This is a genomic window from Flagellimonas sp. (assembly GCF_965222555.1).
In the GTDB taxonomy this organism is placed as follows: Bacteria; Bacteroidota; Bacteroidia; order Flavobacteriales; family Flavobacteriaceae; genus Flagellimonas.
The window spans coordinates 1,498,844-1,729,529 of record NZ_CBDCUG010000005.1 but is presented as its reverse complement, the minus strand read 5'-3'; the positions used below and the strand labels follow the sequence as shown (position 1 = coordinate 1,729,529).

At 39.5% G+C, this 230,686-nt stretch carries 217 protein-coding genes (2 of these 217 cut by a window edge); 103 read left to right on the top strand and 114 right to left on the bottom strand.

Annotation, left to right across the window (positions count from 1 at the left end; genetic code table 11):
• The 4 genes in view from ACOQO1_RS16195 to ACOQO1_RS16180 are tightly spaced (at most 16 nt apart) and all read left to right on the top strand, a layout consistent with a single transcriptional unit that may run on beyond the window.
• Positions 1–685, top strand: the end of a protein-coding gene (locus ACOQO1_RS16195) for a VCBS repeat-containing protein (RefSeq protein ID WP_420603927.1). 2,558 nt of this gene lie to the left of the window's left edge; only the last 685 of its 3,243 coding nucleotides appear in the window; its start codon lies off the left edge, out of view; it ends in the stop codon at positions 683–685.
• 11 nt (positions 686–696) lie between these two features.
• Complete coding sequence (locus tag ACOQO1_RS16190; protein ID WP_420603926.1) at positions 697–2,028, top strand: vanadium-dependent haloperoxidase; 1,332 nt, start codon at positions 697–699, stop codon at positions 2,026–2,028.
• A gap of 16 nt (positions 2,029–2,044) precedes the next feature.
• Positions 2,045–2,944: a GyrI-like domain-containing protein gene (locus ACOQO1_RS16185; RefSeq protein ID WP_420603925.1), complete on the top strand. Its 900-nt coding sequence runs from the start codon at positions 2,045–2,047 to the stop codon at positions 2,942–2,944.
• The gene (locus ACOQO1_RS16180) at positions 2,937–3,797 is read left to right on the top strand and encodes a hypothetical protein (protein ID WP_420603924.1); all 861 of its coding nucleotides are present in this window, start codon (positions 2,937–2,939) and stop codon (positions 3,795–3,797) included. The genes ACOQO1_RS16185 and ACOQO1_RS16180 overlap by 8 nt, the downstream gene beginning before the upstream one ends.
• A 231-nt stretch (positions 3,798–4,028) precedes the next feature.
• On the opposite strand, the gene ACOQO1_RS16175 is transcribed toward ACOQO1_RS16180, so the two are convergent.
• The 4 genes from ACOQO1_RS16175 to ACOQO1_RS16160 form a co-directional block, all read right to left on the bottom strand.
• Entirely contained in the window at positions 4,029–4,484 is a 456-nt protein-coding gene (locus tag ACOQO1_RS16175; protein WP_420603923.1) for a DoxX family protein, read from the bottom strand.
• Positions 4,485–4,488: 4 nt separating this feature from the next.
• Positions 4,489–5,127 carry an intradiol ring-cleavage dioxygenase gene (locus ACOQO1_RS16170; protein WP_420603922.1) on the bottom strand — a complete coding sequence of 213 codons (639 nt, stop codon included), beginning with the start codon at positions 5,125–5,127 and terminating at the stop codon, positions 4,489–4,491.
• A gap of 103 nt (positions 5,128–5,230) precedes the next feature.
• Positions 5,231–6,043, bottom strand: coding sequence for a LytR/AlgR family response regulator transcription factor (locus ACOQO1_RS16165; RefSeq protein ID WP_420603921.1), 813 nt, complete (start codon positions 6,041–6,043; stop codon positions 5,231–5,233).
• Between the two features lie 226 nt (positions 6,044–6,269).
• On the bottom strand, positions 6,270–9,983 hold the full coding sequence (locus ACOQO1_RS16160; RefSeq protein ID WP_420603920.1) for a metallophosphoesterase: 3,714 nt from the start codon (positions 9,981–9,983) through the stop codon (positions 6,270–6,272).
• 53 nt (positions 9,984–10,036) lie between these two features.
• Between ACOQO1_RS16160 and ACOQO1_RS16155 the strand changes: the two genes are divergently transcribed.
• On the top strand, positions 10,037–11,230 hold the full coding sequence (locus ACOQO1_RS16155; RefSeq protein ID WP_420603919.1) for a Pycsar system effector family protein: 1,194 nt from the start codon (positions 10,037–10,039) through the stop codon (positions 11,228–11,230).
• Here the strand turns inward: ACOQO1_RS16155 and ACOQO1_RS16150 are convergent, their stop codons facing one another.
• The gene (locus tag ACOQO1_RS16150) at positions 11,231–13,609 is read right to left on the bottom strand and encodes a GAF domain-containing protein (RefSeq protein WP_420603918.1); all 2,379 of its coding nucleotides are present in this window, start codon (positions 13,607–13,609) and stop codon (positions 11,231–11,233) included.
• Positions 13,610–13,723: 114 nt separating this feature from the next.
• Here ACOQO1_RS16150 and ACOQO1_RS16145 point away from each other — a divergent pair, with 114 nt between their 5' ends.
• Positions 13,724–14,620 carry a metallophosphoesterase gene (locus ACOQO1_RS16145; protein WP_420603917.1) on the top strand — a complete coding sequence of 299 codons (897 nt, stop codon included), beginning with the start codon at positions 13,724–13,726 and terminating at the stop codon, positions 14,618–14,620.
• A gap of 88 nt (positions 14,621–14,708) precedes the next feature.
• Entirely contained in the window at positions 14,709–15,350 is a 642-nt protein-coding gene (locus ACOQO1_RS16140) for a hypothetical protein (protein WP_420603916.1), read from the top strand.
• Here the strand turns inward: ACOQO1_RS16140 and ACOQO1_RS16135 are convergent, their stop codons facing one another.
• The 3 genes from ACOQO1_RS16135 to ACOQO1_RS16125 all read right to left on the bottom strand — a co-directional run bounded on the left by ACOQO1_RS16135 (position 15,351) and on the right by ACOQO1_RS16125 (position 18,838).
• Entirely contained in the window at positions 15,351–17,513 is a 2,163-nt protein-coding gene (locus tag ACOQO1_RS16135; RefSeq protein ID WP_420603915.1) for an acylase, read from the bottom strand. It abuts the gene before it with no gap.
• A gap of 7 nt (positions 17,514–17,520) precedes the next feature.
• The gene (locus ACOQO1_RS16130) at positions 17,521–17,730 is read right to left on the bottom strand and encodes an alkylphosphonate utilization protein (protein ID WP_420603914.1); all 210 of its coding nucleotides are present in this window, start codon (positions 17,728–17,730) and stop codon (positions 17,521–17,523) included.
• A 61-nt stretch (positions 17,731–17,791) separates the two neighbouring features.
• Positions 17,792–18,838 carry a TPM domain-containing protein gene (locus ACOQO1_RS16125; protein WP_420603913.1) on the bottom strand — a complete coding sequence of 349 codons (1,047 nt, stop codon included), beginning with the start codon at positions 18,836–18,838 and terminating at the stop codon, positions 17,792–17,794.
• Positions 18,839–18,970: 132 nt separating this feature from the next.
• Between ACOQO1_RS16125 and ACOQO1_RS16120 the strand changes: the two genes are divergently transcribed.
• Positions 18,971–20,707 (top strand): ABC transporter ATP-binding protein, encoded by a 1,737-nt coding sequence (locus ACOQO1_RS16120; protein WP_420603912.1) that lies wholly within the window; start codon positions 18,971–18,973, stop codon positions 20,705–20,707.
• Between the two features lie 117 nt (positions 20,708–20,824).
• On the opposite strand, the gene ACOQO1_RS16115 is transcribed toward ACOQO1_RS16120, so the two are convergent.
• From ACOQO1_RS16115 to ACOQO1_RS16070, 10 genes are all read right to left on the bottom strand, one after another.
• Positions 20,825–21,157: a ferredoxin gene (locus ACOQO1_RS16115; protein ID WP_420603911.1), complete on the bottom strand. Its 333-nt coding sequence runs from the start codon at positions 21,155–21,157 to the stop codon at positions 20,825–20,827.
• A gap of 64 nt (positions 21,158–21,221) precedes the next feature.
• Positions 21,222–21,533 carry a four helix bundle protein gene (locus ACOQO1_RS16110; RefSeq protein ID WP_420604341.1) on the bottom strand — a complete coding sequence of 104 codons (312 nt, stop codon included), beginning with the start codon at positions 21,531–21,533 and terminating at the stop codon, positions 21,222–21,224.
• Positions 21,534–21,588: 55 nt separating this feature from the next.
• Positions 21,589–22,647 (bottom strand): NAD(P)/FAD-dependent oxidoreductase, encoded by a 1,059-nt coding sequence (locus ACOQO1_RS16105; RefSeq protein WP_420603910.1) that lies wholly within the window; start codon positions 22,645–22,647, stop codon positions 21,589–21,591.
• 70 nt (positions 22,648–22,717) lie between these two features.
• Entirely contained in the window at positions 22,718–22,957 is a 240-nt protein-coding gene (locus ACOQO1_RS16100; RefSeq protein ID WP_420603909.1) for a NifU family protein, read from the bottom strand.
• A 2-nt stretch (positions 22,958–22,959) separates the two neighbouring features.
• Positions 22,960–24,099, bottom strand: a complete 1,140-nt coding sequence (locus ACOQO1_RS16095) for a P-loop NTPase (protein WP_420603908.1) — start codon at positions 24,097–24,099, stop codon at positions 22,960–22,962.
• An 825-nt stretch (positions 24,100–24,924) separates the two neighbouring features.
• Positions 24,925–25,251: an MGMT family protein gene (locus tag ACOQO1_RS16090; RefSeq protein ID WP_420603907.1), complete on the bottom strand. Its 327-nt coding sequence runs from the start codon at positions 25,249–25,251 to the stop codon at positions 24,925–24,927.
• A gap of 1 nt (position 25,252) precedes the next feature.
• Entirely contained in the window at positions 25,253–25,882 is a 630-nt protein-coding gene (locus tag ACOQO1_RS16085) for a LysE family transporter (RefSeq protein ID WP_420603906.1), read from the bottom strand.
• A 3-nt stretch (positions 25,883–25,885) separates the two neighbouring features.
• Positions 25,886–26,554, bottom strand: a complete 669-nt coding sequence (trmB, locus tag ACOQO1_RS16080) for a tRNA (guanosine(46)-N7)-methyltransferase TrmB (protein ID WP_420603905.1) — start codon at positions 26,552–26,554, stop codon at positions 25,886–25,888.
• A gap of 76 nt (positions 26,555–26,630) precedes the next feature.
• Positions 26,631–27,683, bottom strand: coding sequence for a sensor histidine kinase (locus ACOQO1_RS16075; RefSeq protein WP_420603904.1), 1,053 nt, complete (start codon positions 27,681–27,683; stop codon positions 26,631–26,633).
• Complete coding sequence (locus ACOQO1_RS16070; protein ID WP_420603903.1) at positions 27,683–28,369, bottom strand: response regulator transcription factor; 687 nt, start codon at positions 28,367–28,369, stop codon at positions 27,683–27,685. Before ACOQO1_RS16070 ends, ACOQO1_RS16075 begins: the two co-directional genes overlap by 1 nt.
• A 183-nt stretch (positions 28,370–28,552) precedes the next feature.
• On the opposite strand from ACOQO1_RS16070, the gene ACOQO1_RS16065 reads away from it, so the two are divergent.
• The 5 genes from ACOQO1_RS16065 (at position 28,553) to ACOQO1_RS16045 (ending at position 35,692) form a co-directional block, all read left to right on the top strand.
• Positions 28,553–31,387 (top strand): TonB-dependent receptor domain-containing protein, encoded by a 2,835-nt coding sequence (locus tag ACOQO1_RS16065; RefSeq protein WP_420603902.1) that lies wholly within the window; start codon positions 28,553–28,555, stop codon positions 31,385–31,387.
• Positions 31,388–31,485: 98 nt separating this feature from the next.
• On the top strand, positions 31,486–33,708 hold the full coding sequence (locus ACOQO1_RS16060) for a hypothetical protein (RefSeq protein WP_420603901.1): 2,223 nt from the start codon (positions 31,486–31,488) through the stop codon (positions 33,706–33,708).
• A 152-nt stretch (positions 33,709–33,860) separates the two neighbouring features.
• Positions 33,861–34,169, top strand: coding sequence for a T9SS type A sorting domain-containing protein (locus ACOQO1_RS16055; protein ID WP_420603900.1), 309 nt, complete (start codon positions 33,861–33,863; stop codon positions 34,167–34,169).
• Positions 34,170–34,312: 143 nt separating this feature from the next.
• Positions 34,313–34,636 (top strand): T9SS type A sorting domain-containing protein, encoded by a 324-nt coding sequence (locus ACOQO1_RS16050; protein WP_420603899.1) that lies wholly within the window; start codon positions 34,313–34,315, stop codon positions 34,634–34,636.
• Positions 34,637–34,705: 69 nt separating this feature from the next.
• Positions 34,706–35,692 (top strand): acyl transferase, encoded by a 987-nt coding sequence (locus tag ACOQO1_RS16045; protein WP_420604340.1) that lies wholly within the window; start codon positions 34,706–34,708, stop codon positions 35,690–35,692.
• Here ACOQO1_RS16045 and ACOQO1_RS16040 read toward each other — a convergent pair.
• Positions 35,689–36,075 carry a hypothetical protein gene (locus ACOQO1_RS16040; RefSeq protein ID WP_420603898.1) on the bottom strand — a complete coding sequence of 129 codons (387 nt, stop codon included), beginning with the start codon at positions 36,073–36,075 and terminating at the stop codon, positions 35,689–35,691. The genes ACOQO1_RS16045 and ACOQO1_RS16040 overlap by 4 nt on opposite strands.
• Before the next feature lie 57 nt (positions 36,076–36,132).
• The gene (gene tyrS / locus ACOQO1_RS16035; RefSeq protein WP_420603897.1) at positions 36,133–37,428 is read right to left on the bottom strand and encodes a tyrosine--tRNA ligase; all 1,296 of its coding nucleotides are present in this window, start codon (positions 37,426–37,428) and stop codon (positions 36,133–36,135) included.
• Positions 37,429–37,511: 83 nt separating this feature from the next.
• Between tyrS and ACOQO1_RS16030 the strand changes: the two genes are divergently transcribed.
• On the top strand, positions 37,512–38,510 hold the full coding sequence (locus tag ACOQO1_RS16030) for an NAD-dependent epimerase/dehydratase family protein (RefSeq protein ID WP_420603896.1): 999 nt from the start codon (positions 37,512–37,514) through the stop codon (positions 38,508–38,510).
• Here ACOQO1_RS16030 and ACOQO1_RS16025 read toward each other — a convergent pair.
• The 3 genes from ACOQO1_RS16025 to ACOQO1_RS16015 are packed head-to-tail and all read right to left on the bottom strand — an operon-like array spanning position 38,507 to position 41,004.
• Positions 38,507–38,938 carry a DUF4296 domain-containing protein gene (locus tag ACOQO1_RS16025; protein WP_420603895.1) on the bottom strand — a complete coding sequence of 144 codons (432 nt, stop codon included), beginning with the start codon at positions 38,936–38,938 and terminating at the stop codon, positions 38,507–38,509. The two genes, ACOQO1_RS16030 and ACOQO1_RS16025, sit on opposite strands and share 4 nt — an antisense overlap.
• A 2-nt stretch (positions 38,939–38,940) precedes the next feature.
• Positions 38,941–40,275 carry a dihydroorotase gene (locus tag ACOQO1_RS16020; protein WP_420603894.1) on the bottom strand — a complete coding sequence of 445 codons (1,335 nt, stop codon included), beginning with the start codon at positions 40,273–40,275 and terminating at the stop codon, positions 38,941–38,943.
• On the bottom strand, positions 40,276–41,004 hold the full coding sequence (locus ACOQO1_RS16015; RefSeq protein ID WP_420603893.1) for a polyprenol monophosphomannose synthase: 729 nt from the start codon (positions 41,002–41,004) through the stop codon (positions 40,276–40,278).
• A 120-nt stretch (positions 41,005–41,124) separates the two neighbouring features.
• Between ACOQO1_RS16015 and ACOQO1_RS16010 the strand changes: the two genes are divergently transcribed.
• The 3 genes from ACOQO1_RS16010 to ACOQO1_RS16000 are packed head-to-tail and all read left to right on the top strand — an operon-like array spanning position 41,125 to position 44,186.
• Positions 41,125–42,783 carry an ArnT family glycosyltransferase gene (locus ACOQO1_RS16010; RefSeq protein WP_420603892.1) on the top strand — a complete coding sequence of 553 codons (1,659 nt, stop codon included), beginning with the start codon at positions 41,125–41,127 and terminating at the stop codon, positions 42,781–42,783.
• Positions 42,780–43,436: a DUF4271 domain-containing protein gene (locus ACOQO1_RS16005; protein ID WP_420603891.1), complete on the top strand. Its 657-nt coding sequence runs from the start codon at positions 42,780–42,782 to the stop codon at positions 43,434–43,436. Before ACOQO1_RS16010 ends, ACOQO1_RS16005 begins: the two co-directional genes overlap by 4 nt.
• 6 nt (positions 43,437–43,442) lie before the next feature.
• Positions 43,443–44,186, top strand: a complete 744-nt coding sequence (locus ACOQO1_RS16000) for a uroporphyrinogen-III synthase (RefSeq protein WP_420603890.1) — start codon at positions 43,443–43,445, stop codon at positions 44,184–44,186.
• A 53-nt stretch (positions 44,187–44,239) separates the two neighbouring features.
• Here ACOQO1_RS16000 and pckA read toward each other — a convergent pair whose 3' ends face one another.
• A complete protein-coding gene (gene pckA / locus ACOQO1_RS15995) occupies positions 44,240–45,856 on the bottom strand; it encodes a phosphoenolpyruvate carboxykinase (ATP) (RefSeq protein ID WP_420603889.1) in 1,617 nt (538 codons plus the stop codon).
• 62 nt (positions 45,857–45,918) lie between these two features.
• Positions 45,919–46,311 carry a DUF423 domain-containing protein gene (locus tag ACOQO1_RS15990; RefSeq protein WP_420603888.1) on the bottom strand — a complete coding sequence of 131 codons (393 nt, stop codon included), beginning with the start codon at positions 46,309–46,311 and terminating at the stop codon, positions 45,919–45,921.
• Positions 46,312–46,390: 79 nt separating this feature from the next.
• Between ACOQO1_RS15990 and ACOQO1_RS15985 the strand changes: the two genes are divergently transcribed.
• Together ACOQO1_RS15985 and ACOQO1_RS15980 are read left to right on the top strand one after the other, a co-directional pair.
• A complete protein-coding gene (locus ACOQO1_RS15985; protein WP_420603887.1) occupies positions 46,391–47,764 on the top strand; it encodes a saccharopine dehydrogenase family protein in 1,374 nt (457 codons plus the stop codon).
• Positions 47,765–47,812: 48 nt separating this feature from the next.
• Entirely contained in the window at positions 47,813–48,283 is a 471-nt protein-coding gene (locus tag ACOQO1_RS15980; RefSeq protein WP_420603886.1) for an Lrp/AsnC ligand binding domain-containing protein, read from the top strand.
• A 106-nt stretch (positions 48,284–48,389) separates the two neighbouring features.
• Here the strand turns inward: ACOQO1_RS15980 and ACOQO1_RS15975 are convergent, their stop codons facing one another.
• The 3 genes from ACOQO1_RS15975 to leuS all read right to left on the bottom strand — a co-directional run bounded on the left by ACOQO1_RS15975 (position 48,390) and on the right by leuS (position 52,402).
• Positions 48,390–49,085, bottom strand: a complete 696-nt coding sequence (locus ACOQO1_RS15975; protein ID WP_420603885.1) for a zinc metallopeptidase — start codon at positions 49,083–49,085, stop codon at positions 48,390–48,392.
• A gap of 150 nt (positions 49,086–49,235) precedes the next feature.
• Positions 49,236–49,490, bottom strand: coding sequence for a SemiSWEET family sugar transporter (locus tag ACOQO1_RS15970; protein WP_420603884.1), 255 nt, complete (start codon positions 49,488–49,490; stop codon positions 49,236–49,238).
• A 92-nt stretch (positions 49,491–49,582) separates the two neighbouring features.
• On the bottom strand, positions 49,583–52,402 hold the full coding sequence (gene leuS, locus ACOQO1_RS15965) for a leucine--tRNA ligase (RefSeq protein ID WP_420603883.1): 2,820 nt from the start codon (positions 52,400–52,402) through the stop codon (positions 49,583–49,585).
• A gap of 99 nt (positions 52,403–52,501) precedes the next feature.
• Between leuS and ACOQO1_RS15960 the strand changes: the two genes are divergently transcribed.
• From ACOQO1_RS15960 to ACOQO1_RS15935, 6 genes are all read left to right on the top strand, one after another.
• Positions 52,502–54,373, top strand: coding sequence for a T9SS type B sorting domain-containing protein (locus tag ACOQO1_RS15960; protein WP_420603882.1), 1,872 nt, complete (start codon positions 52,502–52,504; stop codon positions 54,371–54,373).
• A gap of 93 nt (positions 54,374–54,466) precedes the next feature.
• The gene (locus tag ACOQO1_RS15955) at positions 54,467–55,345 is read left to right on the top strand and encodes a cell division protein FtsX (RefSeq protein ID WP_420603881.1); all 879 of its coding nucleotides are present in this window, start codon (positions 54,467–54,469) and stop codon (positions 55,343–55,345) included.
• 9 nt (positions 55,346–55,354) lie between these two features.
• Positions 55,355–55,618: a DUF3098 domain-containing protein gene (locus tag ACOQO1_RS15950; RefSeq protein WP_420603880.1), complete on the top strand. Its 264-nt coding sequence runs from the start codon at positions 55,355–55,357 to the stop codon at positions 55,616–55,618.
• A 1-nt stretch (position 55,619) separates the two neighbouring features.
• Positions 55,620–56,414, top strand: a complete 795-nt coding sequence (locus tag ACOQO1_RS15945) for an undecaprenyl-diphosphate phosphatase (protein ID WP_420603879.1) — start codon at positions 55,620–55,622, stop codon at positions 56,412–56,414.
• Between the two features lie 47 nt (positions 56,415–56,461).
• The gene (gene truB, locus ACOQO1_RS15940) at positions 56,462–57,148 is read left to right on the top strand and encodes a tRNA pseudouridine(55) synthase TruB (RefSeq protein ID WP_420603878.1); all 687 of its coding nucleotides are present in this window, start codon (positions 56,462–56,464) and stop codon (positions 57,146–57,148) included.
• Between the two features lie 78 nt (positions 57,149–57,226).
• Positions 57,227–57,946, top strand: coding sequence for a hypothetical protein (locus ACOQO1_RS15935; protein ID WP_420603877.1), 720 nt, complete (start codon positions 57,227–57,229; stop codon positions 57,944–57,946).
• Here ACOQO1_RS15935 and ACOQO1_RS15930 read toward each other — a convergent pair.
• From ACOQO1_RS15930 to ACOQO1_RS15905, 6 genes are all read right to left on the bottom strand, one after another.
• Entirely contained in the window at positions 57,929–58,561 is a 633-nt protein-coding gene (locus tag ACOQO1_RS15930) for a thioredoxin family protein (RefSeq protein WP_420603876.1), read from the bottom strand. The genes ACOQO1_RS15935 and ACOQO1_RS15930 overlap by 18 nt on opposite strands.
• Before the next feature lie 163 nt (positions 58,562–58,724).
• Positions 58,725–59,582, bottom strand: a complete 858-nt coding sequence (locus ACOQO1_RS15925; RefSeq protein WP_420604339.1) for a YitT family protein — start codon at positions 59,580–59,582, stop codon at positions 58,725–58,727.
• A 64-nt stretch (positions 59,583–59,646) separates the two neighbouring features.
• Positions 59,647–61,062, bottom strand: a complete 1,416-nt coding sequence (locus tag ACOQO1_RS15920; RefSeq protein WP_420603875.1) for a TolC family protein — start codon at positions 61,060–61,062, stop codon at positions 59,647–59,649.
• Positions 61,046–62,398, bottom strand: coding sequence for an HlyD family secretion protein (locus tag ACOQO1_RS15915; RefSeq protein ID WP_420603874.1), 1,353 nt, complete (start codon positions 62,396–62,398; stop codon positions 61,046–61,048). The genes ACOQO1_RS15920 and ACOQO1_RS15915 overlap by 17 nt, the downstream gene beginning before the upstream one ends.
• Positions 62,399–62,403: 5 nt before the next feature.
• Complete coding sequence (locus tag ACOQO1_RS15910) at positions 62,404–64,074, bottom strand: peptidase domain-containing ABC transporter (RefSeq protein WP_420603873.1); 1,671 nt, start codon at positions 64,072–64,074, stop codon at positions 62,404–62,406.
• On the bottom strand, positions 64,067–64,753 hold the full coding sequence (locus ACOQO1_RS15905; RefSeq protein ID WP_420603872.1) for a TetR/AcrR family transcriptional regulator: 687 nt from the start codon (positions 64,751–64,753) through the stop codon (positions 64,067–64,069). The genes ACOQO1_RS15910 and ACOQO1_RS15905 overlap by 8 nt, the downstream gene beginning before the upstream one ends.
• Positions 64,754–64,888: 135 nt before the next feature.
• Between ACOQO1_RS15905 and ACOQO1_RS15900 the strand changes: the two genes are divergently transcribed.
• Both ACOQO1_RS15900 and ACOQO1_RS15895 read left to right on the top strand, forming a co-directional pair.
• On the top strand, positions 64,889–65,251 hold the full coding sequence (locus ACOQO1_RS15900) for a hypothetical protein (RefSeq protein ID WP_420603871.1): 363 nt from the start codon (positions 64,889–64,891) through the stop codon (positions 65,249–65,251).
• Positions 65,252–65,389: 138 nt separating this feature from the next.
• A complete protein-coding gene (locus ACOQO1_RS15895; protein ID WP_420603870.1) occupies positions 65,390–65,953 on the top strand; it encodes a DNA-3-methyladenine glycosylase I in 564 nt (187 codons plus the stop codon).
• Here ACOQO1_RS15895 and aat read toward each other — a convergent pair.
• Genes aat through ACOQO1_RS15880 form a run of 3 tightly spaced genes read right to left on the bottom strand, consistent with a single transcriptional unit; the run spans position 65,950 to position 68,411 of the window.
• The gene (aat, locus tag ACOQO1_RS15890; protein WP_420603869.1) at positions 65,950–66,618 is read right to left on the bottom strand and encodes a leucyl/phenylalanyl-tRNA--protein transferase; all 669 of its coding nucleotides are present in this window, start codon (positions 66,616–66,618) and stop codon (positions 65,950–65,952) included. The genes ACOQO1_RS15895 and aat overlap by 4 nt on opposite strands.
• Positions 66,619–66,650: 32 nt before the next feature.
• The gene (locus tag ACOQO1_RS15885) at positions 66,651–68,027 is read right to left on the bottom strand and encodes a short-chain fatty acid transporter (RefSeq protein WP_420603868.1); all 1,377 of its coding nucleotides are present in this window, start codon (positions 68,025–68,027) and stop codon (positions 66,651–66,653) included.
• A 6-nt stretch (positions 68,028–68,033) separates the two neighbouring features.
• Entirely contained in the window at positions 68,034–68,411 is a 378-nt protein-coding gene (locus tag ACOQO1_RS15880; RefSeq protein WP_420603867.1) for a DUF3127 domain-containing protein, read from the bottom strand.
• Positions 68,412–68,534: 123 nt separating this feature from the next.
• On the opposite strand from ACOQO1_RS15880, the gene ACOQO1_RS15875 reads away from it, so the two are divergent.
• Positions 68,535–69,686, top strand: a complete 1,152-nt coding sequence (locus ACOQO1_RS15875; RefSeq protein ID WP_420603866.1) for a sensor histidine kinase — start codon at positions 68,535–68,537, stop codon at positions 69,684–69,686.
• A 3-nt stretch (positions 69,687–69,689) separates the two neighbouring features.
• Positions 69,690–70,043, top strand: coding sequence for a hypothetical protein (locus ACOQO1_RS15870; protein WP_420603865.1), 354 nt, complete (start codon positions 69,690–69,692; stop codon positions 70,041–70,043).
• On the opposite strand, the gene ACOQO1_RS15865 is transcribed toward ACOQO1_RS15870, so the two are convergent.
• Together ACOQO1_RS15865 and greA are read right to left on the bottom strand one after the other, a co-directional pair.
• Positions 70,031–70,423 carry an HIT family protein gene (locus ACOQO1_RS15865; RefSeq protein ID WP_420603864.1) on the bottom strand — a complete coding sequence of 131 codons (393 nt, stop codon included), beginning with the start codon at positions 70,421–70,423 and terminating at the stop codon, positions 70,031–70,033. The genes ACOQO1_RS15870 and ACOQO1_RS15865 overlap by 13 nt on opposite strands.
• A gap of 79 nt (positions 70,424–70,502) precedes the next feature.
• Positions 70,503–70,979, bottom strand: a complete 477-nt coding sequence (gene greA, locus ACOQO1_RS15860) for a transcription elongation factor GreA (protein ID WP_420603863.1) — start codon at positions 70,977–70,979, stop codon at positions 70,503–70,505.
• Positions 70,980–71,166: 187 nt separating this feature from the next.
• On the opposite strand from greA, the gene ACOQO1_RS15855 reads away from it, so the two are divergent.
• Complete coding sequence (locus ACOQO1_RS15855) at positions 71,167–71,604, top strand: Rieske (2Fe-2S) protein (protein ID WP_420603862.1); 438 nt, start codon at positions 71,167–71,169, stop codon at positions 71,602–71,604.
• Positions 71,605–71,610: 6 nt separating this feature from the next.
• Here ACOQO1_RS15855 and ACOQO1_RS15850 read toward each other — a convergent pair whose 3' ends face one another.
• Complete coding sequence (locus ACOQO1_RS15850; protein ID WP_420603861.1) at positions 71,611–72,609, bottom strand: Gfo/Idh/MocA family protein; 999 nt, start codon at positions 72,607–72,609, stop codon at positions 71,611–71,613.
• Positions 72,610–72,714: 105 nt separating this feature from the next.
• Positions 72,715–74,937, bottom strand: a complete 2,223-nt coding sequence (locus tag ACOQO1_RS15845; RefSeq protein ID WP_420603860.1) for a TonB-dependent receptor — start codon at positions 74,935–74,937, stop codon at positions 72,715–72,717.
• Between the two features lie 376 nt (positions 74,938–75,313).
• On the opposite strand from ACOQO1_RS15845, the gene ACOQO1_RS15840 reads away from it, so the two are divergent.
• Positions 75,314–77,773: an ATP-binding protein gene (locus tag ACOQO1_RS15840; protein WP_420603859.1), complete on the top strand. Its 2,460-nt coding sequence runs from the start codon at positions 75,314–75,316 to the stop codon at positions 77,771–77,773.
• Here the strand turns inward: ACOQO1_RS15840 and ACOQO1_RS15835 are convergent.
• The 7 genes from ACOQO1_RS15835 to ACOQO1_RS15805 form a co-directional block, all read right to left on the bottom strand.
• Positions 77,748–79,094 (bottom strand): sigma-54-dependent transcriptional regulator, encoded by a 1,347-nt coding sequence (locus ACOQO1_RS15835; protein ID WP_420603858.1) that lies wholly within the window; start codon positions 79,092–79,094, stop codon positions 77,748–77,750. The two genes, ACOQO1_RS15840 and ACOQO1_RS15835, sit on opposite strands and share 26 nt — an antisense overlap.
• A 137-nt stretch (positions 79,095–79,231) precedes the next feature.
• Positions 79,232–79,537 (bottom strand): hypothetical protein, encoded by a 306-nt coding sequence (locus ACOQO1_RS15830; RefSeq protein WP_420603857.1) that lies wholly within the window; start codon positions 79,535–79,537, stop codon positions 79,232–79,234.
• A 678-nt stretch (positions 79,538–80,215) separates the two neighbouring features.
• Positions 80,216–81,754: a DUF4301 family protein gene (locus tag ACOQO1_RS15825; protein ID WP_420603856.1), complete on the bottom strand. Its 1,539-nt coding sequence runs from the start codon at positions 81,752–81,754 to the stop codon at positions 80,216–80,218.
• Positions 81,751–82,314: an AAA family ATPase gene (locus ACOQO1_RS15820; protein ID WP_420603855.1), complete on the bottom strand. Its 564-nt coding sequence runs from the start codon at positions 82,312–82,314 to the stop codon at positions 81,751–81,753. Before ACOQO1_RS15820 ends, ACOQO1_RS15825 begins: the two co-directional genes overlap by 4 nt.
• Positions 82,269–82,907: a nicotinamide riboside transporter PnuC gene (pnuC, locus tag ACOQO1_RS15815; protein ID WP_420603854.1), complete on the bottom strand. Its 639-nt coding sequence runs from the start codon at positions 82,905–82,907 to the stop codon at positions 82,269–82,271. Before pnuC ends, ACOQO1_RS15820 begins: the two co-directional genes overlap by 46 nt.
• A complete protein-coding gene (locus tag ACOQO1_RS15810; protein WP_420603853.1) occupies positions 82,891–83,151 on the bottom strand; it encodes a thiamine-binding protein in 261 nt (86 codons plus the stop codon). Before ACOQO1_RS15810 ends, pnuC begins: the two co-directional genes overlap by 17 nt.
• A 44-nt stretch (positions 83,152–83,195) precedes the next feature.
• Positions 83,196–83,837 (bottom strand): 4'-phosphopantetheinyl transferase family protein, encoded by a 642-nt coding sequence (locus ACOQO1_RS15805; protein WP_420603852.1) that lies wholly within the window; start codon positions 83,835–83,837, stop codon positions 83,196–83,198.
• Between the two features lie 74 nt (positions 83,838–83,911).
• On the opposite strand from ACOQO1_RS15805, the gene ahcY reads away from it, so the two are divergent.
• Positions 83,912–85,228 (top strand): adenosylhomocysteinase, encoded by a 1,317-nt coding sequence (gene ahcY / locus ACOQO1_RS15800; protein ID WP_420603851.1) that lies wholly within the window; start codon positions 83,912–83,914, stop codon positions 85,226–85,228.
• 71 nt (positions 85,229–85,299) lie between these two features.
• Here the strand turns inward: ahcY and ACOQO1_RS15795 are convergent, their stop codons facing one another.
• The 3 genes from ACOQO1_RS15795 to ACOQO1_RS15785 all read right to left on the bottom strand — a co-directional run bounded on the left by ACOQO1_RS15795 (position 85,300) and on the right by ACOQO1_RS15785 (position 89,093).
• Positions 85,300–87,192, bottom strand: coding sequence for a peptidase M61 (locus tag ACOQO1_RS15795; RefSeq protein ID WP_420603850.1), 1,893 nt, complete (start codon positions 87,190–87,192; stop codon positions 85,300–85,302).
• Positions 87,193–87,274: 82 nt separating this feature from the next.
• Positions 87,275–88,030, bottom strand: coding sequence for a LytR/AlgR family response regulator transcription factor (locus ACOQO1_RS15790; protein WP_420603849.1), 756 nt, complete (start codon positions 88,028–88,030; stop codon positions 87,275–87,277).
• 1 nt (position 88,031) lies between these two features.
• Positions 88,032–89,093 carry a sensor histidine kinase gene (locus ACOQO1_RS15785; RefSeq protein ID WP_420603848.1) on the bottom strand — a complete coding sequence of 354 codons (1,062 nt, stop codon included), beginning with the start codon at positions 89,091–89,093 and terminating at the stop codon, positions 88,032–88,034.
• Positions 89,094–89,357: 264 nt separating this feature from the next.
• On the opposite strand from ACOQO1_RS15785, the gene ACOQO1_RS15780 reads away from it, so the two are divergent.
• The 3 genes from ACOQO1_RS15780 to ACOQO1_RS15770 all read left to right on the top strand — a co-directional run bounded on the left by ACOQO1_RS15780 (position 89,358) and on the right by ACOQO1_RS15770 (position 93,481).
• Positions 89,358–91,739, top strand: coding sequence for a TonB-dependent receptor (locus tag ACOQO1_RS15780; RefSeq protein ID WP_420603847.1), 2,382 nt, complete (start codon positions 89,358–89,360; stop codon positions 91,737–91,739).
• Positions 91,740–91,865: 126 nt separating this feature from the next.
• Positions 91,866–92,348, top strand: a complete 483-nt coding sequence (locus tag ACOQO1_RS15775; RefSeq protein ID WP_420603846.1) for a DUF1569 domain-containing protein — start codon at positions 91,866–91,868, stop codon at positions 92,346–92,348.
• Between the two features lie 20 nt (positions 92,349–92,368).
• Positions 92,369–93,481 carry a D-TA family PLP-dependent enzyme gene (locus tag ACOQO1_RS15770; RefSeq protein ID WP_420603845.1) on the top strand — a complete coding sequence of 371 codons (1,113 nt, stop codon included), beginning with the start codon at positions 92,369–92,371 and terminating at the stop codon, positions 93,479–93,481.
• Here the strand turns inward: ACOQO1_RS15770 and ACOQO1_RS15765 are convergent.
• The 5 genes from ACOQO1_RS15765 to ACOQO1_RS15745 all read right to left on the bottom strand — a co-directional run bounded on the left by ACOQO1_RS15765 (position 93,478) and on the right by ACOQO1_RS15745 (position 98,947).
• The gene (locus ACOQO1_RS15765) at positions 93,478–94,509 is read right to left on the bottom strand and encodes a phytase (protein ID WP_420603844.1); all 1,032 of its coding nucleotides are present in this window, start codon (positions 94,507–94,509) and stop codon (positions 93,478–93,480) included. The genes ACOQO1_RS15770 and ACOQO1_RS15765 overlap by 4 nt on opposite strands.
• A gap of 64 nt (positions 94,510–94,573) precedes the next feature.
• Positions 94,574–97,384, bottom strand: a complete 2,811-nt coding sequence (locus tag ACOQO1_RS15760) for a TonB-dependent receptor (protein ID WP_420603843.1) — start codon at positions 97,382–97,384, stop codon at positions 94,574–94,576.
• Positions 97,385–97,567: 183 nt separating this feature from the next.
• The gene (gene rpmA, locus ACOQO1_RS15755; RefSeq protein WP_420603842.1) at positions 97,568–97,828 is read right to left on the bottom strand and encodes a 50S ribosomal protein L27; all 261 of its coding nucleotides are present in this window, start codon (positions 97,826–97,828) and stop codon (positions 97,568–97,570) included.
• Positions 97,829–97,850: 22 nt separating this feature from the next.
• Positions 97,851–98,399: a 50S ribosomal protein L21 gene (gene rplU, locus ACOQO1_RS15750; RefSeq protein ID WP_420603841.1), complete on the bottom strand. Its 549-nt coding sequence runs from the start codon at positions 98,397–98,399 to the stop codon at positions 97,851–97,853.
• A 101-nt stretch (positions 98,400–98,500) separates the two neighbouring features.
• Positions 98,501–98,947 (bottom strand): DUF4199 domain-containing protein, encoded by a 447-nt coding sequence (locus ACOQO1_RS15745; protein WP_420603840.1) that lies wholly within the window; start codon positions 98,945–98,947, stop codon positions 98,501–98,503.
• Between the two features lie 180 nt (positions 98,948–99,127).
• On the opposite strand from ACOQO1_RS15745, the gene ACOQO1_RS15740 reads away from it, so the two are divergent.
• Positions 99,128–100,450, top strand: coding sequence for a M16 family metallopeptidase (locus tag ACOQO1_RS15740; protein ID WP_420603839.1), 1,323 nt, complete (start codon positions 99,128–99,130; stop codon positions 100,448–100,450).
• Position 100,451: 1 nt separating this feature from the next.
• The gene (locus tag ACOQO1_RS15735; RefSeq protein WP_420603838.1) at positions 100,452–102,524 is read left to right on the top strand and encodes a M16 family metallopeptidase; all 2,073 of its coding nucleotides are present in this window, start codon (positions 100,452–100,454) and stop codon (positions 102,522–102,524) included.
• Between the two features lie 7 nt (positions 102,525–102,531).
• Here ACOQO1_RS15735 and ACOQO1_RS15730 read toward each other — a convergent pair whose 3' ends face one another.
• Positions 102,532–103,410, bottom strand: coding sequence for a DMT family transporter (locus tag ACOQO1_RS15730; RefSeq protein WP_420603837.1), 879 nt, complete (start codon positions 103,408–103,410; stop codon positions 102,532–102,534).
• 116 nt (positions 103,411–103,526) lie between these two features.
• Here ACOQO1_RS15730 and ACOQO1_RS15725 point away from each other — a divergent pair, with 116 nt between their 5' ends.
• The 3 genes from ACOQO1_RS15725 to ACOQO1_RS15715 all read left to right on the top strand — a co-directional run bounded on the left by ACOQO1_RS15725 (position 103,527) and on the right by ACOQO1_RS15715 (position 105,798).
• The gene (locus ACOQO1_RS15725) at positions 103,527–103,901 is read left to right on the top strand and encodes a hypothetical protein (RefSeq protein WP_420603836.1); all 375 of its coding nucleotides are present in this window, start codon (positions 103,527–103,529) and stop codon (positions 103,899–103,901) included.
• 70 nt (positions 103,902–103,971) lie between these two features.
• A complete protein-coding gene (locus ACOQO1_RS15720; RefSeq protein WP_420603835.1) occupies positions 103,972–104,991 on the top strand; it encodes a transporter in 1,020 nt (339 codons plus the stop codon).
• Between the two features lie 45 nt (positions 104,992–105,036).
• Positions 105,037–105,798, top strand: a complete 762-nt coding sequence (locus tag ACOQO1_RS15715) for a hypothetical protein (protein ID WP_420603834.1) — start codon at positions 105,037–105,039, stop codon at positions 105,796–105,798.
• Positions 105,799–105,834: 36 nt separating this feature from the next.
• On the opposite strand, the gene ACOQO1_RS15710 is transcribed toward ACOQO1_RS15715, so the two are convergent.
• A complete protein-coding gene (locus tag ACOQO1_RS15710) occupies positions 105,835–107,946 on the bottom strand; it encodes a TonB-dependent receptor domain-containing protein (protein WP_420603833.1) in 2,112 nt (703 codons plus the stop codon).
• A gap of 66 nt (positions 107,947–108,012) precedes the next feature.
• Positions 108,013–108,405 carry a hypothetical protein gene (locus tag ACOQO1_RS15705; RefSeq protein ID WP_420603832.1) on the bottom strand — a complete coding sequence of 131 codons (393 nt, stop codon included), beginning with the start codon at positions 108,403–108,405 and terminating at the stop codon, positions 108,013–108,015.
• 156 nt (positions 108,406–108,561) lie between these two features.
• Here ACOQO1_RS15705 and ACOQO1_RS15700 point away from each other — a divergent pair, with 156 nt between their 5' ends.
• Positions 108,562–108,984 (top strand): hypothetical protein, encoded by a 423-nt coding sequence (locus tag ACOQO1_RS15700; protein WP_420603831.1) that lies wholly within the window; start codon positions 108,562–108,564, stop codon positions 108,982–108,984.
• 109 nt (positions 108,985–109,093) lie between these two features.
• Positions 109,094–109,438, top strand: coding sequence for a nuclear transport factor 2 family protein (locus ACOQO1_RS15695; RefSeq protein ID WP_420603830.1), 345 nt, complete (start codon positions 109,094–109,096; stop codon positions 109,436–109,438).
• A 17-nt stretch (positions 109,439–109,455) separates the two neighbouring features.
• Here the strand turns inward: ACOQO1_RS15695 and gldD are convergent, their stop codons facing one another.
• The 4 genes from gldD to mutY are packed head-to-tail and all read right to left on the bottom strand — an operon-like array spanning position 109,456 to position 112,876.
• The gene (gene gldD, locus ACOQO1_RS15690) at positions 109,456–110,016 is read right to left on the bottom strand and encodes a gliding motility lipoprotein GldD (protein ID WP_420603829.1); all 561 of its coding nucleotides are present in this window, start codon (positions 110,014–110,016) and stop codon (positions 109,456–109,458) included.
• Complete coding sequence (locus ACOQO1_RS15685; RefSeq protein ID WP_420603828.1) at positions 110,006–111,334, bottom strand: gliding motility-associated protein GldE; 1,329 nt, start codon at positions 111,332–111,334, stop codon at positions 110,006–110,008. Before ACOQO1_RS15685 ends, gldD begins: the two co-directional genes overlap by 11 nt.
• 25 nt (positions 111,335–111,359) lie before the next feature.
• Positions 111,360–111,815, bottom strand: a complete 456-nt coding sequence (locus ACOQO1_RS15680; protein ID WP_420603827.1) for a single-stranded DNA-binding protein — start codon at positions 111,813–111,815, stop codon at positions 111,360–111,362.
• A 23-nt stretch (positions 111,816–111,838) separates the two neighbouring features.
• A complete protein-coding gene (mutY, locus tag ACOQO1_RS15675; protein WP_420603826.1) occupies positions 111,839–112,876 on the bottom strand; it encodes an A/G-specific adenine glycosylase in 1,038 nt (345 codons plus the stop codon).
• Positions 112,877–112,999: 123 nt separating this feature from the next.
• Here mutY and ACOQO1_RS15670 point away from each other — a divergent pair, with 123 nt between their 5' ends.
• The 3 genes from ACOQO1_RS15670 (at position 113,000) to ACOQO1_RS15660 (ending at position 115,632) form a co-directional block, all read left to right on the top strand.
• On the top strand, positions 113,000–113,290 hold the full coding sequence (locus tag ACOQO1_RS15670) for an HU family DNA-binding protein (RefSeq protein ID WP_036380395.1): 291 nt from the start codon (positions 113,000–113,002) through the stop codon (positions 113,288–113,290).
• A gap of 270 nt (positions 113,291–113,560) precedes the next feature.
• Complete coding sequence (locus ACOQO1_RS15665) at positions 113,561–115,108, top strand: Rne/Rng family ribonuclease (RefSeq protein ID WP_420603825.1); 1,548 nt, start codon at positions 113,561–113,563, stop codon at positions 115,106–115,108.
• A gap of 53 nt (positions 115,109–115,161) precedes the next feature.
• Positions 115,162–115,632, top strand: a complete 471-nt coding sequence (locus ACOQO1_RS15660) for a regulatory protein RecX (RefSeq protein ID WP_420603824.1) — start codon at positions 115,162–115,164, stop codon at positions 115,630–115,632.
• Positions 115,633–115,646: 14 nt separating this feature from the next.
• Here ACOQO1_RS15660 and ACOQO1_RS15655 read toward each other — a convergent pair whose 3' ends face one another.
• From ACOQO1_RS15655 to bioA, 4 genes are all read right to left on the bottom strand, one after another.
• Positions 115,647–116,516: a cupin-like domain-containing protein gene (locus ACOQO1_RS15655; RefSeq protein ID WP_420603823.1), complete on the bottom strand. Its 870-nt coding sequence runs from the start codon at positions 116,514–116,516 to the stop codon at positions 115,647–115,649.
• A 60-nt stretch (positions 116,517–116,576) separates the two neighbouring features.
• Positions 116,577–117,677, bottom strand: a complete 1,101-nt coding sequence (gene bioB / locus ACOQO1_RS15650; protein WP_420603822.1) for a biotin synthase BioB — start codon at positions 117,675–117,677, stop codon at positions 116,577–116,579.
• Between the two features lie 109 nt (positions 117,678–117,786).
• Positions 117,787–118,965, bottom strand: a complete 1,179-nt coding sequence (locus ACOQO1_RS15645) for a beta-ketoacyl synthase N-terminal-like domain-containing protein (protein WP_420603821.1) — start codon at positions 118,963–118,965, stop codon at positions 117,787–117,789.
• A gap of 6 nt (positions 118,966–118,971) precedes the next feature.
• Entirely contained in the window at positions 118,972–120,267 is a 1,296-nt protein-coding gene (bioA, locus tag ACOQO1_RS15640; RefSeq protein WP_420603820.1) for an adenosylmethionine--8-amino-7-oxononanoate transaminase, read from the bottom strand.
• Between the two features lie 52 nt (positions 120,268–120,319).
• Here bioA and ACOQO1_RS15635 point away from each other — a divergent pair, with 52 nt between their 5' ends.
• Complete coding sequence (locus ACOQO1_RS15635) at positions 120,320–121,804, top strand: ArnT family glycosyltransferase (RefSeq protein ID WP_420603819.1); 1,485 nt, start codon at positions 120,320–120,322, stop codon at positions 121,802–121,804.
• Here the strand turns inward: ACOQO1_RS15635 and bioD are convergent.
• The 3 genes from bioD to ACOQO1_RS15620 are packed head-to-tail and all read right to left on the bottom strand — an operon-like array spanning position 121,796 to position 123,940.
• Positions 121,796–122,410: a dethiobiotin synthase gene (gene bioD, locus ACOQO1_RS15630; RefSeq protein ID WP_420603818.1), complete on the bottom strand. Its 615-nt coding sequence runs from the start codon at positions 122,408–122,410 to the stop codon at positions 121,796–121,798. The two genes, ACOQO1_RS15635 and bioD, sit on opposite strands and share 9 nt — an antisense overlap.
• Positions 122,410–122,793, bottom strand: coding sequence for a DUF2007 domain-containing protein (locus ACOQO1_RS15625; protein WP_420603817.1), 384 nt, complete (start codon positions 122,791–122,793; stop codon positions 122,410–122,412). The genes bioD and ACOQO1_RS15625 overlap by 1 nt, the downstream gene beginning before the upstream one ends.
• Entirely contained in the window at positions 122,786–123,940 is a 1,155-nt protein-coding gene (locus tag ACOQO1_RS15620; RefSeq protein WP_420603816.1) for an aminotransferase class I/II-fold pyridoxal phosphate-dependent enzyme, read from the bottom strand. The genes ACOQO1_RS15625 and ACOQO1_RS15620 overlap by 8 nt, the downstream gene beginning before the upstream one ends.
• 64 nt (positions 123,941–124,004) lie before the next feature.
• On the opposite strand from ACOQO1_RS15620, the gene ACOQO1_RS15615 reads away from it, so the two are divergent.
• From ACOQO1_RS15615 to ACOQO1_RS15600, 4 genes are all read left to right on the top strand, one after another.
• Positions 124,005–125,801 (top strand): M61 family metallopeptidase, encoded by a 1,797-nt coding sequence (locus tag ACOQO1_RS15615; protein WP_420603815.1) that lies wholly within the window; start codon positions 124,005–124,007, stop codon positions 125,799–125,801.
• Positions 125,802–126,329 (top strand): GNAT family N-acetyltransferase, encoded by a 528-nt coding sequence (locus ACOQO1_RS15610; RefSeq protein ID WP_420603814.1) that lies wholly within the window; start codon positions 125,802–125,804, stop codon positions 126,327–126,329.
• A 62-nt stretch (positions 126,330–126,391) separates the two neighbouring features.
• On the top strand, positions 126,392–126,904 hold the full coding sequence (locus ACOQO1_RS15605) for a DUF2975 domain-containing protein (RefSeq protein WP_420603813.1): 513 nt from the start codon (positions 126,392–126,394) through the stop codon (positions 126,902–126,904).
• A gap of 2 nt (positions 126,905–126,906) precedes the next feature.
• Positions 126,907–127,110, top strand: coding sequence for a helix-turn-helix domain-containing protein (locus ACOQO1_RS15600; protein WP_420603812.1), 204 nt, complete (start codon positions 126,907–126,909; stop codon positions 127,108–127,110).
• A gap of 93 nt (positions 127,111–127,203) precedes the next feature.
• Here ACOQO1_RS15600 and ACOQO1_RS15595 read toward each other — a convergent pair whose 3' ends face one another.
• From ACOQO1_RS15595 to ACOQO1_RS15570, 6 genes are all read right to left on the bottom strand, one after another.
• Positions 127,204–127,482 carry a F0F1 ATP synthase subunit epsilon gene (locus ACOQO1_RS15595; RefSeq protein ID WP_420603811.1) on the bottom strand — a complete coding sequence of 93 codons (279 nt, stop codon included), beginning with the start codon at positions 127,480–127,482 and terminating at the stop codon, positions 127,204–127,206.
• 80 nt (positions 127,483–127,562) lie between these two features.
• Positions 127,563–129,071, bottom strand: a complete 1,509-nt coding sequence (gene atpD / locus ACOQO1_RS15590) for a F0F1 ATP synthase subunit beta (protein WP_420603810.1) — start codon at positions 129,069–129,071, stop codon at positions 127,563–127,565.
• Between the two features lie 163 nt (positions 129,072–129,234).
• Positions 129,235–132,000 carry a TonB-dependent receptor gene (locus tag ACOQO1_RS15585; protein WP_420603809.1) on the bottom strand — a complete coding sequence of 922 codons (2,766 nt, stop codon included), beginning with the start codon at positions 131,998–132,000 and terminating at the stop codon, positions 129,235–129,237.
• A 210-nt stretch (positions 132,001–132,210) separates the two neighbouring features.
• The gene (glmS, locus tag ACOQO1_RS15580; RefSeq protein WP_420603808.1) at positions 132,211–134,058 is read right to left on the bottom strand and encodes a glutamine--fructose-6-phosphate transaminase (isomerizing); all 1,848 of its coding nucleotides are present in this window, start codon (positions 134,056–134,058) and stop codon (positions 132,211–132,213) included.
• Between the two features lie 125 nt (positions 134,059–134,183).
• Positions 134,184–136,025 carry a DUF4270 family protein gene (locus ACOQO1_RS15575; RefSeq protein ID WP_420603807.1) on the bottom strand — a complete coding sequence of 614 codons (1,842 nt, stop codon included), beginning with the start codon at positions 136,023–136,025 and terminating at the stop codon, positions 134,184–134,186.
• Positions 136,026–136,030: 5 nt separating this feature from the next.
• A complete protein-coding gene (locus ACOQO1_RS15570) occupies positions 136,031–136,840 on the bottom strand; it encodes a glycogen/starch synthase (RefSeq protein ID WP_420603806.1) in 810 nt (269 codons plus the stop codon).
• Between the two features lie 102 nt (positions 136,841–136,942).
• On the opposite strand from ACOQO1_RS15570, the gene panC reads away from it, so the two are divergent.
• The 6 genes from panC (at position 136,943) to ACOQO1_RS15540 (ending at position 144,007) form a co-directional block, all read left to right on the top strand.
• The gene (panC, locus tag ACOQO1_RS15565) at positions 136,943–137,791 is read left to right on the top strand and encodes a pantoate--beta-alanine ligase (protein WP_420603805.1); all 849 of its coding nucleotides are present in this window, start codon (positions 136,943–136,945) and stop codon (positions 137,789–137,791) included.
• Positions 137,792–137,804: 13 nt separating this feature from the next.
• On the top strand, positions 137,805–138,155 hold the full coding sequence (gene panD / locus ACOQO1_RS15560) for an aspartate 1-decarboxylase (RefSeq protein WP_420603804.1): 351 nt from the start codon (positions 137,805–137,807) through the stop codon (positions 138,153–138,155).
• A 2-nt stretch (positions 138,156–138,157) separates the two neighbouring features.
• On the top strand, positions 138,158–139,123 hold the full coding sequence (locus tag ACOQO1_RS15555; protein ID WP_420603803.1) for a lysylphosphatidylglycerol synthase transmembrane domain-containing protein: 966 nt from the start codon (positions 138,158–138,160) through the stop codon (positions 139,121–139,123).
• 27 nt (positions 139,124–139,150) lie between these two features.
• On the top strand, positions 139,151–140,293 hold the full coding sequence (locus tag ACOQO1_RS15550) for an alpha/beta hydrolase (RefSeq protein WP_420603802.1): 1,143 nt from the start codon (positions 139,151–139,153) through the stop codon (positions 140,291–140,293).
• Positions 140,294–140,420: 127 nt separating this feature from the next.
• Positions 140,421–141,782, top strand: a complete 1,362-nt coding sequence (gene radA, locus ACOQO1_RS15545) for a DNA repair protein RadA (RefSeq protein WP_420603801.1) — start codon at positions 140,421–140,423, stop codon at positions 141,780–141,782.
• A 68-nt stretch (positions 141,783–141,850) separates the two neighbouring features.
• Positions 141,851–144,007, top strand: a complete 2,157-nt coding sequence (locus ACOQO1_RS15540) for a PQQ-binding-like beta-propeller repeat protein (RefSeq protein WP_420603800.1) — start codon at positions 141,851–141,853, stop codon at positions 144,005–144,007.
• 1 nt (position 144,008) lies between these two features.
• Here the strand turns inward: ACOQO1_RS15540 and ACOQO1_RS15535 are convergent, their stop codons facing one another.
• Positions 144,009–145,049, bottom strand: coding sequence for an NADP(H)-dependent aldo-keto reductase (locus tag ACOQO1_RS15535; RefSeq protein WP_420603799.1), 1,041 nt, complete (start codon positions 145,047–145,049; stop codon positions 144,009–144,011).
• Positions 145,050–145,113: 64 nt separating this feature from the next.
• Positions 145,114–145,878 (bottom strand): exodeoxyribonuclease III, encoded by a 765-nt coding sequence (locus ACOQO1_RS15530; protein ID WP_420603798.1) that lies wholly within the window; start codon positions 145,876–145,878, stop codon positions 145,114–145,116.
• A gap of 127 nt (positions 145,879–146,005) precedes the next feature.
• On the opposite strand from ACOQO1_RS15530, the gene ACOQO1_RS15525 reads away from it, so the two are divergent.
• From ACOQO1_RS15525 to ACOQO1_RS15485, 9 genes are all read left to right on the top strand, one after another.
• Positions 146,006–146,524: a hypothetical protein gene (locus tag ACOQO1_RS15525; protein WP_420603797.1), complete on the top strand. Its 519-nt coding sequence runs from the start codon at positions 146,006–146,008 to the stop codon at positions 146,522–146,524.
• 66 nt (positions 146,525–146,590) lie between these two features.
• Positions 146,591–147,052, top strand: coding sequence for a hypothetical protein (locus ACOQO1_RS15520; RefSeq protein ID WP_420603796.1), 462 nt, complete (start codon positions 146,591–146,593; stop codon positions 147,050–147,052).
• Positions 147,053–147,086: 34 nt separating this feature from the next.
• Entirely contained in the window at positions 147,087–147,641 is a 555-nt protein-coding gene (locus ACOQO1_RS15515) for a cysteine hydrolase family protein (RefSeq protein WP_420603795.1), read from the top strand.
• Positions 147,642–147,683: 42 nt separating this feature from the next.
• The gene (locus ACOQO1_RS15510) at positions 147,684–148,784 is read left to right on the top strand and encodes a Gfo/Idh/MocA family protein (protein WP_420603794.1); all 1,101 of its coding nucleotides are present in this window, start codon (positions 147,684–147,686) and stop codon (positions 148,782–148,784) included.
• Between the two features lie 36 nt (positions 148,785–148,820).
• Positions 148,821–150,890: a TonB-dependent receptor family protein gene (locus ACOQO1_RS15505; protein WP_420603793.1), complete on the top strand. Its 2,070-nt coding sequence runs from the start codon at positions 148,821–148,823 to the stop codon at positions 150,888–150,890.
• Positions 150,891–151,237: 347 nt separating this feature from the next.
• Entirely contained in the window at positions 151,238–151,474 is a 237-nt protein-coding gene (locus ACOQO1_RS15500; RefSeq protein WP_420603792.1) for an Arc family DNA-binding protein, read from the top strand.
• 9 nt (positions 151,475–151,483) lie between these two features.
• Positions 151,484–151,768, top strand: coding sequence for a type II toxin-antitoxin system YafQ family toxin (locus ACOQO1_RS15495; RefSeq protein ID WP_420603791.1), 285 nt, complete (start codon positions 151,484–151,486; stop codon positions 151,766–151,768).
• Between the two features lie 236 nt (positions 151,769–152,004).
• Positions 152,005–153,054 (top strand): DGQHR domain-containing protein, encoded by a 1,050-nt coding sequence (locus ACOQO1_RS15490; RefSeq protein ID WP_420603790.1) that lies wholly within the window; start codon positions 152,005–152,007, stop codon positions 153,052–153,054.
• Positions 153,044–153,853: a hypothetical protein gene (locus ACOQO1_RS15485; RefSeq protein WP_420603789.1), complete on the top strand. Its 810-nt coding sequence runs from the start codon at positions 153,044–153,046 to the stop codon at positions 153,851–153,853. Before ACOQO1_RS15490 ends, ACOQO1_RS15485 begins: the two co-directional genes overlap by 11 nt.
• Before the next feature lie 124 nt (positions 153,854–153,977).
• On the opposite strand, the gene ACOQO1_RS15480 is transcribed toward ACOQO1_RS15485, so the two are convergent.
• Complete coding sequence (locus ACOQO1_RS15480) at positions 153,978–154,187, bottom strand: hypothetical protein (protein ID WP_420603788.1); 210 nt, start codon at positions 154,185–154,187, stop codon at positions 153,978–153,980.
• Positions 154,188–154,261: 74 nt separating this feature from the next.
• On the opposite strand from ACOQO1_RS15480, the gene ACOQO1_RS15475 reads away from it, so the two are divergent.
• From ACOQO1_RS15475 to ACOQO1_RS15445, 7 genes are all read left to right on the top strand, one after another.
• Positions 154,262–154,696 carry a GNAT family N-acetyltransferase gene (locus ACOQO1_RS15475; RefSeq protein WP_420603787.1) on the top strand — a complete coding sequence of 145 codons (435 nt, stop codon included), beginning with the start codon at positions 154,262–154,264 and terminating at the stop codon, positions 154,694–154,696.
• A gap of 80 nt (positions 154,697–154,776) precedes the next feature.
• A complete protein-coding gene (locus ACOQO1_RS15470) occupies positions 154,777–155,253 on the top strand; it encodes a hypothetical protein (RefSeq protein ID WP_420603786.1) in 477 nt (158 codons plus the stop codon).
• 6 nt (positions 155,254–155,259) lie between these two features.
• Positions 155,260–156,132, top strand: coding sequence for an EamA family transporter (locus ACOQO1_RS15465; protein WP_420603785.1), 873 nt, complete (start codon positions 155,260–155,262; stop codon positions 156,130–156,132).
• A gap of 14 nt (positions 156,133–156,146) precedes the next feature.
• Positions 156,147–156,575, top strand: coding sequence for a DUF1801 domain-containing protein (locus ACOQO1_RS15460; protein ID WP_420603784.1), 429 nt, complete (start codon positions 156,147–156,149; stop codon positions 156,573–156,575).
• 90 nt (positions 156,576–156,665) lie between these two features.
• Entirely contained in the window at positions 156,666–157,148 is a 483-nt protein-coding gene (locus tag ACOQO1_RS15455) for a GNAT family N-acetyltransferase (protein WP_420603783.1), read from the top strand.
• A 32-nt stretch (positions 157,149–157,180) separates the two neighbouring features.
• Positions 157,181–157,678 (top strand): PaaI family thioesterase, encoded by a 498-nt coding sequence (locus ACOQO1_RS15450; protein WP_420603782.1) that lies wholly within the window; start codon positions 157,181–157,183, stop codon positions 157,676–157,678.
• Positions 157,679–157,756: 78 nt separating this feature from the next.
• Positions 157,757–159,424 carry a formate--tetrahydrofolate ligase gene (locus tag ACOQO1_RS15445; protein WP_420603781.1) on the top strand — a complete coding sequence of 556 codons (1,668 nt, stop codon included), beginning with the start codon at positions 157,757–157,759 and terminating at the stop codon, positions 159,422–159,424.
• A gap of 42 nt (positions 159,425–159,466) precedes the next feature.
• On the opposite strand, the gene ACOQO1_RS15440 is transcribed toward ACOQO1_RS15445, so the two are convergent.
• Both ACOQO1_RS15440 and ACOQO1_RS15435 read right to left on the bottom strand, forming a co-directional pair.
• Positions 159,467–161,008: a glycine--tRNA ligase gene (locus ACOQO1_RS15440; protein WP_420603780.1), complete on the bottom strand. Its 1,542-nt coding sequence runs from the start codon at positions 161,006–161,008 to the stop codon at positions 159,467–159,469.
• A 36-nt stretch (positions 161,009–161,044) separates the two neighbouring features.
• Positions 161,045–161,941, bottom strand: a complete 897-nt coding sequence (locus ACOQO1_RS15435; RefSeq protein WP_420603779.1) for a hypothetical protein — start codon at positions 161,939–161,941, stop codon at positions 161,045–161,047.
• Between the two features lie 32 nt (positions 161,942–161,973).
• Here ACOQO1_RS15435 and ACOQO1_RS15430 point away from each other — a divergent pair, with 32 nt between their 5' ends.
• On the top strand, positions 161,974–162,678 hold the full coding sequence (locus ACOQO1_RS15430; protein ID WP_420603778.1) for a ComF family protein: 705 nt from the start codon (positions 161,974–161,976) through the stop codon (positions 162,676–162,678).
• Between the two features lie 70 nt (positions 162,679–162,748).
• Positions 162,749–164,371, top strand: coding sequence for an Ig-like domain-containing protein (locus ACOQO1_RS15425; RefSeq protein ID WP_420603777.1), 1,623 nt, complete (start codon positions 162,749–162,751; stop codon positions 164,369–164,371).
• On the opposite strand, the gene ACOQO1_RS15420 is transcribed toward ACOQO1_RS15425, so the two are convergent.
• The 4 genes from ACOQO1_RS15420 to katG all read right to left on the bottom strand — a co-directional run bounded on the left by ACOQO1_RS15420 (position 164,352) and on the right by katG (position 168,658).
• Positions 164,352–165,131, bottom strand: a complete 780-nt coding sequence (locus ACOQO1_RS15420) for an amidohydrolase (protein WP_420603776.1) — start codon at positions 165,129–165,131, stop codon at positions 164,352–164,354. The genes ACOQO1_RS15425 and ACOQO1_RS15420 overlap by 20 nt on opposite strands.
• Positions 165,132–165,206: 75 nt before the next feature.
• Complete coding sequence (locus ACOQO1_RS15415) at positions 165,207–165,830, bottom strand: NUDIX hydrolase (RefSeq protein ID WP_420603775.1); 624 nt, start codon at positions 165,828–165,830, stop codon at positions 165,207–165,209.
• Between the two features lie 8 nt (positions 165,831–165,838).
• Positions 165,839–166,318 (bottom strand): ankyrin repeat domain-containing protein, encoded by a 480-nt coding sequence (locus ACOQO1_RS15410; RefSeq protein WP_420603774.1) that lies wholly within the window; start codon positions 166,316–166,318, stop codon positions 165,839–165,841.
• 93 nt (positions 166,319–166,411) lie between these two features.
• The gene (gene katG / locus ACOQO1_RS15405) at positions 166,412–168,658 is read right to left on the bottom strand and encodes a catalase/peroxidase HPI (protein ID WP_420603773.1); all 2,247 of its coding nucleotides are present in this window, start codon (positions 168,656–168,658) and stop codon (positions 166,412–166,414) included.
• Between the two features lie 334 nt (positions 168,659–168,992).
• Between katG and ACOQO1_RS15400 the strand changes: the two genes are divergently transcribed.
• Together ACOQO1_RS15400 and ACOQO1_RS15395 are read left to right on the top strand one after the other, a co-directional pair.
• On the top strand, positions 168,993–169,598 hold the full coding sequence (locus ACOQO1_RS15400; RefSeq protein ID WP_420603772.1) for a DinB family protein: 606 nt from the start codon (positions 168,993–168,995) through the stop codon (positions 169,596–169,598).
• 92 nt (positions 169,599–169,690) lie between these two features.
• Entirely contained in the window at positions 169,691–170,221 is a 531-nt protein-coding gene (locus ACOQO1_RS15395) for a hypothetical protein (RefSeq protein ID WP_420603771.1), read from the top strand.
• Between the two features lie 72 nt (positions 170,222–170,293).
• Here ACOQO1_RS15395 and ACOQO1_RS15390 read toward each other — a convergent pair whose 3' ends face one another.
• From ACOQO1_RS15390 to ACOQO1_RS15380, 3 genes are all read right to left on the bottom strand, one after another.
• Positions 170,294–170,773: a hypothetical protein gene (locus ACOQO1_RS15390; protein ID WP_420603770.1), complete on the bottom strand. Its 480-nt coding sequence runs from the start codon at positions 170,771–170,773 to the stop codon at positions 170,294–170,296.
• A gap of 92 nt (positions 170,774–170,865) precedes the next feature.
• Positions 170,866–172,227, bottom strand: a complete 1,362-nt coding sequence (locus ACOQO1_RS15385) for a DUF5689 domain-containing protein (protein ID WP_420603769.1) — start codon at positions 172,225–172,227, stop codon at positions 170,866–170,868.
• A 26-nt stretch (positions 172,228–172,253) separates the two neighbouring features.
• Positions 172,254–174,992: a carboxypeptidase regulatory-like domain-containing protein gene (locus ACOQO1_RS15380; protein WP_420603768.1), complete on the bottom strand. Its 2,739-nt coding sequence runs from the start codon at positions 174,990–174,992 to the stop codon at positions 172,254–172,256.
• A gap of 106 nt (positions 174,993–175,098) precedes the next feature.
• Between ACOQO1_RS15380 and ACOQO1_RS15375 the strand changes: the two genes are divergently transcribed.
• Positions 175,099–176,139 (top strand): endonuclease/exonuclease/phosphatase family protein, encoded by a 1,041-nt coding sequence (locus ACOQO1_RS15375; protein ID WP_420603767.1) that lies wholly within the window; start codon positions 175,099–175,101, stop codon positions 176,137–176,139.
• A 34-nt stretch (positions 176,140–176,173) separates the two neighbouring features.
• Here the strand turns inward: ACOQO1_RS15375 and ACOQO1_RS15370 are convergent, their stop codons facing one another.
• From ACOQO1_RS15370 to uvrC, 8 genes are all read right to left on the bottom strand, one after another.
• Positions 176,174–176,611 (bottom strand): hypothetical protein, encoded by a 438-nt coding sequence (locus ACOQO1_RS15370; RefSeq protein WP_420603766.1) that lies wholly within the window; start codon positions 176,609–176,611, stop codon positions 176,174–176,176.
• A gap of 86 nt (positions 176,612–176,697) precedes the next feature.
• The gene (locus tag ACOQO1_RS15365; RefSeq protein WP_420603765.1) at positions 176,698–179,409 is read right to left on the bottom strand and encodes a TonB-dependent receptor; all 2,712 of its coding nucleotides are present in this window, start codon (positions 179,407–179,409) and stop codon (positions 176,698–176,700) included.
• 168 nt (positions 179,410–179,577) lie between these two features.
• Positions 179,578–181,215 (bottom strand): glucose-6-phosphate isomerase, encoded by a 1,638-nt coding sequence (gene pgi, locus ACOQO1_RS15360; RefSeq protein WP_420603764.1) that lies wholly within the window; start codon positions 181,213–181,215, stop codon positions 179,578–179,580.
• Position 181,216: 1 nt separating this feature from the next.
• Complete coding sequence (locus ACOQO1_RS15355; protein WP_420603763.1) at positions 181,217–182,497, bottom strand: M23 family metallopeptidase; 1,281 nt, start codon at positions 182,495–182,497, stop codon at positions 181,217–181,219.
• Positions 182,498–182,501: 4 nt separating this feature from the next.
• Positions 182,502–183,464, bottom strand: coding sequence for a tryptophan 2,3-dioxygenase family protein (locus tag ACOQO1_RS15350; RefSeq protein WP_420603762.1), 963 nt, complete (start codon positions 183,462–183,464; stop codon positions 182,502–182,504).
• A 9-nt stretch (positions 183,465–183,473) separates the two neighbouring features.
• Complete coding sequence (locus ACOQO1_RS15345) at positions 183,474–184,250, bottom strand: DUF3108 domain-containing protein (RefSeq protein ID WP_420603761.1); 777 nt, start codon at positions 184,248–184,250, stop codon at positions 183,474–183,476.
• Between the two features lie 401 nt (positions 184,251–184,651).
• The gene (locus ACOQO1_RS15340; RefSeq protein ID WP_420603760.1) at positions 184,652–186,916 is read right to left on the bottom strand and encodes a patatin-like phospholipase family protein; all 2,265 of its coding nucleotides are present in this window, start codon (positions 186,914–186,916) and stop codon (positions 184,652–184,654) included.
• Positions 186,917–186,928: 12 nt separating this feature from the next.
• Positions 186,929–188,719 carry an excinuclease ABC subunit UvrC gene (uvrC, locus tag ACOQO1_RS15335; RefSeq protein WP_420603759.1) on the bottom strand — a complete coding sequence of 597 codons (1,791 nt, stop codon included), beginning with the start codon at positions 188,717–188,719 and terminating at the stop codon, positions 186,929–186,931.
• A gap of 547 nt (positions 188,720–189,266) precedes the next feature.
• On the opposite strand from uvrC, the gene ACOQO1_RS15330 reads away from it, so the two are divergent.
• The gene (locus ACOQO1_RS15330; protein ID WP_420603758.1) at positions 189,267–189,827 is read left to right on the top strand and encodes a 5-formyltetrahydrofolate cyclo-ligase; all 561 of its coding nucleotides are present in this window, start codon (positions 189,267–189,269) and stop codon (positions 189,825–189,827) included.
• Here ACOQO1_RS15330 and ACOQO1_RS15325 read toward each other — a convergent pair.
• The 4 genes from ACOQO1_RS15325 to ileS are packed head-to-tail and all read right to left on the bottom strand — an operon-like array spanning position 189,824 to position 194,930.
• A complete protein-coding gene (locus tag ACOQO1_RS15325; protein WP_420603757.1) occupies positions 189,824–190,459 on the bottom strand; it encodes a lipoprotein signal peptidase in 636 nt (211 codons plus the stop codon). The two genes, ACOQO1_RS15330 and ACOQO1_RS15325, sit on opposite strands and share 4 nt — an antisense overlap.
• A gap of 33 nt (positions 190,460–190,492) precedes the next feature.
• A complete protein-coding gene (locus tag ACOQO1_RS15320; RefSeq protein WP_420603756.1) occupies positions 190,493–191,113 on the bottom strand; it encodes a hypothetical protein in 621 nt (206 codons plus the stop codon).
• Positions 191,114–191,141: 28 nt separating this feature from the next.
• Complete coding sequence (locus ACOQO1_RS15315; RefSeq protein WP_097044110.1) at positions 191,142–191,525, bottom strand: TraR/DksA family transcriptional regulator; 384 nt, start codon at positions 191,523–191,525, stop codon at positions 191,142–191,144.
• 3 nt (positions 191,526–191,528) lie between these two features.
• Positions 191,529–194,930, bottom strand: coding sequence for an isoleucine--tRNA ligase (ileS, locus tag ACOQO1_RS15310; protein ID WP_420603755.1), 3,402 nt, complete (start codon positions 194,928–194,930; stop codon positions 191,529–191,531).
• Between the two features lie 181 nt (positions 194,931–195,111).
• Between ileS and ACOQO1_RS15305 the strand changes: the two genes are divergently transcribed.
• The gene (locus tag ACOQO1_RS15305) at positions 195,112–195,465 is read left to right on the top strand and encodes a hypothetical protein (RefSeq protein ID WP_420603754.1); all 354 of its coding nucleotides are present in this window, start codon (positions 195,112–195,114) and stop codon (positions 195,463–195,465) included.
• Positions 195,466–195,518: 53 nt separating this feature from the next.
• Here the strand turns inward: ACOQO1_RS15305 and ACOQO1_RS15300 are convergent, their stop codons facing one another.
• From ACOQO1_RS15300 to ACOQO1_RS15285, 4 genes are all read right to left on the bottom strand, one after another.
• Positions 195,519–197,951 (bottom strand): TonB-dependent receptor, encoded by a 2,433-nt coding sequence (locus tag ACOQO1_RS15300; protein WP_420603753.1) that lies wholly within the window; start codon positions 197,949–197,951, stop codon positions 195,519–195,521.
• Positions 197,935–198,654 carry a DNA repair protein RecO gene (recO, locus tag ACOQO1_RS15295; protein WP_420603752.1) on the bottom strand — a complete coding sequence of 240 codons (720 nt, stop codon included), beginning with the start codon at positions 198,652–198,654 and terminating at the stop codon, positions 197,935–197,937. The genes ACOQO1_RS15300 and recO overlap by 17 nt, the downstream gene beginning before the upstream one ends.
• 111 nt (positions 198,655–198,765) lie before the next feature.
• Complete coding sequence (gene gdhA / locus ACOQO1_RS15290) at positions 198,766–200,109, bottom strand: NADP-specific glutamate dehydrogenase (protein ID WP_420603751.1); 1,344 nt, start codon at positions 200,107–200,109, stop codon at positions 198,766–198,768.
• A gap of 132 nt (positions 200,110–200,241) precedes the next feature.
• A complete protein-coding gene (locus ACOQO1_RS15285) occupies positions 200,242–201,396 on the bottom strand; it encodes a cystathionine gamma-synthase (protein ID WP_420603750.1) in 1,155 nt (384 codons plus the stop codon).
• Between the two features lie 86 nt (positions 201,397–201,482).
• On the opposite strand from ACOQO1_RS15285, the gene ACOQO1_RS15280 reads away from it, so the two are divergent.
• The 7 genes from ACOQO1_RS15280 to ACOQO1_RS15250 all read left to right on the top strand — a co-directional run bounded on the left by ACOQO1_RS15280 (position 201,483) and on the right by ACOQO1_RS15250 (position 206,442).
• The gene (locus ACOQO1_RS15280; RefSeq protein WP_420603749.1) at positions 201,483–202,226 is read left to right on the top strand and encodes a PdaC/SigV domain-containing protein; all 744 of its coding nucleotides are present in this window, start codon (positions 201,483–201,485) and stop codon (positions 202,224–202,226) included.
• A 278-nt stretch (positions 202,227–202,504) separates the two neighbouring features.
• The gene (locus ACOQO1_RS15275; RefSeq protein WP_420603748.1) at positions 202,505–202,807 is read left to right on the top strand and encodes an ArsR/SmtB family transcription factor; all 303 of its coding nucleotides are present in this window, start codon (positions 202,505–202,507) and stop codon (positions 202,805–202,807) included.
• Between the two features lie 197 nt (positions 202,808–203,004).
• Entirely contained in the window at positions 203,005–203,700 is a 696-nt protein-coding gene (locus tag ACOQO1_RS15270) for an aspartate/glutamate racemase family protein (protein ID WP_420603747.1), read from the top strand.
• An 85-nt stretch (positions 203,701–203,785) separates the two neighbouring features.
• Positions 203,786–204,127, top strand: a complete 342-nt coding sequence (locus ACOQO1_RS15265; RefSeq protein WP_420603746.1) for a hypothetical protein — start codon at positions 203,786–203,788, stop codon at positions 204,125–204,127.
• A 30-nt stretch (positions 204,128–204,157) separates the two neighbouring features.
• Positions 204,158–204,508 (top strand): arsenate reductase family protein, encoded by a 351-nt coding sequence (locus ACOQO1_RS15260; RefSeq protein ID WP_420603745.1) that lies wholly within the window; start codon positions 204,158–204,160, stop codon positions 204,506–204,508.
• A complete protein-coding gene (locus tag ACOQO1_RS15255) occupies positions 204,508–205,401 on the top strand; it encodes a DMT family transporter (protein WP_420603744.1) in 894 nt (297 codons plus the stop codon). Before ACOQO1_RS15260 ends, ACOQO1_RS15255 begins: the two co-directional genes overlap by 1 nt.
• A gap of 561 nt (positions 205,402–205,962) precedes the next feature.
• Positions 205,963–206,442: a dihydrofolate reductase family protein gene (locus ACOQO1_RS15250; protein ID WP_420603743.1), complete on the top strand. Its 480-nt coding sequence runs from the start codon at positions 205,963–205,965 to the stop codon at positions 206,440–206,442.
• A 113-nt stretch (positions 206,443–206,555) separates the two neighbouring features.
• Here the strand turns inward: ACOQO1_RS15250 and ACOQO1_RS15245 are convergent, their stop codons facing one another.
• A complete protein-coding gene (locus tag ACOQO1_RS15245; protein ID WP_420603742.1) occupies positions 206,556–208,445 on the bottom strand; it encodes a hypothetical protein in 1,890 nt (629 codons plus the stop codon).
• 52 nt (positions 208,446–208,497) lie between these two features.
• Complete coding sequence (locus ACOQO1_RS15240) at positions 208,498–208,980, bottom strand: acyl-CoA thioesterase (protein ID WP_420603741.1); 483 nt, start codon at positions 208,978–208,980, stop codon at positions 208,498–208,500.
• Between the two features lie 116 nt (positions 208,981–209,096).
• Here ACOQO1_RS15240 and ACOQO1_RS15235 point away from each other — a divergent pair, with 116 nt between their 5' ends.
• From ACOQO1_RS15235 to ACOQO1_RS15205, 7 genes are all read left to right on the top strand, one after another.
• Complete coding sequence (locus ACOQO1_RS15235; protein ID WP_420603740.1) at positions 209,097–210,074, top strand: NAD(P)H-dependent flavin oxidoreductase; 978 nt, start codon at positions 209,097–209,099, stop codon at positions 210,072–210,074.
• A gap of 55 nt (positions 210,075–210,129) precedes the next feature.
• Complete coding sequence (locus ACOQO1_RS15230) at positions 210,130–211,131, top strand: bestrophin family protein (protein WP_420603739.1); 1,002 nt, start codon at positions 210,130–210,132, stop codon at positions 211,129–211,131.
• Positions 211,131–212,090 carry a YheT family hydrolase gene (locus tag ACOQO1_RS15225; RefSeq protein ID WP_420603738.1) on the top strand — a complete coding sequence of 320 codons (960 nt, stop codon included), beginning with the start codon at positions 211,131–211,133 and terminating at the stop codon, positions 212,088–212,090. Before ACOQO1_RS15230 ends, ACOQO1_RS15225 begins: the two co-directional genes overlap by 1 nt.
• Positions 212,091–212,231: 141 nt before the next feature.
• A complete protein-coding gene (locus ACOQO1_RS15220; RefSeq protein WP_420603737.1) occupies positions 212,232–212,711 on the top strand; it encodes a c-type cytochrome in 480 nt (159 codons plus the stop codon).
• A 172-nt stretch (positions 212,712–212,883) separates the two neighbouring features.
• Positions 212,884–213,237: a YciI family protein gene (locus ACOQO1_RS15215; protein ID WP_420603736.1), complete on the top strand. Its 354-nt coding sequence runs from the start codon at positions 212,884–212,886 to the stop codon at positions 213,235–213,237.
• Between the two features lie 8 nt (positions 213,238–213,245).
• Positions 213,246–213,836 carry a DinB family protein gene (locus ACOQO1_RS15210; RefSeq protein WP_420603735.1) on the top strand — a complete coding sequence of 197 codons (591 nt, stop codon included), beginning with the start codon at positions 213,246–213,248 and terminating at the stop codon, positions 213,834–213,836.
• A gap of 84 nt (positions 213,837–213,920) precedes the next feature.
• On the top strand, positions 213,921–214,178 hold the full coding sequence (locus tag ACOQO1_RS15205; protein WP_420603734.1) for a hypothetical protein: 258 nt from the start codon (positions 213,921–213,923) through the stop codon (positions 214,176–214,178).
• A gap of 8 nt (positions 214,179–214,186) precedes the next feature.
• Here ACOQO1_RS15205 and ACOQO1_RS15200 read toward each other — a convergent pair whose 3' ends face one another.
• Entirely contained in the window at positions 214,187–215,767 is a 1,581-nt protein-coding gene (locus tag ACOQO1_RS15200) for a SulP family inorganic anion transporter (protein WP_420603733.1), read from the bottom strand.
• A gap of 81 nt (positions 215,768–215,848) precedes the next feature.
• Positions 215,849–216,820, bottom strand: coding sequence for a phytanoyl-CoA dioxygenase family protein (locus tag ACOQO1_RS15195; protein ID WP_420603732.1), 972 nt, complete (start codon positions 216,818–216,820; stop codon positions 215,849–215,851).
• A gap of 218 nt (positions 216,821–217,038) precedes the next feature.
• Between ACOQO1_RS15195 and ACOQO1_RS15190 the strand changes: the two genes are divergently transcribed.
• A complete protein-coding gene (locus ACOQO1_RS15190) occupies positions 217,039–217,833 on the top strand; it encodes a helix-turn-helix domain-containing protein (RefSeq protein ID WP_420603731.1) in 795 nt (264 codons plus the stop codon).
• A gap of 112 nt (positions 217,834–217,945) precedes the next feature.
• On the opposite strand, the gene ACOQO1_RS15185 is transcribed toward ACOQO1_RS15190, so the two are convergent.
• Positions 217,946–218,869, bottom strand: coding sequence for a nicotinic acid mononucleotide adenyltransferase (locus ACOQO1_RS15185; RefSeq protein WP_420603730.1), 924 nt, complete (start codon positions 218,867–218,869; stop codon positions 217,946–217,948).
• A 123-nt stretch (positions 218,870–218,992) separates the two neighbouring features.
• Between ACOQO1_RS15185 and ACOQO1_RS15180 the strand changes: the two genes are divergently transcribed.
• A complete protein-coding gene (locus ACOQO1_RS15180) occupies positions 218,993–219,994 on the top strand; it encodes an NAD(P)H-dependent glycerol-3-phosphate dehydrogenase (RefSeq protein ID WP_420603729.1) in 1,002 nt (333 codons plus the stop codon).
• A 2-nt stretch (positions 219,995–219,996) separates the two neighbouring features.
• On the opposite strand, the gene ACOQO1_RS15175 is transcribed toward ACOQO1_RS15180, so the two are convergent.
• Positions 219,997–220,749 carry a LytR/AlgR family response regulator transcription factor gene (locus ACOQO1_RS15175; protein ID WP_420603728.1) on the bottom strand — a complete coding sequence of 251 codons (753 nt, stop codon included), beginning with the start codon at positions 220,747–220,749 and terminating at the stop codon, positions 219,997–219,999.
• Between the two features lie 124 nt (positions 220,750–220,873).
• Between ACOQO1_RS15175 and ACOQO1_RS15170 the strand changes: the two genes are divergently transcribed.
• Positions 220,874–222,199: a PDZ domain-containing protein gene (locus ACOQO1_RS15170; RefSeq protein WP_420603727.1), complete on the top strand. Its 1,326-nt coding sequence runs from the start codon at positions 220,874–220,876 to the stop codon at positions 222,197–222,199.
• On the opposite strand, the gene ACOQO1_RS15165 is transcribed toward ACOQO1_RS15170, so the two are convergent.
• The 3 genes from ACOQO1_RS15165 to ACOQO1_RS15155 form a co-directional block, all read right to left on the bottom strand.
• Positions 222,196–223,863 (bottom strand): glycerol-3-phosphate dehydrogenase/oxidase, encoded by a 1,668-nt coding sequence (locus ACOQO1_RS15165; RefSeq protein ID WP_420603726.1) that lies wholly within the window; start codon positions 223,861–223,863, stop codon positions 222,196–222,198. The two genes, ACOQO1_RS15170 and ACOQO1_RS15165, sit on opposite strands and share 4 nt — an antisense overlap.
• A 78-nt stretch (positions 223,864–223,941) precedes the next feature.
• Positions 223,942–224,250 (bottom strand): antibiotic biosynthesis monooxygenase family protein, encoded by a 309-nt coding sequence (locus tag ACOQO1_RS15160; RefSeq protein ID WP_420603725.1) that lies wholly within the window; start codon positions 224,248–224,250, stop codon positions 223,942–223,944.
• Positions 224,250–224,606: a hypothetical protein gene (locus ACOQO1_RS15155; RefSeq protein WP_420603724.1), complete on the bottom strand. Its 357-nt coding sequence runs from the start codon at positions 224,604–224,606 to the stop codon at positions 224,250–224,252. The genes ACOQO1_RS15160 and ACOQO1_RS15155 overlap by 1 nt, the downstream gene beginning before the upstream one ends.
• Positions 224,607–224,667: 61 nt before the next feature.
• Here ACOQO1_RS15155 and ACOQO1_RS15150 point away from each other — a divergent pair, with 61 nt between their 5' ends.
• The 7 genes from ACOQO1_RS15150 (at position 224,668) to ACOQO1_RS15120 (ending at position 230,062) form a co-directional block, all read left to right on the top strand.
• A complete protein-coding gene (locus ACOQO1_RS15150; protein ID WP_420603723.1) occupies positions 224,668–225,180 on the top strand; it encodes a CvpA family protein in 513 nt (170 codons plus the stop codon).
• Positions 225,181–225,382: 202 nt separating this feature from the next.
• Entirely contained in the window at positions 225,383–225,892 is a 510-nt protein-coding gene (locus ACOQO1_RS15145) for a CAP domain-containing protein (RefSeq protein WP_420603722.1), read from the top strand.
• Positions 225,893–226,010: 118 nt separating this feature from the next.
• On the top strand, positions 226,011–226,550 hold the full coding sequence (locus tag ACOQO1_RS15140) for a 3-hydroxyanthranilate 3,4-dioxygenase (RefSeq protein WP_420603721.1): 540 nt from the start codon (positions 226,011–226,013) through the stop codon (positions 226,548–226,550).
• A 3-nt stretch (positions 226,551–226,553) separates the two neighbouring features.
• Positions 226,554–226,925, top strand: a complete 372-nt coding sequence (locus ACOQO1_RS15135; protein ID WP_420603720.1) for a DUF1304 domain-containing protein — start codon at positions 226,554–226,556, stop codon at positions 226,923–226,925.
• 74 nt (positions 226,926–226,999) lie between these two features.
• Complete coding sequence (locus ACOQO1_RS15130) at positions 227,000–228,553, top strand: aldehyde dehydrogenase family protein (protein ID WP_420603719.1); 1,554 nt, start codon at positions 227,000–227,002, stop codon at positions 228,551–228,553.
• A gap of 363 nt (positions 228,554–228,916) precedes the next feature.
• Positions 228,917–229,462, top strand: coding sequence for an OmpA family protein (locus tag ACOQO1_RS15125; protein WP_420603718.1), 546 nt, complete (start codon positions 228,917–228,919; stop codon positions 229,460–229,462).
• A 36-nt stretch (positions 229,463–229,498) separates the two neighbouring features.
• Entirely contained in the window at positions 229,499–230,062 is a 564-nt protein-coding gene (locus ACOQO1_RS15120; protein ID WP_420603717.1) for a hypothetical protein, read from the top strand.
• A gap of 48 nt (positions 230,063–230,110) precedes the next feature.
• Here ACOQO1_RS15120 and ACOQO1_RS15115 read toward each other — a convergent pair whose 3' ends face one another.
• A protein-coding gene (locus tag ACOQO1_RS15115) for an acyl-ACP desaturase (RefSeq protein ID WP_420603716.1) crosses the window boundary here: on the bottom strand, positions 230,111–230,686 show its 3' portion. The gene runs 420 nt beyond the window's last position; only the last 576 of its 996 coding nucleotides appear in the window; its start codon lies beyond the right edge, outside the window; the stop codon is at positions 230,111–230,113.

The following is a 230,686-nucleotide window of genomic DNA, read 5'->3' as shown; positions in this document are numbered from 1 at the left end:
ACGTATTGAGGCCTTCGATATTGATGCCGACGGCGACACCGACTATCTTCTTGGAAATTGGGGCACAAACTCAAAATTTAAAGCTTCCAAAAAATTCCCAATGAAGCTTTTCCTCAATGATTTTGATGAAAACGGACAAACAGAGACTGTAACTGCAATGGAAAAAAATGGTTCTTATTATCCCTTAGAGTCATTGGATGGGTTAGCTTCCCAAATGGTTTTCCTGAGAAAAGAATTCAACAGTTATAAATCATTCGCCGGAAAAACAGTGGAGGAAATCTTTGGAAAGGAAAAATTGGACAAATCCATAGTGCTCAAAGTAAACACTCTAAGTTCCGGGTATTTGAAAAATAACAATGGAGAATTTGTTTTTATTCCCTTTAAAAATGAACTACAGGTTTCTCCCATAATGACTTTTTTGGTGGATGATTTTGATGGAGATGGAACCAAAGAAGCACTGGTAGGGGGCAATTACTTTGGAGTAAAACCTTATCATGGCCGTTTTGATTCCTTCCCAGGAGCATTGCTGAAAAACGAAAATGATATAATTTTAGGAAATCTATTAGGACTGGATTTTACTAAAAAGTCCTTGAGACATCTAAAAACAATAACACTCAACAAACAAAACTATTTGCTTGCGGTCTTTAATAATGATAGCTTGCAGGTATACAAACTCAATAACTAAACAGTGAGATCATGAAAGAACGATTAGGCATAGTATTATTACTGTTAATTTTCGCTTCCTGCCAAAAAAAGGAAGAATCCATTACCATAACCCCTGAAGATTTCCATTACTCGGTAGACAAGGTTACCGAAGTCATGATCCATGATATCTTTTCACCTCCGGTTGCCAGTAGAATTTATGCCTACCCAAACGTGGCGGCTTATGAAATCTTGGCCAAAAATGACGATTCCTATAAATCATTGGCAGGTCAGTTGCGCAATTTGGAAAGTATTCCAGAACCTGAAAAAAGCGAGAAAATAAACTTTGAATTGGCTGCCTTGATTGCACATATTGATATGAGCAAAAAGCTAATTTTCTCTGAAGAGAGAATTGAAGCTTACCGCGATAGCCTCTACACTATTTGGGCCGAAAAAAATGATGCTGTTTTTAATGCATCCAAAACTTATGGCCTAAAAGTATCTGAACATATTGCTGCTTGGATGGACAAGGACAACTACAAGCAAACGCGTACAATGCCTAAATTCTCAGTTAACTCGGATGATCCATCACGTTGGCAGCCTACCCCTCCATCTTACATGGATGGTATTGAGCCCCATTGGAACAAAATTCGTCCTTTTGTTATCGATTCTGCAGGTCAATTTAAGCCTTTACCCCCTCCTCCTTTTTCCATGGAAGAAGATTCGGATTTCTATAAAGAAGTAAAAGAAGTCTATGATATCAGCAATGAAATTACGGCCAAAGGAGATGAATCTGAAGAAGTGGCCATTGCTCAATTTTGGGATTGCAACCCGTACGTTTCGGTTACTAGGGGGCATTTAATGTTTGCCACAAAAAAAATCACTCCGGGTGCCCATTGGATTGGGATTGCAAAAATTGCGAGTCTTAAAACCAATGCCGATGTAGCAAAAACCGTATACACCTATACCAAAACCTCCATTGCAATTGCAGATGCATTCATAAGCTGCTGGGACGAGAAATACCGAAGCAGTTTGATTCGCCCAGAAACCCTGATCAACGAACACATTGATGATAGCTGGGAACCCGTTTTACAAACTCCGCCGTTCCCTGAATACACAAGTGGACACAGTGTTGTTTCTGGCGCTGCGGCCACTGCCCTAACTTCCATTTATGGAGATAATTTTGCGTTTGATGATGATACCGAAATACCCTATGGGCTGCCGATTAGGTCATTCAAATCATTCAAAGAAGCTGCCGATGAAGCCGCAATCAGCAGAATGTATGGCGGAATACACTATCGTGCAGCGGTGGAAATAGGTGTTAAACAAGGGCGGGATTTGGGCAAATTTGTTGTTGACAAACTGGATATGACCGCATCCAACTAAATTCTTAAGCTCGGGAATGAAAAAAGTTCTAATATCCATTGTCGCAATTATCATCATTGCTTTGTCTTGGTATCTTTTTATAAAACCACAAGATTACCAAGTTAACTTTAAGGTTAAAACCACTCCCGGAACCATAAACCAAGCAGTAAAGGCATGGAATACCTCAATGGGTGATTTTAAATCCATTGAACAACAGAGTTTAAACAATTTTATACAGCAACTGGCTTTTAACGATTCCGTTCACGAGTACCACTGGAACGTGTCCCCAATCAACGATTCCTTAAGTCAGGTGAAGGTGAATATTAAAGATGCTGAGAATAGTTTGACAAACAAAATCCAAATACCCTTTTCCGATACGGATTTTGAAAAAAAATCCAGAAAAACCTTGCTTGCTTTTAATGATTTCCTCAATGATCATCTGAAAGATTTTAAAGTGACCTTGGTTGGCGAAGAAGACCTTTTTTCAACAGCTTGTGCTTGCATTCCTGTGAAAACTTCCCAAATTGAAAAGGCCAAGGGAATGATGCGGAATTATTCCTTTTTGAATTCCATCCTGTTTGAAAACAAAGTGGAACTCAATGGACCTCCCTTTGTGGAAGTGGTGGATTGGGATATAAAAACCGATAGCTTATCCTATAATTTTTGCTATCCAATTATCCGCTCTGAAAACCTGCCAAAGCACCCGGACATTACATACAAACGTATTTTTGGCAAAAAGGCATTAAAAGCCGAGTACAACGGCAACTATATTACTTCAGACAGGGCTTGGTATGCGCTGCTTAACCACGCAGAGTTAAATGGTATTGAAATTGAAAAAAAACCAGTGGAAGTTTTTTACAATAATCCCAACATGGGAGGTAACGAACTGCAGTGGAAGGCGGATATTTATTTGCCCATAAAAGAAACCAATGAATAAGCTCCCCGTTTTCTTGCTTCTGGTATTCTTACAGGGCTGTGCACAAAAGCCATATTATGGCGATTTGACCCATTTGGGAAAATTGCCCTCTAAACTTAGCGAAGTTTCCGGCATTGCCACCTTTAACCAGTCAAGGGCATGGGTTATAGAAGATAATGGAAATAAAGACATCATTTACGCCATAAACCTTGAAGGAAAATTGGTTAAAGAATTCAAGGTGAAAAATGCAAAAAACACCGATTGGGAGGATTTGGCCGAAGATGACCAAGGAAATCTTTATATAGGGGATTTTGGCAATAATGACAACGACCGGAAAAATCTGATCATCTACAAACTGCCTAACCCCGAAAAGGAAAAAGGCAGCAACATTCCTGCGGAGAAAATAGAATTTCACTACCCGCTGCAAAAAGCATTCCCTCCATCCAAAAAAGACCTCTTGTTTGATGCCGAAGCCTTTTTTCATTGGGACAATCAGCTGTACATCTTTACCAAAGACCGTTCACGACCTTATTTGGGAAAGACTTTGGTGTATCGCGTTCCTGACAAAAAGGGGACGTATAAGGCCCAACTTATTGGCACTTTAAATTTATGCAACGAGCAGAACCATTGCTCCGTTACCGGTGCCGATATCTCTACGGATGGAAAAACCCTTGCCCTTTTGGGGTATGGTTATCTGTATGTGATCCGGGATTTTGAACTTGACAATCTGGCCACCAGTAAAATTGACCGTATCTACCTCAAACATGAGACCCAAATGGAATCTATTTGTTTTCTTAATGATTCCACTTTGCTTATTGCTGACGAACAATCTCAGACCAAAGGGCGGAATCTATATTCTTACAAAATCGAATAGATTGATCTAGACAGCTCCTTTGACACTTCGGTCTTCCTCAGTGCAGTAGGGGCAGTATGCTATTTGGAAAAAGAAGTTTTTATGATGGTGAAAGAAGTAGGTGCTTTTTGGATTGCACTTATCGTGTTTGTATAAGATTAGTTGTGTGTTTAAGCACTAAAGTTAGCAAATGAATCACGCTAAGAAAATCTGCAAGGACTTTCGTAAGTAGACCAGAACTAGCAATTAATTTTATATGGTGTTGGTAGTAGTTTTTATTTTTCTTCCGAATAGTTTAAAATCTAAGGAAAAGTGACCTCCTCCACTAATTAATAAGCTTATGTAGGTAATCAAATAAACAAAACTTTTTTCTTGAACAATAAATCCTTTTCCCCCATTAATTATCCAAGTAGCAATAATCATTGTAATGATTAGTGGAATACAACTCCACCTTGTAAACAATCCAAGAATTAAAAATAAAGAACAAAAGAATTCGGCAAATATAACCAGAGCTAAACTTGTTTCAGCCCCCAACCCTAAAGGGTCTGCAAATTCTGAACTGATTTTGCTAAAATTTATAAGTCTTGGATATCCGTGCAGATAAATCATTGAAATCGAAACACCAATTCTCAATACAAATAAACTGAAACTTACACTTTTTGAAGAGGTGGTCACAACCGATTTTTTTAATAGCCTTATTGCTTCCATATTTCTAGTTTGCAAATTTTTGAAGTATTACATTTCTTGAACCTCTCAAAATGTTGTTATCATCTTTGGTTAGTGTCGTAATATTGGAAAGTCCGCCGTCTCTTTCTATTTTATCTAAATAAGATGCTACTCTTGGGTCATCCGAAAACCACAAGCCAGTTAGCCAATATTCAGGATAATCAGGATGTTCAATAGTATAATGGATATGTGCAGGTTCTCCATCGTGAGTTTCATATGGTGCGGGACGTATAGTTTCAAATTCATACTTGCCATTAGCATCCGTTTTCATCCAACCACGCAAATAACCGTGATATTTGCCGTGTCCATTTTCATTTCCTTTTTTTGGATAAATTCCCCTGTTATTTGTATGGTACACGTAAACAATAACATCTTTTGCGGGAGTTTTACCATCAGGTAAATAAACCGTTCCAGAAATAATAAGTTTTTCTCCTGGTTCGCCTTTTGGTGGAATAATGGTTCTCCAAGACACATTTTCTGGAGCTTCAAAAGTACCGCCCCAACTTGGTTTTTCTTGATTTGTAACTGTTGTTTTTAAATCTGGTTTTTGCTTTTTAGTCGATTGCGAACAAGCATTTAAAGAAAGAAATAAAGCTACAATACATAACATTGTTGTGTTTTTCATACTTATCATTATTTTGAATTTTAATCACTTCAAAAATCAAAAAAACATAATACTCTGAAAATATAACTTCCTGTAAATAGGCTAAAAGGAGTGGTTTTAATGCTTAGTGGTTGAGCAGTACATTCCAATTTTGACGGTAATGTCTACTAAATCGAACAGACTGTCCGTTGGTTAAAATACCATCATAATCACCATTTTTCCGAGATTTTATTTCGGTTATATGATTTTTATTTATAATTACTGAACGGTGAATTCTAATAAAAACTTTAGGGTCTAATAGTTCTTCAAGTTTTTTTAAACTCTCATCGTGTAGTAATTTTTGGTTAATAGAAAATACTGCTGTGTACGGTCTGTCCGTTTGAACAAACAGAACTGTAGAAGCATCTATTTTTATTCTTCGGGGTCCATTTTTTACGGTTATAAATTTTTGAATTGAAATGTCTTTTTTCTGTTGTTTTTTTCTGTTTAGGTATTCAATGATAAAAGGAAGAAATAGATATGTAATGATTGTTATTTGTGACTGATTTGAAATAACATTTTTAAGTATTGTTAAAAATCTATGAGGTATAGGATAGATAGCATTGCTTAATAAAATGAAAATCGAAGTAAAAAGAAATATATGTAGTACACTAAAGACAATTCCAAAGAGCAAAGCATAAAGAAATTTATTTAATAGTGTTTTTGGCTGAATCTTACTGTAAACATAATTAGCAAATTTTATAAACGGAATAAACAAGAGCCAATAAATATTATACAGCATTGTATCCGACCAATAAAAACCAGTTGATTTAAATCTTGAAAAAAGATAATCCTGCAAGATTGCTAATCCATAAATAATGATGCCAAACAAAATTATTACTCTAAAATTTGCATTTAAGAGTTTGTTATTTGCTTTGCTAAGTTTTTGTGTTGTCATTTCTTAAATTACTACCAACGTCTAAGATATGGTTCGTTTTAATGAGCTATATCGCCCGATACTGAAACACTGAAATAAATTCAATGCAGGCAAGTTCTGCACAGGTAAGTGAAGTTCGGGAATTTTGATTTAAAAGTCTAGTGTAAATTGATGTATGTGGGCAGTAAACAGATAAACCAATCAACGAACACCCATCAACCTTTTACCCTTTACCTTCTACCCGTCATTAAAACCCAAATCCTACACCAAAGGCAAATCGCATTCCATCGGAGCTGTTAAAGAGCCCAAAATTAGCCGACAAAAGATCTGCTCCGTTCAAAAAGAAACCACCTCCGTATGAGTTGTGCCATTTATCCGAATCATCACCGGGAAACCAAACCCTGCCATAATCAAAACCACCATAAATTCCTGGGGTGACCGGCAACAATCCCGTTTGCCTGTTCCTAAAACTCAACCTCAGGTCCATATTCTGGTAAAAGGCCGATTTTCCCGTAAAACGTTCAAACCTAAACCCTCTTAACCCATTATTGGCCCCAATATTGGCTCCTTGATAAAACTCAAAATCATCGCCAATATTTATATGCCCTTTGATCTTGGTTGCCAAAACCAGCTTCCCATTGGAACACAACTTATGATCAATGGACAGGCTTGGAATAATATACCCAAATGCCCGATCGGAATCATTTAAGTTCATTTTGTAGCCCCCGTGCAACGAAAAGCTCATTCCCATAGTAGGAAAGGCTTCATTATCCGAATTAGAATAACTGTATTCAGCATCCACGCCAAAGAAACTCTGCTCACTCTCTTCACCATTATCCACATAAAATTGATTAATGAACCGATCTTCGGTCTCTTCCACCTCAATATCTTCATAAGATGCCCCCAACCTTACTTTTGACCCCAAATATCCTCGCCAAACCAAGGAAGGAGCAACTTTTATGGTTCTTAACCTAACCCTGTTATAATCGAGGCCTAAAGGCTCATCATCATCATTGTTTTCCGTCTCGTTGCCAAACCCAAAAAAGTTGATGGCAAAATTTGGACTGGTAAATCTGGCATCCAACTCAAGATTCACCCCTTCAAAAACATTGGCAAACTCTCCATTGTATCCCAAATCAAAACCGTTGGTGGCAAAATAGTAGGTTGCATTAAAAATGTGACGCTGGGTAAACGGATTTTGCCTAAAACCATTGAAAGTGTACGTATTCGTAAATCCTATTCTAAAGCCATCATCCGGATTAGATCCAATGGTCGGCAGGAATTGATTATTGCTCGCCTTGATTTTTAAAAAATCGTAGGTGTTGGTGTCATAATCATTGATACTATGAACTGTTCCACCAAATGCCTCATCGTAGGTGTTCTTTTTGGTCTTGAAATCATAAGTGTGCACCTTTTTTGATTTTTCATCAATCTTGTACACATCGTTGTTCTGACCACCTACGATACGCACTTTAATTTTTGAGGTTTTGGTGTTTACCTCAAAAACGTCATCATCATCAAGGCCATAGACCCAAACTTCTTTGGTGAACTGTGGATGGTAGGTTTTTTTAAAGAACATATCGGTTTTCTCACCATTTTTGATACGATACCCCCTTACTTCCAAGTCGCCATTTTGGGTTGAAGTGATATTGAAATAATCATCTTTATCGGTCCCTGTGACCACACTATATTTATTGATGACACCAAAATATTCCTTGGCCGTGTCCACCAAGTTTCTTTTCCTTGCCAACAAAGTTTTTTTGATTTTATCAACGCTTTCATCCCTTACCTCCTCTGGAAAATTTAAAAAAGCTTTATCAATTACCGCTTCGGTAATATGTTGTTGAATAAATTTTGCCTGTGCGACCCATACATCCATATCTACTTCTGACAACAAGGCCATATCCAGGGCAAAAGTCCTGGGGGAAGAGGTGAATCCTTTTACACTTCTGATTTCCTCATGAAAGCCTTCAAAAATGCGAAGGGCGGGTACGGCACGTGAACCAAACTCCAAAATAAACCCATCTCCCCAACGGGAATACGCTTGATCTCTATCCCTAGGTATAGGCTTGTACACTTTTTTACCATCTTTTCCCTTAAATTCTGCCCATCGCCACTGATCTACATGTCGGTCCCAATCGCCAATAAGTATATCAAACAATCTGGCCCTGGCATAAGTTTCGCTGTCCAAAACATATTCCTCGTCCTCTCTTAGCTTTTGGATAAAATCATAAGTGCTTTCAATCTTTTTGGTTTTTCCGAAGCTTTCCAAATTGGAATGTCCATCCGAAACATGCTCTTCTATCATGTACAACCCTCCTCCAAAATCGGCATTAAAGTCGCCCAAAATGGACTGTTTTGGCACATAGTACAGTTTTGGATTGGTATGATACAGTTCTACCGCATCAGAAAGTTCTCCGATAGTAAAAGGAGCATACGGGTGGGCCCCGGTGTAGAGGTCCAAAAGCAACTTTTCTGTATAAGTGTCATCAAATTCACCAATCACAAATCGTTCTTGAAAAGCCATGGCTTGCAAATAACGTTCGGCACTCTTTCGTAAATCGCGCAATACATATTGCTTGCCCTCTTTATCCTTTAGTCGTAGAGAGTTGGATTGATTGCCACCTCCTTTTCTTACTACAGAGAGTCCGCCAAAAAGAGTATCCAGTCGAACTGTAGGGGCTTTGACCTTTGTGGCATAATACTTCCTATAACGTTCGCCCCAAAGCCATTTGTGGAATCCGCTTTTATCAATTTCTTTATCCGAATAAATGGATGTAGTCTCATATTCCGGAAAATCACTTTGGTATGACGCACTTTCCGTAGAAGGGGCTGGGGAAAGCACCTGAGATTGATACAACAGTTCTTCCGGCGTTTCACCAGCACCATAAAAGTCTACTTTTGAAGACCCATCGGTATAAACATTCAAAACGGCATAACCGGTTTTTCCGGTGGAAAATTTACTGCCGTTCAACAATCGGGTCGCTCCGGTGTTAGCACCTGAACCACTTATGATCTGCGGAATCCCGTTTTCTTCGATATATTGCAGGGAATGTTCATGTCCCGACACAAAAACTACCTTCTCCGAATATTGTGACAATGTGATTATCCTGTTTCTTAGATGATTGTACATTTTGTTGTACATGTCAGTTATAGAGGCCCCAGAGGTCTTTCTCAATAAATTGGCCAAGGAGCTAATCCCAGGTAGCGGGAACCCTTTGCCACTTGGATTCATATGTTCCTTAAACGAAAAATACCCTCCATGGGAGCCATAAGTAACCATGGGGTGATGCATTGCGATAATAGTGGTCTTATCCAAGTTTTTTTTGATCAGACTTTCCAGTTCTTCAAAAAATCGGGTACGGGATTTAATTTCGCAATCATCATTCATGGTAGGGTGTTTATCCCAATTGGTTAAATACCACTCTGTATCAATCGCGATTACCAAGATATTATCACTCACCTCTATTTTTTCAATGGGGCATCCATTGTCAGGTCGGAACACTCTTTTACTATCCAGAGCATTCTGAATGTACTTTTCTTGGCGTTCCAATCCTTTAAGACCATTACTGTACCAGTCATGATTACCGGGAATAAAAGCTGTTTTTCCTTTAAAGTCCTTCACAGTTCCCAATTGGGCATCCAAATGGTTTTTTGCCAACGCATGACCCTTCGGGTCACTTTTTTTGTCTGGAAAGCCGGCAGGATAAATGTTATCTCCCAAAAAAAGAACGGTGCTGTTCTTTGTGGCTTTTTTCAATCTTCCTTTAAACTGCTTGAGGGTAGAGTTCATATCCCCTTGGGGAGATTTCCCTGCATCACCGATCAAATAAAAAGTGTGCTCAACTTCTTTCCCTTCGGAAATGTCGGTTTTATTGAATGGTGTTTTATACTTTGCTTCGTAGGTAGCACAACCTGTGACCAAGGCCAGCAATAGGACAACTAAGTAATGTATTTTCATATCTCTGAGGTTGATTCCAAAATTTTGTATTTTGGAGAATTCAAAGTACTGTTATGTCGGAAATAATAGAAAAAGCTGAACAATTTGTCTCGGAACTTTTGGAAAAAGAATTAGATCCAAAGTTCTTGTACCACAATTTGCGACATACCCAGCGTGTGGTTAAAAGTACTAAAGAATTGCTCAATTTCTATAAACTTGGGCCTGCCGAGGAGGAAAAGCTGATTCTATCCGCATGGTTCCATGACACGGGTTATACCAAAGGAGTGCAAAACCATGAGGAGGCCAGTTGTAATATAGCGACCAATTTTTTGAAGGAAAACAGTTATGACCCCAAGAGCATTGAAGATATAAGTGCCAATATAATGGCCACCGAACGGTACCATAAACCTGAAAATCTGCATGAGGAAATACTACGTGATGCCGATGCTTCCCATTTTGCACAAAAGAGTTATTGGGAAACCACTGATTTTTTAAAAGAGGAACTGGAACTACTGGATATTGCCAAATACTCCAACAAAGAGTGGAGAGATGCCAACATTAAAATGTTCCGGAACGAGCACCAGTTCTATACAGATTATGCCAAAGAAAACTGGGAAGAGGGCAAGGAGCGTAATTTGAAGCAATTGGTGAAAGAGAAAAAGACGGAAAAAGAGATTGCTAAAAAAGAGGCTCTAAAGGCCAAGTATAAAAGTGAGAGTCCTGATCGTGGTATTCAAACCTTGTTCAGGGTAACCCTCAAAAACCACCTCACACTTAGTGATATTGCAGATACCAAAGCCAATATATTGCTTTCTGTAAATGCCATCATTATATCTGTGGCATTGTCAAACCTTATTCCCAAACTGGACAATCCCTCCAATGCCTACCTGATTTGGCCCACGTCAATTTTCATCACTTTTAGCGTTGTTTCCATGATTTTGGCTGTGTTGGCCACCAGACCCAACGTTACCAGCGGACAGTTTACCAAACAGGATGTGGAAAACAAGAAAGTAAACCTGTTATTTTTTGGCAACTTTCATAAAATGAGCCTTGCTGACTATGAATGGGCCATTCAAGAATTGGTGAAGGACAATCAATACATTTATTCTTCGCTCACAAAAGACCTTTACTTCTTAGGGTTGGTATTGAACCGAAAATATAAGATTCTCAGGTTGACCTACACTATTTTTATTATTGGGATAGTAATATCGGTAATCGCCTTCGCCATATCGTTCCACTTTTTAGGTGGAGCCGATAGATTAGCATAGTTAAGATTTTAGTTCTTCCATCAAATCTTCATAGGTATAAGTGCGCTCAGATTTGGTGTCTTTGTCTTTAGTATACAAAATTTCTGCCCTGATAGCTTTTAACCCGGTAACGCCTTGTAATCCCTCAAGCTCAACAATTTCAATGTTATTGGTGAAGTAACCTTTGGCCTTAAGGAACTTGATGTAGCGCATGTATTCTTTCTCATCCTTACGCTGACTATATACAATGGCCAATTTCCCTTTTTGTGTCAAACGTTCATTGGTCCCCTTAATATAGGATTTGTCAATGCGTTTTTTAATAATCTCATATCTGGCATTGTAGGTTCCATCCACATCAAATCGTTTTTCGTCCATTCTGAAACGAATGGCCAATGAAGTACTGTATACCAAAATAAGGGATGCAACATCCAGTTTTACAGGCAATTTTGGTTTCAGCGCATAGTACTTATTTTCCATATCGCACATTACCTGCAATTGCCACAACCTTAGGTTGCTCAAATAAAGTTCATCAAAGTTTCTATCATTGGCTATGGAACTGCCAATGTACATATTGTGCTCTACACCATCAGTTTTGTAGCGCTCAAAATAATGTGGGAACATTTCTTGGGCCTCAACCTGTTTTCGGTCCAACAAAGCGGCTAGTTCCATGTTAGCCTCCATTACACTATTATCGTAATTTTTACGATGGTCGTAATAGGATTCTGTTCCTTCGTCTATCTGCGCTTCATAGTTGTCAACCAACGCTACCAACTCCTTATTTTCACGTTTCAGATGTTTGAAGACAGGAACTATTTCCTCCTTTACAAAATCGAAGATACTCTGCTCAGTATGAGTGTACAATGCCTCCTTTACCTCTTCAATGTAGGTGTTCACCCTAAATATGAGTTCTTCATATATGGGAAGCTTGAACTTTTTGAACGCTTCGGTCAAAACTCCGCTAATCTCGGAGAGTTGAATCATTAAATCGCGCTGAATGGAAAGGTTTCTTTGCTTGGATGATTCCTTGATATCAATTTGACCATACAGTGGATAAACATCCTTAAAGACAATTTCCTTAAAAATAGGTTGGTTTCCTTCAAGCTCATCGGCCATAAACCGTTTGGCTTCTTCCTGGAACTTCCAATAGACCGAAGAATGCACCGTGGTGCACTCGTGCTGGATAATGGCATCAATCAAGTTCTCTTCTTCTTCAATAGATCGAAGCACAGCCGAAATAATAAATGGCATCACATCCTCCAATTTATTGGCATTGACGCTATTCAATTCATTCACAGTGGTCGACACCAACTCCAAAACACCCAAAAGATTACCATCACTGGCTATTGGAGCCAATATGGCGCTTTTTATTCCTTGCTCGTGCAGATTTTTATAGGGTTGTTCCCCTTTTGATTTTTTGAAGTACTTCTCTACATTGGAGATAGCAAAATAAGTGTTATCCGTAAACAACTTTTCACGGGAATAGCTACACAACATCTGATCACAGGATTCCATTTCCTTTCCTTTAAGAATATAACTTTCTATACCCTTACCATAAATTTTTAAGAATCTATTGGTGTTGGAATCATACCCTGTGAAACCGACGTTTATTTTTCTTAGGTTGAAAAGTGATCTGAAGGTTTCCTGAAAACTGTTCATTACGTTTTCATCACTCCTTTTACTGCTTCCAATCAATGTGGATTTAATTTCAGAAATGGAATGCTCGGCGGTAACATCGAACATATTGGAGATGACAAATCCCTTGGAAATAAAACTGTTCGGTGGGATTTTTTCCTTCCACAGCTCAAGATTATCAAAATTTTCCAGCAATTCATCCACATCCGCCTGGGAAAGTTCCTTTGCCTTTTCCGTGGGAACTATCTCCATAAAATCGGCATTATAAAGTATACGGTAATGGCGCATTACCCCATTGGCATCTGGAATATCATAAAACAATGGCCTCCTAAAGTCCATTTTAAACCCGTAGTAAAAGCTCAGCACTACGGTGCAACGCATGATATAATCCACATTTTGAGGTAAGTTCCGAATCTGGAGCTCAAATCCCTCTCCAGCGTCTTTTAAAATGTTCTGAAACCGCTCCGAGGAGTTAAAGACTGTATTTTCAAATGGAGTTGATACCGTTTTAATCTCATTTTTGGTAAGAACGGGTGAAAAGGTATCTGCAAGAATGACCTTAATCACATCCTTGTACTTGTCTAAAAGTGCAAAATCGCTAAAACCTTCCCTCAATTCTGGGTACGGCGCTTGTGCATCAAGTACATATTTGGCCCTTTCCGCCAAATATTTATCCTTGCTTTTAAGCTGCTCATCGTAGTGTTGCAACAGTTTGTTGAAACTCACCAGATGCAACATGGGACTCTCTGCCTGGTAATTTTGCTCCATACAATATAAGTCGAGGTTTAGCCTGTAAAGTTACAAAAAGAAAAAATGCGCAGTTGTTAAGGGATTCCTTATGGATTTGTTGTCATTTTTTGGATATTTAATGAAAATTGTTCCATGTCCTCTAGTTTTAGGTTAGATCGAGCGTACCAAAATGCCAAAATCATCCCTTTTGATGATTCTTCCAAGTTCATTTTATTTAGTGACTGCCATAGGGGAGATAACAGTTTTGCTGATGATTTCGCCAATAACCGGAACATCTATTTCCATGCACTGAACCATTATTACCGTGAAGGTTTTCAATATTGTGAATTGGGCGATGGGGACGAACTTTGGGAAAACCTCAGTTTTGAATCCATTTTTGAGGCTCATAAAAATGTATATCAATTGTTGCGACAATTTCATTTGGAAAATAGGCTCCATATGGTCTGGGGAAACCATGATATGGTATATAGGCAAAAAGCATATGTTGATAAGCATTTATCCAGTTATTTTGAGCCTATAGAAGATACGGATAAGGAACTTTTTGAAGGCATAACCTATCATGAAGCTCTTATTTTAAAACATAAAGAAACCGAACAAGAATTGTTTTGCACCCATGGTCACCAGGCCGATTGGTGGAACTATGTTTGCTGGCGAATTGGACGTTTTTTGGTGCGAATTCTTTGGAAGCCTCTGCAAGTGGTGGGGATAGCTGACCCAACAAGCCCTGCAAAAAATTACAAAGAGCTTATCCGGATTGAAAAGCGCATAAAACGCTGGATCCTTAAGAACAACCTTAGAATCACCATTGCGGGACATACCCATAGACCCAGGTTTCCAGAACCTGGACAAATTCCGTTTTTTAACGATGGTAGCTGTGTGCATCCACGAAGCATTACTGGAATTGAGATTGAAAATGGTGAAATCTCTTTGATCAAATGGCATATTGATACCAAACCGGATGGCACCCTTCAAATTGTGAAGGTATTGTTGGAAGGCCCTGAAAAATTATCGGACTACATAGATTCCTAAACCATGTAAATCATCGATTTAACGTCTCTTTATCACCTAGGTGGCAAGGTATTTGTTAACTTTAAGAAAAGTTATCGACCTATTTGCTATGAAAAATCTTGTTTTTTTTCTCTCCTTTTTGGTTTTTGGTTCTGCTTCTTTGCAGGCTCAAGGGGATATTCCCACTACGCGACCATTAAAGATTGGAGAACGGAACAATTTGGATATTAAATCCAGTAACCAAGGTACTTCACTTCGCATGCCTTCCGTAATTGATGAGAACCTAACTTCTAAAAATAACAAGCCTGGGATTAAAATGTTACCAGATCGAGATTTAAAACAAGCTGGTCATGATTTGGTCATTGATCCCAAAGTAGGAGAAAAAGAGAAAAAGGGATCTAAAGAACATCATGGCGACCAATATCTTGGTGATGTAAAAACCAGTGCCAAGTTTGTTGGGATTGTTTGTAGGGATCATGAATATGTGGATGGGGATCGCGTAAAAATATATCTTAACGGTGAGGTTATAGAACACAATATGTTGCTTTCCGGGACTTTTAAGGGAGTAAACATTGATTTGATTCAAGGGTTTAACCGGCTCGATTTTGAAGCTTTGAACCAGGGATCTGCAGGCCCCAATACCGCTCAAGTGGTTATAGCGGATGATAAAGGCAATATTATCCACAACAACCGATGGAACCTTTCCACTGGCTCCAAAGCAAGTTTAATAGTTGTCAAGGAAGAGGAATGATCACTCTCCGGGCTTATATGTTCTAACCGCTCTTTTTAAAACATCTTCCTTGTAAAAAGCTGCATCTTTCCATTGAATATCCGCATACATTTGAATTTGGTCCTCAAAATGTGGTGAATCTGGATTTCCACTTTGTCCCCCAGCTAAAATGGTCTTAGCCTTGACCTTATCGCCAAATTCCACTGCCGCAACGAAACTATTGCCCCTGGTACCATAAATCTTTTTGGTTCCATTGTTATAACGTGCTCCATAGGCAGCCAACGCACCCCATCGTCCACTGGCAAAACCAATGGGAATACTGGGTTTGGTATCATCAAAAGCTTGACGGATATCACCATTCAACCGTTGATAACGGTTTACCTCACCCCAGGGCATTTTCCATGTACCAAAATCCTGCTTTAGACGATATACAGTTTCTTGAAATAAAGCCAATTTTTCCGAATCTGGCGATTCATCGCCCCAATAGTTCACCAATTGCATGGCATATAATCCATCTGGCCTATTGGCCTGTCTATAACATTCCGTTCCATAATAATGGGCCAAAGTCATTGCCACGGATTCTTTGGAAGTTCTAAAATCCCAATTACGCAATATTTCAATGGGTTCTTTCAATTTGGATATTGGATTTTCATCATATGCCGCTATTAGTCCTGGAATCAAAGCTTTGAAGGCCGGTAAATATGGGTCATGGGCTAATACAATCAAACTGTCCAAGGTATAGCCGTTTCGGTCTCTCAATAATTCAATGGCATGTACCCCTCTAAAATTTTCCTGATCTCGCGACATATATTTGGGATAATCACCTCGTTTGGGACTGTTCTCCAAGGCTGAAGTGTAGGGTGTTGAATTACAATTTTGAAGCCATCCGTTTTCAGGATTTAGCACCAAGATATTTTCGTCCACTGTGTGGAGTCCCTGCCAATCTGTTTTGGCGTTACTACCATCCACAGGATTTGTATAATCAAAAATAGTATCCCTTTTAGGGATAAAATTCCCATGGAAATAGGCAATATTGCCCCCAGCATCTGCATAAACGGTATTGTTGGAAGAATTGGTACGAATGTCCATCATTTTTCGGAATCCATCATATCCATTTTGCTTAGTGCGGATGTATGATTGTTCCAAAGCTTTCACCGGTTCCCACATCATGGCCGAAGCGGTCCATTGCCCATCAACAATATGGGTGATAGGGCCGTGATGGGTTCGATACATAGGAAAAGTTTTTTCTTGCAATCCATCCCCAGTTTTATATTTGAGAGTCACTTTCGTAGAATCTAAAGGCCTTATTTCATCTCCATACGCGTAAAACAGTTTTCCATCATTCTTCAACAAAACTTCTTTAAACTCATCCATCACATCGGTATAAGTCGATGTATGCATCCAACCTGTTTTTTCATTAAAACCTTGGTATACAAAAAACTGCCCCCAGGTAACTGCTCCGTAGGCATTTAATCCCTCTTCACTGACCACGTGCACTTCTCCCCTAAAATAAAAAGAGGTATGTGGATTGATCAATAACATGGCATTGCCCGATTCCGTCAACTTTCCAGATATAGCAATTCCGTTGGATCCTTGGGGTTCGGCCATTTCATTTGCTTTGCCGCTCTTTATCAATCGCATTTCAGGAACCTGCGTCCCACCCTCGTAAAATGCTTTGATTTTCGCTATAGAAATCCGTTCAATGTCTCCGCCAATGCTCCCCTCACTAAAATACATGGGCATCCAGGGTTCAAAACGGGTCAAAAGCTTGGGTTTTACTTCGGGATGGGTGTGCAAATAGTAGTTAATACCATCAGCAAAAGCATCGCAAAGCTTTTTTAACCAATCAGGGCTTTTTTCATAATTGGCAATAGCTTCTTCTTTGGTCATGAACAATTGTGCACGGAGGTCACTATAAAGTGCATCTTCGCCTTCTACCTCTGCCAATCTTCCTGTTGCCCAAATGTAATTTTGTTCTACGCGATTAAAATCATCTTCGCATTGAGCATATAACAATCCAAAAACTGCATCGGCATCCGTTTTCCCATAAATGTGGGGTACGCCAAAATCGTCTCGTATAATGGTGACGTTTTCTGCTTGGGCCTGCCATTTCTCAACTTCAGTTTGAGGTTTTGGGCTACAGTTCACTAAAGTGAACAATACAATTAACAATGAGGTTCTCATATAGGTTCTATGCTTTTTTCAAAAACTGGGTCTTAAGTACGATTTGCGCTTTTCCCACACGACATTCCACCTCCTGCGGGCTTCCCGTTAACCGAATATTTTTTATCACATTCCCTCTTTTAAGGGTTTTGGACATGCCCTTGATCTTTAAATCTTTAGTGACATGCACATTGTCTCCATCTTCAAGAATGTTTCCGTTACTGTCTTTGGTATCCATACGTATGTTTTAGATCGTTAATGTACAGCAAATGCCATTGAATTGCTAATTGAACAATCCATTACCAACTGCCACTGGCTCCACCACCTCCAGAGCTTCCACCACCTCCTGAAAAACTACTGGAACTACCCCCAGAGGAACTGGAACCAAAAGAATGACTCCCGCCTGAAGAGAAGGTTTTGCTCATGTACTTACTATCACTTTTGAGCAATGAAAGTTTGAACCCTTCTTTTCCTTTGATGAGAATTTTTACCACAGCCAATACCACAGTAAATCCGAAAAAGCTCCCGATTACCCAATAAATCCATGAAAAGTCATCCAATAAATACAAATAGTCTTCGAAATTGATGTTAAAACCAAATATTTCCATTGCAAAGAACAGAGGCATTAAAATGAAGACCATAGAAAAAAGTATGGGGATCATTTGGAAAATCACCATGAACAGGCCTTGCAAAATGCCCAGCTTACCAATCAACATCCCCCGAAATGCTTCTACCATACCTGAATATGTCCTGAAGAATACAAACCCGCCGGCACCAATAAATATTAGAAAGAAAAGACCAATGAAAATTCCAACTCCCCAACCTATATCGTTTTCAGATTCCAGTTCATTCTTAAATTCCTCCAGCGCTTCCGGATTGTTCAGAAATTCAATGATCTGATCAGTGGCCAAGTCCAGCCCCTTAAAATAATTTTCCTCTTTGAATTCGGGAATCATGGTATTTCTGATGATTCCAGATGCAACAGCGTCTGTGATATAGGGCTCCAATCCATAGCCTACTTCAATACGAACTTCCCTGTCGTTTTTGGCAAATAGGATGAGAATACCATTGTCTTTCTCTTTTTGACCCAATCCGTTTTGGTTGAATGTTCCGTTGGCATATTCCTCAATGGTTTCATTTTCCAAAGCATCAATTGTCAAAATCACCAGTTGGTTGGTGGTTTCGGTTTCAAACTGTGTAAGTTTTGATTTCAGTCCTTCCAACTCTTGAGTTGAAAAAATATGGGCGCTGTCGGTAACAATTTCTCGCAATTCCAAATAGTCCTGCTGTCCAAAGACCATGGAAGAACCTATAAGAAAGAAAGCAAAAAAAAGAATTTTTTTCATGACACCTCTGAAATGGAAACCTTTAAATATACGATATGCGGGAATGTTCTTTTCCTATCAATGTACAGATTGCGTAAACGGTTTTATGTCCGTATAATTTCAACTAACTTGTACCTTCTTTTAAAACTCTTTATGTCAGAGAAAAAAGTAAGTATTCTAACTGCATTTAAAACCATAATCTGGCCCAAAAGAAAGTTGGTCTTTATTGGTTTGTTTTTGATTGCCCTTAGTAAAGCTGCCAGTTTTGTTGCTCCAATCGCTTCAAAATACCTTATTGATGATATCATTGTCAAAAAAGATGTGACAATGCTCAAATATTTGGTAGCGGGAGTAATGCTGGCTATTTTAGTTCAATCAGTCACTTCATTTTTGTTAACTCGAATTTTAAGTGTCCAAGCCCAGTTTTTAATATCTGAGTTACGAGCAAAAGTGCAAAAGCACGTACTCTCATTACCTATTCGCTTTTTTGATAATTCTAAATCAGGCGCCTTGGTATCCAGAATCATGACCGATGTGGAAGGAGTACGGAATTTGGTGGGTACAGGTTTGGTGCAATTAGTGGGAGGTGTGATCACTGCGGTAGTTTCGCTGATCCTTTTATTGGATATCGACGTTTTTATGACGCTTTTTACTTTTATTCCCTTGATCATATTTGGTTTAATCGCCCTAAAGGCATTTAAAATTATCCGTCCCATTTTTAGGGAACGAGGCAAAATCAATGCTGAGGTAAAAGGACGGTTGACAGAAACTTTGGGAGGCGTTAGAGTAATCAAGGGGTTTAATGCTGAAAAACAGGAACATGAAGTTTTTGAGGTTGGAGTGGATCGCTTGTACCAGAAGGTAAAAAAGAGCCTGACCACCACCGCATTTATGACAAGTTCTTCCACTTTTTTACTTGGGGTTGCCACCACAAGTGTAATGGGGTTTGGCGGTTATATGATTATTCAAGGAGATCTTAGCGTAGGTGAATTTGTGGAGTTTACCGTCTTACTTGGCATGATGATAGCTCCCATAGTGCAAATGAGCAATATTGGAAGTCAACTGACCGAAGCGATGGCTGGTCTGGATCGAACTGAAGAGCTAATGAACATGGTTCCTGAAGCAAATGAGATTGAACGGACCAACACGCTCAAATCCATTCATGGGGATATGAATTTCACCAATGTCTCCTTTGCTTATGAAGAGGACAAAGAAGTGCTTCACAATATCAGTTTTAAGGTAAAATCGGGACAGGTGATTGCACTAGTGGGCAGTTCAGGTTCTGGAAAATCCACCATTGCTGGGCTCGCAGCCAGTTTCTTGACTCCAGATTCAGGTACCATTACCATTGATGGGAAAGATATGTCCAAAGTAGAATTGAGCAGCTTCAGACAACATTTAGGCGTGGTTTTGCAAGATGATTTTTTGTTTGAGGGCACTATAGGGGAAAATATCCTCTTTCCAAGACCCAATGCAACGGAAGATCAGTTACAAAAAGCTATAAAAGCAGCTTATGTAGATGAATTTACCAACCGTTTTGATGAAGGCCTGGATACGTTGATTGGAGAGAGAGGGGTAAAGTTATCGGGAGGACAACGACAGCGTATTGCCATTGCCAGGGCCGTTTTGGCCAATCCAAGGATATTGATTTTGGACGAAGCCACCTCAAATTTGGATACAGAATCGGAAGCTTTGATTCAGAAAAGTTTGGCGGAACTCACCAAGGGCAGAACAACCTTTGTTATTGCCCACAGATTGAGTACCATTAGAAAGGCAGATCAAATCTTGGTAATTGAAAACGGACGGATTGCCGAACAGGGAACCCATGAAGAACTGATTGCTTCTGAAGGAAGGTATTATAATCTATTTACGTATCAGGCAAGGATATAAATAGATATGAGATATTAGACCGCTACGCTATTAGATTAAAGACATTTTACCAAAACAATGTCATTCCGAATGGAATGAGGAACCTCAAACCACACCCATATCATTGAGAGTAATAACTCAAGCCTCCTCCGGAGCCAATTCCACTTCCAAACCTTCAAGCTCAGGAGTAATATGCAATTGACAGCCCAATCGACTATTATCTTCTACAAAAAAGGCTTCGGCAAGCATGGCTTCCTCATCATCCGACTTTTCTGGAAGTTCGTGATCCGACTTTACATAACATTGACATGAGGCACACATGGCCATTCCCCCACAAATCCCAATGGTTCCTTCTGGAGCCAATTCATAGGAACGAACCACTTCCATCAGGTTCATGTTCATATCCGTTGGTGCATCTACTTCGTGCAATACACCATCGCGGTCGGTTATTTTTATTTTTATGTCGGACATAGTTATCTAGTGAAAATAGTGGGTTAGCTAATTAGTAATAAAGTGATTGTTACTATGCTTCATTTCATTGATTTAATAAAGGCATACAACATTTTTGAAACCTCATTGGTCTTTTCAAGTAATACTTCGATTTGTTTTTGTCGGTGTAATTCAATCTTTCTGACAGGTATAGCATTGATCTAACTTCACTGTTAGAAGCTAATGCGAAATAAAGAAATCTTTTGAAATCAGCATTGGATTGTCTCTCATAACCTTCAGCAATATTATTTGAAATTGAAACTGATGCTCTAGTAATTTGATCTCTAAAACCGAAGTCATTGGTTTTTGAGAATATCGCATATACCTCCACAGCCAAGTCTTGGGATTTTTGCCACATTTTCAAATCTTCAAAACGTTGTACCGTCATACTATTTCACTAACCAACTATCAAACTAATCTATAGATTTAACCACAGCCTTTGGCGCTTCCTTTTTACTGCCATCAAAACCTGTGACCCCGCCAACAGTGGTATATTTCATTACATATTTTTTATCCGGAAAAATGCGTTGATAAGCACTTTGGCACATCAATGTTGCTTCATGGAAACCGCATAAAATCAATTTTAATTTGCCCGGATAGGTATTTACATCCCCTATGGCATAGATTCCCGGAATATTGGTTTGATAATCCAAAGTGTTGTCCACTTTTATGGCATTTTTTTCAATTTCCAATCCCCAATCGGCAATCGGGCCCAATTTAGGGGAAAGTCCAAAAAGAGGAATAAAATTATCCACCTCCAGATCAATTTCCTCTGAATTGTCCGTTTTTCTAACAATTATCTTTTCCAGTTTATCCTCACCCTGAAGGTCGATCACCTCAGCAGGGGTAATCAAATTGATTTTCCCTTGATTTTTTAGCTGCTGCACTTTCTCCACGGAATCCAAAGCGCCCCTAAACTCGTTTCGACGATGTACAAGTGTCACTTCTGATGCTACATCGGCCAAGAAAATGGACCAATCCAAAGCAGAATCACCTCCACCAGCAATCAATACTTTTTTATCACGATAGATTTCAGGCTCTTTGATCATATAGGCCACTCCCTTGTCCTCAAACTTGGAAAGATTGTCCAACAAGGGTTTTCTAGGCTCAAAACTTCCCAACCCGCCTGCAATGGCAATTATGGGAGCATTGTGTTTTGTTCCTTTGTTTGTGGTGACCACAAAAGAGCCGTCTTCTAGCTTCTCAATTTTTTCAGCACGTTCTCCCAGGGTAAAACCAGGTTGAAATGGCTTTATCTGTTCCATCAAATTATCAACCAGTTCTCCGGCCAATACTTCTGGAAATCCTGGAATATCGTAAATGGGTTTCTTGGGATATATTTCTGCGCATTGCCCTCCGGGTTGCGGCAACGCATCGATCAAATGGCATTTTAGTTGCAATAAACCTGCCTCAAAAACGGCAAAAAGACCCGTAGGGCCTGCTCCAATAATCAGTATATCGGTTTTAATCATTCAGAATCGTATTTGGATATCTGTGCAACTTAAGATTTGTAGCGAGAAGGGTTTATGACATTTATCATGTCTAACTCACATTTATAACCTCCTCAATTTGAGGAACATACTTCTTTATAGTCATTTCAACCCCACTCTTTAGGGTCATTTGGTTGACGCTGCATCCAATACAATTTCCCTCCAGTCTCACTTTTACGGAGCTATCATTATCTATTGAAATCAACGAAATATCGCCTCCGTCACTTTGTAGAAATGGTCGTATTTCATCCAAAGCTTTTTCAACCTTGCTTTTAATCTCTTCTGATGTCATGCTCATTTCTTTTTAACGGCAGCACAACCTGCCATTGTTGTAATTTTTATCGCTTCTGTTGGTGGTAGGTCTGTATTTCTTTTTACCAGTTCCTGCACCACATTCTTGGTCAATTCTTCAAAAGCTGCTTCAATTGGTGTGGCGGTTTGCATTGCTGCGGGCCTACCTACATCTCCAGCTTCACGAATGCTCTGCACCAATGGAATCTCACCCAAAAATGGTGTATCCAAATCTTCGGCCAGGTTCTTGGCACCATCCTTCCCAAAGATATGGTATTTGTTGTTAGGGAGCTCTGCTGGTGTGAAGTAGGCCATATTTTCCACAATTCCCAGCACAGGAACGCTTATAGCTTCTTGTTGAAACATGGCAACTCCCTTTCTGGCATCGGCCAATGCAATTTCTTGAGGAGTGCTCACCACAACTGCCCCTGTTACAGGCAAGGACTGCATTATGCTCAAATGGATATCCCCAGTGCCCGGAGGTAAATCCAACAACAGAAAATCCAGTTCACCCCAATGGGCATCAAAAATCATTTGATTGAGCGCTTTGGAAGCCATAGGCCCTCTCCAAATCACTGCTTGATTGGGTTGTGTAAAAAACCCGATAGACAATAGTTTTACCCCATAATTCTCCACTGGCTTCATCTTGGACTTTCCGTTGACGTTGACCGACAATGGTTTTTCCATGGCAACATCAAACATAATGGGCATGGACGGGCCATAGATATCTGTGTCCAACAATCCCACTTTAAAGCCCATTTTTGCCAAAGTAACCGCCAAATTAGCAGTTACTGTGGATTTTCCAACACCACCTTTTCCAGAAGCTACCGCAATTATATTCTGAATTCCAGGAATAGGATTCCCTTTGATTTGATTGACCTTGGGTTTTGCAGGTGCATCAACCTTAAGGTTGACCTTTATTTTAGCCTTTTCATACACCTCTTTGTGGATAATCTTTAAAATTTCCACTTCGGTTTTCTTTTTGGCCTGAAGGCTTGGGTTTTTTATGGTCACATCTACCTCAACTTCATCTCCAAATACCTGTACATTGGTCACCGCACCACTCTCCACTAAATTCTGTCCCTCTCCCGGAGCGGATATGTTTTCCAATGCCTTGAGAATATCTGCTTTGTTCAGCTTCATCAATCCTGTTTTTGTTTGCAGTCGTTTAAACTTATTCTAAATTACAAAGATACGGCTTGGTGGTTATATTAAGAAGTTTGGGTATTGAAAATGAAGATGGTGGAATAGGTTGGGATGATAGTTGGATTTTTCGATTGCTGGATTGTTGGAGTTTTGGTTAAATAGTGGGATAGTGAATTAGTGGAAAGGGTCAAAGGGGAAGGGGAAAGGAAAGTGCTAAGTGAGAAGTTGGAGGTGCGAAGTACGGAGTTAGATGATTGGGTTTTTCGATTGTTGGATTGCTGGATTGCTGGAATCTTGGTTAAATAGTGGGATAGTGAATTAGTGAAAAGGTTAAAGGGTGAAAGGAGGTCAATGTTAAGTGGACAGTTGTAAGTTTTTAGTTGATGGCGGGATAGTGGGATAGTGGAACAGTGAATTAGTGGAAAGGGTCAAAGGGAAAAGGCGAAGGGTAAAGGAAGTTGGATGATTGGATTTCTGGATTGTTCGATTGTTGGTGTTTGGAGTTTGGATTTTTAGTTGATGGTAGGTTAGTGGAACAGTGAGTTAGTGAAACAGTGAGTTAGTGAAACAGTGGGTTAGTGAAACCGTGAGTTAGTGAAAAGGTGTAGGGTGAAGGGATAAAGGTTAAGGGGGAAGTTGGAGGTACGAAGTACGAGGTTGGATTTTTGGATGGTTAGATTGTTGGTGTTTGGGATTTGGTATTTAGGATTTGGTAGACACGAATTACTCTAATTGTACGGATTCTGTCAACCGTCAACTGATAACTGATAACTGATAACTGATAATTGATAATTGATAATTGATAATTGAACATTGTAAGACTCAAAACAATTCCTTGCCCGGATCCCAAAAGTGCTTTTTAAAATCTACAATTTGATTGTCCTTTACTTCTATTCCCTCATTTTCCAAAAGTTGTTGCATTAAACTGGTGCCGTCAAAATGATGTTTCCCGGTAAGTACGCCAATTCTATTTACCACCCTGTGGGCCGGCACATCTTTTGCCGCAGAATTGTTCATGGCCCAACCTACCATTCTGGCACTACGTGCCGCACCCAAATATTTGGCAATGGCACCATAAGAAGTCACTTTCCCGTAAGGAATCTGTTTGGCCACTTCATAGACCTTATCGAAAAAGTTTTTCTCTTCCATGTTATTTGTAAAAAATACGAATCAAGGTAATCACCAACAACACCAACATTAAGGCACTTAAAATATAATTGGAATTTTTGGAGAATCGGTTGGTCTTGGTCTCCAATTTATTGAAGTAAAATGTGTAGAGGTATAACACTGAAAATGTTCCAGCTCCGGCCGCCAAAACAAAGGTGGTAATGTCCCAAGCCTCAAACTTGATCCAACCTGCCTCGTTCCACATGGCATTCAACCCACTGTAGTAGGGAATGGTGAGCAAGTTGAGTGCGGCCAGCAACACGCCTTTAAAAAAACTATTCTTTTTGCTTACCCCAACTTCCTGAAGGTTCTGGGTTTTATTTCGTTTGGCCACAACAAAAAAGTAAACGGCGAAAAAAGCAAAAACCACCAGGGCAATCTTCAATAAAATGTCTATAACCTCTGGGTTCCTGTACAAAAACTTGGAAATAAGGACAGCGATATACGCTTGCACCATAATCATTGATGATACCCCCAAGCTAAAAATCACTCCGTTCAGCTTTCCTTTTTCAACGCTGGTTTTGGCAGCGTTCATATTTAATAAACCCGGGGGGACCGTTGCCATAAATGCAGCCGAAAATGTAGCAAAGAAAAGAATGAGTATATGCGTCATTGGCTAGTTTATCCTAAACTGGATGTAGGTAATTGGTTTTCCCTTGTCAAGATACTGATTTTCATAAAAAGTCTGGATTTCCAAAACTTCCGCCGGACTTCCTGCATTTTTGTAGACATCATGATTGGAATATAAAATTTCATGCCCTTGTCCCTGTAAAAGCCCCAGAGTGTACCCGTGCATAAACTCACTATCAGTTTTTAGGTGCACCACTCCTTTTGGCTTAAGAATTTGTTGGTATTTCTTTAGAAATACAGGATTGGTCATCCGATGTTTGGTCCGTTTGTATTTAATCTGCGGGTCTGGGAAGGTAATCCAGATTTCATCGACTTCATTTTCAGCAAAAAGAAGGTCGACCAATTCAATCTGCGTTCGTAAAAAAGCTACATTCTCCAGATTCTCCTCTTGTGCCGATTTGGCTCCACGCCAAAATCGTGCCCCCTTGATATCAATTCCAATATAGTTTTTATCTGGATTTCGCTGCGCAAGTCCAACGGTGTACTCGCCCTTACCACAGCCCAGTTCCAAAACTATGGGGTGGTCATTCTTAAAAAAATCGTTCCATTTTCCCTTGAGTTGAAATCCTTCTAGAATTTCTTCTCGTTTTGGCTGGATCACATTGGAAAATGTCTCATTCTCCTTAAATCGTTTTAGTTTGTTCTTACTTCCCACTTAAGCTGTTTGAGTTGCGCAAAAATTAATGTTTTGGCAAAACTAAGGAAATCCAAAAGCAATCTTGATATTGAATCTATGAAGAACTATTTGCTACTTTCTCTAAGGTAAATGAAAATTCGGAACCCACGCCTTCCTCGCTTTCCACATAAATTTTCTCACCATGGGCCTCTATGATGTGCTTTACAATGGATAATCCCAGTCCTGAACCTCCTTCATTGCGGCTTCCACTCTGATCTACCCGATAAAATCGTTCAAAAAGTCTGGGGATATGTTGTTTGGGAATTCCGTAACCATTGTCCGTAACCCTAATTATTACTTTGTTCTTGATCAGGTTTTCCACACTTACCTCTGTGGTTCCATTGGCATGCCCATATTTTATTGAGTTTACCAAAAGGTTACTTACCACTTGTTGAATTTTTTCCCTGTCGGCATTGACAAAAACGGGTTTGTATTCCATATCGAAGGTGAGCATGATATCCTTTTGTGCTGCCTTCATTTCCAGTAAATCAAATACATTCTGAATCAATTCCAGAATATCAAATTCCTCCCGTTCCAGTTTTAGTTCCCCAACTTCGAGTTTTGTGATCAAATCGAGGTCTTTTACAATATAAATCAGCCGCTCTACCCCTTTGTTGGCCCTATTCAAGTACTTTTCCCGAATCTTCTTGTCGTTCATTGCACCATCTAACAAGGTAAGAATATAGCCTTGTACGGTAAATAGCGGTGTTTTGAGCTCATGGGACACATTTCCCAAAAAGTCTTTCCGGTATTCTTCCTGAATTTTTAGAGTATCGATCTCAATTTTCTTCCCCTGGGCAAATTTTTCAATTTCCCTGGTCAAGGTTTTCATATCCGTGGTCACCGCCCTTGATGAGAATGATGAGGATTCCAAAAGCGAAACATCGTCATATATTTTTTTGACCCGTCTGTAGATAAAGCGCTCAACCCGTATTTGGATTATGGTAAAGGACACTCCCAAACAAACCAATGCAAATAGAATGATAAAAACCCAGTCTATCTGATTTTTATAAACTTGGAAAGCTACAAATAATGCGGTAAGACATCCTGTTATGGAGAGCGATGACCAAAAGGCAAACTTATAGGATTTCCTTAGCTGAATGGCCATTACAAGACAAACTTATACCCTACGCCCTTAACAGTTTTAAAATGGTGATCTCCTATTTTTTCGCGTAATTTTCTAATATGCACATCAATGGTCCTGCCACCAACTACAACCTCATTCCCCCATACTTTATCCAGAATCACCTCTCTTTTGAACACCTTGTTGGGTTTTGAGGTCAATAAGGACAAAAGCTCAAATTCTTTTCTGGGGAGCACTATTTCTTCTCCATCGTTAACAATTTTGTATTCCTCCCTATTGATTACAATATTGCCCACCTTAACAATATCCTCTGCTTCTGCTTTTTCTTCTTTCAACCTTCTAAGCAAAGCTTTTACCTTGCTAACCAACACTTTGGGTTTTATGGGTTTGGTAATATAGTCATCCGCTCCAGCATCAAACCCGGCTACTTGTGAATAATCTTCACCGCGCGCGGTCAGGAAAGTAATGATGGTGTTCTCAAGACCAGGTGTGCTCCTGATAATTTCACAGGCCTCTATCCCATCCATTTCCGGCATCATTACATCCAAAATGATCAGGTGCGGATTTTTCTTTTTAGCCTTTGCAACGCCTTCGGCACCATTTTTTGCCGTAAAAACCTCATAGCCTTCAGCAGAAAGGTTATAGCTTACAATTTCCAGAATATCAGGCTCATCATCAACAAGTAAAATCTTAATATCCTTAGTTTTCATTGGATGGTATTTAATGCATTAAATCGCCCAAATGTAAAGATAATACTATAACAATATTAATGCTTAACATTCATTTAATGTCATAACATTATTGTAACAGTTCCTCAATAAATACTTAACTCGCCCGTAACATCGCTTTTACAACCCGTCGCGTTCTTTGCGCCAAATTATGTATAAGCTATAATGAAGTATATTTTATTGATTTTCACGCTGTTTGTAGGATTACAAGGGAGCGCACAAGACACCACGGGAAGCATCGTGGGCAAAATGACCGATAAAGAGTTAAATGATGAGCCCCTGGCCTTTGCAAATGTTCTTATAAAGGGCACAACACAAGGGACAACCTCAGATTTTGATGGACTTTATGAAATTTCAGGGGTTGAGCCGGGAGTTTATACGGTTGTGTTCAGTTATTTAGGTTATGAGACCATAGAAATTCCCAATGTAGAGGTTGTTGCTGATAAGGTAACAAGTATTGACGTGCCTATGCGGGCTTCCTCAGGTTTTGAGCTGGATGAGGTTGTTGTAACCACAGTTTCACGAAAAGATTCCGAGGCCGCACTGCTTCTTGACCAAAAAAAGGCCACAGAGATCAAAACATCAATAGGTGCACAGGAATTGGCCAGAAAAGGAGTAAGTGATGTTGCCGCGGCCGTTACCAAAACTACGGGTATTTCAAAACAGGAAGGCTCTGGAAGTATTTTTGTGCGTGGACTGGGCGATCGTTACAATATAACTACCATGAACGGGCTGCCACTGCCTTCCAACAATCCATCCATGAAGAACATAGACCTAAATATTTTTTCAACAGATATTGTGGAGTCCATAGGAATTGACAAAACCTATGTGGTTCGCAATTATGGGGATTTCGCTGGAGCCAATATAGATATCGTTTCAAAAGATTATAAGGGAGAGGGATTTCTTTCGGTAGGTCTTGGAACTGGAATAAATTCCGAAGCAACATCCGTAGATCAGTTCTATTTAAATGATGGTCCAAACAAATCTGGATTCTACGATATCATCTATCCTGCTTCTCCACTGAGCAACTATAATTTTACAACCAGCTGGGACAGGACCGAGGCTTCTTCACCCATAAATCTTGATATATCGTTGAGAGCAGGTGATTCTTTTCAGCTTGGTGAAAATGGGCGATTGAGCATTTTTGGAGTTGCTTCCCATTCCAATGATTACAATTACAACGAAGGTGTTACCAGAGGTAGTGTCAATGTTTCTGGACTTGCCAGAAGAGACTATACCTATAACACCTTTAAATACAATACCAACACTACTCTTTTAGGAAATATAGGTTATAGGACACCCGAGCACAAACTTCTTTACAACGCTTTGATGGTAAATACAACCACCCAACAGCAGCAAGAATACTTTGGTATTGTAGATGTCTTTGATTATGCCCCAGAAGGTGGCGCTTTTGTGCAAAGAGCACTTTTTGACCGAACTGTTTTAGTGGTACACCAGCTTTTGGGTGAACACTCACTTTCAGATAATCTTGAAGTAAACTGGGGCGGAGCATACAATTTTGTTGAAAATGATGTTCCCAATAGAAGACAAATTGTTCTTACACCAGACGATTGGGATGTACCCGAAGGTCCAAAATCCTTCCAAGAAACCTTGAACTCTTCTGACAACCATCGTTTTTATCAAAATTTAGAAGAGGAAGAGGTAGCGGCGAACATGGCGGCCACCTATAAATTTAAGGAAGATGCTGAAGAGGGAACTTTTGGGGGAAAATTGACTTTGGGGTATAGCGGAAAATTCAAGACCGTTGATTTTGAAGCCATACAGTTCAACTTCAATATCACCCAAAGAAATCCCGATAATTCCATAGTGGACCAACCTATTGTTGACGACATTTACAATGTAGATGCCTATTTCAATCAAGAAAATTTGAATGCAGGTCTTTTCAGCATTGCAACTTTTAGGGGTGGATTGGGCACTCCAAATGTTTTGGATCCCCAAACCTATGATGGCACACAAGACATCCATGCAGGTTTTTTAAATCTGGAATATGCCTTCAATCCTAAATTTACCATTACTGCAGGTTTGCGCGGAGAGCAGATAAATCAGACTATTGAATGGAGCACATCATTAGACCCTACTGGGGATAAAAGTGAATTTGACACTTTTGAAATTTTACCCTCCCTTTCCATAAAATATGCCCTTAACGAGAAGCAAAACCTAAGGTTTGCAGCCAGTAAGACCTATACCCTGCCCCAGTTTAAGGAAAGAGCCCTGTTCCAGTTTGAAGAGGTAACACAGGTATATTTTGGAAACCCATCCCTTTATGCGTCCACCGATTACAATGTGGATGTAAAGTGGGAGCTTTTTCCTAAATCCACAGAACTTGTATCCTTGGGTCTTTTTGGAAAACTAATCCAAGACCCCATCAACAGTGTAACCGTAAACTCGGCCACAAATGATATCAGTTATGTTAACTCTGGTGATCAGGCCACAGCTTTAGGAGCAGAATTTGAGTTAAGGAAAAGCATTTTTGAAAGGGAGACAGAGTTGGAAGATTACTTTGCAAAAGAAAATCTGACGTTGGGTTTCAACATGTCCTACATGACCTCGGACCAAGATTTGGATGCTGAAAAAGTAGTAACTGAAACCACCGAAGCAGGTATTTTGCCATTAAGTGTAGATTTTTCCAATGATAGTGATAGAATTTCCGGAGCTTCTGACTTGCTGCTTAATGGAGATTTAAGTTACTATAAAGAATTCAAAAAAGACAAAAACATCTTGGTCACTCTGGCCTACAACTATTTCTCGGACCGAATCTACGCACTAGGGACTGAAGGAAAAGGCAACTTGGTCGATAAAGGTTTTGGCACACTCGATTTTGTTGCTAGAGCCAACCTCAACAAGCATATTGGGTTATCATTGACAGCCAAAAATTTGTTGAATCCAGAGATAGAACGTTTTCAGGAAACGCAAGATGTAACTGTGCTATCCTACCAGAAAGGACAAAACATAAAACTATCCCTCACGTATAACTTTTAATTAAAGTTAAGATCACTGAAATGTAACTATTTGGACAAGTCTAAGTTACACACCAGCAATATTTTAGCCTCAAATTAATTTATATAAACTTAAAAAAAATGAGAAAAAAGACAGCATTGATTATGCTTGTATTGACTACAGTTACATGGATTAGTTCTTGTAGCAGTGATGACAACAGCCCACCAATGGTGGACACCTGTTCCAATGGTAAACAGGATGGCGATGAGACAGGAGTAGACTGTGGTGGTTCTTGTGACCCATGCAAAACCAGCAATCTTCTTGCAGGAGAAATCACGGAAGACGTAACATTGGATGCTACTATAGAATACGAACTCACTGGAGCTTATATTGTTAAAGATGGCGGTAAGCTGACCATTCCTGCTGGAACTGTGATTAAAGCATCTGGTGGAACCAGCGCCTATATTGCTGTCGCTCAGGGAGGACAGATTTTTGTAAATGGAACAGCGGATAATCCTGTTGTTATGACCTCGGCCAAAGCAAATCCTGCGCCCAAGGATTGGGGCGGTCTTGTTATCTGTGGAAAAGCCCCTACCAATGTTGGAGCAACTGCCACTTCGGAGGTTGCCGATCTTACATACGGAGGTACAGAAGCAGGCGATAATTCAGGAAGCATTCAATACCTACGAGTTGAGTATACCGGAGCTACTTTTAATGGAACCAAGGAATTTAATGGAGTTTCCTTATTTGGTGTTGGTTCAGGAACCACTTTTAGATATGTGCAGTCTTATAATGGTGGTGACGATGGTATAGAATTCTTCGGAGGTACTGTTAATGGTGAATTCTTGGTGTCATTGAACAGTGGTGACGATTCCATTGACTTTGCAGATGGATGGGCTGGAACAGGTTCCAACTGGTATATTGCTGGTGGTCAAAAGGCTGGAATTGAAGGTTCCAATAATGGAGATAATGGCGATGCATCCCCTGTAACCAATGTAACATTGGAAAACATCACTGTTGTTGGTCCTGTTGGTGAAGGCGCACTCTTCTATAAAGAAGGTGGCGGAGATTTTACAATCGATAATTTCTTTATCAGCGATGTAGATCTTGGCGTTAAAGTAAAAGATGGAGACACTGAAGCAGCTGTGCGTTTAGAAGCGGACAAATTGGTGATGACCAATGTGCAGTTTGTAGATGTTGAATCTGAATTTGCTTACACAGATTATACCGGAACGAATACTGATTTTATCCAAGAAGGCAGTGCCACTGGAGCTGGAAATGGTGCAGCTGCACCGGATTGGGCTTCTGGTTGGACCGTGGGCCTTGACAACAGTGGATCCCAAAAAGGTGAAGCATTGAGCGGAGAGGTTACCGGAGAGGTAACTTTGGATGCTTCTATCGCATATGAATTGACCAGTTCCTACATCGTTAAGGATGGCGGTAAGTTAACCATCCCAGCAGGTACTGTAATCAAAGCTACTGGAGGAACAAGTTCCTATATTGCTGTAGCCCAAGGAGGACAGATTTTTGTGAACGGAACATCAGACAATCCTGTTGTTATGACTTCAGGTAAGGCCATTCCAGCCCCTAAGGATTGGGGAGGTTTGGTAATCTGCGGAAAAGCACCAACAAATGTTGGAGAAACGGCAACTTCCGAAGTAGCTGACCTTACTTATGGCGGTACAGCTGCAGATGATAATTCTGGTTCCATTCAATATCTTAGGGTGGAATATACCGGTGCTACATTCAACAACACCAAAGAGTTTAACGGAGTATCCCTATTTGGTGTAGGTTCAGGTACTACTTTTGAATACGTTCAATCCTATAATGGAGGAGATGACGGTATTGAGTTCTTTGGCGGTACGGTAAGTGGCAAATATTTGGTGTCCATTGGAAGTGGTGATGACTCTATCGATTTTGCTGACGGATGGACAGGAAATGGAGATTACTGGTATATTGCTGGAGGTGCCAAAGCGGGAATCGAAGGTTCCAACAATGGTGACAATGGTGATGCCACTCCCGTAACTACCACAACCTTGAGCAACATTTCTGTTGTTGGCCCAGTAGGAGAAGGAGCCCTTTACTTTAAAGAAGGTGGTGGCAACTTTACAATCACTAATTTTTACACTAGTGGTGTTGACCTTGGTGTTAAAGTAAAAGATTCTGATACTGAAGCTGGTGTGCGGCTCGAAGCAGATGCGCTATCGATTAACCCAATGCAGTTTGATAGTCCTGCTGATGGATTTGAACAAACTGATTATACAGGCGCAAACCAGGATTTTATTACCGTTGGAGACAATACCGGTGCTGGTAACGGTGCTGCCAAGCCTGATTGGGCAAATGGCTGGACAACTGGGTTCTAAGTTTGTGAAAACCAAATTTTAATACTAAAAGCCCTGCATTGCAGGGCTTTTTTCTGCACTTCATCGAAAAGTGTGGGTTTTTTCCGTAACCAAATTCAAATCGGCCCTCAATTTATTTATATTTGTGGCATAGCCTTTGTAACCAATACTTTATGAAGCACTTTTACCTCGTCTTATTCTTTTTTGTTTGTTCACTTGGATTCTCTCAAGATTCACAAGCAAGCGCAGATATTAACGGGTTTAAGCTGTATCCTAATCCAGTTACGTATGGAAAGGTTTATATAGAAACCACCAAAAATGCCCCAAAACAGATACTTATTTTTGATGTACTGGGTACGCAAGTACTAAAAACCACCATTTTGGGCAAAGAACTGAATCTTTCCAATCTGGATAAGGGAGTTTATATCCTCAGAGTGGTTGAAAACAATAAGGTTGCCACAAGAAAACTTATTGTTAAGTAACTTACATTGCAGCTTAATTCTTACGGCTAAAACATCAGTTTTTCAAGCTTCACCTACATAATTCTTTGTTTCACAACATTTTATAGCCCTTTTTAATGGGTTTACATACTTTTATATTGCTAATTACCCCCAAATCAGCATTTATGAAGAAAATCTACTTTGTTCTCATTATGGCTTTACCTTTATTTTCTTTTGGTCAAGAATTGGTCAGTGTAAATACTGAACAAGTACAAGAATTACAGGGTTTTAAAATGTACCCTAATCCCGTCTATGGCGAGGAAGTATATGTTACAACCGCTACCAATGGAATTAAAGAGATTAAAATTTACGACGTTTTTGGAGAGGTTGTGCTCACGGACAAAATTTCAACCAATACCCTAAACATATCCAGATTGGTTCCTGGGGTGTACGTGCTCCAAGTAACGGAACAGAAAAAAACAATGACCCGTAAACTGGTCATAAAATAAAAAAATGATTCTTTAAAAAAGGCCCTTCAATTGAAGGGCCTTTTTATTTTGGGTACTTTTGTTGCACCTATGAATAGTGCCAATATTCAACATATTTTTTCCATTGCAACTCCCACCGAATTTGAATTGTTGGCATTGAAAGTCTTTGGGTTTCAATTCAAAAACAATCCCGTTTACCAGACCTTCTGCAAACACTTGGGAAAATCCCCTTCCAATGTTCTTCATGTTGATGAAATTCCATTTTTGCCCATAGAATTTTTCAAAACGCATAAAATAGTCTCTTCACCTAAAAAACCTGATGCAATTTTTGAAAGTAGTGGAACTACTGCGGGAAATACCAGCAAACATCACGTAACGGATATTGAATTATATCGACAGAGTTACAATAAAGGGTTTGCCTCATTTTATGGGCCAATTGAAGAATACTGCGTTTTGGCCTTGCTACCTTCTTATTTAGAACGAGAGGGCTCTTCATTGGTATATATGGTAAATGACCTTGTGGCCAGGTCCAAACATCCGGATAGTGGGTTTTATTTATATGATTTGAAGACGCTACGTGAAAAGTTGGCACAATTGGAAAAGCAGCGAACAAAAACCTTATTGATTGGAGTTTCTTTCGCACTTTTGGATCTGGCGGAGCAGCATCCCATGAATTTGAAACACACCATTATTATGGAAACTGGCGGCATGAAAGGAAGACGTAAAGAATTGATTCGGGAAGAATTGCATTTCATCCTTAAAAATGCTTTCGGTGTTTCCAAAATCCATTCTGAATACGGAATGACAGAATTGTTGTCACAGGCCTACTCCTCAGGCGATGGTTTGTTCAAATGCCCGCCTTGGATGGAAGTTATGACACGCAATACCGAAGATCCTCTTTCCATTCAACCCCATGGAAAAACCGGTGGCATAAACGTTATTGATCTGGCCAATGTATACTCTTGTTCTTTTATTGCCACTCAAGATTTAGGAAAAACCCATAAAAATGGAACTTTTGAAATTTTAGGAAGGTTTGATCATTCTGACATTAGGGGGTGCAACTTAATGGCACTTTAATTTTTGTCATACCTCAAATTAATCTCATCATCTGCAATATCTGGATTGTCCACAAAAATGAGTTCCATTGAGTTTGCACTTATATTATAAATGTATTGCCTCCCATTTATGATTATAGTATTGCCATTATTTGCAAAGGTGTAGGTTCCTGACTCAGCTACAAACCAAGTATCATCCGAGTTTTCTACAATAACCCTTTGCTCAGAGCTATCAAACATTAGCTTATGACCAGTAAAATCAAAGTCCTCGCCAAAACCACAAAAACAACTTGCCCTATTTAAGACCCATGTTCCATTCAATGCTGCATCCACAACATAATCATCATCAGAGGAACAACTATTCAGCATTATAAGTAAGACGAAAAGAAAACCCGCTTTTTTCATATAACAAAAGAATTGATTCACCCTATAGATGAGCGGCTATGTCAAAAGTTGCGCAAATTAATCCACTACCAATACAAAGTAGTTTTTCTTTCCGCGTTGCAATAGCACAAACTTATTGTTGATCAAATCATCTTCGGAAATGAGGTAATCTTCCTTTACTTTCTGTTTGTTTACAGAAATGGAATTCTGCTTAAGCTCCCTTCTGGCCTCTCCGTTGGACCCCAAAAAACCTGTTTTAGCGGCCAGAGCCCCGATCATATCCAAGCCTGGACTTAATTCGTCCTTGGACACTTGTGATTGAGGTACTCCTTCAAATACGTCCAAAAAGGTCTTTTCGTCCAATTGTTTTAAATCTTCGGAAGTAGACTTTCCAAAAAGGATATTACTCGCCTTGATCGCATTTTCCAAATCAGCCTTAGAATGGACAGTAGTAGTAATTTCTTCTGCCAATCGTTTTTGCAATGCTCTTAAATGTGGTTCTTTTTTGTGTGCAGCTACCAAGTTTTCAACTTCTTCTTGGGTAAGGAATGTAAAAATCTTGATGTATTTTTCAGCATCTTCATCAGACGTATTCAACCAATACTGGTAGAATTTATAGGGTGAGGTTCTTTCCGCGTCCAACCAAACATTTCCACCTTCGGTCTTTCCAAATTTAGTGCCATCGGCCTTGGTAATCAAAGGACAGGTCAATGCAAAACCTTTACCCCCTCCAATGCGTCTAATAAGCTCGGTTCCCGTGGTAATATTTCCCCATTGGTCGCTTCCGCCCATCTGAAGGGTACAGTTATGATTCTGAAATAGGTATAGAAAATCGTACCCCTGTACCAACTGATAGGTAAACTCTGTAAAGGACATCCCTTCTTTGGCATCTGAAGAAAGCCGTTTTTTAACGGAATCCTTGGCCATCATATAGTTAACGGTAATATGCTTTCCCACATCCCTAATAAAATCCAAGAACGAGAAATCCCGCATCCAGTCATAATTGTTCACCAAAACCGCTGCATTTTCTGCATCGCTTTCAAAGTCCAAAAAACGACTTAACTGTTCTTTTATAGCTTCTTGATTGTGTCGAAGTGTCTTTTCATCCAAAAGATTACGCTCTGCCGATTTTCCAGATGGGTCACCGATCATTCCGGTAGCTCCACCAACCAGTGCAAAAGGTTTATGGCCCGCCAATTGAAAGTGTCTGAGCATCATTACACTTACCAAATGCCCAATATGCAAAGAATCTGCCGTAGGATCAATGCCAACATAAGCTGCTTGCATGCTTTCCATTAAGTGTTCTTCAGCTCCAGGCATGATATCGTGAATCATTCCCCTCCATTGCAGTTCTTGCACAAAATTCTTTGTCATGGTAATCTTTTAGAATAGCTGCAAATATAAAATGAAGTTCTTACATCACTGAATAAATCCAATACAAATGGTACTTTTACGATATGATTTTGGTTACCGGAGGTACAGGCTTGATAGGTTCGCATTTGTTGTTTCATTTGGTTAAAAGTGGAAAAAGTGTCAAAGCATCCTATAGGGATAAAGATACCATTAACAAGGTTTCCAAGATTTTTGGTTATTATTCTGAAAATCCATCCGCCTTATTGGGCAAAATTGAGTGGGTACAGGCTGACATTTTGGACATTGGAGCCTTTCATGCTCTTTTTAAGGATGTTGAATATGTCTACCATTGTGCCGCATTGATTTCTTTTGATCCAAAGGATTATCAGCGTCTTGTAAAAATCAACATTGAAGGCACCGCAAACATTGTCAACCTTTGCTTGGAGTATCACATCAAAAAACTTTGCTATGTAAGTACCATTGCGGCAATTGGACCAAGTCCCAAAGGCAGCGAAGCAACCGAAGAAAATGAATGGAGTGATTCCAATGTTTCAGTTTATGGGCTTACCAAACACGATGCCGAACTGGAAGTTTGGCGAGGTTCCCAGGAAGGTTTGCCCGTAGTGGTCGTAAATCCAGGTGTGGTTTTAGGTCCTGGTTTTTGGAATTCGGGCAGCGGAACTTTTTTTAAGTATGCCTCAAAAGAAAAAAAATCCTTTATTCCCGGCGGAACAGGGTTTGTTACCATAAACGATGTGGTCAATGCAATGGTCATGCTCATGGAATCCCAAATAGTGCGCGAACGGTTTATTTTGGTCAATAAAAATCTGACCTATAAAGAGATATTCCACAAAATTGCAACCGGACTTGGTGTAGAACCGCCCAATAAAAAAATACCATTCTGGTTACTTGAATGTCTCTGGAGAATGGACTGGCTCCGAAGTAAATTGAGGGGAAAAAGAAGAAGACTCACCAAAAATATGGCCAAGGGTTTATATCGTCAGGAAATTTATAGTAATCAAAAAATTAAAAGTGCTCTTAATTTTGAATTTGGAGATTTGGATGCAATGATAGATTATTGTTGTGCAAAATTTAAAGATTAAGCATCCGGACCATTCTTTTTATTGGCCCTGGCTTTGGTTACGGAGTCGTTTTTCCGTTCACGAACCTTTCTTATACTATCATTTCTCTTTTGGGCTTTCCCTTCCATAGCATTTTTCTTGCGCTCAAGAATGGACTCCACTTTTTCGTAGATTTCCTGATATTCCAATGGAATGGAGGCGTAGTACAAATCGCTCTGCGAAAATTGAACACTATCTATTTGGTATTTCTTATAGAGAAACTCCATAATATCTATATCATTATTGTCCAATGCAGCCTTATAGGATGACTTGGTGGCGTTGAGCACCGCCAAATCATGCAGAACCAAGACCATTTTTTCTTTTGGAATAAGATTTTCTGGCTCTTTTATCACTTTCTCACCGCAAGAGAACAATAGCATTCCAACAAAGATCAATATCGCCTTTCTCATTTTTATCTATTGAAAGTAAGCCTTTTGGCTTTTTTATCTTTTGCAAAACTTCCTTGGTCATATGCCAAATGACCGTTTATGAAAGTACGCACCACTTGGGAATCAAATGTAACACCTTCAAACGGCGACCATCCACATTTATAGAAAATATTATCCTTTTTAACCTCAATTTGGGAATCTCGGTTCACCTGTACCAAATCGGCATAATACCCTTCCTTAATAAAGCCTCTCCTATCCAAATCGAAGAGCTTTGCTGGATTATGACACATTTTCTCAACAGCCTTTTCCAAAGTTATTTTTCCTTCTTTCTCTTTCTGGAGCATAGCTTGCAACGCATGTTGTACCAATGGCCCACCTGATGGCGCCTTGGTGTATGGGTTATCTTTCTCTTCCATGGTGTGGGGCGCATGATCTGTAGCGATTACATCAATGCGATCATCCAACAACGCTTCCCACAGCTTTTCCCGATCTCCTTTTGTCTTTACCGCTGGGTTCCATTTGATCAACGTTCCCTTTTTCTCATAATCCTCATCAGAAAACCAAAGATGATGTATACATACTTCGGATGTAATCTTCTTTTCTTCCAAAGGAACCGCATTTGTGAACAGGTCGGTTTCAATTCCTGTTGAAACATGGAAAACATGGAGTCTTGCACCCGTTTTTTTCGCTAGGGCAATGGCTTTTGACGAAGAAAGATAGCATGCTTCCTCGCTTCTGATAACAGGATGGAACTTTATGGGAATGGCATCTCCATATTGGTGTTGGTACTTGGCCATGTTGGCCCTAATGGTAGCTTCATCCTCACAATGCGCAGAGATAACCATTTCCGTACTTCGAAAAATCTTTTCCAGAACAACCTCATCATCCACCAACATATTACCGGTAGAAGATCCTAAAAACAACTTCACCCCGGAGCATGCATTTTTATCCAGTTTTTTTAACTCCTCAAGATTGTCGTTGGTCCCTCCAAAAAGAAAGGAATAGTTGATATAGGAATCCTTTGCCGCTATGGAAAACTTCTCCTCCAGTTTTTGTATAGTGGTAGTCTGTGGATTGGTATTGGGCTGCTCCATAAAAGTGGTTATCCCACCAGCTAGAGCCGCCCTACTTTCAGTGCCAATGGTTCCTTTATGGGTGAGTCCTGGCTCCCTAAAATGAACTTGGTCATCAATAACTCCCGGTAACAGCAAATCTCCTTTTATGTCGATTACCCTGGCATTGGTATCCGAGATGTCGCTATCCAATCGCTCTATAAAATCCCCGTCCAAAAGCGCGTCCGTTTCAAAAATCTTACCCTCATTGACGGCTTTGGCGTTTTTTATTATGGTTTTTGGCATCTAAAATCTCTTTTTGAAAAATATACTTCTAAACTTCATTGCAATCACCCCAAAAATTGCTTCCCTTATGATTGCCGAGTTCATTTTTGATTTCCCATTTATCCGATCCGTAAAAATTATGGAAACCTCCTCTATGTTATACCCTTTGAGATAAGCTCGAAACTTCATTTCTATTTGAAAGGCATAACCAATAAATCGCACCGAATCCAAATCTATGTTCTCAAGAACTTCTCTTTTATAACAAACAAAACCTGCCGTTGGATCATGAACTTTCATACCTGTGATGAATTTTACATAGAATGACGCACCATAAGACAACAAAATTCTAAAAAGTGGCCAGTTCACCACATTCACCCCCTTCTTATAACGCGACCCTACCGCAACATCGGCATTGTTTAAACATGCTCTATGCAATCTGGATAAATCCGCCGGACGATGTGAAAAATCGGCATCCATCTCAAAAATATATTCATAATCTCTTTGCAGTGCCCATTTAAAACCATGGATGTAAGCGGTTCCCAAACCTGATTTTTCCTTACGTACTTCAAGAAATAATCGGTCTGGAAATTGTTCTTGTAAGCTTCTTACATTTTCTGCTGTGCCATCCGGTGAATTATCATCAACAACAAGAATGTGAAAATCTTTCTTTAGGTCAAAAACCGTTTTTATAATGGCCTCAATGTTTTCAATTTCATTGAAAGTGGGTATAATGACTAAACCATCTGGCATTCGAACAAGATTAGAGGGCAAAAATACGGTTTTCTATCGTGCGTTTACAAATTGTTGTGTGTATTACCGTACAGCTTGTTATTCAATATTTGTAACTTTGGAACCTATAAAATGCATTTGATGACCCAAAAGTTTCCCAGACTTTTTCTCATTCTTCTGGCTACCCTTTTTGTACTGAATCTTGTTCAAAGTTATTTTACGGAACTAATTTACGATGAGGCCTATTATTGGTATTATGCCCAAAACTTGGATTGGGGGTATTTTGACCATCCACCCATGGTGGCGTTTTTAATTGAAATCAGCAGTTGGTTTTTTAATGGTGAGCTTGGCGTCAGGTTTATGAGCTGCGTACTTTCTGTGGGCACATATATGATTTTATGGTTGTTAATTGACAACCCCAAGAAAAAAGATTACGTACTGCACTTTTTCCTTTTGATGTTCTCAATGACCCTAATGAATGCGTATGGGTTCTTAACGCTTCCCGATACGCCACTTCTGTTTTTCACGGCACTTTTTCTATTGCTTTACAAGCGTTTTTTGGAAAACCCTACGCTTTGGGTCTCTGTTTTTATGGGCATGGTAATGGCGGCCCTTATGTATAGTAAGTATCATGCTGTGTTGGTCATCTTATTTGTTCTTCTTTCCAATATTAAGATTGTAAGGGACTGGAAGGCTTGGTTAGCTGTTGTGATTGCTTTAATCTGCTACACTCCTCATTTTTTATGGTTGTATCAGCATGATTTTGTATCCATAAAATATCATTTGTATGAACGGCCCAATCAGGCATATTCATTCACAAAATTTACTTTAGGATATTTTGTAAACCTCATCGCTATTTTTGGATTACTTTTTTATTGGGTTTACTTGTCACTTTATAAAGCCAAGGCTTCTGACAAATTTTCAAAAGCTTTGTTGTTTTTGACCTATGGGTTTTTACTGTTCTTCTTTGTTTCAAGTTTCAACCGAAGAGTACAAACACAATGGATCATTATTGTTTCCATTCCAATGGCCATTATTGCTTTTAACCATCTTCTTGAGAATGCAAAAAGTAGAAAATGGATGTACCGGATGGGTATTGCCAGTTTGATCATCTTGCTATATGCTCGTGCGTGGTTGGTGTATCAACCTTTACTTCCTAAATTATATGAAACCCACGGAAACAAAGAATGGGTAGCTTCACTAAATTCAAAAGCGGGTGATATTCCCATAGTCTTTGAAAACTCCTATCGTAGGGCACCCATGTATGAGTTCTATTCTGGAAATCCTGCTTTTTCCCTTAATAATCATATGTATCGGAAGAACCAATATTCCATAGACGGATCGGAAGAACGTGTAAGAGGTGAAAAAGTATTGTACTCCTCCAAATATAGAAACGCTGGTGATATTTCCTATAAACATCCGGACAGCACTATTTTTTATGGTGCTTTTATGGAGGGTTTTCAATCTTATCGTAAACTACAATGCATCGTGGAGAAAACCGAAGATGCCTTTCAATATAATTTAAAAGTTTACAATCCATACGGATTTGATATTCCACTGGAGCAACTTAAATACACAATCGCATATTCCAACAAGTACAAACAGGTAAAAGAGCTAAAATCTTTAAGGGTTCAAGCTATACAACTTAATCAGCTAATGCTCAAATCCCGGGATACGGCTTTTTTTAATTTTCAATTGCCTATACCCAAAATGGAAAATCCGGGTTATTTTAGGGTTGGGATATCGGAACACGATTTACTTCCCGGGTTAAATGGCAAACCCATAAAAATTAACGAATGAACCCAATTTACAAAGTTGCGAATGCTGTGGACTGGATAACGGTTGTGCTCTTTTTTAGCATGGTTGTGCTGGCTTTGGGAAAATATCTGTTTCAAGGGAGGTTTTTGAACTTTCTAATATTGCCCTTCAACAACAGATATGTGGTACTCTACAATAAAAAGGGTCAATTATTAAATTGGTTCCATATCCTCTTGACTATTTTCCAACTGGTTAATCTATCCCTTTTTATCTTTTTGATCCAAAAGGGTTTATTGGCCTCGCCTGCCGAATCTTCAATTACAGTGTTTTTTACGATCATGGGGGTTTTGATTCTTTTTCAGATGGTAAAACTACTCCTCCAATATACAAAGGGCTTTGTTTTTAATACTCTGGATCTTGTTTCTGAACTGATGTTCAATAAAATCTCCTATCTCAACTATAGCAGTCTCATAATGTTCATAAGTAATATTATTCTTGTATACATTTTTGAAGACTCAAAGATTGTAATTTATACTGCTTTAATCTTAATTGTTTCCATTAATCTTATTGGTGTGGCAAAGCTGTTGAAGAACCATCAAAAAGCCATAATTTCTTACTTTTTATATTTTATTTTGTACCTTTGCACACTCGAAATTGCACCCCTAGTGATAGTTGGAAGCTATCTAAAAGATTGAAAGCTTATGAAAGTAAAAACAATTTTGGTTTCCCAACCTGAACCCAAAATCGAAAATTCCCCCTATTCACGCTTGATTGAAAAAGAGAAGGTAAAAGTGGATTTTAGGCCATTTATCCATGTAGAAGGAGTAGCGGCAAAAAGTGTGAGGCAGCAAAAGATTGATTTGAACAATTTTACTGCCATTGTCCTCACCAGTAGAAACTCTGTGGATCATTTCTTTCGAATTGCGGAAGAAATGCGTTTTAAAGTACCGGATACCATGAAGTATTTCTGTCAGTCAGAAGCGGTAGCTTATTATTTGCAGAAATATGTGGTTTATAGAAAGCGAAAAATCTATGTAGGTAAACGAACCTTTAATGAATTGGTTCCGCTTATTAAAAAATATAAGGACGAGAAGTTTCTGCTCCCCTCCTCCGATACCTTAAAAGCGTTGGTTCCCCAAGCGTTGGATGAACTTGGTGTTGACTGGAAACGAGGTATTTTCTATAAAACCGTGATAAGTGATCTATCCGATCTTAGAGAAGTGACTTATGACGTTCTGGTTTTCTTTAGCCCTTCAGGAATTGAATCGTTATTGAAGAATTTCCCTGATTTTGAACAAAATGGAACACGCATAGCGGTGTTTGGCAACAGTACGGTAAAAGCAGCAACTGAAGCTGGACTTCGAATTGATATTCAGGCTCCAACTCCTGAAACACCTTCTATGACCATGGCGCTTCAAAAATATATCACCAGCGTTAACAAATAATCTTTACTTATTATATAAAAAAGGCCCGATTCAATGAATCGGGCCTTTTTGTTTTAGAAAGCGTATCGTTGCGGGCCTCCTCGCCTGATTTCCTCGCTGGCGTAAGCTTCATACTTTTTAAAGTTTTCCCTAAATGCATTGGTCAACTTGAATGCCGTGGTATAATAAGCTTCATCGTCATTCCAAGTTGCTCTGGGGCTTAACACACTGGTAGGCACTCCAGGACATTCCCTGGGCTGAGCAACTCCAAACACTGAATGTATGTGGTATTTGTCATAGTTGTACAGTCCCAATTCACCACTCAGTGCCGCACTGATCATGGCTCGGGTATATTTTAATTCCATCCGCTTGCCCACACCATAGGGACCTCCGGTCCAACCCGTATTGATCAACCATACATCCACACCAGATTCCTGCATTTTATTGCTCAACATTTCTGCATAGGTCGCAGGGTGCAAGGGCATAAAAGGTGCTCCAAAACAGGCCGAGAATGAAGGTTGAGGCTCAACAACTCCTGCCTCAGTACCCGCTACTTTTGCCGTATAACCTGAAATAAAGTGGTATGCTGCCTGAGCAGGTGTCAATTTGGAAATAGGAGGCAGCACTCCAAAAGCATCCGCTGTAAGGAAAAATATATTCTTTACGTTTTTACCAATAGAAGGTTGCTGAATATTATCAATATGATAAATAGGATAACTTACCCTAGTATTTTGCGTGACGGACGTATCGGCAAAATCTACCACTCCTTGTCCATCCATAATTACATTCTCCAGAATGGCTCCCTTTTTAATAGCTCCGTAAATCTCAGGTTCCTTCTCTTTTGAAAGGTCAATCACTTTGGCATAACATCCTCCTTCAAAATTAAAAACCGAATTATCTGCAGTCCACCCATGTTCGTCATCCCCAATCAATTTTCGGTCAGGGTCAGTGGAAAGTGTTGTTTTTCCCGTTCCTGAAAGTCCAAAGAAAATTGCCGTATCGCCACTTTCACCAACATTAGCTGAACAGTGCATTGGCAAAGTGTTTTTGAACACAGGAAGAATAAAATTCAACGCTGAGAAAATTCCTTTTTTAATTTCACCGGTATAGCCGGTACCCCCAACCAATGCAATTTTTCTTGAAAAATTTAAGATGGCAAAGTTATGCTGGCGTGTACCATCTACTTCGGCATCTGCCATAAATCCAGGGGCATTAATAACCGTCCATTCTGGGTCAAACCCCTCCAGTTCTTGTTCGGTTGGCCTTAAAAACATATTATGAGCAAACATATTGGACCATGGATACTCATTTACAACCCTAATATTCAACTTATAGGCCGGGTCGGCGCAGGCGTAGCAATCCCGCACAAACAATTCCTTTTCATTCAGATAGGCAATAACCTTATCATACAGCTTGTCAAATTTTTTAGGCTCAAAGGGTATGTTAATGTTCCCCCACCATACTTTGTCCTTGGTAATCTCATCTTCCACAATAAAGCGGTCCATTGGAGATCTTCCAGTAAACTCTCCGGTATTTACGGCCAAAGCCCCAGATGAGGCTTCCTTTCCCATATCCTTTTCAATAGTAACCCCGTGTAGATCATCAGAAGAAAGCTGATAATGTATTCGATTATGATTGATTCCATAAGAATCCAACGAAATCGATTTCGTAGTTGAATTAGGCGTATTCATTAAGTTAATTTTAAGTTGGTACAAAACTAGAAAATCTAGCCAGACCCACCTTGAAATATTGCCTATTTATGCGATTTATTCGTCAAAATATAATAGCCGAAGAAAATCCATCCCACAATTAAGATTGTACCGCCAATGGGTGTAATGAAACCAATCTTTTTAAAATCGAATGTAGTCAGTTCATTTAGTGCCAATGCATAGATGGAAAACGAAAATAAAACCACTCCTATCCATATCAATCGAAAAACAGTTTTTTTTCTGTTAATAGTCATTCCGTCCCACATTCCCAAAAGAAGCAAAAAAAGCGCATGGTACATTTGGTATCGAACGCCTGTTTCAAAGGAATCTAAAGCGCTTTGCTCAACCACCTTTTCAAGCCCATGAGCGCCAAAAGCGCCAAGGATAATTGCCAATAATCCAAAGATAGTTGCAGTCAATAAAATTGTTTTGTTCATAACTTTGTATTCTATTTTTTTTAGGAATATAACAATTTGATACTTTAGTGTCCGTTTTAATCAAAAGTAAACAAAACCCATGGTTCGCACTATTTTGGTTCTTGGAGCGGGAAAATCCACTTCCTATTTGTTGGATTATATCCTTGAAAATTCTGAAAAGGAACATCTTCAGATGGTCATTGGTGACCTCCATCCAGAAAATATTCCTCAAGATGTTTCCTCACATCCCAATTGCAATGTGGTTGCATTGGATATTTTCAATGACGAAGAAAGAAGAAGGTTAATCGAATCCTCTTCCATTGTGGTTTCTATGCTCCCACCAAGGTTGCATATTAAGATCGCCCAAGATTGCGTCCATTATAAAAAACATTTGGTCACAGCGTCTTACATCAGTGATGAAATTGCCGCGTTGGATAAAGAAGCAAAGAAAAATGGCCTGGTTTTTATGAATGAGATCGGGCTGGATCCTGGCATAGACCATATGAGTGCCATGGAAATTATTGACCGTATACGTGATGAAGGTGGAAAAATGTTGCTTTTTGAATCGTTCACTGGTGGTTTGGTGGCTCCCGTCCATGATACCAACCTTTGGAACTACAAATTCACTTGGAACCCACGAAATGTGGTTTTGGCCGGCCAAGGCGGTGCCGCCAAATTTATACAGGAGGGTACTTATAAATATATTCCATATCAAAAGTTGTTTAGACGGACGGAGCTGGTGGACATTGAAGGTTATGGTTCCTTTGAAGTATACGCCAACCGTGATTCCTTAAAATATACAGAGGCTTATGGACTTCAAGATGCATTGACCCTATACCGTGGAACCATGAGAAGGGTTGGTTTTTCCAAGGCATGGCATGTGTTTGTAATGCTTGGCATGACAGATGACAGTTATGTACTAGAAAATTCAGAGGGAATGTCTTATCGTGACTTTGTTAACCTGTTCTTGCCCTATTCGCCAACGGATTCTGTTGAACTTAAATTGAGACACTATCTCAAAATAGATCAAGATGATATAAGATGGGGCAAACTATTGGAACTGGATCTTTTTAACCCTTCCAAAAAAATTCCTCTTAAAAATGCCACCCCTGCCCAAATGCTGCAATACATTTTGGAAGATAGCTGGACCTTAAAAAAGGACGAAAAGGACATGATCGTAATGTACCACAAGTTTGGTTTCGAGATCAATGGCAAGAAAAAACAGATTGATGCCAATATGGTGGTTCTGGGCGAAAATCAAAGTCATACAGCCATGGCCAAAACAGTTGGCCTGCCGGTTGCTATGGCCACCCTTCAAATTTTAAACAAAAAAATCGCTACACCTGGAGTGCAAATTCCAATAAATAAAGAGGTCTACAAGTCCATTCTTTCAGAATTAAAGTCTTATGGAATAACCTTCAAGGAATATGAAGTTCCCTATTTGGGTTACAATCCAGATTCTATAGGAAATTAATCATTTTTGGTTTTTTGGTATCTTTAGCTTCAATTTTGAAGCTTTTCTATGAAAAACACTAACACTTCTGTCAAAATTGATGGAATTGACAAAAAAATACTTAGGTATTTAATGGAAGATGCCCGTAGGCCTATTCTTGAGATTGCCAGAAACATTGGTATTTCGGGGGCGGCTATCCACCAGCGTTTACGAAAACTGGAAAATTCAGGGTTGTTATCCGGTTCAAAGTTTATCATTAACCCTAAAGTATTGGGCTATACCACCATGGCCTATATTGGTATTTTTCTGGACAAGGCCATGTCCAATCCCCAAGCAGTGAAGGAGCTTGAAAAAATTCCTGAAGTGCTGGAATGCCATTACACCACGGGAAATTGGTCCATATTGATCAAAGTGCTTTGTAAGGATAATGAACACTTGATGCACGTGCTCAACAAACGTATCCAACAAATTGAAGGTGTTTCCAGAACAGAGACTTTTATTTCTTTACACCAACAGATCGATCGTCAGATTTCCATTTAGTTATAAATACATCTCGACTGCGCTCGATGTGACACATCAATACAACAATTAAAAAAACCTGTTTGAATTGTTCCAAACAGGTTTTGTATTTTCTTACAGGTGGAGTTTAATCTCTCCCTCCAAAAACCTGGAAGGCCCAATAGACCAACGAGGCGAGGGCACCCAATGCTGCCACCAAATAGGTTCTTGCTGCCCATTTTAAGGCATCTTCTGCACCGGCATATTCCTCTTGGCTTACCATATTCTTTTGTTTTAACCATGCCAAAGCCCTGTTGCTGGCATCGTATTCCACAGGTAATGTGATAAAGCTAAAAACGGTAGCCAACCCCATCATCACCAATCCGGCAACGGCGATATAAAATCCAAATCCCACTCCAGCTGCCGCACCGAGCATCAATCCACCAAAAACTATCCATGTGGACATTCCTGAGGTCACACTCACCACAGGCACCAATTTAGATCGCATGGTCAACCATTCATAGGCTTGGGCATGTTGTACGGCATGTCCCACTTCGTGAGCGGCAACAGCCGCAGCGGAAGCATTGCGTTGACTGTATACTCCCTCGCTAAGGTTAACTGTTTTGTTTTTAGGGTTGTAATGATCCGTGAGCATTCCTGGAGTCGAAATCACCTTTACATCTCGAATCCCATGATCATCCAACATCTTTTGGGCAATTTCAGCCCCACTCATACCATTGCGAAGATGTACTTTGGAATAATGCTTGAACTTACTTTTTAATCTACTGCTCACCAACCAACTGATTAGAGCAATTCCACCGATCAATATATAGTATGTCATCATAACTTTCGTGTTTTAATTCATATAAATATACCAACAATACAACAAAAATCTAGCCATTGTAAAATCAGTCATTTTTACTGACAATTTGTACATAAAAGAAACAGGTTACCTTGAACAAGTCTTCGCTAAAGCTAAAAATATGAGGTAAGATTATTTATACTTGATTTTTAGAACAAGCATAAACAAGACCAAAAGTCCCGTTACGGCATTGGCTAAAATTATGGCCAAACTATCATATTGAATTCCATAATACAGCCAGAGGAACGTTCCCAACAAGAATACCAAATACATGGTTAAGGAAATGTCTTTTGTAGACTTGTCCTTCCAAGTTTTATACACCTGAGGTACAAATGAACTTGTAGTCAGTGTGGCAGCAACAAGGCCAATAATCTCAAGGGTTTCCATGGCAACGAATTTATATGGTCATACCGAGCCTTACGAAGTATGTCTCATTTGTATAAACGCTCCGGTTGGCTCAGCGTTAAATCAGTATTGTGCTACCCAACAATATTCACAATCTTACCCGGTACTACAATAACTTTTTTAGGCGTACGTCCTTGCAGCTGTGCCTGTGTTTTTTCATGGGCCATTACAGCAGCTTCAATATCATCTTTGCCCATATCCAATGGCAACTCCATGGTGAAGCGCATTTTGCCATTAAAGGAAATGGGATATTCCTTACTGCTTTCCACCAAGTACTTTTCCTCAAATTTTGGGAATGGTGCTTCTGAAATGGATTCAGAATGATCCAATTTTTCCCACAATTCCTCTGCAATGTGCGGTGCATAGGGTGATACCAAAACAGCCAAAGGCTCCAAAATAGCCTTGCTGGTACATTTTTGGGCGGTCAACTCGTTCACACAGATCATAAAGGTGGACACCGAAGTGTTGAAGGAGAAGTTTTCAATATCTTCTTCCACTTTTTTGATAGTCTTGTGCAAGGTCTTTAAGTTTTCTGCGGTGGGTTCCGCTTCGACTTCGCTCAGCGACCCATCAACATAGGGGGAATAGAGTTTCCAAAGTTTTTTAAGGAAGGAATACACTCCACTTATCCCAGCAGTATTCCAAGGTTTGGATTGCTCCAATGGCCCTAAGAACATTTCATATAGGCGCAACGAATCTGCTCCATATTCCTCACAAATGGCATCGGGGTTGACGACATTGTATTTGGATTTGGACATTTTTTCGATTTCCCTACCTACAATATACTTTCCATCTTCCAGAACAAACTCAGCATCCATATATTCTGGTTGCCACTTTTTGAAAGCTTCAATGTCCAATTCATCCGAAGCGTTTACCATAGAAACATCTGCATGAATAGGAATAACATTGTTTTCTCCTTTCAGTCCTCTTGAGAATATCTTGTTCGAGTCCAAATCCTTATAAACAAAAGCACTCGTTCCTGTGATCATCCCCTGATTGATCAATTTTTTGGCAAACTCATCTTTGGGCGCAATGCCCTTATCAAACAAAAATTTCTGCCAAAAACGGGAATACAACAAGTGCCCCGTGGCATGTTCACTTCCTCCAATATAAAGATCTACATCCTGCCAGTAGTCAATCGCTTCTAGGGAATAAATAGCTTCGCTATTCTGTGGGTCCATATAGCGGTTAAAGTATTGGGAACTTCCGGCCCAACCAGGCATGGTATTCAATTCCAAAGGAAATACAGTCGTGTTGTCTATTTTTTCATTTTCCACTACGGAATTGGTTTCCGTATTCCAGGCCCAAACGGTGGCATTGCCCAATGGTGGCTCACCAGTTTCGGTAGGAAGGTATTTTTCAACCTCCGGTAATTCCAAAGGCAAATGTTCATCCGCAATCATTTGCGGTATTCCATCCACATAATAGACCGGAAAGGGTTCTCCCCAGTATCGCTGACGACTAAAAACAGCATCACGAAGACGATAATTGATCTTACCTTCGCCTTGTCCAATCTTTTCAAGTTCAGCTATGATTTTCTTTGTCGCTTCTTTATAGGGAAGGCCATTTAAAAAATCGGAATTGGCTATAACTGTATTGGCCTTATCGGCAAATGCTTCTTCCGAAATATCCACTCCCTCAAAAATATTGGGAATAGGAATATTAAAGTGTTTTGCAAAATCGTAATCACGTTGGTCCCCACAAGGAACCGCCATTACGGCCCCTGTTCCATAGCTCGCCAAAACATAATCGCCAATCCAAATTGGAATGGGCTCCTTGGTAAATGGATGCTCCGCATAACCTCCGGTAAACACTCCGGAAATGGTCTTCACATCTGCCATTCGATCACGTTCGGAGCGTTTGGCCGTAGCCTCAACATAGGCATCCACTGCCTCTTTTTGCTCCGGAGTTGTGATTTTCGCCACCAATTCATGCTCTGGTGCCAAAGTCATAAAGCTTGTTCCAAAAATAGTATCGGGACGGGTGGTAAAAACTGCAATAGTGTCCTCCGAATCCTGAACTTTGAATTCAACGTGCGCCCCTTCGGAGCGACCAATCCAGTTAGTCTGGGAATCCTTTAAAGGTTGTGGCCAATCAATGGTGTCCAATCCATCCAACAAGCGTTGGGCATAAGCCGTGATACGCATCATCCATTGGGTCATCTTTTTCCTAATTACAGGATGTCCTCCCCGTTCCGAAACGCCGTTCACCACCTCATCATTGGCCAAAACAGTTCCCAGCGCCGGACACCAGTTCACCTCAGCATCCGCTAAATAGGTCAGCCTGTATTTTAAAAGAATCTCTTGCTTGGTTTTATCGGAAAAATTGGCCCAATCTTCCGCCGAAAATATCCGCGTATCATCATCACAAACGGCTTCTACCTTTGTATTTCCAGCTTTTTCAAAAATGGAAATCAATCCAGAAATATCCTCAGCCTTATCTGTTTTTTTATTGTACCAGGAGTTGAACAATTGGATAAAGACCCATTGTGTCCATTTATAATATTGTGGGTTGGAAGTACGTACTTCACGGCTCCAATCGAATGAAAACCCTAATTGATCCAATTGCTCGCGATAGCGATTGATATTGGTCTCGGTGGTTATAGCCGGATGTTGCCCAGTTTGAATGGCATATTGCTCTGCTGGAAGACCAAAGGAATCGTAACCCATGGGATGCAGTACATTAAAGCCTTTATGTCTTTTATAGCGGGCATAGATATCACTAGCGATATAACCTAGGGGGTGTCCTACGTGCAATCCAGCCCCAGAAGGGTATGGAAACATATCCAACACATAATATTTTGGCTTATCCGAATCATTATGAGCCTTAAACGTTTGGTTGTCTGCCCAATATTTCTGCCATTTGGCCTCTATCTCCCTGAAATTGTAATTCATTTTATATCTTACTCCTTTGATTTGGCAAAAATAGGTTTAATCGTGCAAAGCGAAAAAGATAATCTGAGTTGCTCTGAAAAGCCCTAAATAAGCAAACCGTTGCAAAAATTGACCCCCGTACTTTCGGCTCTATTCTTTTGTTTCATTGTAAATGACATTGATGCGCAATTAGGATTTTGTAATGGTAATTCCGGAGACCCAATTTTTTTAGAAACTTTTGGAGCCGGAACCTCAAATGGACCGGCCTTACCCGCCGGAACCACCACCTACAGTTATATAAATGGACAACCTTTTGATGGTAGTTATACCATCTCCAGTACCACAACTTATTTTGACTGGTTTGACACCGATGACCATACCCCTGGAGATACCAATGGGAAAGCCTTTATTGTAAACGCCAGTTATACTGCAGGCGAATTTTTTAGGCGGACCATTGATGGGCTTTGTGAAAATACATCTTACGAATTTTCTTCGTGGTTGATGAATCTTCATCCGCAACAGGGCTGTAATGGCAATGGAATTCCCGTAAATGTGAAGTTTCAGATTTGGGACAACACCGACACCAATCTTTTAGCTTCGGGAGATACAGGAGACATTGTTGACAAGACCTCGCCTATTTGGGAGCAGTACGGTCTTGTATTCCAGACCTTGCCAGGGCAGACCTCCGTAATCCTTAAGATGCTCAACAATGGAGCCGGAGGCTGTGGTAATGACCTGGCCATTGATGATATTGTTTTTAGAACCTGTGGTGACCGCATTACCCTAACGGATGCTTCAAATAATACTGAAATCCTTGGTGTATGTCAAGAAAATGCTCCAACTTCTGTGGAGCTCACAGCCAGTCCAGATTTTTCGGTTTATAACACGCATGCCTACCAATGGCAACAAAGTACGGATGGTACCAGTTGGAACGATATTGCGGGAGAAAATAGCTCAACCTATACTTCCCCGTTGATTTTTGGAACAACTTTATTTAGGGTGAAGGTAGCCGAGGATCCTGTCAACCTTTCCAATCTAAAATGTAACACGGTATCTGATGTTTTTCAAGTTATTATTGAAGGAAAGCCAAATGCTCCTATCTCAGATGGAGATGTAAGTTTTTGTGCCGATTCCATGGGTGGGGTTTCTGCCTCGGTTCCCAATGGGATTACAGTAGATTGGTACGATTCTCCTACGGGAGGAAATCTTTTGGAAGCAGACAATCAGTTTTATGCCACTACTATTAGTGGGACCTATTATGCCGAAGCGGTAACCAAAATTGCAGGTTGTTTTTCTGACACAAGGACCGCTGTTTCCATCACTTTTAATCCTCTTCCAGTTTTGAATGATGAAAAGTTAATTCTGTGCGAAGATGAAACCCTGATTTTATCTGCAGATTTGCCTAATGCCACCTATTTCTGGAACACAAGGGAAACCACCCGTGAAATTACAATAGATAGCCCAGGAACATATTCCGTCAAAGTGACAGATTCAAATGGTTGTAGTGCCAATAAAACCATTGAAGTGGCTCAGATTGACAAGCCTGTATTGGATACCGTCGTCTCAGACCATAGGGATTTGACTATAATCACCAAAAACTCCGGCAATTTCGAATATTCCCTTAATGGGTTTATTTTTCAGAACAGCCCCCAGTTTGAAAACCTTTCAGGGGGAGTTTATATAGCGTACATTAGGGAAAAAGGCCATTGTGGCATAGTTCAATTTCCATTTGTCCATCTGGTAATCCCTAAGTTTTTTACTCCAAACGGAGATAACATCAACGATAGTTTTAAACCTGAAGGGGTTGAATTATTTACTGATTTTGAGATTCAAATTTTTGATCGTACTTCAAAACTCATAGCACAATCAAAAAGCAAAGATTATACATGGAATGGAACATATAACGGCAGGCCGTTACCAGCTTCGGATTATTGGTATATTCTAAAGGTTGACGAAAACTTGTTCAAAGGACATTTTGCACTGAAACGCTGATTCTTTTCCAATAAAAAGTTAAAAATTGCAATAGCAAAGAATTATAAGGTTGTTAATCCATACTTTTCTATTTTTACGTATTGATTTTTCCATATGGCCCAATATATTGAACGATATCAACGGAGAAGGCTGATTTCGTCTTATTTTTCAGTTGTTCTTAGTATTGCCCTAGTGCTTTTTCTTTTGGGCGTTTTGGGGCTTTTGGTCCTCAATACCAAAAAGTTAGCGGATCATTTTAAAGAACAGATTACCATTTCAGTCTTTTTAAAGGACAATGCCAAACCTGTAGAAATTGAACAACTTCAAAAAAGTTTGGCCATGGCCGAGTATACCAAATCGGCGGATTTTGTATCAAAGGAAGAAGCCGCGGAGCAGTACAGTGAAGATATTGGCGAGAATTTTATTGAGTTTTTGGGTTACAATCCACTTAAAAATGCGCTAGATGTAAATCTTAAGGCAGATTTTGTATCTCCAGAGCAGATTGCTAACATTGCTGAGGGCATTTCAGCAAAGGCATATGTGGATGAAGTAAGTTATGATAAACCTTTGATTTCTTTGCTCACCAACAATGCACGGAAAATTAGTTTGTGGATTCTTGTGGCCACTGGCGTTTTTACTTTTATAGCAGTGTTATTGATCAACAGCTCCATTAGGCTGTCCATATATTCAAAAAGATTTATCATCAAAACCATGCAAATGGTGGGTGCTACCAAAAAATTTATCCGAAAACCATTTATTTGGACAAATATTAAACTGGGGATGTTGGGTGCCACCATTTCACTTATTGCATTGGGAGTTGTCCTCTATCACGTGAACACCAATTTCCCAGAGCTGAATATTTTCCAAGATATAATTGTGCTCATTGTTCTCTTTGCTGGGATTTTTGGACTTGGAGTTCTTATTTCCTGGTTTAGCACGCATATAGCCACCCAACGTTTCTTGAATTTAAGGACAGACGATCTTTATTATTAACTTTACGCCATGAGTAAGAAAAATAAGAACATCCAAAAACCGACCAAAGAATTCATATTTCAAAAGAGAAATTATACTTTCCTGTTTGTCGGTCTGGCTTTTATTGCTTTAGGGTTTATTTTGATGAGCGGTGGCGGAAGCGATGACCCCAATGTCTTTAATCCGGACATCTACAATTTCAGAAGAATTCGCTTGGCACCTACTTTGGTACTTATAGGCCTTGGCATTCAAGTTTATGCCATTTTGTTGAACCCTGACAAAAAGAAGAAATAGTTTGGAAATTATTGATGCTATCATCCTTGGAATCATTCAAGGACTTACCGAGTTTTTACCTGTATCATCCAGCGGACATTTAGAACTTGGCAAAGCCATTTTGGGTGCAGATTCACTCCCTGAAGAAAGCTTGTTGTTTACTGTGATCCTCCATTTTGCCACAGCATTAAGTACACTTATTGTTTTTAGGAAAGATGTAGCAGAAATCTTTAAAGGCCTTTTTCAGTTTAAATGGAACGAGGAAACACAATTTTCCTTAAAAATTATCATTTCCATGATTCCCGCAGCCCTTGTCGGCTTCTTTTTGGAGGATTTTCTTGAGGTCTTTTTTGACGGAGCCATTATTATAGTTGGTATTATGTTATTAATCACCGCTGTTTTATTGTATTTGGCAGATTTGGCTAAAACTACGGATAAAGGTGTCTCGTACCGAAGTGCATTTGTTATTGGAGTGGCACAAGCAGTAGCTATATTACCCGGAATCTCACGAAGTGGCGCCACTATTTCTGCAGCTGTATTGTTAGGAGTGGACAAAAGCAAATCTGCACGTTTCTCATTTTTAATGGTAGTACCGTTGATTGTTGGCAAAATGGCCAAAGATCTTTTAAGTGGCGATGTTAATTTTGTAGGAGACCAAGCAATTGCTATGGGTGCCGGATTTATCGCAGCATTTATTGCCGGTCTGGCCGCATGTACCTGGATGATCAAATTGGTACGCCAAAGTAAGCTAAGCTATTTTGCCATTTATTGTTTAATAGTTGGTCTAATTGCCATTGCGTGGAGTATTTGGGGATAACCAACTAGCTCTAAGATTCCAATTAATAATCTATAATTCGCACGTGTTTGAAAACCAAGGACGATTTTTTAAACGGGCAGATTCTTTTGATTGACAAACCCTTGGAATGGAGTTCATTTCAAGCAGTGAATGCTTTAAAATGGGCTATTCGTAAAAAGTTCGACCTCAAAAAAATCAAAATAGGGCATGCGGGAACGCTAGATCCTCTAGCTACTGGTCTATTGATTATATGCACGGGTAAATTCACCAAAAAAATCCCAGAACTACAGGGACAAATCAAAGAATATACCGGCACGTTTACTTTAGGGGCAACCACACCCTCCTATGATCTTGAAACCGAGGTGGACGAAACCTTTTCCACAGAGCATATTACAGATGAGGATATAAAAAGTGCCACCAAGCAATTTCTTGGAGAAATAGTACAAGTACCTCCAGTATTTTCAGCCTTAAAAAAAGATGGCAAGCGCCTTTATGAGTTTGCCAGGGAAGGAAAAAAGGTAGAAATAAAATCACGGAAAATAGAAATATCCGAGTTTGAAATTGTTCAAATTGAAATGCCGAAAGTCCATTTTAGGGTAGTCTGCAGCAAAGGAACTTACATACGTTCTTTGGCCCATGATTTTGGCAAATCACTACAATCTGGAGCGCATTTATCCTCCCTCAGAAGAACCAAAATAGGTGATTTCAACGTAAGTAATGCTGTCACCCCAATGGTTTTCAAGGAAAATCTGTGAAATTATTATCTTTAATAAACAGGCTGGCATAACCCTTGGAGTAAAATATTTTTAGAAAAAAACGGTTATAATAGCACCATGAACCTAAACAGAAACCAGTTATCGTTTTTAATAACTTTTTTCTCCATGTCCCTCATTGTATTGTTGTTATACAATATTCATTTGGGCGGTGTGAAAGAGGAAGAGTATGTTATTGAAATGAGTTTGGCAGATGAGGATATTGAAGAACTTTTAAAAGAGGAGGAAGAACGGTTGGAAGAATTGGCGAACAATGACCCTATTAAAAGCCATATGGCCTTTAATGAAGCTGCAAAACCCTCTGTAGGGAATCCGGAACCTTTAAAGACTCTTGAGGAAATCATGGAAGAAAGGGCTTTAAACGGAGATGAAGGCGAATATTCGGATGCTGATGGTGAATTTGCCGAGCAACTTAAAGAGTTGGCTGCCAAGCGTGAAGAGAAAAAACAACTTTTGGGTGAGCGTGAGGCTCAAAAAGAAGAATTCACCAATAATCTAAAAGATAAACGCACCTCTATTTCATATTCTTTGGTAGATCGAAATGCCTATTCCCTTCCCCCACCTATTTACACATGTATTGAAGGTGGCAAGGTCGTTATCAATATAAAAGTCGACAATAACGGGTATGTTATGGAAGCGGATTTTAACGACCAAAGCTCTGGGACCAGCAATGGTTGCCTTGTGGACAACGCCATTGCCTATGCTCTAAAAGCGCGCTTTAGCCCAGATACCAAAAACGCACAGATAGGCACAATCACTTATCTATTCCAAAGGAAGTAGTTCTGAGATATCTGATAAGGTATTCTGCCCTTTATCTTTATTGTACCAAACCTGGAGTGCTTGTTTAAATTCGGAAGTTAAGCTTCCATGCTCTTTTTTAAATGCTTCCACCATCTGAGTTGCTATACTAGGTCTTGGACCCCACTCTTCAACCACTCTCTCCTCTTCATTGTCCCAAATAATCATCTTGGGAATGGAACGTGATCCGTTGGTCAAAAAATCATCCATCAATTCTGGATTCTCATCCCGCAATACAATTTTAAAATCAATGTTTGGATTTAATTCAGAAATCTTATTGATAACGGGAAGACTTGGTGCAGCATCTCCACACCAACTTTCACTAAGGACCAAAAACGTTAGTTTTGAATTTACGTTCGAAATCCTTTCCTGGATTTCGCTGGGCACCTTTAAGGTTTTGTCCCATCTATTCATCCTACGGTCATTCAACTCTGTATAATTCACTAGAGATTCAAGCTGTTCTCCTCCCGTGGTCTGACCATGCACCGCAAGTTGATGCACCAAATCTCTATATTCATCATAACTCATCCCTTCCGAAATACTCCTACGGATAAGCTCTGCCTGTTCTTTACTTGTGTGATTCTCTAACACTTCCATTTTAAAATTTTTCCAAAATTAAAAGTCTCAACCTTCTTATTTTGTGACTTTTGTCACATTGGTTGTATTCTTTACCTAAAACTTACAAACATCAATTTGCATGGAATCTAAAATGGAAAAGAAGCAAATTCTTTAAGGGTACCATGGTTGTTTTTTGTTGATATTATGTATTGAGGAACCTTTTCTTTACCATGCCTCCTTTGGTATCATTAATACTGTTCATGACCACAAATGCCTTTTTATCTATCTTTTCAATTTCAATGTGCAGCTTTCTAATTTCCAAGCGAGTGATAACGGTATAAATAACATCATATTCGTTCTGCTTTCCATTTTTACCATACCCCCCCTTTGCTTGGTATATGGTAAGGCCCCTGCCCATTTTCTCAATAACCATTTCCCGGATTTGCTCACTTTCGTCAGATATAATGGTCACTCCCGTATATTCCTCAATCCCTTCAACTACAAAGTCCAAGGTTTTTGAAGCTGCCAAATAAGTGAGCATGGAATATAAAGCCGCCTCAATGGACAACAGATAAGCCGCCGCCATGAAAATAACAACATTGACCAGAATTATAACATCACCAATTTTAACTCCCCATTTTCTGCTAAGAAAAATAGCCAAAATCTCTGTGCCATCCAGAACACTACCTCCTCTAATTGACAATCCAATACCAGCACCAAGAAAGAAACCTCCAAAAACAGCAACCAACAACTTATCCTGGGTCACTTCCGGAAAATCAACCGCAAACAAAACGAGGGCCAACCCCAAAATGGCGATAATGGCCTTTATGGCAAATTGACGTCCAATAGCTCTAAAAGCCATAAAAATGAAAGGCACATTCACAATAATAATCAAGACCCAAAGTGGTATTTGGGTAATTTCAGTAATCAATAGGGAAATACCAGTTGCACCGCCATCTATAAATCTGTTTGGCAACAGAAAACTCTCCAACCCAAAGGCTGCAGAGCAGATTCCTGCGACAATAAAAAACGCATCTTTTACATAAAGGTTGATGGACATCAAGTTTAAACCAACCTTTTTAGGAGTTTCTTTCTTCTTATTTTCTTGTTCCATCGTGTGTGTATTACAAATTCAAAGGGTTAATTGCCAAGCTCTTAAAAAGCATTGCCTTTGCATAAAAGAACTTGTTCTGCATTTGGTTTCGCTTTAGATAGGCGTCAATAAGCTTGCTTTCGCGGGAATTGATTAAAAACAATGAGCTTTCACCAAAGCCAAATTTTCGCTCTTCTGCGGCCAGTAATGTACCATAGTCTTCCACAATGTCAGCGATCAATTGATTCTGAACAGTATATGAATCCAATTCGCGATATATTGCCAACACTTTGTTCTGAATCTCAATAAAGGCATTATCCCTCTCAAACTCGGCATCCCTAAGTTTAAACTTGACCAGTTTTAAATCGCCACGTTCCTTTCTTAAAAACAGCGGAAGCTTAAAAGTGACCCCTCCTTTAAATGCCTCTACATCAAAAGAATTGATATTTTTGGGTGTTTCGGATAAAAAATTGTACTCCACATCCAATTTTGGCAATAATTTGTTCGCCTTGAAACGCTTTTCCACCACAAGTCCATCAATCTTATATTCCAAAGATCTTAGCTTGGGATGATTCCCCAGCACAAAACTGTCCAAAGAACGGCCCATTATTTCCAAAGTAAGGTCTATGTCTCTTTCAACATTGATTTCAGGAACGACCTCTGCTTGAAGCTCTACGGGAACATCATTTATCCATAGAAAATTAGAAAGCTCCAAAGATTTTTTCATAAGCTTTACGTTGCTCTGTTCCAAACTCAAAGCTCTGTTCTGTACGGCAATTTTGGCCTCAACGGTATCGATCATGGCAATTTCACCTGCCATTGCGCTTTTTTTCACCCCGCCAAAGCGTTCCTCCGCATTCCTTAAAAAATCTTGGAAGACCTGTTGATCCCTATAAGCTTGCAACCAATCAAAATATGCCAAGGATGCCTTGTAGAGCACTTCATTTACCAAAATATCTTGGTCTGCCTTGGATTGTTCCCGATAAAATTTTGCCTTGCGCAATGTGGCCATACGCTTGTTCACCCAAAAACCTTGGCCCAACGACATGGAAATTCCTGCACTGTACAAGCCATCTGCCGGAAGGGTTTCATCTGGATTGATGAATTGTCCTTCTCTGTTTTCATAACTCCCCTTTAATTCTATTCCAAACCAAGTGGGAATTTTAAATGTTGTATTAAGCCGGTCCCAATATTCGGTTCCCTTAAATTCCTTCCGGTCATAATCCACTTCAATCTTGGGGTCAAAACCACCTCGGGCCTTCATCAAATTCGCCTGTCCAATAGCAATGGTAAGTTGGGCTTGTTTTGCCACGGGATGATATTTTTTCACATACCCCAAATACTCCTTAAAATTGAGCACTGTAGTTTCTTGTTGACCGTACAGCTGTGTGGCAACAGAAAGAAAGAATAGGCAGAAAAGAATGTTGAATCTATTTCTTGTTAACATCGGCCACCTTGTTTTGGGGTTGATAATAGTTAGGAGGAAAACCGTTCAATTGTCTCCACAACTCAAACCAAATGGGCACATCTTCCAATAAAGCCATGGTATTGGCTCCCGATCCAACTCTAATATCTTTGGGCCAAGGTACATCTTCATGGTCTGGTGCCAACAGCACCCTATATTTTCCGTTATCGCTGATAAACGTTTCAATAGCGACCACTTTTCCGCCAAATGTTCCAAAAGAAACGTTAGGCCAACCGCTGAAAACAATAGCAGGCCAGCCATCAAATTGAATACGTACCTTTTCACCAATGTGCAACAACGGCAAATCAATGGGCTCAACATAGGTTTCCACCGCCATATCATAATCTGCCGGCATGATTCCCACTAAACGATCTCCTTCCTTAAAAGTCTCTCCAATTCCCGATTGCAGTGCCTTGTTGATGAATCCACTTTGTGGTGTGCGGATGTACAACAAACTATTTCGCATTTCATAATTGGTGTATTCATTTTCCAATTTGGTCACTTGGGCCTCAGAATCAAATTGGTTGGACTGAGCGGTAAACTTATTGCTCTTTGCTTTTGAAATCTTGTCGGTATACTCTGCCTGCACCCTATTGATTTCGACCTGGGCATTAATAACATTGTTTTTACTGGCCAATAATTTGTTCTCCTGCGAAATGAGCTTTGCTTGGGTATCTTGCAGCTTTAAACGTTTGGCTTCTACATCCGTTATGGCCTTTAGTCCTTCTTTCTCCAATTGGGAGATACGATCATATTGACGCTGGGCAATGGTGATATTCGTTTTTGCCGTCTCCAAATCAATACTGTCGCTTTGGACCTTGAGTTTGGATTGCATCAATTTGTTTTTAGCCTGTTCCAATTTCAGTTTGCGTTCATTAGAGAGGGCCCCTATTTGAGTGTCCAAGGCTTTCACTTTTTCTTGGTACGAGGTCACTGCCATGCTCTTGGCCTGTATTTGTTGGCCGGTTCTCTCTACCAAATTGGGGTCAAAATATTCACTTTTGATTTCCGAAATATGTAAAATTGTATCTCCCTTTTTTACAAAGTCCCCTTCTTGAACATACCATTTTTCAATACGACCGGGGATTGGGGATTGTATGGTCTGCGGACGTTGGTCGGGCTTTAATGTTGTCAAATATCCCTTGCCAGAAATGTTCTGGGTCCATGGCAGAAACAGCACAATGATGGTGATGACAAAAAATGCCGCCAAAAACCTATTGAAATGTTTGTAGTGGGTTTTATGAAAAACTTTTACGCCCGACTTATATCCAGTTAGGTCTACCTTTTGATTCAATTTATTATGTGAAATGTTCAGCATACCCTCTATCTTTCATTTATCAATTTTCCATTTTCAACCGTAATTATGCGCTCGCAACGTTCTATCCATTTGGGATTCTCACTTACTATTACCAAGGCCCATTCGTTGGCACTATCCGTTAAAAAGTTCATAATCTCTGTAGCTTCTGTATCACCAAATTGATCTAAAGGATCTTTCAGAATCAAAAGTTTGGGTTTTGCAACTATGCTACGTGCCAAAACAATCTTTTTGGAAACGGTGTAGGGGATTTGTCTGCCTTCAGGGTATAAAACTGTATTCAATCCTTGGGGCTGCTCTTTGACAAATTGGGTCAATCCGGTTTTTTTCATGGCCCAGTACACATCTTCCCTTGGAATATCCTCATTTCCAAAAGTGATGTTGTTGAGAATGGTTCCTTCAAAAGGCGATTCTTCACTTAACGATTGTCCTATTTGGAAACGATAATCATTAAGGTTTACACCTTGCAGTGCTACATCGTCAACAAATATTTTACCCTGATCCGGTTCTAGAATCCCTGCTATTAACCGCAACAAAGTAGATTTACCGGAACCACTTGAGCCTTGCAACAAGGTGGTGCTGGAAGGTGTAATTGTCAAGGAAACATCGTCTACTATTTTTTTCCCGCTATCTGGCACTTTATAAGAAACATCTTGAAGTTCAATAGTGAATCCTTCTCCTTTGGCAAAAGGTTTCTCCCCGTTTTGTGGCTCCAGTTCCTTATCCACAACCTGACCTAATTTTTCAAGGGATGTCAGTAAATCATAAAAGGTTTCCAATCCCAAAATCATCTTTTCCACGGAGCTTATCACCAAAAGAATGATGATTTCAGCAGCCACAAACTGCCCAATGTTCATTTCTTGGTTCAACACTAAAAGTCCTCCTATCAAAAGAAGTCCTGCAGTTACCAAAACCTTGAACCCGATCATCTGCACAAACTGCAGAACCAATATTTTAAAATGACTTTCACGTGCCTCCAAGTAATTGGCAACCAGAGTGTCATTTTTGTCAATGGCATGGGTTGTTTTTCCAGAAAGTTTAAAACTCACCAAGGACCTGGCAATTTCCTGAATCCAATGGGCCACTTTGTACTTGTTTTTGCTTTCATCCAAACTGGTCTCCAATCCGCGTTGCGCCGTAAATTTGAAAACAACATAAATGAGCAGGAGAAGGAGCAGACCGTAAATGATAAAAAAGGGATGATAAAAAGACAGTAGCAAAAGCCCAAATACTATTTGCAGGAATGCCGCAGGGAAATCAATCAGAATTTTTGATAGCCCTTTTTGAATGGTCAACGTATCAAAAAACCGATTTGCCAATTCGGGGGGATAATAATTGGTTAGTTGACTCATTTTAATTTTGGGAAACCGGTAGGCAAACTCGAACGAAGCCCTGGTGAATATTTTTTGTTGGATATTCTCAATGATCCTGATTTGCATCAACTGCAATGCCCCAACAAAAGCAACCCCAAGCGTGACCAATGCCACCAAAACAATCCATGAGGTGCTTACTTGAGCTCCTTGTATTAAATTGATTATCGCCTGAATTCCCAAAGGAAGTGAAAGGTTTACCACACCTGCAAAAACGGCGTAGTAAAAAACTTGCAATACATCCTTTTTATCCAAAGTCAACATCCCAACAAGACGTTGCCAAGCAGTTAGAATGTTTTTTTTAGCCATACGAATTTTGGTTAAGAGCCCTAAAGACCAGATCGGTAAAATATTCTGTTGGGGTAGTGCTATCATTGCAATCCGTGAGCATTGGAAAATGCTCTTTTAAAAAGTACTGGTGCAACGACCCTTCAAGGACGGTACTGGCCAAACTTGAAGGATAAGGGTAGCTGCCATCCACAGCGGCTATCATTTCATGCAACCGATTCACCAGTCTTTTATAGATTACAAAATAACCCTCCTTATTTTCCTGATCCACTTCTTTGGTCAAGTAAGATTTGGAGTATTCATTGATTACTATTTTATTAAGCAGTACTTCATTTATATGGGAGAAAGTCACGTCTTTTTTTACTGTATGTGTTAGGATTTCCAAGGCTTTTTTCAGCTTTTCGGTTTTGTCCGTCATACCCGTTGTGGCGAACACCATCTTGTATTCCACCCAGCCCCAGTACCAAGAGGCCAAATACAGTAATAGTTTGTGCTTGTTTTCAAAATAGCGATAGATGGAGCTTTCATTGGATTTGATTTGCTCTCCAAGTTTTCGGAACGTAAAGCTTTCAAAGCCCATTTCATCAATCATCAAAATACTTTGTTCAATAATCCGTTTCCCCAAATCCGAAGATTCAGGGTCTTTCACATAGATTTTATCATTGATTCCTATACGTATTGATTGCATTAACCTTTCCATGATCACATTTTGATATATTTCCTCACAAATATAATAGTATTACTATCAATATATAATAGTTTAACTAATATTTATAATAGTAATACCTATTTTTATGGTGTTATTACCGCTTTTATGTTGTAAATTGTATGTGAAATGAGAAAAGTATACCTCTTAACTATCGCGTTTTTTTCTTTCCTGTCTTTTTTATCTGGGCAGGAAATCCAGATGGACAATATTAAGATTGGAGATAAATTAATTATCGGCGAACCTTCAAGTAATTCATATATCCATATTGATATTCCCAAAAATAACTTTATCATAAAACGGGGAGGACTTCCTAAAATAAGCGGTCTGCAGAATCAACATGTCATTGTAACCGATATTTCCTACGGAAAAAATACTATTGTGACTTTTAAAAACGCCAGGGGCAAAAAATTTTTCAAGGCCTACAAAACCTTTTCGGCCGACCTTGCCAAAGCATTGGAAACAGGGGAACTTGTTATTTCTAAAAGTTAGATTTTATTTTAGTGTTTTTTTGAGTCGATGTTCTTCCATTCTCACAATATAATTCACCAATGTATTGCCATTATCTGTTTGGAAAAGTAGCGTTTAGCACAAATACAATTTGGATTATCTTTAGGCAAAAACTTACTTATGAGCAAACATCGTTGCGGTTGGTGCGAAGGCGATTCACTATACGAAGACTATCATGATCAGGAATGGGGCGTGCCCGTTAAGGATGATGAAACCCTTTTTGAATTTTTGATTTTGGAAACTTTTCAAGCGGGTCTCAGTTGGATTACCGTATTAAAAAAGCGAGAAAACTTTAGAAAGGCCTTCGATGATTTTGATTATAAGAAGATTGCCAAATATGATCAGGCCAAAATTGAGGAGCTACTTGACAATCCTGGCATTATTCGCAATAAATTAAAGGTAAATGCTACAGTCTCCAATGCGCAGGCATTTATTAAGGTTCAAGAGGAATTTGGAAGTTTTAGCAATTATATCTGGGGGTTTGTGGACGGTAAACCCATTAAAAACTCACTCAAAAACTATAAGGAGGGACCAGCAACCACTCCATTATCTGATACTATCAGCAAAGATTTGAAAAAGCGAGGTTTCAAATTTGTAGGCAGTACCGTAATCTATGCCCAAATGCAGGCCACGGGAATGGTCAACGATCATGAGGTCAGTTGTTTTAGGTACAATGAAGTCTAGGGTTTAGCCTGTAGTATTTTTAAAAACTTTTCTCTCGGAATTTCCTCAGCACCCAGACTTTCCAAATGGTCTGTGTGCACTTGACAATCAACAAGCTCGTATTTTTTGTCCTGTAGTTCTTGTACCATTTTAATAAAGGCATATTTGGAAGCATTAGGCACTTTACTGAACATACTTTCGCCACAAAACACATGTCCTAAATCCACTCCGTACAACCCTCCTACCAACGCATCATTTTCCCAAACTTCGTAAGACTTTGCAAAACCACTATCAAAAAGGTTTACGTAAGCCGATTTCATTTTAGGGGTTATCCAGGTACCCTCTTGGCCTTTCCGTTCCGCTTTGGCGCAATTGTCCAACACTTTTTCAAAACAAGTATTTTGGGTAATTATAAATTGATTGCTTCGCAATACTTTTCGCATACTTTTGGAAATTCTTATTTTCTTTGGAAAGAGCACCATGCGTGGGTCAGGACTCCACCACATGATCAAGGTGTCCTGATTGAACCAAGGGAAAATTCCACTTTTATAGGCCAATAACAGGCGTTCCGGTGACAAGTCTCCCCCAACGGCCAACAAGCCATCATCATTTGCATTTTCAACTGGAGGAAATTCCAATCGGTCTCCCAAAAAGAACAGCGGAAAATCTTTTGAGTCTTTTTCCAAAATGCAATTTTAAATAAAGTTACAAATCTCTACTAAAAGATTAGAAGTCCACCAATATAGATCAGACTGCCTACCAGCATAAAAAGTAGGGTATACGGTAATATTTCTTTGGCCTTCAGCTTGGTAATTCCCAACAACGGTAACGCCCAAAATGGCTGTAGCATATTGGTTATTTGATCTCCATATGCCAAGGCCATTACCGCTTTTGGCAGCGGAACACCCAACTGAAGCGAAGATTCGAGCACCAGTGGCCCTTGAATGGCCCATTGCCCTCCTCCACTTGGCACAAAAATATTGACCAACCCAGCACTCAAAAAAGTAAAAATCGGTAATGTTGTATCTGTGCTTATGGACACAAAAAAGTCTGAAATCCCATTGATCATACCACTACTTGCCATAATTCCCATGATGCCAAAATACAATGGAAACTGAATCAAAATCCCCGCTGTATCACCAATGGCCTCTTCCACTGCTATTAAAAAGCTTTTAAAGCTTCCATGTAGTACTATGGCCAATCCCAACATAAAAAAATTGAGCATGTTAGGTGTAATGTTCAATTTCCGCAACGCAGGTAAGTATTGAAAGAGAAATGCCAGTAAAATCAGCCCTCCAAAAACAGAAGCCGCAATTCTGGAATAATCCAATTTCTCGGCACCTTTTAAGCTTTTTCTTCCTATGGATTGAAATCGATACTCCCTTAACTCAACACTTTTCGGAGCAGCCTGCTTGCCTAAAAAATAGGCCAGCGCACTTATTGATATAGCAACAAGAAGAAACAACGTAAGATTCCATCCACTGAAAACGGTCAATGAGGTGGAGATGATTTCAGGTAATTGACCAAGCACTTCCTGATTAGTGATACCTCCCATCAATTCCCTTAAATGTCCAGCTTCAGAAACCTTGATCGGGGCAGACCCACTTATTCCACCGTGCCAAACCATTAAACCCACATACCCCGAAGCTCCTATTAATGGATAGTTGATGGGAATATTATTAGCTTGGGCGTATTCTCCCACTTTTCTGGCCAAAATGGCTCCAAAAATGAGCCCCAGCCCCCAATTAAAGAACGAAACCAACATTGTTGGCAATGCAACTAACACTGCCGCATTGGATGTGTTTTTTACAAACTTGGTGATACGAAGTATCAATCTTTCCATAGGTTTGCTCAGCACCAAAACGTGGCCCAAAACCAGAATCAACATCATTTGGTAGGCAAATACCAAAAGGCCGCTGTTCCAAATACCATTTTCCCAATAGGACAGAATGGCAACTATATGGTTTCCCTCCGAAGTGTTCTCCGTGAAAACAAGTGCCAATACAATTGTTAATACCGTTAAGAGTACTGCAATTGTAAATGGGGAAGGCAAATACCTTCTAAAAATATGTTCTATGACCTTTGTAAGGCCCACGGTGGATTAAAAAGGTAAGTCATCGTGATCCTCTTCATTGAGGTCATCTGCTGGCTCAAAAGCTTCCATGGGAGGTACCGGAGGCATATTTTCATCTCCTTGGGCCGCTTCTAAATTTTCAATACGCCATCCTTGGATTGAATTAAAATATTTGGTCTCTCCCTGCGGATTTACCCACTCCCTACCTCTTAAATTGATACTCACTTTCACCATTTGCCCAACAGTGTAGCTGTTTAAAAGATCACATTTATCTTGGACAAATTCAACCAAAATATGTTGTGGATACTGCTCCTCTGTAGTGATTACCAATTCTCTTTTTCTGAAACCATTATTACCATACGTTTTGGTCTCATCAATCATTTTAATTCTTCCCTGAACTTCCATGTAATTTACTTTTCAATAGGCATCAAAAATACATAAAATGACCACCTTACGGGAAAGACCTAATAAAGAACTATCAACAAATTTTTACTTTTTCCGTTATCTTTAAAACCAATTTGCCCAAAAATGAACTTCAACCCCAAAAAGAAAGCTTCCAATATCACCCTGTTGATATCTGCATTTGTTATTGTAAGCCTTATTCTTTGGAACACAAACAGTTTTTTTAAGAAGTTCAAGGAAGAGGAACGTTTAAAAATGGAAATCTGGGCAACTGCCCAATCAGAACTTATCCAATCTTCGGTAGATCAAGAATTGGGAAATCTTACTTTAAAGGTAATGGGGAACAACACTTCTACCCCTATGATCTTGGTCAATGAGGAGGGCTCCATAAAGACCCACAACATTCCTGAGGAAAAAGCAACTGACAGTGTATACATTCAAAGAAAAATACGGCAGTTTGAAAGTGAGAACAGGCCCATACATATTATTCAGGAAGGAGAACTTTTGGAGACCCTTTATTATGGGAATTCGGAAGTTTTGAATAAACTAAAATACTATCCCTTGGCCTTGCTTCTTATCATCTGTCTTTTTGGAGCAGTCATTTTCTTTTTCTTTAAAACCAATAAAGCGTCAGAACAAAATAAGCTCTGGGCGGGAATGGCCAAGGAGACGGCACACCAAATTGGCACACCGTTGACTTCACTTTTGGGATGGAACGAGCTTTTAAAATCCGAGGACATCAATCCTGATATCACCAAGGAAATAGCCAAAGATATTACCCGACTACAGACGATTACAGAGCGATTTTCCAAAATAGGGTCCATTCCAGATCTAGAAATACATGACATTGTTGAAGAAACTGAAAAAGCTTATCAATATTTAAAGCGTAGAAGCTCTAAATTGGTGCATTTCTCTTTTAGTTCTGATATTGATAAGCTACCCGTGCTACTCAATCCCCCGTTATACAATTGGAGCATTGAAAATTTGGTAAAAAACGGGATAGATGCCATGAAGGGCAAGGGAAACATTTCCATTGAGATTGAAAAAAAGGGGCAAAACGTTAATATTTTGGTTTCGGATACCGGGCATGGAGTCCCTAAAAGTGATTTTCAGAACATCTTTAATCCCGGGGTAACATCAAAGCAAAGGGGTTGGGGCTTAGGACTTTCACTTGTTAAAAGAATTGTAGAAGAATACCATAAAGGGAAAATTAAAGTACTTTCGTCAAGTAAAGAAGGAACAATCATGCAAATTTCCCTTAAAGCTAACACCCCCTAAGTCATGGCAAAGGAAAAACAAGTTGCAATAAAAGATGCGGCATTGACCAACAATTGCCCAGAATGCTTTAACCAGGAGCTAAAGCTCACTTTTTATCAAAAACATACCTTCAACCCATTTTTTCATAGGACCACGGATCAGGTAACATCCGAAATAAAATGCAAGAAATGTTATTCCATTATTTATCCGGTGAACTGGACACCAGATATTGAAAGGGTGTTTGAATATTATAATAAATTGGTCACTCCCGATAAGACCTCCATACGGTTTACAACGCTCTTCCTTGTTCTTCTTGTGCTGATGCTATGCTTGGTTACTGCAGGGATTTACCTTTATATGGAAGGTTATTTTAAGTAGTTTCTAATTTTCTCAGCAGTAGCTTCAAATTCTTCTGGCCCCATACTTTCTTTATATTGAAAAGTAGCGTTCTTCATGCTATGCAAAGGAATAAGGTGCACATGGACGTGGGGAACTTCCAACCCAATTACAGATAGTCCAACCCGCTCACAGGGAACGGTTGCCTCAATTGCTTTCCCTACCTTTCTTGAAAACGCCATCAAGTTCATATATGCTTCTTCATCAAGGTCCATTATTTTGTCCACTTCCTTTTTAGGGACACACAGGGTATGGCCTTTTGCATTTGGGTTGATGTCCAGAAAAGCAAAATTGTCGTCATCCTCTGCAATTTTATAACAGGGAATTTCTCCATTGATGATCTTGGTGAAAATACTTGGCATGCTCGGTTTATTTGGTTTGGTTTTGAATAAAAAATCCCGCCATTTGAGACAGGATTAAATATAGGTATTTTAGTAGCTCTTAATCTCTGGTAATTTCTAAAATATCAAATTTTAACGTTCCGTTGGGCACCTGGATTTCTGCAACATCCCCAACGGATTTTCCCAACAATCCTTTTCCTATTGGTGAAGTCACTGATATTTTTCCGGCTTTCAAATCCGCTTCGCTTTCTGCTACCAAGGTGTATTTCATTTCCATGCCATTGGTCTGGTTCTTCAATTTTACAGTGGACAACACCAATACTTTTGAGGTGTCCAATTGGGACTCATCAATCAACCGGGCATTGGACAAGGTTTCCTCCATTTTAGAAATCTTCATTTCCAAAAGGCCCTGCGCTTCTTTGGCAGCATCGTATTCAGCGTTTTCAGACAAATCGCCCTTGTCTCTTGCTTCCGCAATGGCTTGGGAAGCCTTTGGTCTTTCCACATCTTTCAAGTGGTTCAACTCCTCTCTTAACTTCTTTAATCCTTCCGCTGTGTAATAAGATATCTTGCTCATGTCGTCATGTTTTAATGCAAAAGAACATTGAAGAAAATACACTTATTTTCCCAATGTGCTTTATCGCCAGAAATACAAAAAATCCTCTACGACCCCTATGCCGAGCATAGTTTTTTTGCGAGGATTTAACGCAAATATAGGTATTTTTTGCCCAAATTTGCCCTTGTAATGTTTTGAAATCCTAACTATGAGGCACCTGTGGAGCTGTATTTTGTTGATTTTCCTAATTTCTTGTAATTCAGATGGTACCAACCGCAATCCTTTCCTTCAAGAAGTCAGTTTTCGATTTGATCTGAACCTGAACCTTCCTTTATATTCCAACCTAAATACGATTGGAAATCCAGTCTACGTTGGGAACAATGGGGTAGGCACACGCGGGGCATTTGTTATGAGAACCAGCTTTGACACTTTTTTTGCCTTTGAGGCCAGTTGCCCCAACCATGCTCCAAATAACTGTTCTACCATGACCTTGGATGGGCAAAATGTGGTTTGTTCTTGCGAAGATTACACCTATAACCTTTTTACGGGTGAGCAATTGAACCGACCTGATGATGGCAAACGTTATTATGACCTACTTTTTTACAGGACAACTCAAAGTGGTAATATCATTACCATCTCCAACTAATCTGGATTATAAATTTCCCAAGATTTTATCCATTACCCAACTGGTTTGTAGCCCTGAATCTCCTGTTGAGGGGTGTATGGCTGTCCCGACTAAATGATTTTTGATGTTTTCCACGTGAAACTGTTGAATATGCTCTGGGTGGGGAACTTCTAAACTTTGTTTACCTGAAGCATTTTCCAATGTTATCGCAGCTTCATCCAATACTGAAAAACATATTCTCCCCTCCGAACCCAATATTTCAACCATATCTTCCCGTTTACATGACCCAAAATTCCAACTTCCACTCCCAACAACACCACTTTCATGCTTCCATGCTCCGGTAACCGCGTCGTAAGCGGAGTATAATCCTTGCTGATTTGAAGCAACTCCGTAAGCCTCTTTAATATCGCCCAATAAATAAGCAAACAAATCCAGCCCGTGACTGGCCAAGTCATCAAAATAACCACCAGGAGCTACCTTTTTATCCGTTCTCCAGTTGAGTGAACCATTAAGGTCCATTTCACTTGGTTGCTTTGTTTTTTGCCAATGAATATATCGAACTTCTCCAATCAGTTTCTCATCCAGCCACTGCTTCACTTTAAGGAATCTGGGCAAGGAACGTCTGTAATAAGCAATAAACAAAGGAAGCCCTTTTGATTTGAAGGCCTGGTAAATTGACAAGCTATCCTGATAAGTGGGGGCCATGGGTTTTTCTATGCAGCAGGGTTTCCCTGCTGCGGCCACTTGAAGTCCGTAAAATCGATGGGTATCTGGTGGAGTAGCAATATAGATGGCATCTATTTCCGGATTTTCAATAACCTCTTTCGCATCTGTTGTCCAATGCGGCACCTTATGCCTTAAGGCATAGTCCTTTGCTTTTTCGGCATCCCTCCGCATCACCATGCCTACCTCAAACCCATTTGTGATCTGATATGCGGGCACACTTTTTTTCTCTGTAACACCGCCACAGCCAATAACGCCCCACCGAATTGGAGTTTTATTAAAAAAATTAAGGGATTCTGTCATGATATATAAAAATACAGAATCCCTTAAAATAGTAATGACTCTATTTAAGAATCTCTTACATCAATATATGGATTCCCGCCTTCGTGGGAATGACATCTGACTCAATTAAAAATTAACTGCGGCCCCTAGCAAAAAGTTGATTCCGGCCTGGGGATAATAATAAATAAAACCTCCTCCATAATCTGCTCCGTTGGAAACAATGTCCTGATCCAAAACATTATTCACCAAACCAGTTAGTGCAATATTCTTTATAAAAGAGTTGACTTCAATAACATATTGTACGTTAAAATCTGTTTGGGAATAACTATCCAATATTGATGCCTCAGAATCTATATTACCCATATATTGCTCTCCCACATATTTTGAAAGCAATGAAACCTGAAGGTTGTCATTAGGTGCGAAGGTCAAAATACTTCCAGCAATTATGCTGGGTGAAAATGCAATATGGGTATTTCCCAGATTTTGAAGCACATCATCATTTTGAGAAATAAAGTCGACATTTCTATTATCGCTAAGTGCTACATTGGGTCTTAACATAAATTGTTTTCCCAGTTGGATATTGGCATCCAGCTCCAATCCCAAGCGATAGCTGTCCCCCACATTTTCTCTCAGCGGAGCTCCAACATCGTTCAGTTCGCCTGTGAGTACCAACTGATCTTTGTAACGCATATAGTACGCATTCGCATTCAATTGAAATGAGGGAGAGACATAACGCCATCCCAATTCAAAATCATTTAACCGTTCGGGTTTAGGATTCCCATTTTCATAATCGTTGCGGTTGGGTTCCCTATTGGCTACAGCATATGAAAAATAGAAGTTGTGGTTGGAGTTCAAGTCAAAAGTGATTCCAGCTTTAGGGTTAAAAAAATTAAAAGTGTCATCCACTAAACCGGTATCTTCTCCATTGGCTTCGTAACCCACGCCGCGATACTGCATATCTCCAAAAATTGACCACTTATCATCCAACTTATAGTTTGCCTTTACATAAGCATTGAAGTCAGTTTTTGTGGAATTGTCCTCATAATACCGATCTCTAATATTGGTATTGCTTGCAAAACGGGCCCAAATGACCTCACCGAAGTGATCTCCTTTATAGGTATTATATCCTCCACCCAAAATTAGGTCAAGGTTTTCTTTTTTGTGGTTTATGGATGCCACAACACCATAAACATCATTGTCCAACCATCTTCTTCGTACCAAATCAGCTGTATTGACAGTCTCTCCATTTACTGTCAAAGGTTCAAAACCATAGGTTGCAAAATCATCATCTTCCCTGAATTGCTCAAAAAATCCTCGCCCGCGAGTATAGTGCAATGCAATATTGGTGTTCCATTCAGAATTGATTGTTTCGTTCCAATGCAATTGAAAATGGTCTTGTTTATAATTGTCCTCTTCCCTTTCATAGAACTGTGTATTTCCATTTTCATCGGTATAGATTCCTGCAGAATTAAAAGTCCTATTGGTTCTTAAAGTTTCAGCATCAATACCATTCCATGCCTGATACGTTACCTCATGTCCGCCAAAAAGCAATGCTTTTACCAGGGTATTATCATCCTTGTACACGCCTTGCAAAAAATAACTATCCAGTTCAGAGCTGGCCCGGTCTATATAGCCGTCGGATGTAATCCGCGACAATCTTCCGGAAAGTTCAAAATGTTCATTGATGAGCCCAGTACTAAACTTCATATTATTCCTGAGGGTATTAAAACTCCCTATTGATGAAGATATTCTACCATAGGCTTGTTCCGAAAATGCATCGGTAAGTAAATTTAAACTGGCTCCAAAAGCACCTGCTCCGTTGGTAGATGTACCAACACCTCTTTGCAACTGCAAACTTTCAGTTGATGATGCAAAGTCGGGCATATTTACCCAAAAAGTACCTTGCGATTCCGCATCATTATACGGAATCCCATTAATGGTTACATTGACTCTTGTGGCGTCACTTCCTCGGACCCGTATCCCAGTATAGCCAATTCCGGCACCTGCATCAGATGTAGTGACCACAGCAGGTAAAAAGTTTATCAAAACAGGAATATCCTGCCCCAAATTTCTTGGAGCAATCTCATCCTTATCCAAATTAGAAAAAGTGATGGGAAATTCCTTGGTCACCCGAACTGCTTGTACCAGTACTTCATCCAATACAATTTTTTTGCCTTCAAGCGAATCTGTTGGCGATTGTTGTGCACTTGCCGTAAGTGCCAGCCCTGTAACCGCCATTGTTGTGAATAAGGTTTTAATGCGATGCTCTTGATTGTTTTTTGGTTTTCGCATTGAACCGCTTTTTACCTCTGCGGTCTTGAGGTTGATCATTGAATAAATCGGTTTCATCCGTAAAAATTTTACGAATAAAAGGGGCCATTATTCCTGTTAGTTAAAATGATTTTGTTTCAAAAGAAACATAGAAATTCCAAGATGCGCCTTGCGCAATCCCTTGGCAGCATTACCCGCCCAGGTTCATTGGGTATAATCTCAGCCTCAATAAAGTTATCAGTTCTCAGTGGTCAGTTCCAAGTCTCGTTCATTTGGATGAAGTCAATCTCAGAACTTTCAACTTTGCACTTTCAACTAAATAAAAGCACCCCTTTGAGATGCCGCAAATGTAAGACCGGATATTGATTTTTCATAGCAAAAAAGTATCATAATTAACATTTTTCTATAACTATACCCTATAGGCTTCCCGTATATATTGGAGTAATACATTTTTATGCTCCCCAGATCAAAGAATAGATTTACCATAAAAATTATTGCCGGTTATTTCATACTGGGCATAATAGCTTTGCTGGCCGGTTTCTTTATCTATGCTGAGTTCAATGACTATTTGGAAGCTCACAACAAAGAAAGCGGAAGCGTTAAACTACTAAAGACCAACTCTTTGCTCACAGAACTTTATGAAGCAGAAAACCTCTCTAAACTGGCATTACAAAATAGGAAAAGGAAAAATCTGAATGCCTACGCAAAAAAGGTAGATTCTATTTTCAATACTATAGAAGCATTGAAGCTGCTGACAAAAGATAGCCTTCAAATTGATAAGCTGAAAACTGTGCAAAAACTGTTACAGCAAAAGATGTATAACAATGCAGAGCTTAGAAAACTTAAAGTGAAAAATGAAAATAACGCACCTCTGGATTCTCTTTTGGAAGCCTTTAAAAAAATGGAAACAGATTTGGGCAGAATTACCCCTGAAACTTTTGTGCCCAATTTTCACCAGCTTCCGGTCAAGACCCAGAAATCCATCCAGGATTATGTAGCCCTATTGAATAAAAACATCCCAAAAAATACTACTGGTAAGACAAATACAAATGAACTTGATTCAATACTTACCCTATCCAAATCAATGTTGGAAGATGCAAAGGTGGAAACTGCAAAAATAGAACAATCAATGATTGCCAAAGAGTTACAAATCTACAAGGTAGACCTTGAGCTTTCCCAAAAACTCAGAAGCATTATCTCCGCATTCGAGCAAGAACTGATCATAGGAATTTATTCTGAAAACCTTGACAAACAAACACTCCTAAAAAGAAGTGCAAAATTTGCATGGGGTGCGGCCATTCTAGGTTTCATACTTGTTTGCATTTTCACTTTTTTGATTGCCAATGATTATTGGAAAGGGCAGCTATATCGAGAAAGATTGGAAAAAGAAAAAAAGTATTCCGAATCTCTTTTAAAAAGTAGGGAGCAATTAATATCAACCGTAAGCCATGATATAAGATCTCCGCTAAACACCATAAAGGGTTACATGGAATTAATGGAGCATGGAGCCATGGACAATAAGCAAGCACACTATTTTGATAACATGAAATCTGCAGCAGGATATGTTGAGAATCTTGTGAACGATCTTCTGGATTTTTCAAAATTGGAGGCTGGAAAAATACTAATTGAAAACATTCCTTTTGTCCTTTCGGAACTGATTGCCGAAACTGTCTCATACTTTAATGAATCAGATTCGAATAAATTCATTTCCCTAGAATTGGAAATCACTGAAAACTTGAAAGCTCCAATACTAGGAGATCCCTTCAGGGTTAGACAAATATTGACCAACCTAGTTGGTAATGCCTTTAAATTCACTCATAAGGGTTCAGTAAACATTAAGGCCTTTACCAAAGAAGAGAATGGGGTTTCCAAGGTAATAATTCAAGTAATTGATACCGGGATTGGTATTGAAAAAGAGAAACAAGAACTGATATTCAAAGAATTTGCACAAGCAGGAAGCTCCACTCCAAAAAAAATAAGAGGATACGGTTTGGGACTCACCATTTCAAAAAAACTTACAGAACTATTACACGGGTATTTGAAGGTTGAAAGTGAAATAAACAAGGGGAGTACATTTACCTTTTCGATGCCCTTGAAATTTTCAAGCAAAGCCATTCCTTCTAAAAAAAACCAAAGTGCCAATTTTGAAAACAAATCATCTCTCATCATTCTGGATGACGACCAAAGCTTGCTTAAACTCTTAAAAGAAACCTGTAAAATACATGGTCTTGAGGTAAAAACATTTTCATGTTTTGAAGATTTAAAAAAAGCACCCCCATTGGACTACGATGTTGTTTTAACTGACATTCAAATGCCAAAAACGAATGGGTTTGAAGTGATTAATAAGTTTAAAAAAGGAGCTGTTCCAAACTATAAAAACCAACCTATTATCGCAATGACCGGTCAACGGGAAATTCCAAAGGGTCAATTCCTCAATGCTGGATTTAAGGATGTTCTTTTAAAACCTTTTTCAAACGAAAGTCTAGTAAAAATCCTAAAAGGCATTGACGAATCTTTTGATTCAGTAATTGCTAAAAATGATGCATTGAAAGGTGTGTCTTCTGATTTGTTCAGTACGGAAATCATCTCTTCTTTTTTGGACAATGAGCAGGCGGTCTTTGAGGTTTTATGCACTTTTTTGAGCAATACGGATAAAAACCTTAACCTTCTTTCAAAGGCGGTTAAAGAAAGAAGGTATACTAAAATTAGAGCCATTTCACATAAAATGCTTCCTATGTTCAGGCAACTCAAAGTTGAAAGTGTGGTGCCCATTTTAGAAGGTTTTGAACAAATCACATCAGGTGTTTCATCCAAAAAGAACCTTGAAGATTTAGGGTTACTAAAATTTTACGTTAACGAGTTGGAAAAGGAAATACGAACTTATCTGGCTACACTTTTAGCTGATAGTAATTGATTTTGTTGTAAAGGGTCTTTCTGGTTATCTGCAAAAGCTTGGCGGCTTTGCTCTTGTTAAAATTAGTCTGCTTCAATGCTTTAAGGATTCTTTCTTTTTCAAAATTATGCTTTGAAAAATCTTCTAATTCATCTTCTTTTGATTCAATCTTCAAAATTTGGGGGATGGCATCCAATTTTACGGTATCTCCATCCGTAAACAATACGGCACGTTTAATCACATTTTTAAGTTCCCTAAGATTTCCTGGCCAGTGATAATTAAACAATACCTGTCTTACTACTTCGGATAACTGGCCGACATTTTTGTTCAGTTCGGCATTGGCATTTTGCAAAAAGAACTCAACAAATAGCATCAGATCTTCTTTTCTATCCTTTAATGCTGGAATTTCAATGGAAAATTCATTCAGGCGGTGAAATAAATCTTCTCTAAAATTGCCTTGTTCAACAGCTTCCATCAAATCTTCATTGGTCGCGGCCACAATCCGAACATCCACAAAGACCTCCCGGGTACTTCCTACCCTCTTTATTTTTCGTTCCTGAATTGCCCTGAGCAATTGCACTTGATTTTCATAGGAAAGATTTCCAATCTCATCCAAAAAAAGCGTACCACCATTTGCCGCTTCAAAATGCCCAATTTTGTCTTCAATGGCCCCCGTAAAGCTCCCCTTTATATGGCCAAAAAACTCGCTAGTGGCCAATTCCTTGGGTATGGCCCCACAATCAACGGCTACAAAATTTTTATCCTTTCGTTTACTGATATCATGAATCGCCCTAGCTGTTACTTCCTTTCCAGTACCACTTTCCCCAGTCAATAAAACCGACATATTTGTTGGAGCTACCAGTTCAATATACTGTTGCAATTTTTTTGATGCCTCACTATTCCCTACTATTTTGTTTGCAGGCCAGACATCTCTTTTGGTAATTGCATTATCAATTTCCTGAGATATTGGCTCTTTGGAATCATCCACATGCAACGCACTGGCAATAACTTCCAATATACTTTCAGGTGTAAAAGGTTTCGAGATATAATCAAACGCCCCCTTTTTCATGGCCTGCACGGCAGTTTTAACTTCGGCAAAGCCTGTCATTAAAATTACACGGGTTTTGGGCGATTTCTCCTTTACTCTGGAAAGCAAGGAAATACCATCTCCTTCTGGTAGTCTAACATCTGACAGAATGATATCAAAAAAAGTACCCTTTAGTTCTTCTTTGGCTTCTTTAAGATTGGAGCTTGAGGAAACCTCATAACCTTGCCTGGCCAAAAACTTTTGAAGCATTTGACAGAATGCGGTATCGTCCTCAATGATTAAGATTTTGGGCATATCTCAGTATCTAATATACGATACCGATGTTGTAAGGGACTTTAAATATTTGGTAAAATTGTCACAAAAAGGAGGGGTTTGCAGTTGCAAACCCCTCCCAAACCAAACTAACCTAACACGATTAATCAAAACTCATGCTATATCTCTATCCAATTGCCTTCAGCATCCGCATAAACGGTGCCCTTGGTGCCATCTTTGAGGGATAGTTCCAATTTATATTGATCTGACTCATTTTTGTAAGCTTTGTCTACACTGGCTGTTGGGTAATCTTTTTTGACGGCGGCTTTTACGGTCTCCGGTAAATCCGCAACATTGATTTCTTGGAAATCCTGTATTGAGGCTATTGCTGTAGTCTCATCTGTTTGCAACTCTGCGGTTTCTTCCTGAGCCATAGCTGTTAAACCAACAAAAGACAAAACTGTGGCAAAAAATAAATTTTTCATGGTGTATTCTATTTTTAAAAAATTAAACTTGACTATCCCTATGAAAATCCAATGCCCTTTTTTGAGATAACAAAAAAAAGTTGTAAGTGATTGATAAATAGCAAGTTATTTTTACCTCAAAAAAAGATACAGTGTGTATTTTTGTTTACAGAGCCCTAAAAAGTGTATATTTTTTACACAGAAAAGGCTGCCGAAGCAGCCCTTTCAACTTCACCAATATTCTAACCTTAAAAGATATTGGCTGTCGTGGATAACGCAAAGGTTAGTGTTTGCATAGCATCATCCTGATTTTCTTTTTTTTCTCGTTTTATATTCATTGTTCAAATAGGGTACCACAAGGCAAACGGCCAAAACAAAGGAGAACAACCCAAGAACAAATACGATTTTAAAAAGCATTTTCTGTGTTTCTATATATTGGACACCATTTTTTTAATTAGGTCACAAAGAAAAGGTCGTACATGGTACGACCTTCCAACCAAATCAACCAACCAAAAAAATCTAGACATCCTCGCCTAGATGTATCTTTAATTTCTTTTGCTTACAATTTCTTTCTTCTTCAAACATTTTTCGTGCTTCTATATATTGGACACCATTTTTTTAATTAGGTCACATCTCCAACAAAAAATGCGGCCTTGGATAAAATTCCAAGGCCGCATTTCAGTAAAACAAGTTCTATAACTATGCTTGATGTGTAGGTTTCAACAAGTCGTTAACGGTTTTCACTGGATTAAATGTCACCAACGGAACCTCAACAAAAATAGTGTTCCAAAAAGCCATAGCGCCATTCCATAGTCCAGGTAGCTCCAAGGCTTTAAGTTCCTTTCCTTCTTTGGTCTTGTTGGTGATAAAACCCTGTTTTTCATCCACAAAATCCAAAAGATTGTACTTTTCTCCTTTAAAGTTTCTTACCCCACAAATCAAATCTACAGGATTAAAGTGTGTTGCATTTTTCAAAATAGCTGCCTGCTCCTCGTTTGACATATCGATTTGGGCAGATTCTATAATTTGAAGGGAAACATCTCCTTTTGAATTATAAATCCAAAACGGTCCTCCTCCAGGCTCTCCTTCATTTTTCACCATTCCGCACACTCTAATAGGACGATTCAACTTATCCTTCAACACCTCTATCTGTTTAGTTAGGTCTAAATCATCAAAACCGTTGGACAACTTCGCGTTCAATTCTTCTTCCAGAAAATGCTTGATTTCCACCACCTGCTCTTCAGACGCATTACCATCTTCAAGCAACCTTGCATAAGCGAAAGCTTTTGTTTGTGCTTTTCTTAAAACACCTGCCAACATTTTTTTGCTGTTTGCCACTTCATTCAAATTCCCATCAATTACCACATTGTCTATGTTTTTGATGAAAATAACATCAGCATCTTGGTCATTTAAATTTTCAATTAACGACCCATGTCCAGCCGGCCTAAACAACAAAGATCCATCATTGTTCCTAAACGGTTTGTTTTCCATATCCACAGCAATTGTGTCTGTTGAAGGTTTTTGGTTGGAATAGGAAATATCGAATTGTGTATCTGTTGCTTTTTCAGTTTTTGGGCCCACGCTGTCATGTTCTGCTTTGAACATATCGTTGTGCTGTTCCGAAATAGTGAAGTGAAGATTGGCTGTTCCATCCGTTTTTGCATAAAGTGATGCTTCCTTTAAGTGTTCTTCAAAAGGAGTGGCACTTCCAGAACTATAATTATGAAAAGGAAGTAATCCCTTGGGGTAAAACCCGTAGTTTAATCCTTCTGTCACCAACATTTCCTTTACAAACAAATAGATTTCTTCATCTCTATTAGATGTCTTGCCCGAAATTCTTTCCATAATAATGGAATAGAAAGGAAAGTTCTCCATTCCATCAACAAATTGTTTAACGGCAGTATCTCCAGTTCTATCTATATAAGTCGATAACTTCTCTTTTGAAAAATCATAGGCATCCAAAAAATTGAACATTGCCTTGAACATTCTGGAAGCAGCTCCTGAAGCTGGAACAAATTTTAGCAGTTCCAACGTCTTTCTTGAATCTTCAAAATATTGAATCAATTCCTTTTGATCTTCTTCAGAAAACCTAAAAATACCATCTGAAACTACCGCTGCACTTTTAAGTTTCACAAACGGAATCCCAGCTTTGAATGTTTCTATTTGATTTTCAACTTTTTCTTTGGAGATACCTTTTTTTTGAAGCTGTTCTTGGTCATTTACAGTTAAGTCTATCATGCTTTGAGAAGTTTATCAATATGTTTGATTGCGGTTTTAAGCCTTGTTTGTTTATCTCCCTTCAAGATAACGAAATTCCTATCATATTTTTCCAAAGCTTCTTGAAAGCACTTGAACATTTTTTCCCTTTCATTGGGTTTGTCCCTAAGATCATCTGGCTCCCAAGGCGTATCTATATAGGTCAAAAAATACAAATCATAGGTATTCTGTAAGGCGTACTTTTCCAATATTGGATCACAATGTCCAATATAATAGGCCTCCGAATACACCTTGGTCTCCAATAAATCCGTATCGCAGATAAGCAAGTCCGTTGTTTTTTTGGACAATTCATTTTCCAAGCGAATCTGTCCTTCGGCAATTGGCAATAAATCATGAGGTTCGCAGGTTTTACGTTCGTTGTTCCATTTATCCTGCAAATATTCCCTAGCATATTCCGGCACCCAGACTGTATTGTAGTGTCTGGCCAACTGCTGGGAAAGTGTGGTTTTACCAGTGGATTCCGGTCCAAACAAAACTATTTTAACAAGGTCTGAGGGCTCTTGCCTAAGTTTTTCTTCCATGCCTTATACCCATAAATGGCAATAATAGTTAATAAAAAATATAGCAGAGAACTAAAAATAAGCCCTTTATACCAATATAACGGTACCGTAATGATATCTCCAATGATCCAATATATCCAGTTCTCCAATTTCTTCTTTGCCATCAACCACATGCCCACAAAAAATATGGCTGTGGTCACGGTATCCACATAAGCGGTCCATACATTGAATTTATCAGCAAGAAAATAAACGACACTTACAAATACTATGGTGCCCACAAAAAGAAAAACCGACCATTTTTTTTCATTCACAGTGGTCTTGGTTATGGGAACAAAATGCGTTTCGTCCACTTTCCGCGTCCACAGATACCATCCTATGATACTCATGATAAAATAATAGGCATTGATGAGCATATCGCCCAAAAGTCCCCAAAAAAGCAAAATATATGCTGCAATTCCCGTAGCAATTATCCCGGTGGGATACACCAAAATATTTTCCCTTTTGGAATACCAAACGCTCAAGAGTGCAAAGACCACACTTATGAGTTCCAATACCACAATATGGGTAGAAACCCCTTCGTATTGTGAAAAAATCCAATCAAAAATGTGGCTCATATCCGCTCCGGTCCGATTTAACCATCTTCATTGTCAATACCACATGTTCTAAATTCATGAAAGTTTCTTTTATTTCGGTTTGAAGCAGCTTCATCACCTCGTCATAAGCTCCATAAACTTGAGTGCTCAAGGGGTTTTCTAAAACCGTAAGCCCAGAAGCTCTTAATTTTTTAATGAATTCGATAATTGGAGGTTCAAAATTATCTTGTAAAGGGGTCAGGGTAAGTTCAACAGATATGTTCATGGGCATTATAAGGTTTGTAGCGACAAAACTACTAAAAAGAAGCATCAACCACCCATCATTCGAAGTGCATATACACAGGTAAATCCATCAAATTCCGTAAACTCTACTTCATAGTGCGATTTGTTCCCCTTATATAAAATTTGAGCAACTGTCCTTTTATCATCAAATGCAAAATCCATAACATCAATATGCTTTAAAAAGCTAAGCCCTTGTTCCGCATAAATCTTATAAAGTGACTCTTTTGCCCCCCAAACTATGGTCAACTTTCTAATAATCGCTTCGGTATTGGCCAACGTTCTGTATTCTTCCAGGGGAGTGAACTTATTTGCAATCCTTAGGATTTTATCACGTTGCATCTCAATATCAATGCCTACTTCATCAGTAGAGCTTACAATAATACCCGTGTAATTACGGGAATGGGTTATGGATATATGATTTCCATCTTTTAAATGTGGCTTTCCAAAATCGTCATAATACATGTCATGGTCCTTATACCCTGCCTCATCCATTAAGTGGCGAATGCTTAGGAAAGCCCTTCTATGGATTTCGGATTTCATGCCATCAATTCGTTTTTGGCAATGCGGGGTGAGTACAATTCCTCGGGAAAGTTGCTCTTCTGGCTCCTCAACTTTCCAGATATGCGCTTTAGTGGTGGGTGAAACTGTTATGGTTTTGTAAATAGGCACTGTTAAAAATTAAGTGATTTCGTATCTTTGCATCCTATTTTAGCTAAGCTACAAAAAGTAAATCGAAGATAAATATGAGCACAAAGACAATTCCATATGTTCCTTACAAAGTAAAAGATATTTCCCTTGCGGATTGGGGGCGGAAAGAGATTGAGCTTGCCGAGGCGGAGATGCCAGGTTTGATGGCATTGCGTGAAGAATATAGAACTGAACAGCCCCTTAAGGGAGCAAGAATTGCCGGATGCCTGCACATGACCATCCAAACGGCAGTTTTGATTGAGACTTTGGTTGAATTAGGAGCTGATGTTACCTGGAGTTCATGCAACATTTTCTCTACCCAAGATCATGCTGCAGCTGCCATTGCAGCCGCAGGAATCCCAGTTTATGCTTGGAAGGGAATGACGGAGGAGGAATTTGACTGGTGTATTGAACAAACCCTATTCTTTGGTGAGGACAGAGCGCCTTTGAACATGATTTTGGATGACGGAGGAGATCTTACCAATATGGTATTGGATCAATATCCTGAATTGGCAGCCGGTGTTAAAGGGCTTTCCGAAGAAACTACAACGGGAGTTCACCGTTTATACGAGCGAGTAAAAAATGGGACACTGCCCATGCCAGCCATCAACGTGAACGATTCTGTTACCAAATCCAAGTTTGACAATAAATATGGTTGTCGTGAAAGTGCGGTTGATGCCATAAGAAGAGCTACCGATACCATGTTGGCCGGGAAGAAAGTAGTGGTTGCCGGTTATGGAGACGTAGGAAAAGGAACTGCTGCTTCATTTAGAGGTGCTGGTGCCATTGTTACGGTTACCGAAATTGATCCTATTTGTGCATTACAGGCTTGCATGGATGGCTACGAAGTAAAGAAATTGGAAACTGTTGTTGGCAAAGCCGATGTGGTCATTACCACAACCGGAAACAAGGATATCATTCGTGAAGAGCATTTTAGGGCTTTGAAGGACAAGGCCATTGTTTGCAATATTGGTCATTTTGACAATGAAATTGACATGGCTTGGTTGAATGGAGCCTATGGAAATACCAAAGACGAAATAAAGCCACAGGTAGACAAGTACACTATTGAAGGTAAAGATGTCATTGTTTTGGCTGAAGGTAGATTGGTCAATCTAGGTTGTGCTACAGGACATCCAAGTTTTGTGATGAGTAACTCATTCACCAACCAAACCTTGGCACAAATTGAGCTTTGGAACAATAGCGACAAATACGAAAATGAAGTGTATATGCTTCCCAAGCATTTGGATGAAAAAGTGGCCAAACTTCACCTAGCACGTTTGGGCGCCGAACTTACCGAGCTTAAACAAGATCAAGCAGATTATATTGGCGTGAAAGTGGAAGGCCCTTTCAAGCCGGATTACTATAGATATTAGATCTTGGAATGGAATACTATTGAAGCCCTCGCATTTCTGCGAGGGTTTTTTTATATATCCCTATGGAACGGTTACCCTTTTAACCATGCATCCCTCAATTCTTTTTGAGCTTGCGTAGTTTCAGGATTTTCAACTAAGGTGTTTGCCTTTGTATAGGAGGGCGTTGTCGTTGTCTTAATAACGATTTCCTCTCCGCCACGGTCCAAAACCACTTCGATTTCCTTTCCGGGTTGCCACGTAAATACTTCGCCGAAAACTTGATTGGCATTGGCTAAACTTACCTCAACCCCATTTAAGGATTTAAAAACATCATTGGGTTGGGCTCCATTGTCATTCCAAAAACTATTATTGGCAACCAAACCGTTAAACTTTATAACCCCTTTTTCAGGATCGGCACCAACAATAATATTTCCCGCATTTTGAATGTAGTTAGTTTCTACTTCCGCTTCTGCAAAATGTAAGCCTACCTTTTCAAAGAATACATCATAATCAATGGGGGTCCCTTCCACAACATGTGTATTCAAAAACTCCCCTACAGCTGAATAGGTCATCTCCGTAATTTCCTTAACCAAGTCGTCATCTACAAAAGGCTTGTCCTTACCATATTTATTTGACAGCTCCTTCATTAAAGTTAACAAGCTTCTATTTCCATTGCTGTTTTCCCGCATCAAAATGTCCAGGCACATGCCTATTAAAGCCCCTTTCATATAGACATTTGCATAGTTTTCCTTATATGGGCTCTCTAAGATATTCTCGCTCATTTTAGTAAAACTCATGGCATCCTCATAATTAGAGCGGGAGGTATTTATCTTTTGAGTGGTTCTGGAATAATACTCATGGTGATCAATCAATCCTTCATATACCTGAAAATGTTGGGCAAAATACTCCGTCACCCCTTCATACAACCATAAATGTTTGCTAAAAGTAGGGGCGTTGTAATCAAAATAGTGTACGTCTTCTGAGTGTACAGATAGCGGAGTCACAATATGGAAAAACTCATGCGCAACAACGTCTATCATTGATTCTGCCAAAGCTTCTGCCTCCATCTGTTCAGGAAGGACGACCACGGTAGAGGTATGATGCTCCAAAGCTCCAAAACCTTTGGGCGCATCTTCTTGTGCTGTATCTGAAAGATAAAGCAGAATATCATATCGTGGGGTGCTATCCAAATCACCCAAATATTCCTTTTGGGCAAGCATCATTTTATTGACCGTATTCTTTATTTCGGAAGCGCTGTGCACTCCATTGGGTGAAAAGACACTAAGTACTATTTTGATGTTTCCCACCATAAATTCCTCTACTTCTGTTTTACCATACATCATGGGGTTGTCCGTAACCTCAAAATAACGATTGGCCAAGAAAACGGATTTTCTGGTCTTTCCATCTTCACTTTGAACACTATTTACTTCTTGTAATGGAGATGTATAATTGAAAGATTCAGGAGCGGTAATGCCTATTCTATAGGCACTGTTTTTAAGTGAATCAAAATAACCAACAAATCCATGAAGGTTCAACATTACTTGCTTAGGTTCAATATTTGTCCCTGAAGGTGAAAACGGAACCTCTTCCCCAATTCCCCCTTGTATTTCTTGATCAAAAGTATCATTGACCAAATACAATATTTTATCCAAGTTTTTAGCTTCCGAAAATAGCCATGTATTGGTATCCACCTTTGTAGCATTCAATTCGTTGCCTTGGTAATCAACTCCTTTTACTTCTTCGACATATTTTCCAAAATCAGAAACAGCATAGGTTCCTTGAACCACCCTTGGCAATCTATACACAACGGTGTCCTTAACAAACCTTCCGGGGTCAATGGAAACTGCTACTTTATCATTATCAATATTTACCAAATCCAAATGAGCGGTAATCGGATTAGCTGTGGCCAAGTCATTGACCGCTATTTTTGTACCACAAGAAAAAAGTATAAGACTTAATCCAATAAAGGATATTTTTTTAACCATTGTATAGAATTTTTGATTGTGTGGCCTAAGATATGGAGAAAACCTATCCTTAAAACAAAAGAAAAAGTGAAAGTTGTAAAAACTACATATCCAACCACTTCTTAAAATTGGTAGTGCGCTCCCTAGAAACAATTACCTGTTCTTCCTCCATAGGAAGTAATTTTAAAAGCAAACGACTGTTGAAATAGCTATGGATCTCCACCACAGCTTTTACAGAAACCATAAACTTACGGTTGATCCTAAAAAAATGTATGGGATTGAGAATATTTTCGAGCTGATCAATAGTGTACTCAATGGGATAAGATTGTCCCGAATGGGTTTGAAGACAAATTAAGCCATCTTGGGATTTAAAGTATGCAATGTCCTCAACGTTGAAAGATCTAAATTGATTTCCAACCTTTACCATAAAACGATGCTTGTACTCCTTGTGGAAAAGCTGCTTTAAATGCTCCAAATTATCGGTATGTGTATGTCCGTTTCTAGTTACATTCTTCTTGAACTTTTCCAAGGCTGCCTTTAGATCCATTTTTACAATGGGCTTTAATAAATAGTCCACTCCATTGTATTTAAATCCACGAATGGCAAATTCATTATAAGCGGTTGTGAAGATTACCGGAGGATGATCTTCAATGTCATCCAAAATGTCAAACCCATAGCCATCATTTAATTGAATGTCCAAGAATACCAAATCTGGCAGTTCATTCTTTTTGAACCATTTCGCTCCACTTTCCACAGAATTTAACCTAGCCTCAATTTCAATCTCAGGAGCCAATTCCCCTACCAGTTGTGCCAGTCTTTTTGAGGCGAATTCCTCATCTTCAACAATTACTGCTCTCATATCATGAAATTGACTTAAGGTTCATTTTTGTCACATCTTTATCCAAAAGTGGAATTATGACTTCAAAGTAATCACTTTCCTCCATTACCAATACCTGTTTGTTGGTATAGTACGAGTATCTTTTTTTAATGTTTTCCAACCCAAGCTTTGTAGTGTCCTGTTTTCGCTTTCGCTTTCTAAGATTGTTCTTAACAGCTAACGCATCAGCGCCTATTGAAGAAATTGAAATTTGCAATGGTCTCTCCTTGGAATATAGATTGTGCTTCATTGCGTTTTCAATCAACATTTGTAAAGCCAGGGTAGGAATCCAATGATGGTCTGGTGAAACTTTAATATTAATCTTAATGACAACCGCATTTTTATGCCTGACCTCCATCATAAATGCATAGGCATCCAAAAAATTCAATTCTTTTTGCAAACTCACTAGATCTTCTTCTTTATTATCCAAAATATAGCGATAACTAGAGGCCAATCTCGTTACAAAATCAGAAGCCAAATCCCTGTCCTCATACATTAATGAGGTTAAGGTGTTTAAACTATTGAATAAAAAATGAGGGCTTATCTGGTTTTTAAGGGAAGTATACTTTGACGCCATCATTTCCTTTTTTAAGTCCTCCATTTGCTTGTTCATTTCTTCCCTTTGGTTCATGGCAAAATGAAACATATTGAAAAAAATAACTGTCAAGCCGAGGAGTACAGCTCTAAAAAAATCTATGGTAAACTCAACCAATGGTGGATCATCGCAAATAATTCCAAAGGTATCCTTAAACGGGAACAATCCAAGGTAATAGATCAAAGCTGCAACTGGAGCAACCAAAATCATGTTTTTCCCTATAATGAGCAAACTACTTTTAAAATCTAGTCCACCTTTGGTTCGCTGTTTTCTTAGGAACCAGTCATTCAACTCCCAAGTCAGCATGAATAGAATGAAAGCAGAAACATAATAAAAAACGCTGGTAGGGCTAAAAAAGCCCTGAATACCATCATCATCACGTTCCATGGTAATTTTTATAAGAAAAAAGACCACGTTGATCACGGTCAACCTGAACAAAAACTTCTTCATTCCTGCTTTTTTGAACATTCCAACTGCCATTTGTTAAAGATACATAAGGCTGTTTAACGATAACGCACACCTGAAAGTTCAATCGTTAAAAAAAAGGCTGGATCGTACTCAAATCCATTTCAGTTGAATTCAACTCGCCTAGCGCTTGTAAATCTTGTTCAAACTCTTCTTTAACACTTCAACTTCTCAAAGATCATATCAGCATTTCTACGTGCCAATCTTCCACAGATAGCTTCAATTTTGAGGAAAACAAATTAACAAGTCATGAAAAAAATCATTTTGGCAGTTACTTTCCTTTTTGCGTTTTCAAGTTGGGCACAAACAGGAATCATTAAAGGAATTGTATTGGACAAACAATCTGAAAGCCCCTTGGAAGGAGCAACCGTTCAACTTATGGATATGGAAGTAGCCACAGGTGTTATTACTGATCTTGACGGACGATTTATCCTAAAAGATGTTCCTATAGGCAGGCAAAGTATTCATATAAGCTATATAGGTTTCGAAAGTTCCACAGTTCCCAATATAGAGGTAACAACGGGAAAGGATGCTGTAGTCAACATTGCTTTGCAAGAAAGCTTTAATCAACTCAATGAAGTTGTGGTATCATCCAATACCACTTTGGACAAGCCCAATAACAAACTGGCTACAGTATCGGCACGGCAATTTGGGATTGAAGAAGTCGGTCGGTTTTCTGGCGGAAGGGGTGACATTGGAAGACTGGCCTCCAACTTTGCAGGAGTATCGGCACCTGATGATAGCAGAAATGATGTAATCATTCGGGGAAATTCCCCAACCGGATTGTTATGGCGAATAGAGGGCATTCCAGTTCCTAACCCCAACCATTATTCCTCAGCTGGCACAACAGGTGGTCCAGTATCGGCCTTGAACCCCAATATGCTAAAGAATTCAGATTTCATTACCTCCGCTTTTCCTGCAGAATACGGCAATGCCATTGGAGGAGTTTTTGATATTGGACTTAGAAATGGCAATGTGGATGATTATGAGTTTTCCGCCCAGGCAGGTGCTTTTTCAGGCGTAGAAGCCAATGCGGAAGGCCCTATGGGAGAAAAAGGCTCTTTTTTGGTCGCCGCTCGCTATTCCCTTGTTGGATTGATAGGTTCTGCCGGTGCCGGGACTTCTGCAAATCCCAACTATGGGGATTTCTCGTTCAATCTCAACTTTGGAAAAGGGAAATTGGGCAATCTGTCTCTTTTTGGTATTGGAGGTACTTCGGATATAGAATTTTTAGGTGATAATATAGAAGCGGATGATCTTTTTGCAGCCGAGGATGAAGATGCCTTTGTTAAATCTGGTTTTGGGGTAATTGGGTTAAAACACAGTTTTCCTGTTGGGAAAAACTCTTTTCTGCGAACTGTTGTCGGTTACTCTACTTCCAGCAGTGAGTATACCGCTGATAGGTATTTTGATAAGGACACCCCTCAGGAAAACATTATTCGTTACACCAGAGATGATGAAACTGAAAACAGGTTGACAATTTCATCGCTGTTCAATTCTAAGATAAACAACAAGATTACACTAAGAACCGGACTTGTATATGAAAACTTACGTCTGGATTACATCAACCAGGACCGTGAAGAACAGCCTGATAATGATGGGGATGGTTTTTCCGATCTTGTCACTTTGGTAGATGTGAATGAAAGCCTTAACCTTTTTCAGCCCTTTGTTCAGGGCCAATTCAGACTTAGTGAAAAACTGACCTTAAATGCAGGATTAAATGGGCAATATAGCAGCTTGAACAAACAGTTTGCCTTGGGGCCCAGGGCAGGACTCAGCTTTGATGCTACTAATAAACATAGGTTCAGTTTGGGTTATGGCCTCCATTATCAAAACATACCTTCTCCCATACTTTTCCTAAATGAGAATGTGAATGGCAATTTGGTACAGACCAATAGGGATTTAGAATTTGTACGGAGTGCTCACTACGTATTGGGATATGATGTTAAACTTGGCAATAAATGGAGGGGGAAAATTGAAGCTTATTACCAAGATATTGACAATGCACCCGTGCATCCGTTCCCATCAAGCTACTCTACATTGACAGAAGGTGCTGATTTTGGATTCAGCAAAGATGCAGTATCATTGGTAAATGAGGGAACAGCCTTCAATCAGGGTATTGAACTGACCCTGGAAAAATTCTTTAGCCAAAATTATTATATGCTGCTCACCTCATCATTTTATCAAAGTAAATATAAGGGCAGTGACGGTGTAGAGCGTAATTCCCCTTTTAACAATGGACAGGTAATCAATTTTCTGGCAGGCAAGGAATTTGTTGTTGGGAAGGCCAAAAAGAATAGGTTTTTTATGGATACCAAAGTGACCTTCTCTGGTGGAAGGTACTATACTCCCATAAATCTAGAGGCTTCAAGGGCAGTCAAATATGAAGTGCTTTATGATGATTTGGCATATAGCCTCCAATATGACAATTATTTTAGATGGGATGTAAAATTAGGTTTCAAGGTCAATAGTAAAGCCAAAAAACGGTCACATCAATTCTATGTCGACATGCAAAATGTAACCAACAACAAAAACATTTTTTCCAGAATGTACAATAGGTTAACGGACAATATTGATCGTGAGGATCAGATTGGGTTTTTTCCTGATTTTGGATATAGATTTCAGTTTTAGTAGTTTGTTTGGTAGTTTGCTCAGAAACCCTTGCCAAGAGCAAGGGTTTTGTTTTTATCGCCACTATTGCACCTTAAGCTGATAGTATTTTATTAGCTTTAAGACTCATTTTTAAAATCACTTCCATTGGCAAAAAGTGAATTGAATTCCACTTCATTTTTAAATAAAGAGTTTTCTCAAATTGAAGCGTATATTTTGCAAAGGGATTCTTTTAATCCTAAAGTATCCAAGGTGGATGTTGCTTGGCACCTAGATCATATGCTAAAGACCATCAATGTAATATGTAAATCTTTGGAGGCTTCCAATCCCGCAGCATTTAAACCCAACTTTAGTCTTACCAGAACCTTAATCTATGCATGGGGAGATTTTCCCAGAGGTGTTGCTAAATCTCCCAGGGTAGTGCTTCCTCCAGATAATATTCTGACCGAAGATCTTTACATACAAATTGAAATGGCAAAGGAAAACTTGCAAAAGATTCAAGATTTGGATTCCAAAGTCCATTTTGAACATCCCTATTTTAGTGTCATAAATAAAAGACAAAGCATCAAGTTTTTAAAAATACATACTCGGCACCATTTAAAAATTGTTGCGGATATTGTGAAAAAATAACAACAGAAGCCATTTAGCATATGAAAAACAATTGGTTTGAGATTAAAAATATTGACTCGGTGGATTCACCTTCCATTGCATTGTACAAAGAACATTTACAGTTCAATATTGACCACATGCTAGCTATGGTAAATGGTGAAACACATAGGTTAATGCCCCATGTTAAAACCAACAAAATGCCAAAGGTTTTAAAATTACTTGTGGCATCAGGAATTACAAATTTTAAGGCTTCTACCATTTCAGAAGCTGAAATTGCGGTTGAAGCCGGAGCTAAATCAGTTTTGATCGCGCATCAATTGGTTGGTCCTAAAGTAGATCGTTTTCTTTCTTTGCTCAAACATTTTCATGCTGCTGATTTATCCACAATTATTGATTCAAAAGAAACCGCTTCCCTTCTCAACCAAAAAGCCATCGAAAAAGGGATAACCGTTCCTATTTATATTGACATCAACAATGGCATGAATCGTTCTGGGATAAAAATTGGATCCGGCATTGATTCACTTTTATCATTCATCAAAAAATGCAAAGGTCTTCAATTCAATGGCTTTCATATTTATGATGGTCATTTGAGGGACAGTGATTTTTCAGTCAGGAATGAAAAGATTGAAAATGAGCTTAAAGATGGCGCCACATATTTTGAGGCACTTCAGAAAGTACATCCTTCAATTAAATTAATATGCGGTGGAACACCTTCTTTTACCTCACATCTTTTGCGGGAAAATAGAATTACAAGTCCAGGGACCTGCGTTTTATGGGATTGGGGATATAGTGAAAAATTAACAGAGCAAAAGTTCAAATATGCTGCTCTCTTGGTGACCCGTATTATTTCAAAACCCACAGAAGGTATTGTAACCCTTGATCTGGGCCACAAATCCGTAGCTCCTGAAAATCCCATAGACAAAAGGGTCAAATTTTTGAACATCAAAAACTACGAACTCCTCTCACAAAGTGAGGAACATGGTGTGCTTCAAGTCTCCAATTGGGAAGAACTCAACGTTGGGGATGTCCTTTACGGAATCCCCTATCATATTTGCCCTACCATTAACTTGCATGATGAAGTATCCGTCATTGAAAATGGAGCAAAAACGGATTCTTGGGAAATCACTGCCAGAAAACGGAGGCTACGCTTTTAGTTTTTTCTTGCTTCTCCCAATACTTTTCCCAGATCATGGAAAAAGAAGTTTTGTTCATCGTTCATGGAAACCAAAAGCCCATTTGGAAAGGTCTCATTTAGCGGAACGGTTACCACTTCACAACCATCGGTTTCCAGAGTGGTCAAATTTACTGCCTTTATAAATGAGTTGTCTTTTCTTGAAAAAACATTGAACTGACCGCGTTGCTGGTCAGATACAATAATGTATCCCGCTCCATTGGAGTATGTAGCGACCGCAATTCCTTCAATGTCATTCAAAAAATATTCCCCACCAAAGAATGAAAGCTCATCATTGCCTTTATAAGGTTCTGCATGGTATTTTCTGATACAAACTCCTTCATCAGAATAATATATCATTGCATTTTCATCATCCACAGCAATGGCCTCAATCTCCTTCTGCCCACTAAACTTTCCAAATTTTCGAACCAGTTGGGATTTAACCCCACTACTATCACCAATCAACCTATATTGATATAAATAATTGTCTAACGGACCGGTTTTTCTCCCTACAATAGCATATATGGATGAATCTTTAGGCGATTTAAACAGGCTTATCCCCATGGGCAATCGCCATTCAGTATTTGATTCGTCTTCAAAGACGGGAAAACCGCCTCCATCCAATGGTTTCATATCTGGAACAGAGAACACCCTTATTTGTTGTTTCTCGCGCTCGGTGAAGGCCAAAATATCGACGGTAATGGAATCATTCAGCTGCAAACCATACTCAACATCTACATTGTTGGGTCTTTCAATATTTCTAATGGTTTTTTCCTCAATGATTTTCCCCTCCAAATCAAAGGCATAAATGGCCCCATTGGTTTTTTTGTCTGTTCCAAAAACAATGCTTTTTTCAGCGTCATCCGGATTGACCCATATAGCCGGATCATCAGTATCATTCAAGGTTTTTTCGGTAATTACATCTGGATGTACGGGTGGCAAAGTGCTTTTGGTGTTGCAGGATACCAGTCCTACAAACCATAAAAGTAGTGTGGTTCTATAATTTATCATTTTGTTTTGTTTTATGACAAAAGCTGCCCAAAAGGCAGCTTTAAAGACTATAGGTTAATGTTTTTTATTTTTTGAAAAGGTCATACTTTAAGCCGAAGGTCAACCTTTTTTCATAAAATTCAACTTGCTGTGTCCTGTTTTCAACACCTTGGTAATACCGTAGGGGCTGATTGGTAATATTGTTCAAATCAGCATACAAACGCAGATTTTTGTTGATGGCGAACGAGGCATTCAGATCTACAAAAAACTGCTTGTCATAGTATCTGTCTTCAAATGTATTGCCTCCCAACTCATCAATATAAGCATCGGAAAAATTGGTGGATAAGCGAAGGCTGAATTTCTTATCGGCATAACCCAAAGAACCATTGAACATATTGGGTGCTGTACCCGGAAGGTCAACATTTTCCCGAATTTCGTCCCCGTTTCTAATTCCATCGGTTGAAGAAGTAAGCAATGTATAATTTAAATAGATGCTCAAGTTTTTGGCAAACCCAGGCAAGAAATCCAATTGTCTCTGGAATGCAACTTCGGCACCAAAAATGGAAGCGTTATCACCATTTAAAGGTTGGAACAGATCGTACCCGGTAGTGGTATCCTCACTCAACGAGGTATAGATAAAATCTTTAATGTCCTTATAAAAAATACCTCCGGATATGATTCCAACCGATTCAAAATAATGCTCTGCCACAAAATCAAAATTCATGGACCGGGTTGGGTCTAGATTGGCATTCCCGGTCTCTACTTCCTCATCTTCATTGATCACATTTCTAAAAGGAACCAAATCCACATAATTTGGTCGTGCTATGGTGTTTGTCCAAGCAAAGCGCAATACGGTTCTATTGCTTGGGTCAAATTTAAAATGGATTCCCGGAAGGATATTGGTATAAGAGCTCTTATCACGGATTTGGTTGAAACTTGCAAAGTCGCCCTCATCATCAAAAATCACTTCATTCCCCAAACTATTGATTTTGGTATTTTCAAGCCTTACCCCAGCAAGTACAGATAGTTTTTCCGAAAGTTTTTGATTGGTCATAAGATAACCGGCATAGACTTTTTCATCCACATCAAAGTTACCTGCCAAAAACTCATCTTCAACAGTGCCAGTATCAAAGCTGGCGGCATTTGAAAAGTCAAGTGTTCCCAAAAATGCTGGATCTACAAATTCCCCAGCAGCATATTGGCTTCCGGCCAAAAAGTCACTTTTTGTGTAATCTTGGGTATCTATATCGGCCAAAGTACCAAAACCGCTTAAAGGCTCCGCTTCTATGAAGTCATTGTCCCTTACCTTGTTTTTAGATTTATACCTTGCCCCAAATTTTATGGTTCCTTCTCCAGCTCCAAAAATGTCAGCGGGCACTTGAAAATTCAGAAAGGCGTTAAAATCTTTCTCTTCTGTAAATTGATTTTCTTCGGTAAACTCCTTCAACTCAAAATTGGAGAGTGTGGCCTCAGAGGCATTTGACGGGCTGAATGAAGGGTATCTTGGGTTTCCAAGATTTGCATTGATTCCAATGGCGTCGCCAATTTCATATTCGGCATAGCGCTCATTGGGGCGCTCTTCGGAAGCTTTGGCATAAGAAGCCATCCAATCCATTTTTAATTTACCAAACAAATGATTGCCTCCCAAGCTGTAGTTCTGCATACGCTGATCTTCCAATCTTGTATTCTTGATGCGACCTCCGGGGATACCTCCTTTGGTCTGTCTACGAATTTCACCCTCATAACCAATAATATTCTCCGTACCATCTGCAAAAACAGGTTCTATTTTTCTAAAACGAAGACGAAATCTATTCTCACGGTCATCCCTCCAGTTGTACATGGTTTTTAGAAAGATGGTGTTGTTTGCATCAAAGGCATAATCCACATTGGCAGAAAAACTTCTACGGATACGTTGTACCAAATAGGTTCTGATGTCGGATTCTTCCACAAAAGGATTTACTTCAATATCTTCTTCCGTCAATGGGCTTTCTGCTTCATTGACCCATTCGGCCTCAACATTGTCCGAACCAAAATCCACATTATTATAAGAGGTGGCGACCATCCAGCCAAACTTGCCATTTTTGGTACGATCACCATATAAAAACCCAATATTGTAAATAGGCTCGTCGTTAATGAAACTCACCCCTGAACCCAGAGTTGTTGACAATCTAAAACTTTGCGGTGAGGAACGTGTTATAAGATTCACGGAACCTCCCAAAGCATCGCCGTCCATGTCTGGAGTAACCGCTTTATTCACCTCAATTGTCTGAATCATGTCCGAGGGAATCAAGTCCATCTGAACATTTCTGTTATCTCCTTCAGCTGAAGGAATACGACTACCGTTAAGCGTTACGGAGTTCAGTTGCGGAGCAAGTCCCCGCACAATAACATTTCTGGCCTCACCTTGATCTACTTGCATGGTAATCCCCGGGATACGCTTTACGGCATCGCCTATATTTGCATCTGGGAACTTTCCTATCTGATCTGTAGATACTACATTGGTAATGTTCTGATTTGTTTTTTGAGTGTTCAGAGCTTTTGCTTGACCGCTCAATCCGTAGGCTGATACTTGAACCTCATCCAACTCTAAGTTTTTTGGGTCTAAATTGATTGAAACCAGGGTTGTCTCCCCATTTTCCACGCTAACGTTTTGCTCTATGGTTGCATACCCCAAATAGGATATTTGGAGGGTATGGTTTCCTGAAGGGACGTCAAGTATTGTAAATCTTCCGTCAAAATCTGTGATTGCTCCCTTGGATAATTCAGAGATGATAACGTTTGCCCCTGGAACGTAAATTCCATTCTGATCTGATATGGTTCCTTGAATGTTACCTGTTTGGGCGAAAGCAGATAACGGAAAAATAATTAAGGTAAAAAACTGTAAATATTTTTTCATTTCTAAGTGGTTGTTATTACGCCACAAAGAAATTATTATGTCTAAAAAAGGGGGTTAGCTCATTTTTAAGAATAGGTCATATTTAGCGTCATTTTTAAAGTAATTTAAAATAGCTTAACAATGAAGTAACAAAAAACCCCCACTAAAAAGTGAGGGTTCGTCAATATTTTATTGCTTTAGTTCTTAAGCCTCAAATGGGTCAATGGAAACAAATGATTTTCCTCCAGATTTCTTTTGAAACTTTACTATACCATCAACTTTGGCGTGCAATGTATGGTCTTTTCCCAGGTAAACATTTTCTCCAGGATTGTGCTTGGTTCCTCGCTGTCTAACAATAATGTTTCCAGCTACCGCAGCTTGTCCACCAAAAATCTTAACACCTAGTCGTTTCGATTCTGATTCTCTACCGTTTTTTGAACTACCTACACCTTTCTTATGTGCCATGATATTTAAATTTTAGTTCTTTCTATTTGTTTAAAGCTTCGATCAAATCAGCTTTCTTCATAGCGGAAATACCAGCAATTCCTTTTGCTTTTGCCATTTCCTTCAATTCAGCAACAGTTTTTCCGCTCAAATCCTCAGCTGCCTTTTTTGGGGCCGCTTTCTTTGGAGCTTCTGCTTTAGCTTTGGCAGGAGCTGCTTTTTTAGGCTCAGCTGCCGGCTTTTCAGCTTTTGCTTTTGCAGGTGCTGCTTTCTTGGCTCCCTTTGCCACTATACCTTCAACAACAATTTCTGTTAAATGTTGTCTGTGACCGTTCTTTACTCGGTAACCTTTACGTCTTTTCTTTTTAAAGACGATTACCTTATCTCCTTTTAGGTGTTTTACTACTTTGGCCTCAACAGCCGCACCTTCTATGACTGGGGCGCCAATGGTAACGTTGCTTCCGTCATCCAAAAGAAAAACTTTGTCAAAAGTGACCTTTTTGCCTTCTTCTGTCTGCAAACGATGAACGTACACCTTCTGGTCTTTTGCAACTTTAAACTGCTGCCCTGCCATCTCTACAATTGCGTACATAATGCGTTAATTAGATTAAATATATTCGCTTTACTAAAATTAGCGGGTGCAAATATACTGCTAAATCCTTAATCCACAAGTATTATTAGGGTATTTGGAACTTATTTTTTTGGGTTATTGGAGGTTTTAAAGAGCTGCATAAATGATAATGTCAAAACCAAGGTAGTGGCAAAACCCATAATTGCGACGGTAAAGAAAACAATTCCTTCAAAATTGCGATAGTCCTTGGCCCAGACTTCAGAAAGTTCATTTAAGAATTCTGCATCCAGCTCCGTTGAATAAAATGCAAAGAAAATAGTGAACAACAAGGTAGCTACAAATCCGGTTGTAATACCTGCCATAAAACCTTTACTATAGCTAAAATCCTTCCCCAACCTTAACTTGGAATACTTGATGGTCTCATAAATCCCAAAACCGGTAATGATTCCATTGAAAAGACTATAAAACACATTGGTATGTTTTCCCATGAGGGAAAGTATCAGGAAATAAGCAATTAAAATGGCACTGGTTACTATACCAAAACGAATGGGTAAGGACAGATTTTTCATTTCGTCAAATTTTTGGGTGGATGTTTAATTTACTGAATGTTGACGAATTATGCTACAAATTCTTGTTAAAGACTTACCTTGTAATCCATAGATTTTTTAAATTTTACCCATATTTAATGTAACATCAATCAAAAATTCCATACTAATCCTATTCATTACGTAAACACTAAATACTATATCATGAAAAGACATTTGCTATCAACACTTTTCATACTTATTGCAGGTAACTTTTTAACAGCCCAAGAAGTTGCTTTTGAGGAGTATGATCTGGACAATGGGCTCCATGTAGTTTTACATCAGGACAATACTGCTCCGGTAGTTACCACCGCTGTAATGTACCATGTGGGATCCAAAGATGAAGATCCAAGTAAGACCGGATTCGCCCATTTTTTTGAACACCTATTATTTGAAGGGACAAAAAACATTGAACGTGGTGAGTGGGACAAAATAGTTTCCTCTAACGGAGGAAGTGGAAATGCCAATACGTTCTTGGATCGCACCTACTATTATGAAACATTTCCATCAAACAGCTTGGAAACAGGATTGTGGTTGGAGTCAGAGCGATTGCTTCATCCCATAATAGGCCAGGTTGGTGTAGATACCCAAAAAGAAGTGGTGCAAGAAGAAAGAAGGTTACGGGTGGATAACTCTCCCTACGGTGCTTTCTTTGAAGTGCTATTGAAAAATCTTTACAAGAAACATCCTTACAAATGGGGTGTTATTGGTTCTTTGGACCACTTGGCCAGTGCAACTCTGGATGATTTTAAAAATTTCAACAAAATCTATTATGTCCCCAACAATGCCGTTTTGGTAGTTGCTGGCGATATTGATGTGGATAAAACAAAGAAAATGATCTCGGATTATTTTGGACCAATCCCCAAAGGAGCTGAAATAAAGAGAAATGTTGTTGTTGAAGAACCTATCACCAACACCATAAAGGCCACTTACCATGATCCCAATATTCAAATCCCGGCCATTTTATTGGCCTATAGAACTCCAGGGCAGGCCGAAAGGGATGCTTATGTGATTGACATGATTTCTACGTATCTAAGTGATGGGGAAAGTTCCAAGCTGTACAAGAAATTGGTGGACGAGAAAAAAATAGCCCTTCAAATATTTTCCGTGCCCATAAATGCTGAAGATTACAGTTCCTATGTTGTTGGAGGACTTCCCGTTGGAGAAAATTCCATTAAGGACATTAAAAACGAGATTGATGCTGAAATCTTGAAAATCCAATCGGAATTAATTTCCGAAAAGGACTACCAAAAACTTCAGAACAAGTTCGAGAACAACTTTGTAAATGCAAATAGTAGCATTTCGGGAATAGCAAATTCCCTTGCAGAAAATTACATGCTCCGCGATAATACCAATTTAATCAACACGCAAATTGACATTTATCGCTCCATTACCCGCGAGGAAATCATGGAAGTTGCCAAAAAATATTTAAAGGTCAATCAAAGAGTAGAATTAGAGTATCTGCCAGAACAAAAAGAAGCCAATTAAGATGAAAAAGTATATTGTTTTTTCTTTACTGTCCTTTTTTATGGCAGTATCGTATGCCCAAATAGATAGAAGCAAGCAGCCAAAACCCGGACCTGCTCCAGAAATAAATTTAAAGGAACCTGCACGTTTTGAGTTGAACAACGGCCTTAAGGTTATGGTGGTGGAAAACCATAAATTGCCAAGGGTTTCCATGCAGCTTTCCATTGACAACCCTCCAATTTTACAAGGTGATAAAGCCGGGGTTTCAGATTTAACGTCAAGTCTTTTGGGAAAAGGATCAAAATCCATTTCCAAAGATGATTTTTATGAAGAAGTGGATTTTTTGGGAGCCTCCATTAGCGTAGGTGACCAAAGTGCATCAGCAAGTTGTCTCTCCAAGTATTTTCCAAGGATCTTGGAACTTATGGCAGATGCCGCCCTAAATCCAAACTTTACCCAAGAAGAGTTCGACAAGGAAAAAGACCGAATAATTACCGGAATAAAATCCGAGGAAAAAGATGTCTCCGCAATTGCAAGTAGAGTGCAATTGGCATTGGCCTATGGGAAAAACCATCCATATGGCGAAATTACCACGGAAGAAACCGTAAACAACGTCACCCTAATGGATGTTGAGAAACACTACAGGGATTATTTTGTTCCTGCCAATGCGTATTTGGTCATTATTGGCGATGTGGATTTTGAAAATGTAAAAGAATTGGTTACCACTCATTTCACACCTTGGTCAAAAGCTGCTCCACCATCCTTCAGTTATGCAAAACCAATGGACGCACAATACAACCAAATCAATTTTGTTGATGCTCCCAATGCCGTACAATCTGAAGTTGCCGTCCAAAACATCACAGAACTCAAAATGAAGGATGAGGATTATCTGGATGCTCTCTTGGCCAATAGAATATTGGGGGGAGGTTCCCAAGCAAGATTGTTCAAAAACCTAAGGGAGGATAAAGGTTATACCTATGGATCATATTCCGGAATTAGAGCCAATAAGTATAGCCCCATGCGCTTCAATGCATATGCCCAAGTAAGAAATGTGGTAACGGATAGTTCCGTGACACAAATTTTCAATGAAATCAATAGAATTGTCAACGAGCCAGTTACTGAGGAAGAGCTTACCAATGCCAAAGCCAAGTATGCAGGCAGTTTTGTGATGGCACTTGAAAATCCTTCAACCATTGCCAATTATGCCCTAAACATAGAAACGGAAGATTTACCAAAGGATTTTTACAAAACCTATTTGGAACGCATTGAAGCTGTTACCACTGACGATGTTCAAAAAGCTGCCCAAAAGCACTTTTCCACCACAAATGCAAGGGTAGTGGTTACCGGTAAAGGGAGCGAGGTGCTGGAAAACCTTGAAAAGGTTGATTTCAATGGCAAAAATGTTCCCGTTTTGTTTTATGACAAATATGCAAGCAAAACAGAAAAGCCAGATTATAATGCAGCAATTCCTGAAGGAATTACAGCGGAATCAATTCTACAGAAATATGTTGAAGCAATCGGAGGTCAAGAAAAGTTGGAAGGTGTTGAATCTTACGCCATGCTTGCAGAGGCGGAAACGCAAGGCATGAAACTGGAATTGGAGATGAAAAAAACAACCAAGGACCAGTTTATGCAAGATGTAAAAGTGATGGGGAATTCCATGCAAAAACAGGTTTTGGATGGTGACAAAGGTTATATGGTTGCCGGAGGCCAGCGCAAGGACCTTTCGCCAGAGGAAATCTCAAAAATCAAAGAAGAGTCGGCAGCATTTCCAGAATTAAACTATATGGCTGTTGGTGGTGTCATTTTGGAAGGCGTTGAGCAGGTTGGAGACAAGAAGGCTTATAAATTGAAAATCACTGATAGTAAATCAGCATTCTATGATGTTGAGACTGGTCTTAAACTTCAAGAAGTGAATGTTGAAGAAGTACAGGGACAACAAATGAACAATACCCTGGAATTTAGCGACTATCAAGAAATTTCAGGAATCAAGTTCCCATTTAAGCTTACCCAAACCATGGGGCCACAAAGTTTTGAGTTTATGGTGAAGGAAATTAAGGTCAACGAAGGTGTAAGTGCCTCGGATTTTGAATAAGGCTTGATTAATTTTTATTAGATAAAGACGCCCTTTGTGGCGTCTTTTTTTTGTTCACCATGTAAACCCCCAGAAGTATGACCAAAGCGGCCATAAATTGCCATAAGGTAAACCGCTCTCCATCCATCAAGCCCCAGAAGATACCCACTATTGGGATCAAATAGGTTACAGACACAGAGAAAACCGCTGTGGAAATTTGAACCAATCTATTGAACATTATCTTGGCCACGCAGGTGCTAATTATGCATAAGATGGCAATATATCCCAAAGAACTAAAAAAATGGGAGCCTGTTACGACCTTGGCATCCATAAAACCGGAAAACAGGAGAACAATAAGACCTGGAATAAAAATAACCGCAAAATTTCCAACTGCAATACCCATTGGAGAGACATTTTGCAATTTGCTTTTTATGATATTGGCATTGCAGGCATAGCATATGGTAGCTACAATAACAAACCCTGCATACCAATAGTTCTGGTCTGGATTAACGGTTGTACCAAAGAAAATCAAAAATGCCGCACCGATCAAACCAATAAAAACCCCCAAAAGTTGATTACGGGTAAATCCTATACCAAATGCAAATAATCCAATAAATAGTGTAAAAAGAGGCACTAAGGAATTTAAAATGGAAGCTATACTACTATCAATTTCCGTTTCGGCAAAAGCAAACAAAAACATGGGAATAAAACTGCCAATAACACCAGAAACTCCAACCCAAAACCACTCTTTCTTGGATATGGTTCGCATAGATTTAAACCCAACAACAAATAAGAAAAAGGTGGACAAAACAGCTCTAATGGCACCAAGTTGGATGGGAGTAAAACCTTCTAACCCTTTTTTGATCAAAATATAGGATGTTCCCCATATCATGGAAAGCGTTATCAAGTAAATCCATTTTACGTTATGGCCTTTCACACCTTAATTTTAAGATGCAAAAGTGCGTCTTATTTGAGACATTTTAGCATTATACGGTTTAATTTTGCGGCTCGACCATTTTCTCTTTGAAGCATTCTATTGTATACGGATTTGTATTGCTCTACCTGATAGCCATGGTACGCCCAATTGCACCTGTACTGGAGTATGTGATCAATGAAGATTATATAGCTGAGTTTCTCTGTATCAATAAAGATAATGTTGAATTGCAATGCAACGGAAAATGTTACCTGATGCAGCGTCTTTCTGAGCAAAATGAGGAGAAAAAACAAAACCTTCCCAAGATTTCATTAGAAGAATATCCAATAGGCTTTGTAAAGATCACCTCGCATTCATCAGCAAAAGAAAACCATAGTACTCTTCAACACAATTTTGGCTATCACAACCATTATACTTTTTTGTATTACTCCAAGAGCTTCCACCCTCCCAATTCACTTTCCTAACAATTCAATAGCTCCTTATTTTATTTAAAGGTGATGGAAACATTGCCAAAACTTCAATTATTAAAACCGAATGAAAAAATACATATCGGCCATTATGATGGTGGCCTCAATTGCATTGTATGCGCAAGAAACCAATAATCAATCCACAAAATGGTCTGCAGGAAGACCCGATGGACATGCTCCCATTTCTGTTATGGGTGATCATATGCATAGCAAAGGAGAATGGATGTTCTCCTACCGATACATGCACATGAATATGGAGGACCTTAAATTGGGAAGTGATGATACCACTACAGATGTTGCTTTGAACAATTATATGGTGACCCCAACCCGTATGCCCATGAACATGCACATGTTGGGAGCCATGTTTGCCCCAAGCGATAAAGTTACCTTGATGGTAATGTTCAATTATGTGTCAATGGAGATGGACCACCTTACCCGAATGGGAGGAAACTTTACCACAGAAGCTAGTGGTTTTGGTGATATCAACCTAGCCCTGCTCTATAAATTCTTCAATAAGAACCAGCAAACCCTTCACGGACAACTAGGGTTTTCCATTCCAACCGGAAGTGTTACTGAAAGTGATGTCACTCCAGCTTCCACACCCAATGAAACAGAATTGCCTTACCCCATGCAATTGGGCAGTGGCACTTTTGATCCTAATCTGGCATTGACCTATTTAGGCCAGAATGCTTCTATTTCCTGGGGAAGTCAAGTGAAAGGTATTTTCCGTATTGGAGAAAATGACCGCGACTTCCGTTATGGAAATCGATACAGTCTTAATAATTGGTTTGCCATAAAAGCAGCCGACTGGATAAGCTTTTCGGTACGACTTGAAGGTTTGATCGTTGGAGAAATTGAGGGAGCTGACCCCAACCTAAACCCAATGATGGTGATTACGGCAGATACTGACAACACCGGTGGAACCTTTTTAAACGGAGGAGCGGGCTGCAATATTTACATTCCAACGGGTGCACTAAAAAATCTTAGATTTGGATTGGAACTGGCCACTCCCATATACCAAGATTTGAACGGTATACAACTAAAAAACAAGGAAACCTTCACTTTTGGTGTTCAATATGCATTATAAATTTAAAATCCTGGGGCGCTTGTCGTCCCAGGTTAATTCGACTTTATGACAAAAAGAAAATTTATACAACTTAACCGAAAATGGCATCGATATTTAGGTGCTATTTTGGGTATTCAATTTTTATTGTGGACGCTGGGAGGGTTATACTTTAGTTGGACCAATATTGATGAGATCAGGGGCGATAATTTAAAGCAACCAAAAATAGCACTTGATGTTTCCAGTGATGTTGTTTCACCAAGCACTTTTTTGAATGCTCAATTTACTTCTAAAGACAGCATTAAATCATTAGAACTGACCTCTATCTTAGAAAAACCTGTTTATAGGGTTGTTTACAAATCGAATGATGGAACAAAAGTTAGACTTTATGATGGTAAAACTGGAAAGCAGAGATTACCTCTGAATGAAAAAGAAGCCGTTCAAATAGCCCATGAGGGTCTTAAAGTTAGTGCCAACCCAACTAGTGTTGAATACTTGACCGAAACGGGAAAGCATCATGAATATAGAGGGAGGCCATTGCCCGCTTATGCCATCACTTTTGCAAAACCTGCAAATACCACCATCTATGTTTCTGCTGAACATGGAAACATTCAAACCTTTAGAAGTAACAAATGGCGTGTTTTCGATTTTCTTTGGATGCTGCACACCATGGATTATGAAGGTAGGGATGATTTCAACAATCTATTATTGAGAGCCTTTGCCCTTTTTGGACTTTTTACCATCTTCTCAGGTTTCAGTCTGTTCATCATCACCTCAAAAACGGTTCAAAAAAATCGTTTTAGTAAAAAATCAAAAGAAATGGGCAAGTAACTTGTTTGGCACTTGCCCATTTTTTAACAGCTCTATTTAAAAAGTATACTGAATAAATGCTGACAAATTTCTGCCCGGATCATTAATAGGCACTCTCCCAAAATCTGCTTGATTGACAAAGGAAAAGTTCAAGTGATTGTTATAGGTGACATCAAAAATGTTCATTGCCGCCACGCCAATATTCACATGTTTAAAAGGTTTTGCCCCAAAACGGAAATCTACAATCCCGTAACCATCCGTGACCTGCTCTCCAAAGGATGGTGCAATATCCGATTGTTCTGAAGTAAGTGTATATGTAGCCCTTGCCCAGATTTTCTTCCTTTCGTAACGTAAATTAAAACGTGTAACCAATGGTGAGGTAAGTGGAAGGGCTTCATCCAAATCCTTGTTCTTGGTGTACACGTAGGCAACCTCCGTCTTGAAATTGAAATCATCAAAAAATTGCATTTCCCCAAAAACCTCAAAACCTGTTTTATAGGCATCATCAACATTGGTGAATCGTTTTACCTCTCTGGGCTCTACCATTGGCATGTATTTTTTCTGCAAGGATGGATCAATCAACCCCGCGATATAATTGTCATAAATGGCATAGTACGCAGATGCCCCATAATTGATCTTATCAATAAAGGACCCTTCAAAAGTGGTTTTAGCTTTCATCCCCAATTCAAACTGATTGTTCACCTCAGCATCCAAAAAAGGATTTCCCACATACTCGTAAGGATCTTGTCCTGCATTAAAATGGTTGATATACCGTTCTACCATATTGGCTGATCGCACCCCTCTTCCATAAGCAAATTCGAATAGGACATTGGGGGTGGCCATATATTTTACTGAAACCGTAGTGCTAATATTGTTCTCTGTTCTGCTATCCAATTCTGGATAGAGCGCAACAAAATCGTCTGCAGGAGTATCACTTTTTGAGTATACCAAATCATAGCGCACACCAGCATTGAGCAATAGTTTTTCTGCCAATGGATACTTTCCTTCAACAAAAAAACCGTAATCGTCTATTCTGGATTCTTGCCATATATCATCAGTAAACTCCATGGGCATTGGAAGTAGGTCACCGTTCATATTTCGTTTCATTGTACGAATGCGTTCTCCATTTCTTCCTACAGAAATTGCATCAACCCCAGTAAATAGCTTAAAATTGGCAGATGGCTTCCATTTTAACTCTACTCGACCACCTATTGTGGTGGCATCAACCGTTGAAACTCCACTCATATTAGCAAAACTTGGTCTTAATGTATTGGACATGATGTGATCCACTTTTGAGCGATACACTTTGGCGCTCACCTCTTTTAATGCGCCTTTAAGGTCTTTTACTTTGTAATCCAAAGAAATTATGGAGCTGTTGTCCTCGTCTGTATCCATGGGCAGACCAGCATGCATAACATCCCTTCCAAAAGATTGTCTGAATCCAAGCTGAAAACGTTGGGTTGTCCCCAGGTTATATCCCAGTTGCACCCCGTAATCGGTACTCTTGAAGGAGGCAGGTATTTCATTCCCGTCACCATCCTTATAATCACCAAAATCACGATAGCCCACATTAAGATTTACATCGTACTGATCATGTATATATTTTAGGTTTGCCAAGGTAGTAATGGAGTTCCCATTGCTTTCATCACCAAAATTGACCTTGCCATGATAGCCTTTTTCCTCCTTTTCAACTTCTTGGGTCACAAGATTGACAACACCTCCAAATGTAGGTCCATACCTAAAGGTATACGGGCCTTTTACCACTTCGATTCGTTCAATTTCCTCTGGAATTACATGAGTGGTTATTGGATCCATTCTGTTGGGGCAAGCATGCATTATTTTAGTGCCCCCATTAAATTGGACATTTAACTGTTCGTATTGCGAAGCTCTGAAAGAAGGGTCAATAGCATAATTTCCACGTTTGATCAACGCAAATCCGTTTAACCCATTAAAAAGGTCGGCCACATTTTTAGGCTGAACTATTTTTTTTGCATTTTCACTCCTGACCATAGAAAAAACTGGATCGGATTTACTCTCTCCGGTTATCAGAACTTCATCTAGCCGAATGAGTTTATTTGTTAAAGAATCTTGCTCAGTTTGAGCTTGAGCATGAAATATACACGCTCCAAAGAGCAAAGCAAAAAGCCCTGCTTTTATATAGGTTTTCATTTTATTTAAAGTTTAAGATTATACCAAAGTGTAAAATCGACAATCGCCGATCTATGTCATTAAATCTTAAACAGTTGGAGGCTTATAGGTTATGCAACTAAAATTGAAGGAATAATTATTGGTATAGTGAAAGTAAGCTTTTGGGGTCTGTTTAACATCCAAAACGGTGTAGGATGATGGTTCCTTTAGGAAAAATAGTACCTGTTCCCACCCCATTAAAGGCATAGGGAGTTCTTTTTCATTGTCTTGACTCACCAGCATTTGGGACAACATACATTTGCCCTCACATTTTAACTCAGGTCTGTCTGTGTTTTCACAAAGAGCTTCAATGAATCCCTCTCTATCAATGCTATAATATAAGTACATTGATGAAAAACGAAGATTGCTCACCATAACCAGGGCAACAAAAAGTGCCGAAAAAACAACTGAATTATATTTTGTCCGTGTCGATGGTGCCAATCGAATCTATTTTAAGAACCTAATCCTTGGCAAATTTACTGGGCATCCCGTTCTTAAAACCTGATAATTGTCACACTTTTAAATACTTCAAAATTCCATGGCACATCCCAAAAGAATAGGGTTACAATCCTTAAATTTGTTGTTCAAATTAGCATCATGAAAAAAATCATCTTTTTACTTCTATTAGCACCGTTCATTACAGTGATTTCCTGTAAACAAGAAAAAAAGAAGGACGATACCCCCACCCAAATGGAAAAAGTTATGGCAATCCATGACGAGGTAATGCCCAAAATGGGAACTCTGGGTAAATTGGTGGGTGAGCTCAAGAGTAAAGTTGATACTACTTCCGCTGGCCAAGAATATGCGGTGGCCATGAAAGATTTGCAAGATGCCAATAGGGCAATGATGGATTGGATGAGGAGTTTTGGTATTCGTTTTGATTCCGATGAAATTCTGAATGGTAAGGAACTTACCGAAGAAAAGCAGAAATGGTTGGATGAAGAGGAAGTAAATGTTAAAGCTCTAAAGGAACAAATCAATTCAAGCATTGAAAAAGCAGAAAAGTTGCTTCAAAAATAACCATCGTCCTTTCTCCATCAATTCAAAGGGTAAATATGTCAATTCATCATTGACGTCCATCTTGCCATAGGCTATTTTTATATCCTCAATTTTAAAGATCAAATAAAAAATGGATGCCCATAAGTTTGCAGAGAAATGGATCAAGTCTTGGAATTCCCACGATTTGGATGATATCATGGCTCACTATACAGAGGATATTGAAATAACCACCCCAATGATCAAGATGGCCGCAGGAATTGACAGTGGTACTTTAAAAGGCAAAAAAGCAGTTGCCGATTATTGGGAAAAAGCTTTGGATAAAATCCCTGACCTACATTTTGAACTCATAGATGTTACAGAAGGTGTGGATTCAGTTGCCCTGTATTACAAATCGGTAATGAATAAAAGAGCTGTTGAGGTCATGTTTTTTGATAAAATGGGGAAGGTGAGCAAAATGATTGCCCACTACACCTAGGAAAAGCCATGAGTTCTTTATTCCTCCCAGCGCAAGGTTTCCATTATCCTTCTAATGTCTTTTTGCAAATAAACCGCCGCGGGAAGAATGGAATCATAATTGGGTTTGGCATAAAAATACAATGACCCCGTTACAAAGTGGTTTGTGCTATCCGTTACATAAAACTGAGATTGTGATGCGGCATTACCACTTACTTCGTAAAACATTCCATATACCCCATCTTCAGGGTTTATAAAAGGTTGCTCCACAATATTATCTGCCTTTACCACATGCTCATAGGATAGCTTTTGGGCGTCGGTCAACAAGGTCTTGAGGTTGTTTTCAACAGGTTTATAGGTAAGGTAAACCGATCCCTTCATCATAGGGTAATCCAAAACCAGGGAACAATCTTTGTTCTCTTTTATGTTTGATAAGGTGTTGAGCTCAAAGGTATAGCTACAATCTCCATCAATCTTTTTGTAGCTTGCTTCTGGATAGTCCAGTCGCAACATTGCTTTAGGCTTGGGCAACACTTCATCTTTACAAGCCGTAAAAAGTATAAGAAACACAACAAGAACTAGTAAAGAATCAAGCTTCATGAGGTAATGTAATTTTAATGCGTTTCAGTCTTTTTTTATCCAAACTTTCAACAACAAATTGATAATTTTTAAATAACACCCTTTCTCCCCGTTTGGGAAAACTCCCTGATATTTCCAACACAAACCCTGCAATGGTCTCCGATTCTCCTTTTTGGTTCTCAAACTCCTCTTCATCCTCAATTTTTACCACGCGATAGAAATCCTTTAAGGTCGTTTTTCCATCAAAAACATAATTGTGGTCATCCAACTTGGAGTAAATCAGGTCTTCGTCATCAAACTCATCACTAATATCCCCAACTATTTCCTCTATAATGTCTTCCAAAGTCACAATACCTGAAGTACCTCCATATTCGTCGACCACAACTGCCAAATGGTTCTTCTTATCCTGAAATTCCAAGAGCAGATCATCCAACTTCTTGTTTTCCGGAACAAAATAAGGTTCACGGATCAAGGACATCCAGTTAAAACTCTTCCGATCAATATAGGGCAATAGGTCTTTCACATATAAAACCCCCAATACATTGTCCATGTTTTCTGAAAAAACCGGGATTCGGGAATAGCCGTTCTTTTTAATTTCCTCAAGGACTTCAGGAAATTTCATTTCCTCATTCAAGGCAAAAATGTCGATTCGAGGGCGCATGACCTGCTTAGTATCCGTATTGCCGAAGGTCACAATCCCCTCCAAAATCTTTTGTTCTTCTTTTGTAGTATCTCCTTCCGATGCCAGTTCAAGGGCCTGGGACAAATGATCTACGCTCAGGTTTGATTTCCGTTTCCCTAATTTTTCCTGAAGAAACCCAGAGGCCGAACTCATGGGAGAACTCAGCGGTGTAAACAAAAAATTCAACAATTTTAGTGGTATGGACATGAATTCTGAAAACTGCACCCTGTTCCTGTTGGCATAAATCTTAGGAAGAATCTCACCAAACATCAAAATCAGAAAAGTTGCCACAACCACTTCCAATAGAAAACGTACTGAAACAACTCCAAACAAAGTTTGGGTTACCTGTGAAAAAATAACATTTCCAATGGAGCTGAACAATAGCACAATTCCAATATTAATGGCATTATTGGTAATTAATATTGTAGCAAGAAGCTTTTTTGGGTTTTTCAATAATTGGACAATAAGTTTTCCGCGGGATGTATTTTCCTCTTCCAGTTCATTTAAATCGGTTTGGGAAAGTCCAAATAAAGCCACTTCTGCTCCAGAAATAAGGGCAGAACATGCCAAAAGTAGTATGAGTACAATCACTTTTGCAGTGAAAATACCGCTAAATGTGGTTAAGAAAATTGCTAAACAATAGGACTCAGGATCCAAATTTGGTATTGTTTAAACTTACTTTTTAGAACGGTAAATCATCATCCTGTTCTGTTTCTTCAACAGGTGCGGGATTGGCTGGTTTTACCGGCTCACTCTGTGGTGTTACAGCGGGTGTTTGCTGAGCATTGGCCATACTCTCCTTTTTGGTCGATAAAAATGTAAAATCCTGCACATGCACCTCCGTGGTATATCTGGTATTTCCATCTTCTCCTTGCCACTGTCGGTTCTTTAACCTTCCTTCAACGTAAACCTTATCTCCTTTGCTCAGGTACTTTTCGCAGATCTCCGCAGCCTTGTTTCGCACCACAATATTGTGCCAATCCGTATTGGTCACCTTTTCACCTGTTTGTCTATTGGTATAGGTTTCATTGGTGGCCAAAGGAAATCTTGCAATACAATTGCCTCCTTCAAAATAGTGGATTTTCACCTCATCTCCCAAATGCCCGATCAGCATCACTTTATTTAATGTTCCGCTCATAATTCTTTAATTAATCAAAAGTACTAAATTTTATATGTCTTGATGAAATCGGCAATCAAAACTGGAACAGGAAAAGTGGTGATTTCATCCCATGAAATTCCTTCCTTTAATCCATCTGCTGTTTCCAAAATCCAAAACTGGGTATGTAGGTGTTGGTGCGAAAGTTTGTGAACCAACGGTTCTTTATTATATAATATCAGTGATTCCATTTTGGGAAAACCATTTTGCCCATTAATCTGTTCTGTAAGTTCCTCCAAATTCAGCATTTTTTTGGCTTCCAATAAGGGGAATTGATATAAATTTTGCCAAATACCCTTTCCTTTTCTTTGCTCCAACAGGGTGTTCCCGTTAGCATCCGTAAAAACCAGATAGTTAAAATATCTGTTCTTAATTTTAGTTTTATTGATTTTTACAGGAAGTTCCATCACTCTATTTTCCTTAAGGGCCACACAACTTTTATTTAAAGGGCAATGCAGACAATATGGTTTTTTGGGAGCACATTGAATGGCCCCAAACTCCATAATTCCTTGATTATAGTCCCTAATATTTTCAATATACATGACTTCTCCGGCCAATTCTTTAAAATATTTAATGCCTTGCGTACTATTTATAGGAAGGTCCACACCAAAATATCTGGACAGTACTCGATATACATTACCATCCACCACAGGCTCCGGTTCATCAAAACAAATGGAGGCAATGGCGCTTGCAGTATAATCCCCGACTCCTTTAAGCTTTTTGAGTTCTTTATAGGTATTTGGAAAACTGCCATTGTATTTTTCAACCACCATTTTGGCCGTGGCATGAAGATTTCGGGCCCTGGAATAGTATCCTAGTCCCTGCCATAACTTCAAAACTTTCTCCTCTTCGGCGTTTGCCAGATGGTAAACTTCGGGAAATGCTTCTAAAAATTTATGATAATAGGGCATTCCCTGGGCAACTCGGGTCTGTTGCAGCATAATTTCAGAGAGCCAAATTTTATAGGGGTCTTTTGTTGTTCTCCACGGGAGTTCACGCTTGTGCTGGCCGTACCATTTTAGAATATGCTCGGAAAAAGTCATGCAAGAAAATAATAAGCGTTAAAAGTATCAGTTTATATACTTAAAATTAAAGGGTTTAAACAAAAGATTAATTTTAATTTTTATATTTGCAAGCCTAAAAAAATAAGAAAATAATAATACGAAATGACGAAAGCAGATATTGTAACTAGAATCTCAGAAAAACTAGGTATAGAAAAAGGAGACGTACAAGCGACAGTAGAATCTTTTATGGAGGAGGTAAAATCGTCCTTGGAGAATGGTGATAATGTTTATTTAAGAGGTTTTGGAAGCTTTATCATAAAGACCAGAGCGGAAAAAACAGGTAGGAACATTTCAAAAAATACTACCATCAAAATTCCAGCACACAATATACCAGCCTTTAAACCTGCCAAGGTTTTTGTTGAAGGCGTAAAAAGCAACGTTCAAGTAAAATAAAATATAACTAACACTAAAGGAAGAGCCATATGCCGAGTGGTAAAAAAAGAAAAAGACACAAGGTAGCTACTCACAAGCGTAAAAAGCGCAGAAGAGCTAACCGACACAAGAAAAAGTAGTTGTTGCAACTACTTTTTCATTTTACACACATACGTTCTTTGACATAGAGATTCAAGTAAAGAATTTCAATCGGTTTAACACAAAACCGATTCTATATATTGTTTAATCATTTATCCCTTAAAATTATGGGATAAATAAAAATCGATTCAGGTGAATAGAGAATTAATCGTTAGATCTAGTCCTGATGCAGTCGATTTTGCCTTACTAAAGGATGGAAAACTAATTGAATTACACAAAGACGAGGATGACAACAACTTTTCCGTTGGGGATATCTTCCTAGCCAAGATAAGAAAACCCGTCACAGGCCTTAATGCGGCATTCGTAAACGTAGGTTATGAAAAAGATGCGTTCCTGCACTACCATGACCTTGGTCCGCAATTGTCCTCCATGCTGAAATTCATTAAAAAAATTAGAACGGGAAAGCTAAAAGACTATTCCCTAAAAGATTTTCCATTTGAAAAAGATATAGACAAGAATGGCAGTATTAACGAAGTTATTAAGGCCAATCAGTCATTATTGGTACAGATTGTAAAAGAACCAATTTCCACCAAAGGACCACGAATCAGCTCCGAGCTTTCCATAGCCGGACGTTATTTGGTCATGGTACCGTTTTCAGACCGTGTTTCCGTATCACAAAAAATAGGGAGCAAGGAAGAAAAGGACAGGTTAATACGACTTGTAAAGAGTATTAAACCCAAAGGGTTTGGTGTAATCATTCGTACCGTTGCAGAAGGCAAGAAAGTTGCAGAACTGGATAAAGATCTTCAGAATTTGCAATCCAAATGGATTGCAATGTGCAAGAAATTGCAAAAGGCACCTCATCCATCCAAAGTATTGATAGAGCTTAACAGAGCTTCTTCCATATTACGGGATGTTTTCAATGACTCCTTTACCGGAATTCATGTTGATGATGAGACCCTATTTAATCAAATCAAGGATTATTTGCATGAAATCGCACCACAAAAAGAATCCATAGTAAAGCATTACTCTGGTTCAGCTCCAATTTTTGAAAAGTTCGGAATCGAACGTCAAATAAAAACCTCTTTTGGCCGAACAGCCTCCATGAGCAAAGGAGCTTATCTTGTAATAGAACATACCGAAGCACTTCATGTAATAGACGTGAACAGTGGTAACCGTTCCAACAAGGCCAAGAACCAAGAAGACACTGCTTTGGAAGTAAACCTATTGGCAGCTTCAGAAATTGCTCGTCAACTTAGGCTTAGGGATATGGGTGGAATCATTGTTGTTGATTTTATTGATATGACCAAAGGTGATCACAGAAGAAAATTATACGACCACCTTAGGGATGAAATGAAGGATGACCGTGCCAAACACAAAATTTTGCCTCCAAGTAAATTTGGGTTGGTACAAATTACAAGGCAGAGGGTACGTCCCGAAATGAACATTAAAACAAGTGAGGAAAACCCCAATGGTTCAGGTACCGAAGTGGAAGCCCCAATTGTTTTAATCGATAAGATCAATGTGGATCTAGAGCGAATCATGAAGGGCAATCACAAGGATAATGGTATTATTTTGAACATTCATCCTTTTATTGCAGCATACCTAAACCAAGGATTTCCATCTCAGCGCTTCAAATGGTTTTTGGAGTACAAAAAATGGGTGAAAATCCAACCAAGGGATGCCTACACATACCTTGAGTATCGTTTTAAAAACAAAGACGGTAGAACAATTAGATAATACAAAGCGACCTCAGCAATGGGGTCGCTTTTTTTGTTTCATATATTTGAAAAATGTATTCTTCCAAATCCTACACCCTAACTGAAGCACAAAAAAAAATGGAGCGTTATTGTGCTTACCAGGAACGTTGCCATAAAGATGTTTCGGAAAAATTAAAAGGGATGCGCATGATTCCCCAGGCCATCGATCAAATTATGGCGCATCTTATCCAAGAAAATTATTTAAATGAGGAACGTTTTGCCAAGAGTTTTGCAAGAGGGAAGTTCAACATTAAAAAATGGGGTAGGAATCGAATCGTAAATGAGCTGAAACAACGTCAAATTTCAACATTCAATATCAAAAGTGCACTAAAGGAAATTAATGAGGAAGACTATCACAATACTCTGAATGAACTTGCGCTTAAACGATTGGCACAGATTCATGAATCCAATCCTCAAAAAAGAAAAAAGAAACTAGCTGATTACTTACTTTATCGTGGTTGGGAGAGCAATCTGGTCTATGAAAAGTTGAAAGAATTGATTTAGGTTTGTAACTATTGCTATTTCCCAGCCAACAAACGATGGGTACGCACTACTGCCTTTTCGTTCTTCCGGTCAATCCATTTTTGCCCTTTTATTTTACGCATCAAATTATCAAAATGACGCATAAAAAAGATGTTATATACAGCTCTTCCAAAGTTTTGGGGCTTTCTAGGTATTGCTCTCAAACTCATTGAAAATCCAGGAGAAATATATTTCATATGATGCCAGTACCCTTCGGGTATATAAAGCATATTGCCATGTTCCAAATGGGCAATATGCCCCTTAGCGTGCCTCAAGGCGGGCCATTTTTCCAAGTCCGGATTGGCAAAATCTATATCCTCCCTTGTAATTAATGAATGCGGAATTTTATATAGGAATTTGGTCTCGGATTGTGAAAAAAGGATACACTGCTTCTTTCCTTCAAAATGAAAATGAAAGATATTGGCCAAATCAATATCATAATGCATAAAGGTGTGGGAATTGCTCCCTCCAAAGAAAAGCATTGGCAATCCTTTCATCAGACGCAGTCCAAAATCAGGGTATTTAAAATCCTTTTGAAGTTTAGGGACCTCTTTCAGAACATTCCAAAGAAATATGCGATACTTGGTAGGTTCTTTTTTCAAAAGATCAATATAGTCCCTCATCTTCATTTTAGCATGAGGTTCATTAAACCCTTCATCATGCTTTACCGGCCTATCATCATACAAAGGAACATTTTTATCCCCTGCTATTTCCCTGATATAATCAAGATTCCATTTAGAATATGCAGGCCAATCCTCAATACAGCGTTCTATGACCACTGGTTTTTGAGGTTTGAAATACTTTTGGATAAACGCTTTCTTGGAAAGTGTTTTTTCTCGAGGAATTTGGTCAAGGTTAAGCTCCAAAATTTCAATGATTTTGAAACAGCTAAAATAATAAAAGGTTTTTAAACAGCTTTTGTAGTCCTATTCCTTGGAAACCAATTTCTTTTTTTGCTTTGCCGCTTCATTACGCTCAATGGTGTGCTCTGGGCGGGACCATTTTGGTTTTTCTCCCAAAGGTTGAAGTTTGGAGTCCTCAGCTTCCACAGTTTTGGGCTGGGAAATTTTGGTAAATGGTTTTTGTGGGTTCAATCCCAGCAATTTGAACATTTCCATATCCTCATTCACATCAGGATTGGGAGTGGTCAGTAATTTATCTCCTGCAAAAATGGAATTGGCTCCGGCAAAAAAGCACATGGCCTGTCCTTCCCTACTCATATCGGTTCTTCCTGCCGACAGTCTCACCTGGGTTTCAGGCATTACAATTCGGGTAGTGGCCACCATTCTGATCATTTCCCAGATTGAAATAGGTTCCATCTCCTCCATAGGTGTACCTTCAACGGCCACCAAGGCATTAATGGGTACCGACTCAGGTTGCGGATTAAGGGATGACAACGCCACCAACATTCCTGCACGATCTTCCAAGGCTTCACCCATTCCAATAATTCCACCACTGCAAACGGTCACATTGCTCTTGCGAACGTTGTCTATGGTTTCCAATCGATCTTCAAAAGCACGGGTGGAAATCACATCCTTGTAATAATCTTCAGAAGTATCCAGATTGTGATTGTAGGCATAAAGCCCAGCTTCTGCCAACCTTTTTGCTTGGTGTTCTGTCAACATCCCAAGGGTACAGCACACTTCCATATCCAACTTGTTGATGGTACGCACCATTTCCAATACTTGGTCAAACTCTGGCCCGTCCTTCACATTTCTCCATGCAGCTCCCATACATACCCTAGAACTTCCTGAAGTCTTAGCTCGAAGTGCCTGTGCCTTCACTTGCTGTACGCTCATAAGATCATTGCCTTCAATTTCCGTATGGTATCTTGCTGCCTGAGGGCAATATCCGCAATCTTCCGGGCAACCTCCTGTTTTAATAGAAAGTAAGGTAGACACCTGTACCGTATTTGGATCATGGTGCTGTCTATGAATCGTGGCCGCTTCGTATAACAATTCCATCAATGGCTTGTTATAGATTTCCAAAATCTCTTCTTTGGTCCAGTTATGTCGTGCTGCAATCATGGGTTGAGTATAAATCAGGTTCAAAAATAGGTCTTTTCCCAAAAAGCTGTAATAATATCACCTTAAAAAGAAAAAGGCCATGATAATTATCACATGCCCAAATAAATTATTAGCCTTTGGAAAGACCTAAAAGAATACTCACCGCATTACCACCAAATCCCACAGCATTGACCATTACCTTCTGAATTGGTTTGGTTCCAACATTCTGTTTTAAAAATGGTGTTTGAATGTAGGTTTGATTTTGCAACATAAGCAGTGCCATCTCCATGCTCAGGATTCCAGAAGCTCCAAAGGTGTGACCTACTTTCCATTTATTGGTTGTTAAAAATGGAGTTTTGTTACAAAATATTTTTTCGATGGCATTAATTTCTGACAAATCCCCCTTAATTGTGCCCGGGGCATGCATCACTACAACATCTATTTCCTCAGGATGCATAGTCCCCAAGGCCATTTTCATGGAATCTTGAAAACACTGAGCGTCTGTTGAAATGGAAATATTATGTTGTAAGGGTTCCGTGGCAAATCCAATCCCGTCTACAAAGGCCAATGCATTGGACTTTTTGCCTTTTTCCAAACAGGCCATCCCAGCTCCTTCTCCAAGAACCATGGTGTTTTTCTTCTTTTGTAGATCCAAAGCCTTGCATGGATATTTCCCTTGCCCTTTTGAATAAATTTTCAAAGCCTGTATTTGAGCAATGGTAAAGGGTGTCAATGGTGCCTCGCTTCCTCCAACCAAAAACTTATCCGTCATTCCACTTTGAATCCAAGCGACCCCATTAAGCATAGCATGCAATGCTGTGGAACAAGTAATGGAATGGGAGATTTCAGGGCCTTTGGTTTTTAAATCATGTGCTACCCATGAGGAAATGTTGCCCAAAGTAGTTGTGGGAGATGACAATGTAGAAGATTTTCCACTTTCCAAATACTCTTGGTGATACTTTTCAAAAAGTGAGGTGGCCCCCCGTGACGACCCAATATTGACCCCAAAATTGGGTTGTTGGACCGAGTTGAAACACCAACCTGCCCGCTCCACTGCTTTTCTAGCCGTATACATGGCGTAAAGTGCAGTTTCATCCAAAGCTGCATATTTGGAATCAGAATTTTGAAGCTCTGCTAGTGAGGATTTTATAGCATTCGGCAATTTGGAAGCCCAAACTTTTTGATTCCCAACATTGATTTCCGAAAAAAAATGATTTTCATCCAAGTAAGACTTCCACACTTCTTCGGAAGAACTTCCCAATGCCGAAATAGAGGACAATGCTGTTATGGAGATGGGTTCTTTCAGCATATTAAACTACACAATTTCCAATGCTGATTGAATGGTTGAGTAAATCTTTTCCATTTGTTCCTTAGAGATAATGAAAGGTGCCAAAATATAAATGGTGTTCCCCAAGGGACGGAGAAACACCCCATTATCCATAAAATGTTTGAACAATTTATCCCTTAAATTCCCATAGCGCTCCATTTTCACATCTAAATCCAATGCATAAATGACTCCTAAGTGTCGTGTTGCACCAACTTTAGGATGATTTTTGATTTGGGCATCAAATGCTTTGTGCCATCGGATAATGTTCTGAATGTTATTTTGGATTTCATCCGTTTGCAATAACTCAACAGCGGTCAAAGCAGCGGTGCACGCCAGGGGATTTGCCGTGTAGGTATGACCATGGAACAATCCTTTTGCAATATCATCACTATAAAATGCTTGGTACACTTTTTCAGTACAGGTTGTCAATCCCATGGGAACCAATCCCGCCGTCAATGCCTTGGAAAGACAGATAATGTCGGGTTTGGTTGCTATATGATCAGAGGCAAAATGCTTTCCTGTTTTGCCAAATCCGGTCATGACCTCATCGGCAATGGTGAGCACGTGGTGTTCTTTTAATACAGCAAGAATTTGATCAAGTCCATCTGCATCATGCATTTTCATGGCTGCCGCGCCCTGAACCAAAGGTTCATAAATAAAGCCAGCAACATCATTACTTTTTAACCTGACTTTTAAATCAGTCAAAATATCTGCTATGTTTTCCTTGGTCGGAACCGGGATTCTTTCCACCGAAATAAAAAAATCTTCAAATGGCCCATTGTAGACCGAAAGTCCTGAAACGGACATGGCGCCAAAAGTATCGCCGTGGAACCCCTCTTCAAAAGCCAGTAATACATTTCGTTTTTCTCCACTGTTGAAATGATATTGCAAGGCCATCTTAATCCCAATCTCCGTAGCGGTGGAACCATTATCTGAAAAAAACAGCTTTTCTTGATTCTCTGGAAGAATCTTAATCAATGCCTCGGACAGTTTCACCGCAGGTTCATGGGTAAACCCACTAAAGACCACCTGATCCAATTGCTGCATCTGCTGGCCCACCTTTTCCAAAATGCGCGGATGGCAATGCCCATACATACAGGTATACCAAGATGCGATTCCATCAATGTATTCCTTCCCGTTCTCATCAAAAAGTAAAGCTCCCTTAGCTTTGGATATGGCCAACATATTAGGATGTGTCTTATGTTGGGTCAATGGGTGCCAAAGGTGTTTTTTATCCCTTTCCGATAATTTTTCCGATGTAACTGGATTAGTCAAACGCTTCAATTTATCTATCTTGCAAAGATGCTAATAAAACACAAAAAACTCCCCTCTAACCGTGCTTAAAAAAGCAATCTCATTTTTAACTCCCAATTATCAAAACTTAAACTGGAAAACGGTTTTCCTAATCTTGTTTTTGATTGCTTTCTTTATCCGATTCCCTTTTTTCTTTCGGGACTATGTAGATCGAGATGAAAGCACCTTTATTATTATGGCGCAATCTTGGGTAGATGGATATTTACCCTATACCCAGCTTTGGGACCTGAAACCGCCCATTACCTTTTTATTTTTTGCGATTATCATTAAAATATTTGGCAAGAGCTTTATTGCTATCCGATTTTTTGGAGTTGTGCTGGTTGCTCTGACAGCCTTGTTCACCTATGGAATTGGAAGGCAGATTACCTCGCAAAAAGTAAGTTTTTGGTGCTCAGTTTTCTGTGTTTTCCTATTGAGCATGTTCGGAAGTTTGCAAGGAGTGATGTCCGAACACATCTGCACATTGTTTTTTGTGATTGGCGTATATCTTCTACTTTCTAAAGAAAGCATTGGATGGTATTTCGTAATTGGTCTACTCTTTGGCTTGGCCGTAATGTCAAAATTGAACATGGCCTATCCGCTGCTCTCGTTGGTGATTTATCTAATCTGGAAGTCATGGGCAAACAAACAATTTTGGCAGCGTTTCCAACAACTCAGTTTTATGGGAATAGGGTTTATCGCTCTCATTATTTTAACCGCTATACCTTATTATCTACAGGGAGAATTACAAACATGGTGGGAATCTATTTTTGAGGCACCCATTGCTTATTCAGGGTCTAAACAACATTCCTTGGTCAAAACACTGCCCTTCGTGATCATCGTTGCCGGATTGTTATATGCAGGGTTCAAGTCAAAGGTGGTGGATTTCAAGTCAAAACCGATTCAATTGCTCACTGCCATTGTTATCGGTGTTTTGCTTTCTTTTATGCAGACAGGTAAGGTAAATGGACATTATCTGATTCAACTATATCCCTTTATCTTGATTCCCACAGGTATTGCTGTAAGTAAGCTCCCCGCTATAAATCAAAAGTATTCCCTTGCTTTTGCCTTTCTCTTAGTTCTGCTTCCCATGGAAGCATATTTGGAATATGGCAACGTTGTTTCCAACAAGCTAAAAAAAGGTTCCTTTTTTAATGGCGAGGGCATTGATGTTCCCAATTATATCATTGAAAATAACATTGAAACCAAAAACATCTTTTTCACGGAATACCATATCGGGTATTGGGTATTGGGGAAACATCCTCCAACCAAGGCAGCAACGCACCCCAGTAGCATTGCCCGGGAAGAGCTTTTTCCGTATATGAAGAATCCCAGAGAGACTGGAATGCAAGAATTAAAATATATTTTGGAAACCGTACAGCCAAAAACCATCGTGGCTCGAAAAGGGAAACGAATATTTGACAAAAAATTGATTGAATTTAATACTTATATAGATTCATACTTAGCTGAAAACTATACCTTGATTAAAACCATTGACAGAGGACTTATCTATCAGCGATTAGAATGATTTAAGTGCCGACCTGAATTGATGAGCATATTTTTTGACCATTTCCCTGTCAAAATTTTCTTCTTCGTTTATTCTACCCAAAAAAGTCACTCCAGTTTTGCTGAGAATAATGCTTTCGGTAGTCGGATGTTCATCTCCACTAAAAATGATGCCAATTTCCAGATTTCTTTCCTGAAGTTTTTCAATGGTCAAGAGGGAATGGTTGATGCTTCCCAGATAATGTCGAGATACCACAATGACTTTGTCATCCGGTTGGATTATGTCAAAAATCGTATCGGTATCATTTAATGGAACCAATAACCCGCCTGCACCTTCAATGACCAAATGATTTTCTGTTTGTGGAGGAACGATTTTATCCAATTCGATGGTAATTCCATCAATTTCCGCCGCTGCATGCGGACTCATGGGCGTATTCAGCGCATAACTGTTCTTATGGATTTTCGTCTTTGTGTTCGAAATCAAATTTTGAATCTTATGGCTATCAGAATTATCCAAATCTCCTGCCTGAACGGGCTTCCAATAATCTGCCTCAAGTGCCTCTACCACTATGGCAGAAGCTATTGTTTTGCCCACCTCCGTGGATATCCCGGTGATAAAAAAATTCATTATTGCGGTTTAGTAATAAAGTTACAATGGGTACATCGGTACTTTTTGGATTCGAAAAAAGGGAAAAGTTTATAGAATATGGTGTTTCTCAAATAATGTGTTTCAGATTTGCTCTCGCCACAGTTTGGACATTTTACAAGAACCCCGTTTTCATCTACCGCATAATTCCGGACTTCATTAAAAATAGCCTGGGCTCTTTCTTTATCAGATTTAAACACTTGCAATTTAATTCCACCCAATGCATTGCTTGCAAATGGCTCTACTCCAACTGTATTTGCATCCTTCAGTACAACTTCAATACCTTCAGCCTCCAACCTGCCTTTGATAATTTGAACATCTGCCAAAAACTCAAAACTTCCCAATGTCACCAAATCTTTACTCATCTTTACTTCCAATTATTTGAAACAAGCTGTCTATTTGCTCTTTTGTGTTGTACGAATGTAAACAAAATCGGAGTCGTTCCGCTCCCGTTTTTACCGTTGGGGAAAGAATGGGTTTCACATCAAAACCTTGTTCCCATAACCGTTTGGACAATTGTTTTACTTTTTCGTTTCCAGGCACCACAAAACAATGAATTGCTGAATCACTCGTAATGAACATCTTTCCAAGCTCCAATGATTGAATCTGAGCCTTAAAATAATCAATATTGAATCTTAGTTTTTTACGTTGTACTTCACCATTCTTCATCATATAACTATAGGCAACCAAAACTGAGGCTATGGTATGCGGAGAAAGTGCTGTAGTATATATCAAGCTTCTTGCAAAGTTGACCAAGTAGGTTTTTAAAGCATTGCTGCACAACACTGCTGCTCCATGGCTTCCCAAAGCTTTACCGAAGGTAATAATTCGGGCAAATATCTCTTTTTCCAAGCCTAATTGAGAAATCAGTCCTTTTCCTTCTCCAAAAACTCCAACAGCGTGAGCTTCATCCACAATTAAATGACAACTATTCTCACCGCAAAACCTTACCAAAGTCTCTAAATCCGGGGAATCACCATCCATGGAAAAAACAGATTCGGTGACGACATAGATTTCCATGTCCTTGATAAGGTCATTTCGACTTCGCTCAATGACCTTTGATAAGTTTTCAAAATCATTATGGTTGAACTTATAGCTCTTGGCATTGCTCATTTGAATACCATCACGAATGCTGGCATGTACCAATTCATCATAAAAAATGATATCGCCCCGTTGCGGAATGGAGGAAAAAAAGCCAATATTGGCATCGTAACCCGAATTGAATACCAAAGCCGATTCTGAATTATGATATTTTGGCAAAAAATCCTCAAGCTCATCATATAAAATGTGATTCCCAGTAAGCAAACGAGAGCCCGTGGAACCATTTTTGGACCATCCCACTTCTTTCAAAAACTCATCGGTCAATTTTGCAAGTTCCTTGTTTTGAGCAAAACCCAAATAATCATTAGACGAAAAATCAACCAGAGACTGCTGCCCAAGTAGAACCCTTAGAGCATCTTCCAATCTCCTTTTTTCCAATTTTTGTTCAAGCTTCTTGGGAAGTTTTGACATAGAACAAATTTAGCATTTACTATCCTTAAACATTATATTTAAGCCTTAATAAACTTATAAGAAGATGAGAGTCCCTTTTACCTTTCTAACCCTATTTTTTGTTTTGGTTGTAGCTGGTCAAACCAATACCTATAAGATTTCATTTGAGAATGCCGTGCATCACGAGGCTGTCATTGAAGCCACCTTTCCCAAATTGACCATGGATACGGTTTCATTTCGAATGAGCAGGACCTCTCCCGGAAGATATGCCTTGCATGAATTTGCCAAAAATGTGTACGGATTCAAAGCCATGGACAGTAAAGGAAATCCCCTAAAGGTATATCGCCCTAACCCCTATGAATGGGAAGTAACTGGCCATGATGGCACCATACATATCAGTTACATCCTTTTTGCCAATCGGGGTGGCGGAACATATGCACAGATAGATGAGACCCATGCGCATTTGAACATTCCGGCAACATTTATGTTTGTGTCTGATTTAAAAAATCGTAAAATCGAGGTCGAGTTTGATGTTCGGGAAGATTTGAATTGGAAAGTGGCCACACAATTGCCCTTGGTTTCTGGAACTACATATATGGCTCCAAATCTGTACTATTTTATGGACAGCCCAACCGAAATCAGTGATTTTACCTTAAAATCTTTTGAAATTGACGGACAAACGGTTCAACTGGCATTACACCATAATGGAACAGAGGAAGAAGCAAATCAATATTTTGAAAAGGTCAAGAAAACTGTGCTAGAACAAAAGGAGGTGTATGGCGAGCTTCCAAAATTTGATTATGGCACCTATACTTTCTTAGCTTGCTATATTCCCAATGCCTCTGGTGATGGAATGGAACATCGAAACTCCACCATTTTAACCGGCACACGAAGTTTGGCAGACGGGGGAATGAGAGGCAATATTGGTACGGTTTCCCATGAATTTTTCCATGCTTGGAATGTTGAACGTATTCGCCCCAAAAGTTTGGAACCCTTTGATTTTGAGGCTGCAGATATGAGTGGAGCCCTTTGGTTTGCTGAAGGTTTTACTAGTTACTACACCAACTTGATCTTGTGCAGGGCAGGTCTTATTTCCCCTAAAGAATACGTGGAAGGGCTTGCCGGTAACTTCAACTATGTTTGGACTTCCCCGGCACGACAGTTTTTTAATCCCATTGAGATGAGCTATCAAGCTCCTTTTGTGGATGCAGCCACTTCAGTTGACCCCGTAAACCGGGAAAACACCTTTATCTCCTATTATTCTTATGGCAGTGTTTTGGGATTGGCATTGGATCTATCCCTTAGACAACATAGTTTGAGTTTGGATGATTATATGAAATTGGCGTGGCTACGGTATGGAAAAAAAGAAATTCCCTATACCATTAATGATTTACATTCACTTTTGAATGAGTACGCGGGGAAAGCCTTTGGGGATGATTTTTTCAACACCTATATCTATAAAAGTGGAATGCCTGACTATGCCTCACTTATGAAATCTGTTGGGGTGGCTTTAAAACAAAAGAAAGAAGAACCCTATTTTGGCGCCTATGTCTCCATAAATAAGGACGGAACGGAAGGTGCTATTACAAGTAATCCTAAAATTGGAAGTCCTGCATACAATTCTGGATTGAGTCAAGGGGATATTATTATAAATATTAATGGTGTTCCTTTCTCCAAGGGACAGCGATTTGCTGATTATCTTAAGCAATTTGCAATCGGTGATTCGCTGCAGGTTAACTTTTCTCGATTTGGAAATGCCAAAACCGCAGCTATAGTCTTGACTCCCAGTCCCAGTTATTCCATAAAATTAATGGAAGATATGGGGCAAAAACCTACGGCCAATATGCTAAAAAAACGAAAGGAATGGCTCAAAAGTGAATAGATGATACGCTATATCCAAGCTTCAACAATTGATCATCTTGAACAAATTCTTTTGTTGCAGCAACAAAATCTCCCCAAAAGCCTTACGGATAAAGAAAAGGAACTGGAAGGTTTTTTAACTGTAGAACATTCATTGGAAATTCTAAAAGAAATGAATGATGAGTGCGGTCATGTGATTGCATTGAACAATGAAAAAGTGATAGGCTATGCCCTTTGTATGCACCCCAGATTTGCAGAAAGTATTGAAGTGCTCAAACCTATGTTCCATGAAATCTACAAAGTTGTAAAGGGTAAAAGCAACTATATGGTGATGGGACAGATTTGTGTGGCCAAATCACATAGAGGTCAAGGTGTATTCAGAAGACTCTACGAAACGATGAAGGAAAACTTGCCCGCTGGTTTTGATACCATCATAACCGAAGTTGATGCTAAAAATCAACGATCTATCTGTGCACATAAAGCTGTTGGTTTTAGGAAACTCAAAAGGTATAGTTCAGATGGAAAAGATTGGATATTAGTTGTTTTGTGATAATTTATTATTGTTTTTCGATAATTTTATTATATTTGTTATCGTTAAACAATAACTTTACGATGAAAATGTTTGGTCAAAAATCCTTTTCCACAGTACTATCTTATCTATTCTTGATTGTTTCAGTATTAACCTTACTTTTTACAATTTATGTCGATATTTCTTTCTTAACGGGTAATTTCACCCAAAGCAATGGAAGATATCGTATGGATATTCCACTTACCGGAAGCTATATCCATGGTGACTATCAATTTAACATTATTCTTACCCTATCTCTAGGTTTAATTTTTGGGGTATTGTTTTTCTTTTTATTATCCAACATCTTTAAAGCCCTAACCAAGAAAGTTATTTTCAATAATAAAGCCATTCGGAACCTGAAATACTTTACAATTTTAAATTTAGGGGTTGGTCCTATTTTATATTTTCTCAGCCATTTTCTTATTCTAGAAAAGCCCTATCATAAAGACATACATAACCTTATACTGGGATTAATCTTCGGAATGATTGCTCTTTTTTTGACTTACATCTTTAAAAAAGGTTATAATGTCCAATCTGAAAACGACTTAACCATTTGATCATGGGCATTATTGTAAACTTAGATGTGATACTTGCCAAGCGTAAAATGAAAAGCAATGAGTTGGCAGAGAAAATTGGAATTACCACCGCTAACCTTTCTATACTTAAAACGGGAAAAGCCAAGGCAATTCGGTTTTCAACGTTGGAAGCAATTTGCAAGGAGCTAGACTGTCAACCTGCAGATATTTTGGAATATCAGAAGTGACACCCCAAAAGTCCCCTCAAGGGGACATTAACTTCTGAAAATAAAAAAAACCGCTCATCTGAGCGGCTTTTCTATTCTATATGCCTGAATTGGTTAATCTGCCAATACAATAACTTTGTTATCCTTCATTTCAATGGTACCACTGGAAATGGACAGTACAGTTTCTCCATTTGCACCTTTGGAAAATTTACTCTGAAAATCTTCCTCAATAGTGATATCTCCTTGCACCTTAACATCTCCTTCTTGTAATAAAGAAACTATGGGTGCGTGGTTTTGTAACATTTGAAATTCGCCATTAATTCCTGGAACGGTAACCGAGGTTACTTCTCCTGCGAACAAAGTGGCTTCTGGTGATACAATTTCTAAATACATTTCCTTTTTCTGTCATTCCCGCAAAGGCGGGAATCTTTTATAGTTAATAATGCTTCGACTGCGCTCAGCACTCACCTCGGTTATGCCTCGGCGAGCATTTTCTCTCCAGCCTCAATAGCATCTTGGATGCTTCCTTTAAGGTTGAATGCAGATTCTGGAAGGTGATCCAACTCTCCATCCATAATCATGTTGAATCCTTTGATTGTGTCCTTAATATCTACCAATACCCCAGGGATACCTGTAAACTGCTCGGCCACGTGGAAAGGTTGTGACAAGAAACGCTGCACCCTTCTTGCTCTACCAACCGCTAATTTATCCTCTTCTGAAAGTTCTTCCATACCAAGGATGGCAATAATATCTTGAAGCTCTTTATAACGTTGCAACAACTCTTTTACACGCTGTGCACAAGCATAGTGATCCTTTCCTAAAATTTCAGGAGTCAAAATCCTTGAAGTGGAATCCAATGGATCCACCGCAGGATAAATACCCAACTCCGCAATCTTACGTGAAAGTACGGTTGTAGCATCCAAGTGGGCAAATGTAGTTGCAGGAGCAGGATCCGTTAAATCATCCGCAGGAACGTAAACCGCCTGTACAGATGTAATGGAACCTCTTTTTGTTGATGTAATTCTTTCCTGCATGGCACCCATCTCTGTCGCCAAAGTAGGTTGGTAACCTACCGCTGATGGCATACGACCCAATAGTGCGGATACCTCAGAACCGGCTTGTGTAAAACGGAAAATATTATCTACGAAGAACAGTACATCTTTTCCTTGTCCATCTCCAGCACCGTCACGGAAATATTCAGCAATGGTCAATCCTGAAAGCGCCACACGTGCACGTGCTCCAGGAGGCTCGTTCATCTGTCCGAAAACGAAAGTCGCCTTGGACTCCTTCATTGCTTTTTTATCTACTTTGGATAAATCCCATCCACCTTCTTCCATAGAGTGCAAGAAATCGTCTCCGTATTTGATAATACCGGATTCCAACATCTCACGAAGCAAATCGTTTCCTTCACGTGTTCTTTCACCAACACCTGCAAATACAGAAAGACCACCGTGTCCTTTTGCAATGTTGTTGATCAATTCCTGAATCAATACGGTTTTACCAACACCAGCACCACCAAACAATCCAATTTTACCTCCTTTTGCATAAGGCTCGATCAAATCGATTACTTTGATACCAGTAAAAAGTACCTCAGTAGATGTAGAAAGATCTTCAAACTTTGGAGCTTCCCTGTGAATTGGAAGTCCATTGTCGCCAGTCTTTGGCAGGTTCTCCATTCCATCAATAGCATCTCCAATTACATTGAAAAGTCGTCCGTAAACATCCTCTCCAATTGGCATTTGAATTGCGTTTCCAGTTGCGTGAGCTTCAGCTCCCCTGCTCAAACCATCGGTAGAATCCATAGAAATGGTCCTTACCGTGTTTTCACCAATGTGTGACTGAACCTCCAAAACCAACTTGGAACCATCGGCTTTATTGATTTCAAGGGAATCATAGATTTTTGGGATTTCTGTTCCCGACTCAAACTCAACGTCAATGACCGGGCCTATAATTTGGGCAACCTTACCTGTAACTTTCGACATTACTGTGTTTATTTTTAATTGAATACGAAGGAAAAAACTGCTTTTTTTCCGGCTGCAAAGATATACTATTCCATTTGTAATAAGAAACTTAAAATTTGTTTTTTTAGCAACAAAAAAGGCATCGAAAAATTCGATGCCCTTACTATTACTTTGTGTTTTTATTTTAGGGATTAATTGTCCAAGATATATAATAGATGGATCCTATATTACCTGTACCAATGGCTTGAAAGTATTCATCTCCCAAAAGGTTTGACCCTCCTGCTTTGAAAACAGATTTAATACTTGGTACTGCATAATTGATCTGTGCGTCCAATACGGTATAGGCAGGAACGTCTCCATCAGCAAAAGTCGCTTCCCAAAAGAAACTGTCACTCCATCTATAGTTAACATTAAATCCAAAGTTTTTGAAAAGCTCCGTATTTCCAAAGGATGCTTTTACTTTATGCTTTGGAGTATTGAAATTAGTTTCAAAATCAGGGAACCTTGCTTTATCAAAATCAAACTCGGCATAGGTGTAATTAACTCCTAAATCAAAATTGCCAAACACTTTGGTATCCACACCAACAGTACCACCCCAAGAGTCAATATCAACCTCAGCATTGGTATAGGTTTGGTAAGGCTGCCTATCACCATTTTGAAGCGCAAGCAACGAAAGCCCTCCATCTCCGGCAGTTCCATAAAATGGAACCAATACGGTTACATTAGAAATAAAATCCTTATATCTGTTATAATATCCGCTTAAATCTATAGTGAATTTTCCAATCTGTCCTCTATAACCAGCTTCAAAAGCTGTAATCTCTTCTGGTTTAATCACTGATGTGTTAACTGCTTCTGGTGTTCCTGCTAAAACGGAGCTTAATGAATATGCATTTTCATAGGCAGCACGACCCACTATCTCTGTTGTCGCCGGTTGTCCTAAATCATCTTGGGCTTTTTGGCTAATATTAAAAGTTCTTACATCCTTATCCAAATTGGAAGGAGCAGAACCTACTAAAATTGCCGATCCAGCATTTAGCCCAATAAAAAGGTCTTGAGTAGTTGGGTTTCTAAAACCTTGTTGTGCAGAAACGCGGAAATTATGATTTCTATTTTCGCCTGCGGTGTATGCCAAAGAAAGTCTTGGTGATAAAAACCCATCAAAAAATTCATTTTTGTCGTATCGTGCGGATCCCGTAAACTTGAATCTATCATCAAGGAATTTTTTCTGCAGTTGGACGTACGCGCCATATTCGTTGTATTTGATGGGACCATCAGAATCGGTAAAAATGGTTCCGCCCGAATTTAGCTCATACTCCCTGAAAGAACCTCCAATTTGTAAATCAGCCCAGTCATCGATTAAATGTGCAAAATTGTAATTACCGTTCACATGACGGAATTTGGTATTATCGATAAACTTTGCACCTGTCGTTAAATCACCATCATTGATCACGGTATTAAAAGCACTTTGGAACTGTGGTGTTCCGGGAAGGAATCTGCCGGTATCCGCGGCTTGTCTTGCAGCAGCATGCGCTGCGGTTGAGGCTTGTTCCCTGGTCAATCCACCCTGCTGTATTGCACCTAAGAATGTTGGGATATAGGTTGATGCATAGTCGGTGAACCACTCCGTATCACCTTTCCAAGCCCGGTTTACGTTGATAGCCGTAAATCGGGTATCATAAGAATCCCCTGAATTCTCTGTGGTTATGTACCCTCTCAGGAAAAAGTTCTTATTTCTGAACTCCAGCTTATGCTGTTGAAGAATAAAGTTTTTTACCGAGTATCGGTTAGCTCCTTGATAAATGGTATTACCACGACCTACTCTACCATTATATATAATCTCAAAGTCGTCAGCAAAAGGTCTATAGAACACTGAAAAATCGGTCTTTACACTTTGCGCATCATAATCCACCAAATCTCTTTCATTATATCCGGTTCTTGAAACCTGAGCGGTACCTACAGTGCCAGTTGGAAGACCTGCCGCTGCATCAAAATTCAATAGGGTAGACACCTCATCCCCATAAACATTTAGACCATTATAGTTAGGATCGGTCCTATCCGCTCCGGGATTGGAAAAATCAGCGGTGTTAACCGCATGCCAGTCTTCTCCTTTTAAAAAGGAAAGGTTGGCTTTTACGGCAACCTTATCGCTAAATGCGTGGGCCACTCTAATTCCGAAATCATAATAGTTGTTGTCACCTGCAGCATCTTGGGAAGTTATCCCTGTTTTACCATAAGCGCTTATTCCCTGAAAATCGAATGGACTTTTACTGTTCATGAACAAAATCCCATTGAAGGCACCTGCACCGTAAAGTGCTGATGAGGCTCCTGGTAGAATCTCAATGCTCTGCACCTCAAGTTCGGACATCCCTACCAGGTTACCCAAAACAAAGTTCAGACCTGGCGCTGAGTTATCCATTCCATCCACTAACTGCAAAAATCTATTGTTTGCAAAGGTGGCGAAGCCTCTGGTATTAATGGACTGGAACGTTAAACTGTTGGTATTGATATCAACCCCTTTTAGATTTTGCAATCCACCGTAAAAGGATTCGGCCGTGGTGTTTTTGATTTCCTTTAAACCAAACCGCTCAACAGACACAGGAGATTCAAAAATACGTTCCGGTGTTCTGGAAGCGGAAATTACAATCTCATCCAAAATTGTTGAAGCTTCGTTTAGGGTAATGGAGAGTGTTTGATTATTGGAGGTTACACTTGCTACAAAATCTGAAAAACCAATAGCTGTAAATCGAAGTTGGAACGGGGGTTGTTCTGAGGTATTAAAAGTGAAATTTCCATCAAAATCAGTAGTGGTTCCTTCCGCTTTTCCAACCAACACCACATTAGCTCCAGGGATAGGCTCATTATTTTCGTCAACTACTTTTCCCTGTACTGTGGTCTGTGCATATGAAACAACACCAAACAGCATGAGGGAAATGATTATTAGTCTTTTCATTAGCTTTGAATTAGAGTTAAATAGTTTTAAGTACCTGTTAAGTATTGGAGGTGGAAGATACATTTTTTTTCATTTGATTTCCACAAATTTGAAAAAAAATTATGCATGCATAATACTTTTTTATTAAAAAAAGAACACTTTGACTACATAATTAACAAAAAAAAGCACCCTAAGAGGTGCCTTTATTAGATTTTTTATGATTTTCCAAAGTTACTCGACGGTAACCGATTTTGCCAAATTTCGAGGCTGATCCACATTACAATCCCTCATAACAGCTATATGGTATGACAATAATTGCAACGGTATTGTTGTAAGTAACGGAGAAAGACTTTCAGAGGTTTCGGGAATCTCTATCACATGGTCGGCCAGTTCCTTTACACTCTTATCACCTTCGGTCACCACGGCAATGATCCTACCACTTCTAGATTTAATCTCTTGAATATTGCTCACCACTTTCTCATAATGGCCTTTTTTAGTGGCAATGACCACTACAGGCATTTGCTCGTCAATCAGAGCAATTGGGCCATGTTTCATTTCGGCAGCAGGGTATCCTTCGGCATGGATATAACTTATTTCCTTTAGTTTTAATGCTCCTTCCAAAGCTACCGGGAAATTATATCCCCTACCCAGGTAAAGACAGTTGGTTGAATCTTTATAGGTATCTGAAATCTGTGCCACCAACTCATTGGACAATAGTGTCTTTTCTACTTTTGCAGGAATTCCTTCCAATTCTGCCAAATACTCGTGGTACTTGGATTCTGAGAACATCCCCCTTTCATGCGCCAATTTTAAGGCAATAAGGGTAAGCACTGTAATTTGTGTTGTAAATGCCTTTGTTGAGGCCACACCAATTTCAGGTCCCGCATGGGTATAGGCTCCAGCATGGGTTTCCCTAGCAATGGAAGAACCTACAACATTACATACACCAAATACGAATGCTCCTTTTTCTTTTGCCAACTTAATGGCCGCTAGTGTATCTGCTGTTTCACCAGATTGTGATATGGCTATTAAAACGTCATTCTCTGTTATTACCGGATTTCTGTACCTAAACTCCGAAGCGTATTCTACCTCAACAGGGATTCTGGCAAGATCTTCAAAAATATATTCAGCCACAAGGCCTGCATGCCATGAGGTTCCGCATGCCACAATTATAATTCTGTTCGCATTGAGGAATTTTTCCAAATTCTGGTCAATCCCCGCCATTCTGATAATTCCCTGATCCGCTAATAAACGTCCTCTATAGGTATCCAATATGGCTCTCGGCTGCTCATAGATTTCCTTGAGCATAAAATGATCATATCCTCCTTTTTCAATCTCTTCAAGGTTCAACTGAAGTTCCAAAATATTTGGATAGGCTATAGCATCATCTTTGATTTTCCGAAGCTTGATTTCCTTGCCGATACGAATTATCGCCATTTCCTCATCTTCCAAATACACCGCATTATTGGTGAATTCAATAAAAGGAGAAGCATCTGAGGCAATGAAATATTCGTTTTCCCCAATACCAATAGCCAAAGGACTTCCCAATTTGGCCACTACAATCTCATCTGGCTTGTTTTTGTCAAAAACAGCAATTGCATATGCCCCAACAACCTGATTCAATGCAATCTGAACGGCCTGACCTAATTTAACGCCTTCTTTTTTCTTTACTTCTTCTATAAGGTTTACCAAAACTTCGGTATCCGTATCCGATTCAAAAGTATATCCACGTTCCATGAGTGCCTTCTTTATAGCCTCATAGTTTTCAATGATTCCGTTATGGATAATCACTAAATCTCCAGAATTTGAATAGTGCGGATGGGAATTGATATCGTTTGGTACTCCGTGGGTCGCCCATCTAGTATGCCCAAGTCCCAATTTCCCCTTTGTTGCAATGGCCGCTTCAGATTTTTTCTTTAAATCCTCCACCTTGCCCTTTGTTTTGGACAAATGGGTTTGCTCTCCATCAAATAGCACGATACCCGCACTATCATACCCTCTATATTCAAGCCTTTGGAGTCCTTTTATGATGACGGGGTAGGCATCCCTATGACCAATATATCCAACAATTCCGCACATAAAATCGGTTTTAAGTAGTTAATAGTTTGAGTTAATCGCAAATTTAGTACTACAATTGGTATAAATAGTATCGTAGCGGTCCTAAGGCAGAAAAAATCTACAAATGGTAATTAAAATGAGTCTAATTAGTTGGCTTTGGTATAATAAATCACCAATTTTAATTTTTTATCCTCGCTTACACCTTCTCCACTACCGTAAAGAACCGTACCTAAAGGACTAATAGTGGACATCAATGGCATATTGATGTTAGGGGCTTCGTTACTTAATGACTCCGAAACCCTTGGGTCCACAACATTGGCAGTTAACGTAAGACCCAATTTGGCATTTGTAGAGTCCCTAATTATTATATTGTTGATATGGTCCGTAATCCTGAAAGTATATTTTAATCCTTTACCATTGCTCTTTTCTAGAATACCATCAAAATCCAGAAAACGTCCAAGCGGTTCTTGAACCTCACCTCTTTCGTTGTTTGGATTGTATATTGGCTGATCCGTTTCAGCATTGTACAAATAAAGTCTAGGTGGTTCCTCAGCATTGTCCCCAATGGCATCCCGATCCACATAAAAAACCAGGTTGGCTTCATTAATGATCCAATTGTTCGCCTTTATCTCATTGATAACGTCCATGCCATCATTAAACTCGTCGAATAATTTAATCTCGGTAAAAGTACCTGCGCCACCCTTTGCATATATTCTAGAGGCATTTTCTCCATTATCCAACGCATTGGGAATGTCCCCTAGGTATGCATCATTTGTAAGGGTATTCACCGCATTACCTGTTACCGCTCCATTGCTGTCTTGAAGAAGTAGGTTCAACACAAAGTCCTTTTCCGCAGTCTCCGGACCCTCGGTTTCCGTATTATAATCCTGATATTCATAGGTTACTGTTATGGTAGCCTGTGCAAGATTCAATAAAAACATCAAATCTTCCATATCTGACCCTGATATTTGTATTCCTCTGAAGTAATCGTTGAAATTGGCCTGGCTCAAAAGTTCTGACTGTCCCTCTTTATCCAAGATTTCTTGAAAAAGCGCATTATCCAATTTCATCCTCAATCCAGGAGCTATTCTATTTTTAATCTGCGTGGTCTCATCTTCCTCGGTATCCGGGTCGTCTACCTCAGCTTCAAAAATGATTTTTTCCCTGTTGCTAAAAGCCACTTCACCATTAAACAATTCATCCGAGACAAATCCAGAAAAATCTTGGTTGGAAAAATATTCCTGTCTTTCTTCAAAATTGGAGTTTGGATCCAAGTCCCTTAAAAAGAATGTAGATCGAAAGATTTTTAGTTTAACTGTTCCTTCTAGTATTTGATCCTCTGGATTGGGGTCTTCCAAACCATATATACTATCTAGGTCAAATATTTTTTCAAAGGTATTGGCCACAAAATCATCCCCTGTCCCATCTTCATCTGGGTCAAAGGGATCAGAGCCTACAATACGCTCGTCATTATCACTAACACCATCACCATCCCAGTCAGAATTTGGATCTTCTGGGTCTTTATCAAATTCATCGTCCACACCATCCCGATCACTATCCTTTAAGGACGCCGGAGGCACCTGAAATGGAATGTGCAAGTATACCTCTTTAACTGTTTCATTTTCCGGAATGGTTGCATCGGAATCGTCATCGTCTGCATCGTCCTCAACGGCTTGCGATAAATCCCCAAAAGTTGGATTTCCCTGTCCACCTGGCAAGGTTACCTGGGATACAATACTGGCATTTGTTCTTCCATAAACAGGGTCATTAAATGTCCCCAGTTGATATAATGGAATGCGATTGGTCTGGACCGCTTCTATTCCTCTGTTAAAAGCAAAAACATCGTATGATTTTTTACCTGTGGTAAACGGCTCCCCAGCAACAACTCCTTCCCCTATGGTATTGGCCAACTCATCCTCACAGGAAGTGATTATCAGAAACAAAGCTCCAACCAAAGTTGAAACTTTTATAATCCTAGAAAATTTCATGCAATTTATTTTAAAACTTCTGTTTTATAGAAATTTGTGTATGCATCCTCTGCTTCCTGAAGAGAAACATAGGGCAATACAGGTTTGGATAGATTTGCAATGTGGTTCTTTAATTCCTCTGGCACCTCTTCCGAGGCTAAAATAATGGCATCAGAATAATCTACTGCTACTTTTAACAAATTATTATAGTCAGGAGTGGAAAGCGAAGAAATACTTTCTTCCTCAATGCCATCAAAAGCAATTTTATTCTTCATTTCACCATCTAATTCCCCTTCATAACCTCTGTCATATATAGAGGTTACAATTTTGCTGTCGGCAAACAAGGGTTCATCTGCATAATATTTACGCAAGTACAGGGGCAACAAGGAAGCCATCCATCCGTGAACATGGATAATGTCTGGCGACCAATTCAATTTTTTAACCGTTTCAACCACACCTTTAGCAAAGAAAATGGCCCGTTCATCATTATCGGGGAACAAATTTCCATCCGCATCGGCAAATGTTGCCTTTCTCTTAAAATATTCTTCGTTATCAATGAAATATACTTGTATCCGCTCCTTGGGAATTGATGCAACCTTGATGATAAGTGGCATATCCATATCATTGATTACCAAATTCATCCCTGATAAACGGATTACCTCATGCAGTTGATGCCTTCTCTCATTGATGTTTCCATACCTGGGCATAAAAATGCGTATCTGCCCCCCATTGCTATTGACCATTCTAGGTGCTTCATACGACATTAAGGAAACTTGATTCTCTGGGAGGTAGGGCACTAATTCAGAAGATACAAACAATATCTTTTTACCATTCATAAACACTTTCTTTTGCTTATCTGAAAAACGTAGGCGCAAAAGTACAAAAATTATGCTGATTAGCAGTATTTATAGTATTTTTGCACGCTTTTGAATTGCTCTATGCATGTATTTGACCGCAAAAAGGAACTCACGCTCTTCTTAGAAACAGAAAGAAGCAAAAATCGTACCGTTGGCTTGGTCCCTACTATGGGGGCACTACATCAAGGTCACATTTCGTTGGTTAAGACCGCTCTTTTGCAAAACGATCTAGTAGTTGTGAGTGTTTTTGTAAACCCTACACAATTTGATAAAAAAGACGATTTAAAGAAATATCCCAGAAACCTGGAAAAGGATATCCATCTTTTAAAGAGTGTTTCCAACAACATTGTGGTTTTCACTCCTTCTGTGGACGAAATGTATGGCGATAACATAGCTTCCCAAGCTTATGAATTTGATGGTCTGGACAAAGTAATGGAAGGAGCGTTCAGGGAAGGCCATTTTGATGGGGTTGGCACAATTGTAGAGTTGTTCCTCAAAACAGTTTCTCCTGACAAAGCATATTTTGGTGAAAAGGATTTTCAGCAGCTCCAGATTATCAGAAAAATGGTAGAATCCAAAAAATTGCCCTATCAAATTGTAGGTTGCCCTATTGAAAGGGAACCTAGTGGCTTGGCCATGAGTTCCCGGAACGAACGACTGTCAAAAAAGGCAAGGGAGGATGCAAGTTTTATCTACAAAACACTACTAACTGCCAAGACAAAATTTGGCACGGAAAGTGCTTATGTCATATCAGAATGGGTACAATCCCAATTTGAAAAAAACGAAGTACTGGAGTTGGAATATTTTGAAATTGCAGATGAAAGCACGTTAACACCATTACTTAAGAAACAGGTAAACAAAAACTATAGAGCGTTTATTGCCGTTTATGCCGATGGCATTCGTTTGATAGACAATCTAAAACTGAATTAACTAATTTTGCACCATGCAAGTAGAAGTTGTAAAATCCAAAATCCATAGGGTAAAGGTCACAGGGGCCGACCTCAATTATATTGGCAGTATAACCATCGATGAAGATTTGATGGATGCTGCAAACATAATCAGGGGAGAAAAAGTGCAGATTGTGAACAATAACAATGGAGAACGACTAGAGACCTATGCAATTCCAGGACCAAGAGGTTCTGGCGAGCTTACCCTTAATGGTGCTGCTGCGCGAAAGGTAGCCGTTGGAGATGTCCTTATCCTAATAACCTATGCATGGATGAGTATGGAAGAAGCAAAATCCTTTAATCCAGCATTGGTTTTCCCCAATGAGGAAACCAACCTTTTAAACTAGTTTTGAGCCATTCCCTCAAAAAATTCCTAAAAATTGTAGTTCCCATTCTAATTGGATTGGGACTTGTTTTTTACTCATATACTTCCACAACTCCAGAAGATAGGGTCAGAATTCTTGAGGCAATAAAGAATGCAGATCCAATTTGGGTATTTCTATCCATATTCATTGGTATATTGAGCCATATCTCCAGGGCTATTCGTTGGAATTATCTTTTAGCCCCTATGGGCTACAAACCAAAACTGGTCAACAATGTACTCATTATCCTAACCAGCTATTTTGCAAACACTTTGGTATTGCGATCTGGCGAATTTCTAAGGGCAACTGCATTGAACACCTATGAGAAAGTCCCGTTTGAAAAAGGGTTTGGCACTATAGTAACCGAAAGAATTATTGATGTCATCATGTTACTGTTGATAATATTAATGGCACTTCTTGTACAAACCAATGTAATCCTAGGTATTTTGGAAGAAAATGGTATTGGCCTGGCCGGTTCACTTGGATTCCTTTTGGCTGGTGTTCTTGGGCTATTTGTAGCTATACGCATCATCAAAAAATCCACTTCCAAATTCGCGCTCAAAATAAAAACATTCCTAAACGGTCTGTTAGATGGTGTATTGAGCATTTTCAAAATGAAACAAAGAGGAGCTTTTATCTTTCATACACTTTTTATCTGGGCATGCTATATTGCCATGTTCTGGGTAATAAAATTTACGGTTCCCGAAACAACCGAGCTGCCCTTAGGGGCATTTTTGGTGGCCTTTGTTGCCGGAGCTTTTGCCATGGCCACCACTAATGGCGGATTAGGGTTATTTCCCATTGTTGTAACCGCAGCTTTATCGGTTTATGGCATCAGCAAAACCTCAGGCGATGCCTATGGCTGGATCATGTGGACAGCCCAGACCTTAATGGTAGTTGTTTTTGGAACAATATCCTTTGTCATCTTACCGTTATTGAATAGAAATCGGTAAACCCCTACCACTTAAATATTTTACCAAATGAAAAGATGTCTATTTATTCTAATAGGCCTATTGTGCTTTAATTTAGGAGCACAGGTAAAAAAAGAGATTTTCGAATCTTTCAAGCTTCAAGAAAGAAGGGATGTCTCTTATTACTTCCCAGAGGATTATTCCGAGGATAAAAAATATCCCCTTTTGGTAGTGCTCGATGCCGAATATCTTTTTGATATTGTTGTGGCCAATGCTAAATTCTATAGTCGTCACCACAGGATGCCCGAGGTAATAATTGTAGGGGTAGATCAAGGCAAGAACGATCTGCGTTGGGAAGATTGTGACTTTGAGCAGACCACAGGACTCCCCACAGAGAAAGGTGCTCAATTTTATGAGTTTTTAGGCACAGAACTTATTCCATATTTAGAGACACAATACAATGTAGCCCCTTTTAAAATGTTTATCGGCTACGACATTACCGCAAATTTTGGAAATTACTTCTTGTTCAAAGATAAATCCTTGTTCAACTCTTACTTATCCATATCTCCTGTATTGGCCACAGAAATGGAAAGTAGGGTTCCGTCAAGGCTTTCCGATTTGGACCAAGAGATTTTCTATAATGTGGTATTGGAAAAAGAACCCACCGAGGACAGACAGCGCATCCTTCAAATGAATAATGCCGTTAAGTCCATTGATAAAGAATCCTTACATTACTTTTTTGATGAGTATAAAGAAGCTGATCACGTTTCCATTGCGGCTTATGGCATAAGCAAAGCTTTTGACAACGTTTTCAAAATCTTTCGTCCAATCACACCAAAAGAATACAAAACCCAAATCCTTACCTCTGATGAACCTGTGTTCAAATTTTTACAAGATCGGTATGATATGATCGAAAGATTGCTTGGGTTTAGAAAACCTGTGGAGCTCAATGACATCATGGCCATTTATGCAGCTAGTTTGAAAAAAGAGGATTTTGAATCCTTAAAACCGCTATCCGAAGTCTGTAAAAAACAATTTCCCGATACCATGTTGGGCTTTTATTTTGAGGGTGAATATTATGAGCAATTGGGCGAGCCCAAAAAAGCCTTTAAGACTTTTGAAAAGGCATTCCAAATGGAAGAAATTGACTTTCTGACCAAGGACATGGCCCTGGAAAAAATAGATGCCCTTAAAGCGGATTTTGGATACTAGACTTCTGGATTATTAGATTTACGGATTTACGGGAAATTGAGTTCTCAATAGTTAAAAGTCCAACTATCCAAAAATCCATTCGTCCCATCATCGAATTCCATATCTTTAGGCTCTTCTTTTTAAACGAATGGCCAAGACTAAAACTGCTTTTTTCTGTCAAAACTGTGGCTCCCAATACCCTAAATGGACTGGGCAATGTTCTTCCTGTAAACAATGGAACACCATTGTGGAAGAAGTGGTACACAAAGAAGACAAAAAAAGTTGGAAAACCGATTCCACCCTAGCAAAGAAAGTTTCAAAACCCTTAAGGGTTTCGGAGATAACCAATGAAAAAGAACTACGGTTAGATACCCAAGATCAGGAATTCAATAGGGTTTTGGGAGGGGGTTTGGTACCAGGCTCCTTAACCCTTTTGGGAGGCGAACCGGGGATAGGAAAAAGCACATTGCTATTGCAAATTGCCTTAAAACTTTCCTATAAAACCCTATATGTTTCAGGTGAAGAAAGTCAAAAGCAGATTAAAATGCGAGCGGATCGTATTCACCCCAATAGTGAAAACTGCTTTGTACTTACTGAAACAAAGACACAAAATATCTTTCAGCAAATAGCTGCACTTGAGCCGGATATTGTAGTTATAGACTCTATACAAACATTACATACGGATTACATTGAATCCGCGGCCGGAAGTATTTCACAAATCAGGGAGAGCACGGCCGAACTTATCAAGTTTGCCAAAGAGAGTAATACCCCGGTAATTCTCGTAGGCCACATTACCAAAGACGGCACCATAGCCGGACCCAAGATTTTGGAGCATATGGTAGATACCGTGCTTCAATTTGAGGGAGATCGGAATTATGTCTACAGAATTCTTCGTTCTTTGAAAAACCGATTCGGTTCCACGGCCGAACTGGGCATTTATGAAATGCAGGGGAGCGGACTTCGCGAAGTAAACAATCCATCCGAGGTGTTGATTTCAAAAAATGAGGAAGACCTCAGCGGAACCGCTATCGCAGCCACGGTTGAAGGCATGCGTCCTTTATTGATTGAAATCCAAGCCTTGGTAAGCACTGCGGTTTATGGAACTCCACAACGATCAGCTACCGGATTCAATGCCAAAAGATTGAACATGCTTTTGGCCGTTTTAGAAAAAAGGGCAGGATTTAAACTGGGCGCCAAGGATGTTTTCTTGAACATTACCGGCGGAATTTCCGTGGATGACCCCGCCATTGATTTGGCCGTTGTGGCCGCCATCCTTTCCAGCAATGCCGACATTTCCATTGAAAAAGGAGTTTGTTTTGCCGCTGAAGTAGGACTTGCAGGTGAAATAAGACCGGTTCAACGTGTGGACCAACGCATACTTGAAGCTGAAAAACTGGGTTTCACTGCAATCTATGTTTCCAAAAACAACAAGATTGGACTGAAGAACACCAACATTCAAGTACATCTGGTTTCCAAAATCGAGGATGTGGTCAGGGGATTATTTGGTTAAAACCGCAGTTTTTAGGTTTGAATACTGTTTTTCAACACCTTATCATTTATATTTAAGAAAGTTTCAAAATGAAATTGGTAAGAATTCCTCTTCTTTTAGCCTGTTCAATATCTTTTTCATGTGGTCAAATCGCTGAGCATACAGATCATCATACTACTTGGCAGCACTACTTAGGTGATCCTGAAAGGACACATTATTCAACCTTGCAACAAATAGACACCTCCAATGTAACCAACATAAAATTGGCTTGGAGTTATAAGAGTGGAGGAGGCGAAAGCGGCAGAACAACTCAAATCCAAACAAATCCATTGATTGTTGGCGGTACCCTTTATGGTGTAAATGCCGCTAACAGCTTGTTTGCCATCAATGCAAAAACAGGCAAGGAAATCTGGACATTCAACCCTTTTTCAAAAGGCAATTCGGGCGCTGGGTTAAGTCGTGGATTAAGTTACTGGAAATCCTCTGATGAAAATCCAAGTCGTATTTTTTTCTCTTCAGAACATAATCTATATGCTATCAATATTTTGGATGGAAAACCAATTTCTTCCTTCGGAAATAATGGCAGCATTGATTTAAGGAAGGGGCTTGGCAGAAATACAGAGCAGCTATCCGTAATGACCAGAACCCCCGGTACCATCTACAAAAATCTGTTGATTCAAGGAACACTGGTCGGGGAAGGTCCTGGTTCTTCTCCTGGCCACGTTAGGGCCTATAATGTGTTAACGGGTGAAATCGAATGGATATTTCATACCATCCCTCAACCCAATGAATTTGGATATGACACCTGGCCAAAAGACGCCTATAAAAAGGTGGGTGGCGCAAATAGTTGGGCGGGCATGGCTCTGGACATTGAAAGAGGTATTGTTTATGTTCCTACGGGTTCACCGGCCTTTGATTGGTATGGTGGCGATAGGTCTGGGGCCAATTTATTTGCCAATTCATTGTTGGCTTTAACTGCCGAAACCGGAGAGCGTCTATGGCATTTTCAAATGGTCCATCATGATCTATGGGATAGAGATTTACCCGCACCACCCAATTTGTTTACAATGGAACGGGATGGAAAGAAAATCCCTGCGGTGGCCCAAGTTACCAAAAGTGGTCATGTTTTTGTGTTTAATAGGGTTACTGGAGAACCCTTGTTTCCCATTGAGGAGAAACCGTACCCTTCTTCCCCGTTAAAAGGAGAAGAAACCTATAAAACCCAACCGCTACCTACCAAACCAAAACCATTCGCTCGTCAATTGCTGACGGAGGCAGATTTATATGACCCCAACAGGCCCTCATTTGTAGATGATCTGGTAGATAAAAATCAAAAAACAAACCCTCCAACAGTTCAGGAAAAATTTGTTGAAATCACCTCGAAGGGACAATTTACTCCCATTGATACTACGGGAACAATTTTGTATCCAGGAGCTGATGGTGGTGCCGAGTGGGGAGGTGCGGCTTTGGATCCCCGAAGTGGAATAATGTATGTTAATTCCAATGAAATGGCATGGATTGTTCGTATGAAGGAAATCCAGGAAAAAGAAGGGGAACATAGCAATATTGGGCAATCCTTGACTCAAATCCACTGTGCTCGGTGTCATGGAGGAGAGCTGCAAGGGTTGACCGGAATTCCTGAACTTAAAACGGTGAAAGAACGATTTTCTGTCGATTCGATAGCCATTATCATTAAAAAAGGAAAGGGTGCAATGCCCGGAATGCCCAATTTATCCAATGATGAAGTACGCGCCATTTCAACCTTTATCTCTGGTATTTCAGAAGCAACCGATCATAGGGTTGAGGAAACATCCATAAAAGTTCCTTACGCCATGGCAGGATTTGGTCGTTTTAAAGATGACAGAGGGTTTCCTGTTGTGAAGCCACCATGGGGAACACTTAATGCCATCGATTTAAACACGGGAGAATATTTGTGGAAAGTCCCATTAGGCCACGAAGAACAACTAAATGACCCCAACATTCCAGTTTCAGGAATAGAAAATTACGGAGGTCCTGTGATTACGGCTGGCGGGGTCCTGTTCATTGCTGCTACAAAGGATGAAAAAATCCGAGCCTTCCATATGAAAACCGGTGAGCTGTTATGGGAGGATAAATTACCCGCTGGTGGATACGCCACCCCAGCTACCTACGAGGTTGATGGCAAGCAGTATTTGGTTATCGCCTGCGGTGGCGGTAAAATGGGAACCCCATCAGGCGACGAATACAGAGCTTATGCTTTAGATTAAATTAGGGAGCCGGATTTGGAATGGAATTATGGATTTCTTCAATTCCTTTTAACACCTCATCAGAAAGGTCAACATCAATACTATCAATGTTCTCCTTTAACTGCTCCATGGTTGTAGCACCAATAATGTTGCTGGTCAAAAAAGGTCTTGTATTGATGAAAGCCAATGCCATTTGCGCCAGGCTTAATCCATGCTCCTTTGCCAACTCATTGTACTTTTGGGTTGCAACCTTAGCTGTTTCGCCACTGTAACGATCGTAATGTGGAAACAGCGTCAATCTTGCCTTTCTTGGAGCTATTTCATCCAAATATTTACCGCTCAGCACACCAAAAGCTAGCGGAGAATATGCCAAAAGTCCAATATCTTCCCGCATAGAAATTTCAGAAAGTCCAACTTCAAACAACCTGTTCAATAAGCTATACGGGTTCTGGATGGTAAGCATTCGTGGTAGACTCTGGTGCACTTTGCTTTCTTCCAAATAACGCATGGTTCCCCATGGCGTTTCATTGGACAATCCCACATGTCTGATCTTTCCCTCCGCAATCAAATCGCGAAGGGTTTCCAATACTTGATGTATGTTGTCTTCCCATGGATCTATGGAATGTGCATTAAACCCACGTTGCCCAAAAAAGTTGGTGTTCCGTTCCGGCCAGTGCAATTGATATAGATCAATATAATCGGTCTGCAGACGTTTCAAGCTTCCATCCACAGCACTGATAATGGAATCTTTGCTAAACCCTGTTGTTCGGATATACTTGGCAAAATCTGCCCTTCCCACAATTTTGGTTGCCAACACTACCTTATCCCGATTTCCGGTTTTTTTGAACCAGTTCCCAATTATTTCTTCGGTTACCGCATAGATTTCCTTTTTTGGTGGAATGGGATACATCTCAGCGGTATCAAAGAAGTTGACGCCCTGGTCCAACGCATAATCCATCTGTTCATGTCCTTCTTCTTCATTATTCTGCCTTCCCCAGGTCATGGTTCCCAAACAAATCTTGCTGACTTTTATATCGGTATGTGGTAGTCTGGTATATTTCATCTAGCTAGTCATTTTTCAGTTGGCTAAAATAATCAATCCATTTTTTGCCATCTTAAACCTAATCTTACTTTTCTATTTCCAGAAGAATCGGACAATGATCACTGTGCTTGGCATCTGAAAGAATAACAGACCGCTTCAATCTGTCCTTCAATGAATCGTTCACCATACCATAATCCAAACGCCATCCTTTATTGTTGGCCCTAGCGTTGGCCCGGTAGCTCCACCACGTATAATTGTGCGGTTCTTTATTGAAATGTCTGAAGCTGTCTATAAATCCACTTTTCATAAAGTTCCCGATCCATTCCCGTTCCACGGGTAAAAATCCGGAAACATTTTTGTTTCTCACGGGATCATGGATATCGATGGCCTCGTGGCAAATATTATAATCCCCACAAACGACAAGATTTGGGCGTTCTTTTCTTAGCGTGTCCGCATATTTTTGAAAATCCGCCATATAGGTAAGTTTCAAATCCAAACGATCCAAATTGGTTCCTGATGGGAGGTACATGCTCATTATGGACAAATCCCCATAATCGGCCCTAATATTTCGACCTTCAAAATCCATATAATCTATTCCAGTACCATATTCAATATGATCAGGCTTTTCCTTACAGAGCAAGGCCACACCACTATACCCTTTTTTTTGTGCACTAAACCAGTAATGGTGATTATACCCTGCAGCTTCAAACAAAGAAACATCCACCTGTTCCTTCATGGCTTTTATTTCCTGTAAACAGACCACATCGGGGTCAACAGCTTGTAGCCATTCCATAAAACCCTTGTTCAATGCCGCCCTAATTCCATTTACGTTGTACGATACTATCTTCATGCTCAAATTTTCACTAAAAATAACCATTGTCTTTGGCTCCTTAAAATGATTCTATTTAATCCTTGTGGGTTAAATTTGATTTTTGGAACATTAATTGATTATCCTTGATGGATTTAAAATCGTGGTTATGAAAAAATTAGTATTTATTGGAGTATTGCTTTCCGGATTTTTCTTGAACGCTCAGGCCTATCCCAATTTAGATTCCGGTAATGAACTAAAGTTCAACATTGGACTTTTTTTGGCAACCACAGCGGTAGAAGGTTCGTATGAATATTACCTCAGTGAAGACACCAGTGTTGGGGGAACCCTTTATTTTGACAATGATGCAACCGATTACAATGGCAATTTTGGAATAGGACCCAACTTTAGGGCCTATTTTGGTTATCAACCCAGAAGCGGATTCTTTGCCGAAGCCTTTGGACTGTATTATACCGGTGAAGATGAAACCTCCCAAGATAATCTTGGTTCCAGAAACAATGATTATAGCACGGTGGCACTCGGACTGGGATTGGGTAATAAATGGGTGACCCGAAGCCAAAGATTCTCCTTGGAAATCTTTGGCGGATTTGGTCGAAACATCAACCCTGATGATTTTCAAGATACCTTTATGTATAGAGGCGGCTTATCTGTTGGTTTTAGGTTTTAAATTGTTGCCATCATCAAAATATCCTTTATTTTTAATCCCATTAAAAAACCTCTAAACCAAAAAAGAATGGGTGTTAAAAAATTGATTGTTTTACCTCTTTTTCTATGCTTGCTATCCACAAAACTAAGTGCTCAAGAAATAACCATATTTCCCAGTTTTTGGGGCTATCAATATTATCAGGATGATAAACGGATCACAAAAAAGGATTTGATTTCCCTATTGGAAAAAAATGAAGAGTCCTATTCTTATTGGAAAAAATCCAAAACAACCAGCACTTTGGCTTACATATCCGGGGTTGCCGAATTGGGTTTCTTTGCTTGGCAATTAAATAATCAAGCAAACGACAAAGATATAACCGGGCCATTCCTTGGGGTGCTGGGTTCCTTTGGGTCGTTCGTTACTTTTGCCCTAATCTCAAACAGCCAAAAAAAGAAATCAATTCTAAAGTATAACGAAGGTCTTACCAAAAAAACAGCATTTAAATTGGTCCCTTCTAGACAAGGTTTTGGATTGGCACTTCAGTTTTAGTATCAATCTTTAGCGTCAATAATCTATTTTTCAGATGCCAGCCCTTCTATTAATAGACATCCAAATAGGTTTACAAGAAACCGATTACTACGGAACCGAGCGTAACAATCCCGATGCCGAAGCCAATGCCGCAATAATTCTCGGGCTTTTTAGAGCTAAAAAATTCCCTATCTTTCATATTCAACATTGTTCCACAAATGCGGAATCGCCGCTTCATCCATCCAAACCAGGAAATGCTTTACATCCTTTAGTTTCACCTTTGGAAGATGAACCTATATTTCAAAAGAGTGTGAACAGTGCCTTTATAGGAACACCTCTGGAAGACCAACTCAAATCCAAAGGCATTGAAGAAGTAGTCATTGTTGGATTGACCACCGAGCATTGTGTTTCCACCTCAACCCGAATGGCGGCCAACCTCGGTTTTCAGGTCAATTTAATTTCCGATGCCACCGCTGCCTTTGACAAAATTGGGGTCAATGGACAAAAATTCAGCGCCGAACTCATCCACAATACGGCCTTGGCCAATCTTAAAGATGAATTTGCCATCATAAAAGATACCGCGACCGTGTTGAAGGAACTTCAGGATTAGTTCTTATTTTTATGGGATATTGATTTTGAACCAACTAACCCTATGTTTCGCTCGTTTATTCTCATCTGTTGTTTTGTATTGTTTGCCCCAAATGGCTTGTCCCAAGAAAAACCCTTGCGAATTGGCGTGGCAGGACTTACCCATACCCATGTGCATTGGATTTTGGGCCGTGAGGATATTGGAGATGTAGAGATTGTGGGAATGGTGGAACCCAATCGCGAGCTGGCACAACGCTATGCTGATCAGTATGGCTATTCCATCGATTTGGTTTTCAACAGTTTGGAAGAAATGATCTACGCAACCAAACCCGAGGCCGTTACAGCCTTCGGAACTATTTATGATCATTTGGAAGTGGTACAGACCTGTGCTCCATTGGGCATTCATGTAATGGTGGAAAAACCCTTGGCAGTTAGTTTGGACCACGCCCAGCAAATGGCCGCCCTTGCCGAAGAACATGATATCCATCTATTGACCAATTATGAAACTTCGTGGTATCCCACAAACCATATGGCCAAACGGTTCTTGAACCATGGCAAAATTGGAAGGCTCAGAAAGATTATTGTTAGGGATGGACATAAAGGACCGGTTAAAATAGGCGTCAACAAAGAGTTTTTGGACTGGCTCCAAGATCCGGTTGAAAATGGCGGGGGAGCCATTACGGATTTTGGTTGCTACGGGGCCAACTTGACCACTTGGCTCATGAATGGACAGAAACCCAATACGGTAACCGCCGTTACCCAACAGTTACAACCTGAAAACAATCCGAAGGTAGACGATGAGGCGACCATTTTACTTACTTATGATGATGCCCAGGCCATCATCCAAGCATCATGGAATTGGCCCATTGGTCGTAAGGATATGGAGTTATACGGATTGATCGGTGCACTCTTTGCCGATAACAGAAATGAACTCCGTCTTCGCATTGCGGAGGGCTATGATGGTTATCATGAGGAAAAATTCACTTTGGAAGAAAGACCATCTCCTTACAACGACCCCTTTACCCTGCTGGCCGCAGTTGTAAACAATAAGATTCGGTTACGACCATATAGTCTCTCCTCTTTGGAAAACAATCTGGTGGTCATGGAAATTTTGGATGCCGCCCGTGAAAGTGCCCAAACAGGAAAAACAATTACCTTAAAATAATAACTTCATCAATCAATCTCAACCACAACGCAACCTATGGCCTATATAAAAGCCCCTATTGTTTTTGTTTTCTTGTTTTTTACCCTTCCATTTTTTGCCCAGGAAGTCCAAAAAGATTCTGTGAACCAATTGGATGAAATTATTCTCATTGAGGATTTCACCATCAGAAATGCTACGGGAATCACTCCCTATTCCATTATAAATGCGCAGACCTTTGAAAAGTTCAACCCCATAGACATTTCCTCTGCTGTCAATCAGATTCCTGGGGTGTATGTGCTCTCCGGGGCACTCAACACCAACCGAATCACTATCCGTGGCGTGGGTGCGCGTACGCCTTTCGGCACCGATAAGCTCCGCATGTATTTTAATGGTATTCCAGTGACCAACGGAACAGGCTCTTCCACCATCGAAGCTTTCGATTTGGAGAATCTGGGTAAAATTGAGGTCATTAAAGGACCCAAAGGCACCGCTTTTGGCACCAATTTGGGTGGGGCCCTTCTGCTCGATACCAAAGAACATGAAGCGAACGAGACCAAACTCTTCAACTCCTTTACCGTGGGATCGTATCAAATGCTGAAAGAGAATCTATCCTTTACACATTCCGAAGAAAATTTTAACCTCACCTTTAGCTACAACCATTTTGAAACCGATGGCTACAGACAGAACAACAGTTTTGATCGTGATGGTTTTTTGCTGAACACCAATGTTAACCTCAGCGAAAAAAGCAAATTGGGCCTGTTGGTCAATTATATTGACTACACCGCACAGATTCCAAGTTCGTTGAACCAGACCGATTTTGACGAAGATCCCACCCGTGCCGCTGGAAATTGGCTGGCCGCAGAAGGTTTTGAGGCTAACAAGTATGTGCTCGCCGGGCTGTACCACACCTACGAGTTCAACACTTCCTTACAAAATACCACCAGTGTTTTTTACACCTATTTGGACCATTATGAACCTCGCCCTTTCAATATTTTGGATGAATTTACCAACGGATTTGGTGTTCGGAGCCAGTTTAAGGGCATGGCAGGAAGCCTTGAGTACACTTTTGGCGGCGAACTGTACAAGGACGAATACCATTGGGGCACCTTCCAGAACTTGTTTCGCGATAACAATGGCAATGGTAGCTTGCAGGGTGACCGCTTAAGCGATAACAGCGAATTCCGGAGGCAGTTTAACCTGTTCGGTACGCTTACCCACACCATCACAACCCGGTTTTCGGCCCAATTAGGGCTCAACCTGAACAAGACCAATTATAATTTCCAAGATCTGTTCAACCAAGGAGGTGCCAACACCTCCGCCGACCGAAATTTTGATGCCATTCTCCTTCCCAGTTTTGGACTGCAATACCTGTTTGCGAGTGGAAAGCTGTATGCCAATGTAAGCCGTGGATTTTCCAACCCCAGTTTGGAGGAGACCTTGACGCCTGACGGGGTCATTAATCCGGATATTGCCCAGGAGACGGGAACCAATTATGAACTTGGCGGAATGGCCACACTTTTTAATGAGCGCCTATTTTTGGACTGGTCCCTGTATCATATGGACATCAACAATTTGTTGGTGGCCCAACGCGTGGGCGAAGACCAATTTATTGGTCGCAATGCGGGCGAGACCCGCCACCAAGGTTTGGAACTCAGCGCACGATCGGTATTTGAGCTTTGTAAAGACCTTAAGGTCTATCCCTACCTTAACTACACCTTGAGCAATCATAGTTTTGTGGATTTTGTAGATGGGGACGATGATTTTTCAGGCAATCCTTTGACAGGGGTACCCAAGCACCGGATCAGTTCCGGAGTGGATATAAAACACACCGCTGGTTTTCAATTGAACTTGATCCACCAATTTGTGGACGAGATTCCGTTGACGGATGCCAACAGTCTGAGCAGTGATTCTTTTAACGTGTTCAATGCCAAATTGGGGTGCGAGGCCCAACTCTCCAACCATTTTTCCTTGGGCTTGAATATTGGTGTGAACAACCTTTTTGATACCCGTTATGCCCAAAGTGTATTGATCAATGCAGTTGGTTTTGGTGGTGCCCTGCCCCGCTATTTTTATCCCGGTAATGATAGAAACTTTTACGGAGGGGTGAAATTGGGGTATCTGTTTTAAAGTTTGTCATTCCTGCGTGTCACACTGAGCCTGTCGAAGTGAAGGCAGGAATCCCTTTCTTGATTATGCATTTATCGCACAATAATAACAATATTATGTCATTTGTATAGCATATTGTTATTTTCTATCTTTGTTTTTAATCTGTAGTGCATTTTGATAAAAATTTGTCAATTCGAGTGGTTTTTCAGGGCCAAGCCTTGAAAAACTGTATCGAGAATCAGAATTTTAAAAGCAAAAACTGTGTTCTCGATACTTTTTCCTTTGGAAAAAACTCGAACTGACGGCCTTTAATTCCGATAAATTTCCAAAATGCGCCGAGGGTATTTTTTAGCATAAACACATACAATATGGGTGCAATAAAAAAGAAACAATTTCCCTTTCGTTTTGATGTGGAGCTAATCGAAATGATAAAGGAAAAAGCTGCCGCAGAGCATCGAAGTCTCAATAATTATATTGAGGTGCTGCTCTACAAAGATGTTGGGAACATCCCAAACAAAGTAACAAAAGCCGCCATTGCAGAGGCAAGGCAAGGCAAGGATTTGGAAGAAATAAAGGATGTTGACACTTTTATGGATTCCCTATAAAGTGGATCAATGTATAAACTTGTTATTACAGGCCAGTTTAAAAAAGACCTGAAAAAAGTCATCAAAAACCCCAAAAATGACCAACTGACCAGAGCAACCTTAAAAATGCTGCAACAAGATGGTGTGGCCGGCATACCGGATAAAATGTTGCCCCATAGGCTAAAGGGCAACTTTAAGGACCTTTGGGAATGCCATATAAAACCTGACCTACTGATCATCTGGTTCCAGTTTGAATCTCCAAATGTTATACGTTTAGTGCGGATTGGTTCGCATTCAGAACTGTTTGGACGTTAAACCCAGTCTTTTTCATTCCTGCGAAAGCACTGAGCATGTCCATTGAGTGCGGTTATTGAGCGAGATAGAAGCATACTACGGAACAAAAAAACCACCATACCCATACAAAGTTACTTACACAAAACTTTACAGATATCCCTTACACACGTATAAGTTTATACGTTATATTTGAAAGTGTATGGATGTATCGCGTGTCTAAATAAAAAGTTAGCAGCAATAAAACCGCTCATTAGAATATGGCAAGAATAGCAAAATATAAATCAGATTCACTCAAAACAAAATTTGGAAATGTAACTGTCTATACTCAACAAATGAAAGTCAAAGATGTAGTCAAATTACATTATGTTGCTATCAGAGGTAAAGATAAAGAAGTAGGCGCAATCCAACGTCCACTTAACAAAAAGAGAATTTTAGATATAAAGAATTACGTACTTCAGGGGCGAATATTTTTTAACACCTTTATCCTAAATTGGACAAATACGAAACATCATTTATCATATCTGAATGGTAAAATAGAAATCCCAATAGCAGAAGACTCTGCCCAAGTTATAGATGGACAGCATAGGCTAGCTGGTTTGAGCGAGGCAATTAGCGAAAAAAATTCCATCGGAAACAAATTAATTTTAGTTTCTATTACTGAAAATCTTACTACAGAAAAAGCGGCAGAAATCTTTCTGAATATAAATTCAGAGCAAAAACCGGTTCCTAAAAGTTTGATTTATGATTTATTTGGTATCGTGGAGAAAAATAAAGAACATTCAATTGTTAGGGCAAAGGATATTGCCGATGCCTTACATACAAGAGAAGAATCTCCATACAAAAACCTCATTAAGTACCCAGGAGTTCCAAGTGGAGCAATTGGACTTTCAACTGTAGTATCTACTTTAAAAAAACAACTAGATTCAGATTCTTCGGTATTCTATAAATACAATATCACCAATTTTGAAACTCAAAAGACTATAATATTAAATTATTACAACGCAATCAAATCCTACTACGATAAGAAAGGTTGGTGGCTTGATAAATCCAAAAATCCATTCTTAAAAAGTGCAGGGTTTATTGGAGCCTTTGAATGTTTCATTGATTCACTTTTTGTTAAGTGTATTGAGAGAAAATCATTTAGTGAGCAAACATTTAAAGACATTTTGAGACTAGATGAAGTTGGCTTGATTTTACAAGCTGAAATTAAGGGGATGGATGGAAAATCAGCCAGAATAAAAATTAAAGACCATTTGTCCACTTTCTTAATTCTTGAATTACCAGACCAAACAGAGTATGACCTCTAAGAATAAGATTCAAATAGAGGTAGAGACCATACTTTCAACGTCTTTACTAACATCAGTAGGTGATTTAGGAAATACTAATATCATAAATTACGAGTTCAGCCAATCTGATAAAGAAAAATTAATAAATGTAAAAAATGAGGATGTTAGAGGTTTGTTATTCAAGGGTACTGTTAGCTTGCTAATTGCTATTGAAAAATTTAGAGATAAATATTACTCTTGGCCAACTGTTAATCTCTATTATTCTTGTTTTTATTTATTGAAATCATCGTTATGTTCTAGGAATGTCTTTTTATTTAGAAAAGAAAGAGATATGTATCATATTGACATTGACGAATCCTCTAATTTGACAAAGGTTCCTGCGAAGCACAAATCGGATCATAATTCAAGCATTTATCTTTTCAAAAAAAAATATTCAGAAACAGATATTCTTCAATCAAATGATATAGGGTCTCAAAACTCCTACGAATGGCTTAGAGGCAAAAGAGAAGAAATAAATTATAAATTCCCAACCTTCTATGAACCTGCATGCCCGAATTATTGGGAAGAAATTAAATCCAATTACCCTATTAGTAAATTTACTAAACTGTTGAAAAGTTATATTAATGATGATGATTTTATTTATCCATTCTTAGAGGACCATGCTATATTAGCGCTTCCTATTAAAAGATTAGAACTGTCCATTAAAGATGCCAAGGACAATGGGTTAGCAAATCCATTTAACACAGAACAGAAAAAGATACTAAGGGAAAGGCTGAATAAATTAAAGATTAATAATGTCATGAAAGTATTGATTGAGTAAACCCATTTCTAACAATGTATGAAAATAGCGGTTTAAGTACTTGAACAAAAATTAATACGTAGAATCCGTTACTTGTCATATACAAGACCGTTGGAACACTTTCGACTAAAGTTGATTTTTGTAGCTATGTGCTTAGGCACTCCCACCCCAAAACCACCCCAAAACCCTTTAACAATTCTGCTGCGCTTTGTACCTCTCTTTTGGTAAAAACTTCTTCTTCCAAAAAGAGGAGCATAAAAACTAAGTTGTCCAATTGTTTGGTCAGTTCTTTTGGAGAGCCATAGGCTTCCTTAATCCATTCGTTTAGGTTTTCAATTTGGTCAGGTGTCAACATGGGAGCAATTTATGCCCCAAAGTTTTTATGTGTTACTACTAATTAGTGGTATTTTTAAAATAGAAAAGTGAAAAATGACCATCAAACACCTTACCCCAGAAGACTTAACCGTAGACATGGAAAACCAAATGGTTAAGCTGTTTAAGCAGTTAAATCCCGATCTAAAACTTAACCCCTTGGTCAAGATTATGGAGAAGGAAGACCAGTTGAGCTTGGTGTATTGCCAAGAGGGCGACCAAATTATAGGTATGGCCTCCATGGTTACCTACAGTGTGCTTTCGGGCAGTAAAGGTTTGGTAGAAGATGTGGTGGTGGATACCGCTTACCGAGGGCAGGGCCTAGGCCGCCAACTCATGGAAAAACTGCTCCAGATTGCCCAAGAAAAAGGGCTAACGGAGGTATTGCTCTTTACGGGCAACCACAGGCAGAGCGCCATCCGTTTATACACCAAACTGGGGTTTGAGAAATCGCAGAGTGGTATGTACCGTATAAGATTCAATCAAAGTTGACCAAATCATCGGCCTGCAAAGTGGGAAAACAGGTTCTACTGCCTTGGTGGACAAAAAACTAAACTTCAAACTAAAAATGTATGGGACCAACCATTTACAAGACGGATAATTTTAGGGTGACAGCGGTGGAGCATCCACTGGTGACCAGAAAAGATGGCGGGCATATAGAAATAGCACCAATTGTTCGGCTGAACGATAGGACATTGTTATCTCCCAAATTGGCCATTGAGCAAATGCGGTTGACCATGCTGATCGGGGAGGCCATGACCTTGGGACTTAACAATCGTGGTATTGATGTGGGACGCATCAACTATCAAGACAATGGCAACTGGGGAGTGTTTAAACCTGAAGGGCCTTTTCTGCACGTTCACTTATATGGGAGGGCGAAAAGCGCCACCATTCAGAAATATGGGGAGGCCTGCCAATTTCCGTTTAGGGATACCGGTTTTTATGATGATTTTGAACCCCTGAACGCGGGTGACATTACCGAGATTCAAAAACAAATTGATATTTTGCTGAAAACTGACCGCTATTTATTAGCCAACTGGAACCTATAGCCATCTATGGACAAGCTGCCCTTTATCCTGGTTTTGATATCTATTTTTACGCATGCCTACTGGAACTATCTTATCAAAAGTTCTGAGAACAAACATATTTTTACGGCCCTGAGCAAAATAGCGGAAACTGCCATTTTTGCAATTCCCGCAATCTACTTTTTTACGGTTTCGGACTTTAAGGTCAGCTTCCTTTGGTTAATTCATGTTGCCGCCCTTATCACATTTTTTAATTATTTCTTTTTGTCCAGTGCCTATAAATATGGAGACCTTTCATTGGTGTACCCGGTTTCCCGATCCAGTATCATATTCTTACCCGTTTTGGCCTATTTTTTTATTGGGGAAACCGTGGACACTGTTGGCATTGTGGCCATCGTGCTGATAATCTTGGGAACCTTTATAATGCACTTGGATTCTTTTGATAAAAAAGGGGTGCGCTCCATTCTGTCAAATATTGGAAACAAGGGAAGTGTATATGCCCTCTTGGCTGCACTAGCCGTGGCCGGCTATACCCTTTGGGACAAGGTTTCGGTAACCAAAATGGAACCTTTTCTGTATTTCTATCTGTATACTTTGGTCATTGCTGTGTTCTACAATTTATTTGCGTCCTTTAAATTTTCCAAGCTCGAAGTTAAAAGTGAGTGGCAGAAAAATAGGTCCAAAATTATTCAAGTGGGATTCTTTAATAGTTTTACCTACATATTGGTCTTAACAGCCTTGACCATGAGCAAAGCCACCTATGTTGGTGGGTTAAGGCAGCTGAGTATTGTTGTTGGGGCCTTTCTTGGTTATAAGTTGCTCAATGAAAATCTAAGCAAGCCCAAAATAGCGGGCATATTGATCTCCATCATTGGTGGAAGTTTAATATATATTGCCAAATAATAACGCTTTTAAGGATGAAAACTTTACAACTACAATCCAAGCCCGAGGTCTCCTCGGTTTTTGCAAACTATCCCGATACGGTACGCAAGCAAATGGAAGCCCTACGGGAATTGGTTTTGGAAGTGGCCCAAGAAGACCCCAAGATCACCGAACTTGGAGAGACTCTAAAATGGGGCGAACCCAGTTACGTGACCAAAAATGGCAGCACCCTGCGTATGGATTGGAAGGCTAAAGCGCCCAACCAATATGCGCTTTATTTTCAGTGCACCAGCAAGCTAGTGCCCACTTTTAAGCTGATCTATGGCAAGCAATTTACCTATGAGGGCAGCCGGGCCATTATTTTTCAACTGGATGATGAACTCCCAAAGGCCGAACTCAAAAACTGCATCCGTGCTACCCTAAACTATCACAAATTAAAGCACTTGCCCAATTTGGGATTGTAAGTCATCTCGAGTGTAGGCGAGAGGTCTTGCCGCCACCTTGCCCAAATAACCGTTTATTCGGATTTTTGTATCATCCAAAAACAATACAAATTGAACATTAGAAAAGCCACAGCATCCGATGAAGATCAAGTATGGGAAATTTTCTCCGAAGTAATCCAAACCGCCGACACGTATGTATTTGATCCAAATACTCCAAAATCTGATCTGAAGAAGCATTGGTTTGCAGATTACATGGACACTTTTGTATTGGAAGATCAAGGCAAGATTCATGGCACTTATATCATAAAGCCAAATCAAATAGATCTGGGCAACCATATTGCCAATTGCAGTTATATGGTGGGGCCAAATGCCCAAGGCAGGGGAATTGGGAAAAAACTGTGCGAACACTCCATCCAATTTGCAAAGGAAAAGGGCTATCACGCGATTCAGTTCAACATTGTGGTAAGCACAAACAAGGGCGCGGTAGCATTGTGGAAAAAGTATGGTTTTGAGATCATTGGAACCACCCCAAATGGATTCAGACATCCAAAGTTGGGACTTGTGGATACCTTTATCATGTACAAAGCACTGTAATACCTATGTCGCTGTATCAAAACTTAATGGGAATGGGGGAAAAGTTCTTTAAAAAGAACGTGCTTCTCAAATATGGGTTCAATCTATCGCCCATGTACCGAAGGAGCACGGGTAGAATTACTTTTGTTTCCGAAGACCTGTTGACCATTACGATGAAACTTCCCATCACTTACAAAAACCGAAATTATGTGAATTCCATTTTTGGGGGCAGCATGTTCTCTGCCGTGGATCCCATTCCCATGGTACAATTGATCAACTTATTGGGTCCCGATTATGTGGTCTGGGACAAATCTGCTGAAATTTTCTTTAAGCGCCCAGCCAAAGAAACATTGTATGCCGAGTTCAATTATACCTTAGAAGAACTTGAGGAAATCAAAGCCCAAGTAGCCCAGCAAAATGAAATAGAGATCATAAAAACCACCGATCTCACCAACAAGGACAAAAGCAAGATATTCTGCCAAATCAAAAAAACCATTTACATTGCTGACAAAGTCTATTTTAAAGAAAAAAGGGCCAGAAAACGACCTTGAAAACTGTTCTGATTGTAGTATCTTGTTGCCTACAAAAACAAGGACTTTTTTTTCCAAGCTAACTCAAAACATCTACCCATGACCGATTTGGAAATTGCCAAAGGCGTTACCCTACAACCCATTACCAACATTGCAGAAAAATTTGGAGTCGATCCAGATTCCATAGAAATGTATGGCAAGTACAAGGCCAAACTGCCCTTGGACGCCATTGACAAGCAAAAAGCGAGCGAAAGTAATCTCGTACTGGTTTCGGCCATTTCACCAACTCCGGCCGGAGAGGGCAAGACCACCATGTCCATTGGCTTGACCGAAGGCCTGAACCGATTGGGCAAAAAAACGACAGTAGTGTTGCGGGAGCCTTCTCTGGGGCCTGTTTTTGGCATTAAAGGTGGTGCCACAGGGGGTGGATACTCGCAGGTACTCCCTATGGAAGATATTAATCTGCATTTTACAGGGGATTTTTCCGCCATTGAAAAAGCGCACAACCTACTCTCAGCAGTCATAGACAATAACATTCAAAGTAAAACAAGGTCATTGCGCCTAGATCCCAGAACCATTGGTTGGAAAAGGGTGATGGACATGAACGATCGTTCCCTTCGCCATGTGATCGTAGGCTTGGGCGGAACCACATCCGGTATACCTCGGGAAACTGGTTTTGACATCACCGCCGCTTCAGAAATTATGGCCATTCTTTGCTTGGCCGAAAATCTGAGCGACCTGAAAGAACGTTTAGGCAATATTTTCATTGGCTATACTTTTGACAAAGAGCCCATTTACGCCAAAGACCTAAAGGCCGAAGGTGCTATGACAGCTTTGCTAAAAGATGCGGTAAAACCGAATTTGGTGCAGACCATGGAGGGGAACCCGGCCATTATCCACGGCGGACCTTTTGCCAATATTGCGCAAGGAACCAACTCCGTAATCGCTACACGAATGGGAATGACACATTCGGACTATACCGTTACCGAGGCTGGTTTTGGGTTTGATCTGGGGGCCGAAAAATTCTTTGACATCAAATGCCAGAGTGCTGGCTTAAAACCGAAAGCGGTTGTGCTTACAGCTACTATTCGAGCTTTAAAATATCATGGGGGAGCAGATTTAAAATCCTTAACGGAACCCAATGTGGAAGCTCTTAAAAAAGGATTGCCCAATCTGGAAAAGCATTTGGAGAACATTGCAAAGTTTAATGTGGTTCCTGTGATTGCTATCAATAGATTTGTATCGGATACTGATGAGGAAATCAATGTTATCAAGGAATTGGCCACATCCAAAGGTGTTCGCGTAGCCCTAGCCGAGGTTTGGGCCAAGGGAGGTGCCGGAGCCGAGGAGTTGGCCCAACATGTAATCGATATTGTGGAATCCAACGTTTCCGATTTTAAACCGCTCTACAATTGGGAATCCAGTGTTGTGGACAAAATTGCCACCATTGCTACGGAGATCTATGGTGCGGAGCATGTGGATTATACTTCCAGGGCCAAAGCACATCTTAGAAAAATCTCCAATTTGGGATTGGACCATTTACCGGTCTGTATTGCAAAGACTCAAAAATCATTGTCGGACAATCCCAAACTTTTAGGACGGCCCAAAGACTTTATCATCACGGTACGAGAGATTGAAATTGCCGTAGGTGCTGGATTTTTGGTTCCCATTACCGGAGACATTATGCGTATGCCCGGCTTGCCTGCAACACCTTCATCCGAAGGTATTGATGTAAGCGATGACGGGGAGATTTCAGGTTTGTTTTAACGGATAGAATCCATTTATTGTCAGCTCGACCCGACATGATGACTATATCTTCTGCAACCAGTATCGCATATCCACTTCCTTCGAAATGATGTCTTTGACTTCAGATAGCTTTACACGCTGTTGCTCCATGGTGTCCCTGTGACGGATGGTAACGGTTTCATCTTCCAAAGTTTGATGGTCAACCGTAACACAGAAAGGTGTTCCCGCAGCATCCTGGCGACGGTAACGTCTACCTACAGCATCTTTTTCGTCATAGACCACGTTGAAATCCCATTTCAATTCATCAATAAGTTTGTGGGCCACTTCTGGAAGTCCATCACGCTTTAACAATGGTAAAACTGCTGCTTTGGTGGGTGCCAATACCGCTGGAATCTTCAAAACCGTTCTTGTGGTGCCATTTTCCAGTTCCTCTTCTTTCAACGAGTTGGAGAACACTGCCAAGAACATACGATCTAGACCAATGGAGGTTTCAAGTACGTAGGGCACATAGCTCTTGTTTTCTTCCGGGTCAAAATATTGCAACTTCTTCCCTGAATATTCTTCGTGCTGACTTAAATCGAAATCGGTGCGGGAATGGATTCCTTCCAGTTCCTTAAACCCAAATGGAAACTTGAATTCAATATCGGCTGCAGCATCTGCGTAGTGTGCCAATTTCTCATGGTCATGGAATCGGTAGTTGTCCTTGCCCATTCCCAAAGAAAGGTGCCAGTTCAAACGCTTTTCTTTCCATTTCTCATACCATTCTTGTTGGGTTCCCGGTTTAATGAAATATTGCATCTCCATTTGTTCAAACTCCCGCATACGGAAGATGAACTGGCGGGCCACGATCTCGTTACGGAATGCTTTTCCGGTTTGGGCAATCCCAAACGGAATTTTCATACGCCCTGTTTTCTGTACATTCAAAAAGTTGACGAAGATTCCCTGGGCTGTCTCGGGACGCAGGTATAGATCCATGGCAGAATCTGCAGAAGCTCCCAATTTGGTGCCAAACATCAGATTGAACTGTTTAACATCCGTCCAGTTTTTAGATCCTGAAAGGGGACAGGCAATTTCCAATTCTTCGATCAAAGCCTTTACATCGGCCAAATCTTCATTTTCAAGCGATTTTCCCAAACGTTTTAGAATTCCATCGGCCTTGGCCTGGTAATCCAATACCCGTTGGTTGGTGGCCAAAAATTGTTCTTTATCAAAACTATCCCCAAAGCGTTTAGCCGCTTTTTTGACTTCCTTATCTATTTTAGCCTCAATTTTGGCCACATGGTCTTCGACCAAAACATCGGCACGGTATCTTTTTTTGGAATCTTTATTATCGATCAATGGATCATTGAAGGCATCCACGTGACCTGAGGCTTTCCAAGTGGTGGGGTGCATAAAAATGGCCGCATCAATCCCAACTATGTTGTCGTTGAGCTGCACCATGGCCTGCCACCAATATTCGCGAATGTTCTTTTTTAGCTCAACCCCGTTTTGTGCGTAGTCGTAAACAGCGCTGAGTCCGTCATAAATCTCACTGGATTGGAATACATACCCATACTCCTTTGCATGCGAGATTACCTTCTTAAAAATGTCTTCTTGATTTGCCATGCGGCAAAAATAGAATTTTGCCTAAAAAGAAAAGCCCTATTTCAACTGAAATTCGGCAGAAGCCAACAGTCTTTCATCCTCAAACACATTTAGGGTGTAAATTCCTTCAGAAAGAGAGCCCTCTGGAACAGTAATGGCGTCGCAAATACTTATTTCTTTTCCGGTAAAAATTAATTCTACCCGTTTGCTATAGGTATTGCCACTTACAGAGATTGTACTGGCGTTATCTTCAATAACCGCCATGTTGGGGTCCAAAAACTGCAGGTATAACACTTTTTCATGATCATCTTGGTTTGGATCGGCCAAAATGATGACACAACCACGCAGTTTTTCTATAGTGGATGCCTTATTGGTCTTCAATGGTCTTCCTGCTCTTAATCTAAAACCACTGCCTTCGGCATTTTGCAGTTTTAGATAGCTTTTCATTTTGAGCTCCCTGGCCAACTCTCTATTGGTCTCGCGCAATAAAGATTCCGCTTTTTCTATATTACTTGCCCTTCCCCGAGCTTCCTCCAATTGTTTTCTGGTTTCTTCAAACCTACTGGCCAAGAGACTATTATTGTATCTAAGAAAGTTGTTCTTTAGTTTTAGGCTATCAAATTTGACTTCCAACATTCGAAGTTCTTTTCGGGACTCTTTCAATTTGGTTATGCTGAAGTTTAGCCTTCCCACAGAATCTATTAATTGCTGCACTTTGAACCTAGAGGTTTGTAGTTCAATATCGTTTACCTCATTTAAACCAGACAATCGGTCAACCTCTGCCTTCATTAAGGTCAAATCCTTTACCAAAAGGGATTTTTCCTGTTCCAGAAAGGACATCTGGTTTTTAGATTGGGCATAACTATAGTAGAAGGCTATTAAAATACCCACGATCACAGCGACAAGTGCTGCAAAAATAATCTTGTAGTTGAAATTGTTATCTTGGGCATCCATGGGTTAATAGACTACTCTAAAACATATAAGATTTGACTTCGAAAAGGTTGGCTAAGATACTAAACGAGATTAACAACATCCTATTGCCACAGGTATGTTTTGGATGTAATGCGCAATTAACCAGAGGAGAAAGCGTATTGTGTACCGTTTGTCGACATGAGCTGCCACTCACCGATCATAACTTTACCAGTGACAATGTGGTAGACCGTATGTTTTATGGGAGGATTCCTATAAAAAAAGCAGCTTCTTTCGTGTTTTTTTCCAAAAATGGAATTGTAAAGAATCTTTTGCATCAACTTAAATATAAAAATCAAGAGCAAATTGGTGGTTTTTTTGGGGATTGGTTCGGTTCCCAATTGAAGGGAGAAAAATTGCTTAAAACAGTGGATGTCGTCGTTCCGGTACCATTACACCCCAAAAAAGAGAAAAAACGGGGTTATAACCAAGTATCCCTATTTGCCCAGCATATTGCCGCGTCCATAGATGCTGAATATAGAAATGACATACTTTTAAGGGCAATCAACACAAAAACCCAAACAAAAAAGGATAGGCAATTGCGCTGGGAAAACGCAAAGGATGTTTTTCAATTGAATCCTCTTATAGAAAAGAACTTCAACCATATCTTGTTAGTTGATGATGTAATTACCACTGGAGCCACCATAGAGGCCTGCGCAAAAACATTATATCAAATTAAAGATGTAACCATTTCCGTGGTCAGTATTGCGGTAGTTCCATAGGTTAAATTTTATTAATGCCGGGTTTCAGTTTTCAAATTAGTTGTTTCTTTGTCCCATTCTAGTTTTTAAGATGCGATACCTAAAAAAACTATTGAGCTTTTCTTTTCTTGTCCTAATGGGCTTGGCGCTTTGGCAATGTGCAAAAAGAGGAAACCCGTCAGGTGGCCCCAAGGATTTTGACCCTCCAAAATTACTGCGGACAGAACCCGAAAATTTTACAACCAGTTTCAAGGCCGAGAAAATACGATTGTACTTTGATGAGCTTATAAAATTGGAAGATGTACAGAATCAATTGATTGTTTCCCCTCCATTAAAATACCCGCCAGAAGTAATGCCTTTGGGTGGCCCAAGCAAATACATTGAAGTGGTCATTAAGGATACCTTAAAAGAAAACACAACCTACACCCTTAATTTTGGGCAAAGTATAGTGGACAATAACGAAGGGAATCCCAATAGCTTTTTAACCTATGTTTTTTCCACTGGCACTTATATTGACTCTTTAACACTTTCAGGAGCGGTTAAAGATGCTTTTAACCGAAAGGCCGATCAGTTTATAAGTGTTATGCTGTATGAATTGGATAGCACCTATACGGATTCAACCATTTACAAAAGACCACCCAACTATATCACAAATACGCTAGACAGTTTACCCTTATTTGAGCTTAAAAACCTAAAAGCGGGGCAATATATTTTAGCGGGTCTAAAGGATATAAACAAAAACAATCTTTTTGATCAGCGGCAAGACAAAATTGGGTTTTTAACCGATACCATCACCCTACCCACAGATTCCATTTATTTGCTTAACCTCTTTCAAGAAAAGCCAGGTTATAGTATTTCTGTGCCCAGTTATGCTGCCAAGAACCGCATTCTGTTTGGTTACCAAGGTGATTCCAGAAATATTCAAATAGAAGCTTTAACGGAATTGCCTGATTCCGTAAAGGTCAAAATTCTAAAAGACAGGGAGAGAGACACTTTAGATTATTGGCTTACACCAACGGATATAGATTCCATTATTTTTACTGTGACCAATACGAAGTTGGAACAAATTGACACTTTTACAGTAAAAACCCGAAAATTGCCTTTGGATTCTTTACGCCTGAGTTCCAGTGTTAAGGGCTCCATGAATTTTGAGGACTCATTCAGTGTTTTGGCAAGTACGCCTCTTACAGCCTTGGATACTACAAAAATGGGCTTTTTTATAAGTGATTCTATTAGTGCGCCTTATAGTTTTGAATTGGATTCCATAAATAATAAGGTTGATTTTGATTTTGAGGTTGAGCCCAACCAAAGTTATACCTTTGATTTCTTGCCAGGTGCCTTTACGGATTTCTTTGGCATTCAAAACGATACATTATCCTATAGATTGTCAACGGGAAGCTATGCCGATTATGGAAATCTACAAATCAATATCAGCGGAGCGGTCCGTTATCCTCTAATTGTACAATTGACCAACGAAAGAGGGGAAGTGCAACGCGAAATTTATGCGACCGAACCTAAACCCTTTGGTTTTAATAATCTTGATGTTGGGGAATATCAGCTAAGAGTAATTTTTGACGATAACGGCAATGGTGTATGGGATACCGGGAATTATTTGAAAAAAATACAGCCTGAAAAAGTGAGTTATTATCCGAATAAAATTGAAATGAGGGCCAACTGGGAACAAGTTGAAACCTTTACAGTTTTACCAGATTAAATTCGTCCCGGTCTTCCAAGAACTTTAACTTGGCCCTAGTTTCATCAATATGTTTTTTGTCTAAAGTGGCAAATAGGGTTTCTTCTTTTTCAGAATATGCAATTTGATTTCCCAAGGTATCATAAACTGCTGAATGGCCCGAATATTCATATCCCAATCCATCCAATCCAATTCTGTTCACACCCACACAATAGGCCATATTTTCAATAGCGCGTGCCTTTAGCAGAGTGTCCCAAGCTTCAATACGTGGTTTTGGCCAGTTGGCAACATAGATTAAAACATCATAGTCTTCCACATTTCTGGCCCAGACGGGAAAGCGAAGATCATAACAGATCAATGGACAGATCTTGAACCCCAAATATTCAAAAACCAATTTGGAAGTGCCTGCCTTGTATACTTTATCCTCTCCGGCCAAAGTAAAGGTGTGCTTTTTGTCGTATGTTTTTAAGTTTCCGTTGGGATCAACAAAAAACAGGCGGTTATAATTGGTTTTATCTTCGGAAAAAACAATACTTCCTATAACGGCCGTACCTTGTTGTTTTGCTACATGCTTCATCCACTCCACTGTTTTCTCCCCTTCTTCGGCCTCAACATTTTCTGGATTCATGGTAAATCCAGTGGAGAACATTTCCGGGAGGATTATTAAATCCACATCCCGGGAAATTGCTCGAATCTTTTCCTCAAATAACGTTCTATTCGCTTTAGGATCTTCCCAAATCAAATGGGATTGGATCAAGGCCAGCTTTAGTTTTGTGTCCATAGCTTGTACTAAAAATCCTCTGACTGCACTTCGACAGGCTCAGCGTGATATTGTTCAGGATGATTATCAAAGTTGCTAATCAAAATATACTTCAGATTCCGAAGATTTGGCCAACTGGAACAAATGCTTCAATTGGCTTTCCAAAATCCTTTCTTGAGAAAGTTCAGGGAGTTTTTCCAAGGGAAAAAAATCGGCTCCGAGCATGTCAAATCCTGCTTTGAGCTCGCCTCCAACAATTCTACATAGAAAAAACAATTTGTAAATATAATAGGGTTCAGGTGGATGGGCATGCACCTGTTTATCATAAACTCCCAAAAACCTGACCACCTCTGTTTTAATTCCTGTTTCTTCCTCAATCTCCTTAACCGCAGTTTCGGAGGGTGTGTTGCCAATATCTGCCCAACCCCCTGGAATAGTCCATTTACCATCAATGCTTTCCTTGGCCATTAAAATTTCATCCTTCTCATTCAATACAAGTCCCCTAACATCAACTTTTGGGGTAGGGTAGTCATTCTCCGGCATAAAAAAATCCTGTAGCACTTCAATAGGTCTGTTGGCCATATATGCCATAAGTTTTAAGCTAATTTTCTTCAATTCCTCATAGCGCTCTAAATCATACGGGTCCTTAGCATATACCAAACCGGTTTCGGAAATTGCTTTGATTCTTTTTAAAAGGTTGAGCTGTTCTTTTGAATCCATTAATTGTTTTATTCTTTGTTTTCCAATACTTCTATTAGTGTTTTGGTTCCCTGCATTTTCGCATGATCCAAGGCTGTATTACCCCTTGCATCTTTAGCCGAAGTGTCTGCCCCGTGTTCCAAGAGCAATTGTGCAATTTCAATACGGTTGAATGTTGCAGCGTAAATGAGACTTGTAGCCCCCATGGCATTTACATGGTTTACATTGGCCCCAGCTGTAATCAATAGTTTTGCCAAGTTAACATAGCCCTTAAAACACACACCCAATAAAGCAGTATTACCTGACCCATCTTTTGCATCTATTTCTGCTCCCTTTTTCAGCAGCAATGCCGAAATTTTTTCATGATTGTAGTAGGTGGCCAGAATCAAAGGTGTTGATCCTCTTTCATCTTTGGTTTCCAACAATTTGGCATCTGATTCCAACAATTTTGAAACAGCTTCAAGATTACCGTTTCTTATTTCGCTAAAGAAGTTTTCTTTATTGTTCATAATCCTTTGGAAAGGTATAAAAAAAACTGCCACAACCTTAACGGGTGTGACAGTTCTGTATAGTTAATTTTCTTTTTCTAATGTTTGCTATGATCAGTTCAAATCAAAACGATCCAAGTTCATCACTTTGGTCCAGGCAGCTACAAAATCCTTTACAAAACGTTCTTTGGAATCGTTGCTTCCATAGACCTCTGCTATTGCTCTAAGCTCGGTGTTTGATCCAAAGATCAAATCCACTCGGGTACCTGCCCATTTCACTTCACCTGAAGCCCGGTCACGACCGGCAAAGACATTGTCTTCCTCAGAAGTTGCTCCCCATTTGGTGCTCAAATCCAGCAGGTTTACAAAAAAATCATTTGTAAGTGATCCAGCTCTGTCCGTGAAAACACCGTGCTGGGATTGTTCGTGATTAATATCAAGTACTCTAAGTCCTCCTAAAAGCACAGTCATTTCCGGAGCGGTCAATGTCAATAGTTGAGCCCTATCAATCAACATTTCCTCTGCGGATACAGAATATTTGGATTTCATGTAATTACGGAATCCATCAGCTTTAGGTTCCAGTACCGCAATGGAATCAATATCTGTTTGCTCTTGCGTGGCATCACCTCTTCCGGCAGTAAATGGAACTGTTATATCTTGACCTGCATTCTTGGCGGCCTGCTCAATACCTACACTTCCTCCCAGAACAATTAAATCAGCCACAGAAACTTGCTTGTTACCGGATTGTGTGCTATTGAATTCTTTTTGAATTCTTTCCAGCGTATCCAACACCTTTGATAGTTGCTCCGGATTGTTCACCTCCCAATTTTTCTGCGGTTCCAATCTGATTCGAGCTCCATTGGCTCCTCCTCTTTTATCTGAACCACGGAAAGTTGAGGCCGAAGCCCAAGCCGTGCCCACCAATTCTGAAATAGATAGACCCGAAGCCAAAATATTGGCTTTTAAAGCAGCAACATCTTCATCATTGATAAGCTCATGTTCCACCACTGGAATGGGATCTTGCCAGATAAGTTCTTCCGTGGGGACTTCCGATCCAAGGTAACGTGCAATAGGTCCCATATCACGATGCGTAAGTTTAAACCAGGCGCGTGCAAAAGCATCGGCAAAATCATCAGGATTTTCATGGAAACGTCTTGAGATTTTCTCATACTCTGGGTCCATGCGCAAAGAGAGGTCCGTGGTCAACATAATTGGGGTATGGCGTTTGGTCGAATCGTGCGCATCTGGAACGCTATTGGCCCCAGCACCATGTTTTGGTATCCATTGGTGTGCTCCCGCCGGGCTTTTTGTTAATTCCCATTCGTAACCAAACAGGTTCCAGAAAAAGTTGTTGCTCCATTTGGTCGGCGTAGTTGTCCAAGCACCTTCCAAACCACTGGTGATGGTATCTCCAGCATTCCCAGTTCCAAAGTTGTTTTTCCAACCCTTACTTTGCTCTTCAATTCCAGCGGCGGCAGGTTCACGCTCAACGTATTTTCCAGGATCCGCTGCTCCGTGGGTTTTTCCAAAGGTGTGCCCGCCCGCAATAAGAGCAACGGTTTCCTCATCGTTCATTGCCATTCTGCCAAAGGTTTCACGAATATCATGAGCAGCGGCAATTGGGTCAGGATTTCCGTTTGGCCCCTCTGGGTTCACATAAATTAATCCCATTTGTACCGCACCAAGGGGGTTTTCCAATTCCCGGTCTCCTTCATAACGCTTGTCGCCCAACCATTCAGTCTCTGCCCCCCAATAAATATCCTCTTCCGGTTGCCAAACATCTTCACGCCCTCCGGCAAAACCAAAGGTTTTAAAACCCATGGATTCCAAAGCGCAGTTTCCTGCAAGAATCATCAAATCTGCCCAAGAAATCTTCTTCCCATATTTTTGTTTTATCGGCCATAACAATAATCGCGCTTTGTCAAGGTTTGCATTATCCGGCCAACTATTTAATGGCGCAAAACGTTGTGTCCCAGAGCCTGCCCCTCCACGGCCATCGGCAATACGATACGTCCCCGCACTATGCCATGCCATCCTGATGAAAAATGGACCATAGTGTCCATAATCTGCGGGCCACCAATCTTGGGAATCTGTCATTAAATCAAAAAGATCTTTTTTAATAGCGTTCAAATCAAGTGTCTTAAACTCTTCTGTGTAGTTGAAGTCCTCATCCATAGGGTTGGACAAGGAAGAGTGTTGACGAAGGATATTTAATTTTAACTGGTTGGGCCACCAATCGTGGTTGGATGTACCTCCCCCTGCGCCATGTTTTACAGCACCATTCATAAATGGACACTTACTAGCCCCATTCTGATTGCCCCCTGCGGCTTCCGTTGCCGATGTTGTTGATTTTTTACTCATGATAGTATGTTGTTTAAATGTATTTCTTAACCTCCATAAAATTAAGAAAACAGCAGTCCGGATAATAGACGATTAATATTAAAATGTTATTAAAACATAAATATTATTTATATCCAGAGCAACATGCCAAATTCACCCAAACCCTGTTTTTAGCATAAACAACGCCATGGTTTGGCATATTTGCCCCCTTAAGTAGTTGTTTTATACCTTATCTTTGATTTTGAGCATTCTCGATATACTAAAAATGTACTAAGGGTGTCCAATCCGCGTACGTTTAATCGTCTTTACCGTGAGTCATATAATAAATCTATAATTAACTCAAATATCATTACAGATGAAAAAACTGATTTTACCAATTGTTGCCCTACTGCTCTTTAGCTTTAGCGCTGACACTTTTAAACTGACCGATGATGATCGCAAAATGGCAATCAAGCATTTGACAGAAACCCGTGATCATATGTCAAAAGTGCTTAACGGTCTTACCGATGAACAACTAAACTTTCTTCCCGAAGAAGAAGCATGGTCCATAGCTCAATGTGTAGAACATTTGGCTATTTCTGAAAATGCTTTTGGAGGTCTGATACAAAAAACCGTGGCCTCTGGTGCGAATCCAGCCTTAAAAGATTCCCTAAAGTTCAAGGATGACCAACTCATGGGTATTATAACGGACAGAACCAATAAGGTAAAAACGAGAGAACCTTTTGAGCCTTCTGGCAAATTTGGCTCCCATGAAGCTACCGTAAAGACTTTTATGGATAAAAGAAATGAGCATATAGCATACATCGAGTCCACAGAGGATGATTTAAGAAACCGCTTCAGCAACGATTTGCCCTTTGGTACTGTTGATGGCGTACAACTTATCATCTTTATGGCCGGACATACAGAACGCCATGTAAAGCAAATGGAAGAAGTAATGGCACACAAACTTTTCCCAAAGTGAAAATAAAGTGCCCGTTAACACTTATTGGCAAACCCTTTCCAGATTGGAAGGGGTTTATTTTTTACCTTTATCCTTTCTTTCAAATACAGCATATGAAAATAGTAAAATCCGTTGCTTTTACCGTATTGATGCTACTGATGGTCAATGTAAATGCGCAAACTAAAAAGGATAGAAAAGTAATAAATGATGCAAAAAAAGCAAAGAAAACACTATTGAAGGCTGATAGTGGTCTTGAACGCTTTTTTGATAACTCTGCAGGTTATGTTCTTTTTCCCAATGTGGGCAAAGGAGGTTTCATTATTGGTGGCGCCTCTGGGAATGGAGTAGTTTATGAAGCTGGTGAAATGGTTGGAATGGCAGGACTTAAAAAGTTGAACGTTGGTCTGCAGGCTGGTGGACAGGCGATTATTGAGGTTATCTTTTTTGAAACCCCGGTGGATTTGGCGCGTTTTAAAGAAGGTAAATTTGCCTTTGCTGCAGAAACTTCGGCAGTTGCCCTAAAATCTGGGATTGCGTTCAACGCAAAATATAAAGATGGGGTGGCTGTTTTTGCACTTCCAAAGGCTGGTCTTATGGCCGATGCATCTGTGGGTGGGCAAAAATTTAGCTTCCGCCCATTCTAAGATTTTTTTCGATATGAAAAAGCCCATGAAGATATGATTATCCACATGGGCTTTTTTTGAAGTTTATTCCTATCAGAACTGATATCTGATTCCCAATCCTAGGTCAAAATCAAAATCGCTGCCATAACCTTCATCGTTAAAACCTATTTCTGGTCTAACATCAAGGGACAAAAGCAATGGAATCTTAAAATTATACTCTATTCCAATGCCCCCGGCCAGTAATGCAAAGGTGCTGGAACCTGCACCATCAACACTAACATTTCCTACACCCGCCCCGGCACCTACGTACCAGTGAAAAGAACGATCTAAAGGCATTACCCATTGGTAAAGACCAACTAACTTAAAAGCATCATAAGAATCTTTTTTGTTTCTAATTCCTAAATCCAGTTCAAGCCGGTTTGCATCTGAAAGGCCAAGTTGATAACTGATTTCCGCACCAAATCCATCATCGTCACCAACACGGATTCCCAAAGCATGTTTTGAAATTTCCTGGGCTTGGCACTGAAATACCAATGCAAGACTAAAAACTAGTGTAAATAAAACGTGTTTCATAGTTATGGTTATTTATGTTTGTTGGAATAATCTACGTGCTTTTTGTAGCGCTTGGATGTTTTGTATTAGAGATTGCATTGTTCAATAACATACTAATGATGCCCTTTTGGAGTGAAATCTTCTGGAGCATTCTGAGGTAACTTAGTGGTTCCTGAATCTCCCGTATCGTTAAAAATTGTCCATTCTGAAAAGGTGTAAGAAGGGTTGCCTTTGTTTATGTTTGCATTGCGTACCGCCCTGCCATCTTCAAATTCATGGTTGGTGCCAGAGCCATCCTCACCAATAACCCCAAACCTGTCGATAACCATCCCAAAGGGGTCCACCAATTCCAAATTATCATCTCCGTTGGAATCTGCTGGACTGTTCGTTGATACACCCAGGTCTGGCGGAAACCCATAAACCAATTCAAATTCCTCGGCATTGGGTGAAATCACCAATGTGCTTTGAGCTTCAATAATAAATCCAGATAAATCAATGGAAGAACTAATCTCTGTTTTATCATTGGTAAAACGATTCAACACCCATTTGTTAAAGTCCAAGGGCTGCGAGGCGGCATTATACAACTCAACAAAACGAGCACTGGAATTGTTGTCAGGGTCTGCTAATTCTGAAATAAAAATCTGTCTCGATGTAAACTCTGTGATGATTTCAGGACAACGGTCATTGATAAAATCTAAATCTCTCAAATCCCGAATAACGATTTGGTTTTTCTTTCCATTTTTTTTCAGAATTCCGGTTATTGCTCCATTTCCTTCAGGTAAAATTTCTGCCTGAAAATCTGAAAAACCAGAATTCAACATTACAATTTCATTTTCCTCACAGTCTTTAAGAGTAATCTCTGTCTCTTCTTTTGGCAACGCAAAGGTCATTCCCAATGCTTCATCAACAACTTCCAAACTATCGATTTTGACCAAAATGTTTGTAGTTAGATTTTCCAAATCAGGAATAGTCGTCAAAACAGGTTTTACCATTTCCTTATCTTCACATAACAAGAAAATATGTTCAGGAATCTTCAAAGCAGGTAATCTTCCTACTGATACATTCCCGAAAGCCGAAAAAGACCCGCCCAATTTGAGTGTTTCACCACTTTTTCCAAGGTACAATCCTTTCAGTTTCACCTGAACTTTGCTTCCTGTTTCAAAAAATAGATGTGAGTCTCGTAAATCAACTTCAAGTTGAAGGCCTTTAGTGGGTATTGTTGGGTGGTCTTGTAGGTGAATGACACCAAAAAAGTTTCCAGCCCTGTCCGATGAAATCACATATCCTTCAATGATTAAATCTTCATGAATTTGAATAGTCTCTCCTTTAAATAAAGTATCCAGTTCCTCAAAACTGATATTCGCCTGTAAATTGGAATCGCAATCTTGTTCCAGAGCATCAAAATCAGAGCCTACAACACAAGAAAAAAATAGGATTGAACTCAGTAAATAGCATGTCTTATTTATAGATTTCATTGTTATTAATAATATTTGGTTTATAGTTAAAAGCTTATGGCGAGGTTCAAAAAATATGTCCGCCCATAGCTATACCAATATTTTGGTCCAAAAGAAGGAGTCCCACTTAAATTGTCTTTTTGGAGTTGTCGATAATTACCATTCCGACTCTGTTCGTAACCTCCGGTTCTAAAAGCCGCTCCAAATACATTGTTCACGCTCACAAAAGCGCTGATATATTTTTTGTTTACCAACCATGATTTGCCTCCAACGATATTGAGCAAGTAGATATCATCCAGCCTTTGCTGTTTTAAAATTCGGGTTACATTTTCATCAGTAGCATCCGGAAAAGGTTCACCTGTATCAGGGTTAAACAAAAAGCTTTGGGTGCGGGTTATGGTTGAGGGATTCAAATAATTATTGGTCAAATAATTGGTAGTGGCGCTGACCCACCAATATTTTGGGGCTCTATATTCCACTCCCAGTGCAAAAGCGGTTTGTGGTCCTTGTGCCAATTTCAGTTCCTTTAGACTGGCAATACCTAAATCCAAATTGCCTTCAACGTTCAATAGTTCCTCTTCGTTCCCTGCAGTATCAAAGTTTATGGCAACAGAAGGGTCACTGGCATATACATATTGTCCCAGATTTCCTGCTGCAGATAACTTTACACTTGAAGAAACTTCATATTCTAGTCCAAGTTCAATTCCTTTATGGAGCTTGTCCAATCCTGTAATCACTTCCTGAACAAAATCGGAACCAAAACCTGAATCCACATAAAAGAAATTGATATCCGTTGTGTGTTGAAATCTGGTATAGAATGCACTTACACGTCCAGTAACATCTGGTAATCTGATGAAGTAACTTAAATCAACAGCTGTGATAATCTCCTTTTGGATTTCCGGAACAATATCATTGTTTTCCCTAGGATTGACGAACATATTCTGGATGGTGGGAGGTCTGTTCACAAGTGCCCCATTCACCGTAAACCAATGTCTTCCAGAAAGGAAATAAGAAACTCCTGATTTAAGTCCCAAACCAGAAAAGGAAATTTTATCTCCATTGCCCAAGGAATTTTCCAAAAAGCGTTCGTTTTGAAAAAGACCTTCTCTTTGGGTATTAAAACCAGAAAAAGATGCCGAAGCAAATCCCTTCCAACGTTTAAAATTTGCTTCAATCTGTGCAAAACCTGTAAACTGGGAGGCCATTAGGTTATAGTGGTAGTTGAACTTCTCTCCTTTCGTCTTGGTCAAGCTGCCAGCCATATCATTCTTTGTCCCTGAAAAAGAATCAGTATCCTCATGGTATTCGGCTCCCAATAAATCATCAATTTCAGCAAAGTTTTTAGAGATAAGCGTTCTGTAGTTTGCTCCCGCCCCCGCGCTGAAATGTTCATTAATCGTATAGTTTGCAGCACTGGAAAAGGTTATTTGTCTATCACTTGCCACATCATTGTACAGTATGTAGGATGCCTTTCCTTCATTTGATATGTTGGTGTTGGCCCTATACATTGTCTCCCATTGGATTTGCGAATTCTGAAAGAGGCCATCCTTGGCAAAAGCTGCATTTCTGAAATCAGCGCCCAAAGGACTGTTCACATAAAAACTGGGCAAATATTTGTAATACGTAGGGTCTGGATTTGCAGCGCTATAATATCCCAATCTGCTTCTGGTATTGCTCCCTACTTGATAGGCAACTCCCGTCATCCAATTTAGTTTATCCGATTGAAAAAAGTGGTTCAACATAAATAAGGGTTCAAAAATTTCCCTAGTTCTTGAGTTCCTTATTTCTCCACCTTGGCTTCCCCAATAGGGATTGTACTTGCTTCCCATCAAATCAAAAACCTCTTGGGTAATTGCCGAGGAGCGGCCTCTCCGGTTTTTGGCCAAAATGGCGGTCAATACGATACTGTTTTGTGCATTCAGCTGGTATTCCAAAGCACCAAAAAATGAATAGGCATCGTACAAAGTCCCATCCACATAACCTTGACCCGCCCATCTTCTGGAAGATGAAACTGAATATGCCAATCCGCTATGCAATCCAGAATTGTACGTTGCCATTAATCTACCTCTATAAGTGCGGTTTGACATTGAACTTGACAATCGAATCCCTGGTCTAGATACCGAAGGTCTTGTATCTATATTAGTGTTGCCCAGTATTCCGCCAAATGTATATGGGTTTATTGCAAGGCCATTTGTATATTCTTGATTCCGAAGTACATCATTAAGGCCACCAAAGTTGTTCCACTGTGGTCTTCCGTCGAAGAACTTGTTCATTGGGATTCCATTAATCAGTACCTTTCCATTCCGGGAATCATAACCCCGTACCTTAAAAAATGCCTGACCAAAATCAAATGCGGCTCGATTCAGAAAAATATCCCTGCTGGACTGTAACAAGCCCGAAGAAATTGAAACGGTTTCTTCATCTCCCGATAGTTCATCATCTGTTAATGAAACAAGATTGACCTCTTTTTCTTTGACAATATCCTTTTCCAGAAAAATGTCACCCAAAGCAATGGGTTCACCATCCAAAAAAACAGGAAGTTGTTTTAAAACATAATCAGGAGCACGAATTTTAAGGGTTTGTTCTCCATTTTGAAGGATAGTGACATTAAATTGGCCATCGCTATCCGACAAAAACTTCTCGGACAATCCGTCAACCGTAACCGTTGCACTCTGAATTGGTCTTTTGGTGACCCCATCTTTAATAGTTCCTGATATTGAAGTACTTTGCTGTCCATAAAAAAGTGAGGCACAGCATAGCGCAACTTGGAACATAGCTATTCTCATAAGCTAGTTAAGTAGATTAATAAATAAGATTTGGGGTTATTATCTTTCTTTTGATGTAAGAAAAACAAACAATCTTACTTATTTTCGAATTAAAATCAAAATCCAAATGCGACTTTTAACCTACTTCTTTGTATTCGGCATAACATGCCTATCTGCCCAATCCCCAAAATCCTATTGCATTAGAACCGTGGCATTCTACAATGTTGAAAATCTTTTTGACACGAGGAATGATTCATTAATCTTTGATGACGCACGAACTCCGGAGGGCAGTTATCATTGGACTCAAACTCGTTATGAAAAGAAAATTGAGCATATTTCAAAAGTGTTGTCCAAAATTGGTGCAGAAACTACCAAAACTTCCCCAGATATTATTGGGCTATGTGAGGTTGAAAACAAAAAAGTGGTAGAAGATTTAGTTAATCACCCAAACTTACAGGGTAAGGATTATGGCATTGTACATTTTAATTCTCCTGATGAGCGGGGTATTGATGTGGCCCTGCTTTTTAAGAGATCTTCTTTCCTTCCGTATTCGTTCAAAAGCCATAGGCTTCTTTTGTTTGATGAAATGGGCCAAAGAAACTATACCCGAGATCAGCTCGTGGTTGGCGGTCTAATGGATGGAGAGGAATTCCACTTTATTGTGAATCATTGGCCCTCCAGAAGGGGTGGGTCTGCAAAGAGCAAGCCGAACCGTGTACGAGCAGCTTTGTTGAATAAACGTATCATTGATTCCATTCAAAATTTGGACTTCAATGCCAAAATTATAAGTATGGGCGACCTGAATGATGACCCCAGAGATGATAGCCTTAAAAAAATTCTTAACACAAAAGCCAAGGTAAACCAGTTGGATAGCCTATCGCTTTTCAACCCCATGGAAAAATTGTACAAAAAAGGAGTTGGATCATTGGCTTATCGTGACAAATGGAATTTGTTTGACCAGTTCTTTATGACCCAAAATTTAGTTGACAAGGATGATTCTGGATATTCTTTTTGGAAGACCAGCATCTACTCCCCTGATTATTTAAAAACCAATAAGGGTAGGTTTAAAGGTTACCCCTTCAGAACCTATTCCGGAACCAACTATACAGAAGGGTATAGTGACCATTTTCCCGTATACCTATTCTTGATCAAGGAAGTGAAAGAATGAGATTCCCGCCTTCCCGGGAATGACAAATAAGATTTTAATTAAACCACTGTCCCCAAGGAATCATAAACAATAATAAAGCAAGTCCAATTCCATAGAAAATGGCAATGCTCTTGAATTTTGCAGTGCTCTCATTTTTCTTTTTATGGCGAGACCAGCCAATTGTAATCAAGGCCACCGCCAGAATATTGGTAAAGGGGTGCTCCACCGCCAATAAACGTGCCGCCGAGTTCAATCCACCCATTCCCAAAGCCTGAATGGCCTTAAGGCCATTGTCAGAAATAAAATATAGAATTAACCCGATCAATAATTGCATATGGGTCAAAATCAAGGCAAAGAGGCTTACCCTTAAATCTTTGTGCATGGTAAATTCCCCTTTTCCAAGCCATCCCTTTATGGCATTAAAAACGGCTAAAATCAATATGGCCAGTACAACATAAGCAAAGTAAGAGTGAAGGTTACGTAAAATTTCCATTGGTATAATTTGATGTTTAAAAGTAAGGATTTTGAACATAAAAAACCCTGCCAGTGGCAGGGTTTTTAGTTTATTAGAAGCGAGAATTAGAAATTATATCTCATGCTTACGTTCCATGTTCTTCCAAAACCAAAGAATACTTTGTTACTGGTATTTAAACCTCTAAAGGTTGGGCCATTGTCTTCTACAAAGTTATTGGTCAAGGACTCAGCAATATATTCTGTGTCAAATAAGTTATTCACGTTGGCCGCAATACTAATAGTATTGTCACCTGCAATGTTGAATTTGTAGTATGCTCCAAAATCAATCAGACTATAACTTGGTAGCCTTAAAGAACCTTGATGGTTTGGATCGGCAAAATCCTCAGCATTGATCTGTGCAAACAATCTGGATGCAGAGTAAAGGTTGGTGCTCAATTTTAAATTCTCACAAGGTCTAATAATCATTTCCAAGTTAGTTGTGAATTGAGCGGCATCCCCAACTTTGACATTATCCAAATATAAGGTCACATCTGGATCAATTATATTTCTGTCATCATCCAAAGCAGCTCCTGAAGCATTACCTCCATATTCCCAATTACCCATGGACAGCATTCCTTTAAATTGAACTGCATCTGAAGCTCTGTAGTTGGCCTCAAGTTCAAACCCGGAATGAATTTGTTCCACACCATTGATATTGGCCGTTCCTTCGTCTCCAAGGTCTGTTTCTATATCCAAATCTTCAAATCTGTCTTTCCAAGCTGTTCTGTATATATTGATCTTCGCTCTGAAATCACCAAGATTAATTCCATATCCTGCTTCAAGACCCAATATTTTTTCATTGGTCAAATCAGGATTCAATTCATTCCTAAAGTTCAGGTATACGGCATCGAACAAAGGTTGCTTTGAGTAGTACCCCGCATTAAAGAAAACATTATGGGCTTCATTGATATTGAAGTTGGCCCCTCCTTTAATGTTTCCGCCCAATCTGTTTTCAAAATCGGTTTCTTGCTCTGGATCGGAATTTAAATAGCCAAAATAGTCTATCCTTTTAAATCCCTGTTGTGACACTCCTCCTTGTAAAAAGGCAGAAACTATTCCATTACTGTACTCTAACTGTCCGAAAGCACCCAACCACCTAACAATGCCATCATTGTAGTAGTCGATTTTTTCTTCATCGTCAATATTCTTAAAGATATTTACAATTGAACCAAAGTTAGATTCTATAACACCATCTTGTCTTACAGTGTGGTTAGGATTGTTCATATCGTCATCATCAAAATATCCATCAGCACCTAAAAGGTTGTCCACTCTTCTGTAATGAATTCCTTTATAGGACCTTGCATCAACTCCAACATCCCAACTCCATTCCGTATCAATATCCGTGTGTAAATTGGCAATTAGGCCAAACCAGTTATGAGAGTTCATAGAAGCTCTTCGAATAATTCCATCCCCAAAACTTGTTACAATTTGCTCTCCATTTGTAGGGGCTATTTGGCGAGGGTTTCCTCCGTTGTCTCCATTATAAAAGGTAACGGACTCTCCACCATTAAATCTTGAAATCAAATCATAATCTACCTGTCCTGTTGCAGGAATCCTATATCTGCTTGAACTTGCAAAACCAAAACCAGGTCCAACTCCTATGTCACCCGTTCCACCACCTCTACCAACAGAGGCATAAATTGAGGTAGACAATGTAGTCTTATCATTGAATTTATGATCCCAGTTTAAAGAAGCAATCGGTTTGTGGTAAAAGTTTCTTCTCCACCCAAATTCTTCACCATTTAAGAATCCATGGTTAAAGTTATACAGTGCACCATATTCCACATGATCTGCCAGAGTTGCAACGTTGAAGAAACTAGAAGTCCTTTGGTTGTGTACCTGTGGTGCACCTGTTAGAACAAACTGGAAGCTGTTTCTATCGTTGGGTTCGTATCCCAATCCTATAAAGTAATTATACCCTTCAAACTTGGTTCCCTGTACATATCCATCCCCAGCGGTTCTTCCTAAAAGTATAGATGCTGCAAATCCTTTATCGTTTTTACCTGTGTTATAGGAAGCAGTTGTCTTTATATAACCATCATTACCTCCACCAAAACGAACGGATCCGCCTTCTTCCTTATCGGTTGACTTGGTGATAATGTTGATAGTCCCTCCTACAGAGCTAATCGCCAATTTGGAAGATCCAAGACCTCTCTGTACCTGCATGGCAGTTGTAACATCACTAAGTCCTGCCCAGTTACTCCAGAAAACCCGACCGTTTTCCATATCGTTAACAGGGATTCCGTTAATCATAATCGCCGTGTTCTGTGAATCAAAACCTCTTACATTGATTCTTCCGTCTCCAAATCCGCCGCCAGTTTTGGTCGCATAAATTGATGGGGTGGATTTTAACACCTCCGGTAACTCTTGAGAGCCGATTTTTTCTTGAATTTCAGCAGCGGTAATAGTTGAAACTGCTACAGGTGTCTCCCTATCCTTGGCAATATCCAAGATTCCGGTTACGACAACACCTTCCAATTCTTCAGCATCGGGATTAAGGGTAATGGACCCAATGTCTCCATAAGAATTAAAAGGTACTCTTTTGGTTACAAACCCGATATAGGAAACAACAAGAGTTCCCGAAGCTTCAGAAACCTCTATTGTAAATTTCCCATCAAAATCTGTTGATGCACCATTTTGTGTGCCCTGTAGAACAACGCTGGCACCGGGAAGTGGACTTCCCAAGTCACCGTCCATTACGGTACCGGTAACCGTTCCTTGTGAAAACATAATTGTGGATGCAAACAGCGCCACAATAAATGAATAGACCTTTTTCATTTTAGTTGAGTGTTTTAAGTTATTTGAATAGTCATGCAAAAATCCCGTTTTTTAACACAAGCCATGTTAAACAAACGTTAATAAATCAAATATAACAATAATCAGCGACTCTATAGTTTGCTGATAAACAACTAGTTAAATGTCTATTGGTTTTTAAGAAAACTTAAATCAATTCTTAAAAAATTGCAAAAGATTCAGGGTTGAACTGTCATGTTTGCCAATTTCGGAACCTTCTATGTCCTGCAGTATATTTTTGGCAAGTTGTTTACCCAGTTCAACACCCCATTGATCATAGCTGAAGATGTTCCAGATAATACCTTGGACAAAGATTTTATGCTCGTACATAGCAATCAATGAACCCAAGGTTTTTGGGGTTAATTTTTTAATCAGGATAGTATTTGTTGGCTTGTTGCCCTCAAATATTTTGAAGGGCAGTAACAACTCCAATTCTTCTTCGGAAATGTCTTGTTTTTCCAACTCCTGCCTAACTTCTTCTTCATTTTTCCCGTTCATCAATGCTTCTGTCTGGGCAAAAAAATTGGCCATTAACTTATTATGATGATCCAAATCGCCATGCAACGATTCTTTAAACCCAATAAAATCTGAAGGAATAAGTTTTGTGCCTTGATGAATTAACTGAAAAAAGGCATGTTGTGAATTTGTGCCAGGTTCCCCCCAGATAATCGTACCTGTTTCATACTGGGCACGGTTACCCGCTCTATCCACACTCTTACCATTGCTTTCCATAATGCCCTGTTGTAAATAAGCGGAAAAGCGATTCAAGTATTGCGTATAAGGAATAATGGCCTCTGTCTCTGCTTCGTAAAAATTATTGTACCATACACTGAGCAGTGCCAAGATAACCGGAATATTTTCCGAGAAAGGAGCTTCATTAAAATGAACATCCATTTCGTTGGCTCCCTGTAAGAGTTCTTCAAAATTCCCATATCCAACAGAAAGGGCTATGGAAAGACCAACTGCACTCCAAAGCGAAAAGCGACCTCCAACCCAATCCCACATGGGAAATACATTTTCATCGGCTATACCAAACTCTTTGATTTTTTGCGTGTTGGTTGAAACAGCCGCAAAATGTTTGGCAATGTCATTTTGTGCACCATGCTCCAAAAACCATTTTTTAATGGTAAGGGCATTGCTGAGCGTTTCTTGAGTGGTAAACGTTTTGGAGACCACAACAAACAAGGTGGTCTCGGGGTTCAACTCTTTCAATATTTCATGGACATGATCCCCGTCCACATTGCTCACAAAATGAGTTTTTAAATGGTTTTGATAATATTTAAGGGATTCAGTGACCATAGCGGGACCCAAATCTGATCCTCCAATACCAATATTCACAATATCCGTAAAGGGTTTGTTGGTATACCCCTTGCTTTCTCCTGAAATTACAGCTTCTGAAAAAGCCTTGATTTTTTCCTTTACCTGATAAACCTCCTTAACAATGTTCTCTCCTTCAACAAATACCTCGTCATCTGCCTTGGCACGAAGTGCCGTATGGAGAACAGCTCGTCCTTCGGTTTGATTTATCAATGCTCCATTAAAATAGCTGGAAATTGCATTTTTCAATCCCACTTCATCCGCCAATTCCAACAAGAGTGAGAGAGTCTGCTCGTCTATTCTGTTTTTGGAATAGTCTACTATAAAGTCTTTCCACAGCAAGGTAAATTTCTTTCCACGATCTAAGTCCGAAGAAAACAGTTCCCTGAGATGTACGTCTTTTGTGTTTTTATAGTGTTCCGATAATTTTTTCCAAGCTTCTGTAGTGGTAGGATTTATTTTGGGCAATGTCATTTTATGGGTTGAGTGTTAGTTGGTCTCCTTCAAGTTCCGGTTCAGGAATTACATATTCTATGCAATCCAGTTGTGTTTTTAATGGATCTATATGGGATAAGTATTCTGTTCTAAGAGAATCAGCAATGGGTTCTGCCGCAGGTAATTTTTCACGCAGGGGATCTACCTGTCTGCCATTTTTCCAGAATCGATAGCAAACATGGGGGCCTCCGGTATTCCCAGTCATTCCTACCCAGCCAATTACATCTCCCTGCCTAACAAATTCACCTCTTTTCACCTTTTGTTTTTTCATGTGAAGGTACTGGGTGCTATAGGTTCCGTTATGTCTGATCTTTACATATCTACCATTACCTCCTCTTCGGGTTGATTCTGTCACTGTTCCATCGGCAGTGGCAATAATGGGAGTTCCTATGGGTGCTGCATAGTCTGTTCCCTTATGAGGTCTTACCTTATAACCGTAATATGCAATTCTACGTTTTAAGTTATAACGGGATGACAATCGGTATCCAAATTTTATGGGAGCTCTTAAGAATGTGCTTCGCAGATTATTGGCGTCTTGATCGTAGTAATCCAAGATGTTCTTAAGGGAATCCGTTACATATGGAAATGCATAAATAGGTGTTCCCTTATGCTCAAATAAAGCTGCTTTAATGGGTCCTCGTCCCGCATAAACAGAATCGTTGATGAAACGCTCGTCATAAATGACCTTGAACTTATCTCCTTTTTCCAATCTGAAGAAATCTATTGTCCACGCATAAATCTCGGACAGGTCAATGGTCACATTATAGTCTACCCCAAGTTTGTCAAGTGTTTCGGACAGGTTATTTTCTATAACCCCTGCAACTTCACGCTCCAAGGATTTCACTTTTCTTTTTCCTTTATAGGCATAGGCGCTACTATCCCTAAAATCTACCACTGTATAATTAATCTTATCGTTTTGATAGATAAAAACTTCTGCTGCCTCTGCAGTATCTTTTGATTTTAAAAGAATGTAGGGTTTGCCCACCATTACTTTCCTAACATCAAAAGTGTCTTTATAATTCTCCGATATGGAATATATTTTAGGGTAGTCAACTTTATTTTTTAACATGAGTTCCCCAAAAGTTTCCCCTCTTTTTATAGTGTCGTATACCGTATTGAAATCATCAAGGTTGAACCCAAAGTGTTTTACTATAGGTTTTTGAACCGGTTCCTGTGGTTCCAATTGCTGTACCAGTTCCTTTTTTTCTTTGCAAGACACCAAAACCATTAGTGCCAAGATTGCCCCAAAAAATCTTTGCATTTTACTATTTATTAGCGGGATTAAAAATGTGGTCTACCCATTGTTTCCCCCATGTATCCAACTCTTCTTCAGTATACAAAGTTGGGAAAAATATTATTTTCTGAAAACTTGGCGGCAAAAAGTCCTTCCAGTTTGTGCCTCCAGTGGCATCTACTTCTTTATTTTCTTTGGCCAAATACCTATATGCGGAACCCATGTGCATCAATGGCCAATTCACATTTGCGTTCAAATCCAAGTCTTTCAAAGACTTGATCAAAACTTCGTTATTCCTTGATTCTTCAGGTAATTGAAGGTATTTGTGATAAATGGTGCTGTTCTTTACCTGGTTGGATATTCTCAATAGCCTTGGGGTGTATCTGAACTCAAACTGCTTTAGGGTGAGTGTTTTTTCACCAGTGGTTAAATCCGTAGCTCCTTTTTTCCAGTAAATGTGTTCAAAAAGGTCTTCAATACTGTTTTTGGACGAAAAGGATTCCCGTTCTGAAAAGTGCACCAAATTTTCCAAAGGCGTGGAATAAATCTCTATCATCCGGTATTGGGCAGATTGAAATCCACTTGCTGGCAACAATGCCATTCTGTATCTTAAAAATTGCTCGCGCTCCATTCCTTTAATCATAATACCAAAGGAGGAAATAAGCGCCTTAAAATAGTTATTGATTCGGTTTGCCTTTTCTATGAAAAAATCCAGATTTTGGGATTTATCCTCCACAATTTGCTTTTGCTCATGCAAAATCAGTTTAAAGTAGAGCTCTGTAATCTGATGGTACATGATAAAAATCTCCTCATCCGGAAAATGGGTGCGAGGTACTTGTATACTTAAGAGGGTATCCAAATGGATATAGTCCCAATAAGTTAGGTAACGTTGGTAAAGGAGTCCGTCAAGGTAGGAACTTAAGTCTTGTCCAGAGTTTTTATACTTTTCTTCAAGCTTATTGATTTGGGACTCAATTCGCTCATCATTCTTCATTCAATACTATCACATTATAATTTTAAACTGGTTTCTGAGCCCATTATAGGCATCCAAATCTGCTTTTAATGATCCAACCGCTAAATCTGCCTTGATCCTTATTGGGATTTTGTTATAATCATTGGAAACCCAAAGCGTAAGGCTTTCCTTTTCTTTAAAAACGCGACCCGACTGAACCACGGGCCTAAATTTAAGACATTCTACCTTGCCAAACTTGGTGCGAATCACTTCTTTTCCCAAAAATTTCAGTTTAAACTTATAAACACCATCATCATCAAACAACATATCCATGTCTATGGATTTGCCAACTTCCAAATCATCCAAACTATACTTATTTCTTAAGTGGTATGAAGCTGACAACAAATCTTGAATATCGTCATGGACAGGAATATCCATCTGTGTACCATGTTTGTTGTCTTTTAGTATGGCCTTGTCCTCATTATAATTGAAATCAATTTCTATGTCTTTGGTATACCCTCCTTCGTTTATTTTTCTAATAAATCGATATGGCTTTCCATCCCTTTTACCAAAATAGCTTTCATAGGTATCATCCACTTTAAAAAATATGCTGGCAAAGCCAGTGGTCTTTCCTCTCCCTACAACATGGTAAACAGGAAGGCTGTCTATGGTATCGTTACTAAGCTGAAGTGTAGCGTAGCTAGCATTTAAAAATCCATAGTGGATACGAAATTTTAACCACTCTCCCGCCTTAAAAGCAGGCCTTTGGTTCTGGGCCATCGCCGGTATTGTTAACAATACGCAAAAAATGATAAGTATCTTTTTCATAGGTCTTGTATCAGTGTAAAATTACTAAAATCACTTTTGAGGCTTAATAGTTTACAATAACATAAACAAAACTTGTTCCAAAATATTATATACAAAAAAAGCCCAGTTTTAGAACTGGGCTTTTCCTAAATAACCAACCAAACTTTAAATTATGAAAAACCAATACTTAAAGTTATAAGGGAACCACCCCTTACGTGCCGTAAAGATACATCAAGGTTTTGTAGGAAAATAAGTTTTTAACGGACTTTAACTATAGTTTTCGCATATTACCATATGCTTGACAAATATTTTGCAAACAATTAAGAAAAAACCCTAGTTTTTTAAAGGTTAAAATCTCGTTGGAATGCACGAAATCCCTAATTGGACATCAGTCAAAAGTGTGGCTAAAAATTTTGTTTTAATCAAAACCAATATCCTACACTAAAAAAGACATTGCTATTACTAATCTCTGGGGTCCAGGAATAATATATTTGGACAGGGCCCAAGAAAGACTCTAATCCATAACCAATTCCGTATCCTGAAAAGCTCGGTTCTGCAAACCAATCCCCTGTCCGGAATAAATCATCGGCAACATTGGCAAAATTAGCGGAGAACAATAGATGGTTTTTAGGTGCAAACTCATAATCCAATCTCCCAAATGCTTTGACAAAGCTGTTTCCGGGAAGACTTAAAAAGTCGTACCCAAAAAATGGGATAAAATTGTTCACAAAATCGTTACCATAACCTCCAAGGACAAAGTCAAAGGATGTTACCCCGGAGGTGCCCAGTTTAAAACCTCCCTCGGTTTCCAGGTTTAAACTTAAGTTAGGAAACAATGGCACAACGGTCCCCAATTTTGCTTTTCCCACAGAAAACTCCCTGAAATTGTCATTAAAATCTGAAGAAAACAGATATAAATGGAAGTCACTATCAAAATAGACTCCTTTGGAGGGAAAGTACTTATCATCATAAGTGTCCAAGGTTACCTTTCCATAAGCACTAAAATAATTGGAGTTGTCAAAATATGTCCTCTCTGAAGGTGTTGGAGAAAAGGCAGCCTCATTTTCATCTGCTATCTGATTCAGGGTACGGCTACTATATCGCAAAAGTTTATGCTCAACCCCAACAGTAAATGCAAACTCTTCCCGCAAAACGGTCTGCAGGTACACTTGGTTTGTCAAATCAGTCACGTCCAAATTGATCTCGCGTATGTTTGGATCATCCGGCACATTAAAATTTGAGCGAATCAGTCCAAAGTCAATTTCTTCATCAAAATCGGTAAAATTTGATGTAATCCCGAAGCTCCAGTAGAATCCTTTGTCCAAATAATACTCCATGTTATATCTGATATGGTCACCTAGGATGAAATCAAAGGACGCCACATCATCTTTTAACAAAAAATTCTTCTTGGTAAGATTGATCAAAGCAGCGCTTTTATACAAATCATCATAATGGGCCGCCATTTTAATAAACATCTTTGTTGGATCTTCCTTTAGTTTCAACACAAGATCCGTTCCCAATCCATTGGAAATCAACTCGTACCGAATTGTTTTAAAATTACCGGTTGCCGACAAGTTATTGATGCCTTGTTTTAATTCATCAAAAGAAATCTCCTCAGCCAAACTAAACCTTAGTTTTCCTTTAATATATCCCCTGGTATACCTATCGTTTCCTTCAATAATCAATCTGTTTATAGTAAGGCTGTCAATTACCTGAATTCTATTTTTGGGAGTATTGACCTTGCCTTGCTTTTGGCCAACTTCTATTAATTCAGGAAGTTTTTTGTATGCCGCACTTTCTCCAATTTCCACAATTTCAGCTGAGCGATCAAAGTCGATTACCGAAAAATCATCAATATCCGGCCTAATGTATATATTCGTTTTACCGGCTTTCTCCTTCATATCCCTTACCGTTCTATAATTGTTGATCTGAAGTAGGATTTCCGTTGCGGACGACAAGGACTCCCTTGTGGACAAACCATGTTGCACATCGACCCCAATAATTAAATTGGCCCCCATTGCCTTGACTTCTTCTATGGGGTAATTGTTTACCACACCGCCATCTATCAAAATTTCATCTTCAATCTCCGATGGCTCAAAGAGCGAGGGGAACGTCCCACTGGCCATAATTGCTTCCGGGAGATACCCACTGTCCAAGAGTACTTCTTCCCCAGTTTCCACATTGGTTGCAATACATAGAAAGGGAATGGGCAATCTTTTAAAATCCTGTATGTCCTTTACATGAAAAAGCAGCCTTACCAATTCATTGTAGATGTTTTGTCCACCGGAAATTGCCTGGGGAAACGACACATTGAAGTTTGTGAAAGGTAATCCCAAGGCATAGCGTTCAGAGTCGTCCTTTTCATAAAATGTTTTAGCCCCTCTGGGTACATTGTCCTGAATAAGTTTGGAAAAATCGGTTACCCTAAAAATGGAATCAAGTTCATTAGCGGAATAGCCTGAAGCGTACAAAGCTCCCACTATCGCCCCCATGCTGGTCCCTCCAATGTAATCCACTTTTATTCCAGCTTCATCAATTACTTTAAGGGCTCCAATATGTGCCAAGCCTTTTGCTCCCCCTCCACTGAGTACCAAGCCAACTTTTGGCGCATCTTCAGCTCCATTGGTTTGGGAAAACCCAAAAGCTCCCAAAAAAACAAATAGTATTGAGCCAATTACGTTTTTCATACTCCTTTTTTGCTAATGGAAGGTTTTATAGATTTTTTTTGCTTTTGCCATTCCCACGGATTCAGCAAGACTTTCAATAGTTGCTTCCTTAACTCGTTTTACCGATTTAAAATTCTTCAATAACTGCTCTGCGGTCTTTTTGCCAATTCCTTCTATGTTCTCCAATTCCGAATCAATGGCCCCTTTACTTCTTTTATTTCTATGATGGGTAATCCCAAATCTATGGGCTTCGTTCCTGAGCTGTTGGATGATTTTTAATGTTTCCGATTTTTTATCCAAATATAAGGGGATAGGGTCTTCCGGAAAATAGATTTCCTCCAAACGTTTGGCAATTCCTATAATGGCAATCTTTCCTCTCAGTCCCAAAATATCCAAACTTTTTAATGCCGAAGATAGTTGCCCTTTACCTCCATCAATAACTATAAGCTGTGGTAGAGGTTCATCTTCATTTACAAGTCTTTTGTACCTTCTGAACACCACTTCTTCCATGCTTGCAAAATCATCAGGCCCTTCAACTGTTTTAATATTAAAATGGCGGTAGTCCTTTTTAGATGGTTTTCCGTTCTTAAAAACCACGCAGGCGGCAACAGGATTGCTTCCTTGAATGTTGGAGTTATCGAAACACTCAATATGTACGGGTTCTTTTGAAAGTCTTAAATCGGCCTTCATTTGCGCCATGATTCTTTTTGTGTGTCTATCTGGGTCAGTTATTTTTATCTGCTTGAACCTGTCCTGCCTAAAAAAGCGGGCATTGCGTTCTGAGAGTTCCAAAATTCGACGCTTATCGCCCAGTTTTGGTAAAGTTACCTTCAAGTTTTCTTCAACCAATACCGGAAAAGGCAAATAAATCTCTTTTGACTGGGATTTGAAACGCTGTCTAATTTCGGTAATGGCCAATTGCAATAGTTCTTCATCTGTCTCCTCCAATTTCTTTTTTATTTCCATGGTATGAGACCGTATAATCGCCCCATGCGAGAGTTGTAAAAAATTCACATAGCCATGGGTCTCATCAGAAATTATGGTAAACACATCGACATTATTAATCTTTGGGTTGACAACCGTGGACTTAGCCTGATAGTTTTCCAAAATTTCTATCTTATCCTTAATTCTTTGGGCTTTCTCATATTCCATATTATGGGCCAATTCCTTCATCTGTGCCCTAAAAAATTGCAATGAACTTTTAAAATTGCCTTTGATAATCTGCCTGATATCCTCTATCTGCCTTTGATAATCTTCTTCCTCTTGCAAACCTTCACAAGGCCCCAAACAATTTCCCAGATGGTATTCCAGGCATACCTTATACTTCCCGGCAGCAATCTTTTCCTCCGACAAGTCATAATTGCAAGTCCTCAGCGGATAAAGACTCTTTACAAGATCCAATAAAGTTCTTACCGTTTTCATACTGGTATAAGGACCGTAGTATTCAGAGCCATCCTTAATCAACTTACGCGTTGAAAAAACCCTGGAAAACCTTTCTTTCTTGATACAAATCCATGGATATGATTTATCATCTTTCAGTAAAACATTATATCTGGGCAGCAGTTTTTTAATCAGATTGTTTTCCAAAAGCAGCGCATCAGATTCTGTGGGTACCACAATATGCTTAACGGAGTGTATTTTTTTTACCAGGACCCTGGTTTTACCGTATTCTTGTTTTTTATTAAAATAAGAAGCTACCCTTTTCTTAAGATTCTTTGCTTTGCCCACATAAAGAATCTTGTCGTTGGAGTCATAGAACTGATATACTCCCGGGTCACTCGGGAGAACGCTTATCTGTACACTTATGGGCGAAGAATTGGGCATATAATCTTAAGAAAATAGACTCTGAAACAAAAGTAGTTTTAATAATAATGCTTTTTTGCTAAAATTGAGCAATCCCTTTTATGGTTTAACCTTTATTTGATTTTGATATATCAATGCCATTTGCAATTACTTTTTCCTACAAAATGACGCCCTAATTGTTTTAATTCTTAAAAAGACAAGTTTTTTCTTTTTTTTTATTTGTCCATATTGTTTGTCAAACCTCCAAAAAAGTTTGATAAAACATTCTCACTATCAAATACTTAAGTAGTATTTATTTCAAAACAAATCCTTAAGAAAAATCAACTTCATGTTAAACTGTTACTAAAAATTGTGCGTTTCATCGATTAAAAATGCATTTCATGGTGAATTTTCCAATTCTTTTACCTACTTTTAACCATGTAAACACGATTATATGGAAAACTATGTTATCGTTTTGGGAATGTACTTGATTTTGATGATTTTTTTCAAAATCTTTTTTTCAGTATCGACTAAGGAATAAAAAAATAAGTTTCCCCAAAACACAACCCCAAAATTTTCAACACTCTAGATGTTGAAACATGAATTAAGAAAGAAATATAAAAATTTGAGAGAAGAACTAAGTTCTTCCGATATTTCAGATTGTAGTATCCTTTTAGCAAATCATGTACTTCAAATCCCTATTTGGGATTTTTTTTATTTCCATATCTTTTTGAGCATTGAAGAAAATAAAGAGGTAGATACACTTCCGTTAATCACTTTATTACAAGGAAAGGATAAAAATATTGTAATTCCAAAAGTAAGTGGCCCAAATTCAATGGAAAATTATCTTTTAACCGACAATACTGTTTTCAAGAAAAACAAATGGCATATTCCCGAACCTGTGGATGGAATCAAAATCCCCGAAAACCAAATAGATGTAGTTTTTATGCCCTTATTAGCCTTTGACAGAAAAGGAAATAGGGTGGGTTATGGCAAGGGGTTCTACGATAATTTTCTTCACAAATGTGAAAAAGAAACCCTAAAAATTGGACTGTCTTTTTTTGAGGTGGAAGATAATATTGACGATGTCCATGAAAATGATGTCCCCTTGGATTATTGCGTTACTCCAAAAAGAGTTTATAAATTCTAACTGTCCGACTCTTTCCTGTTCTGTTTTGGGAAGGCCTTTTTGTTGAATACGATCAAAATCCCAACCCCTGTGCTTATTGCTGTATCCGCAATGTTAAAAACAGGTTCAAAAAACCGGAAGCTTTTCCCACCAACCGAAGGGACCCAATCGGGCCATGTAGTATCAACTAAGGGAAAATATAACATGTCCACAACTTTGCCATAAAACAGCTTTCCATAAGATTCTTCAGCAAATAAGGTGGCTACCTGCCCGTTACTATGATCAAAGATCATTCCATAAAAAACAGAGTCTATAATATTACCCAAGGCACCTGCAAAAATCAAAGAAACAGCTAAAATCAGCGTTTTGGGAGATTGCTTTTTAATAATATCCCATAACCAGTATCCAATTCCTACAATGGCAAAAAGTCTAAATATGGTCAAGACCAGCTTTCCCGCAGATTCCGAAATTGGCAAAAGGTCACTCAATTTAGTTCCCCAGGCTGCTCCTTCATTTTCTATAAATAGGATTTTAAACCAACCAAAAACATCAAAGGATTCACCCAAGACAAAACTTGTTTTGACATACACTTTGCTGATCTGGTCAACAAGAAGAATCAATATGATGATTAGTAGGGATTTTTTTAAATTCATGTGCTTAAAAGAGATTGCGCAAAAGTATGGATATTATTTTGTTTTCCTAAGGTGAATTGTTCCCTCTATCGTGTTCAATTTGTATTGGTTATGCCCAGAAGGAATATTTTCTTGTAGAACTTTGCCATAGGTACTTTTGGCAACAATATTCCCATTTGAGGTCAAGAGCAAAATATCCCCTTTCTGAGTGGTAACCGCCACAGTTTCGGTAACATTGTCAATGGTACATCTTCCATCAGATAATTTCACTTCTAAATTTCTGTACTTTCCCTCTACCAAAACATTACTGTTGGTGCCATAGACCAAAACATTCTTGTGTTCGGGCAATATTATGTCCAACGCAATGGAAACAACTTTGTGGGCGCTGAGTTTGTCATTAGGGTTTGAGAAATTGGGTTGAAACCCTGTACTGATCAGCATGGTAGCACTGCTTTCTTCTATAGAAACCAATAAATCTTTGGAATATTCCCCTTCAATGCTTGCCACTACTTCCACTTCAGTTGTGTTTGAAGTATGGAGCTTAACATCATAACAATACTGGGAGTTAATCTGAATGTATTCCGTTTCTGGATTGATCAGCGCCTTTTTGACCAGTTTTTGACCATGTAATTGTACAAAACCAAAAAACACCAGAAAACACCACAGGGCTTTCATAAGCAAAAAACGCCCTAAGGCGTTTTTATTATTTCTGCATATTCTTTGCCTCAATGCTCAGCGTAGCATGCGGCACCAGTTTCAAACGCTCTTTGTTGATGAGCTTTCCGGTTACACGACAAATCCCATAGGTTTTATTCTCTATACGAAGCAAGGCGTTCTTGAGATCCCTTATGAATTTTTCCTGGCGAATGGCCAATTGGGTATTGGCTTCTTTGCTCATGGTCTCGGAGCCTTCCTCAAATGCCTTAAAGGTAGGCGACGTATCATCCGTTCCGTTATTGCCATCGTTCATATAGGAGCTCTTCAAAAGCTCTAAATGCTTTTGGGCCTTTTCCATTTTTTCTTCAATAAGTCCTCTAAATTCTTCTAAGTCTTTATCCGAATATCTTACTTTTAAATCTTGTGCCATGTTCTAATGTTTTTGGATAAACAATTTTGTATTCACTTCATCGAAGGCTATAGCAACACCTTCTTCTAGTTTCTCTTCAAAATTCAGTTTAGCGGTCAAGGTTTCCGTTTTAATGTATTCCTCATTACTGGAAACCGCATTTTCCACAAAACCGTCTTTCAATATTTTAATATCAATTTTATCGGTCACCTCAAATCCTGATTCTTTTCTCAGATTTTGAATTCTATTGACCAATTCTCTCGCAATTCCTTCCTTCCTCAGGTTTTCATCTATGGTAACATCGAGGGCCACTGTTAATGCTCCTGAGCTTGCTACCAACCAACCTTCAATATCTTGAGAGCTGATGTCCACATCAGATAACTGTAAAATAATACTTTTATTTTCCAATGCAAGCATTAATTCGCCTTCACGCTCAATTTTTTGGATATCATCCTGCCCCAATTGGTTTACAGCAGTGGCTATCGCCTTCATATCCTTGCCAAATCTAGGGCCCAAAACTTTAAAATTGGGTTTTATTTGCTTTACCAAAATACCAGATGCATCGTCCAACAACTCTATTTCCTTCACATTTACTTCTGATTTGATCAGGTTGGAAACCGCGTTTATATCCTCCTTTTGATTATCATCCAAAACAGGGATCATAATTTTCTGTAATGGCTGACGCACTTTTATCTTTTCCTTTTGTCTGATTGACAGCACCAATGAAGACACCTTCTGGGCCAACTGCATCTTTCGTTCCAGTTTTTTGTTGATCATTTTCCTATCAAAAACTGGAAACTCCGCCAAATGTACACTCTCAAAACCATCTTTTTGGGTAGTGGCATCCAAATCCTTGTACAACCTATCCATAAAAAAAGGTGCTATAGGCGCCGATAATTTGGCTATTGTTGCCAAACAGGTGTGGAGTGTCTGGTAAGCCGATATCTTATCTTGTTGATAATCTCCTTTCCAGAATCGCCTTCTGCTCAAACGAACATACCAGTTGCTCAAGTTTTCCTGCACATAGTCAGAAATCATACGCGCAGCCTTCGTAGCCTCATAATCCGCATATGCTTCATCCACTTTTTTGATCAGTGAATGGAGCTCTGATAAAATCCACTGGTCAATTTCTGGTCTTTCCTCTAAAGGAATATCAGCTTCAGCATAAGTAAACTCATCAATATTGGCATACAAAGCCATAAAGGAATAGGTATTGTACAGGGTGCCGAAAAATTTGCGTTTTACCTCTACAATCCCCTCAATATCAAATTTGAGATTATCCCAAGGATTGGCATTGGAAATCATGTACCAACGCGTGGCATCCGGCCCGTGTTCTGGCAATACCTTAAAAGGATCTACTGCATTCCCCAACCGTTTGGACATTTTCTTGCCTTCCTTGTCCAAAACAAGTCCGTTGGAAACTACATTTTTGTAAGATACGGTATCAAAAACCATGGTGGCAATGGCATGCAGGGTATAAAACCATCCACGTGTTTGATCCACACCTTCCGCTATAAAGTTTGCCGGAAAGGCAACCCCATCATCTATCAATTCTTTGTTTTCAAATGGATAATGCCACTGTGCATATGGCATTGAACCACTATCGAACCAAACATCTATCAAATCAGATTCCCTTTTCATTGGTTGCCCTGATGGTGAAACTAAAGTAATCTGATCTACTATGTTTTTATGTAAATCGATTTTGTCATAATTGGACTCGCTCATATCACCCACCACAAAATCCTCAAAAACGTCTTTTGCAAGCACCCCTGCATCAACGGCTTTGGTCATTTCTGACTTCAATTCTTCAACAGAACCAATTAGCATCTCCTCTTTACCATCCGCCGTGCGCCAAATAGGCAATGGAATACCCCAATAGCGAGAACGGGAAAGGTTCCAGTCGTTTGCATTGGCCAACCAGTTTCCAAAACGCCCTTCTCCAGTAGCTTTGGGTTTCCAGTTGATGTTTTGGTTCAGCTCGAACATACGGTCCTTAACATCCGTGACCTTAATGAACCATGAATCTAACGGATAATATAAAATAGGCTTATCGGTTCGCCAGCAGTTAGGATAGCTGTGCACATATTTTTCAACCTTAAAGGCCTTGTTTTCCGTTTTTAGTTTGATGGCAATCTCTACATCAACCGATTTTTCCGGAACCTCATCATCGGCATAGTATTCGTTTTTCACATATTTGCCTCCAAACTCTTTCATCTCTGGCCTAAACTTACCTTGAAGGTCGACCAAGGGCACCGGATTGTTGTTTTCATCCAATACCAACATGGGTGGGACCTCTGGTTTTGCCTGTTTTGCAACCAAGGCATCATCCGCACCAAAGGTGGGAGCGGTATGCACTATTCCTGTACCATCTTCCGTGGTTACAAAGTCTCCGGATATAACTCTAAATGCATTTTCAGGATTTTGATAGGGTTGTGCGTAATCTATCAATTGCTCATATTGGATTCCAACCAAATCCTTGCCCACAAAACTTTGGCCTATTTGATAAGGAATTTTTTTATCTCCAGACTGATATGCTTCAAATTCCTCAATGGTTTCAGCCTCAAAAAACTTGCCCGAAAATTGTTTTCCAACCAATCCTTTGGCCAATACCACCTGAATGGGTTCAAATGTATATTGGTTGTAGCTTTTTACGAGAACATATTCGATTTTGGGTCCAACTGTCAGTGCTGTGTTGGAAGGCAACGTCCACGGAGTGGTCGTCCAAGCCAAAAAGTAGATACCTCCCTCAACATCTTTTAGAAAATCTGGCAAGGAATCTTTTTTAGCTTTGAATTGTGCCGTTACCGTAGTATCCGTTACGTCTTGGTAAGTGCCCGGTTGGTTCAACTCGTGGGAGCTTAATCCGGTTCCTGCCTTTGGCGAATACGGCTGTATGGTATATCCTTTATAGAGGAGTCCTTTGTCGTAAATTTGCTTCAGCAACCACCAAACAGATTCCATGTACTTGGGTTTGTAAGTGATGTATGGATCATCCATGTCTACCCAATACCCAATTTTTTCGGTCATCTCGTTCCACACATCGGTATAGCGCATCACTGCTTTTTTACAGGCAGCATTGTATTCCTCAACCGAAATCTTTTTACCAATATCTTCTTTCGTAATCCCCAGTTCCTTTTCAACACCAATCTCAATGGGCAATCCATGGGTGTCCCATCCCGCTTTTCTCTTAACCTGATAGCCTTTCATGGTCTTGTACCTGGGAAAAATATCCTTTATGGTACGGGCCATAACGTGATGAATGCCGGGCATACCATTTGCAGATGGTGGTCCTTCATAAAACACATAGCTTTCCTTACCCTCTCTTGTGGAAACACTTTTTTCAAAAATCTGAGCGTTTTTCCAAAAGTCAAGAACTTCTTCCGACACTTTGGGTAAATCCAATCCCTTATATTCTGCAAACTTCATATGTACTGCTACTTCTTCAAGAATTCCAAGTTTGCAAAATTATAAATTTAGATGGAATAATAGCCCTGTAAACCTGGTATTTGAGTTTCCTTAATACGCTTAACCTAAAGATGATACCCTAAAATCACCATTTATGTTAAAATCCATATCTTAACACCATTAACACTAAACCATTTTTAAGATGAAAAGAGTATGTATTGCAATTATGGCATTGTCTATATCAATGACCACAATGGTGTCTTGTAAGGAAGCTGCCAACAAGGCAAAAGAGGCCACAGAAGAGGCAGGAGAAACACTTGATGAAGCAAGTGAAGGCCTAAAAGACGCTGCCAATGATGCGGTTGATGCCGTAAAAGATGCTGGCGATGAAGTTATGGAAGCGGGCGAACAGGCTTTGGACAGTATTAAAAAGGCAGGTGAGGAAACTATGGATAAAGCCAAAGAAATGGGAGAGGGTATAAAGGATGCCGCCAATGAGACTGCAGAAGACCTTAAAAAGGTAGCTGAGGATACCAAAGACAAGTTAGAACATTAATTTTCCTTGTATTCAACAGAAAAAAGAAGCCCGGCAATTGTCGGGCTTTTTGCTTAAAAACTATAGCCTATCCCTAAAATTAGGTTGATTCCCGGAGCAGCAATCCCTGAAGAATAGGTTCTGTAACGTTGATCCGTGATATTTTCCAAACTCATTGTTGTTCGTAGCGCATTGGACAATTGGTATTGCGACCTAAAGTTTAAAGTGTACCATGATGGTGAGTATGGATTCCCATTACCATCTACCGCATAAATATATGCCTTGCTTCTTTCGGACAAAGCCAAATTATCATAACTGATTTCCCCATTATAGTTTAGAAATACATCAGCTTTGAATTTTGGGTTTTGCCAAACCAAATGAAGATCGCCAAACGTTGGTGCCACATGTCTTGCTGGCGAATCGGTACCGTTATCATCTTCCTCCGTGCCTTCGGTAAGGGTTATATTTGACGAGAGTGACCAGTTATCATCCAAAAAAGCTTCCAATCCCAATTCAAATCCATATACATAAGCCTTTGCCGCATTCTGAATGGCCTGTACATTGCTCAATTCGCCATTATAAACAATTTCCGTTTCACCATTAAAGGTAAAGTCTCTTCGCACCAAAGCATCTACCAAATAGGTATAGAAGGCCGCCCCTTTTAAAACTAATTTATCCTTAAAGTTCTTTCTAACCCCAACTTCCGCATTATAGGCATACTCAGGTTCCAAATCTGGATTTGGCACAACTACCGATCCCGGTTCTGAATCAAAGATCTTTCCAATATCGTCAATATTGGGCGCCCTAAACCCGGTGGATCCATTTAAGGTGATTTGAAGGTCAGCTTTTGGAAACCAACTAAAACCAACGCTTCCTGTAAATGCCCCGGTAATTAAATCTGCCTCATCAAAAGGAAAGGGGTAGAATGTTTTATCAAATTGGGCGTCTACCCAAACTTGACTGTATCGAGCACCAGACAGTAATGTGAAATTCGGTTTTAGTTGATATTCTCCATTAATGTATCCCGCAAAAGTCTGCCAAGTTGCTCCATCTGGATAACGAGACGCTGCAGCGGAAACTGCACTTGTTTCAATGTTTTTCTGACTTCCTTCTGAATTTACCTTGTTAAAAATGTATTCGGCCCCATAATACAATCTTAAATCCCCAATTTTTTTGTTCTCAAAATCCAAGTTCACCGATAGTGCATTAACCTTTTCCTTGGTGGTAAACAAATCAACAGCTTGAAAATCTCGATTATTGCGACTTTCCTCAAAATACTGGTAGGCCGTGGTCAATTTTACACCATCATAGAACTTGTTCTGTCCTTGTTTGGTTACTTGAAGGTTTCCCATGAGCCATTTCTGTGGACCATAAAACCATTCAGCAGACCGAAGCCCGTCGTCAGAACTATCTGGTCGTATCAACCTGTCATATCTTGAATACTCAGAGGTCTCCGAATAATACAACCCTAAATCATAATTCCAGGTATTATTTGGCTTATAAACGAACTTCTGAAGAAAGTTTATCTGGTCATACCCGGATGAAATCTGTTTCCTTGGATCACTATTCGCCATTAAAAAATCCATTCCGTTTTCCCGTATGGCATAGTTGTTCCTTAGATAAGAATCCGGGCCATTTTTTCCCATGACCAGGTCATCAAAATTATTATAGGTAAAACTGGTATAGGAAGCCCATTTTTGCTGTCCAAGATTAAAATCCACATGAGCCGTATTCTCTCTGTTGGCATAGGCAAATCTATAGTTCACATTCCCTGAGAAAGTAAGACTGTCTGTAAAAGAAAATCGAGGCTTTTGGGTAAAGAAATTCATAACGCCCCCAATGGCATCACTACCATAGATTACGGATCCAGGGCCAAAAATAACCTCCGTGTTTTTAATGGTGAATGGGTCTATGGAGATCACATTCTGAATATTTCCTCCCCTAAAAATGGCATTGTTCATCCTGACCCCGTCCACGGACAGTAACAGTCTATTTGTAGCGAACCCCCTGATCATGGGGCTTCCTCCCCCTAATTGACTTTTTTGCACAAAAACTTTTCCACTATTCAGCAATAGGTCGGCCGAGGTCTGAGGGTTGGAAAATGCTATTGAACGGGCATCTATAGATTCAATTTTTAGGGGAATATCCTTTTTTTGTTGCTCCCATTTGGAAACGGACATGACCACCTCCTGTAACTCCTCTGGTCTAAGGTTCAAATAAACCCTGTTCCCTTTTCTTCCTATTTGGGCCTTGGTAGCATTATAGATTTCATAGCTGATATGTCTAAAAATGATCCGTTCGTTCTTTGAAAACACACTAAGATCACTTTTCCCGTTAAAATCAGAAACAGCGGTTTTAGACCTGTCCTTGTTATAAATTGCGATGTTGGCAACAGGATTCCCAGTATCCGAGTCCAAAACGGTGATTTCTTGGGCACCTAGGAAGAGGGAGAACATGAAAAAAAAGAGGATAAAACCTGTGTTGCGCATACTATCCAAAAACTGCATTTAAAACGGCCAAAGACTTGGGTTTTCTGAATCCGTGCAAATGTAATTCAAAATACAGAATAACTTTTCTTAGGAGTTCTTGTCTTTGGGGTTTGTTTACTTTAATTGCTTGAAGTGTATCAAAATTTATGCCCAAAAATTTCTTAAAACAGTCCAAGGTCTCCCCTTCAATCAATGGATTCAACGTTGGCACCTTGCAAAAACTTCCTTCCAATAAATCAAAGAATGGGGCATTTTCATAAGTGGTATCCGGGAAGAAGCCCAAGTACTTGGTCAAATTAAGCAAAAAAAGTAAGTGGAAGTTTGGTGTTGAGGGATTTTCATCCATCCAAAGCAAAGCATATTCCAGATAATTATAAAGACTTTTGTCTTCTTCCTGTTCCTGAATACTGTTGCTCAGCATTTCGGCCAAAAAAAGGACCAAGCTGTTTTTGACAACCTCGGTATGAAGTGTTTTATAGGGTACGGCGACCTTTACTTCCTTAATACTTTCTAAAGTCCCTTTGTTCTTATGGTTGACCACCATTTCCAATTGCATCAAAGGGAGAAAGTAAGCAGCTTTCAGTTTCCCTTTCTTGGAGGTCAAAACGCCTTTGAGCAAATAGGATTTCAGTCCATCCGATTCTGTAAATGCTTTTACAATAAGGCTGGTATCTCCATATTTTAGTGATGAAAGTACTATGGCCTTGGTGGTAATTTGCATTGAGAATAGATAAAATAACTTATTGAAAATATAAGAATTGAATCAAGATAAAAAAAGTGGACGATTGAAAATCAACCGCCCACTTGACAATTTCAAATTATGGACAAGAGCTTAAATAACCCCTTGTGCCAACATGGCATCGGCAACTTTTACGAAACCGGCAATATTGGCTCCTTTTACATAGTTGCAATAACCGCCTTCTTCTTTTCCATATTCTATACAGGAGTCATGGATGTCTCCCATAATTCCTTTTAATCTGTCATCAACTTCTTCACGTGTCCAGCTGATACGAAGTGAGTTTTGCGACATCTCCAATCCTGAAGTGGCAACACCTCCGGCATTGGAAGCTTTTCCAGGAGCAAACAATATTTTTGCATCATGGAATGCATGGATAGCTTCAGGGGTTGAAGGCATATTTGCACCTTCCGCCACAGCGACACACCCGTTTTTGATCAAGGTTGCTGCATCATCACCATCAAGCTCGTTCTGGGTTGCACAGGGTAGGGCAACATCACAAGCTACCTCCCAAGGCGTTTTGCCTTTGTGGTATTCTGCAGAGGCATATTTATCGGCATATTCGGAAATTCTTCCTCTTCTATTGTTCTTCAAATCCATGACAAAGGCCAACTTCTCCTCATCAATACCATCCTTGTCGTAAATATATCCTCCAGAATCTGAAAGGGTCAATACTTTGCCTCCCAAGTGCATTACTTTTTCCGCAGCATATTGGGCTACGTTCCCAGAACCTGAGATCACCACATTTTTACCTTCGAAAGATTTTCCTTGGGTTTTCAACATACTGTCCGCAAAATAAACAGTACCGTAACCGGTTGCTTCCGGACGAATCAATGATCCACCCCAGGAACGACCTTTTCCGGTCAACACCCCGGTAAACTCATTTCTGATTTTTTTGTACATCCCAAATAGGAATCCAATTTCACGGGCGCCAACACCAATATCACCAGCTGGAACGTCGGTATTAGGACCTATATGCCTGTTCAATTCCAACATGAAAGCATGGCAAAAACGCATTACTTCGTCATCCGACTTTCCTTTAGGGTCAAAATCTGAACCCCCTTTACCCCCACCCATCGGTAAGGTTGTCAAACTATTCTTAAAGACCTGCTCAAACGCCAAGAACTTCAACACGCTGGCATTCACCGTTGGGTGAAAACGAAGTCCACCTTTGTAGGGACCTATAGCGGAGTTCATTTGTATTCGATATCCACGATTTACATGAATCTCGCCCTGGTCATCCACCCAAGCAACTCTAAACGAAATCAATCGCTCTGGCTCTACCATTCTCAAAAGGATATTTTTCCCATGGTAGATATCGTGTTTTACAATGTAAGGGATAACAGTTTCAGCTACCTCCTGTACCGCCTGGATGAATTCAGGTTCATGGCCATTTCTAGCAATGACCTCATCCATAAATGCTTTGATTTTTGCTTCCATAAAACGGATTACTTGTTTAGTGCCCCCAGTTTCTGATATGGGGTCAATTTTATTGAATTAGTAATTAGACGGCAAAATTATGGTATTTACATAATTTGAACCCCTGTTTTTTAAAAATTTTTCAAAAACAGTTTATCCTATAGCTTGTTCCAGGTCAGCTATTAGGTCATCAACGTCCTCAATACCCACACTAAGTCGAATAAGGGAATCGACCACTCCGCTTTTCTCACGTTCTTCTTTGGGAATACTGGCATGTGTCATGCTTGCAGGATGCCCGGCCAAACTCTCTACTCCGCCTAAAGATTCGGCAAGGGTGAACACTTCCAGTTTTTCCACAATTTTAATGGCATCTTCATAGCTACTTCCTTTAGGAACAAAGGATATCATTCCGCCAAAATCATCCATTTGACTTTTGGCCACATTATGGTTGGGATGGGTTTCAAATCCGGGCCAGTACACTTTTTCAATCTTTGGATGTTTTGCCAAATACTCGGCAATCGTCTTCCCATTATCGCAATGCCTTTGCATTCGTACATGCAGAGTCTTTATTCCGCGAAGCGTTAAAAAGCTGTCCATTGGACCGCAAACAGCTCCACTGGCATTTTGAATAAAATAAAGCTGGTCCGCCAAATCCTTATCCCTTACAACCAAAGCTCCAACTACCACATCACTGTGTCCGCCCAGGTATTTGGTGGCCGAATGCATCACAATATCAGCTCCCAAATCCAATGGACGTTGCAGATATGGGGTTGCAAAAGTATTATCAACTGCCAAGAGTAAATTGTGCTTCTTTGCCAAATTAGAAACAGCCTTAATGTCTATGACGTTCATCATGGGATTGGTGGGAGTCTCCACCCAAATCAACTTGGTCTTGTCATTGATATGCTCCTCAATGGCATCAACACTTTGCATCCCAACAAAATGAAAGGTAATCCCATATTTTTCAAAAACCTGCTTGAACAAACGATAGCTCCCTCCGTACAAATCATTGGTAGAAACCACCTCATCGCCAGGATTCAACAATTTTATCACTGCATCCATAGCGGAAAGTCCACTGGCAAATGCAAGTCCATAAGTACCATTCTCAATACTGGCCAAAGCATTTTCCAATGCCGTTCGCGTTGGGTTGGCACTACGTGAATACTCAAAACCTTTATGTCCCCCCGGAGTGGTCTGGGCGTACGTCGATGTTTGGTAAATTGGGGGCATCACTGCTCCATATGCTTTATCAGGATGTTGTCCTCCGTGAATCGTCTTACTGTTGAATTTCAAATCTTTTTTGCTCATTTCGTCTAAATCTGCCTACAAATGTATCGTTATCTTTTGGAGTAATCAATCATGTCTTATTTTTGAAGACCCTAAACCCTCACCTAATGAAAAAAGCATTCTACACACTCCTTTTGATTCTGCTCATCCTTGGTTGTGAAAATGGCAATAAACTTACTTTTGAACCTATTCATTTATCCAATGAGGCATGTGCCGATTGTCCCAAAATAGATATCAATATTCCCCGAGCTTTGGACGAGACCAACTTATCCGATCAAATAAATACGGCCTTGGAGGAGGAAATTATTTTCCTCTTGTCTTTTGATGATGGGCAGGAAACCACTTCCATGGACAATGCTATTGACTCATTTACGAATAGTTTCAAGGAACTAAAGGCCAAATTTCCAGATGAGACCGCTGGCTGGGAAGTCAAGGTGGAAAGTGATGTATCCTATGAAAATGACGATATGCTTACTTTGGAATTCAACGCTTATTCCTTCACCGGGGGAGCCCATGGATATAGTTCCGATTCATTTTTGAATTTTGACAAACGAAAAGGAAGCGAGTTGGAAAATTGGGAACTTTTTGATGATTTGGAAGGGTTTCTAAAATTTGCCGAGACCAAATTCCGAATCCAGGAAGCTATTCCGCAAGATGAGAACATCAATGCCACCGGATTCATGTTTGAAAGGGATGCTTTTCATCTGTCTGAAAGTGTAGGTTATACCCCAAAAGGTATTTCACTGATCTACAATCAGTATGAAATAGCTTCTTATGCCGATGGGCCAATTACGTTGGTCTTACCCTATGCCGAAGTCAACAAATATTTGAAAAGAAAAGTAATACTTTAACCCGTTGTGAATTTTGCTGTTAAAAATGCAATAAACTGTCAGTTCGAGTGATTTTGAGACACGAAAAATCGTATCCAGAACTCCTTTGAGGTTGAAATCCTTGTTTTCGATACAAATTTTCACCGATTACAATGGTGAAAATTCACTCAAACTGACGAATTCCATCAAAATACACAACGACATACTTTAATAAGCATCCTTTCTCAGAGTAAATGCAAAACTTAAGTTAAAACATATCTACTTTTTTAGATATATATATATTTACATATATTTGTGTTATGGATATTGTTGAAATCAGTAAAGTATTGTCAAACCAAACCAGGGTCAATATCTTAATGTGGCTCAAGGAACCGGAAGCCAATTTTCCGCCACACCAAGACATTGATCATTTTGATGATGGGGTTTGTGTTGGATTTATACAGGATAAAACCGGATTGTCGCAATCCACTATTTCAACCTATTTAAATACCATGCAAAATGCGGATTTGGTCATTCCAACACGGCATGGCAAATGGACCTATTATAAAAGAAATGAAAAAGTGATCAAAGCTTATGTGGAAAGCTTAAAGCACGATTTATAATTTTTTAAATCCACATATCGATATTTAGCGAAATATAAATCTGAAAACTATGGAAAATTGTATCAACTGTACCTGTATCGATGAAGTTGTAATTCCTCAGAGGCACTACAACTCAATAACAAAGCGAGTCGCAAACTTCCTAAGTACTTTTACGATTGAAGGTGCGGAAGAACTATCAAAAACTAAATAAAAAAGCAATGAAAACTATAGGCCTAATAGGTGGGATGAGTTGGGAATCCTCAAAAATCTATTACCAACACATCAATGAAATGGTTAGAGAAAGATTGGGTGGTTCTCACTCGGCCAAGAGCATTCTCTCCTCTGTCGATTTTGATGAAATTGAGCGTCATTCATTTTCTGGTGACTGGAACAACATCGGAAATATCATGGCTTCTTACTCCAAAAATTTGGAAAAAGCCGGGGCAGATATGGTAGTCCTTTGCACAAATACCATCCATTTGGTCAGCGATGCCATTACCAACGCCGTAAACATTCCTTTTTTGCACATTGCCAATGCCACGGGAGAGGCAATTCAAGCACAAGGCTTGAAAAAAATAGCACTGTTAGGCACCAAATTTACCATGGAAAAGGACTTTTACACCAAAATATTGGAAGGTCAGTATGGTTTGGAAGTTTTGGTTCCGAACAATGAGGACATGGACATTTTACAGGATATTATCTATAACCAATTGGTCAAAGGAGTCTTCACGTCAGAAGCCAAAGAAACTTGCATCAAAATCATCAAAAAATTGGAGGAACAAGGTGCTGAAGGTGCTATTTTGGGATGCACGGAATTACCCATTTTGATTCCAGACCACGAAGTGGACATCCCTACCTTTGATACTGCAAAATTACATGCACAGAAAGCTGTGGACTTTGCACTTTCTTACTGATAAATCAATCTAAATATATGTCCCTTTCTTGATTGAAAATAGGTTTATTTTGCAACTCAGAATATCACCCATAAAAGTTTCACAAATGCAACGTTTTAATCTAAACAACAAGACTTTCTCGCTTCTTGAAAATTCTGAAAACGGAAAAGTTACTTCAGATACGGTTTTTAGATACCAACAAGAAGGCAATCTTGTTACAGCGGAATATGATGGGGGAACTATTCGATATGGAAAAATAATAGCCAAACTCAATGAAGATAAATTGGAAATGTTATATCAATGCATAACCGTGGATGGGGAGTTGAAAGCCGGAAAAGCAAACGCGGAAATACGTGTTGATACAGACAATAAAATCCATTTACATTTAGATTGGGAATGGCTGGACAGTTCATCAGAAAAAGGAACCTCAGAATACATAGAAAACTAATAGAAACCACTAAAATTAAGTCAGCACTTTATGAAAAAAATCTACCATTTGGGCAGCTGCTCCACGTGCCAGCGAATTTTAAAGGAATTGGAACCTTTGGACGGAGTTGAATTGCAAGAAATAAAGACAGTGTCCATAACCCCAGAACAGTTGGAAGAAATGAAAAATTTGGCTGGAAGCTATGAAGCTTTGTTTAGCAGAAGGGCTATGCTTTTCCGGCAGCGGGGGCTGCACGAACAGCAACTATCGGAAGATGACTTTAAAAACCTCATCTTGGAACATTATACTTTTCTAAAAAGACCGGTAACCATTATTGACGGTCAAATTTTCATTGGAAATTCTAAAAAAGTGGTTGAGGCCGCAAAAGAGGCATTACATTAATGAGCAAACGCACACTAGCCATCTTAGCCGCCCTTGGGGCCACGATCATTTATGGCATTAATCATACTATTGCCAAAGGCGTTATGCCCGATCATGTGGGGGCTTTTGGCTTTATCATGCTTCGCTTGGGTGGAGCCACAATACTTTTTTGGGCCATTTCGGTTTTTGGCCCTAAAGAAAAAATTGAAAAAAAAGACTGGGGGCGAATTCTTCTGTGCTCACTCCTGGGTATGGCCATAAATATGCTGGCTTTTTTTAAAGGCCTCGAGTTATCAACCCCAATCAACAGTTCTGTCCTAGTCACCATTACGCCTATTATGGTTGTAGTGCTTTCTGCCCTATTTATTAAAGAACGCATAACCTGGAACAAGGGATTGGGAATCTTTATGGGGTTCATAGGTGCTTTGGGACTGATTTTGTTCGGTGCGGAGATTAGACAGGATGCACCAAATATTCCCTTGGGCAATGCCTTATTTGTGTTAAACGCCACCGTATATGGCTCTTATCTGATTCTGGTAAAAAAATTGATAGAAAAATACCACCCCTTTACCTTGATGAAATGGCTATTTACTATAGGATTGGTTCTTGCTTTTCCCATTACCCTTCCAGAATTTTTGGAAATTAAATGGTTGACGATGCCACTCTGGGCCTATGGTGTAATTGCCTTTGTGGTCATAGGCACCACATTTTTAACCTATCTTTTTAATGTATTCGCACTTACCGAACTTAAAGCATCAACCGTAGGTGCTTTTATCTATGTTCAACCTGTATTGGGTATTCTATTTGCTCTTTTTTCAGGAAAAGACAACCTCACTATGGTGAAAATTTTGGCAACCGCCTTGGTGCTATTGGGAGTTTATCTTGCTAGCAAGAAACCGAAGCCAGCACCTTAACTTTAACCTCACTTCAGAATATTTACGAACATTCGTAAACTTAAATTGCCCATTCGTCAATTGGGCTAACAGTTTTTGCCAGGCAGGTATTAATTTACCTCTTCCTGATTTCAGGTAACCAGTAAAATTATGGACTTACCGTATTTAAGTATCTGCGCTGGTATAGTTGCTTTTGTTCTAGTGCTTTGCATATTGAAAATAATTTTCAAGACCCAGCAAATTAATCCGCTGTTAGGCTTTGGTGGTGTTTATGTTTTCCTTTATTTTTTGACAGGAAAGCTATTCAACAGTGTGCCAGAATCATGGAAAATAAAACAAATTGACAATCAATTTTTGCTAGATGGGTCCATTGGATTTTTGCTGCATCTGGGCCACCCCCGACTATCTGCTTATGAGTTGGCCTCCACTACTTTTAAACTTTGTCTGATTGGATACTTTATCTATGTCTTTTCCTTCAGAAAGGGGTCATGGAAAAAAGTTAAACGACGTGATGACCAAACAAGACAGGGACCAAGGTTGTAATATTTTCTATCTTTATTTTAGACTGATACCGAAACATCAATGAAAGATTATTCCCAACAAATTCAGCGAATCAAACTGAAGCTTATTAAAGCCAAAGAACTTGATCTGGATTTTAAAACTGTGATCATGGGACGTAAAACCTATGAATTCGGGTACCAATTTGGTCTTGTTCCTGGGCAACCGGCCTATCCACATATGGAGCATTTCATTTTTTCCAATTCCATGGAAATCGAAAATCTGAACAGTTCCGTCTATATTGTAAAAAGATCCATTGAAGAAATTGAGAAAATCAAGCGCAACGCCCAAACCGATATTTATCTGTGCGGAGGTGGGGTGTTTGCCGGATGGCTTTTGGACAATGGGCTTATAGATCAGTTAAAAATAAAACTCAATCCTATTGTTCTTGGCAACGGAACCCCGCTCTTTGGCGAATCCAACACTGCTTTAAAATGGCATTTGGAAAATCAGGAATCTTATGACGAGGGATTGCAGATTTTGACCTATAATCTGGAAAAATAGTTAAAGTCAGTTATAAGTCCTTAGGGATTTGAACATGCTTTCGAGTATCTGAATTGGTCTAATTTGAGGTTTGCCATGCCAGTAAAAAGCCTAAACCAAATACCTGATTGTGTTTAATTAATTACATCATCTTCAGGAACTGTTTCTTCAATAATCTCATCAGGACTTGGATCGCATGCTGCCAATTCTATTTGGTATTTCGTGTCAAAAGCTATGGTTATGTCCATTGGGAAGGATCTTTTATACAGCCTGTAAAGAAAACCCAGCTCTGCATCTAGACGATTTTTGGTTTTTCTATTCATAGATAGTTGTTCCATAAACTCTAAATCTGAACTAATGCTATTTTCCACTCCGTTTGTGTCAAATTCCCCCAAGATTTCATCTAATTTTTTCTTTTCGGTTTTATTTAAATTAATTTCAATCTCCTTGGTCGAATTTGTTTCAAATTCAAAGAAACTTGAATAAACTTCATCGTCAAGATACGCGATACTTGCAATTACAGCAGGCTTTCTTTTAGGAATCAACATTTCTCTTGAATTTTCATTTCCCACAAAAAAAGTTTTGCTATCCAAGGAATTAAGCCTAAATAAGCTTTTAATTGATTTATAAAAGATATAAGTATGCACTCTATCATAGAAATCACCATTTTTAACCAAAACTTCCAACCTTTGAGATTCCCAATCCTTTTCTCCAGCCCCACGATCAATATTCAACCAACCTAGTTCGGTTTGCTGAAAGCCGTAGGTTTCCATTCTGTGTTTTTCTCTTTTCTTTAGAATTTCACGATAAGCTTCGCGTATTTTCTGTTTCTTTTTTTCTTCTATCTTTCGACTCTGTTCTAATTCTTCAAATATTTTTCTTGACTCTGTCTTGATTTGTTTTAGTCTTTGCTTATAGTATTTACTTAGAATTTGAACATTCTTATCCGCCCCTCTAATTTTTGTTTTTCGCTCTTTAGAAAACCCTAAAAAAGCATCTTCATGTTTATCTCCTTTTAATATTGTGGCTGCCAAACTATCAAGTTCCCATAAGTTTTTATCCAGATTATTTATATAGATGTCCAAAATATCTGGTCTGCATATCTTAAACATTACCTGCAACCTTTTCTCAAATTCTCTTGTTGCTATTAGCGTATTTTGAAATTTTTCTGATTTTAACGCTTTGATTTTAAGTGGATCAACACCATAGGTAGCATACAAAGTATCTTGAATATCATTATTAATCAAAATGTCAGATTCTTCTGATTCAGGCACCATGGAATCAACTTCGTCTGATGTTAATATGGAATAGTAGAATCCTTCATTTTCGGTAGCGGATAAGCGTTTTTTCTCAATAACATCATTTATATAAGCATTACCATAATAGTACAAACTATCAATAACCTGAGGCGTGGCCTGCCTAAAATCTCTAAATGGTAGTCCTTTTTCAACCTCCTCTTCGAATCCGCGTGGTAAGAGGTTTAAAGAAAAAATATCGATGGCCACTAACGAATTCTCCAATTTTTTGGGTTGCACCCAATTCATGTTTCCACTTTCATCTCGAATACCTTTATAAACCATCATTCCAGATTTGACCTCATCTGTGGGGATTTCAACGTAAATGGGAATCTCTGGATTTATCGATAGCTGCTTATTTTCAGTAGTGGCATTCAAATAAATCATTCCATCAGTCTCTAAAGGTTTTCCATTGGAAGTAGTGGTTAAATTTGAAAGCAATATTTGATCTAGAGATAAAGCTTCGGCCAGTTCTATTTCAACATTTTCAATTACTGGACTTCCATTAGAGCGAATAAAACAGCCCTTAGGAAAAATAACAAGCGTTCCTTCTTCTCCCTCTATTATATTGTCGATATTTCCTGAAATATTGAAGAATTGACTTTTTACAATAGATTTTTCATATGGATCATCTTTCGAACATTTTATTACAGAAGAAATATTAGTCTGGAAACATCCCGTTAAGGTAAAAGACGCTAACAAACACAAAAGTAATTTACGTAATTTCATAAGCTTAGGTGGTTTTGCCTATTAACTGCAAAAATCAAACCATATTGATTATTCAGTATGTCTTTAAGTCCTTTGGCACTTGAACATACTTTCGGGTATCAGCTTTGGTCAAGGTTTTAAATTCCTTGGACTTTTCCATTTTATCAAACGCATCCAAAAAAGCCTGTGGCAAGGTGATAAGTTTTCGCTCCTTGAGGTCCATCCAGGCCCCCATCATTTCGCAACGTGCAAAGTTTTTACCGTTGCTGTCATAAAAATCATGATGAAACTCAAAGAACATCCCATCTTCACTCATCCCCTTAAAATCCAGTGATACTTTTACAGGTTTTCCGGGAAAGACTTCTTTAAAATAGTACATGTGTTCATAAAAGACCACTGGGCCAATACTGTACTGTGCCATAGACTTTTGGTTAAATCCCAATAGACCCAAATACGCCATTCGGGTATGGCTCATAAAATTAATGTAAGCCGAGTTGGCCAAGTGACGATTGGCATCCAAATCGCTCCATCTAATATCAAATTCTTTAAAAAACATTTTCAGTTATTTGTTATGCGTGCATAATAATTGTAAAATTACCATAGTTTTGAAAACAGACTGCATTGAAGTGCGATAAATAATCCTATTTTTAAAGATACCTTAATAGAAAACCCATGAGCGAAAAAGCCGAATTCATTAAAGACCTTTCCCTGCCAGCAGTGGCCGCCCCTATGTTCCTTATTTCTGGACCCAAATTGGTCATTGAATGTTGCAAAAATGGAATTGTGGGTACTTTCCCAGCACTTAACCAACGTACAAGTGAAGGTTTTGAAGAATGGCTTATCGAAATAAAAACAGAACTGCAACAGTTTGAAAAGGAAACAGGTAAGAAACCCGCTCCATTTGGGGTGAATCTTATTGTGCATCCTACCAACCCAAGGTTAGAGGCCGATGTTAAACTTTGCATGAAACACAAAGTTCCCTTGGTTATAACCTCCCTAGGAGCAGTTAGTATGGTTGTTGATGCCATACACAGTTACGGTGGCTTGGTTTTTCATGACATTATCAAAAAAAGGCATGCGGAGAAAGCTGCCGAAGCGGGAGTGGATGGACTCATTTTGGTTTCTGCTGGTGCCGGGGGCCATGGTGGCAATCTTAACCCAATGAGTTTGATTGCCGAGGTGAAAAAAATCTTTAAAAAAACCATTTTACTTTCTGGATGCATCAGTACGGGAAGGGACGTAGCTTCTGCGATGCAGATGGGTGCCGACCTTGCTTATATGGGAACCCGTTTTATCAACACAGAGGAAAGCAAAGCCCCAGAAGAGTACCGAAAAATGATCATTGAAGCCGGAGCCAATGACATTGTCTACACCGCTGCAATCTCTGGAGTGCATGCCAATTTTTTGGCTGCCAGTCTTCAAGCTGCTGGAATTACAGAGGAAGATCTTAAAAAAGAGCATAAAGTTGATTTTGGAAAAGAGCTGGACACAGAAGTCAAAGCGTGGAAAACCATTTGGTCTGCTGGGCAGGGTGTTACCACCATTGAAAATGTTATGCCAGTTTCTGAACTGGTGAACACTTTAAAATCTGAATTTAAAACAGCAATCGAAGATCAGGCAAAACTATTGGAGGTCTTTCCAAAAGATTAGCACATCCTAACTTTCTTTGTATTTTGGTAATGCATAATCAACTAACTCAATTGCCATGTACATCAAAAGAAATATAAGCATAGAGCTCATCTTACGCTTTGCCTGGAAAAACCTCATCTTTTTTACCATTTACGCTGGGGTTATTTTCTACCTATACCATGCCTTGGATTGGAAACATATCGATATTCCCTTCCAACCGCTTTCCGTAATCGGTATTGCTGTTGCCTTTTATATTGGTTTTAAAAACAGCCAGAGTTACGATCGCTTCTGGGAGGCTCGTAAAATATGGGGTGGAATTGTAAATTATTCCAGAACATGGGCCAACAATGTGCTCAGTTTTGTTGTGGATGATCGTGATGCACAAATAACTTTAATCTACAGACATATAGCTTGGATCAACGCATTACGAATTCAATTGCGACAGCCCTCAAGTTTTTCGATTAGGGAAAACCGTGCCATTGAACGTCTTTTTGATCGACATGGAGAAAGAAATCCAGTCTGCAATGGTATGGATTCTTTATTGGGTCCTGAAGAAGTTGAAGGTTTGGAAAACCGTAAAAATGTGGCCACCCATTTGATCAAAAAACAAGGGCTACACCTAAAAAAATTGTTGGAAGAGGAGAAGATAACAGAGTTCGACAAGCAAATATTCCACAATAACCTGGAAGAAATGTACAACCTTCAAGGGAAATGTGAACGTATTAAAAACACTCCCTTTCCAAGGCAATATGCGTACTTCAGCACCTTGTTCACTTGGATTTTTATCCTTCTGCTTCCTTTTGGACTTCTGAACGTTTTTGAAACGCAATTAGCAGAATTGGACTTTGGGCACAACTGGTGGTATATTGTTTTAATGATCTTCTTTTCTGTACTGATTTCATGGATGTTTGTCACCATGGAAAAAGTGGGCAGCAATAGTGAAGATCCCTTTGAGGGTCGAGTGAATGATGTACCCATGACCGCACTTTGCCGTACTATTGAAATAGATTTGAGGGATATGCTGGATGAGGACAATTTACCGGAAAAGATAAAACCGCAACACAATATCCTTTATTAATGCCCCAAGTACTATCCAACTATTTGCCTCCTTTGTTTTTTAGAAGTGGACATTTGGCAACCATGTACTGTGGTTTGTTCCGAAGAGTACATGGGGTTATCCAAACCCGGGAGAGATTGACCCTGTCAGATGGAGATTTTTTGGATTTGGATTGGAGCAAATCGTCAAACCCTACCAAAAAATTGGTGATTCTTCTTCATGGTCTGGAAGGTGATGGCCAACGCCCCTATATTACAGGAAGTGCAAAACTGTTCAATCAAAATGGGTTTGATGCTTGTGCAGTAAACTACCGGGGCTGTAGTGGGGAACCGAATATTTCATATCGTTCCTATCACTCCGGAGCCACAGAAGATTTAAATGAGGTTATTCATCATATTCTTTCAACCAAAGCGTATTCAGAAATCTATTTAAAAGGTTTCAGTCTGGGTGGAAATCTAGCTCTTAAATATTTGGGGGAAGGCAATGCTGTTCCAAAAGAAATCAAAGGAGCTGTGGCCATTTCTGTTCCTTGCAGTTTAAAGGATTCATGCGATCAATTGCTTTCCAGCGAAAACATATTGTATGCCAGAAGGTTCAAAAAACACCTGATTGCCAAACTAAGGCAAAAGCAACCCTTGTTTCCAGGTTTGATCAAAGATGCTGACATCAAGGCCATAAAGACCCTGAAGGATTTTGATGATATCTATACCAGTAAAGCACATGACTTTAAAGATGCCCTAGATTACTATGCCAAGTGTAGCTCTTTGCAGTTTTTACCCCATATTTCAATACCAAGTTTGATCATCAATGCTAAGGACGATTCCTTTTTGGGACAGGATTGTTATCCTATTGCGGAATCTGAAAAAAATAAAAAACTTTATCTGGAAATGCCAAAATATGGAGGCCATGTTGGATTCTGGGGCAAGAAAAACATTACATATACCGAACAACAGGCCTTAAAATTCTTTAATCGTCATTGATGTCTCCTCATCATGCTACTTAATTTTTAACGAAAAGGTTTTCGTTTGATAAATCCTTTTAGAATGAGTTAAAACCCCTATTTTCCTGCCAATATTTCTCTATATTAGTAGCTTCTGTTTAGCACAATCAAATTATCACCCATGAAGAAACTGGTATTATTTATAGCCTTAGGTGCATTTATTGCAAGCTGTGGCGGAAAAAAGGAAGAGAAAAAGGATGGCTTTGAAGTAAGTCGTGCCAAAAAAGAAGAAAAAAAAGCGCAGACAAGCGAGGGGGTTCCCGTTGATTTGGACAATGATGGCATAGGCCCTGTTAAAGGCTTTGAATTTCCAAGTGATGTTGATACTGAAATGGCTGCACGCGGAGAAGCAAAGTTCAATTCCATTTGCGTGGCCTGCCATATGGTGGACCAACGTATGATTGGGCCGGCTATGAAAGGTGTTTATGAAAGAAGAAGCCCAGCCTGGGTCATGAACATGATTCTTAATCCCGATGGCATGCTTAAAGAGGACCCCATTGCCAAGGCACTATTAAAAGAGTACAATAATGCCATTATGCTCAACCAAAACCTGACCGAGGAAGAAGCACGTGATGTTGCAGAGTACCTGCGTACGTTGTAAGCTTGTAAAATAATCTATTGAAATGCTGTTGTCTTTTTGGATGGCAGCATTTTTTTTGCTCCAATTCTGTTTTAACCCTAATAAATGTTGAAAAATAGCTCTAAATAGAAAGGTTGACCTAAATCAGTTATTTTTATCTTGTAAGGGTTAAAATCGCCAAATTTTAAAAAGAATGAAGTTATTTCTTTTATTGCTATTACTTCCGTGCTTTGCACTCTCACAGGAGAGTACAGACCAAAAATCGCATTTCATTGCGCTTTATACCATTGGGGAAGGTTGGGATGTAGAAAAAAAACCGCACGAGCAGGAGTATTTTAAAGAGCACTCAAGTTTTCTGTCCAAAATGCGAAAAGAGGAAAAAATTGTGATGGGAGCCCGTTACGCCGATACTGGAATGATTATAGTATTGGCGGATAATCTGGAAGCCGCTAAAAACATGTTAAACCAAGATGTGGCTTTGCAACAAAAGCTTTTTACTGTAGAAATCCATCAATTTAATGCCTTTTATAAAGGTTGTATAGAATAACTATTTATATGAAAAAAAACATATTTTTCGGCCTTATTTTCATTTTGACTTTTAGTATGAACGCACAAAACGAAGAACTTCCCTATTCTCAAATTCCCGATTATCCAGAAGATTATAGCCCCGGCAATGTTGCAGCTCGAATGATCGATGGTCTTGGGTTTAGGTACTATTGGGCAACCGAAGGGTTAACCCAAAAGGATTGGGAGTACAAAGCCTCAAAGGATGGCAGGACCATTATTGAGACCATGAGACACATCTGCGGAATGTCGGAAACCATTAAGAATGCTCCCAATGCCGCACCTAACACAGGCATAGAAGGACTTGCTGATTATTCTTACGAACAACTTCGCAAAAAAACCCTAGAAAATCTTAAAGCTGCAAGTGAATTAATGAAAGGCAAAAAAGCTGAAGACTTTGAGAGTTTTAAGGTCATTTTTCAACGTGGTGAAAAACAATCTATATTCCCGTATTGGAATATGATCAATGGAATGCTTTCGGATTGCATCTATCATTCAGGACAAATTACTATGTTGAGACGTGCATCAGGCAATCCCATCAATCCCAAAGTAAGTGTATTTAATGGACGATTGAGAGAATAACCGAACCTCACCTTATGTAACAAAAAGTTGTTTTCTGCTACCCATAAATAAACAGTCATCCATATGGGCTCAGCCAGTCAACCAATGTTAGTTATAAAAGCCAATCGTGCCTTGTTGCGCAAAAGGCGAAGCTATAGTGATATTCGGGAGGCTTATGAAGGATATGCCAACGACACCCAACTACATTTTAAGGAACTTACCGCCTTTGAACGAAAAAAAATACGGGACAAAATTATTTCCCAAGCAAAAAAAGATCGGGCTCAAGAGATAAGGAATTATCTAGGTGCATTTTTTATTTTATGCCTCTTGATTTTTGGCGTGTATTTAATCTTTTCTAGCTAAAGATTTTTCTACTTGATCTTATCGACCACAACTTTGTAGGTCGGGTCTTCAAGAACGTTCACCTCAATAATGTCCTGGGCATTTTTCAACAGGCGGATGCAGTCTTTGCTCAAGTGCCTTAAATGCACTTTTTTGCCAGCCTTGGCATAGCGCTCAGTGATTTTGTTCAACGCTTCAATACCAGACATATCAGCAACACGGCTTTCCTGAAAATCAATAATTACCTCTTTTGGGTCATTTTGCACGTCAAATTTTTCGGCAAACAAAGTGGTAGACCCAAAGAATAAAGGGCCATAAATTTCATAATGTTTTACACCATCTTCGTCAACATATTTTCTGGCCCTGATGCGTTTTGCATTTTCCCAAGAATAGGCCAAGGCAGAAATAATAACCCCCAATAATACTGCAACGGCAAGGTTATGGGTTATGGCAGTGATCAAGGTCACCAAAACCATAACAATTACATCTGAATTGGGCATTTTTCTAAACGTTTTAAAACTGGCCCATTCAAAAGTTCCAATGGCAACCATAAACATTAACCCTACCAAGGCGGCCATTGGTAGTTGTTCAATAAGGCTACTGCCAAACATAATGAACACCAATAGCATAACTGCTGCGGTAATACCTGAAAGTCTTGCACGTGCTCCAGAAGAGGTATTGATCAAACTCTGCCCGATCATAGCACAACCTCCCATACCTGATAGAAAGCCTGATAATATATTTGCGGTTCCCTGAGCCACACATTCTTTGTTTCCACTACCACGGGTTTCGGTAATCTCGTCAATGATATTCAAGGTCAACAAACTTTCAATAAGTCCAACTCCCGCAACTATTCCCGCATAGGGGATAATGATTAGAAAGGTATCTAGGGTAAAGGGAATTTGAGGAATGGATAAGGGCGGAAATCCACCTTTGATACTTTCACCTTCTTGCATGGTATCCGCCACGGTCAAGGTATCAATACCAAAACCAATAACAATTGCGGAGACTACAACAATGGCCAATAATGAAGATGGAACAGCCTTCGTCAATTTTGGAAAGCCCCAGATAATGACCATGGTCAAAAGTGTGAGGCCCAACATGGTGTACATTGAAGTTCCTGAAAGGAGTTCCTCAGTTCCTTTTTCATAAAAATTGGGAAACTGGGCCATGAAAATGATGATTGCCAAACCATTCACAAACCCAAACATTACAGGGTGTGGAACAAGTCGAATAAATTTTCCCAAGCGCAGTAGCCCAGCTAGAATCTGTATCACCCCAGCAATAATGACCGTGGCAAAGACATAGTTTAAAATGGTAGTGGGCTCAATTCCGGGAAACGTTTTTTTGAGCTCCAAAATCAATCCTACAAAAATAACGGCCACAGCACCGGTTGCCCCTGAGATCATTCCAGGTCGGCCACCCAAAATTGAAGTGACCAACGCCAATACAAAAGCTGCGTATAATCCGGTCAAAGGAGAAAACCCAGGAATCAATGCAAAGGCAATAGCTTCTGGCACCAACGCTAAGGCTACGGTTAAACCGGATAGGACTTCTGTTCTATAATTTACTTTTTGGGAAAAATCAAAAAGGTTGAGATACTTTTTCATCTGTCATACTTGAAGCCGGCAAAAATACTATTATTCCCTCAGCAGACCATAAGTATACTCATTTTTAAGGATTTGCTAATCTTACCAGTCCTTTAGCCCCAATAACTTCTCTCCCAATGGGCTTAATTTTGCAGTTTCGTATTTATCCCTTTCCCAATTTCTAGGGTCGCCCGGAAATGCATATCCCTCTGGCGCAATTCTATTCTTCCATGAATTCACACGCCATTTTCGCAATTCCCCATTTTCTTCCTCCGCTGGCATCATTGAAATGTATTGCGCAATTCGCACCTTATCTTTTGATTTATTGGGTCTGATACCGTGAGGTTCAGTGCTGTTAAAAATCAATAAATCCCCTGCCTCCATTTTCACCTTTACAATTTTATCCTCCAGACCCTCCAAACTGGGTTGAAAATGGTCTCTATCTTCCGGTTGGGTCAATTTCCAGGTATCATAATTACGGTATAACCACGGAATACATTGGAACCCTCCCATATTTTCATCGGTCTGGTCAGCAAGAGCCAATACCCCCTGTACATTTTGTGGACGGGTCTCCGGATCATAATCCCAATGGATGAACCCTTTTTTTTCCACGCCTGGTTGCAATGGAAAGTTCAGATTGGCCCTATCTATGGTCACCCATAGTTTCTCTGTTCCCCAAACATCAACAAAGGCATCATAAACCCTCGGCATTTGTCGGTTGTTCCATAAATGTTGATGGTTATATACCTCTACCATGCCGGTTCCGGTCAATTCTTTCATTTTCATTTCCGCGCGGGGCGGGGCATACCAGGTTTCAGGATCATTCGGGTCTTTCTCATCAAACTCCCAGATAAAATCTGCCGTTGCTTTTGCTTGCTCCTTGGGTATTGCATTTTTAATGACAATGTATCCGTTATGCATCCAAAAATTCCAATCTTCTTCCGAAAGTACCCGTAAAGGTTTTCCATTGGACCTATCATTTAATTTAATTTTACTACTTGTTGCCGTAGATGGATTTCCTGGAATCTCTTCATGCGCCTTATTGGCCATTTCCAGTTTTACTTCTTTGTCCATAATCTTACTCTTTTTGGTTCTCTTCTATAATTCTATGGAATAAAACTATTATGTCTGCAAAAGGTTATCCACCGTAATATTGATATAAATTTGAACTATTTTGATAATAAATATCAAATTTTGTATTTTGAATGATATTTAAGTGAAAATTGAAGGTTCAATTAGAGACCATAGCGCCAAATACCACAAGCCCGTTCCGGCTCTTGCACCTCCCGCGTTTGAATCATCTTTTTTATTGGCATTTTCATCCTGAATATGAACTGGTCTACATTGAAGGCGCCAGTGCCACCAGGCACGTGGGCGATAATATTTCCAACTTTGTAGACAGCGATCTTGTCTTTATCGGGTCCAACATTCCGCATTTGAATTTTGATTATGGGGTACAGACCGACTACATCAAAGAAGTTTTGCATATTAAACCGAAATTTAAGGATCAAGTGCTGGGGGATATCCCCGAACTTGAATCCATTGACACTTTATTTGAAAAATCGAGACATGGTATTGTATTTACCGGAGAAACAAAAAAACGAATTGGGGAACGATTGAAAAAACTCTATCAGCTATCTTCTTTTGACCTTTTTATGGAATCCATTCACATATTGAAAGAACTTGCAAGCAGTGATGAGTATTTTTTACTTCATGAATATCCTTTTATAAATAGGTATAGAAAAAAAGAGCAAGATCGACTAAGGGACATTCACGAATTTGTGGATAAGAACTATCAGCGGAAAATTGCGATTGCGGAAATAGCTGAGAAGTGCAATCTGGGCAAAGAGGCTTTCTGTCGCTATTTTAAAAAGACCACTGGCAATACTTTTACCAATTTTTTAAACCAGTACCGTATAAGTCAGGCCAAAAGGCTATTGTTGATGGGCAAAAATGTTGGTGAAACTTGTTATGATTGCGGGTTTGAGAGTCTTTCGTACTTCAACAGAACTTTTAAAAAGATAAGTGGTGAAAACCCTTCTGATTTTAAAAAGCAGTATTTGGTGAATTTGAAAAAGGTGAAATAGGTTAAACATGGTTCAAAAAAAAACCGCCCCAAGTGAAGTATACTTGAGGCGATTTTTAACTAAATAACCAACCAAAAAACTTGTATGTATTGTCGAACACTATATTCTTTCCTTACTTTTTTCTCATTCTATTAACGTTCATTATGGAATTTTTAACTTTTGAACGCTTTTTATCGGCATTTTTACTCGATTTCAAATATTGTTTATATCCCCTTCCGGTGAACTCATATATTGTTTCGCTGGACACGTGGTACAACTCTATAGTACTATCATTAATAACGTAGAGTTCAAAATAATCATTGCCCAAGAAGTCATAATCCAGTGTTAAAGTTTTGAGCGTAGCATCATTGGCCACATCAAAAACTTCATAATCCCCTTCATAATCCCACTGCAAATTCACAATAGGTGTCCCAGCGCCATCAACAGAAGATCTGAAAAAATCCCCGTTTGTTCCAGCCAAAAACTGAAGGTAGTTTTCATCATCAAACTCATTTATAGCTCCCAATTCACTGGTATAGGTCTTTTCCCATGCATCATATTCCTGCAAAAAGTAGTTAATGTTATCATAGAAAACCATGTCATAATCAAAGTCATTGCTATGGTACCCCCTTAAAACATATGAGGTGTTTGAACGGGAATCATGAAGTTCAAGTGTGCTATTGTTTAAGGCATAAACTTCCAATAACCAAAGACCATCCACATCATGGTTAATTTCAACAGCTGCATTCAATGTTCCATAGGAACCAACATCAATTCCCAAGCCATTTCCGGTTTTTCCTATACCTACCATATTATTGTTGGCATATACTACTCCCCTGTCAAAAGAAACGGTAAATGCTCGTTGTAAAAATGGAACTTCCCCGCTGCCTTTTGTTGCATTGATGTCCACGTACCACAGATCATATGACTCGAGTACCAAAGCCGTATTTAATGGGGACTCTTCTATAAAATCATCTTCAACGATGACTTCCGTATAGCACGAAGAGGCTAAAATTCCTATCAATAAAATTCCTAAGAGTAGTTTTCCATTTCCCATAATCTTGGTTTTTGATTCCCTTAAACTAAACCAAGCACCATGCCAAAAAACGTAACATACTGACATTCAATATATAATGATTCGTCTGATTTATTTTTTAGCTTTGCGGCCTAAAGTCTGTTGATGAACGATAAACTTAGGTTTGGTGTATTGGGAGGAGGTAGTTGGGGAACTGCAATAGTTAAAATGCTCTCTGAAAATTTGGAGCATATTTCTTGGTATATGCGGAATGAATCTGCAATACGGCATTTAAAAGCCGAAGGGCACAACCCAAATTACATCAGTTCAGTCCAATTTGATGTTTCCAAATTTTTGTTGAGCAATGATATCAATGAAGTGGTCAGTTCATCTGACGTTCTCATTTTTGCCATTCCATCTGCCTTTTTGGAAAATGAACTTAAGGGACTTACGGTATCACTTTCAGATAAAATAATTTTCTCTGCTATTAAGGGAATCGTTCCGGAGAGTGGATTAATAGTTGGGGAACACTTCCATGATCACTACCAAATTCCGTTTAAAAATATTGGTGTCTTAACGGGTCCTTGCCATGCTGAGGAAGTAGCCATGGAGCGTTTATCCTATCTTACCATTGCATGTGCCGATGCATCCAAGGCTGAATTGGTGGCAAAAGCGTTGAAAAGCAGTTATATCCGAACAAAAATTTCTGACGATATCATTGGTACCGAATATGCGGCCATGTTAAAGAACATTTATGCCATTGCTGCGGGAATTGCGCATGGTTTGGGATATGGTGATAATTTCCAGAGCGTGTTGATGAGCAATGCCATCCGTGAAATGAAACGGTTTATTGATAAGGTGTACAAAATGAAACGTAACATCAACAACTCTGCTTATTTGGGTGACCTTTTAGTGACCGGCTACTCCACTTTTAGCCGTAACCGTATGTTTGGGAATATGATTGGCAAAGGCTATACGGTAAAAAGCGCCATGATGGAGATGAATATGGTTGCAGAAGGTTATTATGCCACCAAGAGCGCTCATTTATTGCATCAAAAACTGCAAAAAAAATCGAAGACACCCATTATCAATGCGGTATACAATATTCTCTACCAAGATAAAAATCCAAAAAAGGTCTTTAAAAAATTGACGGAAAAGCTGGATTAGGGTTAATTTAAAAGTACCTCGTCTGTAATGCTTTTTCCTCTGGGAATGGAATTGTCCTGAATGTCAATGGTCATGGCATCATAGGATTTTATATAGGCTTTGTTCACAATATAAGATTTATGCACGCGCCTAAAATTGTCGGGCAATTGTTGCAACGTTCCTTTTATGCTTCCGTAACTGGTAATTTTTGATTTATCCACCAGATGATAGGTAACATAATTGCCAAGCCCTTCCACAAAAAGGATATTCTCCGTAGGTACGCGATGGGTTTTTCTGTTGGAACGTATTTCCAATATTTCGTTTTCCAAACCTTCGTTTTTTTCGTTTTCGATGGCCCAAAGCTGAAACAACTTAACCCCAAGAACCAGCAATACCGTTGTATTGATCAACACAATGGCCCTTATCAACATCATAACACTAAACAAACCAGAGCTGGAATCGTTCAATAACAGGTCTTCATAAAAAAGATGGATAAAAACCCGTTGCAATATGCCACCCAATAACAATGTGAGGCCATAACCTATAAAAAAGTTCAAGAACTTTCGCTTCAGCAAAAAACGGGGCAACAAAAAATAGATGGTGACATAAACCGCCAAAATTCGAATTGGAAGCAATACAAATTCCAAATAAAAAGAGGCCAGGTAGCCTTTATCGCCTACCCAAATCAATCCAAACAAAACATAGTACAATACCCAAAAAACAACATGCGTTGCAATCCTTGAGTTGAACAGGTAAAAATTAGTTGTGGATTTCATGATTTTAAGATTCCATACATCATAGTTCAAGGTTCATTCACATAAAAAGTGGCTCTCTACGTATAAATTCTCCCTCAGCTAAAAATAGGCAATCTAATTTTAAAGAAAACTTAAATCCATCATCATGAAATCAAAAAACGGTTTATTCCTCTTAAGTGTTCTTGCCTTATTTTCAACCTTAAATGTCTCATCCCAAATTTTAGGTAGAAGAAGCTCTTGGGAAGCAAAAATAAAAGGTCCAGAAGGGGGGCTTCCCGGAGCAAAGGTTGTTTCCATTAACAATAATTCACCATTGGAGAAAGCTGGGTTTTTGGCCAATGACATCATCATTGAAGTAGACGGAAAACATATCACAGATGATGAAGTCTGGACTGAAGTCTCTTATGGGTTAAGAGCCAATAAACCTACAAAAATAAAAGCAGTACGGAATGCTGAGATGGTTGAAGTCACGGTCCAGTTTAATGCTTTGGAAAAGGAAAAACATGCTGGGTTGGACACCTACTATGAGGAAATAACCAGTCCATACGGAATCACCCAAAGAATCATCATTACCAAACCCAAAAAGGCAGGAAAACAACCTGCCATAGTATTAATTGGAGGATTGAGCTGCTCCAGTATTGAAACGTATCCGGGCAGGAAAGGAAATTGGGTACAGACGATAAAAGATCTCGTCGAAAAATCAGGGATGGTGGTGATGCGGATTGAAAAGCCCGGAGTTGGTGATAGTGATGGGGATTGCAGTCAATCCGATTTTAAAACGGACGTGGAAGGCTTCCGTACTGCAATACAAAAATTGAAGACGAAACCTTATGTGGATACTTCCAAAATTGTAGTTTATGGTTCGAGTATGGGTAGTGCCCTTGCCCCATTGTTTGCCAATGAATTTGATCTGGCCGGGGTTATCTCAGATGGAACCTTCTTTAAGACTTGGTTTGAACATTTGCTGGAAATTGAACGTCGCATGCTTGGGTTTAAGGGTAATACCGAATCGGAAATTGTGGAAAAAATGAACAAGTACTATATTCCTTTATATTATGGCATGCTCATTCAAAAAAAGACCTATCAAGAAGTGGTTGACGAATACCCAGCCCTAGCAGATTACAATTATCACTCGGCAGCCCACATGTATGGAAGACCAACAGCTTACTATCAACAATTGCAAGATTTTGATTTGGCAGGACAATGGGAGAAACTAAAAGTCCCTATTCGAATTTTGCGTGGCACCAACGATTGGATCATGTCTTCTTTTGACAATAACATGATTATCGATGTTTTGAAAAGAAATGGACACCAAGACCATCTTTTATATGAATATCCAGGTTTGGATCACTGGAACACCATACATGAAACTCCTAAAAACTCCTTTGAAGGCAAACCAGGCAAATGGGATGAGGGTACCATCAACATAGTCATAAAATGGGCCCAAGAAATGGTAGGGTTAAAACCCTAATTACGTTCTAGGGAAAAGTTGGAGTGGGACGCTATTTCTTCCTTTAATTTTTCCCTAAAAGCATTGATTTCATCATCACTGTAGCCATATGTTTTTTTGAATTCCTCCAAAACTGGTTCCATATAATTACGTACACTGTCGATATCAAAGTATAACATTCCGGTTCTTCGGATGAAAAAATCCATAGGATTGAGTGCCATTTCGTGGCTAATTGTGAACAGTGCTTCAGCGCATATTAATTTAACCTTGGCATCCGCCCCGTTCAATGACGCATAGTTTTCCAAAATCACTTCCACTTGCTTTCCATAAGTGGTAACCAGATACCAGGCATCATACTCTGTGAATCTATCGTCCTTTAAGCGATTAAAAACTTCATCAATGTACTTTTTAACGTGTTTGTATTTTTTAAAATCGCTTCCACAAAGTGGGATTTTATCCGTAGTGCATTCAGGGAATTGGACTCCATAATCTTCCTCCATGGACTTTACTATGCGATTGACCACTCTTTCGGCCATTTTACGATATCCCGTAAGTTTACCTCCAGCTATGCTCACAAGGCCTGTGTCCGAGGTGAAAATTTCATCTTTTCTGGAAAGTTCGGATGCCGATTTCCCTTCTTCATGAATCAAAGGGCGTAATCCTGCCCATGAAGAAATGATGTCATCCATTTCCAGATTGATCGAAGGAAACATATTGTTCACTGCTGAAATCAAGTAGATAGCATCGGCCAAATCGGTTTTGATGTTGTCCTTATCCAGGTTAAAATTTGTGTCTGTTGTGCCCACATAGGTAACCTTTCCCCTTGGAATGGCGAACATCATTCGTCCATCGGGAATGTCAAAGTAGACGGATTGTTTCACTGGAAGTTTTTCCTTTGGAAAGACCAAATGTACCCCTTTGGTCAAGTGTAACCGTTTTCCTTTTTTGGAATTGTTCAAACTCCGAAGTTCATCAACCCAGGGCCCAGCAGCACTTATAACATATTTGGATTTTATATTGAACTCTTTGCCAGAAACCTCATCCCTGACCCTAACACCGGCCACTTTTTCATTTTCATAAATGAAGCCCACCACTTTTGCATAGTTTAATGCCTTAGCTCCAAATTGCAAGCTGGTTTTTATGTTCTCAATGGTCAATCTGGCATCATCGGTTCTGTATTCTGCATAATACCCAGCACCGTTCAGTATTTTTTTGGGTAAAAGAGGTTCCAGTTTCATAGCCTCTTTTTTTTCCAACATCTGACGTTTATCATCTCCTGAAACCTGAGCAAGGATATCATAGACCTTCAAGCCAATTGAAGTTAACCACTTGCCATAAGAACCACCTTCTATCAAGGGTAGCAACATTTTCTCTGGCGAGACCAAATGAGGTGCCAATTTGTGCACAATGGCTCTTTCATATCCGACTTCTTTTACCAGCCAAAAATCAAATTGTTTTAAATATCTGAGTCCTCCGTGAATCAATTTGGTTGATTTGCTACTGGTTCCGGATGCGAAGTCATCTTTCTCCAACAACACGACGTTCATTCCTCTTGAAGCGGCATCCAAAGCAATACCTCCACCTGTAATCCCCCCGCCAATTACGATAAGGTCATGTGCTACTTCTGTAACTTTTTGAATGGTTTCTTTTCGATCTAGGTTGGAAAATCCAATATACTTTTTCATATGCATTATAGCCAATTAAAACAAGTTACACAAAAAGAAAGCATTTACGGAGGATTTTAAATTAAGGTTGTATCAAATCTATTTGGCAAACTCGTATTCCCGCTCTACCAAACACACCCTTACCTTATACCAAGAATACCACTCCTTAACACCTTTGCGTTGAGCCACCAGATGACCCATATTGGCTTTCCAATTGGCAATGGCCTCCAAGCTGTCCCAATAGCTCACTGAAATACCAATGCCATCGCGAGCACTTTCAAAATCTATAAATCCAGGCTGCTGGCGGGCAAGTTCTTCCATTTTATCCGCCATTTGTCCGTAGCCATTATCCCCTTCAGTTCGGGTATTGGTAAAAATTACGGCGTAGTAAGGTTTTCGCAGTTCCATTATTCTATGTATTGCTTTTCCAAAAAATAATTTACAAGTGCCTCTTTCATTAAAACCGATTGCTCTCCAGCTTTTAATGGCGGCAACGGTTCCTTTATTTTATAATGTGGCCAACCATCCTCATCAAAAAAATCGAAATCATAATACCCATATGGCTCCAATAACCTACAAATGGCTATGTGCATCAAATTCACTTTTTCATCCTTTTTAAAGCTGCTATGAAGTTTCCCCAGTTCCTGAACCCCTACCAAATAAATAATCCCATCAATTTCCAAAGGGTCACCATCAGAAAACTGACTGGACAATTTCTCAACCAGCAACTCCCATCTTTCCTTAAGTTTTTCGTCTCTTGACATCTGCTTTTTTAGAAGTTCTAAAGGTACAAATCAATATCCTATATTTGTTAAAAACCAGCTTATGAGCTTTTTGGATATTGTTATTGGAATACTCTTGGTTTGGGGGCTTTTTAAAGGATTAAAAAATGGCCTTTTTGTGGAAATTGCTTCGCTAGTGGCCCTTATCGCAGGTATATATGGAGCCATTCATTTTTCCTACATTGCTGGTAATTACCTTGCTGAGAACCTAAATTGGAGTGAGCAATACCTAAAAATAACTTCTTTCCTTATTACCTTTTTTATCATTGTGCTACTGGTACATTTTGCCGGAAAATTTCTGACCAAGATTGCGGACTTTGCCATGTTGGGATTGCTGAACAAAATCGCAGGGGGGCTTTTTGGTGCGCTTAAGGTTGCCATTATCGTTGGCGCTCTATTGGTTTTCTTTGATCGTCTAACTTCCACGTTTAATTTTATCAATGAGGATACCAAAAAGGAATCCATCTTCTATGAACCTGTAAAAGAAATTGGGGCATTTGTCTTTAGCCTAGTGCTTGAGGACAAGAACGAGGACCTCAATACCCAAGAAAATTGACATTTCAATAAAAGGTATGTTTTTACCGATAAACTGAAACTCGAAAATAAGGGGGATTAGCCCTTTTTGCCCTTTTTTTGCAGCTTAACGGATTAATATGCAATCCCATGGAAATTTTTGGCCTCCAAAGCATCTCCCTCTAGTTTAGCCTTCTGGAACACTTGGAATTCTTAGAACAAATTCCAAAAAATATCATCTGAAAATGAACAAATTGTACTCCGCCTTTTTAGCGTTGGCACTAATCTTTTCGCTAGGTGCTTGTAGTAAGACATCCGATAGCGAAGAAGAAAAATTGGCTGAAGCTCTTCTAGGGAACGAAAAAGTCAACATTGATCCTGAAAAAATGGAAGACGAATTGCTCAATCTGGTGAATGACCATAGGGCCTCCATTGGATTGACCAAGCTTCAAACCAGCGATTCATCCTATAAATATGCCCAGGAGCACAACGATTATATGATTTCAAAAAATAAGTTGAGCCATGATAATTTTCAATCCCGTGCCTCAAAAATAGCGCTGGAAATCAATGCGGTCAATGTAGGTGAAAATGTAGCTAGATATTACTCCACCGCAGAACTTACTTTACAGGGTTGGTTAGATAGTTCTTCACACAAAGAAACACTTGAAGGCACTTATACCCATACCACTTTAAGTATACAGCTGGACAAAAATGGAAAAGCATATTTTACACAGATTTTCATGAAGGTGGATTGATCTGTGTCCTATATATTTTTCTTAGTTTATAGAAAGGACCTGTACAATTACAGGTCTTTTTTGTTAAACACTGGCACTGCCATAGGTTTTTTTATACCTTTCCTGAAAATGTTTAACAATGGCAATACAAGCTCCTTTTAATCTTAACAAATGGATTGAAGAGAACCGGGATACACTAAAACCTCCGGTGGGCAATAAAAATCTTTATAAAGATGCAGGGGACTACATTGTTATGATAGTGGCCGGTCCCAATGCTCGTAAAGATTATCATTATAATGAAACCGAAGAACTTTTTTACCAGTTGGAAGGCAATATAGAGGTTCATATTCAAGAAGATGGACAAAAGAAAACAATGCAACTAGGACCCGGAGATATGTATCTGCACCCTGCCAAAGTTCCACATTCCCCTGTCCGTCATGATGGGTCTATTGGACTAGTTGTGGAACGAAAAAGAGCGGACATGAATGTTGATGACGGGCTACTTTGGTTTTGTGATCATTGCAACCACAAACTATACGAAGCCTATTTTACATTACATGATATTGAAAAAGATTTTTTAAGCCATTTTGAGCATTTTTATGGTTCCGAAGAACTGCGCACCTGTGATAATTGCGGGACTGTAATGCCTGTTGATGAACGATTTATTGCAAAAGATTGATTTATGCTTATAGTTGCCAAAATTTTTATCGTACTGGTCGCTGTTCTACATTTCTATTTTTTATGGCTGGAAATGTTCGCTTGGACCACAAAGGCCAAAAAAGTGTTTCGCAAGTTTCCAGAAGATTTGTTTGAGCCCACCAAAACTTTGGCGGCCAATCAAGGACTTTACAATGGCTTTTTAGCCGCGGGTCTTATTTGGTCCCTGTTGATTCAAGATTCACAATGGCAAATGTATGTGGCCTTGTTCTTTTTAAGTTGTGTGGCCATAGCTGGTATTTACGGAGCGCTTACAGCATCCAAAAAGATATTTATGGTCCAGGCACTTCCCGCACTCCTAGGAATTGTACTATTACTTTTATCTCATTTCCTTTAAAAATCTTAGTTTCGCTCTCTCGTATTATTCGTAGTTTTGAAAAAATATAACAATTCACGCTTAAAAAGTTATAAATGTCAAATACAGCAGCAGCCTTTGGGATGGCTGAAGCCCTAAAACAACTTGGGCTAACAGAAATAAATGATGGAACCTCTACAGGTTCAAAGAACTTCGGTTCAGGTGATATAATCGAATCCTATTCTCCGGTTGACGGGGCACTGATAGGGAAGGTCAAAACCACCACAAAAGCAGATTATGAAAAGGTTATGGATGCCGCTACCTCTGCTTTTACAGAGTGGCGTTTGATGCCAGCTCCCCAAAGAGGAGAAATCGTTCGACAGTTTGGCGAAAAACTCCGTGAGCTAAAAGAACCTCTTGGAAAATTGGTTTCCTATGAGATGGGAAAATCGTATCAAGAAGGTTTGGGCGAAGTTCAGGAAATGATAGATATCTGCGATTTTGCTGTTGGCCTCTCAAGACAATTGCACGGTTTGACCATGCATTCGGAAAGGCCTGGACATCGCATGTACGAACAATACCATCCTTTAGGAATTGTAGGTATCATCTCTGCTTTTAATTTCCCAGTTGCCGTATGGGCATGGAATACAGCCCTTGCCTGGGTTTGTGGAGATGTCTGTGTTTGGAAACCTTCGGAAAAAACTCCAATGTGCGGAGTTGCATGTCAAAATATCATAGCACAAGTTTTAAAGGACAATAATCTTCCGGAAGGAATTTCTTGCCTGATCAATGGCGACTATAAAGTTGGTGAACTCATGACCAATGATAGTAGGGTTCCTTTGGTTTCAGCTACAGGTTCTATCCGAATGGGAAAAATTGTAGCCCAAGCGGTAGCAGCAAGATTAGGGAAGTCCCTGTTGGAATTGGGTGGGAACAACGCTATCATAGTCACACCCGATGCAGATATTAAAATGACCGTGATAGGTGCTGTCTTTGGAGCTGTGGGTACGGCCGGACAACGTTGCACCTCGACACGTAGATTGATTATTCATGAATCTATATATGACAAGGTAAAAGATGCCATTACCGATGCCTATAAACAAATAAGGATTGGAAATCCTCTGGATGAGAACAACCACGTTGGTCCATTGATCGATACGGATGCAGTTAGCATGTACCAAAGTGCATTGGAAGAGGCCAAAGCCGAAGGCGGTAAAATTTTAGTTGAAGGCGGTGTATTGGAAGGTGATGGTTATGAAAGTGGTTGTTACGTGAAACCCGCAATCGTTGAGGCCAATAATTCCTTTAAAATTGTTCAGGAAGAGACCTTTGCCCCTATTCTTTATCTATTAAAGTATTCTGGTGATGTTGAAAATGCCATTGCACAACAAAATGGGGTGGTACAAGGATTGTCCTCAGCAATTATGACTACCAGTCTTAGGGAAGCTGAAAGATTTTTATCCGCTTCAGGAAGTGATTGTGGTATAGCCAATGTAAACATCGGAACCTCCGGTGCAGAAATTGGTGGAGCCTTTGGTGGCGAAAAAGAAACTGGAGGAGGTCGCGAAAGTGGTTCTGATGCATGGAAGGTGTATATGCGAAGACAGACCAATACCATAAATTATACTACAGAACTACCGTTGGCTCAGGGCATAAAGTTTGATCTGTAAAAATGAAAAGGCCGCCTATTTTTTCAGAACATTGAAATAGGCGGTCTCCCAAAATAACCAACTAAACTAACTCAAATATAAATTTAAACCCTATTTCAATGCCGGAACTTCGTCGGGAGAAATAGGGTTCCTTACCTAATATATAGCGCTAAGATCAGCATATTTGCACTCCTAGCTAAATACAATATTACCATTGGTCATAAAAAGTGTATGATTGGCTTTTTTTGGTACATTTTCTGTTTTCAAAAAGTATGTTTAGATAGCTATCCATATATCTAAACACCTCACATTCTTTAGGTTAAATACGGAATTTTAGCATTTTTTTAATATTTTGGTGTTATTATAAACACTTAATCGTTACTAATGACAACAAAGACTTCCTATCTGTTAGGGATACTTGCCACAATCGTTATTGGTACGTTGCTCTACCAAAAATTTTGCGCCAGTTGTATACTTGTTCAAAACCCAGCAGATCCTGAGCAAGAAAAAATACAGGAAACAAGTCCTGCCAAATCCCTGATTTCAACATTCTCCGTTAATGATGGAGCATACGGCTATGAGGTCAATGACAATTTTGATTTCTATCTTTCAAGCCCTTCTTTTATCATGCCCATTTCAAATGAGATAAAGGATGGTATTTCAAGTCTAAAGAACCATCTAAGTTCCCATCCTGAAAAACGAATTACCCTTACCGGTTTTTATACTGAAGCTGAAGAGAACAATACCCCATATGAAAACTTGGGATTGGCCCGGGCAAACTCTGTGAAAAACCATCTTGCCCTAAGCGGTATTTCCACCTCCCAAATTAATACTTCAGGTAAATTGATGCAAAATATGGCATCTGAGAAGGGCATTCTGTTTGGACCCATTTTATATACTATTTCTGATTCTATTCCAGAACAGCAATAATCGTAAACTAAACATTCAACCTCTAAACTATACAAAATGAATCTTGAAAATTTAAATATCTGGTGTTGGATTATCCCCGCATTGGTCGGAATTATTACTGGAATTCTTGGCTACCTTATAGGAAAGGGGTCAAATACATCAATAACGAGCAATGCGGCAAATTTAAATGCTCTTGAAACAGAAAATGCAAAGCTGAAAACAGAGCTTGAAAATTGTACCAAGAAACTCTCTGCGGCGGCCACCTCACCGAAAACCAAAGTCACCCCGTCTTCATTGGCAGCATCAAAGCCAGCCACTGACTCTTTTGATGCCGAGGCTGCAAAGGCAGCGTTTGGAAAAAAAATAAAAGAAAACGATCTCAAAATAGTTGAGGGTATCGGTCCAAAAATTGAAGGCCTGTTCCATAACTTCGGAATTAAAACATGGAAAGACCTATCTGAAACCTCCACCATCAAATGTCAACAGGTCCTAGACTCCGGAGGAAGCCGATACCGCATTCATGACCCGGCTTCATGGCCTATGCAGGCCAAAATGGCGTATAAAGGACAGTGGAAAGAACTGGTCAAATGGCAAGACATACATAAGTCAGGAAAGTACTAACCTGTAAAATGAAAATGACAAAGAAGTTGACCAAAAAGGTCAGCTTCTTTATAACATACCATTGGCCTCTACCCATTTAAACTTGTACTGGTCCTCTCCAAATTGCATTCGTCCCGCAATTCTTTCAAGCCTCTCGGGGAGATTCATAAGGTAATCACGTGCTTTTTCCGCTTGTTCAGAAAGTCCGTTTAAGTTTCCAATGTCCCAGTAACCGTTCAGCTTTTGCAAAATATCAATATAATCTTGCGCCGTATAAACCCCAAGGCGTTGTGCACAGTTTGAGAATTGCTCAAATGCAACTCCAATACTTTCTCCAGATTCCCTTAAAAAGTGTGCCGGCATTACAATTTTTCTCTTCATCATATCGGCAAAGGCCTCGATCATTCCGTTGGGATCCTGTCCTAAAATGGTCTTCACAAATTCTCGATACGCCAAATGGTGCCTCATCTCATCACCGGCTATTATGGAACACATTTTTCCCAACAAGGTATTTCCTTTTTGTTTGGCCATTTTACCAACCCGCTTGTGCGAAATATATGTTGCCAATTCCTGAAAGGAAGTATATACAAAGTTTTTATATGGATCTCTATCCGTGCCAATATCAAATCCATCCGCAATTAAATG

What these genes read in the sequence shown, in the direction of transcription:
- ACOQO1_RS16190 (WP_420603926.1), top strand. Translation starts at nt 697, where the DNA reads ATGAAAGAACGATTAGGCATAGTATTATTACTGTTAATTTTCGCTTCC.
- ACOQO1_RS16185 (WP_420603925.1), top strand. Translation starts at nt 2,045, where the DNA reads ATGAAAAAAGTTCTAATATCCATTGTCGCAATTATCATCATTGCTTTG.
- ACOQO1_RS16180 (WP_420603924.1), top strand. Translation starts at nt 2,937, where the DNA reads ATGAATAAGCTCCCCGTTTTCTTGCTTCTGGTATTCTTACAGGGCTGT.
- ACOQO1_RS16175 (WP_420603923.1), bottom strand. Translation starts at nt 4,484, where the DNA reads ATGGAAGCAATAAGGCTATTAAAAAAATCGGTTGTGACCACCTCTTCA.
- ACOQO1_RS16170 (WP_420603922.1), bottom strand. Translation starts at nt 5,127, where the DNA reads ATGAAAAACACAACAATGTTATGTATTGTAGCTTTATTTCTTTCTTTA.
- ACOQO1_RS16165 (WP_420603921.1), bottom strand. Translation starts at nt 6,043, where the DNA reads ATGACAACACAAAAACTTAGCAAAGCAAATAACAAACTCTTAAATGCA.
- ACOQO1_RS16160 (WP_420603920.1), bottom strand. Translation starts at nt 9,983, where the DNA reads ATGAAAATACATTACTTAGTTGTCCTATTGCTGGCCTTGGTCACAGGT.
- ACOQO1_RS16155 (WP_420603919.1), top strand. Translation starts at nt 10,037, where the DNA reads ATGTCGGAAATAATAGAAAAAGCTGAACAATTTGTCTCGGAACTTTTG.
- ACOQO1_RS16150 (WP_420603918.1), bottom strand. Translation starts at nt 13,609, where the DNA reads ATGGAGCAAAATTACCAGGCAGAGAGTCCCATGTTGCATCTGGTGAGT.
- ACOQO1_RS16145 (WP_420603917.1), top strand. Translation starts at nt 13,724, where the DNA reads ATGTCCTCTAGTTTTAGGTTAGATCGAGCGTACCAAAATGCCAAAATC.
- ACOQO1_RS16140 (WP_420603916.1), top strand. Translation starts at nt 14,709, where the DNA reads ATGAAAAATCTTGTTTTTTTTCTCTCCTTTTTGGTTTTTGGTTCTGCT.
- ACOQO1_RS16135 (WP_420603915.1), bottom strand. Translation starts at nt 17,513, where the DNA reads ATGAGAACCTCATTGTTAATTGTATTGTTCACTTTAGTGAACTGTAGC.
- ACOQO1_RS16130 (WP_420603914.1), bottom strand. Translation starts at nt 17,730, where the DNA reads ATGGATACCAAAGACAGTAACGGAAACATTCTTGAAGATGGAGACAAT.
- ACOQO1_RS16125 (WP_420603913.1), bottom strand. Translation starts at nt 18,838, where the DNA reads ATGAAAAAAATTCTTTTTTTTGCTTTCTTTCTTATAGGTTCTTCCATG.
- ACOQO1_RS16120 (WP_420603912.1), top strand. Translation starts at nt 18,971, where the DNA reads ATGTCAGAGAAAAAAGTAAGTATTCTAACTGCATTTAAAACCATAATC.
- ACOQO1_RS16115 (WP_420603911.1), bottom strand. Translation starts at nt 21,157, where the DNA reads ATGTCCGACATAAAAATAAAAATAACCGACCGCGATGGTGTATTGCAC.
- ACOQO1_RS16110 (WP_420604341.1), bottom strand. Translation starts at nt 21,533, where the DNA reads ATGTGGCAAAAATCCCAAGACTTGGCTGTGGAGGTATATGCGATATTC.
- ACOQO1_RS16105 (WP_420603910.1), bottom strand. Translation starts at nt 22,647, where the DNA reads ATGATTAAAACCGATATACTGATTATTGGAGCAGGCCCTACGGGTCTT.
- ACOQO1_RS16100 (WP_420603909.1), bottom strand. Translation starts at nt 22,957, where the DNA reads ATGACATCAGAAGAGATTAAAAGCAAGGTTGAAAAAGCTTTGGATGAA.
- ACOQO1_RS16095 (WP_420603908.1), bottom strand. Translation starts at nt 24,099, where the DNA reads ATGAAGCTGAACAAAGCAGATATTCTCAAGGCATTGGAAAACATATCC.
- ACOQO1_RS16090 (WP_420603907.1), bottom strand. Translation starts at nt 25,251, where the DNA reads ATGGAAGAGAAAAACTTTTTCGATAAGGTCTATGAAGTGGCCAAACAG.
- ACOQO1_RS16085 (WP_420603906.1), bottom strand. Translation starts at nt 25,882, where the DNA reads ATGACGCATATACTCATTCTTTTCTTTGCTACATTTTCGGCTGCATTT.
- ACOQO1_RS16075 (WP_420603904.1), bottom strand. Translation starts at nt 27,683, where the DNA reads ATGGCCATTCAGCTAAGGAAATCCTATAAGTTTGCCTTTTGGTCATCG.
- ACOQO1_RS16070 (WP_420603903.1), bottom strand. Translation starts at nt 28,369, where the DNA reads ATGAAAACTAAGGATATTAAGATTTTACTTGTTGATGATGAGCCTGAT.
- ACOQO1_RS16065 (WP_420603902.1), top strand. Translation starts at nt 28,553, where the DNA reads ATGAAGTATATTTTATTGATTTTCACGCTGTTTGTAGGATTACAAGGG.
- ACOQO1_RS16060 (WP_420603901.1), top strand. Translation starts at nt 31,486, where the DNA reads ATGAGAAAAAAGACAGCATTGATTATGCTTGTATTGACTACAGTTACA.
- ACOQO1_RS16055 (WP_420603900.1), top strand. Translation starts at nt 33,861, where the DNA reads ATGAAGCACTTTTACCTCGTCTTATTCTTTTTTGTTTGTTCACTTGGA.
- ACOQO1_RS16050 (WP_420603899.1), top strand. Translation starts at nt 34,313, where the DNA reads ATGAAGAAAATCTACTTTGTTCTCATTATGGCTTTACCTTTATTTTCT.
- ACOQO1_RS16045 (WP_420604340.1), top strand. Translation starts at nt 34,706, where the DNA reads ATGAATAGTGCCAATATTCAACATATTTTTTCCATTGCAACTCCCACC.
- ACOQO1_RS16040 (WP_420603898.1), bottom strand. Translation starts at nt 36,075, where the DNA reads ATGAAAAAAGCGGGTTTTCTTTTCGTCTTACTTATAATGCTGAATAGT.
- tyrS (WP_420603897.1), bottom strand. Translation starts at nt 37,428, where the DNA reads ATGACAAAGAATTTTGTGCAAGAACTGCAATGGAGGGGAATGATTCAC.
- ACOQO1_RS16030 (WP_420603896.1), top strand. Translation starts at nt 37,512, where the DNA reads ATGATTTTGGTTACCGGAGGTACAGGCTTGATAGGTTCGCATTTGTTG.
- ACOQO1_RS16025 (WP_420603895.1), bottom strand. Translation starts at nt 38,938, where the DNA reads ATGAGAAAGGCGATATTGATCTTTGTTGGAATGCTATTGTTCTCTTGC.
- ACOQO1_RS16020 (WP_420603894.1), bottom strand. Translation starts at nt 40,275, where the DNA reads ATGCCAAAAACCATAATAAAAAACGCCAAAGCCGTCAATGAGGGTAAG.
- ACOQO1_RS16015 (WP_420603893.1), bottom strand. Translation starts at nt 41,004, where the DNA reads ATGCCAGATGGTTTAGTCATTATACCCACTTTCAATGAAATTGAAAAC.
- ACOQO1_RS16010 (WP_420603892.1), top strand. Translation starts at nt 41,125, where the DNA reads ATGACCCAAAAGTTTCCCAGACTTTTTCTCATTCTTCTGGCTACCCTT.
- ACOQO1_RS16005 (WP_420603891.1), top strand. Translation starts at nt 42,780, where the DNA reads ATGAACCCAATTTACAAAGTTGCGAATGCTGTGGACTGGATAACGGTT.
- ACOQO1_RS16000 (WP_420603890.1), top strand. Translation starts at nt 43,443, where the DNA reads ATGAAAGTAAAAACAATTTTGGTTTCCCAACCTGAACCCAAAATCGAA.
- pckA (WP_420603889.1), bottom strand. Translation starts at nt 45,856, where the DNA reads ATGAATACGCCTAATTCAACTACGAAATCGATTTCGTTGGATTCTTAT.
- ACOQO1_RS15990 (WP_420603888.1), bottom strand. Translation starts at nt 46,311, where the DNA reads ATGAACAAAACAATTTTATTGACTGCAACTATCTTTGGATTATTGGCA.
- ACOQO1_RS15985 (WP_420603887.1), top strand. Translation starts at nt 46,391, where the DNA reads ATGGTTCGCACTATTTTGGTTCTTGGAGCGGGAAAATCCACTTCCTAT.
- ACOQO1_RS15980 (WP_420603886.1), top strand. Translation starts at nt 47,813, where the DNA reads ATGAAAAACACTAACACTTCTGTCAAAATTGATGGAATTGACAAAAAA.
- ACOQO1_RS15975 (WP_420603885.1), bottom strand. Translation starts at nt 49,085, where the DNA reads ATGATGACATACTATATATTGATCGGTGGAATTGCTCTAATCAGTTGG.
- ACOQO1_RS15970 (WP_420603884.1), bottom strand. Translation starts at nt 49,490, where the DNA reads ATGGAAACCCTTGAGATTATTGGCCTTGTTGCTGCCACACTGACTACA.
- leuS (WP_420603883.1), bottom strand. Translation starts at nt 52,402, where the DNA reads ATGAATTACAATTTCAGGGAGATAGAGGCCAAATGGCAGAAATATTGG.
- ACOQO1_RS15955 (WP_420603881.1), top strand. Translation starts at nt 54,467, where the DNA reads ATGGCCCAATATATTGAACGATATCAACGGAGAAGGCTGATTTCGTCT.
- ACOQO1_RS15950 (WP_420603880.1), top strand. Translation starts at nt 55,355, where the DNA reads ATGAGTAAGAAAAATAAGAACATCCAAAAACCGACCAAAGAATTCATA.
- ACOQO1_RS15935 (WP_420603877.1), top strand. Translation starts at nt 57,227, where the DNA reads ATGAACCTAAACAGAAACCAGTTATCGTTTTTAATAACTTTTTTCTCC.
- ACOQO1_RS15930 (WP_420603876.1), bottom strand. Translation starts at nt 58,561, where the DNA reads ATGGAAGTGTTAGAGAATCACACAAGTAAAGAACAGGCAGAGCTTATC.
- ACOQO1_RS15925 (WP_420604339.1), bottom strand. Translation starts at nt 59,582, where the DNA reads ATGTCCATCAACCTTTATGTAAAAGATGCGTTTTTTATTGTCGCAGGA.
- ACOQO1_RS15920 (WP_420603875.1), bottom strand. Translation starts at nt 61,062, where the DNA reads ATGTTAACAAGAAATAGATTCAACATTCTTTTCTGCCTATTCTTTCTT.
- ACOQO1_RS15915 (WP_420603874.1), bottom strand. Translation starts at nt 62,398, where the DNA reads ATGCTGAACATTTCACATAATAAATTGAATCAAAAGGTAGACCTAACT.
- ACOQO1_RS15910 (WP_420603873.1), bottom strand. Translation starts at nt 64,074, where the DNA reads ATGGCTAAAAAAAACATTCTAACTGCTTGGCAACGTCTTGTTGGGATG.
- ACOQO1_RS15905 (WP_420603872.1), bottom strand. Translation starts at nt 64,753, where the DNA reads ATGGAAAGGTTAATGCAATCAATACGTATAGGAATCAATGATAAAATC.
- ACOQO1_RS15900 (WP_420603871.1), top strand. Translation starts at nt 64,889, where the DNA reads ATGAGAAAAGTATACCTCTTAACTATCGCGTTTTTTTCTTTCCTGTCT.
- ACOQO1_RS15895 (WP_420603870.1), top strand. Translation starts at nt 65,390, where the DNA reads ATGAGCAAACATCGTTGCGGTTGGTGCGAAGGCGATTCACTATACGAA.
- ACOQO1_RS15880 (WP_420603867.1), bottom strand. Translation starts at nt 68,411, where the DNA reads ATGGAAGTTCAGGGAAGAATTAAAATGATTGATGAGACCAAAACGTAT.
- ACOQO1_RS15875 (WP_420603866.1), top strand. Translation starts at nt 68,535, where the DNA reads ATGAACTTCAACCCCAAAAAGAAAGCTTCCAATATCACCCTGTTGATA.
- ACOQO1_RS15870 (WP_420603865.1), top strand. Translation starts at nt 69,690, where the DNA reads ATGGCAAAGGAAAAACAAGTTGCAATAAAAGATGCGGCATTGACCAAC.
- ACOQO1_RS15865 (WP_420603864.1), bottom strand. Translation starts at nt 70,423, where the DNA reads ATGCCAAGTATTTTCACCAAGATCATCAATGGAGAAATTCCCTGTTAT.
- greA (WP_420603863.1), bottom strand. Translation starts at nt 70,979, where the DNA reads ATGAGCAAGATATCTTATTACACAGCGGAAGGATTAAAGAAGTTAAGA.
- ACOQO1_RS15855 (WP_420603862.1), top strand. Translation starts at nt 71,167, where the DNA reads ATGAGGCACCTGTGGAGCTGTATTTTGTTGATTTTCCTAATTTCTTGT.
- ACOQO1_RS15850 (WP_420603861.1), bottom strand. Translation starts at nt 72,609, where the DNA reads ATGACAGAATCCCTTAATTTTTTTAATAAAACTCCAATTCGGTGGGGC.
- ACOQO1_RS15845 (WP_420603860.1), bottom strand. Translation starts at nt 74,937, where the DNA reads ATGAAACCGATTTATTCAATGATCAACCTCAAGACCGCAGAGGTAAAA.
- ACOQO1_RS15840 (WP_420603859.1), top strand. Translation starts at nt 75,314, where the DNA reads ATGCTCCCCAGATCAAAGAATAGATTTACCATAAAAATTATTGCCGGT.
- ACOQO1_RS15835 (WP_420603858.1), bottom strand. Translation starts at nt 79,094, where the DNA reads ATGCCCAAAATCTTAATCATTGAGGACGATACCGCATTCTGTCAAATG.
- ACOQO1_RS15830 (WP_420603857.1), bottom strand. Translation starts at nt 79,537, where the DNA reads ATGAAAAATTTATTTTTTGCCACAGTTTTGTCTTTTGTTGGTTTAACA.
- ACOQO1_RS15825 (WP_420603856.1), bottom strand. Translation starts at nt 81,754, where the DNA reads ATGATAGACTTAACTGTAAATGACCAAGAACAGCTTCAAAAAAAAGGT.
- ACOQO1_RS15820 (WP_420603855.1), bottom strand. Translation starts at nt 82,314, where the DNA reads ATGGAAGAAAAACTTAGGCAAGAGCCCTCAGACCTTGTTAAAATAGTT.
- pnuC (WP_420603854.1), bottom strand. Translation starts at nt 82,907, where the DNA reads ATGAGCCACATTTTTGATTGGATTTTTTCACAATACGAAGGGGTTTCT.
- ACOQO1_RS15810 (WP_420603853.1), bottom strand. Translation starts at nt 83,151, where the DNA reads ATGAACATATCTGTTGAACTTACCCTGACCCCTTTACAAGATAATTTT.
- ahcY (WP_420603851.1), top strand. Translation starts at nt 83,912, where the DNA reads ATGAGCACAAAGACAATTCCATATGTTCCTTACAAAGTAAAAGATATT.
- ACOQO1_RS15795 (WP_420603850.1), bottom strand. Translation starts at nt 87,192, where the DNA reads ATGGTTAAAAAAATATCCTTTATTGGATTAAGTCTTATACTTTTTTCT.
- ACOQO1_RS15790 (WP_420603849.1), bottom strand. Translation starts at nt 88,030, where the DNA reads ATGAGAGCAGTAATTGTTGAAGATGAGGAATTCGCCTCAAAAAGACTG.
- ACOQO1_RS15785 (WP_420603848.1), bottom strand. Translation starts at nt 89,093, where the DNA reads ATGAAGAAGTTTTTGTTCAGGTTGACCGTGATCAACGTGGTCTTTTTT.
- ACOQO1_RS15780 (WP_420603847.1), top strand. Translation starts at nt 89,358, where the DNA reads ATGAAAAAAATCATTTTGGCAGTTACTTTCCTTTTTGCGTTTTCAAGT.
- ACOQO1_RS15770 (WP_420603845.1), top strand. Translation starts at nt 92,369, where the DNA reads ATGAAAAACAATTGGTTTGAGATTAAAAATATTGACTCGGTGGATTCA.
- ACOQO1_RS15765 (WP_420603844.1), bottom strand. Translation starts at nt 94,509, where the DNA reads ATGATAAATTATAGAACCACACTACTTTTATGGTTTGTAGGACTGGTA.
- ACOQO1_RS15760 (WP_420603843.1), bottom strand. Translation starts at nt 97,384, where the DNA reads ATGAAAAAATATTTACAGTTTTTTACCTTAATTATTTTTCCGTTATCT.
- rpmA (WP_420603842.1), bottom strand. Translation starts at nt 97,828, where the DNA reads ATGGCACATAAGAAAGGTGTAGGTAGTTCAAAAAACGGTAGAGAATCA.
- rplU (WP_420603841.1), bottom strand. Translation starts at nt 98,399, where the DNA reads ATGTACGCAATTGTAGAGATGGCAGGGCAGCAGTTTAAAGTTGCAAAA.
- ACOQO1_RS15745 (WP_420603840.1), bottom strand. Translation starts at nt 98,947, where the DNA reads ATGAAAAATCTGTCCTTACCCATTCGTTTTGGTATAGTAACCAGTGCC.
- ACOQO1_RS15740 (WP_420603839.1), top strand. Translation starts at nt 99,128, where the DNA reads ATGAAAAGACATTTGCTATCAACACTTTTCATACTTATTGCAGGTAAC.
- ACOQO1_RS15735 (WP_420603838.1), top strand. Translation starts at nt 100,452, where the DNA reads ATGAAAAAGTATATTGTTTTTTCTTTACTGTCCTTTTTTATGGCAGTA.
- ACOQO1_RS15720 (WP_420603835.1), top strand. Translation starts at nt 103,972, where the DNA reads ATGAAAAAATACATATCGGCCATTATGATGGTGGCCTCAATTGCATTG.
- ACOQO1_RS15715 (WP_420603834.1), top strand. Translation starts at nt 105,037, where the DNA reads ATGACAAAAAGAAAATTTATACAACTTAACCGAAAATGGCATCGATAT.
- ACOQO1_RS15710 (WP_420603833.1), bottom strand. Translation starts at nt 107,946, where the DNA reads ATGAAAACCTATATAAAAGCAGGGCTTTTTGCTTTGCTCTTTGGAGCG.
- ACOQO1_RS15700 (WP_420603831.1), top strand. Translation starts at nt 108,562, where the DNA reads ATGAAAAAAATCATCTTTTTACTTCTATTAGCACCGTTCATTACAGTG.
- ACOQO1_RS15695 (WP_420603830.1), top strand. Translation starts at nt 109,094, where the DNA reads ATGGATGCCCATAAGTTTGCAGAGAAATGGATCAAGTCTTGGAATTCC.
- gldD (WP_420603829.1), bottom strand. Translation starts at nt 110,016, where the DNA reads ATGAAGCTTGATTCTTTACTAGTTCTTGTTGTGTTTCTTATACTTTTT.
- ACOQO1_RS15680 (WP_420603827.1), bottom strand. Translation starts at nt 111,815, where the DNA reads ATGAGCGGAACATTAAATAAAGTGATGCTGATCGGGCATTTGGGAGAT.
- mutY (WP_420603826.1), bottom strand. Translation starts at nt 112,876, where the DNA reads ATGACTTTTTCCGAGCATATTCTAAAATGGTACGGCCAGCACAAGCGT.
- ACOQO1_RS15670 (WP_036380395.1), top strand. Translation starts at nt 113,000, where the DNA reads ATGACGAAAGCAGATATTGTAACTAGAATCTCAGAAAAACTAGGTATA.
- ACOQO1_RS15660 (WP_420603824.1), top strand. Translation starts at nt 115,162, where the DNA reads ATGTATTCTTCCAAATCCTACACCCTAACTGAAGCACAAAAAAAAATG.
- bioB (WP_420603822.1), bottom strand. Translation starts at nt 117,677, where the DNA reads ATGATTGCAGCACGACATAACTGGACCAAAGAAGAGATTTTGGAAATC.
- ACOQO1_RS15645 (WP_420603821.1), bottom strand. Translation starts at nt 118,965, where the DNA reads ATGCTGAAAGAACCCATCTCCATAACAGCATTGTCCTCTATTTCGGCA.
- bioD (WP_420603818.1), bottom strand. Translation starts at nt 122,410, where the DNA reads ATGAATTTTTTTATCACCGGGATATCCACGGAGGTGGGCAAAACAATA.
- ACOQO1_RS15625 (WP_420603817.1), bottom strand. Translation starts at nt 122,793, where the DNA reads ATGAGTAAAGATTTGGTGACATTGGGAAGTTTTGAGTTTTTGGCAGAT.
- ACOQO1_RS15620 (WP_420603816.1), bottom strand. Translation starts at nt 123,940, where the DNA reads ATGTCAAAACTTCCCAAGAAGCTTGAACAAAAATTGGAAAAAAGGAGA.
- ACOQO1_RS15615 (WP_420603815.1), top strand. Translation starts at nt 124,005, where the DNA reads ATGAGAGTCCCTTTTACCTTTCTAACCCTATTTTTTGTTTTGGTTGTA.
- ACOQO1_RS15610 (WP_420603814.1), top strand. Translation starts at nt 125,802, where the DNA reads ATGATACGCTATATCCAAGCTTCAACAATTGATCATCTTGAACAAATT.
- ACOQO1_RS15605 (WP_420603813.1), top strand. Translation starts at nt 126,392, where the DNA reads ATGAAAATGTTTGGTCAAAAATCCTTTTCCACAGTACTATCTTATCTA.
- ACOQO1_RS15600 (WP_420603812.1), top strand. Translation starts at nt 126,907, where the DNA reads ATGGGCATTATTGTAAACTTAGATGTGATACTTGCCAAGCGTAAAATG.
- ACOQO1_RS15595 (WP_420603811.1), bottom strand. Translation starts at nt 127,482, where the DNA reads ATGTATTTAGAAATTGTATCACCAGAAGCCACTTTGTTCGCAGGAGAA.
- atpD (WP_420603810.1), bottom strand. Translation starts at nt 129,071, where the DNA reads ATGTCGAAAGTTACAGGTAAGGTTGCCCAAATTATAGGCCCGGTCATT.
- ACOQO1_RS15585 (WP_420603809.1), bottom strand. Translation starts at nt 132,000, where the DNA reads ATGAAAAGACTAATAATCATTTCCCTCATGCTGTTTGGTGTTGTTTCA.
- glmS (WP_420603808.1), bottom strand. Translation starts at nt 134,058, where the DNA reads ATGTGCGGAATTGTTGGATATATTGGTCATAGGGATGCCTACCCCGTC.
- ACOQO1_RS15575 (WP_420603807.1), bottom strand. Translation starts at nt 136,025, where the DNA reads ATGAAATTTTCTAGGATTATAAAAGTTTCAACTTTGGTTGGAGCTTTG.
- ACOQO1_RS15570 (WP_420603806.1), bottom strand. Translation starts at nt 136,840, where the DNA reads ATGAATGGTAAAAAGATATTGTTTGTATCTTCTGAATTAGTGCCCTAC.
- panC (WP_420603805.1), top strand. Translation starts at nt 136,943, where the DNA reads ATGCATGTATTTGACCGCAAAAAGGAACTCACGCTCTTCTTAGAAACA.
- panD (WP_420603804.1), top strand. Translation starts at nt 137,805, where the DNA reads ATGCAAGTAGAAGTTGTAAAATCCAAAATCCATAGGGTAAAGGTCACA.
- ACOQO1_RS15550 (WP_420603802.1), top strand. Translation starts at nt 139,151, where the DNA reads ATGAAAAGATGTCTATTTATTCTAATAGGCCTATTGTGCTTTAATTTA.
- radA (WP_420603801.1), top strand. Translation starts at nt 140,421, where the DNA reads ATGGCCAAGACTAAAACTGCTTTTTTCTGTCAAAACTGTGGCTCCCAA.
- ACOQO1_RS15540 (WP_420603800.1), top strand. Translation starts at nt 141,851, where the DNA reads ATGAAATTGGTAAGAATTCCTCTTCTTTTAGCCTGTTCAATATCTTTT.
- ACOQO1_RS15535 (WP_420603799.1), bottom strand. Translation starts at nt 145,049, where the DNA reads ATGAAATATACCAGACTACCACATACCGATATAAAAGTCAGCAAGATT.
- ACOQO1_RS15530 (WP_420603798.1), bottom strand. Translation starts at nt 145,878, where the DNA reads ATGAAGATAGTATCGTACAACGTAAATGGAATTAGGGCGGCATTGAAC.
- ACOQO1_RS15525 (WP_420603797.1), top strand. Translation starts at nt 146,006, where the DNA reads ATGAAAAAATTAGTATTTATTGGAGTATTGCTTTCCGGATTTTTCTTG.
- ACOQO1_RS15520 (WP_420603796.1), top strand. Translation starts at nt 146,591, where the DNA reads ATGGGTGTTAAAAAATTGATTGTTTTACCTCTTTTTCTATGCTTGCTA.
- ACOQO1_RS15515 (WP_420603795.1), top strand. Translation starts at nt 147,087, where the DNA reads ATGCCAGCCCTTCTATTAATAGACATCCAAATAGGTTTACAAGAAACC.
- ACOQO1_RS15510 (WP_420603794.1), top strand. Translation starts at nt 147,684, where the DNA reads ATGTTTCGCTCGTTTATTCTCATCTGTTGTTTTGTATTGTTTGCCCCA.
- ACOQO1_RS15505 (WP_420603793.1), top strand. Translation starts at nt 148,821, where the DNA reads ATGGCCTATATAAAAGCCCCTATTGTTTTTGTTTTCTTGTTTTTTACC.
- ACOQO1_RS15500 (WP_420603792.1), top strand. Translation starts at nt 151,238, where the DNA reads ATGGGTGCAATAAAAAAGAAACAATTTCCCTTTCGTTTTGATGTGGAG.
- ACOQO1_RS15495 (WP_420603791.1), top strand. Translation starts at nt 151,484, where the DNA reads ATGTATAAACTTGTTATTACAGGCCAGTTTAAAAAAGACCTGAAAAAA.
- ACOQO1_RS15490 (WP_420603790.1), top strand. Translation starts at nt 152,005, where the DNA reads ATGGCAAGAATAGCAAAATATAAATCAGATTCACTCAAAACAAAATTT.
- ACOQO1_RS15485 (WP_420603789.1), top strand. Translation starts at nt 153,044, where the DNA reads ATGACCTCTAAGAATAAGATTCAAATAGAGGTAGAGACCATACTTTCA.
- ACOQO1_RS15480 (WP_420603788.1), bottom strand. Translation starts at nt 154,187, where the DNA reads ATGTTGACACCTGACCAAATTGAAAACCTAAACGAATGGATTAAGGAA.
- ACOQO1_RS15475 (WP_420603787.1), top strand. Translation starts at nt 154,262, where the DNA reads ATGACCATCAAACACCTTACCCCAGAAGACTTAACCGTAGACATGGAA.
- ACOQO1_RS15470 (WP_420603786.1), top strand. Translation starts at nt 154,777, where the DNA reads ATGGGACCAACCATTTACAAGACGGATAATTTTAGGGTGACAGCGGTG.
- ACOQO1_RS15465 (WP_420603785.1), top strand. Translation starts at nt 155,260, where the DNA reads ATGGACAAGCTGCCCTTTATCCTGGTTTTGATATCTATTTTTACGCAT.
- ACOQO1_RS15460 (WP_420603784.1), top strand. Translation starts at nt 156,147, where the DNA reads ATGAAAACTTTACAACTACAATCCAAGCCCGAGGTCTCCTCGGTTTTT.
- ACOQO1_RS15450 (WP_420603782.1), top strand. Translation starts at nt 157,181, where the DNA reads ATGGGGGAAAAGTTCTTTAAAAAGAACGTGCTTCTCAAATATGGGTTC.
- ACOQO1_RS15445 (WP_420603781.1), top strand. Translation starts at nt 157,757, where the DNA reads ATGACCGATTTGGAAATTGCCAAAGGCGTTACCCTACAACCCATTACC.
- ACOQO1_RS15440 (WP_420603780.1), bottom strand. Translation starts at nt 161,008, where the DNA reads ATGGCAAATCAAGAAGACATTTTTAAGAAGGTAATCTCGCATGCAAAG.
- ACOQO1_RS15435 (WP_420603779.1), bottom strand. Translation starts at nt 161,941, where the DNA reads ATGGATGCCCAAGATAACAATTTCAACTACAAGATTATTTTTGCAGCA.
- ACOQO1_RS15425 (WP_420603777.1), top strand. Translation starts at nt 162,749, where the DNA reads ATGCGATACCTAAAAAAACTATTGAGCTTTTCTTTTCTTGTCCTAATG.
- ACOQO1_RS15420 (WP_420603776.1), bottom strand. Translation starts at nt 165,131, where the DNA reads ATGGACACAAAACTAAAGCTGGCCTTGATCCAATCCCATTTGATTTGG.
- ACOQO1_RS15415 (WP_420603775.1), bottom strand. Translation starts at nt 165,830, where the DNA reads ATGGATTCAAAAGAACAGCTCAACCTTTTAAAAAGAATCAAAGCAATT.
- ACOQO1_RS15410 (WP_420603774.1), bottom strand. Translation starts at nt 166,318, where the DNA reads ATGAACAATAAAGAAAACTTCTTTAGCGAAATAAGAAACGGTAATCTT.
- katG (WP_420603773.1), bottom strand. Translation starts at nt 168,658, where the DNA reads ATGAGTAAAAAATCAACAACATCGGCAACGGAAGCCGCAGGGGGCAAT.
- ACOQO1_RS15400 (WP_420603772.1), top strand. Translation starts at nt 168,993, where the DNA reads ATGAAAAAACTGATTTTACCAATTGTTGCCCTACTGCTCTTTAGCTTT.
- ACOQO1_RS15395 (WP_420603771.1), top strand. Translation starts at nt 169,691, where the DNA reads ATGAAAATAGTAAAATCCGTTGCTTTTACCGTATTGATGCTACTGATG.
- ACOQO1_RS15390 (WP_420603770.1), bottom strand. Translation starts at nt 170,773, where the DNA reads ATGAAACACGTTTTATTTACACTAGTTTTTAGTCTTGCATTGGTATTT.
- ACOQO1_RS15385 (WP_420603769.1), bottom strand. Translation starts at nt 172,227, where the DNA reads ATGAAATCTATAAATAAGACATGCTATTTACTGAGTTCAATCCTATTT.
- ACOQO1_RS15380 (WP_420603768.1), bottom strand. Translation starts at nt 174,992, where the DNA reads ATGAGAATAGCTATGTTCCAAGTTGCGCTATGCTGTGCCTCACTTTTT.
- ACOQO1_RS15375 (WP_420603767.1), top strand. Translation starts at nt 175,099, where the DNA reads ATGCGACTTTTAACCTACTTCTTTGTATTCGGCATAACATGCCTATCT.
- ACOQO1_RS15370 (WP_420603766.1), bottom strand. Translation starts at nt 176,611, where the DNA reads ATGGAAATTTTACGTAACCTTCACTCTTACTTTGCTTATGTTGTACTG.
- ACOQO1_RS15365 (WP_420603765.1), bottom strand. Translation starts at nt 179,409, where the DNA reads ATGAAAAAGGTCTATTCATTTATTGTGGCGCTGTTTGCATCCACAATT.
- pgi (WP_420603764.1), bottom strand. Translation starts at nt 181,215, where the DNA reads ATGACATTGCCCAAAATAAATCCTACCACTACAGAAGCTTGGAAAAAA.
- ACOQO1_RS15355 (WP_420603763.1), bottom strand. Translation starts at nt 182,497, where the DNA reads ATGCAAAGATTTTTTGGGGCAATCTTGGCACTAATGGTTTTGGTGTCT.
- ACOQO1_RS15350 (WP_420603762.1), bottom strand. Translation starts at nt 183,464, where the DNA reads ATGAAGAATGATGAGCGAATTGAGTCCCAAATCAATAAGCTTGAAGAA.
- ACOQO1_RS15345 (WP_420603761.1), bottom strand. Translation starts at nt 184,250, where the DNA reads ATGAAAAAGATACTTATCATTTTTTGCGTATTGTTAACAATACCGGCG.
- ACOQO1_RS15340 (WP_420603760.1), bottom strand. Translation starts at nt 186,916, where the DNA reads ATGAAAAACGTAATTGGCTCAATACTATTTGTTTTTTTGGGAGCTTTT.
- uvrC (WP_420603759.1), bottom strand. Translation starts at nt 188,719, where the DNA reads ATGCCCAATTCTTCGCCCATAAGTGTACAGATAAGCGTTCTCCCGAGT.
- ACOQO1_RS15330 (WP_420603758.1), top strand. Translation starts at nt 189,267, where the DNA reads ATGTTGAAACATGAATTAAGAAAGAAATATAAAAATTTGAGAGAAGAA.
- ACOQO1_RS15325 (WP_420603757.1), bottom strand. Translation starts at nt 190,459, where the DNA reads ATGAATTTAAAAAAATCCCTACTAATCATCATATTGATTCTTCTTGTT.
- ACOQO1_RS15320 (WP_420603756.1), bottom strand. Translation starts at nt 191,113, where the DNA reads ATGAAAGCCCTGTGGTGTTTTCTGGTGTTTTTTGGTTTTGTACAATTA.
- ACOQO1_RS15315 (WP_097044110.1), bottom strand. Translation starts at nt 191,525, where the DNA reads ATGGCACAAGATTTAAAAGTAAGATATTCGGATAAAGACTTAGAAGAA.
- ileS (WP_420603755.1), bottom strand. Translation starts at nt 194,930, where the DNA reads ATGAAGTTTGCAGAATATAAGGGATTGGATTTACCCAAAGTGTCGGAA.
- ACOQO1_RS15305 (WP_420603754.1), top strand. Translation starts at nt 195,112, where the DNA reads ATGAAAAGAGTATGTATTGCAATTATGGCATTGTCTATATCAATGACC.
- ACOQO1_RS15300 (WP_420603753.1), bottom strand. Translation starts at nt 197,951, where the DNA reads ATGCAGTTTTTGGATAGTATGCGCAACACAGGTTTTATCCTCTTTTTT.
- recO (WP_420603752.1), bottom strand. Translation starts at nt 198,654, where the DNA reads ATGCAAATTACCACCAAGGCCATAGTACTTTCATCACTAAAATATGGA.
- gdhA (WP_420603751.1), bottom strand. Translation starts at nt 200,109, where the DNA reads ATGGAAGCAAAAATCAAAGCATTTATGGATGAGGTCATTGCTAGAAAT.
- ACOQO1_RS15285 (WP_420603750.1), bottom strand. Translation starts at nt 201,396, where the DNA reads ATGAGCAAAAAAGATTTGAAATTCAACAGTAAGACGATTCACGGAGGA.
- ACOQO1_RS15280 (WP_420603749.1), top strand. Translation starts at nt 201,483, where the DNA reads ATGAAAAAAGCATTCTACACACTCCTTTTGATTCTGCTCATCCTTGGT.
- ACOQO1_RS15275 (WP_420603748.1), top strand. Translation starts at nt 202,505, where the DNA reads ATGGATATTGTTGAAATCAGTAAAGTATTGTCAAACCAAACCAGGGTC.
- ACOQO1_RS15270 (WP_420603747.1), top strand. Translation starts at nt 203,005, where the DNA reads ATGAAAACTATAGGCCTAATAGGTGGGATGAGTTGGGAATCCTCAAAA.
- ACOQO1_RS15265 (WP_420603746.1), top strand. Translation starts at nt 203,786, where the DNA reads ATGCAACGTTTTAATCTAAACAACAAGACTTTCTCGCTTCTTGAAAAT.
- ACOQO1_RS15260 (WP_420603745.1), top strand. Translation starts at nt 204,158, where the DNA reads ATGAAAAAAATCTACCATTTGGGCAGCTGCTCCACGTGCCAGCGAATT.
- ACOQO1_RS15255 (WP_420603744.1), top strand. Translation starts at nt 204,508, where the DNA reads ATGAGCAAACGCACACTAGCCATCTTAGCCGCCCTTGGGGCCACGATC.
- ACOQO1_RS15250 (WP_420603743.1), top strand. Translation starts at nt 205,963, where the DNA reads ATGAAAGATTATTCCCAACAAATTCAGCGAATCAAACTGAAGCTTATT.
- ACOQO1_RS15245 (WP_420603742.1), bottom strand. Translation starts at nt 208,445, where the DNA reads ATGAAATTACGTAAATTACTTTTGTGTTTGTTAGCGTCTTTTACCTTA.
- ACOQO1_RS15240 (WP_420603741.1), bottom strand. Translation starts at nt 208,980, where the DNA reads ATGTTTTTTAAAGAATTTGATATTAGATGGAGCGATTTGGATGCCAAT.
- ACOQO1_RS15235 (WP_420603740.1), top strand. Translation starts at nt 209,097, where the DNA reads ATGAGCGAAAAAGCCGAATTCATTAAAGACCTTTCCCTGCCAGCAGTG.
- ACOQO1_RS15230 (WP_420603739.1), top strand. Translation starts at nt 210,130, where the DNA reads ATGTACATCAAAAGAAATATAAGCATAGAGCTCATCTTACGCTTTGCC.
- ACOQO1_RS15225 (WP_420603738.1), top strand. Translation starts at nt 211,131, where the DNA reads ATGCCCCAAGTACTATCCAACTATTTGCCTCCTTTGTTTTTTAGAAGT.
- ACOQO1_RS15220 (WP_420603737.1), top strand. Translation starts at nt 212,232, where the DNA reads ATGAAGAAACTGGTATTATTTATAGCCTTAGGTGCATTTATTGCAAGC.
- ACOQO1_RS15215 (WP_420603736.1), top strand. Translation starts at nt 212,884, where the DNA reads ATGAAGTTATTTCTTTTATTGCTATTACTTCCGTGCTTTGCACTCTCA.
- ACOQO1_RS15210 (WP_420603735.1), top strand. Translation starts at nt 213,246, where the DNA reads ATGAAAAAAAACATATTTTTCGGCCTTATTTTCATTTTGACTTTTAGT.
- ACOQO1_RS15205 (WP_420603734.1), top strand. Translation starts at nt 213,921, where the DNA reads ATGTTAGTTATAAAAGCCAATCGTGCCTTGTTGCGCAAAAGGCGAAGC.
- ACOQO1_RS15200 (WP_420603733.1), bottom strand. Translation starts at nt 215,767, where the DNA reads ATGAAAAAGTATCTCAACCTTTTTGATTTTTCCCAAAAAGTAAATTAT.
- ACOQO1_RS15195 (WP_420603732.1), bottom strand. Translation starts at nt 216,820, where the DNA reads ATGGACAAAGAAGTAAAACTGGAAATGGCCAATAAGGCGCATGAAGAG.
- ACOQO1_RS15185 (WP_420603730.1), bottom strand. Translation starts at nt 218,869, where the DNA reads ATGGGAAATGGAAAACTACTCTTAGGAATTTTATTGATAGGAATTTTA.
- ACOQO1_RS15180 (WP_420603729.1), top strand. Translation starts at nt 218,993, where the DNA reads ATGAACGATAAACTTAGGTTTGGTGTATTGGGAGGAGGTAGTTGGGGA.
- ACOQO1_RS15175 (WP_420603728.1), bottom strand. Translation starts at nt 220,749, where the DNA reads ATGAAATCCACAACTAATTTTTACCTGTTCAACTCAAGGATTGCAACG.
- ACOQO1_RS15170 (WP_420603727.1), top strand. Translation starts at nt 220,874, where the DNA reads ATGAAATCAAAAAACGGTTTATTCCTCTTAAGTGTTCTTGCCTTATTT.
- ACOQO1_RS15165 (WP_420603726.1), bottom strand. Translation starts at nt 223,863, where the DNA reads ATGAAAAAGTATATTGGATTTTCCAACCTAGATCGAAAAGAAACCATT.
- ACOQO1_RS15160 (WP_420603725.1), bottom strand. Translation starts at nt 224,250, where the DNA reads ATGGAACTGCGAAAACCTTACTACGCCGTAATTTTTACCAATACCCGA.
- ACOQO1_RS15155 (WP_420603724.1), bottom strand. Translation starts at nt 224,606, where the DNA reads ATGTCAAGAGACGAAAAACTTAAGGAAAGATGGGAGTTGCTGGTTGAG.
- ACOQO1_RS15150 (WP_420603723.1), top strand. Translation starts at nt 224,668, where the DNA reads ATGAGCTTTTTGGATATTGTTATTGGAATACTCTTGGTTTGGGGGCTT.
- ACOQO1_RS15145 (WP_420603722.1), top strand. Translation starts at nt 225,383, where the DNA reads ATGAACAAATTGTACTCCGCCTTTTTAGCGTTGGCACTAATCTTTTCG.
- ACOQO1_RS15140 (WP_420603721.1), top strand. Translation starts at nt 226,011, where the DNA reads ATGGCAATACAAGCTCCTTTTAATCTTAACAAATGGATTGAAGAGAAC.
- ACOQO1_RS15135 (WP_420603720.1), top strand. Translation starts at nt 226,554, where the DNA reads ATGCTTATAGTTGCCAAAATTTTTATCGTACTGGTCGCTGTTCTACAT.
- ACOQO1_RS15130 (WP_420603719.1), top strand. Translation starts at nt 227,000, where the DNA reads ATGTCAAATACAGCAGCAGCCTTTGGGATGGCTGAAGCCCTAAAACAA.
- ACOQO1_RS15125 (WP_420603718.1), top strand. Translation starts at nt 228,917, where the DNA reads ATGACAACAAAGACTTCCTATCTGTTAGGGATACTTGCCACAATCGTT.
- ACOQO1_RS15120 (WP_420603717.1), top strand. Translation starts at nt 229,499, where the DNA reads ATGAATCTTGAAAATTTAAATATCTGGTGTTGGATTATCCCCGCATTG.